Raw genomic sequence first — 230686 nt, forward strand, 5'->3', positions numbered from 1 at the left:
CATATTCATCTTCATACCCCCTATTTGAAAAAATTTCTATATAAGGGTATTTTACCATGTTACAGTGGGAAGAAAATAGGAATAAAAATCATCATGACGATGAACATGACTAACTGTAAAGGAATACCTGCCTTTACAAAATCGAAGAATTTATAACCTCCGGCTGTCATCACTAAAGCATTAGTCGGAGACGCAACAGGTGTTGCGAACGCCATACTAGATGAAACAGCAATGGCTATTAAGAAAGTATAAGGATTTGCACCCATACTAAGTGCTGCATTCATTGCAATTGGAGCAAAAAGAACGGCGGTGGCTGTGTTACTTATAAACTGACCAAATACCATTGTAATAAAATAAATACCTGCCAATACACCCAATGCACCTAAACCACCAAGGAGGTCAATTATTCCTTTAGACAGAATGACCATACCACCTGTATTTTCTAGAGCTGTAGCCATAGGTAGCATAGCTGCTATAAGAATAATACTTTCCCAGTTCATCTTCCCGTAAGCATCATCCATATTACGCAAGCATCCTGTTACGACCATTAATACTGCTCCTATTAAAACAGAAATTACGGCAGGGAATATTTCTGAAATCATCAATACAATCATTAGCACCATAATTGCTCCTGCAATAGGTGCCTTTCCGCTTGCTGCTGCCATACTTGCGTGTTCTTTTGGCTGTCCTACCACTACTACGTCATTTGTTGCCTTGGCTAAAAGCTCAATTTCCTCCCAGGCTCCTTGAATAAGCAAGGCATCTCCAAATCGCAGTCGTACGTTTGCCATCTCACTCAATACATAGTCACCCTTACGATTTATCCCCAATATATTTAGATTATATTTTTCACGGAAGCCGATGCTTGCAACTGTTTCATTAATCAGACTAGAATGTGGAGTCAATAATACCTCTGCAATTCCAAGCTGCTTAGAAACTAGCAAGTCTGGCATCGAATCGTCATCATCCACTTCCAGCAAATAATCCTTTGCCAAATCCTCGGTGTTTGTCAAAGAACCTTGAATATAGAGAACGTCCTTCGCCTGAATCGTACTTAGAGGACCTGCCATCTCTTGGTACGTCATTGGCAAAAGATTCATCCCTTCCATCGATTTACGATCAATCTTTAAAATAGCTAAATGATATTTCGCAGGTAGCTTTAAATCCGTTAATTTCTTTCCAATCATTAGAGAATGCTCAGGAACCTTCAAGCGATGCAGATTGCCCCCAAGCTCATAATCGACAGCTAGCTGTTTAGGTGAAAGCTTATGACCATCTCTGACTGCATCCTTCTTACTTGCTCTTGGTAGAACCCAATTTCTTGCCACAACAAAGTATAAGATACCTACAATAATAGCAATCACACCAACTGGAGTTATTTCAAAGAAACCAAGCTTTTCATAGCCATTGTCAACAAGCACTTGACTAACAATCAGGTTCGCCGGTGTCGCTATTAAGGTTAGCAAACCCGATAAACTACTTATATAAGAAAGTGGTATTAAATACTTGGACGGACTGCTATTGATGCTGATTGCAATACTGATGACAATTGGTAGCATTAATGCAACCGTTCCTGTATTACTCATGAAAGCCCCAACACTTCCTGTAATAAGTAACAGCAAAATAAATAATTTTTGTTCACTTTTTCCAGACCACTTGAGTAAAAGATTACCTGCGCTTTGGGCTAGTCCCGTTCTTACAATTCCTGCTCCAACGACAAATAATCCTGCAATCATAATTACAACGGAGTTAGAAAACCCTGCAAGCGCCTCTGAAGGGTCTAATACACCCGTAATAACAAATGCCAATAGTGCCAGTAGCGCCACTAAATCTGCTCGAATTCGATTGCTTATAAATAAAACGATACTAATCGCCAATATACTAAATGTTATTGCTAACTGCATATCTAAGTGAGCTCCTTCTGTTTTCGTCTCCTCTTATTATATAAAAAGTATGGACGAAGTAACCCCCAAATAAATCAAAGGTTGTTACAAATTAATATCAGAGCTTTAAAGAAGGAGTAAATAATAATGATGGGAAAGAGCAAAATGATTTGTTTACCAACTAACCAGCGTTTTCACATCTCTACTAACCTTTATTTACACTGTTATAGGCCGCATGAATGGCATCCCAATCATGTGGTCTAGCCATTCTCTTTTCTATGCTTTCTAATGGCTGAAATCCATATTGTTCATACAAGGTATGCGCATCCTTAGTTGCCAGATGGAAGTTTGTCCCCTTCAAATATGGATGGTTCACAATAATGCTCATTAGCCATTTACTAAGCCCTCTCCCTCTGTAATCAGGTAGAACAAAAACATCCCCTAGCCATGAATGTCTAACCAAGTCAGAAACTACTCGAGCAAATCCGACCAGTTTCGCTGTTCCAGATGTAGGATTTCCTTCATAAATTCCATAGCATAAAATTGAGTTCTCAATGGAGGCCTCGACCAAAACTTTTGTTACTCCTTTGAGCCAGTAGGAATCATTCGTTAAAAAATTATAAATGACGTCTATATCTAATAAACTCTTATCCGTACTAATATAAAAACCGTCCTTTTCTATTAATATAGCCTCTTTAATATGTAACATTATTCATTCACATCCATTTTCTTCATTTTCATTTAAATATACTCTTTTCCAAATATAATTGTAAATACTTGTCTAAATTTTAAAAAAGTTATAGTTAGCGTTCTATATTTCTTTTATAGTATGTATAAAGGAGTGGAAGTTAAATGACATTATTAAACAGATTAGAAAAAGGAGATAAAATTGGAATTTATTCTCCCTCGTCGCCTATTACTTATTCCTCACCTAAGCGTTTCGAAAGGTCAAAGGCTTTTATTCGCTCAAAGGGTTTTGAGATAGTTGAAGGAAGCTTGACCGGAAAGCACGACCACTATCGATCAGGAAGTATTAAGGATCGTGCAGAGGAATTAAATGAGCTAATCCGAAATCCGGAAATCCGTTGCATCATGTCCACTATTGGCGGTACGAACTCGAATGCAATTCTTCCATACATAGACTATGAAGCATTTAAGAAGGATCCAAAAATAGTAATCGGTTATTCTGATGCAACAGCCGTCCTTCTAGCGCTCTATGCCAAGACAGAAATACCAACCTTTTATGGACCTGCACTCGTACCTTCCTTTGGAGAATTTGAGCCTTTCGTCGATTATACATATGATTACTTCTCTCAAATGCTAATCGAGCAGCAACAAGCTCCGTACATTATTCCAACTCCTCCGTATTGGACAGACGAAATGGCCAATTGGGAGGATAAAACAAAGGAAAAAGAGCAGCGAGACAACCAATGGATCTGCATAAATAAAGGAATTGCCGAAGGAAGACTCATCGGTGGCAACCTGAACGCGATGTATGGATTCTGGGGAAGCCCCTATATGCCAAGCATTAAAGAAGGCGATATCCTAATGATTGAGGACACCATGAAATCAGCCTCCATAGTAGAAAAAAACTTCAATTTATTGAAGGTCAATGGCGTTTTCGACCGAGTCGGAGGCATTATTTTAGGGAAGCATGAGCTATTTGATGATTCCGAAACGGCAAGACAACCATACGACATTCTCTTAGAAACCATTGGCGACCTAAACATCCCTATCCTAGCAGACTTCGACTGCTGTCATACTCATCCGATGCTAACGATGCCAATTGGTCGCAAGGTAAAGCTAGATGCTACGAACAAAGAAGTAACAATTATGGAACAATGGATTAACTAAAAGAGTGTAGCCCGTGAGCTACACCCTTTTAGTGTGGGTTTGTCTTTTAGGAGGGACAGATGTGGAGACCGTGGATGTGGATGGGACGTAGTGTTACGGGAAATGACACTGTTGCGGAGATGGAAGTAAGTGTTGTGAAAAACTTTGGGAGTGTTGCGTGTAACTCGGAAAGTGTTGCAGTGACGTGGACAAGTGTTGCGCAGAAGGTGCTTAGTGTTGCAGAGAGCATGAAATATTAAGTAGACTTGAGAGAACCTTGCGGTGATGGAGTAGAACATTGCAGAGTTGCGACCGAACCTTGCACTGATCGATTGAAACATTGCAGAGACGGAGCCGAACCTTGCACTAATGCTGTTTTACTCACAAAGTTCACTCACTTTTCCCGATGTCTTCTATATTTTCCAGTACATTAACTCTTCAAGCGTAAGTCCTTCGTGAATAAGTTTTTGTAGCAAAGCATACTTAGCATCATGCTTGTGATGGCAGAGGAGCTTGTAAATACGAAAATGATTAATATTTGATAGCGAACTGCTTCAACTGGGTCTGCTCCGGCAATAATCATTCCTGTCATCATCCCTGGGAGCTGGACTAGCCCCACTGTTTTCATGGCATCAATAGTTGGAATCATACTGAATTTAACTGAACGCTTTAGCACGTCTTGTATAGCTTGCCTGCTTGTAGCTCCGAGTGAAAGAAGTGCTTCTATTTCTCCTTTTGAAGTATCTGTCTCCCGTTTTAATTGAGTTAAAAATAACCCGCAAGCAACCATTGCATTACCGATGGTCATCCACTTAGTGGAATGATATATTGAGGAGTCGCCTCAATAATATGTAGGCTGAGTAGCAACCCCATCATTAATATCTCCATTGTCGCGATCGACAAAATGATTCTCCAGACAACGCCAGTCATTCCCTTAGCACGTTTTGCCGCATTCAAAGCTGCCACTACGATCATCACACATATTATTAAAATGATAAAAAATATATTCTCGGACTGAAACACAAATTGTAAGACGTAACCGACTGCTAATAATTGGACTGCAGCACGAACCGTTCCTACTGCAATATCTTTCTCCAAATCAAGCTTTTGCCAAACTGAAACTAGCATCGTAATAATCACGAATAAAAGAGTAAAACTAAGCGCTAAAAAACTCATTTGAACACCTCGTCCATCGAAACATCAAAAAATGAACGAGCATCAGTATCAATTGATAGCTTGCCATCCTCCATTAGCCATATCCGCTCACCAATACTCTTTGCCTGCTGGGTATCATGCGTGACAAGAATAAATGAAATGGCTTCTTCCTTGTGAAGCTTTAGAAGTAGACCCTCCACGTATTCCTTACTCTGCTGGTCAAGAGAAGCGGTTACTTCGTCTAATAATAGAATAGTTGGTCTTAACAGAAGTGATCTGATAAGAGCCACTCGTTGCTTTTCCCCACCTGATAAATCCTTCGCTTGCTTGTCCCAGCTGAGATGCTGGAGCCCCAACTTCACCATTAAACTATTTGCATATTTCTCTTCGAAGGGTTTATCATGTAAACGACTTACTGTTTTCAAGTTATACTCTATAGTTCCTGGAAGCATAACCGGATGCTGAGACACATAAGCGATGTTCATTCTCCATTCACGAGCATCCTGAGATTTGGAGGAATTACCCTTATATTTTATTTCTCCTTGGTCAAATTCTTCCATTAAACCAATTGTGCGTAGCAGAGTGCTTTTTCCCTGACCTGACTTACCCAATAAAACCACCCGTTGCGGAGAGGTAATAATAGTAGTGATATTTTCAAACAAAAATGGACGATGACTATCCCCTTCTGTTTTCCAGTAATTTTTAGTTACATTATTTAGTTCAAGTAAATGATTCATTTTGTTCTTCCCATTCTTCTCTTAATAATCCCATACGGATAGAATCATAATAGACCCCATTATATAAACGGCACTTTCTCATGCGCGCTTCCATTGTCATTCCTAACTTTTCTCCAACCTTGACCATTCGTTCATTGCCCGACCATGTTGTAAAACCAACACGTATCAGGGGCATTTCGTGAAAAAGATGATCAATCCACATTTTAAGCGATTTGGTTCCGATGCCTGAATTCCAGAACATTGAATCATAAATGAGGATCCCCATCTCTAACCACAGGGAAGCCTCATGCTCCCAATAATAACAAAGCGAACCTACTAAATCGTCGTTCACATATATCCCCCAAAAATCCTCTTGGTTCATGAAATAGTCTTTTTTCTGGATAAATTGTTCATATGTCATGGAAGTGTAGGGCTCAAAGGGGGCATCCCATTTTTTCCATTCTGGATAATCCTCTTTTAGGCTCAATTCCCATAAACGATATAATTCATCTTCTTTTACAGGTCTTATAATAATCTCTTGCACTTTCATGCCCCCTAACATACTTGCATATAATTTTATCACACTATTCTTTTTAAAGAATATTTCCTAAATAGTTTCTATTGTGGTAGAGTGTTATTTGTAAAAAAGTACATATGTAAAAGGAGTGCTACTCTCTTGGGTGGAAATCAGCAATTACAACGAGGCTTAGAACAACGGCATATCACCTTAATGTCATTAGGTGCTGCAATAGGTGTGGGGTTATTTTTAGGCTCCGCAACAGCCATTCAATTAGCTGGCCCAGCCATCCTAATCTCCTATATTATTGGCGGTCTAGCTATTTTCATCATCATGCGTGCCCTTGGGGAGATGGCAGTACATAACCCAGTATCGGGATCTTTTAGCAGATACGCAAAGGATTATTTGGGTCCACTAGCAGGATATATAACCGGATGGAATTATTGGTTTTTATGGGTAGTTACCTGTATGGCCGAAATTACAGCGGTTGGTGTATACATGAAAATGTGGTTTCCAGATACCCCATCATGGATTTGGGCATTAGCAGCTTTAGTTATCATGACATTAGTTAATTTGATAGCGGTTAAAGCATATGGAGAATTCGAGTTTTGGTTTGCGCTTATTAAAATCATAGCAATCCTTGCTATGATCTTCGTCGGACTTGGAGTTATTATTTTTGGAATCGGGAATGGCGGTGTAGCCGTAGGTATTAGCAATCTATGGACAAACGGTGGCTTTGCACCGAATGGGATTTCCGGCATTTTCATGTCCCTTCAGATGGTCATGTTCGCTTATTTAGGCGTAGAGATGATTGGGGTAACTGCAGGAGAAGCAAAAAATCCTAAAAAAGTTATTCCTAATGCTATCAATACAGTATTCTGGCGTATTTTATTGTTCTATGTTGGAGCATTGTTCGTCATTATGTCGATTTATCCTTGGAACGAAGTTGGAAATAATGGCAGTCCGTTTGTTTTAATGTTTGAACAAATCGGTATTGGACCTGCAGCGGGTATTATTAATTTTGTCGTATTGACTGCTGCTTTATCAAGCTGTAACAGTGGAATTTTTAGCACAGGAAGAATGCTCTTTAATCTGGCAGAGCAAAAGCAAGCTCCTGCATCCTTTAAAAGAATCAGTGGCACGGGCGTTCCTTCTAAAGCGATTATTTTTTCAGCTACGCTGTTATTAGTAGGCGTATTATTAAATTATTTAGTACCGGAAAAGGTATTTATTTGGGTAACGAGCATATCCACCTTTGGAGCTGTTTGGACGTGGGGAATTATTTTATTGTCCCAATTAAAATTCCGTAAATCCTTAACTAAGGGTGAAGTCTCAAGGCTTTCCTATAAGGCATTATTTTATCCATATGGTTCGTACATTGTGCTAGCCTTTTTAATATTAGTGCTTGGTCTTATGGCATATTTCCCTGACACTAGAGTTGCTGTAATAGTTGGACCGATTTGGATCATCGGCTTAGTTTTTAGTTATTACAAAAATGGTTTTCATAAAAAGTCAAATCAACGGTAAAAAAAGAGGCCGGGACAAAACCCACCTTAGAAATTCAAGAGTCCCGGAAATTTACTATTAGTAAATTTCCGGGACTCTTTTCGCTGTTCTCCGCTACCGCAGACGCTTTCCTGTGGGCACATGTTGAGTCTCCCACGCGTTTGTCCCCTAGGAGTCGCCGCATTCGCTCCGAACAAATAAAATTTCTTCGATATCAAGTGAAAACTGTATATAATTTCAGGAATAAAAGAGGACATCTTTAGTTAAATTTATATTTACCAAAACGAAATTCATTCAGAATAAAGTATCAATCTACTCACAGCATTTTTACCTTGCTGAATCTACTTACGTCCCAGCCTCTTTTTCTTACTTCTAGATATATTTTTCAAACCAGCCAGTAATTTGTTCGAGTCTTGTTTGACGAAGGTTTGGTAGTCCAACACGCGACAAATTATGATCTGATTGAGGAAAACGGACAAAGCTTGTTTCTTTCCCCATTCCCTTTAAAGTGATATAGAGCTGTTGCCCCTGCTCGATTGGACAACGATAATCATTTTCGCTGTGTAAAATAAGCAAAGGAGTTTCGACATTCACAGCATACTTTAAAGGAGATGCATCCCATAGCTTATCAATATCTGTCATGTCCGCACCAATTTGCCAAGGTGTGAAGTAATATCCTATATCGGAAACTCCATAAAAACTAATCCAGTTGGAGATAGAACGCTGGGTCACGGCTGCTTTAAAGCGATTCGTATGTCCGACAATCCAGTTAGTCATGAAACCACCATAGCTTCCTCCAGTCACCCCTAATCGTTCCTTATCAATCCAATCGTATTCAGACAATACATAGTCAACACCTGCCATAATGTCCTCATAGTCCCCTCCACCATAGTCACCTCTTACGGCATCTACAAATTCTTGACTATATGAATGGCTTCCTCTCGGATTTACATATAAAACACCATATCCCTTGGCTGCCAGTAGCTGCAGTTCGTGAAAAAATGTATTTGCGTACAACGTATGTGGACCACCATGAATCTCTACAACAAGCGGATATTTTTTCCCTTCTACATAGCCTGCTGGTTTAATAAGCCAGCCATGGACATCCCATTCTTTCGCTCCTTTATAAACAATCGCTTCCGGTTCGACAAGTTCTACTTCCTCTAAAAGCTTTTCATTGAATGAAGTAAGTGCTTTTCTTTCACCAGTCGTCAAATTAAGCCTAAATAATTCCCCGGGAAATACTGAATTGCTAATTGTACCAAGCGCAAAAGTGCCATCATTTGCAATATCGTAGCCGTATACATGCTCATTTTCTGGTGTTGCTGGATATAGTTCACCCTCTAAAGAAGCAAAATAGAGCCGCACATCTCCCATAGAAGAAAGCTGGAAATATAAATGGTTATCCTTTGTCCACACAACATTCGGTGCACTGGAACCTTGTTGTAAATCACCTCCAGCATAATCACCGACTGGCGCATCAATACCTTCTGTTAGTATTTCTTTTAAACCAGTTTGAGTATTATATACATACACTTCAGCATGGGTAGCATTTTGAAAAGTTCTATTCGCTCCAACAAAAGCAATATACTGATTGTCATAGGAAAAAGAAGCTCCGCCGAAATATCCATCCTCATCCACTAATAAGCTCTCTTCTTTTGTTTCCGTGTCAACCAAATAAATCGGTTGCTTAAATGAAAAGTCTTGATTTTCCTCTCTATTAACTCCAATGACTAATTTTTTGCCATCATAAGAGACTGCCTGAAGGCTATGTTGATGATTACCTTTTGTAAACTGTTCGATTTCTTCTGTTTCAAGATCGATTCTTCCAATTTGTCTATATACGTCCTGAGGTAATAATCCAACACCGTCTGCATGATATTTCATTTTATCTACTACGTATGCTTCTGGTTTCTTGTTTCCTTCTTTTTTAGGCTCATCATCCCAGTTCGCTCCCTCTTTTAAAGGTGCAACAAACCATATTTTCTTGCCACAAGGGGACCAATTAAAACTAGTAACTCCTTTTTCTAGATTAGTTAGCTTTTTTGATTCTCCACCTTTGGTTGATAATAAAAACAGTTGATTTTTATCTTCTCGGTTAGACAAAAAGGCTATGTATTTTCCATCGTTGGACCATCTAGGGGACGAAATATTTTCCTTTTGGTGTGTCCACTGAGTCACCTCATCTGTTTCTAAATTAACATGATACAAATATGCATAATATTTGTTATCCTTCTCACTCATCTCCGTACGGATAAACACTGCTTCCTTGTTAGATGGAGAAATTACAGGATTAGTGATGGACTGTAGCTTGAATAAATCCTTTGCTTCTAGCTTTCTTTTATTCATTCATTATTCCTCTCTTTCATTTCTGTATTCCCATTTATTTCGACATTCGAAATCAATACCCTTTATTTCACCTTAAAAATGAATCATTTTTTAATTTCCTAACATTATATCAAAGAAAACTAAGAGTCATTCTACTATGTGTCTAGTACTCTAGCATTTCATTGAACAAAAAATGCCTCCTATTTAGGAGGCACTTTGGCAGCTTATTTAGTTTTAGATGTTGGCTTCAAAGTACGACGCAATATTTTACCTGTCGTATTTTTAGGAAGCTCCTCTAAAAATTCTATACTCTTTGGTATTTTGTATTTTGCTAGTTTTTCAGCACAATAATCATGAAGTTGCTCCTCAGTTAAGGATTCATCCTTTTTCACAACGAAAGCAAGAACCTCTTCACCAAAGTTAGGATCTGGAACTCCAATGACTGCCGCTTCCACAATACCCGGATGCGCAAACAACACTTCCTCAACCTCACGAGGGTAAACATTGTAGCCACCTACGATAATCATATCCTTTTTACGGTCTACGATATAGAAATACCCTTCCTCATCTTGACGAGCTAGGTCTCCAGTATATAACCAGCCGTTTCGGATTGCATTTTCCGTTTCCTCAGGCATCTTATAATAGCCCTTCATGACATTTGGTCCACGTACAATCAGTTCGCCAACCTCTCCCACCGGTACCTCTTCCCCTAATTCGTTAACCACTTTGTTTTCTACATTAACGATAGAAGTACCAATAGAGCCCGCCTTACGGTCACGATCGATTGGGTTAAAGCAAGTAACTGGAGATGCTTCGGATAAACCATACCCTTCCGAAATACGAACTTTAAATTTGTCCTCAAAATTGTGTAAAAGAGCAACCGGTAAAGAAGAACCTCCGGAAATGGCTAAACGGATTGTAGAGAAATCCTCCACTTTTCCTTCTGGGAATTGATATAGGAAGTTGAACATCGTTGGCACACCTGCAAACACAGTTGCCTTCTGCTCTTTAATGATTTGGAAAACTTCCTGTGGACTGAATCTAGGAACTAATAAAATAGTAGCTCCCATTAATAATGGCGCATTCACAACAACTGTCAGTGCAAAAACGTGAAACACTGGAAGAGTCGCAACTATGCGATCGTCCGTGCTAAAGTTTAAATACTCAGCCACGTCACGAGCATTCGAATAAATATTGTCAAATGTCAGCATGGCACCTTTTGGATGACCAGTTGTCCCAGAGGTATATAAAATAATAGCTGTATCATCCGAATCTACATCCACTAGAGGCACTGCTTCAGCCGGAGTAGATATCAAATATGTAAACGATTTCACCTTTGGCTTTAATAGAGAGGGAAGAGCCGCTAGCTTCTCAGCTGTAGTTGGATCAGTCTCACATATTATATAATTCTCCACGGATGAAAAAACACCAGCTGCCTTTTCTACTAACGGTATAAAAGCATCTAACGCAATAATAGCTTTAGCGTCACTGTTTTTTACGATGTAGCTAATCTCATCTGGTGTGTAAATTGGATTGATCGGTACTGCAGTTGCCCCTAAACGCATCGAAGCATAAAGAGATATTAAAAAATGGGGTGAATTTCCGAGCAAGAAGCCAATATTGTCTCCTTTTTCTACCCCTAATGATTTCAAAGCTGCCGCAAAACGTTCTACGGACTGATTGAACTCTGCGTATGTTGTATCTTCCCCCATGAAATGATATGCAATTTTGTCCGGATTTTTTAATGCCCTTTGTTGAACGTGTGTCACTAAACTCATTTTTACAACTCCCATCTATTTTGAATGAATGGTCATTCATAATCCCCAATATTAATTATATAAGAAAAGTTTTGACAATTCAATATAAAATGAAGGTTTGCACCATTTGAGCGATATCTAATATGCCAACTAATCAAATGAGGAGCAAGGAAATCCCCCTTACTCCCACTTCAATTTTATTCTAGAATATGCGCGATATATCTCCATCTGATCAAGTAAAAATAGGAGAGCTGTATAATCGTGAAGGCTATTAACACTAATAGCATTTCTTTAGCTATAGATACGGCAGCTAGCTCTACCCAGAATGCCTGTAAAAATAAAAAAGAGAAGGTGCTATGAATCATTGCCAATCCCCATGGTAAGAAGAATTGCGGAATAAGCTGTCTATTGACGATTTTAACCAATTCCTGATCTGTTACTCCCATTCTTCTCAGTACATCATATTGCTTTTTATCTCTTTCTAAGTCTGTATAGAGCTTAAAGTAGACAAAGCTACCTGCCGCAAGGATGAGCACTGCTGCTACTAACAGTCCCGTAAAAAGAAGCAAGGAGAAGGTTGCACGAATAATAGAATAGTTTAAACCTGGATTTACATAATAAAATGGATTAGGATTCGTTCCTGTTGCATTTACCGTCTCATTCATAATTCGATCAAGATCCGTACCTATATCCTTGGTCCGAAGCCATTCAGAAACGTGAAAAGCATAAAAAGTCATCGATGATTCCTTTATCCCATAGCCCGTAAGTGGTTCGGTTATAAGCATATAATCCTCATCGCTAACTATTATGGATCTATTCTTAATAGCCAATGATGGGAATATTAGCTTTGTATAAATGCCTTGAATGCGAATAGGAATATTACTTTCCTCAAGGACTGTCTGTTCATTTTCGACCTGCACGCTACCAAAATCCTCTTTCGTATTCGGCACTAGCAAGGCCTGCCCCGATTGTAAATCAATAAATGGAATCTCGAGAGCGAGTGCTAGACTATTCACTTCAGACTCTTTAATAATGTTTATAGGATCTCTAGTGCTAGAAGAAGTCTGTATTTTCAAATGAAACTTAACTAAATCATAGGAAAGTCCTTCTCGTTGCAGTTCCCCTGTAAGTTTCATCACATGCTGCTGTTCAAAGGGGTTGTCCCAATCGCTTGAATAGAAGATACTTACGGGATTCAGCTCTCTAAACTGTGTCGTGAAAGAAGTAAAAGAAGTTACTATTCCCACTGAAAGAAAGGCTATACAGGAAACGATTGTTACTACAAAGAACATTTTAGCGTTCTCTCGTATTTTAATGGATGCATCTGCAAAAGCGATTAATCGAAAGGGATGCCAGTATAGTTTTTTCTTTTTCCTAATAATCTGTAACAAATATAATATGCTGTCCGTGTAAAAGTAATAGGTCCCCCAAAATGCGAGAATCACTATAACAAAGCTAAGTGCAATATGCATTTGAAATGCGGAGTAAATCACTAGACCATACGCAGTTAAAATGAGCACAAAGCCTAAAACTGCTCGCCACTTCTTATAAGAGGTAGGTCCCTCATCATTACTATAGCCTCTGAGCAGCTGTATAATGTCTCTTTTTCGAATAAACACTACACTACTGATGGATATTACAACAAACAACGTGACAAAAACAATAATTGTCAGTGCAAATGGTTTCCACGACAAATATAAAGGCAGACTATCCAGCAAGAAAAGCTCACGGATAACCATAAAAAAGAATTTAGAAAAGGAGAATCCAAAAAATATTCCTACTGTGACTGATATTAGCCCTAACAGCATCGTTTCTATGAAAATCATACGATTTAGCTGTTGCTTTTGCATTCCTAGATTCAATAGGACGCCAAATTCATGTGACCTAGCCTGAATAAATGCGCTCATCGAATAAAACAAAAAGAACAAAGTAAAAATGATTAAAATAATCTCGGCAATAAGCATCCCACCAAATGCTATATCACGTAAAAACTGGTCTTCTATCTTTGGATGAAACATTAGCATCGTATAGACGAAGAACACCATGACAGAGAAGCTACTAGCTAGAAAAAAAGCCGCGTATACTCTGCTGTTCCTTATGACATTATGATAAGCAAATTGTTGAAAAGTCATTTACATTTCCACCTATTTTTTATTTCCAAGAATTTAAATTAGATTCGTAATGAATTCAGGTCATTCACGTTTCCACCTAACAGAGAAAGAACATTCAATATTCTTTGGAAGAACGTTTGTCTACGATCATCCTTGTATATCTCATTGAAGTATTCTCCGTCCTTGATAAACAACACTCGATCACAGTAGCTTGCCGCTATTGGATCGTGTGTCACCATAATAATGGTCGTGTCACTCAGTTTATTAACCTGTGTCAATACTTCTAACACGTCTCGTGCAGCTTTCGAATCCAAGTTCCCTGTAGGCTCATCAGCAAGAATAATAGAAGGTCTATGTATCAAAGCTCTACCTATTGCAGTTCTTTGTGCTTGACCACCAGATATCTCGGCTGGTCTCTTCTCCAGAATATTCGTCAGGTCTAGTGATTCAGCAATTTTTTCAACTTTCTCCTTCATTTTTTCCACTGGCTGCCCATCCAATGTTAAAGGCAAGACCATATTTTCCTCCACAGTGAGCGCTGGGAGCAGATTAAAGTTTTGAAATACAAAGCCAAGCTGTCTTCTTCTAAATAGAGATAAATCATCCTTGTTAAGCTCTAAAGGATTTAAACCATTAATAAGAAGGTCACCTGAAGTAGGGCGATCAATGGTGGATATTATATTGAGTAGTGTGGTTTTTCCGCTTCCTGAAGGTCCCATTACCGCAAGAAATTCTCCCTTTTCCACTTCAAAGCTCAGCTGATTGATGGCAAGGTGAGCCACTTTCCCTTCATAAACCTTTGTTATATCATCAAGTACTAATATCGACATCCATTTCAGTCCTTTCTATTGATTCTAGCTTTTCAAACAGGATAGAAACAGTCGTCCCTTCACCTACGTTAGAGTTAATTTTCATTTTATGGCCTAAACGATTACAAATTTCTTGCGCAAGATATAATCCCATACCGGTAGATTCTCCACTTTTTCGTCCATTTTCTCCAGTAAAAAAAGCCTTGGTTACTCGTTTAATGTCTGAAGCCGGTATGCCAATTCCTTCATCCCTTACACACAGTATTACTTTGTCGTCTTCAATAGTTGTTTCAAAAAATATTTTTTTATTTTCATTCATCGTATATTTAACGGCATTTGTCAAAAATTGAGCCACTACGAAACGAATCCATTTGGCATCTGTCGCTATTACACAGTTCTCGTCCATTTCAATGACAGGATAAACACGATGACTAATAAATAATCGTTTATTTTTAGAAACCTCTTCTGTCACAACTTCCTTCAAATTAACCTGTTCGATATGCATATCCTCTTCAAATGTGTCTAGTCTGGCATTCATGAGAACCGCTTCTAATCCACGCTTCAACCGGTCGGTCTCTTCTAGAACACTTTTTGAATCTACCTGCTCTCCATTTTGGCTCATCATTTCTAATACTGAAATTGGGGTTTTCATTTGATGCACCCAGCTGTTCATAAATTGCAGATGTCTATTTTGAGTAGCGTAAAGGAGCTGGACCTCTTTTTGGTACAAGCGATAAATATGCTGTAAATAGATTTCAACCTGCTTTACCTCAGGTGAATGAGCTTCTTTTTGTAGGACAACCTCAATTTTGTTGGGAACAGAGAGAATCTTTTTATAAAAAGACATCCTTTTTACAAAAAGGGTCCCTAAAAAGGTTAGTGTAAGGATTGTACTAATAACAATTGAATAAACTGCAGTATCTATGTTGCGAAAGCCGTCCAACCAGTAGAGGAGCATAATAAATAGCACAAGAAAAAACTGAAATATAATAAAGATGGAATGCTCTCTTATAAATAAACGAAACATCTTATGATTCCTCCGAACTTAGGTTTAAGCGATAACCTGCTCCTCGTACAGTTTCAATCGTAGAAATAACATGATAATCCGCTAGCTTTTTTCGAACACGTGTCATATTCACATTCAGCGTATTTTCATCCACAAATGATTGATCGTCCCATAGTTCCTCCAGAAGCTGTTCCCGTGTTACGACCTTTGGATGATTTCTGATAAGTAAATCTAATATCGTACATTCCTTCTTTTGTAAAGGAATTTCTTCGTTTCCAATATGTAGCTCCATGCGCTCCAAAAACAACTGTAGCTTACCTGTCTTAACTACTCTTTCCTCTTGTTTTGTTGCATATTCACCATAGGTTCTTCTTAAGTGACTTTTTATCTTTGCTAGGACGATTTCGTAATGAAAAGGTTTGGTGATAAAATCATCACCGCCATTTTCAAGAGCGAATATTTGATCCATCTCGCCAGATCTCGCAGAAACAAAAATAATTGGGCAAGTAGTCAGCTGTCTTAATTGACGACACCAGTAATAGCCATCATAGGATGGCAAGTTTATATCCAGCAATACGATGTGAGGGTTAAAGGCAGTAAACTCCTCCAAAATTTGATCAAAGTCTTCTATTGTATGCACTTCATAGTGGTATTTTCTTAAAGTATCAGCTAGTAGAGCTGCAATTTTTTTGTCATCTTCAACTACTAGCACGCGGTGTGTTTCCACAGGAATCCTCCTCCTATATCTTTCTGTCTTTATCATATCAAAAATACCTTTATTATTCTTTATACACTCTAATATTTCATACAATAATAATATTCTTCTTTTACAAGCTATAAATGTCTTTAGTGTTGCTCCCAAATATTTTCATTTTAGTATGCATATTGAATTTATTTCCAAAATAAATTATTGTTTTATTGTTCTATAAATTTAAAAAGGAAGAGCGTGATGGGAATGTTCAAGGACTGGACTTTGTTTGAAAAAGTTTGGTTGGGTGTATTTACTTTAGTAAATATTTATCTATTTTTCGCTTTCAAAGACTCGTTATTAGGATTTATAAGCTCTATTACAGGTATGCTTTGCGTTGTGTTAGTCGCAAAAGGGAAAATCAGTAATTATTATTTTGGTATTGTTCAAACTTCGAGCTATGCTTATATTGCTTATACGTACGGATTGTATGGGGAGTCTATGCTAAATGCGCTGTTCTATTTTCCAATACAGTTTATCGGAATCTATTTGTGGAAGAAGAATTTAACAAAGGTCCAGACGATTGGGGAGGATGTATCTGTTAAAAGGCTCGACCAAAAAGGTTGGATATATGTAATTGGGACTGCCGTAGTGGGTTCCATCGCATATGCGTACCTACTAAATGCTATTGGCGGACAACAGGTACGTTTGGATTCAGCAGCAGTCGTGTTATCTGTTATCGCTCAGATTTTGATGCTTAAACGCTTTGCTGAGCAATGGGTTTTATGGATTATGGTAAATGGATTGACCATTGTGTTATGGGTTATTGTGTTATTACAAACTGGTGGTAATGACTGGGCTATGCTTGTTATGTGGTCAGCATTTTTAGTTAACTCCATTTATGGGTATGTAAACTGGCTGAAAATGCACAAGCAACAGCATAATATACAAGGAGAAGCTTATGAATTACGGCATTCAAATTAGTGAGTATGATCCAAATTTAACGTTTGGCTATTACGGAGGCAAGTTCCTCCCTTTTCACATGGGCCATCTAAGCTGCATTATTAAGGCAGCATCTATGGTAGATGTGCTGTTCGTGGTAGTTGGTTATGATGAAGGGTATGAGCAAAAGCTTTGCCAACATAGTAAATTTAAATGGGTATCTTCCCGACTAAGAGAGCGCTGGGTAACAAAAGCTACTAAGAATTTGCCCAATGTTCGAGTGTTATCTCACTATGAACGACGCTCACCTGATCATATGACAGACCCTTTAGTTAAGCAAGCCAATGATAGTTTGCTTCAAAAGCTTGGAGGAAGGCTAGATTATGTGTTTAGCAGCGAACCAGAATATGACACATACTTTAACAAGTATTTTCCAGCTAGCCAGCATATTATTTTCGACCGCAATAATAGTCCGTTTCCTATTTCAGCAACAGAAATAAGAGCAAGTGGTGTCTATTCATATTGGGATATGCTCCCTTCTGCTGTGAGAGAATCGTATGTGAAAAGGATTTGTTTATGTGGAATAGAATCTACCGGAAAATCCACTATGACCAAGCTGCTCGCTGCTCATTATCTTACGAACTTTATAGAAGAATATGGTAGAGCTTTCTACGATGACATTAACGGTTGCTTCGATATTGATATGCCAGAGGATTTTCATCAAATTGCATTTGGACATAGCCATGCTATTCAACAAGCCATACCAACCTCCAATAAAGTACTATTCATCGATACCGAGGAAACTTATACACAATTTTTTCGGATGAAAGGACTTGGTGAAAAAAGCACAGTATTAGAGGAAATGATTAAAAATAAGGTCAATCAAATTGACACTTATATATACTTAGAGCCTCATAATGATTATGAAATGGATGGAACGAGATTGCCTGTGGAAGAAGAAATGAGAATAAGAGATAATGATTATTTAAAAGCTTTGTTTCGTGATTATGGTATAACCCTGCATATAGTGGATGAACAAAATCGTACAGAACGCCTGCAGAAATGTATAGAAATCGTAAATAATTCTTTGAAGTTATGACCATAGAGCTCTAAAGTCTTCTTACAATAAGTAAAATCCAAAATCCCATTCCAAATTGGAATGGGATTTGTTTAATTACTTTTATTTTTTAGTTTCTCTAATAAAGCACTTACTTTTTTATGCTTTTCTAATGTTTCTTCCTTGAAAACTTCCAAGTGATATTTGATGCCATCAAAGGTGATACAGACAATATCTCCTTCTTCTACGGTGACATCAAAAGTAGTAGTTGGCAGAACCAGTTGATTCATTTCCTCTGGTGATTCCCCAAAAACGTACATACCTTCTTCAATTCGATCAAGTGTATATTTTTTATTTGAGCTCACTTACCTTCACTCCCTGAGTATCTGCAACTCCTGTTAAGAGAAATGAAATATTTTTATATGTTAATTTCATTACGATAGATGCATCGTTATTAGGGGAGAAATGTTGCAGAGAATTAGACAGGTGTTGCAGGTACGAAGAGTGTTACGAGAAATCTCGCAACTGTTGCAGAGATGATTCGAAGTGTTGCGAGAAATCTCAGAACTGTTGCGGAGAGGGTGCAAAGTGTTGCGCTAAAGGGGTGAACTGTTGCAGAGAATTAGTCAGGTGTTGCGGGAAACCTCGGAACTGTTGCAGAGATGATTCAAAGTGTACCAAAAAAAGCAGTCTATTTCATGTCAGAAATAAACTGCTTTCCCCTTAAAACTAATCGATATATTCAAGCTACATAATCAATATATAAGATGAACTAACTCTTCCTTGGTAATCCCACCAAAATATTTAGGTACGTCTACAGACTCTAATGCTTGTTCAATTGCTTCTTTGCTGTAATTTTTTCCTACTAGTAAAACCTCTACCTCTTCTACTTCTCCTACTCCAAAGAAGTCGCCGAAGAATTTAACCTCTTCTATAACTCCCTTGTTCACTTCTAAACGAACGTCTACGCTGCCTGTAGGGAATCGGTGGGAATGCTGGATATTAAACTTCGGTGATTTACCATAGTTCCATTCCCATTTTTGATATCTTTCCTCAGATAGCTTATGGATATTAGCCCAGTCCTCTTCTGTTAATTCCCAGTATTGAACTTTGTCCTCTCCGCCAAAAATAGAAGAAAGTATTGCTAAACGGAACTCCTCTACTGTCATCGGTTCATCTAATAAATCAACAATATTTGTAACGCGGCTGCGAATTGATTTAATCCCTTTAGATTCAATTTTTTCTTTTTTTACTTTTAGTGCTGATACAACAGCATCAATCTCTGTATCAAACATTAATGTTCCATGGCTGAACATTCGACCACGGGTGGAGAATTGAGCATTACCGGAGATTTTTTTCCCCTCAGCTAAGATGTCATTTCTGCCTGAAAGTTCTGCGTCTACACCCATTTTTTTTAGTGCATCTACCACGGGTTGTGTGAACTTTTTAAAGTTACGGAAGCTGTCTCCATCATCCTTTGTTAAGAAGCTAAAATTCAAATTTCCAAGATCGTGGTAAACTGCTCCTCCTCCAGAAAGTCGACGTACTGGAATAATACCGTTTTGTTCAACAAAATCTGTATTAATTTCTTCGATTGTATTTTGGTTTCTACCAATGATGATCGATGGCTGATTTATGTAAAAAAGAAGAAATGAATCCTTCTCTACATCCATTGTATTTAAGGCATACTCTTCAATCGCCAGGTTGATGCGTGGATCTGTAATTCCTTTATTATCAATAAAATACATCATTATCACTCCTTTATTCCTATTTTAACAAAATTCAAGGGAATGTGTTGACAAAACATTCTGTGTTATATTACAATGAATTCAATTCAAACAGTTATATAACAGATGGAGGTGGAATTTATATGTTAGAAAACGTATTAGAATTTTTCCGTAACCTGCCCAAAAAGAAATGCGCTACATGCGGCGAGCCAATTGAAGAGCAACATGAATGCTATGGGAACCACTGTGATAAATGCAACAACTTATAATTTTATTTATTTACCAGCTAGAAACTCCCCTTTCTAGCTGGTTTTTTTGCGTTCTTTGATCTCTGAAACTAATTAATCATTTTAACGCTTTAGTGAAATGAATTATTGTTTATAACCAAGCAATATGCTAGGATTAATGATATTAACAATTTTCTGAATTAACAATATTTAAAGAAGGGTTGGATATTAAATGAGATATGGCTTTTGGTTACCTGTATTCGGTGGATGGTTACGTAATGTACAAGATGAAGAAATGCCGGCAACATTTGGATATGTCAAAGACTTAGCACAACAAGCGGAATTTTTAGGCTATGACTTAACACTAATAGCTGAGTTAAATCTAAATGATATTAAAGGGATTGAATCCCCTTCCTTAGATGCGTGGTCAACTGCAGCAGCTATTGCAGCGGTAACTAAACGTCTAGAAATTTTGACTGCCATCCGACCTGGCTTTCATAATCCTGCTTTAACAGCCAAAGCTGCCACTAATATTGATCAGATAAGCGGTGGACGTTTTTCACTTAATGTTGTATCTGCATGGTGGGAGGGTGAAGCTAAGCAATATGGAGGAATTTTCACGGCACATGATGAACGCTATGCCCGAACTGAGGAATTTATAGCTGTTTTAAAAGGATTATGGAAGGAAAACCCTTTTACCTATAGAGGCCATTTTTATCAGTACGAAAATACTTATTTATCACCCAAGCCAACGAAACAGCATATTCCCTTATATGCCGGAGGAGAAAGCGAAACTGGAAAGCAAACAATTGCTAAAACGTGTGATTCCTATGTAATGCATGGGGGCACAGTAGAGGAAGTCGCTGAAAAGATTGAGGACATGAAAAAAAGACGCCAACAGCTTGGTGATAAACCTTTAGAATCATTTGGTATGTCTGCTTATGTTATTTGTCGAGATACTGAGGAGGAAGTACAACAGGAGCTTGCTCGTATCACAGAAGTAAAAGAAGGGTCTGCGGGTTATGAGGGTTACAAGGATTTTGTTAGCAAGTCTCATCTTAACGTTGAAGTACAGCTCAAGGATTACTCTGTATCTAACCGAGGATTGCGACCAGACCTAATAGGAACTCCTGAACAACTTGCTAAGAAAATTATTGCCTTTGAGGAAATAGGCGTAAACCTATTAATTCTCCAATTTTCCCCTCAACATAGGGAAATGAAGCGTTTCGCAGAACAGGTAATGCCTCTAGTAGAGAAATTGAAGAGGGAAAAGCAAGAAGTTTGACTAACTCATACGTGAGTGTAACTCATGTGGGTTAAGAGAGACAAATGAGCACTCACAAACAAGACTCCAAGCTAGGATAATGGATTAGCTAATTGCTCTCCCTCTGAACACATTCGACTAGAGCGAAAATCATTTTACTATTTCTCTTTTCTTGTTGAGAATTTAGTATTACCATAATTCTAAAAGTACTAATGAGCTTGGGAATATATTTCCAAGCTCATTACATTTGCAATCGTTTTTTTACTGGTTAGTACAATAACAACCTAGCACAGGCGACGCAAAATCCGAATCTCTTTTCATATGTAATAAAAATAATTTAATTTAAGTAGAACCGAGATTTAATAGAGATATCCTAGAAAATCTAAGTCTCCTTCTGTCCATTCGTTTGTACTAATATTCTTTACCATCAAGTCACTTCTTTCTTCATAGCCTATACCCAAAATTGTTTGATTTCTGTCATCGATTTTTAACCACTTACATTTGTTCTTAACAGATTTGTATCCATTATTTAAATACAATGTCTTGTTGTCGGCAAATAAAAGTAAAAAATCAATATCTTTCTTTACACAGTATTTATCAATTTCTAAAAGTAAAAGCGAAGCAATTCCTTTGGAGCGGTATTCTCGTGAAACACATAAGTCAATTATACCTAGCACTTTTATACGTTTTCCATTAAGATTCATCACTCGGTAATCTAACCCTACCTGTGCCAGAAGGTGTTTCTCCTCATTAAAAACTAAAAATCTAAAATGAGGCACTTGTTTAAAATAAATTCTATTATTTGGATAAATATCTTTAAAGCACTCCGTCAATAACTCTTGAATATTTTCAGTCAGTTCATTGTCAATATCGCACTCTATAATCTTTTTTATCTTCATATTATCTGGATGCATATAAAATATCCCTTCTAAGCTATTCTTCTTTTAATAAACAATACATAAAGCACTCCACCCGCCATCTAGAAGGAAAGCTACTGTTAAGTTGAAGGCTCATTAAAACTACCATGTTAAATCATTTAAGAATGTAAGAATATCTTTGTTAACTTCGTTAATATCATCGCCTAATGTCATTAAATGTTTAGAGTTCGGATATCCCTTCATTATTTTTTGGTTCGTCGCTACGCTTTGAAAAATTACCTCTGCACTCTCTTTATACAATAGTTCATCCAATTCACCATATAAAATACTGATTGGTGACGTTATAAGTGATAATTTATCCATCGTTATATCAATTAGCTGCTGGAACTCAACTAATGAATCGATAGACATATTTTGAAGGTGTTTTATTTCTAAGTTTATTTGGGCTTCTTTCTTTCCTTCTAGTTGTTTGTATCTCTTTGCATAATGAAAGACACGCTTTTGTAGAAAATTAGCTTCCCTATGTATTGGAACTGACATTGTCACAACACCATTTACCTCCAACTCTTGACTAACTTTTAATGCAAACACACCTCCAAGAGAGAGACCAATCACAGCAATCTTTTCAAAACCTTCATCCTTTAATACCTGGTAGCCGTTTAGCACATCTTGCCACCAATCTGATGGTCTATATGTCAGAAGTTCTTCTGCTGTTAAACCATGCCCACTGTACAATAGTCCATAGCAAGAATAATTGTTCTTTTGCAAATACCTTCCTAACTTTTTCATATCATTCGTATTGCTTGTAAAAGAATGCAATAGTAAAACTGCCTTGTCCCCACTTTTATAGAAAAAAGGCTTAGGAGGTATTATTTTCATCATAATTTTGAGCTCCTCACTAACTTATTTTTATTTTTATTAAATATTCTATTAGAGCGGAAACTAATATAGTGTAGGTGTCACCGTTCCATTTTACGATAAAAACCTTTTCCATTTAACATAGCATATATTTGTTAATTTCATATACTATTAATACATGTACATTTGTCACTCTGTTGAGTGGAACGACAGGACACGACTTATGCGGTATTATTGTTCGTATCTTTTCACATAAATAGAAATTATGAAATTGAATCAATAAATAAGAAAAAGCCCATCTTCATTACAGAGATGGGCTTTCATATTATGCTTCTTTTGGTTGTTTAGAATAGCGTTTTGCAAACAATAACATAAAGTAACCAAATGTTATCGCCAAGCAGACTACCATAAATCCAAGCAAGAAGCTGTTATTTTGCCAGAAATGACTTAAATCACCTGTAGAAATTGATGCTTTAAAGCTTTGAACAGAATAAGTCATTGGCAGCAATTTATTAAAGAATTGTAACGGTGCTGGTATTAGTTCTAATGGGAATGTACCTGCACTTGTAGTAAGCTGCAAAATCAAGATTACGATTGCAACAAATCGACCTGGATCGCCTAGTATAGAAACTAACAACTGTATTAGCGCTAAGTATGTGAAGCTTGTAATAACTGCAGAAAGGATGAATAATCCAACACTTTGAGTTTCTAGTTTTAAAACAAATAGTGCCACTGCTACTACAAACAACGATTGAATAATCCCTACTGCACCAAGAACTGTTACTTTACTTGTAAACCATTTAGCCCCACTTGTAGGAGCAATAACAGGCTGAACAAATGGGAATACGATAGAAATTAACAAAGCACCTACAAATAAACCAAGTGATAAGAAATAAGGTGTGAATCCTGTTCCATAGTTAGGTACCTCATTGACTCCTATAACATCAACATCTACCGGAGAAGCTACCATTTCATAAGTAGATTCAGATGCATTTACTTCTCCTGCTTGTTCACTCGCTTCTTTTAAACTAGATTGTAAAGTGTCAGTTCCATCAGCTAATAACTGTGTACCTTCTACTAGTTTAGTAGATCCATCCGCTAATTCTCCCGACTTCTCAGCAAGTGTACCTGTTCCCTCTTTCAATTGAGAAGAACCTGATGCTAATTCGTTCAAGCCATTCACTAGACTTGATGAGCCAGAATATGCCTGATTGATACCTGCGTTAAATTCGTTCATTTTTTCTTCTAAAGTCTTAGTACCGCCAGCAAGACTTGCTGAACCTTCTAATAAAGCTGTGGAAGATGAGGCTAATTTTGAAACCCCTTGTTGAGCTTGTGAGTAACCTCCACTCAATTGTTCTGCTCCACTAACTATTTGAGCTGTTCCACTAGTTAGATTTTTTGTTCCACCAGCCAATTGCTCTAAGCCAGAGGAAACAGAAGTACTACCAGCTTCTAGTTTTGCCAAGGTTTCTGTAATTGCAGCAGACTGTTCTGGTGGTAAAGCAGCTGTTATTTGGCCTAATTGTTGAGACAATGCTTGAATGCCAGCTGTTACATTAGCAGAACCTTGAGCAAGTTGATTTGTACTGTCGTTCAATTTAGAACTACTAGCTTGTAGCTTAGTTAAAGAATCAAGTAGACCTTTTTCTTTCTCACTTAGTAATTGATAACTTTCATTTAATTTATCTACACCTGCAGTATAGTCTTGGATACCACTATTTAAAGCAGTAGCCCCTGATGCTGTTTGACTAACACCATTCGTTAACTGGGAAGATCCATCAGCAAGCGTTGCTAAACCTTTGTTTAAATCTACAGAACCATTAGCAGCCGACTGGATACCCTCTACAACCGTACTAGTGCCGTCTCTTAACTCAATCGTGCTACTAGCTAATTGTTCAAGATAACCTTTTAAATTGGAGGCACCATTATTAACTTCTACTACCCCGTCCTTTAGTTGACCAGCACCATCAGATGCCTCTGCAAATCCATCCCCTAGCTTAGTAATGGAATCAAATAATTGCTCTGCATAGGTTGCCGATACTTGTTCATTTACTTCAGCTCGGATTCGATCCATAGCTGTTTCTCCTATTTGCGAAGATAAGAAATTATATCCTTCATTTGCTTTATAAGTGATCACCATTTTCTCTGGCTTCTCATCTAACAAAGTTGTTGCATGTGCAGAAAAGTTATCTGGAATCTCGATTAATAAATAATAATCTTGGTTTAATAGGCCTTCATCAGCCTCTTTTTCAGACACAGATACAAATTTAAATTGACCACTTTCTCGGAGCTTATCTGTTAGTTCCTTACCAAGGGAAAGCTCAGTCCCGTTGAATTCCGCTCCCTCATCTGAGTTAACGACCGCTACAGGCAGGTCACTTAGATTAGCATACGGATCCCAGAATGCCCACAAGAACATTCCAGCGTACATCACTGGAATAAATAAAACAGCAATTACTGAAATCAATAACTTTTTGTTTTTAAAAATACTTTTCCATTCCGATTTTATCATTTAAATACCTCCTAATACTGTATGACCGATATGTCCATTTGGTCATTTTATGCTAAAAAAATGAGTCTCAAATTGCGAGACTGCGAAAAATTGTGTCTTGAAAGAAGTTAGCTATCTCTTCTTCGGTTAAAGAATTATCATGGGTTAAATTCCAGTCATTCACAAATCCAACGTATGCCTTTAATAATAAATATGCTACAAGTTCTTCGTTTACTTGTCGGATTTCACCTTTTTGTACATACTTATTAATCTTTTCGCCTATGAACGAAACAATAGCTTGTTCGACTTGTCCAATTACTTGTTTTACTGCTGGGGTTTTCCATTGTGTTTCTTCGTCAATTATTTTAGCGTATAATTGATGAGTTTCTCGGAACTCAAGCATCTTCATTAGAGCAGCATGAGCATTTTGTTGGAAAGGTGCTTCTTCAATAATTACATTAAGAGCCTCCTGCTTCATCTCTTCGATCATGCGGAGAACAATTTCTTGAAATAAGACTTCCTTATTTTCAAAAAAATTATAAATAGTACCTTTTCCTACATTTGCAATCTTTGCAATCTGCTCCATTGTAGTAGCTTTATATCCGAAAAGAGAAAAGGACTTATTGGCAGCTAGTAAAATTTCCTGTTTACGGTCCATTTGGTTACCCCCTCACTAAAAAAATGACTAGAAAACCATTTCGGTCAACTAGTCATTATAATACTCTCTATTTTTTATTTATGCAAGTATTATTTAATGATTTCCATCACTATGCTCCATATGATTCATCGAGTTATCGCTATCATCTGGTAACACTTTACTCATATCTGGATTTCCAACGGTAAGCTCTTGTTTTGGCATTACGTGAAGACCTCTTGCTGTTGTATGAGCAAACATATAATAAACTCCGTCATGATCAAAGGTAAAATTCGCTTCATAAACACCATCTTCTGTAAGTATTCCTTCTACCATATGTCCTTCTTCACGCAATCCTGATTCCCAAACTTCAAACTCCACAGAGTCTGCATCATTCACGGCTTCCTTACTTTGGGTCACTTTTGCAGAAAGAACTACCTCTTCACCTACCTGTAACTTCTCAGGTGTTTGAATTTCTACAATAACCTCATCCAATGTTCCTTGATGGCTCGTACTTGTATGAGTTTCTTCCTTCTCTCCACATCCGACTAGCGTGAAAGCTACTAGTAGCGCAAGCACCATAATTGTCTTTTTCATTCGTATAATCCTCCTAGATTGGCAATATAATTATTTACAGCAGCTGTTCTTTTTACCCCAGTGATCGTATACCGTTATATGTAGTTTCTTCTACTCCACTTATTAAAAATGCTCTAAAAGCTATCAACTTTTAGAGCATTTTATTTACTTATCGTTTTTTCGACTAAGCTTTTAAATGCTTAAGTACTACATCTGCCATCGCATCAATAAATTGAGGTTGGTCGTTCGGCATAGCAGGACGCACATAATTAGCACCAATTTCATCACAAACTACTTTACATTCGTAATCATTGTCGTAAAGAACTTCTAAGTGTTCTGCAACAAATCCTACTGGAGTATAAACAAATGTTGTGTAACCCTTTTCCTTGTATAAATCATGAGTTAAGTCTTGCACATCTGGCCCAATCCATGGCTCTGGTGTTTGACCTGCACTTTGCCAGCCCACTGCATAATTTTTCACGCCAGCAGCCTCTGCGATTAGTTCTGCAGTTTCTTTTAGTTGATTTTCGTATGGATCTCCCATTGTCTTAATTTTTTCAGGTAGAGAGTGAGCAGATACGATTAAACAAGCTTTTTCACGTTGCTCTTCTGACATTTTTGCAAATGCCTCGCTTACTTTATCGCTCCAATACTGGATAAACTTAGGCTCTGTATACCAGCTTTCTACTGAAGTAATTTTTAGGTTGCCAAGTTTTTCTGCTTCTTCTTTAATACGTCCATTATAGGATTTAATAGAGAACGTAGAGAAATGTGGAGCTAATACGATGGAAACTGCTTCTGTAATTCCATCTTTATGCATTTCTGCAACTGCGTCTTCTAAGAAAGGCTCAATATGCTTTAAACCTATATATAGTTTAAATTCGATTTCATCTTGTACTTCATTTAAACGGTTGCAAAGACCTTTTGCTTGGTTTTCCGTGATTTTTGCAAGTGGAGAAATACCTCCAATTGCTTTATAGCGACCTGTTAAATCATCTAATTGTTCTTCACTTGGTTTGCGACCATGACGAATATGCGTATAGTAACGTTCAATATCCGCTTCCTCGTATGGTGTTCCATATGCCATTACTAATAGTCCCATTGTTTTCTTCATAATTCTCACCTCTAAATTTTTTAATTAGATTTCGCTGAAATAAGTTCTCTACTATAATCATGGATAAGAGCAGTTAAGCGTTTTAAGACATCAGGATCTACTTCAGGGAATACTCCGTGTCCAAGGTTAAATATATGACTTGGATGAGCCACACCTTGTTCAATAATCAGTTTTGCACGTTTTTCAATTTCCGCCCATTCCCCAATTAGATAAGAAGGATCTAAATTACCCATTAAAGGTTTAGTTAGTCCTTTTGCACGGGCTTCTTCGATGGATAAACGCCAGTCGATTCCCACCACGTCTACAGGTAGGTCATGCCATTCCATTGCTAAGTGGCTTGCTCCTACACCAAATGTGATTAAAGGAACGCCTGTTTCACGCAGTTCTGAAAAGATACGTGTCATAATCGGTTTGATGAAAATACGATAATCTGCTACGTTTAATGCACCAACCCACGAATCAAAAATTTGAATAGCCTTAGCTCCCGCTTTAACCTGTGCTTTTATGTACACAACAATCATATCGGCAAGCTTGTCCATTAAAGCAAACCATGCTTGTGGCTCAGACACCATAAATGCTTTCGTTTTGTTGTAGCTTCTGGAAGGTCCTCCCTCAATCATGTAGCTCGCTAATGTGAATGGAGCACCAGCAAAACCAATTAGAGGAACACTTAATTGTTCAGTAGTCAATAATTTAATAGTATCTAGTACAAATGGTACGTGATCTTCTGGAGAGAACTCGCCTAGATTCGCCACGTCTTGCACTGAGCGTATTGGATTTGAAATGACCGGCCCAACACCTGATTTTATTTTTACATCTACTCCAATTCCTACAAGCGGAGTTACAATATCTTTATAAAGTATCGCTGCATCCACGTTATAGTTTTCTACTGGTAGGCGTGTTACATACGCGCAAAGCTCTGGCTCGTGAGTAATTTGCTCTAAAGAGTATTTCTCTTTAATTTTTCTGTACTCTGGTTGGGACCTGCCTGCTTGTCTCATATACCATACAGGAGTATGTTCCACTTTTTCCCCGCGCGCTGCACGTAAAAGTGTGTCATTAAAAGTCGTCATTTCATTTCCTGCCTTTCTTGATAACATGTTATTTTAGACCTAATGTTTTTACGATGAATTCTCTTCATACTTTACTACAATGTAAAAAAAAAATCTTTTTAATTGCTTTGATAACGATTACATCCCGTTTCAAATATACGATTCAACTATAGACGTTTCTTTAATTAATGTATAGTTATATACGGTAATTGTCATAAATTTGTCCTCATTTCAAACCTTACTTTGAAATGAAAGTTTTTAAATTTGCAAAATTGGGGAAAAGTATAAATACAAAATATTTAGGAGGAAATTATATGAAATTATACATGACATCTGGAACACCCGAATTCATGCAATCCATTAAAGATAAAAATCCAAAAGAGGATTTGTATATTTTACATGGTGCAGGAAACTCTGTCCTCATACAAGAAACATCTGGAAAGTCCGTCTTCCAAGTCCCTCGTGTTTATGAAATTTTAGAAACGCTCGGTAATTTTAGTGAGAATGGCTACTTTGTCCTTCAGCATGTACCAGTATCGGACGAAGGTAAGTCTATTTTTGAGTACCAATATACAAATTTATCCCCTACAGTGCAATCAAATCCCGGTTTTATAGCATTAAGAGTGCTAAAGCCTTTAAAATCAGACACGTACATCATTTTATCAGAATGGACAGGAGCAAGCAGCTACGAAACATGGGAAAAATCAGTTACTCTAGACTTCACAAGCGTAGCAGATAAGCAACAGCTTTTCACAAGCGCCCCATATAAATCTACCTATCGTTCCAAATCAGAGGAAGAGTAATAAACGATTAGGCAAATTAATGAGAAGGCGAGTACTTATAGAAGTTTTTATTTAGGTGGTAACTGGCATTATTAGTTTACCACCTAAGTAATTAGCGTTTCCTTATATAAATCTTTAACAACAAGATAATAGTCTATATTCCACACATTGTCCTACACAGTTTAACTTAAGCTCCCGAGTTCCAAGAATTCCGGTCCTTAAAGAATCTATGAATAGTAATTACCATTATATATCTTGCTAGTAAGCTGAGTAGCTTCATTAATTACGTAATTTGCATATACTTTTCAGCATAAGCTGATATTCCCTCGGACTACAAAGTCTCAATTTTATTAGCAGTTTGTTCATTTCTCATTCTTTTCACTCCGAACTTTGAGTTATAAAATTTTTTTATTTTTATCATAGATTTATACCCCCATATCAAACTGTTCGGGTAATAATTGATATTAAGTAAAGTATTCCTACTTTTAATATAGAAGAGATTATAAAGAAGTAGATGGGAGGAAAATACATAGCCATACCTCCCCGATAAAAATCATACTGATTCCCCCACAGTTGTATATTTACGAGAATATATAATTTTTAAAAATCCATTTAATATTTGGTATTTATGGTAAATTTAAATTAGGTATAAATATGCAGTAATGGAGGAAATGAGAAAATGGAACAAGATGAGATTTATTTACGAGCTAAAAAGAAGGTAGAGAATTTAAAATCGTTTTATATTCATTTAACGGTCTATGTACTAGTTAACCTAATGCTCTTTTTAATAAATATAATATCTGACCCAAGTTATTTATGGTTTTTATATCCTCTTGGAGGTTGGGGAATAGGTGTTGCTATACATGGTTTTACAACTCTTTCCCTTGGGAAGTTAGGAGCAGAGTGGGAAGAACGTAAGATTAAAGAGTATATAGAGAAAGATAAGGTCTGAAACCTATGTTTTTAAGATATGTAAGTTTAGGTAGTTTTAAATTTTTTGAAATTAACCAACTTTTAATTTGTGAATGATTACACTAAAACTGGCTGTGTTCTTTAAAGAAAGCGAAATACAATGAGCTTGGAAATACATTTTCCAGCTCATTGTATTTTTATTTCCTACATAATTGCAAACACCCATTATATTAAAGTGAAGTTTCTCTGTTAAGCTGTCTGCTGTTCATCCTTAACTTGTTACTAATAAGGAATCTAGTAAAAAAATATAAACAAAAAAACCCCGCAATTGTTAGTTTGGTGTCTAACATTTACGGGGCAGTATACTCAATTACTTGAGGTTTTAATTTAAATTTTAGTCATACGTAAAGTCACTTCTGATATTACTAGCACTGCTACTGGTATTAAGAACATTACAGAAGCATAATCACCTTGGATTAAAACACCTATTAAAACAGCAACCGCCTGAATTAACTGAAGGAATCGAATCATACGAGCTACTGCATGCTTTCTTGCATCCTTTTCAATAGGAAACAATAGGTCCATTCTAAACTCATGTCCAGACAATAAAGCGTGCTTTATCTGAATAACGGTAGCAAACGCAAGGGCAGCCGCAAATATAATAGACACGATTGGGAATGGGATGAATATAGCTCCAATCATTGCAAGCCCAGTTAAACGCAGCCATAAATAGAAGAAGTCATTTGTACGGATGAAAGTTCTCATAACTAGGTAAAGCTGTGTATTCCTTTGTCCATATCCGGCAAGTTTATAGAATGCATCTAACCATTTTCTTCTTTTCGTCACTCCGCGGATGTGCGGAACATCTGTAAAGTAATTAGCAAATCGATAGAATCTCATCATACGAGATTGCTCTACTACAATAAAATGCTCGAAAGGAAATGGAACTTCTTTTTTCTTTTTAACCCATGCCATTGTGTAAACGAATTGCACAATAACTACTAAAATCATAAATAAATAGCTTCCATTCAATAGGAAGTACAATGATACCAATATTAGTAGGAAGCGAAGAAAACGATCTCCCCATACTCCTCTTCCATTTGAAGCCCAACGAAAGTTGAATTCAGTATTGATACTCCAATACTTGAATATTAATAAAAAAATTAATAGAGCAATGATTTCTTCCTTAGTACTACCTGCCACTCTTGTCAATAAAGGTATAGCAACGACAAATGCTGCTAGGGTGACAAATATTGAGGAGAAATAAGTCCATCGAAGAGCAAGTCGTATGTACTCCCCTAACTTGGTCTCCAATGGTAAAAAGTACACGCTGTCCGCATTTTTCAAAAGGGTAACCGGCGTGCTTAATGTAACTAAGATGCTTAATATTAAAGCTACAACCAAATATGCGGGAAAATCCTTAGGAGCTGAGTTTAGCCATTCGCTATACGTATAACCTAAAGCGCCAATTGCAAATACGATGACAATAGCCAAATGACCAGAAACAATAAACTTCAAATATTTCTGCAGCTCATTTATATAGAAAACAAATCGTTTACTCCATACCTCACGCAAATTGTTCATCTTGTTGTTCCTTTGTCATTTCAATATAAAGATCATCTAAAGTTGCATGAGGCATTTTAAATGCTGCTCGTAAATCTGTCATAGTCCCTTGTGCACGAATTTTCCCGTTATGCAAAAGAAGAATACGATCGCAGTATCTTTCGGCAGTTGATAATATGTGAGTGGACATTAGAACAGAAGCGCCCTCGTCCTTTCTTGACTTCATCTGATCAAGCAACGACTGAATTCCTAGGGGATCTAACCCAACAAAAGGCTCGTCAATAATATACAAGGATGGGCTAACTAAAAATGCACACATAATCATTACTTTTTGTCGCATCCCTTTTGAGAAATGGGTTGGAAACCAGTTCAACCTTTTTTCCATTCTAAACTCTTTTAATAGAGATGCTTTTCTTGCCTCAAATACGTCCTTATCTAAATTATATGCCATTGCTGTAAGCTCTAAATGCTCATTTAACGTTAGCTCGTCATACAACACTGGGGTTTCAGGAATATAAGAAAAAGAAGAGCGATAAAGTGCTGGGTCATCCTTTAATGATTTACCATTAAGTAGAATTTCCCCTTTTGCAGCATTCATTGTTCCAATTATATGTTTGATTGTTGTACTCTTCCCTGCTCCATTTAATCCGATTAATCCAACTAATTCCCCTTTATTAATGGAAAAGTCTAAATCATGTAATACAGGCTTTCTTGTGTATCCTCCTGTTACATTTTTTACTTCTAATACAGTCATTTCTACACCTCTATTCTTCTTATTTATAATTTTACCAAAGCCTGCCTTAAAAATCTCCTTTCAATTTCAATCAATGTTTAGAAAAGAAAAACAAACTTGTCCTATTATATGTTAAACTCATCCTAACAATGAATAGGAGGTTTTTTCATGACTAACTGTATTTTTTGTAAAATAATTGATGGTTCCATTCCAAGTGCAAAAATTTATGAGGATGAGTATGTCTATGCTTTTATGGATATTATGCCCTTAACTAAAGGACATACTTTAATTATTCCTAAAAGTCACAAGGAAAATGTATATGACTTAAGTGAAGAAGAGGCAAGCAACTTGTTTAAGGTAGTCCCAAAAATCGCGACTGTATTGAAGGATACATTCGGACCCGTTGGGATGAACTTATTAAATAATAACGGGGCCCCAGCTGGGCAAAGCGTCTTCCATTTTCACTTGCATTTCATTCCACGCTACGATCAAACAGACGGACTGAATCTTACTTGGAACACAAAAGAAAAAACTTATTCATCAGAAATGATTCAAGAGTTAGCCAAAGAACTATCAGATAAATTAATGTCCAACTAATTGCTTTTATAAGGAAAAAGCCTTACAATCATAAATAAGATTCTTGCTAACGATCATGAGGATACGTTAGAAGAACCAAATAGTTGAGAAAAGTTGAGGAGAGATGAGAAATGAATACGAAAAATCTTGTGCTAATGTCGTTGCTAGTCGGTGTGGGAGCTGTGCTTTATATTATTATTCCAGGTTTTAATGGGGGTATGAAGCCAGATTTTATGTTGACGATGATGTTTATTGGAATATTATTATTCCCAGAAATTAAAAATGTCTTTTTACTAGGGCTATCTACAGGAATTATATCGGGATTGTTTTCTACCTTCCCTGGAGGATTTGTTCCTAATATTATTGACAAGTTAATAACTGCTTTAGTTTTCTTCGGATTAGTGATATTACTTAAAAAGTTAGCAAACAAATTAGCGACTGCAATTGTTTTAACGTGTATTGGAACATTAGTCTCTGGTACTGTATTCCTATCTACTGCTATATTCATCTTCAATGCAGGCGCAGTCTTTACAGAACTATTCGTAATTGTCGTTTTACCAGCGGTCCTTATAAACGGTATAGCGTTTTTTATCATTTATCCGATTGTCGGAAAACTTGTAAGACGCTCCAATTTTAAGACAGCACTTACTATTTAAATACCAAAAGCTTTCCTTTTACAAGGAAAGCTTTTTTTGTATTCAATATTATGTTTTAATAATGGAAAGGAAAGGAATAATATATACATATAAGGAGTGATTTGAATGAAAGTATCACAATTATTAATTGGTGTAGCTCTTGGAGCATTAACAGGTGCTACGACCGTACTTTTATCCACCCCTAAAAGTGGTACAGAAGTTAGGGAAAATATTAAAACCGTATCTGCCGATTACAAAGAAAAGCTCTCTGATATTAACGATCAGCTACGTAAAGTAAAAGTATCCATACAAAGCTTAAAGGCAGAATCACAGGTAATGATTCCAAGAACAGTAAAAGACGTAAAAGAAAGCGTCGAAAAGTGGCAAAATGGTACACTGCCTCTCCAGCAACAACTACAAAATGAAATTTCTTCTATCCAATCAGCTATTGAACAGCTTGAGCAAGCACTTCCTAAGAAAAATGAGGTTGCAGAAACCCGCTAAACAGAAGTATGCATTTAGTCTTTTAGATTAAAGGCATACTTTTTTTAAAAGAATATGGAGGTGCTTTCCCCTCCTTTTTTCATTTTTCTCTGTTGTAAGCATAGGAAGATTTTTTTTAATAGATTGTTCGGCATTGCGAAATCGTATTTCTCTTTGTCTCTTTCTATAGTAAATTATTATAAAATTAATAATATTTTTAAATATTTTATTTCAACTTCCTTACTTTATTGCTATAATGTGTAAAGATTATAACTCAGAAAGAAGGCATACGAGATGACTGATCAATTTTATACGATGAAGGAAGCAATGCTATATAGTCAGCGAATAGCTCAACTTTCAAAAGCTCTTTGGAAGGCAGTCGAAAAAGATTGGCAAACTTGGATTAAGCCCTATGATCTAAATATTAATGAGCATCATATTTTATGGATTTCTTATCACCTTAAAGGCGCTACTATTTCCGATGTTGCAAAATTTGGAGTAATGCATGTGTCTACTGCCTTTAACTTTTCCAAAAAGCTAGAGGAAAGAGGATTACTTTCTTTTTCTAAACGAGATACGGACAAGCGTAACACATACGTAGATGTAACTGAAAAAGGTCAGCAGCTTTTAGAGGAAATGTATGAAAATTATCATGAAACTCCTCATTCTGTTATTGAAGGCTCTCGTCCTGTAAAGGATCTTTATGGAAGGTTCCCAGAGTTCATGGATGTGATGGCTGTAATCCGAAATATATATGGCGACGATTTTATGGAGATATTTGAGCGTTCTATTCAGAACATTGATGATTCTTTTACTAAGGTAGAATAGCGTTAAACCAGCAATGTAAGCGCTCTATAAATTTTAATATTTATTAAGCTTGTATTTTTTATAGAAACATCGTATTGTATGTATCTGAAATATAATTTATTTTATAGGAGATGCATCTATCTTGCATTGCTGGAAAACCATTAATGTCAAAAAACAATACGGCATGGAGCGTTTATTTCTTCTATCATCTATTATGGTAATTGCCGTTTTTTCTATCGCATATGCCTTACTAGGAATTATAAATGATTCTCATAAATCTGATGACTTCTTTTGGCTATTCGCTATTGGGGTATTAATGGTTTATCCGCTTCATAAAATAATTCATTTTATTCCATTGTTTACAATTCGAAATAATATTAAAGTTACCGTAAAGAGACGGTATGGTATTCTTCCAATCGTTTCTATTAGAGTGTGCGATCCAATCAATAAAAATAGATTTTTATTTTCATTAATTGCTCCTTTTATATTTATCAATTCTGCTATTTTAATAGGGGCATTGCTAGCACCAACCTTTGCACATTATTTTACGATGCTCTTTGCCTATCACTGCGGAATGTGTTTTATAGACTTAATTTATGTAAAGAATTTAAGCAAGTCACCTAAAAGTGCATTTATTGAAGAAACTGACGCTGGTTATCAAATTTTAGTAGCTGTTTCGAATTATTAGCAATATGTTACACTTGTAACTACTGCTCCTTATTTGATATGCTTAGTGTATATGAAGGGAGTTTAGACATGATTATATTTACTTTAGTTCTATTCTCGGCATTTTACTTGCTACAAATTAATCGAATGACTTATGCGCTTGTAATGTCAAAAGAAATCCCAGAAGAAAAACATCCTAAGATTTTTAGAACCATTAATATATTAATTACGATTCTTCTTGTATCTTTCTATGTTGAGTTGGTTTACGCAGTTTAAGAGAAAAATTGACCCAAATCATTAAAATGATTGGGTCATTTCTTATTTCTGAAAGAAATATAGACCAAGATCGCCTAAGCGATCTCAGTTCTTGATTTCGTTAGTAGATGAATGCAGCGCCAACGATAATCAAAAGAATAAACAGAACTACTAATAAAGCGAAGCCTGAACCTGATCCATAGCCACCGCCATAGTTGTTATATTGTCCACCCATTTAGAACACCTCCCTTTTCTAATTTATCCTATGCTGTGGTTTCAAAATATGGTAGGCAAATGAACGGGAACTATTTTTGTTTTTGTTTCGTTTATGTTATAGTTACACTTGCAACATGATGAAGTTAGGAGAGATTTCCATGAAAAAAACAGTTTTATCATTAACATTAGCAGCATCTGTTCTTGCATTAGGAGCATGTAGCAATGATTCTGCTGATAGCAGCGAAGTAATTGCAACATCTAAAGTAGGCGACATCACACAAAATGATTTATATGAAGAAATGAAAGCTTCCATTGGAGAACAAGCTTTCCAACTTCTTATGATTGAAAAAGTACTTGACTCTAAGTACGATGTTACCGATAAACAAGTAGACGCTCAGCTAAAAGCTGATAAAGAACAGCTAGGAGAAAATTTTGAAACGTTGCTAGCTCAACAAGGATACACAGAAGAATCATACAAAAAATATTTACGCCTTAATCTTTTACAAGAAGCTGCTATGATCGAAGATGTAAAGGTTTCTGAAGATGAAATTAAAGCGGAATATGAAAATACCAAAAACGAAGTTAATGCTCGCCACGTGCTTGTAGAAGATGAAGAAACAGCTAAAAAAGTTAAAGCTGAATTAGATTCTGGTAAAGAATTTGCTGAAGTTGCAAAAGCTTACTCTACAGAACCTGCTGCACAAGAAAGCGGCGGAGAGCTTGGATGGTTCGGTAAAGGTGCTATGGACGCAGAATTTGAAAAAGCAGCATTTGCTTTAGAGCCTAATGTAATTAGTGAACCAGTTAAATCTAGCTTTGGCTACCATATTATCGAAGTAACGGACAAGCGTGAAGTTAAAGAATCATATGAAGACAAAAAAGCTGAAATAGAGAAAAACTTGAAGCTTGAAAAAGCAGACCAATCTGCATTACTACCAAAAATCGCTAAGCTATTAAAGGATGCTAAAATTGATATCAAGGATAAAGATTTAGAAGCTGCCCTTGATGAATTTTTAAATGCTGGTGAAGCTGCCGATACTACAGATGAATCAAAAACAAAAGACGATGCTTCTACTGAAAAAAGCGAAAAATAATTCAAACTAGCAGGATTAACTATTTTGCTATAAGGGATCGCGGCTCATGCCGTGATCCCTTTTTTATATCTATAAACATGAAAACGTTAAACCTATAAAACATCTTGTACACATAACCCACGGAAGTATGGAGGTTTCTCTTTCGGGGACATCTCCACTTGCCCTCAAGACCTTGGAACTTATGCTAAACATCACTATTAATAATCATTTGGAGCTTTTTTTCCATAAAAAAATCGTAAAGGCCTTCATGATCTGACCCAATAAAGTTAGACAAAAAGGTTAGGCAGCTTCTAAGATCTGAGTTCGGTATTCTACCGGACTTAGGTCTTTTAATTTTGTCTTCATTCTTTTGTGATTATAATACTCGATATATTCATGTAGTTCTCGTTCAAAATGGTCCATACTCTCGAACTCCTGTAGATAAAGAAGCTCCGACTTTAACAAGCCAAAGAAGTTCTCTATGACTGCGTTATCTAAACAATTACCCTTGCGAGACATACTTTGTTTTATATGGTGGCGTTCTAACGTCTTATGATACTTCTTCATTTGATAGTGCCATCCTTGATCTGAATGCAGAACCACTTCATCTCTTGGATTTAATCGTCGAATGGCATCCTCTAACATATCACCCACAAGTTGATAAACTGGACGGCTCATTACCTTATAAGCAATGATTTCACCATTGCACAAGTCTAAAACTGGTGATAGGTAACGTTTCTCCCCGAAAAGATGAAATTCCGTTACATCCGTCACCCATTTTTCATTCATTTTGTCTGCCTGGAAATCACGATTCAGTAAATTAGATGCGATTCTACCTACTTTTCCTCGATAGGAACGATACTTTTTCATCCGGACCATACATTTTAAGCCCATCTCATTCATCAATCTATTGATCGTCTTCGGATCATGGCAAATGTTCTTTTTTACTAACTCTTTAGCGATGCGACGATAGCCATAGCGCCCTTTATGTTCATGATAAATTGCTTCAATTGCTGTTTTTGTCGTCGCGTATTTATCTTCACGTTGTAATCGTTTCTCCCAGTAATAGTACGTGCTTCGTGGAATGTCAGCGACTTTAACCAGTTCCACTACATCAAACTCAGACTTTAGTTCAAAAATTACTTGCGCTTTGATCTTGTTAGTAATTTTTCCTGCTCGTGAACTAAAGCATTCAACTTTTTTAGGTAGGCATTCTCCATACGTAAACGCTCATTCTCAGCTCGTAGAGCTTCCATAGACCCTTCACTTGGGGATGTTTTTTTTGCATTCGATCTGGTTTCTTTTTTCATGGATGGACGCCCCTTTTTCTTTGGTTGTAGGGCATCAATACCACCGTTTTCAAACGCTTTTCGCCAATTCCTAATCATTCCTGGTGAGGAAATATTAAAAATCGCTGCTGTTTCAACAGAGGAAGTACCCATATCGTTCATGTAATTAAGTACCTCTAGTTTAAAATGAACAGGATAATTTGTATAGGGTTTAAAGAAAGCTTCCACTCCTTGTTCTTCATATAACTGAACCCAAGCAGAAATAATAGATATCGCAATATTTAAGTCTTTTTGTATATCATTATAACTTTCATTTCCCTTAAGATAACGTAAAACTGTTTGTACTCTCTCTTCAGCAGTAAATTTGGACATAAAAACACCCCGTAAATGTTAGTTTGGTGTCTAACATTTACGGGGCAGTTCATCAATGGCCTCTACGATTTTCTTTATTCAAAAGTAGGCTTATAGAAAGAACGATTTTCTAATGGGAATAAACGCTCTGTAAATTCTCCCGGATTCGTTTTATCCAATGCTCGATTAAGCATATTCATCTTAGCATCAATATTATCAATATAATGCAGTATTTCTGCTTCACGCACCATCGGTCGCTTCGGACTACCCCACTCTTCTTTTCCATGATGAGAAAGCACCATATGTTGAAGTAGCATTACTTCCTCTCCATCAATTTGAAGCTCCTCTGCTGCTTTTGAAATTTCATTCACCATAATCGTAATATGTCCTAACAGGTTACCTTCAACTGTGTACGTAGTAGCTACTGGCCCCGATAGTTCTAATACCTTCCCTATATCATGTAAGATGATTCCTGCATAAAGAAGATCTTTGTTTAAAGTTGGGTAAAGGTCGCATAGGGATTTTCCAAGCTTTAGCATAGAAACGACATGATCAATTAAACCAGAAGCATAATCATGATGGTTTTTAGTAGCTGCTGGATAAGTCATAAACGCTGTTTGATGTTTTTTTAGTAAATGGCGCGTTACTCGTTGTATCAAAGGATTTTTCATCTCGAAGAAAAATTGTAGTAATTCCTCCATCAATTCTTCTTTTGACTTTTCTGCTGATGGAACTAAATCGTGAATGGTTATCGTCTCATCTGCTTTAACAGGTCGAATACTCTTTACACGTAGCTGAAACTTTCCACGATAATCTTGTATTTCTCCCCCAACGCGCACTATTTGACTAGCAGCATATTGTTTTTCATGCTCCTCGTTGGTATCCCATAGCTTGGCCTCGATATCTCCACTTTTATCCTGCAGTACAAGTGACATAAATGGTTTTCCAACTGTTGTAACACCTTTAGTTGATTGTTTAATCAGTAAGAAATGATCAACAGGATCTCCTACTCGTAGCTGTGTAATTCCCTTCATCTCAAAACCCCTCCACTTCCAACTTGTAATGTCGCTACCTCTATTATATGAGCCTCATTCCAACTAAGACGCATATGCTCATGACATGTAAAATACAATAGTTGATGTTCATCTTGTAGCTCTTGCATTAATTGTACCACTTGTTTTAATCGGTTTCGATCGAAATGTACAAAAGGATCATCCAGAATAATAGGAAAAGAAATTTTATTCTTTAACGAAACTGCTAAGGAAATTCTTAAGGCAATATATGCCTGCTCCTTTGTGGCCTGACTTAGCTCTGCTATCTTAAATCGTTCTCCGCTAGGCTTGACTGCTTCGAAAAGACCGTCAGGCGTAAACTCTAACTGCTCGTAGGATTCGTTAGTTAATATCCGAAAATAGCATTTTGCTTTTTCAAGAACCTCCGGAAGTCTTTCTTCTTTTAGTTGTAACAATGTCTGTTTAATAGCTTCTGTCACTGTTTTATAAGCAGCCCATTTTTTAACTAGCTCATACAGCTCGGATTTTTTTTCTTCTAATTCTTGTAATTTTTCACTTTGCTTCTCATTTTCGAGCAAGCGACTCGTTTCATATAGCAATGATGCCTTTTCCTCTAAAAGAACCTGACTTTTTTCTTTCATCTCATTTAGAGCTTTTCTAGCTGTTTCTTCAAAGCCTTCCTCAAAATCATCGATACCTACTTGACTATCTCCTAATTGTATCCTAACTTGCTCTAATTCTCTTTCTAATGTAGCTCTCTCTTGAGACACTAAATGAGCTTGATAATAATCACTTTCTGTTGTAACCCCAGTCTCTTGGAAAAGCAATGTCATCTGTTGATCCTGAGCTTTTAATAACAATTGTAGCTCCTTAAGCTTTTCCTTGAGTTTCGTTATTTTATTTATAGTCGTCTGCTCTTCCTCTAACTTCTTCTTTTCTGATAAATAAATTTCACGTAGTTGGTGGAATAAAAGGTCATCTGCTAACTGGAAGTTCGTCAAATGTTGAGCACGATTTTTCAAGTCTCGCAAGCTTCTGCTTACTTCCTCTAACTTACCTTCCATTTGGTCCAGTTGAATTTGGTAATCCTGAATCATTCTTAAACGATTAAACAGGTCCGTTAATAAATTAGGAGAAAGCTCCTCACTAATATGATATTTCTTTAAAAATACAGAAACTCTTTGTTTCAGGTCCCTCTTCCTCTGTTCTATTTCTATTATTGTTTCTTCTAGCTGAGTAATTTGTTCAGTGAGTCCGCTTAGCTCGTTTTCTAGCAAGCTTGTATATTGACGGACATCATTCTCTTTATTCAGCCCTCTAACGAGCAATTTAAAGCCTCCATAGACAACAACACTAATAATAATAATAGCAAGGAGAGCAATTAACCAATTAGAGGCAAGAAAGCTAAAGATAACGCCAATAACTAATATAAATCCTATTACCGAAAATAAGATACCCATTGCGTTACCTTGGCCACTAGATGATGACCGAGAGCGTTTCGATTCCTGTATCCTTTTTTGTAGCTGCTCCGAATCCTGTTTCTTCAAATTCAATAAACGGCTTTCTTGCTGATGCTGGTGGTCCAGTTGCTCTTGTTCTTGAAGCATTGTCACGAGCCGATCCTCTTGCTGCATAGACATATCTGCGTCAATAATACTGACTAAACTTTTTTCCCACTCCATGCCAATTAGGCTAAGCTGTTGCATTTGTTGCTGTAGAGTTTTGTTGTGTTCTTCCTCTAACTGAACTCGCTTGGCACGTAACTGATGCCAATGAGATTCCTGACCCAAAAATCCCTGAATTTCATTCAGCTTCTCTGGTGAAATTGTTTCAGTAGCATGAACCGTTAGCTGCAACTCCTGGTTTAGTTGTTCTGCAGCAATTTGTGTATTTGTCTGCTTATCCTTAATAGCCTCATAGCGGCGAATCCCTTCCGGTGGAAATAATTGTATTGGAAGCTTATCCAACTCCTCGATAAGCTCGATTTCAGCTATTTTTAGTGGCTTTAATTGTTTCCAACGAGAATAATTCTGTAGTTGCCCCGCCAGCTCCTTCTCACGCTCTATCATTTCACTTAAGAGCTGCTCTATTTCATTTAGACGCTGGATAGATGGCTCGTATTTCTCCACCTGTTCCATTTGCTCCTTCCACCCAGATTCAAGCTGCCTTAACTCTTCCAATTTTTGATTGATGAGTGGCTTTCTACCAGTCGGCTTGTAGAGCTCTCCCATTTCTTTTGCAAACTGATTTTCCACATTGGATAACGTATCCATTCCTGTTGTTCCAGAGGAGAGTAGTGTACGAGTCAGCTCTTCCTCTGTCATTTTTTCAAAGCCCTGTAACTGAAGCAGAGAAAATGAAAAAATAGCTTCAAAATCTACTCGACTGTAGGAATGAAGTATAGTGGAAAGCTCCTTTTCTCCTCCACGAGTACCATCCTCGAAAAATAAGGTGACATCTCCACTCGCCTTCCCTTTTACCCTCTCAATCACGACTCTCTTACCTTCATCTGATTGGATTTGTATCTTCCCGCCATAAGTGGTGTTGCTTCTTGGCTCATACCTAAGGAGCTGTGCATTTCGCTGTGGGAATCCAAAAAGAATATGCAGTATAAACTGCTGAATCGTAGACTTTCCTGCTTCATTCTCCCCAAAGAATACATTTATCCCCTTATGAAGTTCCACTTCTATATTTTCATGCTTTCCAAAACCGTATATATGGAGCTTTTCTATTTTCATATGTTACACTCCCCTCGTTACAGCCTTGTTCAGTAATTGCTTAGATTCCATTTTTACCTCTTCAATAAAATCCTCATCTATGCTTGGAAGGTAGCGACTGCCTTTTGGATGCTGATATAACTCCTTCACAGCCAGCTTCCAATGTGTAAAGTCCCACTCTTCCCATATATCCGTCAACATCAGCGTTTCATTGAGTTGGTTAATAGGTAAGTCAATAACTAAATCCTTAAGGATGATAAAGGGATTTTGCTGATCCATAGATTCCTGAAAGATGGCTAGCCATTCCTCCCTCGAGGATGTATCAAGCATTTCAAAGGTCTCTTCTGTAATTTCGGTTAGCGTTAATTCTATAATGGCGTTTCCATTGCTTTCCACATAATCTTTTAGCTGGTGTTCTACCCGACTAATCAATTCATTGGCGTGGACAATATCCTTACAGGAAACCTCTAGCTGATCGTAGATAAACATACTACAAGGGATAAATTGCAGGTCTGTATTGTTCTTTGTCAGAGTTACCTCATAGAAACCTTTCAGCCCTCTTTCATTGCGATGTCTGCTTTGTATATTGCCAGGATAGACGATTGCTGGATCCATATGTAAAACCTGTCGCTTATGTATATGCCCAAGCGCCCAGTAGTCATACCCCTTCCCGATTAAATCACTTTGACGAAACGGCGCATAGACATCATGCTCTTTATTTCCTTCTAAACTTCCATGTAGCATTCCTATATGAAAGTCCTGACCATTTGCCTTTGGGAAATAGGTATGCATTGCTTCTCGAATATGGCGTTCCTTATAGCTAAAACTAGAAATGTGTACAGTCTCGCCTTTAACATTAAGTGTTTTTGTTTCTACATCTCGTCCAAATACCTCTACGTTCTCTGGCATCTGAAAACGAACCCAGCTTCCACTCAAATGATCATGGTTTCCATGACAAATAAAAACCGGTATTCCGCCTTCTCCAAGAGCTTCCATTCCCTTTTGAAACAAATGCTGAGCTCGCAGACTACGATTTTCTCCATCATAAATATCACCGGCTATTAAAACAAAGTCCGGCTTAGTTGCCAAAGCATGCTGAATAACATTATTAAAGGCATGAAATGTACTTTCTCTAATTTCCTGCCATCTATTTTTAGGGATAGATGATAATCCTTTAAAGGGGCTGTCTAAATGTAAATCTGCCACATGTAAAAACCGAATAGCTGCCATTCTACTACACCTCACTAAAAACAGAATATTTGTTCTTATTTTATCATATAGAAAAGGCTATACACAAATAAATGTGTAATAGCCCTTTTTTTATTTCTTTTCCATTTGTATTTGTACTAGAGATGTAACTAAACCAGTTATCCCTGCCGTTAACCCTGCTGGTAGGCTAAATAGGAAGTAATACCACTGTCCTGTATATAGAGAGATTCCTAAGAAAATTAATGGTAAACCGATTAAAGCAAAAATTGATGCCACTAGTGCCCACTTAGCTTTAGTCATGATTTATTCCTCCTTTGCTAGTTTTTCTTTTCCGCTACTGCAGCACCTATTCCATAAGAGACGATGTGTGTAATCCAGAGGCCAGTCATAATAAAAAATGATAATCCGGGCCCCTCCACAATGATGACAATCATCCATGCTACTAATAAGGCTGATGTTGTGACTTTCCAAGAATAAGATCTTGCAGTTGAATGCACTTGATTATACCGTTCATCAAATAATCTTTTCTTCTTTCCGACTCTACGAAAAATAAAAAAAGTAATCCCCATGATTGCTATCGCCGCTGGCAATCCAATTAAAAACGTAAACCAATCAAATTCTCCACTCATTTAATCTTCCCCTTCGTAAATGAAAATGTCTTCTATATGGCATTGAAACAATTTGGAAAGCTTAAAAGCCAAATTAATAGATGGATTATACTTTCCTTTTTCTAAAGAAATTATAGTTTGCCGGGACACCTCTAACTTTTCCGATAATTCATCCTGGGTCATCCCTAGTTCCATTCGTTTATCCCGAACATAATTTTTCACTGTTACCCTCCTTTTTAGTAAAGCTAACTTTACGTAAAGTATACTTTACTTATTAAATAAATGTCAAGCAGACTTTACTTTTATTTTTTAATTTTTGTTGTATAATGAATTTTAAGAATACATAAGGGGTGTATGATACATGAAAGCATACAAATTCACAGCATTTGAACCAACAGGGGAACTAATCGTCGAGGAAACATGGAATTATGAAAACGACGACGAAGCAAAGAAACAAGGGGAAGAAGCAATACACGAAAAAGGCTATGGAAACAAAACACATCGCTTAGTTAACAGCTCCGGCAAGCTTATATTGTTTCATGTGTAATATAAAAAGGGACTTAACCCGATATAACGGTTTAAGTCCCTTTTCCTATTCTTCGATCCAATTCCACGGCTTAATTTCCCCTAGCTGAACACTATGAATGCCCTCTAGCTCTTTAAGCTTCCGTAATTCCTTCACTGGACCTGTCACAACTGCTCCGTAAGCTTGGAATCCTTCTTTTTGAAGATAATCATATCTTTCTTGAAGATATGCTGTTCCTAGTAATGTTTCCGCTAGGTTTTTATCTTTGTCGAGCATCATTTTCATATTCCTAAGCATTGCTGATTGGCTTTCCTTGACTGAATGATTGTTTAAAATGCTAGTTGAATAATTGATATTAAAGTCTGCATCTACTTTTTTAAATCCTGATAATCCCCAGGGTTTTGCTAATGAGATATCGTTTTCACTGCCACTCCAGCCGCCTTCAATGGAATTCTTTAATTCTCCCATATAAATTGGCATCCACAAAACATCTATTTGATAAGGAGAAACTAATTCTAATAATTCCTCTGGAGAGTAGTAATCGTTTATGGAAAAAGCTAGTTGAGCCACATTTCCTTCATGTATTTGCTCTAACTGATTCCACACATTAGGTGTTTGTGTTTCGTCTAACTTCTCATTCGTTACAGGATTATAGGGCAAAGAAAAATTAAAGCCCTTGTCACTATTATAGGGAAAATACTCATTAACAGTAGTGGTGCTATAAGCGTCTATAAGAGGTTTATTTAGGCTAACCTTTGTTATAGCAAACTCCTCTTTACCTATTATTTTCAGCAAAGGGAAGTCAATCTTCTGTGTTAAAAAGGGAGTAATTTCATTTGTCCCACTTCTTGAATTAGTGGAGATATATCCTGGATAAGTCCAATCAACGGCTAATTTCTGATAAAATTCCGTCCGCTTACCTACGTTAGTAGCTTCATAAATGATTGATACTGAGATCATATAAACAGCATATACAAGAAAAATCCCTAAAAGCACACGAATGACATTGAAAGATAATTTCCATGAAAAACGTTTTTTATGCTTTTGTACAATTGCTTTTGCTTTATCATCATTCCATTCCATCTTTTCCACTCCTATCAAAATCCTTTCCAAGGCGATCTGCCAGCTGTTTAAATCTCTGTCTAGCCCGATGTATTGTTACTTTAACCTGATCTAATGTAATCTCTAATGTCTCTGCAATTTCTTCGTATGAAAATTCCTCATACTCTCTTAAATATAATATAGTCCGATAATTTTCCGGAAGGAGCAGTGATATATCTTGAATCTCACCGGATTTTTCTTGATTCAATAAATCCTCCTCTGGCACTCCATATGGGCTAACATATTCCTCGGAATTAGAGAGATAATCGTAGAGCGGTACCCACTTCCACCTCTTCCGTTTTCGCCATTCATCCATATATGTATTTCTAGCTACCTTATATAGCCAGCTTTTAACTTGCCTGCCGTCATATAAATCCAAGGACAAAGTCGCTCTATAAAAGGTCTCCTGAACAAGCTCTTCCGCAATCGAATCGGATCCCGTTAGTTTAAGTAAGTAGAAGTAGAGAGGCTTAGCATAAGCTAAATAGACTGTTTCTAAGTCATCTTTCCTTTGTTTCTTCACTTCCTTGCCTCCCTTCTAACCTAAAACGTTTGGACATGCATATTGTTACAGTCTAAATTAATTTATTTGTAAAATATATAGGTGTTGGGATTAAGTGGTGCGGATTTGATGGTTTTTTAGGGGAGCTTCTGCTTCATTTAGGAGACACTTTTCTACTTTTAGGAGCGACTTTTGATTATTTAGGGGCGGAAGTACACTTTAGGAGGCGCCTTTCACCCGTTTAGGGGTGGTTCCGCTCTCTTTAGGAGACACTTTTCTACTTTTAGGAGCGCCTTTTGTTCGTTTAGGGGCGGAAGTACACTTTAGGTGCGCTTTCAACCCTTTTAGGGGCGATTCCTCTTCATTTAGGAGACACTTTTCTACTTTTAGGAGCGCCTTTTGATAATTTAGGGGCGGAAGTACACTTTACGGGCACTTTTCTCCCGTTTAGGGGCGGTTCCTCTTCATTTAGGAGACAATTTTCTACTTTTAGGAGCGCCTTTTGATCTTTTAGGGGCGGAAGTACACTTTACGGGCGCTTTTCACCCGTTTAGGGGCGGTTTCGCTCACTTTAGGAGACACTTTTCTACTTTTAGGGGCGCATTCGCATTTTTTACGAGCGTATAGCGTATGCTCACACATTCAACCGCTTAGCGGCGAAACATTTCCCCGTAACCAAGCTCTCCAATAAAAAAGAGCCAAGGTTAGCTAACCTTGACTCTTTCACACTCATTATTCTCCTTTAAACGTCGGTTTACGTTTTTCAACGAATGCTTGAATACCTTCTTTATGATCTGCTGTTTTACGCATTGCCGATTGACCTTTTGATTCTCCCTTTAAAATTGCTTGTAAGTCATGAATTTTGGATAAGTGTAAAATTTCTTTAGAGGTGATCATTGCTGCAACCGGTGATTCAATAAGTTTTTGTGCATAGGCTGCGGCTGTTGCATGACCAGCTCCGTCTGGTGCTACCTCGTCTACTAGTCCTAACTTTTGTGCTTCCTTGCCGTTAAACAATTGTCCACTCCACATAAGCTGCTTTGCCTTTGGTATCCCTACTCGTTCTTTTAGGAAGAAGTGGCCCCCTCCATCAGGTATTAGTCCGATTCCTATGAAGTTCATCGCTAGCTTACTATTTTCTTCAGCGATTATAATATCACAACCTAGAACCATGCTAAATCCAAGACCTGCCGCAGCTCCATGAACGGAAGCAATGGTGATTTGAGGCAAAGTATAAAGGTTTAGTGCGATACGAGTTAAATAATCCATTGCTGCATCTATGTCTAAAGGATTTTCATCGTTAAGCATTGCTTTAATATCGCCACCAGCTGAAAAAGCACGACCCTCCCCTTTAATGATAAGGACTTGAATAGATTTATTTTCTTTTAAATCCTCCAATAACTCCGCTAATTCTTCCATCATAGTTTCATCCATTGCATTCATAGCATCTGGCCTATTTAAAGTTAATGTTGCAATACGACCCTCTTGTTCAAATAATAAAGTTTTATACATAATTAAATCCCCTTTGTGAATAGTCATTCATTTTTATAATTCGGCATTTATTCATATATTCCTTCTTTTTAAGCCAATAAAAAAAGCTCTAAGCCAAAGAGCTTAGAGCCTTTTCATTTTATATTCCTTCATACATTTCTTGGACAGGTTTAAGCAACACACGGTTAATCTCTTCGATCATCTGGCTAAGTGCCATTTCCGCTTGTAGCATATGGAATATTTTTTCATTTGTTTGAGCAAGCTGTGCTGTTTTTTGAGCATATTCGATCTCTTCACCAGAGATTTCCTCACCTTGCATTTGTTTCTCTTGTAAAGAAAGCTGAATTTTACGGAAGCTTTGAAATAAAGCAAGTGCTTCTGGGTCGGCCTTTACTGATTCTATTGCATCTTTTACGTTTGCGAATTGATCGGTCTGGCGAAGTGATGCCTCTAGTTTGTTAATGTCATCGTAAATGTTAATCATGTTTGTAAGCTCCTTTATTTAGGCATTGTCCTAGCCTTTTGTTAGCTAGTTAGAAATACAATTAGGCCTTGAATGATTCCTATAAGCCCCCCGAGCACACCACCGAGAACAGTAATCATTTTGAATTCTCTTTTGGAGATTCCAAGTACGATATCCTCTAATCGCGCTACTGGGAAAGAGTCAACTTGCTCTTTAACCATTTCCTCAAGCTTCATTTTACGTAATACTTCCTCTAGTTTTGCCTCTGCTTCGACAAAAGCAAAATTAGTTACTTTTGGTACCATTTGAGTCTCTAACCAATCTGAGGCACCAGGGAAGTAATGGTTTAAACTATAATTTAATCTTTCTTCAATTGCAAGTTGTTCCTTTAAGTATGCTTTTACATTGACCACCAATGGATCAAAATCAAAGCCTTCCATCATCTCAGCCAAAGGTCGGTCCTTAAGCTTTTCCCACTCATTTTGAACAATATTTTCAAGCATTACTTTTGTTCCTGGGGCACGAAGAAACTTTAATATTTCAGGCTGTACCTTCCCAGCAAGTGAAGAGGACTCTCCCATAAACATTTGAATCATGTTACCTAATGTTCCTTTGGTAGAAAGGAAATCATCAATCAGTTTCTTAACTGTACTTTTACCTTCATCTGATTGGAAAAATTCCTCGCCCTTTTGAAGAATATAGGAAACAATATCACCGACCTTGCTATCGGCCTTCAACTGCCAATCTAGTGGAGCAATTTGACGTATTGTTTCCTTTTCAAACTTTGTCCTAACCCGATTAAATTGTATATCAACCTGTTCTTCTATTTTTTCATTTACAAGAGAAGGCACAGATTCTATACCTGCAAGCTTTAGCCAATCGTCTATCGTCTTCTCTGACTGAAATATATTTTTATTAAGCTGTTTTACAATGAAATCATTAGCTTTCATTTTCATCGAATCATTGAAGTATTTCTTTTTAAAAATATCAGGTGTCAATAAATGCTTGATAACAGTAATTCCTAATTGTTTAGCAAGCTCATCCCGACGCTTTGGTATTAAGCCTGGAGTGAACGGTACTCTCCATGATCCTATATACTTTGCTTCATGAGGTCTGAAAAGCATTTTAATGGCGAGGTGATTTGTAACCGCTCCAATTGCTGCTCCAACGACTGCCATGAATATGATTGTCCATAAAAAACCCATCTATCTCACCTTTTTCCTCTAGCTTCTAGATTATTATAGCAGAGGAGTATGAAACACAAAAACAATTAGAGTGCATTGTACATCATTGAAAATCGGATTGCGTGCTCCGTCTCATCATGCATAGCGCAAAATAGAGGAGCATAGGCTTGTTGAATAGGAATTTGAAGCAGCATTTCCTTATATACTTCTGCTGTTTCCAATTCATCTTTCACAGACTGCTTGGCACAGGATTTTAAGTCTGTGCATGGGGGTACTTTTTGTAAGTTTTGAACAAAACTCCCTGTAAGCATATAATAGAGTTGTTGAAACATTTCGTAATGGCTTTTTTCATCCTCATAAACATGCTCGATGAATTCCTTCCAATACGGATCGTCTGTCAGCTTATACATATCCATATAATGATGATAATCAGCGTACTCGTTCTTGATTGCTTGTTCAAGCTTTTCAATAAACAATTAGATGCTCCTTCACTAGTCATTTATACTAGTATATGCGCGCAAATTCACTCACATGAAAGGTATGATTTCTTTGTTACAGCATTTCAGCTTTAAGCCACTCTATGAAAACAAACAACTACCTGGCTGGTCACTTTCTTTCTTCTACAAACAAAAAAGATATTCAGCAAACTACGAGCCAGATGGTTCTATTAAGTGGAATGGTGAGACACCATCTGATGAAGAAACAGTAAAAAAAATGATTCACGAGCTAATGCTCTTCCACGTATACGACTAAGAAAAGCACAAGCACCTATGTCTATTCCGAAATACAAAAGGGGAAAGTTAGGACTTCCTTTCTGGTCTATATAAAAGCCTATGCTTTTTATCGCATAGGCCTTTAATATGATTTATTTTTTGTCCGATTGTTCGAAAATTATTCCAATAAACATCTTTCCTATATCTATCATTGCACGCTCATCCACATCAAATTTAGGATGATGGTGTGGGTAAGTTGCCTTCAATTCCTCGTTACCACCGCCAATGATAAAATAGGCTCCCGGAATTTTTTGTTGATAGTAGGCATAATCCTCGCTGCCATTCATCGGTTTTCCTGGAATAATGTTTTGCTCTCCGACGACATAGCCTGCCACTTTCTCCACGCGTTTTGTTTCGGTTGGATCGTTGTAGATGGAAGGACAATCCTTCACATATTTTAACTCATATGTAGCGTCAGCAGCCTCACATGTGCTTTTTACTATCTGTTCTAGTTTTTGCTCTATCATGACACGAACATCCTCATCATAGGTCCTAACTGTACCTTTGATAAAGGCAGTATCGGGAATAACATTGGTAGTGCTTCCACTTTGAAATGAACCTACTGTGATAGCTGCAGCCTTTAAAGGGTCGACTCTACGGCTTACTATTTGTTGTAAATTTACTACTAGCTGGCTCCCTGTCACTAAGGCGTCAATTGTTTCATGAGGAGAAGCGCCATGTCCTCCTTTCCCATGGATAGTTATATAAAAATCATCCTGGGCAGAGGAAGCATACCCCTCTATTACGCTAAACTTTCCATAGGGCTGCAATGACATTACATGTGCTCCATAGATAACATCCACACCATCCAAACAACCATCCTTAATCATATATTCGGCGCCGCCTGGGGTGACCTCCTCAGCAAATTGATGTAAGAAAACAACAATACCTGGAACCTCTTCTTTCCGCTCACTTAGTACCTTTGCTACACCTAAAAGAGCAGATGTATGAAGATCGTGCCCGCATGCGTGCATAACTCCTGGTACCTTCGATTTGTATGCTACTTCTTTTTCGTCTTGAATTGGAAGAGCATCAAAGTCTGCTCTAAGTGCAATAGTTTTACCCGGTTTACCTCCCTTTAAAAAGCCTAAAACTCCTCTTCCGCCCACTTCGGTTCTAACCTCTAACCCTAGTTCTCTTAAGTAAGCAGCAATTTTTTTTGGTGTTTCTACCTCTTCATGAGAAAGCTCTGGATGCATATGTAAATCTCTTCGAAAATCAACTAACTCAGGATAAATCTCTTCTAATCTATTAAATATTTTTTCCATTTCTTAAACCTCCTAAATAACAAACGCACTGCATCAAGCTGGCCAAAAGAAAATATGTGCCACAGTTATAAATATTGCTCCCATTATAAATTGAATCAAAATTAGTGGCCATAGCCAGCGAACCCATTTACCGTAAGAAATCTTAGCCATCGCTAAGGCTGCCAATATAAGTCCGCTAGTTGGTGCGATAATATTCGTGATGCCATCTCCCATTTGGTAAGCTAATACTGCAGTTTGTCTGCTCACACCTAACAAATCTGAAAGAGGCGCCATAATCGGCATAGTTAATGCTGCTTGACCGCTCCCGGACGTAACAATAAGATTTAACACGGTCTGCATGATATACATACCGATTGCTGTTAAGCTTGAAGGAAATTTCTCTACTAAATTAGTAATTCCATATAAGATAGTATCAATGGTGTTACTATCGTTTAAAATGACTAATGCCCCGTAAGCAAAACCAACCACTAATGCCCCTACTACTATTTCTTCGCAGCCTCGAACAAAGGATTTAGTAATCTCATTAAAATTCAATCGATTAATTAAACCTATAACAATTGCCATTATCAAAAATAAAGCTGAAATCTCCGTTATAAACCATCCAAATTTTAATACTCCAAATGCCAGACCTATTAGTGTTAACACTAGAACCCCTATAATAATTCCCTGTGTTTTAGTAATTTTATCCTGTTGCATAGCTTCTATATCAATATTTCGGTTTTTGTCTTCCTCATACATAATACTCTTCGTTGGATCTTTCCTAATTTTATTTGCATAAATCATAACGTACCCAATGGATATAGCCATGAAAGCAACCCAAAAGCCTATACGCGGGCCCATTCCTGAAAAAATTGGAACCTCTGCAATTCCTTGAGCAACCCCTATTGTAAATGGGTTCATGAATGCTGCTGTAAAACCAGCAGATACGCCAACAATAACCATTGCTGCCCCTACAATTGAATCGAATCCCATAACTATTGCAATCGGTACTAAAATCATAATAAAGGGAAGTGCCTCTTCAAACATTCCTACAGCTGCCCCAGCAACTCCAAAAAACATCATCACTACCGGGATAATTAGCATTTCTTTCCCTTTCATTTTAGTAGACAAGGAACCAAATGCACCTTCAATTGCCTTGGACTCTCTAAATAGATTGAATGAGCCAGCCACCATAAAAATAAAGAAAATAATTGGAGCAGCTTGAACCATTCCTTTATGTATAGCATTAAATATATCTAAAAAACCTGCTGGACTTGAATCAATTGTTTGGTAAGAACCATCTACAACAATTGTCCGACCATCCGCATCCTCTACTCGGTCGTATTGCCCTGCTGGAATGAGGTAAGTTAAAGCAGCCATAATAATAACAACTGTAAACAGAATGACAAATGGATGTGGCGCTTCTCTAAATTTTTTCTTTTTAACCGATTCTTCTTTAATAACTGTGGTCATGTCTAATTCCCCTTTAATATAATTTAAATATTCGTTTCTTGAGTAAATGAGCAAAGTTTCTAAGATGGAATTCCAAAATTTTTTGGGGAATAAAGCGATATACATGTACCCATAGTGACAGAAATAATTTATATACTATCCCGTTGGGCAAAACTATTTTAGCCTTAAACCTAGTAAAAGATTTGATCATTTGCTTTTTATAAACTGACTGCAGCTAATCTAATCAAATCGCATCCCTCCTTTTTACACCAAAATTTTACCCTGATGAAATTATGTTATTTTTCAAATTGTACAGAAAATTTGTTTTTTAGTAAAATGAAAAAATTAGGAGATTCTCTAATCTAGTTAGGGCATTTGTTTAAAAAACATGAACTCCATCAAGCAATAAATAGCAAATAAATTCTCATGCTTGTATCTATTAGCCTCGAACAAGCACCTACTTGCAATACTTATGTAACTCAATGCTAGCCTAAAAAAGCAATTTGTACCGGAGGATGTAATATTATTCAAAAAAAATAAATTATAAAGTATAATAGATGTGTATTAATTAAATTAATTTCAAGGGGTTAAGATATGGTTTCCAACAAAATGAATGCACAAAAACTGGCTTATGAGTACATTCAGGAACGTATGCTGGATGGTACTTATAAAGGCGGCATGAAACTCGTAGAAGAACGTCTTGCAGAAGAGATCGGTGTTAGTCGCACACCCATTCGTGAAGCAATTAAAAGATTAGAGCAAGAAGGATTAATTAAAAATAAACATATCTATAGTCCTACTGCACAAGATTTAATATACATATATGAGATGCGCATTGTACTAGAAAGTTTTGCAGCAAAAAGAGCAGCGAAAAATATGACATCAGAAAAGTTAATAGAACTCGAGAACACCATAAAGCAATCTCGTAATTCGCTTATGGAAGGGCAGTCAAAAAAAATATACACTTCAAACCAACGCTTTCATGAACTAATTATACATGAATGCCAAAATCCTTTAATGATTGAAAGATTAGAAAAAGCTCAGACAGTTTTCTATTTGTTTAGCCTAAAGCTTGATATATATAATCGTCCGCATTTAATAGATGAGCATGAAGAAATTTACAATGCGATTAAGAATAAGAATGAACAACTTGCCGGTGAACTCATGACCAAACATTTATATAAAGACATGAATTTCACACTAGAGATTATTGGCAGAAAAGGACAGTATTAGAGCGATTCAAACTATACGATTGAATCGCTCTAAATTTTTTTTAACAATAATATTTAAATACTTATCTTGATCGAATCGCTATTTAACTTCAAAAGGGTCTTCGAAAAAAGAAAGCTTTAATTGAGTGACTTGTTATTGATTGCTAAAATCAAATTGATCATTTGGTACATCTAATGTATGTCTGTTGCATTACTGTACCATTGCCAGTCCAAGTAATATTTGTAGTACTTTCTCGATAATTCACCTCTATCGCAATTCCTCTTACAGAGTCGATGTCTCTCTGTGAACTATTCTTCTACGGTAACCTATTCACATCATAGGATGCCAATAAACTCCATACCTAGCAAATGCGATAAATACAAATTTAAATCCCTTTAATAATTTTCTATAAAATCTCTTATTTATATTCACAGTATACTTCAATATATTTCAAGCAATAATCCCCATTGTAATAACCTTCAGAACCTCTTCTAAATTATCTATTCCCCTAAGAAAATGGCCATTGCAAAAAAAAGCTGAGCCATACTCTGGAAATGCGACCTTTACTGGAATAACTTAATTTATTGTCTCAGTTATTAAGAATAACTTTTTTTCTTCAAAACATTTCTTATTAACAATCAATTTGATGATCAAAAATAGTTAATGATTATATATCCTCATATGTATAATTTTTAATGTGTACAAACAACTAAAGATTGTAGTAGAATGAATAATGTTGTTTTGCATACAAAAAAGTTTATTTTGTATGCAAAAATATCTTTTTTAATTAGTGCTAATTATCGCATAAGAAAGGAGAATAAGTATGACGCAGTATAATTTAGAAGAATTGAGGTTGCTCAATCAAGTGCTACTTGCCCTTTTTCTCGTAGCTGATTTTGCACTTTTACTCTTTTTTTATAATAGTCCATTCCCTTGGTTTGCCCTAATAGGTTCTGGAATTGGTTTAGCCATCATTGTTTTTTGTTGGGCAGGAAGAAAATACACTATTTTTATAGCTTCATTACTTGTTTTTTCAGCTCTTCATACGATTGTTTATAATTGGAGCTCTATTGTGCATTAAAAGAAGAATAATTTTTGCACTTTTTTTATTTAATTAGTTAAATAAAAAATCATAAATTTATGGGAGGTATTATTATGTCAGAACAAGAAAATAAAAATTCCGTTTTAGACAAACGTTCTTCTAGACGTACGTTTATCAAAAATTCTGGTTTGACGGTTGGTGGTGTTGTTTTAGGTGGAGCTTTAGGAAGTCTTTTAATAAAAGATGATAAATCAACAACTACTGAAACTCATAATCACGCAGCAACGCCTACTGCTAATCCAAATGTAGCTCTAATGTTCTTCACGCCAAACCAATACCAAGTTACTCAAGCAGCTGTGGAACGTATTTTCCCTGAAGATGCAAATGGCCCTGGAGCCAAAGAACTGAACGCTGCTATTTATATTGATCACCAATTGGCTGGTCCATGGGGTTCTAACGTAAAAGATTATCGTTTAGGTGCTTTTTATAAAGCTGAAGAAAACCAAGGTCCACAAACGAAAATTCTACGTAAAGATCTATTTCTAGCTGGTTTAAATAGCTTAAACACCTATAGTAACGAACAATTTGAACTTGACTTTAAAGATTTAGAAGCTACTCAACAAGATGAAGTTCTTCTTGCTTTTAGTGAAGGTAAAGTTGAATTATACGGAAAAGTTTCTTCTTCCCAGTTTTTCAGTTTGCTACGTACATTAACTCTTGAGGGTGTATATGCAGACCCAATGTATGGTGGTAATAATAAAATGGAGGGCTGGAGTATGCGTAAGTATCCAGGTTCTCGTATGCAATACGTGGCTGAAATACAAGATGACAAATTTATCGAACTTGAACCACAAAGTTTAAATTCTCATATGGGACATTAATAATTGAAGGGACTGACATATAAATGGTTACAAAATTACCTAAAGTACCTGTCGTAGTAGTAGGGATGGGATGGGCTGGTGGAATCGTCTCAGCTGAACTAACGAAAGCAGGAATAAGTGTTGTTGGATTAGAACGGGGTAAAGACCGGACAACAGCTGATTATATAATGGGACATGATGAACTTCGTTACCAACATCGAACAGAGCTAATGCAGGATCTTTCAAAAGAAACGATTACTTATCGTAATACATTATCAGGTAAAGCTTTACCGATGCGTCAATACGGTACATTCATAGTAGGAGACGGAGTTGGTGGTGCAGGTAGTCACTGGAATGGACAAACTTATCGCTTCCTACCCTATGATTTCGAAATTCGTACGAAAACAATTGAGCGTTACGGAATCGATAAAATTCCTGCTTGGATGGAAGGTCTAAGCGACTGGGGTCTAACTTATGATGAGATGGAACCATATTATGATACATTCGAAAAAATGGCTGGTATATCAGGGGAAACAGTAGAACTATGGGGGAAACGTACTAATCCATATCCAACGCCTCCTTTAGTGAAAACACCATTAATGAAAGAATTTGAAAAAGCAACAACAAGCTTAGGATACAAACCTTTTGTTATGCCTGCAGCCAACCTTTCTGAAGCATATACAAATCCAGATGGTATCTCTCGTGGCGCATGCCAATACTGTGCATATTGTGAAAACTTTGGATGTGAATATGGAGCAAAAGGTGACCCTGCTGTAACAGTAATTCCGGTTGCAAAACAAACAGGTAAGCTAGAACTTCGTACACATTCTAATGTTTTAGAATTAACCAATAATGGTGGCAAAGCAACCGGAGTTATTTACGTTGATATGCTAACGGGAGAAAAATTTGAGCAGCCTGCCGATGTAGTTGTAGTTGCAAGCTATGTATTCAACAATGCTCGTTTACTTCTAAATTCTGGTCTAGGTACTCCTTATGATCCAAAAACAGGTAAAGGAACAATTGGTAAAAACTACTGTTATCAAATAACAGCTGGAGGTTCTCAGCTATTCTTTGAGGACAGAGAGTTTAATCTATACGGTGGTGCTGGAGCATTAGGCATGGAGATTGCTGAATATATGGGTGATAACTTTGACCATTCTGAAGTGGACTTCATACACGGTGCTGGCATTCGTTCAACACAATATGGGGACCGTCCAATTGCAGTAAACCGTGTACCTGCTGGAACACCAACCTGGGGTGCGGAGTTTAAAGAAAAATCTATTAAATACGCTAACTCAAACTTCCCAGTTAAAACACAAGGTGCTTCTTTACCACATAAAGAAAATTACCTGGATCTCGACCCAGAATTTAAAGACGAATTTGGATATCCATTACTACGTATGACATATGAGTATACAGATAATGATCGTGCGATGGGTAAATACATGTCAACAATCACGCGCAAAATTGCAGAAGAAATTGGTGCAGATATTATTGATACAAGTGAAGAACAAGCTCCATTTAACGTAAACAAAGATACCAACACACATAACACAGGCGGTGTTATTATGGGTGCTGACCCAGCAACATCTGCTCTTAACACATACCTACAAATGTGGGAAGCTGAAAACGTATTTGTGGTAGGTTCATCTGCATTCCCACATAATAGTTGCTTCAATCCAACTGGCACACTTGGTGCTCTTTCGTATCGTGCATCTGAAGGAATTCAAAAATACCTAAAAGAAGGCGGAATACTAGTTAAAGCATAATAACAGCTAGTTGTACTATAAATGAGCTCTTGACTCGCATACAATTTGCGATCAGGAGCTTTTTATAAAATGTTAAAGTGTATAGATTTTCTATAAAATAACGTTTGAGCGAAGAGCTGCCTCCCTCACCTTTAACATTGCCTCATTAAAATAAAAAGAAAAAACAACCTATTGGAAATTTCCATAGGTTGTTTTACTTTATGTACTATCTAGTTTTTTTCTTCCGAATACAATAAAAAAATAAGTGGAGGCAATTAAATACAAAATGCCTGTAATTGTAAATGTATAGGCATAGCCCCAGTAGAATCCAAAGGTCATCACTAATCCTGTTGAAATTGCCCCTGTGCTGGCCCACCCAACATTAAAGACCATTTGGTTCACGGAATTCGCCAGACCTTTATATTTATCCTGTACCAAATCCATCGCTATTGCGCTCTGTATAGGATTTCCAGCATTCATAAGCGCTTGGCGCATGAGAAAGGCAATAGAAGCAATCACAAGAGAATTAGTGTAGCCAGTTATAAATAGGAAGGGAATAGATAACAGTTGAAAGATAACCAATGCCTTTACCTTACCCACCCGTTTGACTAAAGCTGGCCCTAGTAGCATAGCTATGGCAGTCATAGCAGAACCTAACGACAAAATAAGACCTATATACGAATTGGATGCTCCAAAACGATTAGAAAAATATAAATTTAAATACGGGATAACCAATCCAGAGCCGGTACCAATTAGTAGATTGGCAAAGCCAAACAATATGATTATCTTTAAATTTTTACGAAAGCCACTTGGCCCTTCTTTGCTATCCGCTACCTGGTCAGCAGCCATTTCCTTTGCTTTCACTGTCTGTAATCGTAGGAGTGGCAAGAGACCAAGTGTGAATATAACAGCCCCTAAAATTAACACGTATTTAATGGAATTGACAACTGAAATATCTCCAAAAGTATGGAGCATATCTGCCATAACCCCTCCACCAAGACTTCCGATAACACCAGCTACCGTCATAAGAGAAAAATGAATGCTAAAGAGATGCATCCGCTCACTCGCTTTGGAGTTCTCCGCCAAAAAAGGAACTCCTGATACTTGGACGAGTGCCATAAAAAGGCCGGTGAAAAAAGCTGCATAGATTAAAGACTGCTCCCCAATCATTAAACTTCGATAAAACAACGTAAAAGAAGCAACGACAGCACCGATAATAATAATTTTCTTTCTTCCAAATCGATCGCTTAAAAATCCAGCAGGGACTAGCATAAGCGCAGAGGCCAAGGAGGTCATTGCAATTATTTTTCCGTTTAATGTTTCAGGATAACCAAGCTCTTTTATGTACAAATTGTACATTACAGAAAAAACACCCATTCCAATCTGGATGAGTACATTCGCTAGCATAAACATTTGGATATTCAGGTTAAACGTTGCAATCTTCTTTTTCCAGTCTGCAAGCCAAGGAATCATATTTAAGACCTCCTCTATTTTATTTCGATACACTAAATATACGATGTGCGTTAGAAAAATACAATCTATAAAATATTAATATTTTATAAGTTCTATTTCCTCGTTTGACTTAGATGGCTTGGCTCACATAGCTATTTAACAAATAAAAAGTATATTTACTGATGAGCACAGTGATAGCACTAAAAAAAGGGAATACCCCCTCTCGCCTTATGCGTGAGGAGATACTCCTGCTTGTAGCTTATACATTTGTTCATAACGACCTTGTAGTTGCAGCAACTCGTCATGAGTACCACTTTCTACAATTTCACCACGATCTAATACTAAAATACGGTCAGCATTCTTAATAGTAGAAAGTCTATGTGCGATGATGAAGGTAGTTCTTCCTTTTTTCAATACATCCATCGCATGCTGGATAATTTCTTCTGTTTCAGTATCAATATTAGAGGTTGCTTCATCTAGTATTAGAATAGCCGGGTCGAACGCAAGTGCTCTCGCAAAGGATACAAGCTGTCTTTGACCGGATGATAGTGTGCTTCCCTTCTCAATCACCGGTTCATCTAGCCCTTTTTCAAGATTTTTTAATACTCTCTCTCCACCCACTGCTTCTAACGCAGCCTCTACCTTTTCTCGTGAAATACTTGGGTCATTTAAGCTGACATTTGTTTCAATAGTACCTGAGAATAAATATGGGTCCTGTAATACAATTCCCATATGATTACGAATTGTCTGTCTCGGTAGTGAAGTGATATCTATTCCATCTATTAAAATTTTCCCTTTTGTTGGGTCATAGAATCGGAATAACAAATTCATAATAGAGCTTTTTCCCGATCCTGTATGCCCTACTAGGGCAACTGTTTCTCCCTTGTTCGCGACAAAGTTCAAGTTTTTTAATACATAATCATTTTCTTTATAGGCAAAGGATACGTTTTGAAACTCCACATTTCCTTCGTATCGTTCCATTCGATTATCTTCTACTTTTTCACCGTTTTCATCCAAAAGCTCAAATACTCTGCTTCCAGCCACAAGTGAACGCTCTAGTTGTGCAAACTGATTTACTATTCCTGTAATCGGATTAAATAACCTAGTCGTATAATCTACGAATGCATAAAGTAAACCGGCAGATACGATTGCACCAGGTTCCATTGACTGGCTCCCAAACACCAAAATAAATAGAGCGAACATGATAGACCGTAGAACCTGGACCAAATTAAAGGATGTAGCAGAATCCAGTTTTAAGAGCTTACGCTGATAATTGTAATGCTCTTCATTCATCTCCTCAAACTCACGATCCATTTGCTTCTCTCGTTTAAAAGCTTGAATGATGGACATTCCTTGAATTGATTCATTTAACATAGCATTCATATCTGCAATCTTTGTTCGAACAATATGATTATACTGGGATGCATATCTTCGATAAGCAAGCATCCATATATAAACTATTGGTACAACAAACAATGCGATTGCTGCCATTTTTACATCTAATATGAACATTGCTATATAAACTCCAGTAATAGAAATAATACTGGTAGCAAACTGTGATAGTACCTGGACATAAAGATTGCGAATGGCTTCCGTATCATTCGTCACACGAGCTACTACCTTACCTGCAGGCAAGTTATCAAAATACTGTATAGGTAAAGTTTGAATGTGCTGAAAAACATCATTACGAAGCTTCTGAACAACGCGATTCGCTCCAACCTGCAAGTTAATGAACATAAAATATCTAAAAACTGCTGTGACGATACTTAAGCCAAAGAATACTGCTAGGAGCATTAGAATCGGCTCTAGATCGATAGCACCCGATGTAATGTGATCATCAAGGATTTTTTTTGCGATAAAAGGTCCTGTTAAGTCAGCAATTACAGCGATAGTTAGAAAGATTAAACCAAGAACAATTGGTTTTTTATAAAATAACGCATAATGGTAGAGTCGTTTTCCTGTACTCATGACGACACCCCCTCAAGCTGTTGACGATCATATTGTTCCTTGTACCAACCATTTTGCTTTAGAAGTTCCTCATGCGTACCTTGTTCTATAATGATTCCTTCATCTAAAACGATGATTTGGTCGGCATGCTGAATGCCTGACAAACGATGCGTCGTAATAATTGTTGTCTTCCCACTACGTTCATTTTGTATATTTTCAATAATTTTCGCTTCTGTTTTAGCATCCACTGCTGAGAGTGAATCATCTAATAGAAGAATCTCTGGATTTTTAATAAGTGCACGGGCAATCGATACCCTTTGCTTCTGTCCACCAGATAAGGAAACCCCTTTTTCTCCAACCAAAGTCTCTAATCCCATTGGAAGATTCATTAAATCCTGCTGGAAGTGTGCTAAACGAATTGCTTCCTCTAGCTCTTCTTCTGAAGCATTTTCTTTCCCTAGAAGAATATTTTGACGTATCGTTCTGGAGAACAAAACATGATCCTGAGGGACATATCCAATCCAATCTAACACCTGATCCTTTGTTTGCTCTGAAATAGGAATATCCCCAATAGTCAGTTGACCAGCTCCTATTGGATATTCCTTTAATAGTTGCTTCATAAAGGTGGTTTTCCCCGAGCCTGTTTTACCAACAATTCCAAGCGTTTGACCTCTTTGTAGGTTCACACGGATATTTTCTAAATTTTTCACCTGAGACAATGGGTATTGAAAGCCCACCTCATCAAAACCGATAGACGTAACATCTTTTAGTTTGACTGGAGCAGTTGGGTCCTTGACATCCGCGTCGTAGTCCAACGTTTCCTGTACTCGATCAAGCGAGGCATTTCCTCTTTGCATAACATTTATCAGTTCACCGATAGCAAACATTGGCCAAATAGCCATACCAAGATATACGTTAAAAGTGATTAGATTTCCTACTGTCATTTCACCCTTAGAGACTAGATAAGCACCATATCCAAGTGCAACTACATAACTAATCCCCGTACCTACCTTAGTGATTGGTCCGAACAATGCATCAATGCGCTCTACTACCATGTTTTTTTGGTAAACCTCTTCACTCATGTCAGCAAAGTTCTTCTCATCGGCACGTTCTTGGACGTACGCACGAATTACTCTTACACCAGCGATAGACTCTAACACACGGTCATTTAAATCACCAAATGCATCCTGTGCAATCATATACTTTTCATGGATAATCTTACCTAAATATTGCATTATAAGTGCAAGAATTGGTATAGGTAATAGCGCAAAAAAAGTAAGCTTCCATGAAATAAGAAAACCCATTGCTAAGATAAGTGCTGCCATGTACATTGTCGAATCTATTAAGGTCATAATTCCAAAGCCGGCTGTAGTTGCTACTGCATTTAAATCATTTGTAGCACGGGCCATTAAGTCACCTGTACGATTTTTCTCGTAAAATGTCGGTGTCATGCTTAAAAACTTACGATTCAACTTAGTGCGTAAAATACGCTCAATAGAAATAGAACCACCAAATAATTGATACTGCCAAACATAATTCAAGATATATCCAACAATAATGATGCCTACAAAATAAATTACATATTTCAATAATAAGTCACTATTCATATTGCCTAGCGTAATCGTATCAATCGCTCTTCCTACTAGCCAAGGAGGCAAAATTTCAAATGCACTCGCAATGATTAGCACACCGACAGCGACTGTGTATCTTTTCCAATGATCTTTAAAAAACCACTTTAACTTAAATAATACTGAAAACATTCGTTTGTCCCTCTTTTCTTTCCTTTACATTTTTCGGCTATCCACCTTCAAGAGATTCCTTTATTAAGATTTGCTTTGCTCGTTGAATAATCATATTCAACACTCCCCCCTCATTTTATACACCAAAATTTGGAAATAATAGACACAAAAAAAGTGCATTACCCATGATACGGTAATGCACTTTAAAATAGACATAGTAATATTATGCTATTAAACAGTCATTTAGCGTCAAATGGTAGGTATGAACAAGCTATAAAATTATTTGCGATATCTTTTAAACGAATCATTATTCATACCTCCATTTCAAAATTATTTAGTGTCACTTAATATTATCTCAATAAAAGTTTCGTTGTCAATACATTTCGAAAAAATAGACAATTAAAATCATTCATCCTAATAAAGTATAGTCCATCTTTTCAGGATATTAAGCAGTAGGCACTCGTGCACAAGAATCTTAACTCTGTTAAATAATATGAAAAACAAAACCTAAAAATGCACTTAAAATTACTACCTTATATGGAGCCCATTTATAAATTACTAATAGAGTAATAGTGATTAATACAATTATAAAATCAGATGTTTCCTTTACAGCACTTGTAAAAACTGGATTATATAATGCAGCCAGAAGAATTCCAACAACCCCCGCATTTATACCTTTTAACGCATTTTGAATCCCTTTTTTGTTCCGTATAATCGACCAAAAAGGCAAAATACCGATTACCAAAAGAAACGATGGTAAAAAAATAGCGAAGGTTGCCAACAAGGCACCTGGAATTCCGGCAGTTGCATGTCCAAGGAAACTAGCGATTGTAAACAATGGTCCGGGTACTGCCTGTGCTGCCCCATATCCAGCCAAAAACACATCAGGAGAAAGCTCAACTTCTCGTTGAAGCATAGGAAGGACGACATGCCCTCCCCCAAACACTAAAGAGCCTACACGATAATAAGTGTCAAAAATAGAATAATAAACAGAATGGGTAAAAGGTTTTAGCAAGGGCAGAAAAATAAGAAGCCCAAAAAACAATAGCCAAGCAAATATGCTAGTTCTTTTTCCAAACGGAAGCACTATATTTGTATCAGTCTCATTACTATCTGAGCGAAAACATATATACCCAAACAACCCTGCCCCAATTAGAATGCTAAATTGTCCTACTATAGTTGGGATAAGTAAAGTTAAGATGGCACATGATATTGCAATAGAAATTCTTATACGATCTGGTGCCAGTGACTTTTGCATTCCAATTAAAGCATGAGCAACAATAGTAACAGCAACAATTTTCAAGCCCTGTAACCAACCACTATCGAATGAGCCAGTAGAAGATAGAAGTGCAGAAAATAGTACAAGCAATAGGACAGAAGGTAACGTAAAACCTAAAAAAGAAACGATTCCTCCAATTAGACCACCTCGCATAATTCCGATGGCTATGCCCACTTGAGAGGATGCGGGCCCAGGCAGGAACTGACAAACTGCTACAATATCTGCATACAGCTTCTCGTCAAGCCATTTTCTTTTCAGCACATATTCTTCCCGAAAATATCCAAGATGAGCTGCCGGACCTCCGAAAGATGTAAGTCCCAGCTTTGTTGAAGTCTTTGCTATTTCAATATACTTTTTCATTGTTTTTTACACTCCTCCCCAGCCTAAAAATTTATTCATGTAATAGGAAATATACACTTCAAGATTACAGTTGGGATAATAAAGTTTCAACATAAAGAAGAAAGATTTGTAATTTCTTTTTATATATTTTATTATTAAACCTAGAAACTATTTTTTAGAAAACAGGAGGTGTACACTTTGTTCTACCCCTCATTTGGGTTAGGGACAAAGTAATTATTTGGACATAGCCATACGGTTGACAGCATTTGCTGTCTTAATCGCACTCACTGCATTTTTCGTTGCAAGTGAATTCGCAATAGTAAAAGTAAGAACAACAAGAATCGATCAGCTTTTAGCTGAGGGAAACAAGAAAGCTATAAATGCTAAGAAGGTTGTTTCTAATTTGGATGAATACCTATCTGCTTGTCAGCTTGGTATTACCATCACCGCATTAGGATTAGGGTGGTTGGGAGAGCCTACTATAGAAAGAATATTACATCCAGCATTTGAGTATTTTGAGCTTCCTGAAAGTGTTTCTTCCATACTTTCATTTATCATTGCATTCTCATTAGTAACATTCATACATGTAGTAGTTGGAGAATTAACCCCTAAAACATTTGCTATACAACGATCTGAACAGATTACATTGGCAGTTGCCAAGCCTCTAGTCATCTTTGATAAAGTTATGTATCCTGTAATCCATGGTATGAATGGATCTGCACGTTTCTTAGCAACCAAGGTGTTTGGATTAGAGCCTGTTTCAGAATCAGAAGTAGCCCATTCAGAGGAAGAATTGCGTATGATTCTTTCCGATAGTTTTAAAGGTGGAGAAATCAATCAAGCAGAATATAAGTATGTAAATAAAATCTTTGAATTTGATGATCGCATAGCGAAGGAAATTATGGTACCTAGAACTGAAATTACTTCTATTGATAAGGATTTAACTCTTAGTGAAGTATTTGAAGTAGTAGGCGTCGAACAATTTACAAGATATCCTGTAACTGACGGAGACAAAGACCATATCATTGGACTAGTTAATATGAAAAATCTTTTAACTGCCTTCATACGTGATCCTGCAAATGCCTCTACTCCAGTAGTAGACTATATGCAACCAATTATTCGAGTGATTGAAAACATGCCTATCGCTGATTTATTACTTAAAATCCAACGTGAACGTATTCATATGGCCATCTTAATGGATGAATACGGCGGTACTTCTGGTCTTGTCACGATTGAAGATATCATTGAGGAAATCGTAGGTGATATCCGCGATGAGTTTGACACAGATGAGCTACCTGAGGTTCAGAAGGTTGCAGAAAACCATTATATAATTGACGCTAAAATGTTAATTGAAAGTTTAAATGACTTACTCAATATTAATATCGATGAAGAAGATATTGATACTATTGGTGGGTGGTTTATGACAAAAAGCTACGATGCTGTCAGTGGTGAAAAGCTCCTAGAACAGGGGTATGAATTTACTGTCAAAGAAATCGACGGACATCATATTCAATACTTAGAAGTTGTAAAAGCTCCTGATGAACAAGAGGAGCAAGAAGAATCCATAGAAGAATAAATAATACACCATAAAATAGAGGCTGGGACAAAACCCGCCTTATAAATTCAAGAGTCCCGGAAATTTACCTATTAGTAAATTTCCGGGACTCTTTTCTACTACATAGTCGGTGTTCTCCTGGTGCACGGGTCGAGCCTGTAGTCTGAATCAATTTCATAATTACTATTAACGATAGAAAAAAATTAATAGTTAAAAGGAGTGCTATGATAATTACAGCACTCCTTTCTTCTCATAACATATTCTTTGGAAATTGTCCTCTCATTGACCACTTGACTCAGTCAAACCATGCTTAACTGCATATAATGCAGCCTGAGTACGGTCTTGGACCTGTAGCTTTGAAAAAATATTGGAAATATGGGTTTTTACTGTTTTCTCAGTCACAAACAACGAAGAAGCAATCTCACGGTTACTTTTACCTTTTGTTAGCTCTGCTAGCACATCCTGTTCCCTTGGAGTTAGAGGATATTCCTCATGCGGCAGCACTTCTCTTGGCTCATTTTCTTTTTCCATTTGACTAGTTGCCTCTGGGTGGATAGTGTTTTCACCACGCATTAATTTCCTAATAGCTTCAGCTAAATCGTCCGGCTCGATATCCTTTAGCTGATATCCTGATGCTCCTGCTTTTAAAGCTGGTATCACATGATCCCTGTCAGAAAAACTTGTTAGCATTAGTATTTGAATAGAAGGATACTTTACTTTAATTCTTTTGGTAGCTTGAATGCCATCCATTTCCGGCATAACTAGATCCATTAAAATTATGTCCGGCTTCAATGTTTCTGTCAGTTCTACAGCTTCTTTTCCATTAGTTGCTTCCCCTACGATATCCATATCTTTTTGTGTTTTCAAAAAGAACATTAATCCTCGTCTAACTACATGATGGTCATCAGCTATAAATACTCTGATCATCTTTATCCCCCCTAATAAGGTAATCGGACTAAAATTTCTGTCCCTTTGTTTGCTTCAGTCACCCAGTCTACTGTGCCACTGACAGAGTTTGCGCGATCCTTCATGCTTTGTAATCCAATAGAAGGAAGCATTCTTAAATCTTTCATATGAAATCCGCATCCCTCATCCTTTACGACCAATAAAACATCTGTAGAGGTAACCGTCACATAAATTTCCGCTTTTAATACCCCTGAATGTTTACGAATATTATTTAATGCTTCTTGGGCAATTCGAAATAATGTTTCCTCAATTTTTGCTGGGAGGTTGATAACCCCCTTCACTTGAATATTTAGGGTTAAACCCAATATGTCTCCATAGCCCTTTAACCCTTCTATTATTCCAGTTTCTAATCCCCTCGGGCGGAGCTGCCAAATAAGTGCGCGCATTTCAGTTAATGCTTCCTGGGTTAAATATTGAATCTCTTTAAACGTTCCCTTCACCTCAGGCTGTTCTGTCATTTCTATACCACCACGAGCAGTCAAGGTTACCGAAAAAAGCAATTGGTTTACAGAATCATGTAAATCTCGAGCTAATCTATTTCTTTCTTGCACTAGAGCTACCTGCTGCTCCTGCTTGGTCAGCAAAATTCGTTTAATCGCCGAGCCTATTTGAAAGGCGACCGATTCTAATAGAGCTAACTCCCCATCCTCAAAGCGGACTGTATTGGCTGTAGCAACATTTAATAGTCCAAAGCATTCCTGTCCAGATTGTAAAGGAACCGTAGCATGATGTGTAATCTCTTCTTCAATAACCTCTTTAGTTTTATTAGCATTTTCAATCCGTTGACATTCGATTATATTAGAGGCTTTTTTCAACTCTCCATTTCGAAATCTAGAAACACACCAACAGCCACCCTTTTGTAGGTGACGACAGTTATTTTGTTCTAAAGTATTCGGGAGATTTTCATGAGCAATTAACTCCTGCTTTCCTTTTTCTCCAATAAAAAAAATCCAGCCTGTCTCAAAAATGGTACCCTCCAATAGCTTTCGAAGTGCTCCCTGTAGCATTTGTTCCATTTCTGTCTCTTCATTTAAAAGTTCTGCTATTTCCTTCAACAGCTCTATATTGGAAAGTTCCTTCGATTGCATTTCAATTCCTCCATCTAACCTACCTGTTATATTCATCTTATCATGGAAAAGGTCTACCTATAAATAATAGAAGCATCATACTTTTGACTGAAAATAAGAATAGAGCGAGCAACTATGCTTCCAAATAAGCAATTCGCAAGACTTAAGCGGATAACTAAACAGGTCGGCGAAGATGATATTTCATTTGGCACCACTGATAGTATATCTTTGGAGAAACTACCCGTAGCATTTTTATCTATAAAAAAAGGCTATCTTAAAGATTAGGAATTTAAAATACTCACAAAAAATGACCTAGAAAATGTATCTCCAAGCTCATTTTACTTTGATGTCTGTTTTTTTACTAAAGCACCGGTTAGTATAACAAGAAAGAACCCCCCCCTTCTAAAATGGGTTTCCTCACCATTCTTAAAAACTTTCAGGTATTCTTAAATTGATTTTGTATAAACTGTCGCTATAGTTTAAGAAAAAAGCTTTACTCCCTCTAGAAGTAAAGCACCCGGTAGTGAAAAGTCTTTTTCTAATTACTATGTTTAACCCTAAATTCAACGTTTGCTTTTATAATATATTTTTTCTCTTGTTCAGTTTCCTCATTTGCTATAATATAAAAATCTGCAATGCCATTTACAACATAACGTCCTTCCGGAAATTCCTGATTCATAATTTGCCTCATAAAATCTATATATTCTTTTTTATCCTTTGAATCGTATCCGCCACTTCCACTATATTCTGCACGGAGTGGTTCCCCTTTTAATAGTTTAGTGCTTAATAATGGTTGATCCATGCCGTATCCAATTTCATAATTTCTCTTAGTCTCAATCATTGGGAAAGAAAATGGTGAAGCTGAATGAAAAATTTCAATCTCTTCTTTACCGCCTGTATATTCTAATTCCGCATAAATTTTTATAGGTTCATTCTTACCGTATTCTGCTTTTTCTGTAACAAGTCGATATACAAAATCTTCTTCTAGGACCTCGGCTTTTGTATCTAATGGTTGGGTTTCAGACGGTTCGTTATCAACCTTCTCATTATCGTTTTGTTGGCAACCAAATAAACCAATTGATATAAACATAAAGGATATAATTAAATTAATTTTTTTCAAAATCATCACCTCTTTTATAATTAGACAGAATTTTGAAGTTTTCGTTTCAATTACTCTTGTCCTTTAACATACCAAAAAAAACAGATTTTTTTTAAATTCGTCCTTATGACTTTCTCATTACCTATTTAACATTTGATTGGAGCGGCAGGCGGCGACTCCGGTGGGACGAGAGACAGATAAGACATTACAAAACGACGCGCAAGCGACGGTGATGGCTTATCGCTCACCCCACGGAAAGCGTCCGCCGAGAGCGGAAATCAACCATCTAAAGTTCATGACTTACATGTAAATATATAATTTTTCGCTAAAAAAAGGCACTGAATAAAATAATTCAGCGCCTTGTCTCTACTCTAAATATTGATTTAAATTACTAGAAAATGATTCTTTAATCGCTTCAAGCTTTTGCTTACTTTCCTCTGCAGATTCACTTATTACCCCAAAATAATATTTTACTTTAGGCTCAGTACCGCTAGGTCGTACACAAACCCAGGAACCATCTGCCAAAAAGTATTTCAACACATTAGAAGATGGCAATAAAATCTGTTCTTGCTCTCTGCCGTCTGTAAATGTTCTTAAAGATGATAAATAATCTTCTTGAGACAACACCTCTATACCTGCAATTTCCTTTATAGGGTTCACTCTTATTTGCTCCAGTAGATTAGCAATTGCCTTTGCACCGCTTACCCCTTTTTTTGTAACAGACACTAAGCCTTCTAGATAATAGCCATGTCTTTCATAAAGATTGTTTAAGACATCAACTAATGTCAGCCCTTGCTGTTTATAGTAGGCAGCTGCTTCTACTAATACCAATACACTTTGTACAGCATCCTTGTCTCGTGCGAAGTCCTTCACTAAATAGCCATAGCTCTCTTCATAACCAAATAGAAATTCAAATTCCTTCGTTTCCTCATATTTTTTAATTTTCTCTCCGATAAATTTGAAGCCAGTTAACACGTCCTCTGTGCTTGCTCCGTAGTATTCAGCGATTACTCTGCCTAAATCGGATGTAACTATCGTTTTAAACACTCGACCGTTTGCAGGCATCGTCCCTTTTTCCTTGCGCATCATCAATAAGTATTCTATTAAGATAGCACCGGTTTGGTTGCCTGTTAGAAGCTTATAGCCACTATCAGTCTTAACCGCTGCTCCCACTCTGTCTCCGTCAGGATCTACAGCCATTAGTAAATCTGCACCATGCTTTTCACCATATTGAATAGCATATTCAAATGCACTTTTCTCTTCCGGGTTAGGAGAAACAACGGTTGGAAATTCTCCATTTGGTTCCATTTGTTCATTCACATAAAAGATATGCTTATAGCCTGCTTCGCTTAATATTCGCTGGACTGTCTTCCCAGAAGCACCATGCAAGGGCGTAAAGACTACCTTTAAATCTGTTTTTTGAGCAAGAGTTGAATTCTCTTGGACAGTTTTTAGAGACTCTATGTAAGAAGCATCTATGCTTTCGTCTAAATAAACGATGAGCTCCTCATTGACTTCATCATTTTTAATAGATAGTGCATCTCCTGCTTTTTTTACATATTCTATTACCGAATCTGCATCCAATAAATTTAATTGTGCACCGTCTTGTCCATATACCTTGTAACCGTTATATTCTGGTGGATTATGACTTGCTGTAATTACAATTCCCATATAGGCATTTAGCTCTCTAACAGAAAAAGATAGCTGGGGGGTTGTTCTAGGCTCCGTATATACATAGGCCTTTACCCCTCCAGCAGCTAGTGTTCGAGCTGCTTCCTTGGCAAATTCGGGTGAAAATCTTCGACTGTCATAGGCAATCACTACACCGCGATTCATTGCCTCTGTCCCAGCCGCTTTTATATATTCCACTAAACCAGTAGTAGCCTTGCGAACCGTATAATTATTTATACGGTTCGTTCCAGCTCCTATTTCTCCCCTCATTCCACCAGTACCAAATTCCAAATCACGATAAAAAGCATCCTCTTGTCTTTTTTCATCATTTGCTAAAAGCTTGAGGTCGTCCTTCCATACAGCTTCCATTTCATTTACACTATTCCATTGCTCGAAGAGTTTTTTATAGGACATATATCTCTGCTCCATCCATCATTTTTTATAATCTATACTGTATACATCATGTCGACGATCTTTTAAATGCTTCACGGTGCCGTCTTGACGCTGTCTTCTTAAAATTTCTAAATCTACGTCTCCGATTAAAACCATTTCCACATTAGGCTCTGTTTCCCCAACAATGCCGTCACGAGCAAATTCAAAGTCTGAAGGTGCAAATATTGCTGATTGAGCATACTGAATATCCATATTCTCTGTTTGCGGTAAATTTCCTACAGTCCCAGAGATTACTGTATAGATTTGATTTTCAATAGCGCGCGCCTGTGCACAATATCGTACTCTTAAATAGCCCTGGCGATCTTCTGTACAAAATGGAGTGAAAATAATATTTGCGCCCATATCTGTCGCAATTCTCGCAAGTTCAGGAAATTCAATATCATAGCATATTTGAATTGCAATCTTCCCACAGTCTGTATCAAATACTTGAACAGAATCTCCAGCACTGATTCCCCACCATTTTCTTTCGTTAGGAGTAATATGAATTTTATATTGCTTATCAATAGATCCATCACGGTGGAATAAGTATGCAATATTATAGATTTCCTCATTTTCTTCTTCAACAAAATGAGATCCTGCAATAATATTAATGTTATATCTTACCGCAAGATCAGAGAAAAGTTCCATATATTGAGGAGTGTACTCTGTTAACTTACGTACAGCTTGACTAGGCGACTGTTCATCTAAAAAAGACATTAGCTGTGTTGTAAAGATTTCCGGAAATACAACAAAGTCAGATTGAGCATCAGAAGCAACATCTACAAAGTATTCACATTGATTAGCAAATTCCTCAAAAGAGTTAATCTTCCGCATCATATATTGAACTGCACAAATACGTACTGGATAGCTCGTCTTAAAGTGACGCTTAGACAGAGGAATATAATCGACATTATTCCATTCCATTAAAGTTGCATATTTAGCAGAAGCAACATCATCTGGTAAATAGTTTGGATTAATACGCATTAGCGTAAACCCATTCATAAGCTGGAATGTTAAAACAGGATCATATATTTTATGGCGTGATACGGCTGTTACGTATTCTCTAGGTGACATTTCATCTGCATGCTTGTGATAATACGGTATACGGCCACCAATTATGATAGATTTTAAATTGAATTGGCGAGCAATATCCTTTCTACCTTCGTATAGTCTCTGCCCTACTTTCATGCGTCGATAATTCGGATGCACCATTACTTCAATACCGTACAGATTGTATCCGTCGGGATTATGATTTGTGATATATCCCTCATCCGTCACATCAGACCAAGAGTGACGATCATCATACTCATCAAAATTTATAATAAGACTTGAACAGGAGCCAATGACTTTACCATCTAATTCGGCTACTAACTGCCCTTCTGGAAAAATCGTTAAGTGACTTTTTAAATGTTCAACCTTCCATGGCTCCATACCCGGAAAACAAAAACTAGATATTTCTAATATAGAATCTATATCTGAGAAAGTCATTTCTCTTATAATCATACTTTTTTCAAACTGTGACAAATCAAATTCTTCCGACATTTTACCGCTCCTCTTTTAAATACTATGTTTCATTATATAACTCTTTCTGTCACATATAAAATATTTTACATGCCCTTTCCAAACGCTTATAATTTAATTTGAGTTCAAAGCATTTCAAAGGAGCATACTATGACAAAGAAAATCGAAAATATTCTGTTATTCATGTGGTCTGTAGCTTTTGTTGCAACACTTGGTTCCTTGTATTTTTCTGAGGTACGACAATACGAGCCATGCGAGTTATGCTGGTATCAAAGGATTCTCATGTATCCGCTAGTGATTATACTAGGTATAGCTATTTTACAAAAAAATGTTAAAATTGCCGCCACTACACTTACATTTTCTATAATAGGATTATGCTTCTCTATTTATCATTATAGTCTTCAAAAGTTGGCTTTTTTACAAGATGTAGCTCCTGCTTGCGGTAGAGTCCCATGTACTGGGGAATATATAAATGTATTCGGCTTCATCACTATCCCGTTTTTGGCATTGGTAGCGTTTCTGTTAATCGCAATTAGTAGCTTAGTTATTTTAAAGAGTATCAAGGAGGACAAGTAATATGAAGAAAATCGCCATTATCGGTGGAGTAATAGTATTAGTTTTTGTACTAATTTTTGTTTTAAACAGTCAAAAAAATAAAAATGCTTTAGAGGACAATCCCTATGATACAGACAATCTAAAGCAATCTACAATTGACTTACTCGATGATCCAAACTATCAAAACATTATTTTACCAAAGGATCTAAATGAAAAGATTGAAAAGGGTGAAACCTTTACGGTCTATTTCTTCAGTCCAGAATGCTCACACTGTAAGGAAATGACGCCAAGATTAACACCAATTGCTGAGGAAAATAATGTTGAGATATTCAAATACAATATTTTAGAGTATGAACAAGGATGGGATGATTTTAATATCAAAGGTACACCTACTTTAGTTCATTTTGAAAATGGAAAAGAAGTGGCTCGTATGCCAAATGCTCAGCCAAACGAAAATATTCAAGCATTCTTTGATCAAGTTGTATTAAAATAAAGAAAAAGGTCATGTCTAATTGGCATGACCTTTTTTAAAGGAGAGAGATTATGCAACATATACTTACTTATACAGTACAAGAGGACGGCTTGACTATTGACCAGCTTCTTCAAACTAAATGGAAACTCGGTAAAAAGCTTATTCACGAGTTACGCATGCAAAAAGCAGTAACTGATCAAGATGGGGAACTCTTACAATGGAAATTACCTCAACAGAAGGGAAATGTTTTAAATTTCAAATGGGAAGCAGAATCCTCTAACTATCTCCCATCCAATCAAATACCATTGTATGTAGCATATGAGGACGACTATATATTAATCGTCTCAAAGCCACGAGGGGTTGCAACACATCCAAATGAACAAGGACAAAATCATACTTTGATGAATACTGTTAGCCACTATTTACAAAGCAAGGGACATCAATATGGTGAGCATGTTCATCGAATTGATGAAGGTACAAAAGGATTGGTAGTAGTTGCAAAAAATCCAATCGCTAAAGGGATGCTAGATCGAATGATCGAACAAAAGGAAATTGTACGTACTTATGAAGCGATTGTGGAAGGACAAATGAAGAGCAATCATGGAACGATTCGTGCAGCTATAGGCACTGATCGTCATCATCCTACTAGAAGACGTGTATCTCCTTCTGGACAATTAGCCATCACTCACTATGAAGTAGTAGGCAGAGATGAACAATTTACAAAGGTTCATGCTATTTTAGAGACGGGTCGCACTCATCAAATTCGAGTACATTTAGCTCATCTAGGACATCCTATTGTCGGTGATGATTTATATGGAGCAAAAAAATCACCTACAAAAACGTATGAATTACATGCATTCAAGGTACAGTTTAAGCATCCTATTACAGGACAAATGATTATTGCTGAGGATAAACGATAAAAGATTATCCTCTTATATACTAACTATGATACAAAAACATCCAATTGAAATAATTGGGTGTTTTTTTAGTTAAGAAATATATAGATGAATAACTTCATATTTCCTATTTTATCTTTCTAAACGAACAAGATCTTTACACTTTCACTGATTAAAGTTTAATTGATTTCCTCTTTTTGGATTATCTATCTCACTTTCCAACAGAATCGCCGTCTATCTGCTCACAGAAGAAAAATCCAAATAGCCATCGTTCGGTTTGTGTAGACATTTACTTAATATCCTAATATAATATGATTATAAAAATTAAAAAACACGAACATTAAGGTGGTTTATATGTTAAATTATTCGATGGTTTTCCAAGGCACAGCTTTTACTAGCAGCACACCAAAGGAAGTAAAAATTCTTAAAGACAATCTGTTTTGTATAAATGGAGAAGGGTTAATTGAACGGATAGTATCTCCTGCAAATCCTGAATATCAAGCCATATTAGATATTTATCTACATAAAGAAAATTTTCATCGTCTAGAAGAAGGACAATATATTCTACCTGGGTTTGTTGATCTTCATGTTCATGCTCCACAATGGGCACAGGCAGGAACTGCATTAGACCTCCCTTTATATGATTGGTTAAACAGCTATACGTTTCCGATCGAATCCAAGTTTGCAGATTTGAATTTTGCTAAAAATGTGTATGAGGAAGTGGTCAATACCTTATTAGCGAACGGTACAACAACCGCTTTATATTTTGCTACAGTACACAAGGAAGCAAGCATTTTATTGGCTGAAATTTGTGCACAAAAAGGACAGCGTGGCTTAGTTGGAAAAGTTGTCATGGACAATCCAGATCAGACTCCTAATTATTATCGTGATGCTAATACCCAAACTGCCCTAACAGATACAGAGGATTTTATCATAGCCGTTAAGGAGTTAGGAGAGAAAACAAAACAAGGAGTGTATCCAGTCGTGACGCCTCGTTTTATACCAAGCTGTACAAATGAGGCTTTAAAGGGCTTAGGTGAATTAGCAGTAAAATATGATACTCATATTCAATCGCATTGCAGTGAAAGTGACTGGGAGCATGGCTATGTTCAGGATCGTTTTCAAAAAAATGACGCGCATGCCTTACATGATTTTGGTCTTTTAACCGAGAAATCTGTTATGGCACATTGTAATTTTCTTGATGATGCTGATGCTGATCTTTTTGCACAAACTGGTACCGCGGTAGCGCATTGCCCTGTATCCAATGCCTATTTTGCAAACAGTGTTATACCTATAGCACATCTACATTCTAAGAAAGTAGAGATTGGATTGGGCTCTGATATTTCGGGAGGCTTTTCTCCTAGCCTATTCGATAATGCTCGTCAGGCAGTTATTTCTTCTAGAATGCTAGAGGATGGAGTGGACAAAAACCTTCCGCCAACAAAACGTGGTGTTCCAAACTCACGTATTACTATTAATGAAGCATTTTACCTTGCCACGGCCGGAGGTGGCGAAAGCTTAAGTCTTCCTATAGGACGTATTCAAGAAAAATATACATGGGATATTCAAATTATAGATACAAAGCTTCCGTCAGCAAAGCTTCCTCTATTTGAAGTAAAAGAGAGTCTAGAAGATATCTTCCAAAAAATAATGTACCTTGTCCGTCCAGAAAACATTCAAGAAGTATGGGTACAAGGCGAAAAGGTACATTCTCGAAAATAGTAATCTCAAAAATATTTGGAGGGTTTTCCAGTGAATTTAAAAGAAGACAATAACGCACAACGACTAACCGTATTACCTGATGAAAAAGTATCTTTTGGACAATCTACATTACTAGGATTACAGCATGTGTTGGCAATGGATATTTATGTAGTTCCATTCCTTGTTGCATTATTAATCGGATTATCCTCTGACCAGTCAACTGCTTTAATCCAATCTACCTTTATAGCAGCAGGAATTGCGACCATTATCCAAACATCTTTTTGTATGAAGCTACCAATCGCTCAAGGGCCTTCTTATGTTCCTCTAGGAGCCATCGTTGGGATTTACGCAGCGAGTAGTAGTGGTTCACTTGGATGGAGCTCTGTTTTAGGGGCAAGTTTAATCGGTGCTGCATTAGTTATACTTTTAGGCTTTACAGGGCTATTCAACAAAATTGTGAAGATATTCATTCCTCCATTAGTAGGTGGTACGATCATATTCGTTGTCGGTCTTTCCCTTATGCCCGTAGCGATTAATGATAATATATACAACGGAGCTGGAGCTACCGTCAATCAAAATGTCTTTTTGGCAATTATTACCGCATCTGTTTTAATCCTTTGCGTTATGCTTAGCTCATTATTACAAAATAAGGGGCGTATTTTTAAAATCATCTCTGTCATCCTCGCATTAACAGTCGGATGCTTGGCAGCAAATGCTATGGGCGTTTTGGATTTGTCAGCTGTTAGCCAAGCCAGCTGGTTTAGCTTGCCACAAATACCTTTTGTAGATTTCGGTTTTTCCTTCAACCTTTCTGCTATTATAACAATGATTATTATATATATTGTATTGATGGCTGAAACTACTGGAACATGGTTTGCTATCAGTAATGTAATCGATGAGCCCTTAACAGATAACCAAATAAACAAAGGTGTTATCGGAGAAGGTCTTGGCTGTTTCGTAGCATCCTTGTTAGGTTCTACACCAGTAACTGGTTATTCAACAAATGCAGGCGTCATTTCTATCACTGGAATTGCAAGTCGTCGAGTATTTGTTGCTGTAGGTTTTTGGTTCGTTTTATTTGGATTTTCTAGCAAGCTCGCTGCTTTAATAGCATCTATTCCTTCTGCAGTAATTGGTGGCGTGTTTATAATTATATGTGGAATTATTGCTATAAATGGCTTACAGGTAATACGCAATATTTCTTTTGGTGAAAAAGAAATGTATGTAGTTGCAATCCCAATGATTGTGACTTTAGCTTTAACACTTATTCCTGATGAATTTCTATATTCATTACCTTCTACTATGCAATACATGTTCAGTTCTCCAATTGCAGTTGCATCACTTCTTGCAATTATATTGAATAAAATATTACCTAGTGGAAAACAATAAGAGGAACCACTTAGTATAAAAGATGCTTTCCCTTCATTTACATAAGATTTTTTCCAATGTAATAGTAGCAAAAAAATGGTCATTACTGATATTCCCTCAGTAATGACCATTTTTTATATACATTAAGATTGTCTAGTTCTGATCCTGTGCGCTAATTTTGATTGATTCATCAAAACTTTGGCATAACAGGAGTAATACGATCTTAATCTATTTCTATAATCATTGGTTCATATACTGAAATTATATTTACTATATGTTCAATACAATGTAATGAGTAATGTACAAGTGTACCATTTGGAAAATACGAATTATCTTTTTGAAGAGAGCTTAATAAATTTGACCTTTTATAAATTACGAAGGAATCACCTTGAAATTCCTCCTCATCATTCCAACGTGTATAGTCATCGTAGATAACGGAATACGTTATATAGTTTTTAAAATCAATTTGTAACCTCGTCACCTTGCTATCTGGGTGGGGATAAATAAGTAAGTCTGTTGGATTCTTACTTTGATTTACTATTATTCTAAGCTGAACTTCATCTTTTCGAGGTTCGGAAATACTCTCAAAAGAAATATGATATCCTTCTTCTTTCGTCAGCTCATCAAATGACATTTGGCACCCCTCATTTCTGTTAAAGCTTGTTAAGTTCCAAAGTAATGCTGTCCTTTGTTACTAAAGATAGCACCGTGGTCTATTAGAAATTCGATAAAATACCTTTCCCACCCTTTGTTTCTAAGGTGCGGATTCTTTCCATTCCAGTAATAAATGGTTTTGCACGTTTTATTAATTCTTGAGTAGCTTCATGAGTAAGAGAAGCTTGATGGGCATTTTCATTGCTCCACACTTCATAAACATAAACAGAGTTTAGTTCACTTTCAGAAATGTTTATTAGATATATCTCACATTCATCCAGATTTTTCATTGATTCTGCTGCTTCTAACAAAATATCTACCATTGCGTCTCGTTCGCCTTCTTGTACTATAAACTTAATAAACAAACTAAATTTACTCATATTGTCCTCCTCTATTATGTCACCTGGTAATTATTTCTACATTGAGCGATAATTATCCTACCTTCTATAAAGAATGTTTGTTAGCATTGATATAAACTCCAGTATATTTTAGTGCGTTCACCACAATAAAAGCCTTCCAGATTACAAGATTTAACTATTTTATTTACTGTATTTTTATCTGAGCACAACATGGAGAAATGACTATCCCAATGGGTGGTTAACAGTATACTATGATCATGAGTAAAGAGGTTTATTGGATGGTTAGGAAATGCGTTACAATCTCCAACTAAATCATCAATATATTCTAATTTTCGCTCTGTACCTAATTCATCACCATACCAAATCCATTCATGTCCTTCTTTTTTTATACTCTCAAGTAAACCTGTTATTAACGGTACTGGAAAACATCCCTCCGAGGGAGCAATAATCTCTTCATTTTTACATACATCTAGAATTGTCTTAGCTACATCTTCATTTGCAACGTTCTTATTTAGCCCTGAAATACTAGTTCTTAGTCCGCTATCCAATTGTTTATAGTTTTCAATCTTAGATATTTTTAAAAACTGTTCCCTAATATTCCTTAATTGGAATACCCTCTGTCGAACAAACAGCATATCTATCCGGTTTAGGTAAAATCCTCTCTTTTGTCATTAGTAATCCCTCCTTGAAGAAACATCATACCTTCTAACATAATTTTTAGAAAAGATTATTATTCCCTTCTTATTTCAGTTGTTTCTTAAATAGTTCTTTACCAACTTTAAACGAACCCTCTTTGTTGATTGTAGCGGCAGGCGGCGACTCCGTTGATGTGTGAGACAGATAAGACATCACAACATGTGTGAAAGCGTAAATCAATTTCATTTTTTTTGTATAAAGTATCGCCTTATGGGAAATATTAAGATAAACCCCCTTTATTGACGCTGTTTTCCCTTTTATAACTTCCTATACTTTCTCTCAGGGAAAATTCTTACAATCAAATAATAACAGCGCATAAAAAAGGTCATTACTGATATCCCCTCAGTAATGACCTTTTTGTATTATTTAAAGCTAAAATTGTCTGGGTCTGCTCCAGTACGCTCATTTAGATTGAGTGCATCAATGTTTTTCATATCCTCAAACGATAATTCAAAATCAAAGACATCAAAATTTTCGTGTATTCTTTCAGGCGTTACAGACTTTGGAATAACAATTAAATCATTCTGTAAATGCCAACGGATAATTACCTGAGCGGTAGACTTTCCATACTTATCACTTATTCGAGACAGAGTTGGTTCCCCAAGTAATCCACCTCTTGCAAGTGGGGACCAAGAGGTAACTGCAATACCTTGAGAAGCACAATATTCTCGTAAATCATACTGCGTCAAACGAGGGTGACACTCAATTTGATTGACCATAGGCTTAATATTAGCCTTAGCTGCTATAGCTTCAAGGTGATGCTGGTTATGATTAGACACTCCTGTTGCTCGAATAAGTTTTTCCTCGTACAAACGCTCGATGGCACGATATGTATCTACAAAACTGTCAGCAACTGGCCAATGTGTTAAATATAAATCTACATAATCCATTCCTAATAGCTTCAATGACTTTTCAAAAGCTCTTAAAGTTTGGTCATAGCCCTGATCTGTATTCCAAACCTTAGTAGTAACAAATATTTCATTACGTGAAATTCCAGAAGCTCGTACTGCCTCTCCAACCTCATTTTCATTTGCGTAGAGAGAAGCCGTATCAACATGACGGTAACCAGATTCCAAAGCATAGGTAATAGCTTTTAGAGCAACTTCTGGCTCTGTCATTTTATATACTCCTAGTCCAATACGTGGCATCTCCACTCCATTAGCCAGTCTCTTTGTTGAATTCTCTAGTAATTCCATTTACATCATCCTTCCCTTTTTATGTAGAAAAGCGCAATCGCCTATATCTGCCCCGACAGGCAAATGGGAAAATGCGAGGAGGCAGCTTTACAGCCACCGCTGTATTTTCCTATTTGACCCCGAGGGGCAAGGCGATGGAGCTAGACAATTAGAAAAGCGCAAGTGCCTATGTTTGCCCCGACAAGCAAATGGGGAAATGCGAGGAGGCAGCTTTACAGCTTTAACTTTCAAGAAAAAACGACTGAAGAATCAGTCGTCTTTCCTCTTCTTCATAATTGTAGCACTGTCGGACTGTGCAGGGTCTGATACACGATTATCTTCTTCTAGCTCTTGGTTATCTCTCATTCGTTCCATTTGTTTACCTAATGTTTTTACTTCGTCCATGTTTGTTGCCATTGAACCGTTCTCTGGACCATTTTTCAAATTATCCATTTAAAAAATCACTCCTTTTTATCTATCCTAGTAGAATCACACGTTACATGCAACTTTAACATGAAATAATTCGGACATAATTTCGTTTTATTGTTTCGTTTCATTTTTTCAAGAATTAGGTTATACTAATGATTAGAATATATATAGGAGGCGCTTAAGTATGAAACTAATCCTTATTCTTGGCGTTTGTATTACGTTTCTTTCTGCAATTTTCACTGCAGGATACGACGACAAACCAGGTGCATCTGAGAAATAATTAATATTCAACATAAAAACGGACGAGTCTTTATAAGACTTCGTCCGTTTTTTTAATGTAAGTTTGGATAATCCTGTTGGCGCAATGCTTCGTATATAAGAATTGCTGCAGTGTTCGATAAGTTCAAGGAACGAATATTATCATTCATAGGAATTCTAAGGGCGCGATCTGGATGTGCGTCAATGAAGTCACGAGGAAGTCCCTTCGTTTCACGTCCAAATATAAAGAAATGTTCTTTATCTGAATCGCTAAAGTCAAACGTAGTATGCGGCTTCGCACCAAACTTAGTGATTAAATAATATTCACCTTCAGGATGTGCTGCGAAAAACTCTTCTAACCCATCATAATAAGTAATATCTACGTGCTCCCAATAATCAAGTCCTGCACGCTTTAACATTTTATCGTCTGTAGAAAAACCTAATGGACGAATAAGGTGTAGCTTAGCTCCTGTTCCTGCGCAGGTTCTAGCAATATTACCTGTATTGGCAGGAATTTCTGGTTGATATAATACAACATTAATACTCAATGTTTCCACTTCCTAATTTTGAATTGTGTAAAATGCAAGACCCTTACGAATCTCTTCTATTACCTGTTCTTCTTGTTCCGTTTTTTCGGCTTTCTTTAAGGCAATTAAGCCTTCCTCTGTATTAATCTTCCCTATTGCCCATGCTGCAGTCCCTCGAATTACTGGTCTTGCATCGTGAAGCATGAGTTCTATAAGAGTGGGAACAGCTGCCTCTTCTTTAAAATGAGCCAATGCAATGATTGCGTTCCGCTGAATAGGATTCTTTCCTCTCCACGAACCAGACATATGCCCATACGTTTCTTTAAAGGTCCGATTTGACATGCTTAACAGTGGTAAAAGTAAAGGCTTCACTAACTCTGGATCAGGCGTGAAGGCCTCTTGGTGTAAATTAGCCTTGCCTTTGTTTTTTGGGCAAACCGTTTGACATGTATCACAGCCATAAATTCTATTTCCTATCTTTGCTCGAAACTCATCTGGAACCATCGTTTTTGTCTGAGTGATAAAGGCGATACATCGCTGTGCATTAAGCTGACCACCTTCTATTAAAGCTCCAGTAGGGCAAACGTCTAAACAAAGACTGCAGTCCCCACACTGATCCTCCATCTGTTCACTCGGTGCAAAGGGAATAGAGGAAATCATTTCACCCAAATAGACATAGGATCCAAACTCTGGTGTGATTATGGAACAGTTTTTTGCACTCCAGCCAATCCCGGAGCGTTCAGCAACAGCACGATCAGACAACTCACCAGTGTCGACCATAGAACGTAGTCTAGCATCTGGTATATGCGTTAAAATATATAATTCTAATTGAGCAAGCTTTTCTCTTAAAACTGTGTGGTAATCTATTCCCCAAGATGCTCTAGCAAATATTCCCCTTCTAGCTCCCTTTACACTTTGTGGAGCGTTCTTCATCTTAGATGGATAAGCAATTGCTATCGAAATAATACTTTGTGCTTCCTCCAATAAAAGCTCAGGGTGAGTTCTTTTATCAAGGTCAGGCTCTTCGAAGCCTGAAGCATATCCTAGCTCCTGCTGGCGAATCAATCTATTTTTCAACTCATGAAATGGAGAAACAGTGGTAAACCCAATTTTATCAATTCCAATGGTAGCAGCATATTCTATGAGGTTTTGTTGAAACTGGTTTATATTCACTAGAGTTCTCCTTTCTTTATGTTACAATGAAGAAAATATATACAAGGATGGTTTAAAATGTTTGTAAAATTAGATACAGTTCTATTACAAATAGAGCCTACTTTTAAAATCGGCCTTATTTATTATAACAAAATTATTGTATCCACTTCGCCACAAATGCTTAAGGGGCGTCTCCAATTATTTCAAGAACAATTATTCTTCGAACTAGAGGAAAAATCTGTTAATGATTTTGAAGGAATAAAGGAATGGCGAGCTCTTTGGAAAAAGCTTGGAGCGGACCCGAATCGTTATCGTCCTTCCATGGAAGCAATGTATAGAAGGATTGCAAAACAAAATTATATCACACCTATGCATTCTGCTGTAGATTTAAATAACTTCTTCTCCATGAGATATGAAATTCCATTAGGAATTTATGATCTGGATGAGGTGAAAGGGGATATCTTCCTCACAGTTGGCAATAAAGAAACAAGCTACCTTGGGCTGAATGGTAGAGAAAACAACTTAAAAGGGATTTTAACACTTCAAGATGAAGTTGAAGCATTTGGAAGTCCATTTGTCGATTCTAAGCGGACAGCTGTTACAGAACATACAACGAGTGCTTTACAGGTAGTCTTTCTAAGACCTTCTATGGGTCAAGAAGAGGCGGAAAAATTATTAGAAACTATGGGTCAAATGTTTACTCAAGTTCATGGTGGAGAAGCTGCAAGCATTATTTTAGATAATAACCAAGTAGAATGGAGGATATAAATTTATGGCACATATACTTCTTGCAGAGGCAGTGAAGCTAAAGAGTATTTTATTGAAAAGAGTTCAAGAATTGGAAATGGAAATAATGCGCGTTGGTTTCACTGTTATTGAAAAGGGGACTCTTCCTGCTCCTCCTATAAGAACTGTGGAAGCAATAGATTTAGAAATGAACGATATTCGCAATGATATCCGAAAGCTTGATAGACTTATTTACGAGGCAAACTTAAATAATACAATTACCTATAAAGAAGACCCTCTCACCATCGTTGAGGCAATTGAGTTTGCTACTCAGCTACGCGCACAGGCAAGAGTATATAAACAGTTAGGAAGCCATGAAAAACAAAGAATCCAGTTTGGAGGCTATGGCGAAGGAACTACTTATGTAGAGGTTGCCTTATATGAGCCAGAGGAATATCGAAAAAAAGCATTGGACTTTGAGAAGGACGCAAATAAATTATCTGGACTTATTAATGCCAAAAACTATTCAGTTACTATTGCCTTTGATGAAGAAAAATATGCTTAACATAAATCCTTGGTAAGGTGAGACTCCTTGCCAAGGCATAGCAGGAGGTCATTACAATTTAAATGATGGCAAACCAATGACCATTTACCATTTACTTTGTGACTAATGACTAATGACTAACCATCGCAATGGCAATCAACCCACAATTAATTAGTGTTTTACCCGACCTTCTGCTATGAAAAACGCTCCTCTCCATATATTTGGAGGGAGCGTTTTTACTTGGTTAATTTTCAAATAGCTGTGTTTGTTCTCCGTCTATGACAAGGGACCATTCCCCTTTTTCTGGAATTGTAATATTTCCATGATAATGATAAATTGTTCCTTGATTATCATAAGGGGCATTGGGATCTAGTTGAAATATACTTTCTTGCTCTATTATTCCTTTTGAATTCATCAGCTGTACCTCTATACTTTGTTCCTCACCACTGCGGTTTTCTATGATTAGTTCATGAGTCTTTCCAACTGGGATTTCTATTGGTGCATCTAAAAGGATATAATTTTCGGTTTTTGGTAAGGGCGGAAGAACCTCAATTCTAAATGCCTCGAACAAATTCTCCTCTACGTAAAAGGAAAGCTGCCATTCTCCCTCTCCCGTAAAAGCCGGGAAACTTGTTAAAATGTGAGCATCTTCACTATATAAACCAGCGCTTAATACTCCCTCTGATAATAGAAGAGTCTCTCCGTAAATGTTCATAGCCTCCACTTTATATTCCTTCCCTACTAACGATTCAGGATTACCCCAATAGTAGAGCATGAGTTTAGCAACTCGACGAGTGTCCTCTGCCACGAAATTCTCAGGACCAAGGATGCCAATTTTTCCATCCAGCCCTATTACGTTTTGATCTCGATCAGGTAAAGTAAAAGAAATAGCTAATGGTGCGTCTAATGTAACCGTTTTTTGAGATTTATTATTTAGTTCATATATTTTCCCCTGATATTCCATAGTGAACTTGATTTCTTCGCTTGCCTCTAATAATTTTTGTATTTCCACTTCCGAATAATTTGCGTACAGTGATTCAAAAGCTACCGTATAATGGTATCCGTCCTCGCTCGGGGTGGAACTATAGCTTACTGAATTTCCAATACCATATCCATCCTTTAAGAAGAGGTGTGGGTTAGCAGCTCGAAACTCTACAGAATTCCACACATCGATTGGTATAAGCTTCTTAGATTTCAAAAATACTTTTACTCTTACTCCATGCAATGTCTCCTTCAATGAATCCATTGTGACCTCCGAGCTTTTAATGCCGGCTATTTCGAGCTTAAAGCTTTTTAAAAAATTCTGTTCCTCCATTGAACCGAGACCTAATCTCGACTCTTGAGTTATCTCTGATTTATACATAGGACTTGCTAAATAAGCAACCATTAAAAGACAAGCTGCTGCTACAAATACAGATAGCGGTTTTAGAAATTTTAAACGATTTGGTTTTGCAGCACTGCGAATACTATGGATAACTTTTCTTTTATCCTCTTGAGTAAGAGAATACTTCGGAAGGTTTCTAAGCTGTTCCTCTAAATCATCGTGTTCTCGCTTCATACTCAAATCCCTCCGTTTCTAGAATGCTCTTCAGTTTCTTGAGCGATCGATGATAAAGAACATTCACATGGTTTTCATTTGCCCCTAGTATTTCTCCTACTTGTTTAGAGGTCATTTCAAGTATTGCTTTTAAAATTATTACCTCTTTGTTTTTTGCTGGCAATCTATTAATTGCTATATAAAGTTCACGATTCATCTCACCAAGCAAAATAGTATGGTCTAGATTTTCTGTTTGTTTTTCATCTCGTAGTAAGTATTTTATCCGATTCCAAATATTTTTTTTTCTAGCCCGATCAATGACGAGATTTTTGGCAATCGTTATTAACCATGTTTTCGGATGTGACCCTTCTCTAAAATGGGCAATCTTTTTCATTCCACGAAGAAAAGTTTCCTGTACAAGATCCTGTACATCCATTGACCCTGTATAGTAAATGAGGAAACTGGTTACATCTCGCTCATATAACTCAAACCACTCCTCGATTAGCTGCCTTTCCAAGTGATCCCCCCTATCTCTCTACTATTTAATTAGACGATCTATTTTACTTAATCTTACAAGATTTTTGAAAATAAAAAAATCAGCCATTGAATAAACAATGACTGATTTGTACTTTCTTATTTGGTTAATAGGATCTTCCGAACCAAACTGTGTATTTCGATTCTTTTCCACAGTTAATACAAGTTGATTTCTCAGCTGGTGGATTGAATGGAATATTGCGTGTTGTGAATTTCGTTTCTTCTTTTACATGCTCTTCACAAGCATCGTCTCCACACCATCCTGCAAGGATCCATCCTGGGATTTCTCCTTTTTCTGCAGAGTCGTCTAAATGTTGTTTTAGCTGATCCATGGAATCTACATGAGTATGAGAGTTTGCATCACGGAATGCACGTGCTTTTTCTAAAAGACGAGTTTGCATTGTATTTAGCTCTTCTTCTACGCGCTCAACGATGCCATTAATATCAACGGATTCTTTTTCATCTAAATCACGTGCCTTCATAAGCACTTGACTGTTTTCTAAATCACGTGGTCCTAGCTCAACTCGAACTGGTACACCTTTTAGTTCCCACTCGTTAAATTTATATCCAGGTGATTGATCAGAGTCATCTAATCGAACACGGATACCTTTTGCTTTTAAAGCAGCAAAAATTTCATCTAATTTTTCAATAATTGCTGGGTTCTTTTTCCATGGACCTACAGGTATTAATACAACTTGAGTTGGTGCAATACGTGGTGGCAATACAAGACCTTGCTCATCACCGTGTACCATTATCACAGAGCCTATTAATCGAGTAGAAGTTCCCCAAGATGTTGTATGCACATGTTGGTGTTTGTTTTCTTTGTTCAAATATTTAATATCAAATGCTTCGGCAAATTTAGTGCCAAGATAATGAGATGTACCTGCTTGAACCGCTTTTCCATCCTTCATCATTGCCTCGATAGAAAACGTATCTACAGCCCCTGCAAAGCGCTCTGAAGGAGTTTTTTGCCCGTCATATACCGGAATGGCCAATAGACCCTCCACTACCTCTTTATAAATATTTAGCATTTGCATTGTTTCTTGACGAGCTTCTTCTTCGTCCACATGAGCGGTGTGACCCTCCTGCCATAAAAATTCAGAAGTGCGTATGAAAGGAAGTGTTTTCTTTTCCCAACGGAACACGTTAGCCCATTGGTTGATCAATACAGGTAGATCACGGTAGCTCTTGATCCAATCAGAATACAGATGACCGATCATTGTTTCGGAAGTTGGACGAAGCGCTAAACGTTCCTCCAGCTTTTCGCCTGCTGCCTCTGTTACCCATGGAAGCTCTGGAGAAAAACCTTCAATATGATCCTTTTCCTTTTGGAAAAAAGATTCAGGAATTAGCATTGGGAAATACGCATTGCGGTGTCCCGTTTCTTTAAAGCGTTTGTTCATTTCTGCTTGGATATGCTCCCAGATTTCGTACCCGTCTGGTTTAAATGCGATACATCCACGCACTGGTGTGTAATCCATTAAGTCAGCTTTTTGGATTGTGTCAATATACCATTTAGTAAAATCGTTTTGTTGTTGATTAGTCATGATAATTCCCTCCTTAAAATATAAAAAGCACAAAGCTGTCCTTGGAAAAGGACGTCCTTGTGCTTGAATAGACGTGGTACCACCTTAGTTTAGCTTAAAATAATTTAAGCCCTCTAAACGTTTGGTAACGAAAACGAATCGGTTATGTTTGCATAACATCTCAGTGGTAGGTTTCAACAAGAAGTGGTGATATAGCTCTCAGCAATTGCTATATTTTCTGTCTCACAATTCTTATTTACTTGTTCACATCACAGATTATATATTATTAATAATATACCAAAATCAAAGCTTTAATACAATGCACTTCTTTTTAACCAAAAATTTAAACTATCAGAAGATAAAAAATACATTATACTTATCTTATAACAAAGTAAAAATACATTGGGGGAAATTAAATGAACCATTTAAAAAATTCCTATGACAAGTGTACTTATCGATTAGCTGGTCATGGAAAACGAGAAGTTTCTGTTTTACAAGATGCATTGAAGGACATTTCTGGAGAACAGCTAAGTGATATATATGGCGAGGGGCATATTATCGAAGATTTCCAAAATAAAATGGCTAAATTACTAGGCAAAAGCACAGCTGCATTTTTCCCTAGCGGTACAATGGCCCAACAAATCGCTTTACGCATATGGTGCGATGAGAAAAAATTGAATAAGGTTGCATATCATCCCTTATCCCATTTAGAAATTCATGAAATGGATGGATTAAAGGAAATACACCATATCAAGACTATTTTAATAGCTGACAAAGATAGAGTCATAGAGTTAGAGGATGTGGTAAATCTTGAAGAGGACATTGCCTGTCTGTTATTGGAACTTCCCCAAAGAGAAATCGGAGGCCAACTTCCTAGTTTTGAAACATTAAAACAGATTTCCGCTTATTGTCGTGAAAAGTCTATTATGCTTCATTTGGACGGTGCACGTCTTCTAGAAGTGCTGCCTTTTTACAAAAAAACTGCTGCGGAAGTTTGCGACCTTTTTGACAGTGTCTATATGTCCTTTTATAAAGGAATTGGCGGGATTGCAGGAGCAGTACTAGCCGGTGATAAGGATTTCATAGAGAAATCTAAAGTCTGGAGAAAACGTTATGGTGGAACGCTCATAAGCTTATATCCTTATATTCTATCAGCTGACTATTATTTTGATAAACGAGCAAATAATATGGAACAATATTATAACAGTGCAATGGAGCTCGCAAAGCTATTTAATGACTGTAAGGATATTTATACAATTCCAGAGGTACCAGTTTCAAATATGTTTCATGTGCATTTTAAGCGTAACCAAGAAGAAATAGCATCTATCTTGGCGAAAGTACAGTTAGCTAACCATATAGGGATTACAAGCTATCTAAGCAAGCAAGATGGGGATAGCTGTACTTTTGAACTTAGTATCGGAGATTCTTGCTTAGAAATCCCTAAGAATCTAATAGACAAATTATTCGATAGCTTAAGAGAAGAAATGAAATAATATAAAAAGCTCTCAACGCTTAGTTGAGAGTTCTTTATTGTTGCTGTTGAAATTGCTCTGTTTTTAGTTCTTCATATATATGGTTTGCCTTGCTTTCAGCTTCTATTTTTGAAGTTGCATGTACCTCGATAATTTTTCCTTCAATAATAAAATTGTATGTTTTAATCATTTTAAATTCCTCACTTTCATGTTTATCGCGTCTAGATATGTTATTCCCTATTTTAGAAAAATAAAACTTCCTAATTATGTTATTTCATATTTATACTCATATTAAGGTTGAATGACTACTACTGAAGAATTTGTATTTAAAAGAAGCATCAGAAAAAAAGTGGCTCCATACTTAAGAGCCACCCAACAATTCTATAACCCATTCCTTTACATCCACAAGACGATTAGAAGGGGGTCTTTCTGTCTCACCAACAATCACCAAGGGAACAACAGAATCTACCCGGTGGAGTGACCCATGCGCTCCTCCACCTGCATGATCGTGACTATGTTTTTCAATAAATTCGTAAGATGGCTTTGCATCTACTATAATAACTTTGCCTTCTTGCGAGTGAAGCGCTCCGTGTAGCCTTGCTAACGCATCAGGATACGTGTGATAGAGTATAGTTCCATGCTCATCCGGTTTTATATCTAAAATAGACATATCCCCATCCAACTGCCACGACTGCTTATATTCATCAATATAAGGTCCGTTTGGTGAAAAGGTGAATTCTTTATCACTTGCGCTCACGACATGATTCGTTTGCTGATCACTCCATGCAATAAAACCAATTCGCTCATCCTTTTTGAGAATATCTACTACCTCAGTAAAAGGAATCTGTTCATCCTGCAAATAAATATAGGCCATTCGTTCATTGATTGCGATTGCCAACTGCACATTTTCTTTTCCACGTTCCCAGAATGTGTAACCCTTCAACAAGTCATTTAAATCGATTAAACCCATTTCCTTCTTTTCCTTGACTGATGATTGTCCACTATCACCAAGGACAATCCAGGTTACCTCTTGAATGGCCTCTTCCCAAGATCTAAAACTACCGAACATTTCCTGGATCGCTTGATCAGCCTTTTCAATCGCTGTACTATCAGTAGGACCGTTTTTGTGTATGGAAGCATCAGCATCCGGAAGATAAGCGAGCGTAAACGGAGGAAGCTTCTTTTGTTCAATTAAGTACGTCATCTCATTTACGGTAAAATCATTATTAACACCCATTCGTTTCCAGCTGTATTTATATTTGTCGTTCTCTGGATTATATTGAGATAAGGCACCGAGCGACAAAATCATTGGACCATTCACCTCTAGTTCTTTTGGCAATAAATCTGCAAAAGAAAGAAGCTTAGGGACATTTAATTTTTGGGGAATGCTTCCCCTATATAAGAGACCATTGATGGAAGCAGATTGCATTTTGGCGTTCGCAAGTTCTTCGTGAATCGTAAAAACATCTTTACTTAGATGCGATTCATTCAGGTGAATAACACTATCCGCTGCCACATGCTTTATCCCGTTATCCCACATTTCCCTTATACCACTCCCATAGCTAATCATACGATTCTCATCCTTTTTAAACCATATCAATCCTGGTAGTTTATGTCGGTCTGCATATGTTCCCGTCAACAAGGTGCTATCAATCGTAACTGACATAGTTGGATAAGAGCTAATAAACTCTGGATAAAAATCACCGTTCTTTGTTAAAAATGAGAAAGCAGGTGCCTTCCCCTCTTTCAGTGCCTCTTGTAGCGGCTCAGTCATTAATGAATCGACAACAATAAGAACCACCGGCTTTTTGGAGGCTGCTATCTTTACTTCATTAAGCTTTTTTGTCGGAGACATAGAAATACTCAATACAAGGCCTCCGCATATAACAAGCAATAAAGCTAATATGATGAGTATTGTTTTCTTCACTGTAGTCACCTATCTTCCATTCGTAGCTTTAGTATGGTGATTTACAAATGAATACATGCTTGTTTATTGTTAAAAACTCATGTTTAGTCAGAAAGTATGTAAGAATATTCATCGACATCCATTTATATATATCAAACATAAAAAGAAAACACCTTCACCGGTTGATTTATCTTTATAAGAATCAAAATTGTTCATCTGCTTCAACTATCTTTTTCTCCATCACCGCCATTGCTTTGCTCACCTTCTTTTTCGTTTTTTGTGCTTTCCCCGGGCTATCTTCCTTTTCACCCAAAGCTCTGATAAAAAATGCGGTTGGCAACAAAAGACCGATGGCTGCTTGTATAAGTGCAAAGAATCGCGCCTTTCCGACAGGTACCAAGTCCCCATAACCTACTGATAATATGGTGACTCCACTGAAATAGAGATAATCCAAAAAATTCTCTCCTCCATCTTTCCCCTCTTCAGTGCTAACTCTTACTACATCCCCTTCCATGGACAATAAATAATAAAGAACAGCAAATCCAAAGGTAATGCCAAGCATAGTAAAAAATAGTTTTTGGAATAAAGTTGACTGAAAATAACTTTTCTTATACTTACGACCTGAAAAGAAATAGTATAAGTTTGTTACCATAAATAAAATCGTCAATCCCATTAGTATCGTGGAAAACATGCATCTATCCCTCTCCTATCGTCTCTCTAGTTCATTCAGTTTTAGTTGTATGAATTCCTCGATAATGAATATAATTAATGTCGATATGACTATCTTGTCAATCGAATATAAAATATATACAAATTAATTAATATAGGAAACGGAATAGAGATATATTCTCAATTCATGGATTAAGACATTTGCATGCTAGTGTACATATGTATAATAAAGTATTAATTTAGTAAGTAAGTGATCGTATAGGACATAAAGACATTGAAATGACTCTCAAGGGATTATTCTAATGAAATAAAAGAACTGAGGATAGAAGATGAGAAAGCTTATGACGTCTGTGTAAAACATAAGTAAAAAAATTAAAATCAATGGAAACTATTAAAAAATAATCATGAATGAGAATATAAAAAAAGCTTACAAAAGCTGCGGTAACAGCATTCATAAGCTTTAGTCAAAATATCAAATTGGATGTGATATTTCATAATAGATACCGGTGGTCGGGGTCGAACCGACACATCCGAAGATACGGGATTTTGAGTCCCGCGCGTCTGCCAATTCCGCCACACCGGCATAATGAAGGCAGTAAATACTTTTTAAAAATTGGAGGCGGCAACCGGATTTGAACCGGTGATAAAGGTGTTGCAGACCTGTGCCTTACCACTTGGCTATGCCGCCTTAATTTGGAGCGGAAGACGAGGTTCGAACTCGCGACCCCCACCTTGGCAAGGTGGTGTTCTACCACTGAACTACTTCCGCAAAAAACTGGGGTACCTGGATTCGAACCAGGGCATGACGGAATCAAAATCCGTTGCCTTACCGCTTGGCTATACCCCAATGGGGCGACCGATGGGAATTGAACCCACGAATGCCGGAATCACAATCCGGTGCGTTAACCACTTCGCCACGACCGCCACAGAATAAAAAAAAGAGCTAACTAAAAGGAATATGGGGCGACTGATGGGAATTGAACCCACGAATGCCGGAATCACAATCCGGTGCGTTAACCACTTCGCCACAACCGCCATTATTCAAAGTTAACTTATTATTTGGCAGGGGCAGTAGGAATCGAACCCACATCAAAGGTTTTGGAGACCTCTATTCTACCGTTAAACTATGCCCCTATTAAAAACTGGTGGAGGGGGACGGATTCGAACCGCCGAACCCTAAGGAGCGGATTTACAGTCCGCCGCGTTTAGCCACTTCGCTACCCCTCCACTGGTGAGTGGTGCCGGAAAGAGGACTTGAACCCCCAACCTACTGATTACAAGTCAGTTGCTCTACCAATTGAGCTATTCCGGCATAATGGTGGCTCAGGACGGAATCGAACCGCCGACACAAGGATTTTCAGTCCTTTGCTCTACCGACTGAGCTACTGAGCCACATATGTATTTTAAAGATAAATGGCGGTCCCGACCGGGATCGAACCGGCGATCTCCTGCGTGACAGGCAGGCATGTTAACCGCTACACCACGGGACCATTTGGTTGCGGGGACAGGATTTGAACCTGTGACCTTCGGGTTATGAGCCCGACGAGCTACCGAACTGCTCCACCCCGCGACAATAAGAAAGTGTTGAAATTTAAATCAACTACGCAATTAGTGAATTTTACGTCTTCCACGCTACGCTTGCGTCGACGTTAATCGCTTTCTTCGTGAAACGATTTGCTCCACCCCGCGACAATAATATATGTTGAAAATTTATAATGGTGGAGGATGACGGGCTCGAACCGCCGACCCTCTGCTTGTAAGGCAGATGCTCTCCCAGCTGAGCTAATCCTCCATAATGCTGGTTTTAATTTAAATGGTGACCCCTACGGGATTCGAACCCGTGTTACCGCCGTGAAAGGGCGGTGTCTTAACCGCTTGACCAAGGGGCCATTATATTATGTAAAGAAGAAATCTATCTGGCGGAGAGCAAGGGATTTGAACCCTTGAGACAGTGTTACCCGTCTACACGATTTCCAATCGTGCTCCTTCGGCCACTCGGACAGCTCTCCTAGAAATGGCTCCGAAGGTAGGACTCGAACCTACGACCGATCGGTTAACAGCCGATTGCTCTACCACTGAGCTACTTCGGAATGATATCGCCTAGCGACGTCCTACTCTTGCAGGGGGAGACCCCCAACTACCATCGGCGCTGAAGAGCTTAACTTCCGTGTTCGGTATGGGAACGGGTGTGACCTCTTCGCCATCATCACTAGACTTGAATAATTACTGAAAGACATTTTCTATTATAACAAGTCTGTAGATTATTACAAGTGTTATTTTAATAAAAATTTATTCTTTCAAAACTGAATAAACTGACATCTTAGAAACAAACAATTTGGTTAAGTCCTCGATCGATTAGTATTCGTCAGCTGCACGTGTCGCCACGCTTCCACCCCGAACCTATCTACCTCATCGTCTTTGAGGGATCTTACTTACTTGCGTAATGGGAAATCTCATCTTGAGGGGGGCTTCGTGCTTAGATGCTTTCAGCACTTATCCCGTCCACACATAGCTACCCAGCGATGCCCTTGGCAGAACAACTGGTACACCAGCGGTGTGTCCATCCCGGTCCTCTCGTACTAAGGACAGCTCCTCTCAAATTTCCTACGCCCACGACGGATAGGGACCGAACTGTCTCACGACGTTCTGAACCCAGCTCGCGTACCGCTTTAATGGGCGAACAGCCCAACCCTTGGGACCGACTACAGCCCCAGGATGCGATGAGCCGACATCGAGGTGCCAAACCTCCCCGTCGATGTGGACTCTTGGGGGAGATAAGCCTGTTATCCCCGGGGTAGCTTTTATCCGTTGAGCGATGGCCCTTCCATGCGGAACCACCGGATCACTAAGCCCGTCTTTCGACCCTGCTCGACTTGTAGGTCTCGCAGTCAAGCTCCCTTCTGCCTTTACACTCTTCGAATGATTTCCAACCATTCTGAGGGAACCTTTGGGCGCCTCCGTTACACTTTAGGAGGCGACCGCCCCAGTCAAACTGCCCGCCTGACACTGTCTCCTACCCGGGTTACGGGTATGGGTTAGAATTTCAATACAACCAGGGTAGTATCCCACCGACGCCTCCTCCGAAGCTGGCGCTCCGGGCTCTAAGGCTCCTACCTATCCTGTACAAGTTGCACCAAAATTCAATATCAAGCTACAGTAAAGCTCCACGGGGTCTTTCCGTCCTGTCGCGGGTAACCTGCATCTTCACAGGTACTATAATTTCACCGAGTCTCTCGTTGAGACAGTGCCCAGATCGTTACGCCTTTCGTGCGGGTCGGAACTTACCCGACAAGGAATTTCGCTACCTTAGGACCGTTATAGTTACGGCCGCCGTTTACTGGGGCTTCAATTCGCACCTTCGCTTGCGCTAAGCACTCCTCTTAACCTTCCAGCACCGGGCAGGCGTCAGCCCCTATACTTCACCTTACGGTTTTGCAGAGACCTGTGTTTTTGCTAAACAGTCGCCTGGGCCTATTCACTGCGGCTCTTCTAGGCTATACACCCAAAAGAGCACCCCTTCTCCCGAAGTTACGGGGTCATTTTGCCGAGTTCCTTAACGAGAGTTCTCTCGCTCACCTTAGGATTCTCTCCTCGACTACCTGTGTCGGTTTGCGGTACGGGCACCTCCCACCTCGTTAGAGGCTTTTCTTGGCAGTGTGAAATCAGGAACTTCGGACTAAGTCCTCGCCATCACAGCTCAATGTTACAGAGTGCGGATTTGCCTACACTCACACCTCACTGCTTGGACGTGCATAACCAACAGCACGCTTACCCTATCCTACTGCGTCCCCCCATCACTCAAACGGTGGGGTGGTGGTACAGGAATATCAACCTGTTGTCCATCGTCTACGCCTATCGGCCTCGACTTAGGTCCCGACTAACCCTGAGCGGACGAGCCTTCCTCAGGAAACCTTAGTCATACGGTGGATGGGATTCTCACCCATCTTTCGCTACTCATACCGGCATTCTCACTTCTAAGCGCTCCACCAGTCCTTCCGGTCTGACTTCAACGCCCTTAGAACGCTCTCCTACCACTGATACCAAAGGTATCAATCCACAGCTTCGGTGATTTGTTTAGCCCCGATACATTTTCGGCGCAGCGTCACTCGACCAGTGAGCTATTACGCACTCTTTAAATGATGGCTGCTTCTAAGCCAACATCCTGGTTGTCTAAGCAACGCCACATCCTTTTCCACTTAACAAATACTTTGGGACCTTAGCTGGTGGTCTGGGCTGTTTCCCTCTTGACTACGGATCTTATCACTCGCAGTCTGACTCCCAAACATAAATCATTGGCATTCGGAGTTTGTCTGAATTCGGTAACCCGGGATGGGCCCCTAGTCCAAACAGTGCTCTACCTCCAAGATTCTAACGTTTGAGGCTAGCCCTAAAGCTATTTCGGAGAGAACCAGCTATCTCCAGGTTCGATTGGAATTTCTCCGCTACCCACACCTCATCCCCGCACTTTTCAACGTGCGTGGGTTCGGACCTCCAGTAAGTGTTACCTTACCTTCATCCTGGACATGGGTAGATCACCTGGTTTCGGGTCTACGACCACATACTCATTCGCCCTATTCAGACTCGCTTTCGCTGCGGCTCCGTCTTCTCAACTTAACCTCGCATGTAATCGTAACTCGCCGGTTCATTCTACAAAAGGCACGCCATCACCCGTTAACGGGCTTTGACTATTTGTAGGCACACGGTTTCAGGGTCTATTTCACTCCCCTTCCGGGGTGCTTTTCACCTTTCCCTCACGGTACTGGTTCACTATCGGTCACTAGGTAGTATTTAGCCTTGGGAGATGGTCCTCCCGGATTCCGACGGAATTTCACGTGTTCCGCCGTACTCAGGATACACTCTGGAGGGAATGAATTTTGGACTACGGGGCTTTTACCCTATCCTGCGGACCTTTCCAGGTCGCTTCATCTAACTCATTCTTTTGTAACTCCGTATAGAGTGTCCTACAACCCCAAGAGGCAAGCCTCTTGGTTTGGGCTCTTCCCGTTTCGCTCGCCGCTACTCAGGGAATCGAATTTTCTTTCTCTTCCTCCAGGTACTTAGATGTTTCAGTTCCCTGGGTGTGTCTCAGATGCGCTATGTATTCACGCAAATGTACTGCCCCATTACGGGCAGTGGGTTTCCCCATTCGGAAATCTCCGGATCGAAGCTCACTTACAGCTCCCCGAAGCATATCGGTGTTAGTGCCGTCCTTCGTCGACTCCTAGTGCCAAGGCATCCACCGTGCGCCCTTATTAACTTAACCTAAAAGTTAAAAGTACTACACTTGCAATCACGTAAGTGATCACAATTTGAATATCTTGCGTTTGTTTCTTTTTTTGATGTCGTTTTATCCAGTTTTCAAAGAACAATTATATTTTTAATGGTGGAGCCTAGCGGGATCGAACCGCTGACCTCCTGCGTGCAAGGCAGGCGCTCTCCCAGCTGAGCTAAGGCCCCGAAATTAAAAAGGTATGGTGGGCCTAAATGGACTCGAACCATCGACCTCACGCTTATCAGGCGTGCGCTCTAACCAGCTGAGCTATAGGCCCTCTTTGAATTTCCATATCTATTAAATGTTAATATACATGAACATTCAAAACTGAACTGCAAAACGTTAAGATACAGATAAAGATCTGTATTCCGAATATATCCTTAGAAAGGAGGTGATCCAGCCGCACCTTCCGATACGGCTACCTTGTTACGACTTCACCCCAATCATCTGTCCCACCTTCGGCGGCTGGCTCCCAAAAGGGTTACCCCACCGACTTCGGGTGTTACAAACTCTCGTGGTGTGACGGGCGGTGTGTACAAGGCCCGGGAACGTATTCACCGTGGCATGCTGATCCACGATTACTAGCGATTCCGGCTTCATGTAGGCGAGTTGCAGCCTACAATCCGAACTGAGAACGGTTTTATGGGATTAGCTCACCCTCGCGGGGTTGCGACCCTCTGTACCGTCCATTGTAGCACGTGTGTAGCCCAGGTCATAAGGGGCATGATGATTTGACGTCATCCCCACCTTCCTCCGGTTTATCACCGGCAGTCACCTTAGAGTGCCCAACTGAATGCTGGCAACTAAGATCAAGGGTTGCGCTCGTTGCGGGACTTAACCCAACATCTCACGACACGAGCTGACGACAACCATGCACCACCTGTCACCGCTGTCCCCGAAGGGAAAAGCCTATCTCTAGGCCGGTCAGCGGGATGTCAAGACCTGGTAAGGTTCTTCGCGTTGCTTCGAATTAAACCACATGCTCCACCGCTTGTGCGGGCCCCCGTCAATTCCTTTGAGTTTCAGTCTTGCGACCGTACTCCCCAGGCGGAGTGCTTAATGCGTTAGCTGCAGCACTAAGGGGCGGAAACCCCCTAACACTTAGCACTCATCGTTTACGGCGTGGACTACCAGGGTATCTAATCCTGTTTGCTCCCCACGCTTTCGCGCCTCAGCGTCAGTTACAGACCAGAAAGCCGCCTTCGCCACTGGTGTTCCTCCAAATCTCTACGCATTTCACCGCTACACTTGGAATTCCGCTTTCCTCTTCTGCACTCAAGTCCCCCAGTTTCCAATGACCCTCCACGGTTGAGCCGTGGGCTTTCACATCAGACTTAAAGGACCGCCTGCGCGCGCTTTACGCCCAATAATTCCGGACAACGCTTGCCACCTACGTATTACCGCGGCTGCTGGCACGTAGTTAGCCGTGGCTTTCTAATGAGGTACCGTCAAGGTACGAGCAGTTACTCTCGTACTTGTTCTTCCCTCACAACAGAGTTTTACGATCCGAAAACCTTCTTCACTCACGCGGCGTTGCTCCATCAGACTTTCGTCCATTGTGGAAGATTCCCTACTGCTGCCTCCCGTAGGAGTCTGGGCCGTGTCTCAGTCCCAGTGTGGCCGATCACCCTCTCAGGTCGGCTACGCATCGTCGCCTTGGTGAGCCGTTACCTCACCAACTAGCTAATGCGCCGCGGGCCCATCCTGTAGTGACAGCCGAGACCGTCTTTTAACATCTCCTCATGTGAGGAAATGGATTATTCGGTATTAGCCCCGGTTTCCCGGAGTTATCCCAATCTACAGGGCAGGTTGCCCACGTGTTACTCACCCGTCCGCCGCTAAATCAGAAGAAGCAAGCTTCTTCATCATTCGCTCGACTTGCATGTATTAGGCACGCCGCCAGCGTTCGTCCTGAGCCAGGATCAAACTCTCCATAATAGCTGGCTGGCGATACACAGCGCATTGCGTTGTCAGCTTCGCTTACTCGGTCAGTCACGTACGTTAGTACGCTCCTTCCCTCGCTCACTTGCTTCCTAGCACTGCACTACGTCTCGTCAGCCAGAAAAAATAGAACTAGTTTAAAAGCTCATTTTGTTTTGCTGGCATCATCATTAAATGATGTCAAAAATGTTTTGCGTCAATACAACCAAAGTTGTTTGATGCTGTATGTCTTAACGTTTTGCATGTTCAGTTTTCAATGTTCATTTTTGCGATGTCGTTTTTTGCGACTTCTCTAATTTATCACCATTCAACTGGCTAGTCAAGAAGTTTTTTAAAAAACTTTTTTTATTAATTTTCTGCTGTTTTTTAATTCGTTTTTGACGACGCTTATTATAATACCGCATATTTAATGTATATGTCAACAAAAAACGAACATTTTTTTATTTCGTTTTTTGTTGACCTTTTTTTACTCTTTAACTTTGTAGTATCTATGCAGTATATGGCTGCTTTTAGTAGGTTGTTTTTCTATTAGAATTAATCCTTTATCGACCAAGAATTCTATAAATACTTCAAGGTCAACGGAATAGTTTTTTAATTCCTCTTGTTCATGAATCTCTTGTATCGTCCAATACTCTTTAGAAGAAAGTACTTCGATTATATGCCGTGCCCCATCCTTTGTTCTTGAATGAATTAAGAAGTCACTCGCTAAAAATAAAAGTTCTAATCTTTTCTCTAATGTTTCTCCACTCGACACTAACTCATCGTACAATTTATATATAGAAGGATCTAATTGCTTTACTTGCTTCCACACCATAACCTCCGGGTGCATCCCCTTTTCAATAATAGCTAATCTAGCTAGATGATGCAGTGAGTTTACAATATGATTATAAGCATCTAGATAATTTAATTGCTCAAAAAATACTTTAGCTTGCATATAGCTTCTACTAAGCTTTGCAAATTCTATTCCCATTCTTACATTTCGGCCGTTTACCGGGAAATCCTGTAATTCCTTTTTAAGGTTTTCTACATATTCATTTCGATCAAATATTACTCTCCCATTGATCATCCAGCCCACTAACTTAGGATTGGCTCCTACTATAAACCATTTTCTAATTTGTTTTTCCGTAATAATATGCAATGCTGCCTTTTTGTCGTTATACGTATAATGCTTAGTAAAAACCGGAATAGGAGAATCTTTAGTTATAATGAACAATATGGAATCAAAGGTATCAGTAATAGGACTGACTTCTTCTATTTTTTCTATTAATATTATGCCTAATGTATTTGAATCACTGGCTCTTTCTTGATAGATAGGTCTTAACAACGCTTCCAATGCGAAAGCCTCCTTTATTAACTTATGTATTATTCTTCGACAATAATTTGATATTTCCTCTTTAAACTTTAATAACATTCCTTTATAAAAAAATATGTTATAGTGTAGGTATAATTAGGAGGCTAAAAAATGAAACCCTATAAAAATAAAATAAATCGAATTCGTTCCTTTGCTCTTGGTTTAATATTCTTTGGCTTTATTATCATGTACGGGGCTATCTTCTTTAGAGAGAACGCTATCTTAGTAACAATATTTATGACACTTGGGTTACTTTCTATTATTGGAAGTACAGCTGTATATGGATGGATAGGTTTATTATCTACTAAAGCTGTTCAAGTAGTATGCCCCAACTGTGGAAAACACACGAAAGTTTTAGGACGAGTAGATATGTGTATGTATTGCAAAGAACCACTTACATTGGATCCTACTCTTGAAGGTGAAGAATTTGATATTAGCTACAATAGAAAGAAATAATCCCTGCACTTTGCTTTTAAGCAAAGTGCTTTTTTATATTAACATAGTATACTCATATAGAGTGAAATGAAACGAAGTCTTCTTTCTATACTCTCCATATTGCAACCATCGCATTATTAGTATCATCATGATAACCAGCACCTCTCTTTCTTAGAAGATATAGAAACTCCTCACTTTTTAAATTAGCCAACACTAATCAATTGGAATGGATATCGACGATTTCTTACTATGTATTGTAACTCAAAATAATGTTCCCATTTACTCTGCGTACCTTTCCTGTTTAGGTGAAATAAAAAAGTCTAGGTGGCTTTGAAAACTAATATCTACATTTGTTTAGGCAGTCATCGACCTTGTACTATTCCCGTGTTTAATTACCTATACGTATCAATTATTTTTCATTTTATTGTATTGTTTTATTTTTAAGAATAAAATTAATCAAAATATTTGTAGTTGACGGATAATTAATACTACTTTAGACTTAAGATGAAAGAAATGGAGGGTACCAATATGTCTATTAGAAAAAAACTGAACTTTTCCTTTTTATCTATTTTCTTTTTATTACTTATCACTTTAGGGGTAACATTCCTACAATTACTATCTATTGAAGAAAAATTTGATTATGCATTAGATAATCGTGTACAACAACAGCTCTTAACGGACGATATTCAAACAGAGCTTGGTATGCAAGGACTTTACATAAGAGCTATGATTTTAAATAATACAGATAAGGCAAAGGACTCCTTAGTTATGCATCAAGATTTGTTGAATGAGGCAATTCTAAATTTAGAAAATTTGGCTTCATCAGACACAATGAAGGGCTATTTGAGTGATATCCATAAACATAACGACGCGTTTAACACTGCTGCTACAGAAGCTATGGACGCATTAAACAAGGGAAACAAAGACAGTGCGTTACAAATAGTAAATAATGACGCTCAAATAGCAAATGAAGGTGTTTTAGCCACAGCACTCAAAATAAATGAATATCAAGAAGGTCAATTAAAGGTAATTACAGATGAGACTAAACAGGTAGTCAAAAATACAATTATTTTTAGTCTGGCGATACTTGCTATTAGTATTATGGTCGCTTCTGGAATTTCTATTTTTATAAAAAAATCCATTACTATTCCTCTTGTGAAAGTAGCAAGGGCAACTGAGATTATAGCGAATGGTGACTTAACAGCACCTGATATTAATAGCCAAGCAAAGGATGAAATAGGTGTTCTAGCTAAATCCTTTAATAAAATGAAATCTAACCTGAAAGATCTAATCATTAGCTTACATGAAAATGCCAATCATTTATCGAGTGTATCTGAGGAGCTTTCTGCTAGCACAGAGGAAGTGACCATTGCGTCTACGGATGTGGCAAATCGTGTGGAAATGACTGCCGAAGGTGCACAAAGCTCTGCAAGATCTGCCAAAGAAAGTGCGACTGCTATGGATGAGACTGCTGCCGGAGTGCAACGTATTGCTGAATCTACCCAAATTTTACATAGCAATGCATCAAACACAATTGAGTTTGCTAGTAAGGGTGAAGAAATATTAAAAACAGCCAAAGAACAAATGCAACTGATTTATGATTCATCTAATGAAACGAATCAGCTTATTAAAAAATTAAGTGAGCAATCCCTTGAAATTGAGAATATCACAAAAGTTATTACAGCTATCTCTGAGCAAACAAACTTACTTGCCTTAAACGCTGCTATTGAAGCTGCTCGAGCAGGAGAACATGGAAAAGGATTTGCAGTAGTTGCCGATGAAGTAAGGAAACTTGCTGAGGAATCTAAACAGTCTGCTAGCCAAATAGTATCCTTAATTATAGAAATTCATAAGGATACAAAAAATGTGGAAAAATCCGTTTTGGTCGGACTTCAAAATGCTGAAGAAGGTGTGGAAGTAATTAACGAGGCCAATACTTCCTTCCTATCAATTGCTAGCTCCATTGAGCAAGTTACCTACCAGATAGAAGATATTTCAGCTACATCTGAGCAAATCTCAGCAAGTGCTGAAGAAGTTGCAGCATCAGTAGCTGAAATTGCCAGCCATACGATAGAAGCATCCTCCCAGACCGAAATGATCTCTGCTGCTGTAGAGGAACAGACAGCAACCATGCAGGAAATCAACACAGTGGCGCAGGACTTAACAGAAAAAGCAGTGGATTTAGAACAACTTATTGGCCGCTTTAAAATTTAGACAAAATAAAAACCGAGCGAATATACGCTCGGTTTTTTATTGGACTTTAGTTGCTTGTTCCTTACATGTAGGACACGAACCGTAAATCTCCATTCGGTGAGAACTAACATCAAAACCGGTCAAATGAGAGGCAAGATGCTCTACTTCATCTAATCCTGGATAATGGAAGTCAACTATTTTACCGCAAGAATTACAAATCATATGGTAGTGGTCATTTGTGATGAAATCAAAACGACTTGAATTATCGCCATATGTTAATTCCTTTACTAAGCCCGCTTCTCTAAACACACGTAAGTTGTTATAGACAGTAGCAACGCTCATGCTGGGAAATTTACTTTCAAGCGCTTTATATATATCGTCCGCAGTGGGATGTGACATAGATTGAATAATAAATTCCAGAATCGCATGGCGTTGAGGCGTTATACGTACACCGGTTGATTTCAATGTATCCAAAGCGTCTCTTAAATGTACTTCCGTCATCGCTATGCACCTCTCTTTATAATCATTATTAAATGATAAGTTTATAATAAGTATAAAGAAGAAATACTATCGCTGTCAAATTTTTCGACTATTAACATAGTATTAATACACTTTAGTATCCTCGTGAAACGTCTATAACATTTTCAAAATTGCTTTCTTCATTTAAATAGGAAGTTAAATTTCTAGAGAAAATTTCAAGTGCTCTCACCACATATTGAGAGGAGTGACTAGAGATATGTGGGGAGATGATTACATTTGGCATACTCCAAAACGGATGATCACTTTCAAGTGGTTCCTTTGCAAAAACGTCTAATACAGCATAGGCTATACAATTATCCTCCAAGGCTTGTTTCAAATCCTGCTCTTTCAATAAGTCCCCACGTCCGTAATTCATAAAAATAGCACTCTCTTTCATAGATTTGAAGTGCTCGTATGTTAACAGTCCTCTCGTTTCTTCAGTGCTAGGAAGTATGGAGATTACTATATCAGCTTTTGGTAATACCTCTTTTAATGACTTGAAGGACACCATCTCATCCATATAAGATGCTGTTTTTCCACTACGATTGCAACCAATTGTGTGTACTCCAAATGCTTGTAACAGTCTTCCTACTTCTCCTCCAATTGCCCCCGGCCCTATTATTAATGCTGTTGATCCATAAAGCTCCGATGAGGGAACTCTTTTCGACCATTCTGCCTTTTTCTGATTTTCAGCTATGAGAGGCAGGGACTTTTTAATAGAAAGTATATGAGCCAAAATGGATTCGGCCATAGGTGTTTTATGAATACCTCTCACATTTGTGAGAAGTATGTTCCTTTGGGCTATTTCTTGTAAAGGCATTTTTTCTAAACCTGCTGAGGCAACCATAACCCATTTCAGTTTTTTAGCACCTTCTATATGTGAAGGTTTAAGGTCCTCCCCATACGTCACAAAAACACTAGCTGTTTTAAGTTCATTCTCATTTAAGTCCTTATGGAAGATAAAATCTACTTGGGGAAAGCGATTGATCAAGCTTAATCGCTGCTCCTCCTTCGGTAAAAAGGAAAATAATATTTTCATCTATTTATTCACCAGCTTTTACTAAGGATTTTAATGTATGTAGCACTTCTTCTACGTGATCTTTTACTTTAACCTTTCTCCACTCCTTCACCACTGTCCCAGTTGGATCGATCAAAAAGGTTGTACGTTCAATTCCCATATATTCTTTCCCAAAGTTTTTCTTCAATGCCCATACTCCGTATGCCTCTGAAACTTCATGAGTATCATCGATCAATAAAGAAAAAGGTAGTCCATGCTTTTCTATAAATTTTGTATGGGCCTTCTCACCATCTGCACTTACTCCAAGAATGACTGCATTTAAATCAGAAAAATCTTCATAGGCGTCTCTAAACTCACATGCTTCCGTCGTGCAGCCCGGTGTGGAGTCTTTAGGGTAAAAGTACAAAATGACATACTGCTTTCCAGCAAAGTCTTCCAATGATACGACTTCACCCTTTTCATTTTTTAATGAAAATTTAGGTGCGGCCATTCCTTCTAATTGTTCCATCAAAATCCCTCCTCTAATATTAGTTATATCGTAACGAACTTTATAAGTATGTTCAATTTCTTTAGCCTTTTTCCTCTTATTTGTCTAAAATATTAAAAGTAACCACTATGACTAGAAGTTTTAGGAAAGACAAGTTATAATTTTCATCTTACATACATTCAATAATGGAGGTAGAACATTGAAACATACACAATCTGAACAAATACAGGTACATGCATTAGAACATATCGTTGGAGGAGTAAACAGCCCTTCCCGCTCCTATAAAGCAGTTGGAGGCGGAGCACCTATTGTCATGGAAAGAGCAGAAGGTGCATACTTCTATGATGTAGATGGAAACAAGTATATCGATTACTTAGCAGCCTACGGTCCTATTATTACCGGACACGCTCACCCGCATATTACAGAAGCTATTACAAAGGCGGCCCAAACAGGCTTATTATATGGTACCCCAACAAAGCATGAGGTTACATTCGCTAAAATGCTAAAAGATGCTATACCTTCAATGGATAAAGTGCGCTTTGTTAACTCAGGGACGGAAGCAGTAATGACTACAATACGAGTTGCACGTGCCTATACAGGAAGAACAAAAGTAATGAAATTTGCTGGCTGCTATCACGGGCACTCTGATTTAGTTTTAGTTGCAGCAGGCTCTGGCCCAGCAACTCTTGGAACTCCCGATTCTGCCGGAGTACCTCAATCTATAGCAAAAGAAGTTATAACGATTCCATTCAATGATCCTCAGGCATACAAGGATGCTATGGAAAAGTGGGGTTCTGAATTAGCCTGTATTTTAGTGGAACCTATTGTAGGTAATTTTGGAATGGTGGAGCCTAATGAAGGATATTTAGCGCTAGTTCACGAAATTGCAAAAGAAAAGGGAGCTCTTGTTATCTATGATGAAGTAATTACAGCATTCCGCTTCCATTATGGAGCTGCATCTACTATGCTTGGCCAAATACCGGACTTAACTGCATTGGGTAAGATTATTGGCGGTGGACTTCCGATTGGTGCATATGGCGGTAAGAAAGAAATTATGGAGCAGGTAGCACCACTTGGACCTGCTTATCAGGCTGGAACAATGGCTGGTAATCCTGCGTCAATGCAAGCAGGAATTGCTTGTTTAGAAGTTCTTCAGGCTCCCGGTTTATATGAAGAGCTAGATAGATTAGGTGCATTGTTAGAGAAAGGAATTTTAGATGCAGCTAAGAAAAATAATATTACAATTACAATCAATCGCATAAAAGGTGCACTTTCCGTTTATTTTACCGATGTAAAGGTTGAAAACTACGAACAGGCAGAAGCTAGTGATGGTGAGATGTTCGCTAAATTCTTCAAGCTTATGCTTGAGCAGGGTATCAATCTTGCACCTTCTAAATACGAAGCTTGGTTTATTACTACAGCTCACACAGAAAATGATATAGTAGAGACAATTAATGCTGTAGACAATGCTTTTGCTCAACTAAATAAATCAAAGTAATAAGGTTAACGAAAGGATAGGATGGAATGAAATTAGGCGCACGCATATTTAAAACTGGAGTTGCTATAGTATTTTCCTTGTTTATAGCTGAACTACTTCAGCTTCCTAGTCCTGTCTTTGCAGGAATAGCAGCAATTTTTGCGATACAACCATCTATCTATAGATCCTACTTAACCGTTATTGAACAAATACAATCTAACCTAATTGGAGCAGCTATAGCAGTCATTTTTGCATTAGTTTTTGGCAATCATATTATTGCTGTTGGCTTTGCTGCAATTGTCGCCATTTCCATCATGCTCAAATTTAAGCTAGAAAAAACTGTTTCGTTAGCATTAGTTACTGTGATAGCTATTATGGAGATACAAAGCGATGAATTTTTAACCTTTGCACTGATTCGATTTTGTACCATTCTCGTTGGGGTAATTTCAGCCTTTGTCGTAAATCTAGTATTTCTTCCACCTAAATTTGAGACAAAGCTTTTTAACTCTATTCATTACACACAGGATGAAATTATAAGATGGATTAGAATCGCTTCCAGAAACGCGGCCGATCATCAGTCTAGTAAGCAGGCAATAAGTCAGCTAAAAGGTAGACTAGAACGAATCGATCAAATATACTCCTTTTTTAAGGAAGAAAGAGTATATACAAAAAAAGCAACACATTCAAAAGGTAGAAAAGCAGTCGTTTATCGCGAGCTCATCGAGATTTCATACAATAGCTTAGAAGTATTAAAAAGATTGCATCTCCATGAAAATGAATTAAATGACCTTCCAGAGCATTTTAGAATGATGATAACAGAAAGATTAGATTCACTTTTGACTTATCATGAGCAGCTCCATTTGAAATTTATTGGCAAGCTTAAAGCAGATCACATGGAATGGCACGGTCCAGAGGCATTTATTCAAAGACAAGAGGTTATGAATATATTCGTCCAACAAATTGCCTTAACCCAAATAGAGGAGGAGTTCTCTACGTACCATCTCCTGCATTTACTTTCTTCTATTTTAAAATATGAAGAACAGCTAGAGCATGTGGATAAGCTCATAACTGCTTATCAGAACTTCCACAGTAAGGAATTAACTGTACAGATTGAGGAAACTCCTTATTAAAACTAAAAAACACGTATCTCCATTTGGCAATAAGTGCCATTAGGAGATACGTGTTTTTTAGTTTTTCATTCTTGGATCCAATGCATCCCTTAAGCCATCACCCATAAGGTTAAAACCAAGGACTGTTAGCATGATAGCAAGTCCTGGGAAAATCATTGTCCACGGTGCTGTTCGGAGGTGGTTTCGTGCATCCGCAAGCATCTTGCCCCACTCAGGTGTTGGTGCCTGTGCTCCCAAGCCTAAGAAGCCTAGTGCGGCAGCCTCTATAATTGCAGAAGCAATGGCCAAGGTTCCAGCCACAATAACAGGTGCCATAGAGTTAGGTAAAATATGCGAGAAAAGGATACGAAAATCCTTCATACCAATTGCCTTAGCAGAGGTTATGTATTCCTCTTCTTTAATACTTAAAACTTTTGATCTGATGAGTCGTCCGAAGTTAGGAATGTTGATAATTGCAATCGCAATCAAAGCATTTTGCAAAGAAGGACCTAACACAGAAACTACTGCAATCGCTAGAAGAATGCTAGGAAAAGCAAGTAGAATATCAAAGATACGGGAGATAATCATGTCAACCCATTTCCCGTAGTAGCCGGCTACTATTCCCAATATACTTCCTATAATGACAGAGCCGATTACTGAGGAAAAACCTACCCATAGAGAAATTCTAGCCCCATGCACAATTCGAGAGAATATATCTCTTCCAAAATCATCCGTGCCAAACCAAAACTGGCTAGATGGTGCTAAAAGTCGATGTTTCGTCATGGATTGTTCATCAATACCCTGTGGGACCAGAAAAGGTCCTATTAGTGCGACTACTATAAAGAAAAATACGATAAAAGTGCCGACAAGTGCCACCTTGTTTTTCCGGAAACCTCTCCACGCTTCTTTCCAAGGACCAGCTGATATGTCCTTTTCGGTAGCCAATAAATTATCCGGTGCTTTTGGAACCATTTGGGTCATCATCATCTCTCCTTTTAGTCATACTTGATGCGTGGATCAATTAATCCATATAAAATATCAACGAATAAATTGATCATAACGAATATAAAAGCAACTACTAATATTCCAGATTGAATAACAGGGTAATCACGGAACTGAATGGCATCGTAAATATAGCGACCAATTCCCGGCCATCCAAAGATGGTTTCTGTCAATATAGCTCCTCCTAAAAGTAAGCCCATTTGAAGACCGATTACTGTTAAGACTGGAATGATGGCATTTTTCAAAGAATGCTTATATACTACCCAAAACATTTTTTGGCCTTTAGCTCTTGCTGTTCGTACATAATCCGCTCTCATAACCTCTAGCATACTAGATCTGGTCATTCGAGCAATAATAGCCATTGGAATAGTAGCCAAGGCAATACTAGGTAATAACAAATGCTTGAGAACAACACCAAGCTGATCAAAACGGCCATTAATAATAGTATCAATTACATATAAGTTGGTGACTGCTGAAACTGGGTCTCTTGCTTCCTGCCTCCCACCTGTTGGAAGCCAGTGTAATTCTACGGCAAAAATCCATTGCTCCATTAACCCCAACCAAAATATTGGCATCGAAACACCTATTAAAGCTAGTACCATTGCTAAGTAATCGAACCAAGAGTTCTGGAACCATGCAGATATAATTCCCGCGTTTACCCCTATAATAACTGCTATTAGAATTGCAAAGAACGCTAGCTCAAACGTAGCAGCAAGATACGGCCATATTTCAGAAGCTACTGGCTTAACAGTTCGCATCGACTCACCAAGATCACCTTGAAGAAGACCAAATAAATAATCAAAATATTGCACATACCAAGGATTATTTAAGCCTAGGCTTTCTCTTAGTGATTCAATAGCATCCTTAGAAGCTAATTGTCCCAGAATAACCTGTGCTGGATCACCTGGGATAGCACGAATAATCATAAAAACTAAAAAAGTCATACCAAGCAATACTGGTATAAGCTGCAACAGCCTCTTTCCAATATAGTGAAGCATGTTTTTTCACCCTCTTCATCTTAAAATATGAAATACAAGCTTCTCTCTTTGACCTGACAATTAAAATACTTCTAATCCTTTAAAAGAGGAAGGAATCAAGAAGATTCCCTCCCCCATCAGTCTTTACTTAAAGTCAACGTTTCCTAATTTGTCTGAGCCAGTTGGATGTGGTGTGAAGCCTGTCAATTCTGCTTTACCAGCAAGTAATGGTGTTGAGTGAGCAAGTGGAACCCATGGTGCATCTTCAAATATTATTTCTTGAGCTTGTTTATATAATTCAATACGTTTGTTTTCGTCTACCTCTGATTGTGCTTCGATTAGAATTTCGTGTAATTGGTCATTGCTATAGTACGTGTAGTTATTACTTTCGATATTATCTTTGTCTAGCAATACATAAAGGAAATTATCCGCATCCCCGTTATCACCAGTCCATCCAAGTAAGAAGGCATCAGCTTCTCCTAAACGAGCTTTTTCTAAATATGTTGCCCATTCATAAGAAACGATTTTTGCATTGATGCCTACTTTCTCTAAGTTATTTTTAATTGCTTCTGCAACCTTTGCTCCGTCAGGCATATAAGGTCTTGGAACCGGCATAGCCCATAGCTCCATATCAAAGCCATCTGCTAATCCAGCTTCTGCTAAAAGTTCCTTTGCTTTTTCTGGATCATATTCGTAGCCAGGAATATCGTTATTGTAGCCACTAATAGAAGAAGGCATAGGGTTTTTAGCGATTTCAGCTCCGCCCTCAAAGAAAGCATCTACAATTGCTTGCTTATCGATAGCATAATTCATTGCTTGGCGTACTTTTACGTTGTCAAAAGGAGGTCTAGTATTCGTTAGACCTAAGTAACCAACGTTCATGGACGGGCGCTCATACAGTTGTAGAGTAGAATCACCCTCAACTGTTTTACGATCAGACGGATTTACTCCATCAGCCAAATCAATGTCTCCAGCTAGTAGGTTATTTAAGCGTGCTGCGTTATCCGGAATAGCACGGAATACAACTTTATCAAGCTTAGGCATACCATCTACCCAGTAATCTTCATATTTTTCAATTGTAATGGAATCATTTCGTTTCCATTCTACGAATTTGAATGGACCTGTTCCTACTGGATTATCTCCAAATTTCTCTTCATCTTTTTCAAATGCCGTTGGACTTGCTATTCCGAATGGACTCATAGCAATATTTTTTAAGAAAGGAGCTTGTGGACGTTTAAGTTTAAATACTACTGAGTAATCACCATCAGCAGTAACTGACTCAATTACATGTCCTTCATCGCCTGCATATCCTCCAAACATAGAGCCATAGTAATAGAATTTTTCCTCTGAGCCATTAGCCCAGCGTTCAAAGTTTTTCACAACAGCCTCAGCATTAAAATCTGTACCGTCGTGAAATTTAACTCCTTCTTCTAAAGTAAATGTATAAGTTAAACCGTCATCAGATGTTACCCATTCTTTGGCAAGGCCTGCTTGGATAGTAGTATCTTCTTCACCAAAATTTAATAGTGTTTCAAATACATTTTGTGTAACTTTAAATGATTCACCGTCAGTTACTATAGCAGGATCTAGAGAAACAGAGTCTCCCCCTCGACCAAACACTAATACTTTATCCCCTGATGATGAGGAGGATTCTCCTTTTTTATCTCCTCCGGTTTCATCACTTGAACAAGCAACGATTGTAAAAGCGGCAAATATCATTAAAAACATAAAAGACAATAATTTCTTTTTTCTCACATGGACCCCTCCAAATTTATATTATCAATGCTGGACTGCCTCATTATAAAGATGGCAGGCAACAAAATGACTATTCTTAACTTCCTCTAGCTTCGGTTTAACGGTTGTACAAACGTCCATTTTAAAAGGACAACGTGTATGGAATGTACAGCCTGTAGGAGGGTTAGAAGGGCTTGGAATATCTCCTTCTAATATAATTTGCTCCCTTTGAAATTGTGGATCAGGTACTGGCACAGCAGAGAGAAGTGCTTTTGTGTAAGGGTGCAGCGGCTCTGCATACAAATTCTCACTAGGTGCAAGTTCAACCATTCTACCTAAATACATAACCCCTACTCGGTCGCTAATGTGACGGACCACTCCTAAATCGTGGGCGATAAATATATAGGTCAGTTTTAACTCCTTTTGCAAATCCTGCATAAGATTTAAAACTTGAGCTTGAATGGATACATCGAGTGCAGAAACGGGCTCATCCGCTATAATCAGCTTTGGATTGGTCATAAGTGCTCTAGCGATTCCAATACGCTGTCTTTGTCCACCACTGAACTGGTGAGGATATCGTTTTGCGTGATAGCTGCTCAATCCTACAATTTCTAAAAAGTCATGAACCTTTTGTCTGCGAGTTTTAGGATCTCCGATTTGATGAACTATAAGCGGCTCCATTAAAATCTTCTCCACTGTATGACGAGGATTTAGAGAAGCATAAGGATCCTGGAACACCATTTGGATATCTCGTCTAACCTTGCGCATGGCCGAGTCTGAAATCTTCGTTAAATCCTTTCCTTCAAACATCACATTTCCTTCTGTTGGCTCTAGCAATCTCATAAGCATACGGCCTGTAGTAGATTTACCGCAGCCTGATTCTCCAACAATCCCTAACGTTTCTCCCTCATTCACAAAGAAAGATATGTCATCTACTGCTTTTACATAACCCACTTTTTTTGACAAAACACCCGAACGAATAGGAAAATATTTTTTCAGTCCGTCAACTTTTAACAGCGGCTCTGTCATAATCTGCAACCTCCTTAGAGTCATACAAGAAACATCTTGTTTTATGTCCCTCCGATGTTTCAAAAAGAGGAGGATTTTCCTGCAGACAGCGTTCGAATGCAAATTCACATCTTGCAGCGAATCGACAGCCCTGCTTTATAACTCCTGGCTTTGGCACATTACCAGGAATAGAATATAGTCGTTGCTTTTTGTATCTCATGTCAGGCACTGATGCAAGTAGCCCCTTTGTATATGGATGCTGAGGGTTTTTAAAAATAGTGTCAACTAGTCCTTCTTCTACTACTTTTCCTGCATACATGACCACTACACGTTCACAGGTCTCGGCCACTACACCAAGATCATGAGTGATAAGAAGTACAGCTGTATTTAGTCTTTTATTCAGATCTCGCATTAGCTTTAGGATTTGTGCTTGGATCGTAACATCTAATGCTGTAGTCGGTTCATCAGCTATCAATACCTCTGGATCACATACAAGCGCCATTGCAATCATAACCCTTTGACGCATACCACCTGAAAGTTGGTGAGGGTAGTCCTTCATAAGTGCTTCTGCTCTAGGAAGACCAACAAGCTTGAGCATCTCAACCGCTCTGTCCTTAGCTTGTTTTTTACTCCATCCTTTTTTATGTAGGGTTATGGCTTCCATAAGCTGATTCCCAATTGTAAATAAAGGATTTAAAGAGGTCATCGGCTCCTGGAATATCATAGCAATCTCATTTCCTCTTACTTTTCTCATCTCTTTTTCAGAGAAAGTAGTTAAATCCTTGCCTTTAAATAAGATTTCTCCATTTGTTATTTTTCCAGGGGGACTAGGAATTAGACCCATAATTGATAGTGAGGTAACACTTTTACCACAGCCTGATTCGCCTACAATGCCTAAGATTTCCCCTTCTCTAACATGGAAATCTACATAATCAACAGATGGAATAACACCATCATCTGTAAAAAAGGAAGTTTGAAGACCTTTCACTTCTAATACTTTTTTTCCTTGTTCCATGATAACTCTCCTTTTTTACAAGACTATTTAAAATTTTCATTATATTTGTTCATATTGATATTTTACACATTTTAGCATTTTATGCAATACTTTTCGGACTATTTAAAACCTTCCCTATATTCAATAATCCATAAAAATAGTATAAAAAAACACCCAATAAGAACAAAATCGCCTTATTGGGTGTGTTTGTTAGTCCACAGTATCTAATTGTTGTATTTGAAATAAGTTATAATATACCCCTTTGTCCTTCATGAGTTTAGCATGAGAACCTTCCTCTGCTAATCCTCCATTTTCTATAACAAATATTTTATCTGCATGCGTTATTGTGGAAAGTCTATGTGCTACGATAATTGTTGTTCGATTTTGTGCCAAACGCTCTAAGGAATCTTGAATTAAAGATTCGCTCTCTAAATCTAATGCTGAAGTCGCCTCATCTAGAACTAATATCGTTGGATTTTTTAAAAATACACGTGCAATTGCGACACGTTGCTTTTGACCTCCTGAAAGCTTAACTCCACGCTCTCCAACCTTTGTTTCGTATCCATCAGGCAGTTCCATGATGAAGTCATGTGCATTAGCAGCTTTTGCCGCCTCTATTACTTCTTCATCACTTGCATCTGGTTTACCCATTAAGATATTCGATTTTACGGAGTCACTAAACAAAATATTATCCTGTAGGACAATTCCTATTTGTTGTCTAAGCGATTCAATCGTCACGTCGCGAACATCTTTTCCATCGATTTGTACGCTACCTGATGTCACATCATAAAATCGGGGAATCAGGCTAATAATAGTGGACTTACCCCCACCACTCATCCCGACAAATGCAACTGTTTCACCAGCATTTACTCTAAGGTTTATATTATTAAGGATAGTTTGACCGTCTTTTTCATATTGGAAGGAAACATTGGAAAAGGTTACTTCCCCATAAGTATTGCCTAACTTTTTAGCTCCAGGTTTATCGACAATATCATATTTCTCATCCATCAACTCAAATACTCGATCCATAGAAGCAAAGGATTGTGTTAATGTTGTTGAAGAATTAACTAATCGTCTTAAGGGACTATAAAGGCGCTCAATGTAAGCTATGAACGCAGCCATGGTTCCTACAGATAATCTTCCATGAATAGCCTCATATCCAGCGTAAGCAATTACTAATAGTGGAGCAATATCCGTAATAGTATTAACTACAGCAAATGCTTTTGCGTTCCATATCGTCTGATCCACTGCTTTATCTAGAAATTCTCCGTTCGTCTCATTGAATAATTTTTGTTCATGTTTTTCGAGTGTAAAGGTTTTAATAATACTCATCCCTTGGACACGTTCATGAAGATAGCTTTGTACTCCTGCAAGAGCCTGGGATCTCTTTCTTGTTAAATCACGAAGTCTTCCAAAAAAGAATTTAACACTGAATGCGTAGAACGGAAATGCTATTAAGGTAACTAATGTTAGCTTGACATTCATTGTCAACATAATGCCGATAGCTATTAGAATGGTAGCTAGATCAAGCCAGACATTCATCAAGCCAATCATAACAAAGTTTTTTGTTTGTTCTACATCATTAATAACGCGAGAAATCACTTCTCCTGCACGTGTGTTGGAATAGTATTTTAAGCTGAGTTTTTGTAGGTGTATGTATAGCTTTTGACGTATATCATACAAAATTTTATTGCTGACTAATTGTGCCAAATATTGTCGATAATACTCGATTGGTGGTCGAACGATTAAGAATACCAATGCGGTACCACCAAGCCAATAAATCAGTTGTTGGATTTTCTCATCCGTTGACATATCGCCGCCAATAATATCATCAACGACAATCTTAATCAATACAGGTATAAATAGTGGAATTGCAAATTTTATAACCCCAATAACAATTGTTAGGAATATTTGCCAATTATAAGGCTTCACAAATTCCATATATCTTTTCATGGTACTCACAAAATTACTTCCTTTCTTAAAACGGAAGAACCTGTTGTAAAGTCAACAGGTTCTTCAACTATTCATTCAGCTGTTTATAAAAATGATAACGACTTGTCCATGCCTCTATAAAGTCGGGAGCAAACGGCCCTCTTCTTTGCTTAATCCAAGAAATTAGTTTTTCTATATTTCGCTCAAGAATAGCATCCATCTCATCTGGATAATTCATTTCTCTTTTGTGCTGTTCGTATTCATCCTCATCTAAAATAGTGTAGGTCATGTCTGGAAAGACCTTCACATCTAGATCATAATCAATATATTTTAACCTTTGATTGTTGTAGACAAATGGCGAACTAATGTTGATGTAATAATATACGCCGTCTTCTCGAAGCATACAAATAATGTTAAACCAATGCTCTGCATGAAAGTAACAAATGGAAGGCTCTCTTGTAATCCATGTTCGGCCATCTGCCTCTATTACAAGAGTACGTTCGTTTGCACCTATCACAATATTCTTGGTGCCTTTTAAAACCATCGTTTCCTGCCAGACACGGTGGATACGGCCATTATGCTTGTAGCTGTGAATTTGAATAATTTCTCCTTCTGTTGGAATCGCCATGATTTAGCCACCTTTTCACCAAGCGCAAAATTGAATATTATACTTATTTCCCTATTATAGCAATCCATAGGAAAAAACTGTAGTAAAAAAATCAGCGAGGGCAAAATGCCCTCGCTGATTTTTGGTGAATCCATGTTATTTTGACTGGTTAGAAGAACCGTTCGAAAACTTCCCGCTAGCTTGTTGTTTTTTCATTTCAGCTTGACGGTTTTGCTCTTTAACTTGTTGAATTACAGTTTCTGAAGCAAACTCTTGTCTTTTGTTTGGTTGTTGACTGTTATTCTTTTTCATGGATTTCACCTCCGTACAAAATATATCATGTGCACTTTTAGAGATAATATTCATTTGAAATTTAAAATTGTTAAATTATATTTTTACCACGGCGATGTGGCTGAAAGTAATTGACTTCCTCTCTATGCGGTCCAAATTAATGACCACATACTAACAATTACATTTTTATCGAACGTCCACCGTCCACTATAATAGTTTGTCCACGGATCATTAATGCGTCGTCGGATAACAGGAACATTGCTGTTTTTACCATGTCCTCAATTTCAACCATTCGACCTGCCGGAGTATTCAATCGAGCATCCTCTAATAATTGCTCTCTGTTTGGGAAATGCTTTAAAGCATCAGTATCTAATGCTCCACCGGAAACTGTATTAACTGCAATTCCTTTTTCAGCCAGCTCTACTGCCAAATATCGAGTGATAGACTCAATAGCAGCTTTAGATACACCTACTGTTGTATAGTTTTCTAAATATCTAATGGATCCTAATGAGCTAATGCCTAAAATTTTACCGCCATTTGGCATAAGCTTCGCAGCTTCCTGTGCTCCGAAAAGCATTGCTTTTGCATTAATATTCATCGTCCAGTCCCAATGGGATTCCTCTAATTCCATTATCGGTCGAAGAACGCCAGAAGCAGCATTACTAACGAAAATATCTAAACGACCGAACTCATCTTTGATTGTTTGGAACATCGCACGAAGCTTCTCTATATCTCCTACGTTTGCACGAATAAGCAAAGCTTTTTGACCTAAAGCTTCAATTTCTTGAACAGTTTCTAATGCAGCTGTTTTACTGCGAGCATAATTGACCACAATATCATAGCCATTTTTCGCAAGCTCGATGGCAATTGATTTTCCTAAACCCCTGCTACTACCTGTTACTAATGCTACCGGATTTGTCATGTGATACTCTTCCTTTCCTTCCATGCATTCCACATTTTTAATACGGGAATAGGCATTGGTTGATCGTTAACTTCTTCTATAGAATACCATTGGCTATTCAATGATATTTTTTTTTCGTTCATAAGCTTTGCTTCAAAGCTTTCGATTTCCCAAACAAGATGAGAAAAAATATGCTTAAATGCTATCAATTCTATTCCTTTTTGAATTTCCACTCCATAGTCAAGCTCTACCACTTCCTCAACTGTATGGGTGGAAGTTGGTAGCTCAACCATAGGGAATTGCCACATATTTGCAAGCAATCCTTTAGAGGGACGCTTCTCTAACAAAATTTTACCATCATTTCGTTGAATCACTACTGCCTTCATTTTATGTAATTTTGTCTTTTTATTTATCGTTTTTATTGGCAATTCCTCTTGAACTCCCTCATAAAAAGCCGAACAATATTCTCGCACTGGACAAAGTAAACATTTGGGCTTCGTAGGAGTGCATATAATAGCCCCAAGTTCCATTAAACCTTGGTTGAAAGCTGAAGGGTTATCCTTAAACATCAAGTTCATAACAGCTTCTTCAAATATCTTTTTCGTCTTTTGTTTAGCAATGTCCTCTTTTATCAATAAAATTCGAGAGAGCACTCTCATTACATTTCCATCGACTGCATGCTCCGGAATATCATATGCAATGCTTAACACTGCTCCAGCCGTATAAGGTCCAACGCCCTTTAGCTTTGATATTTCCTTTCGGTTGTTCGGTACTACGCTATTATATTCTTCTACAACTTCCCTTACTCCTGCTTGCAGGTTACGGGCTCTTGAATAATAGCCCAAGCCTTCCCACTCTTTTAATAGTTCTCCCTCTTCCGCTTCTGCAAGTGATTCCAGAGAGGGATATTTAGAGATAAATCTCTCATAATAAGGGATAACTGTATCAACCTTTGTTTGCTGTAGCATTACTTCGGAGACCCAAATTTTGTATGGATCTTTTGTTTTTCTCCAAGGCAAATCTCGTTTTTCCTCTAAAAACCAGGATACTAGTGACTCACCAATTTGCTTATTATATAATTCGTTCACATTTAGAATCCTTTCCCTGCGATTATGGTATGTAATAATAGGGTATAACTTTAATAATTACTTTGTTAATTTATCTACTTTATCTTATGATTAAGATAACTTGTTTCCTAAAGGAGCTGGTCACACATGGATACAGGTACACATATCGTTATGGGTATTGCACTTGGTGGTTTGGCAATGGCAGATCCCGTCGTTACAAGTAGTTCTCTAACTACTACTGCAGTAATTGCAGGAACTATAATCGGATCTCAAGCCCCTGATATAGATACTGTTCTAAAATTAAGAAATAATGCAATCTACATACGCCATCATCGTGGTATTACCCACTCTATTCCAGCCGTTCTTTTATGGCCGTTACTTATATCTGGTGTATTGTGGTTAATTATCCCTGAAGCAAATTGGCTTCATCTTTGGCTTTGGACGTTTTTAGCAGTGTTTCTTCATGTCTTTGTTGATATTTTTAATTCATATGGAACTCAGGCATTGCGCCCCTTCTCTAAAAAATGGGTGGCATTGGGAGTCATAAATACATTCGATCCAATCATATTTGGCATTCATGTACTAGGCCTATTATTATGGATGTTTGGATTTAATCCAGTACCTACATTCCTAACAATGTACGCTATAATCGCTATTTATTACATTTTACGCTTTGCGGTGCAAAGTGCTGTTAAAAATAGTGTAAGGAAAACGATTCCAGATACAACAGAAATTATTGTTGCTCCCACTATAAAATTTTTTCAATGGAGAATTGCAGCTAGCTCAGAGACCCATCATTATGTAGGTAGAGCATACGGACGTTCCATTACAATTTATGATAAGTTTGAACGAGAGGAAATTCCTGATTCTCCTTTAGTAGAGGCAGCGCTTAAAGATACAAACCTAAGTGCCTTCACTTCGTTTTCGCCTATTTACAGATGGGAAATAACAAAGTTCGAACATATTCACGAAGTACGTCTTATCGATTTACGTTATAGAAGTAATGATTATTATCCTTTTGTGGCAGTTGTGCACTTGAATGAAGACTTAGAGATTATCAACTCATACACAGGCTGGATATTCAGTGAAGATAAACTAAGAAAAAAATTAGACTTTTTACCTCATTAAAACAGAGACGCTAGGAATCCTATTCCTAGCGTTTAATCTGTATCCAGTAAATGCTTGTATTTTTCGTTCGTGGTGGCAAACTCATGCAATTGTCCGCCGTAGCCATCTATCCATTTTTTAATGACCATTTCTGTCACCGCTGCGCCTTTGTATTCATAACCTGCGCGCGCATAGGATGATTCAAAATCAGACCATAGTAATTCTATCCAAGCCCTTGCCTTTTCAAAGGACAGCTTATCATTTTTCTCTAGTAATAAATTTGTTAACTCATTTATTTTAGTTTCCATATTATTTTCCTTCCTCTAATGGCTCTAGTATAGAAATTGGTAATGCTTCCTCGTACTTATCTCCACCTAAACGATATCCCCAAGCAAATTTACCTTTTAAATATTCTACTTGAAAGAACATCCCTGGGTCACCACTAATTCTATACATTTCTCCTGGTTTAATCGAATTGACATCAGTAAGGAAAGATTGAGCCATCATTGCTTTTCGTTCATATACTGCATACTCATTAACAATGCCTAATTGCTCTGCCTTTCTTGCTTTTTCTTTTAAGTTAGCAATTTCAGTTCGAAGCTCCTGCTCAGACATCTGACTATATTTTTTATTGTTCATCTAGTGCTTCCAACTCCTTCTTTTCTATATACAAGTCTATATGCTCAGCAGGAAATCCTTTTAGGTAAAGTGCCTGCTTCACACGCTGTTTCAGATCAAAGCCACTATATTTGGAAGAATACTTCCTCCAGATCTTCTCTCCTTGAGTTGCAATTATGTCTAGCCATTCTTCATCTTTCTTTTCTAGCTCAAAGGAATCAATTGCTTGAGAAATGATGCTAAAGTTATAACCTTTTCTTTGAAGGTTTTCCTGCACCTTTTGTTTGATTTGCCGAGGGGTTTTATTTTGGTTTTGATTGATAATTTTTTCAGTTAGCTTTTTGGCAATAGAAACCTGTTCCTCTTCCGAGTATGTAGCAAGCACTTCCTCCTGAAGTTCCTTTTCTATCCCTTTTTTCTTCAGTTCCTGACGAATAGCAGCAGGGCCTTTCTTGCTACTATTTTTTTGAGTCTCAACTAAAGCCTTTGTAAAACTTTCATCATTTAGAAATCCGTGCTCATACAATTTACGAATAGCTTCTAACACGACAGCCTCGCCGAACTCACTTTGTAATAGCTTTTGCTTTACCTCATGCTCACTTCTCATCCGAAAGCTTAAATAATTGATGGCTTTATTATAAGCCTTTCGCACTTCATCATCAAAAACAATTTCATCTAAAGTGAAAGCCTCAATGACTTTTCCTTTAGTCAGTTGATATTTTATCAAGACTGCCTCGTCTACACTAAAGGCATACTTTTCATCCAAATATAAATTATACCGTTCATTATTCTTTTTTTGACGTCCTATTTTTGTAATAATCGGCATACGATAATCTCTCCATTCCACTTACTTTAAGTATAACGTATAAATTCGTGTGTGATAAATGATTGAACTGTTACTATAGTGTAAAGAGGAGGCTGATTTAGATGAAAGTAGCAATAACTGGCGGAACTGGTTTTGTAGGAAGAGCTTTGACGAGGCTGTTGGAACATAAAGGACATGAAGTTATTATTTTATCGAGGTCACGCTCGCATCAACAAGGTAACGTCACATACATTAACTGGCTTTCAAATGATACTAGACCTGAGGAATATTTGGAGGGTATTGATGCAATAGTAAATTTAGCTGGAGAATCGATTAATAACGGACGTTGGTCAGAAAAGCAAAAAGAAAAAATCTATGATAGCAGAATGCAAGCCACCAACGAAATAATTCGTATTATAGGAGTATTAGGACAAAAACCAAAAGTATTAATCAATGCAAGCGCTATAGGAATTTACCCCGCTTCTAACGAGAGAATATATAACGAACGTTCTACTGAGAAAGGACATGACTTCTTAGCTAAAACAGTAGCTGATTGGGAGCAAAAAGCTTCCTCCGCTGAGGAATATGGAGTCCAAGTAGCTTTTGGGAGATTTGGAATTATATTAGGCAGAACAGAAGGAGCGCTTCCGTTAATGGCACTCCCCTACAAAATGTTTGTTGGCGGTCCTATAGGAAAAGGAGATAATTGGATGTCCTGGATTCATGTTCAGGATGTCGCTAATGCGCTTTTATTTGCAATTGAGAACAATATAGGCGGACCTTTTAATGTAGTTGCCCCCGATCCTAAAAAGATGAATGAATTTAGTAAAACACTGGCGACCGTATTAAAAAGACCTCATTATTTTCCGGTTCCAGCATTTGCTTTAAAATTTGCACTTGGCGAAAAAAGCCAACTTGTCTTAGAGGGTCAAAAAGTACTTCCTGAAGTATTGATAGCAGCTGGATTCGCTTTCGACTTCCCTGATCTAGAAAGTGCCTTAAATGATATATATAAATAGTAAGTCCACTTGCATTATAGTAAAACTAACCAACTGGTAAAAATGAATAAATCCCACTCCCAAGTGCAATCTATTTTTAAAGAGATTGCGCTTTTTTGTCCAAACATTCATTAGAAAAGGAGCAAATAATTATGTGGAAGCAGCACGTAATAGGAATTATAATAGCAACCTTTATCATAAGCCTCGGCTTTTCCTATGAGCCATTTACGGCAGAAGCGAAGGAGATACATTGGGGATTTAAAAAAGCTCGAGATGAAGTTCCACCTGAGGCCGGAGCAGAACTAGATGCATTGTTAGAAAAACACGGGGCAATTTATAAAGGCCCTGCTGACAAGAAGATTATATACCTCACCTTTGATAATGGTTATGAGAACGGCTATACCGCTAGTATTTTAGATACATTAAAAGCAGAAAATATTAGTGCCACCTTCTTTTTAACAGGCCATTATCTAGAGAGTGCCACCCCACTCGTAAAACGTATGATTGAAGAAGGACATCAAATAGGTAACCATTCTTACGGGCATCCAAATCTTGCAAAAATGTCAAAGGATGAAATAAAAAAAGAACTACAGAAATTTGATAACCGTCTAAAAGAGCTTACTTCTTTAGAGAGAACTACTGTCACTAGACCTCCCGAGGGAATTTTTGATGAAGATGTATTAGCTGCAGCAAATGAAATTGGTCATCAGCATTTTTTCTGGTCAATCGCTTTTATTGATTGGCATCGAGATCAGAAAAAAGGTGGTCAATATGCTTACAACGAGTTAATAACACAAATTCATCCAGGGGCAATCGTCCTTATGCATACCGTGTCTCCTGACAATGCAGATGGGCTTCCGGCCTTTATTAAAGAAGCGAAAAAACGAGGCTATACATTTGGTAGGATTAATGATCTTAACTTATCCAAACTAGATATACCTGATTATTCACTTCCACAGTAAATTCCTTTATAATAGATGTTAATGCAACTAGGTGCCAGTTAGTATCATTAACTGGCACCTTTAACTTGCAACCGACCATATAAAAAAGTTATACTGTTTTATTGGTTGATAAAGGACGTGAAGGATATGAAAGAACAAACAGTTATAAAAGTAGGACAAGAGTTCCCACTTACTATAAAGAGGCTAGGCATTAATGGTGAAGGAGTCGGCTTCTTTAAGCGCAATGTAGTATTTGTTAAAGGAGCACTTCCTGGAGAAGTGGTAACTGCTCAAGTAACTATAGTAACTCCAAAATACGCAGAAGCAACGATAAAAAAAATCAGACAGGCTTCTCCAGACAGAGTGAAACCACCTTGTCCAGTTTACGAGGCTTGCGGAGGATGCCAACTTCAGCATATGACCTATGAGCGAGAGCTAATTGAAAAAAGAGACATGGTAATCCAAGCGCTTGAGCGATATATGAAAGACCTAACTCCAACGATTGAGGTCAGATCTACGCTTGGGATGGAAAACCCTTGGTTATATCGAAACAAAAGCCAGTTTCAAACAAGACAGCTAGGTAATGATGTAATCGCCGGTTTGTATGCAGAAGGTACTAACAAGTTAATCGATATTAACGAATGTATGGTACAACATCCTGCCACTACCCGTATCACAAACGAAATAAAAGCGTACTTAAAAGAGCTTAACATTCCAATTTACGACGATAAAAATCCTCAGGGACTTGTTCGTACTATTGTTGTGCGTACCGGAATGAAAACTGGGCAAATCCAAGTGACATTAGTGACTACCCAAAAGAAAATGCCACGTAAAGAAGACCTTGTACAAATGATTCGCAAAATTGATTCTAATATTGTGTCCATTAGCCAGAACATTAACCCTGGAAAAACATCTTTAGTGTTTGGTGATACGACCTTCAATTTATTTGGTAAGGAAATCATTCAAGAAAAACTTGGAGAATTGGCATTTGACCTATCTGCTCGTGCATTCTTCCAATTGAATCCTGAACAAACTGAGCACCTTTACGATGAGATTGAAAAAGCTTCCGGATTAACTGGTAAAGAAACAGTAGTGGACGCATATTGTGGTGTCGGAACAATTGGGCTTTGGCTTGCTAAAAATGCTAAAGAGGTTCGTGGTATGGACATTATTGAGGAGTCTATTAAGGATGCTAAGAAAAATGCTAAACGTAACGGCTACCAAAACACGATGTATGTTCATGGAACTGCAAAAAAATGGTTGAAACAATGGCAGAGCGAAGGGTTTGTACCAGACGTACTGACAGTAGATCCGCCTCGAACTGGATTAGATCAGGAGCTTCTTAAAACAGTGCTAGAAATAAAACCTAAACGTTTTGTGTATACTTCATGTAATCCTTCCACTCTTGCAAAGGACTTGCAGGAGTTGACGAAAATTTACCATGTAGAATATATGCAGCCTGTTGATATGTTCCCACAGACAGCTCATATTGAAGTAGTTACTTTGCTTACGTTAAAATAATGGTTCATTGTAAAAAGGATCCGGGAATCTGAGTGATTCTCGGATTTTCTTCTATACTGTTTATCACTGTAGAAGGAAGGCTATTACATAACATTAGAAGCATATGCATTTGAAAGCTAGAGGAGGATTATAAATGGAAAATAATGATATATTGATCCGATTGAGATATGCATTAGATATTAAAAACAAAGAAATGGTTGAAATCTTTAAACTTGGTGGCGTAGAAATTTCCAAGGAAGACGTTTTGAAGCTGTTAACTAAATCCAAGGATAGCTTTGAAAGTGACTATGATGAGAGTCCTGAGGAAGAGGATAACCAATTAAAATGTAACAATAAAATGTTAGAATCCTTTTTAAATGGTCTTATTACTTTTAAAAGAGGACCACAGGAGCAAAAACAAGGACAACAAGTAGCCCCACCATCCCCATCTGGAAATAGTGAAAGTGTCAATAACATGCTTATGAAGAAAGTGAAAATAGCATTGGCATTAACTAGTGAGGATATGATTGATATTCTCGAAGAGTCAAGAGTAGCTATTACGAAAAGTGAGTTAAGTGCCATCCTACGAAAAGAAGGTCACCGCAACTATAAAGAATGTGGCGACAAATTTGCTAGAAATTTCTTAAAAGGGTTGGCCATCAAATATAGAGGTTTATAAATCCTCGGTGACTGTCCTCTGAGTCCTCTATCATTTAAAATATATTGAAAAGGCAAGAATGCTGCTGTTAAACCAACATTCTTGCCTTTTTATATGTTCTATTTTCAGACCATTTTTAAGAGCTTACCAGCATAAATATTATCTTTTTAGAAACAGTTTACTGAAAATATTTTTTAATAATATATTTTTAATTTAGCAAAGACATACCCCTTATGAAAGCCAATCTAAATCTTAATTAAAATTAGAATAAAGATTCATTATATATGCATAAAAATTCATGAATTATTTTATTATTCTGTTATAATACATTATACAAAAATCCACTTAAATATATAGATAATTGTTATATATCAATTATCTAATGTTAAATAATTGTATATTAACCAATTGTATATTTTCAATTTTAAAAAGAAACTTTTTTTTCTAATTGTGAATAAAAAATGAATTTATTTCTTGCTTTCTTTTTTTTTCTGGTGCATGATGTGATTATTGCAAGGCGTCAGACGTCTGAGCATTAAGTGATAAAAATATTATTTTTGGGGGCAATAAATATGATTTATGCAAATCCTAATACTGCTGGTGCAGTAGTTGACTTTAAAGATCATTACGATAATTTTATCGGCGGACAATGGGTAGCTCCAGTTAACGGAGAATACTTCGATGTAGTCTCACCACTTACAGGTAAAGTATTTACTAAAGCCGCTCGTTCTACAGAAGCAGATATCGAGCTTGCATTAGATGCTGCTCATGCTGCTAAAGGTGCTTGGGCTGCTACATCTGTAGCCTACCGTGCGATTATTTTAAACAAAATTGCTGACCGCATGGAAGAAAACTTAGAAAAAATTGCTGTTGCGGAAACATGGGATAATGGGAAAGCTGTTCGTGAAACATTAAATGCTGATATTCCATTGGCAATAGATCATTTCCGTTACTTTGCAGGGGCTATCCGTGCTCAAGAAGGCGGTATTAGTCAAATTGATAACGATACAGTAGCTTATCATTTCCATGAGCCAATCGGGGTTGTAGGACAAATTATTCCTTGGAACTTCCCTCTACTAATGGCTGTTTGGAAAATCGCTCCAGCCTTAGCTGCTGGTAATACAATTGTTATGAAACCAGCTGAACAAACACCTGCTTCATTAATGGTGTTATTAGAGCTTATCCAAGATATCCTACCAACTGGTGTTTTAAACGTTGTAAACGGTTTCGGTGCAGAAGTTGGGAAACCACTTGCTACAAACCCACGTATCCAAAAAGTAGCGTTCACTGGTTCAACTGGTGTTGGTCGCTTAATCATGCAATATGCAACTGAAAACATTATTCCTGTAACATTAGAGCTTGGTGGTAAGTCACCTAACGTATTCTTCGAAGACGTTATGGATGCAGATGATGAGTTCTTAGACAAAGCAATCGAAGGCTTGGTATTATTCGCTCTTAACTCTGGTGAAATTTGTACTTGTCCATCTCGTGCACTTGTTCAAGAATCAATTTATGAAAAATTCATGGAACGTGCATTAGAACGCATTAAAGCTATTAAAATTGGTAACCCATTAGATACAGAAACTATGATGGGCGCTCAAGCTTCCAACCAACAATTACAAAAAATTCTTTCTTACATCGAAATTGGTAAAGAAGAAGGCGCAGAATTGTTAATCGGCGGAACTCAAAATAAACTTGAAGGTGACCACGAAGGCGGTTACTATGTTGCTCCAACAGTATTCAAAGGGAACAATAAAATGCGTATCTTCCAAGAAGAAATCTTTGGACCAGTACTTTCTGTTACTACATTCAAAGACTTTGACGAAGCAATGGAAATTGCGAATGATTCTGAGTTCGGATTAGGTGCTGGAGTTTGGTCTCGTAACATTGACACGGCTTACCGTGCTGGTCGTGCAATCCAAGCTGGTCGTGTTTGGACAAACACTTACCACCAATACCCTGCTCATGCAGCATTCGGAGGATTCAAGCAATCTGGTATCGGTCGTGAAAACCACTTAATGATGCTTGAACACTATCAACAAACTAAATGTATGCTAGTTAGCTACAACAAATCAGCAATGGGCTTCTTCTAAAAAGTTAGAAAAGAGATGAAAGAATGGTAGAACGCATCGTAGCAACAGAAAAAGCTCTTACGCTAATCAATGAGCTTGAGACAAAGCATGGGGCAATTATGTTCGTACAGTCTTCTGGCTGCTGCGATGGTTCTGCTCCAATGTGCTACAGGCAGGGAGACTTCTATATCGGAAGTCGTGACCTCCTAATTGGTACAGTTGGAAATGCGCCCTACTATATGCACCAGTCTCACTACACTTATTGGCAACATACACAGCTAATATTAGATGTCGTCGAGGGTATGGGGGCCGCCTTTTCTCTCGAAAGCACAGAAGGTATTGCATTTCATATTCATTCTCGTGTATTTTCAGATGAGGAAAGAGCGGAATTACCTACTCTTTAACTTGATATGGATAAAAAGAATAATCTTTTTATCCATATTTTTTTATACCTATTTACACAAATAGTGTAATTAGACTTTCCTCTTTGAAATTTTTATTATAAAATTATTAGATTGTAATATTTCTGTTTGAAAATAGAGAGTTGGTTTTTACACAAAACCAACTCTATTTATTTACTCAACAAAATTCATCTTACAAAATGAGCATTTGTGAGATGTTTAGATAAGAGAAATTAAACCAATCTATATAAAATAGGTATTACATAACTAGCGTTACGGATTTTTAGGAGGAATTAATAATGAGTTTGTTTGAAAGTATGTTACAGGATGTGAATAATGCTTTATATTCTTACATATTAATCATACTCTTAGTAGGAGTAGGAATATTTTTCACAGTAAAGACAAAGTTTATTCAAATTAGATTAATACCAGAAATGTTCCGTGTTGTTACAGAAAAAGCTACTGTTGATAGTTCTGGAAAAAAAGGCGTCTCTTCCTTTCAGGCTTTTACAATATCTGCGGCCTCTCGCATTGGTACCGGCAACATAGCTGGTGTTGCAACCGCTATTGCGCTCGGAGGACCTGGAGCAATATTTTGGATGTGGATGATTGCTATTATTGGTGGTGCTTCTTCTTTAATAGAAAGTACTCTGGCACAGGTGTACAAAGTTAAAGATGGTAACATGTACCGTGGTGGACCAGCGTACTATATGGAAAAAGGATTAAATAAGCGTTGGATGGGTATTCTTTTTGCAGTTGTGATTACTCTTACATATGGATTTGTTTTTAATGCAGTGCAAGCCAACACTATCACTATTGCTTTTGAAGAGAGCTTTGGATCTAGTCGAGTAGTAGTTGGTATCATTTTATCAATATTTACTGCAGTCATAGTTTTCGGTGGTCTTAAGCGAATAGTAAGTGTTACGCAAATTCTAGTACCAGTGATGGCATTAGCATATATTGCTGTTGCTCTACTTGTAGTTTTTTTGAACATTAGTGAATTACCAAATGTATTCATTCTTATATTCAAATCAGCATTTGGTTTTGAAGAAGCATTTGCAGGGATGGTCGGAGCTGCCATCATGAATGGGATTAAAAGAGGATTATTCTCAAATGAAGCAGGGATGGGTTCTGCCCCAAACGCAGCGGCGACTGCTTCCGTTTCTCATCCTGTGAAACAAGGTCTCATTCAAACACTTGGTGTTTTTATTGATACAATAATTGTTTGTACATCAACAGCTGCCATTGTTTTACTTAGCGATGCATACCTTCAATCTGAAGCAGCTTCGGTTAATTTAACACAGGTTTCTTTAGTTGATAGCTTAGGTAGCTGGGCAAGTACATTTTTAGCCATCGCGATATTTATGTTTGCTTATAGCTCAGTAATAGGTAACTACTATTACGGCGAAACAAACATCGGCTTTATCAAGGAATCCAAGACTATGCTACTTATTTTCCGTGTACTTGTAGTCGGTTTTGTTATGTTTGGTTCTGTGGCAAAAGTTCAACTTGTATGGGATTTAGCTGACCTCTTTATGGCTTTAATGGCTATCATTAACCTAGTTGCTATCCTTATGCTATGGAAAATTGCCAAACGTGTTATAAATGATTATGTGTTACAACGAAAAAAAGGATTGGATCCTGTATTCTACAAGGAAAATGTACCTGACATAGGAGAAGTAGAATGCTGGGGTGATGAAGACAAAGATCGTTAACATTATAAATGGTTGGTAGTGGAATATCACTACCAACCATTTTTTATTGCTATTTAGTATTTTCTATAATACAATAAAAACAGAATATACGTTCGTATTAAAAGGGGATGACCTTAAACATGGAGAATAGATGTAATTGGGTAGTTGGCAAGGAACCTTTATACAAAGAATATCATGACCGAGAATGGGGTGTCCCCGTTTATGATGATAGACACCTATTTGAGATGCTATGTCTCGAAGGCGCTCAAGCAGGACTTAGCTGGTGGACAATATTACAAAAACGTGAAAACTATCGCCAAGCATTTGATAACTTTGAGGCCAACAAAATTATTAATTACAATGAAGAAAAGATCCAATCTCTTCGTGAGAACAGCGGAATTGTTCGAAACCGCCTTAAAATTCTTAGTGTGATAACTAACGCCCACGCTTTCCTAAAAATTCAAAAGGAACATGGATCTTTTTCTAATTATATTTGGAGTTTTGTTGATGGCTCTCCTATTATTAATCATTGGAATTCGGTTAATGATGTACCTACTTCCAATGAAATAAGTGATTCAATGAGTAAACGTTTAAAAAAAGATGGCTTTGTTTTTGTTGGAAGCACTATTTGCTATTCATATATGCAGGCTGTTGGAATGATCAACGACCACACGATGGACTGTTATCTTCATCCCTCCAACTTAAAAAAGCGTTAAAATACACTGAATTTGCCCTTTAGTTCTAAATTCCCTTGTTTTAATGTAGGTTTGGACAGACTTATTCTATATCATTGCCGAATAATTTTAGACTGTTGAGTCCACTGACTTCACGTCTTTTTAATAATCTTATAGATATGCCTGTCCGTAGACTTCCTACAAGGCTGAAGGATTATCGTTCCCCGCAAAACACGATGTCTAAAGCTAAGATCAAGAGGCTCTCCTATAATCAAAGGGATTAACACTATCGTTTAGATTGCTCTTTTATGCATTATAGAATTCATTTGTGAGTCTCTCCATATATTCCTCTTCACTTTCTCCTTCTCCCTGTTTGTATTTTTCCATTAAAATTGGTGTTAGCTTAGACCAAAGTACATCCATTATATAGATATCTCGATCAAAGATATTATCTAATTCTTCTAAAGTAACTCCAATACTTTTAGCATATTGCTCCTTTTCTTCTGGAACAATGCCCTTTACATTCTCTTCTATATAGCTAGCAACCTCTGAAGGTTTAACCTCGATATTATATTTCTTTTTAGCCATTTCTATCGCCAACAAATTTTCCTTCACATAATATTGGGAGTATACTTTTAACTCCTCTTTATCATATTCTTTATTTCCTATAACGCTTTCTACCTTTAAGCGGAACTCCATTTTGTCTTCATTGAAGTAAGTTAAGATGCTCTCCTCTGTACCCTTTTCAATTTCTTCTTGAACTGAAAAGCTAGGGATTTCCTCCAATACCTGTTCAATTGCTTGATCTAACTTTGCATAATCTAATTCCACAATATTTTCTTCACCTTCGTGGCTATGTCCCTCATGGTCATCATGGTCCTCCTCAGCTATACCTGTACCATTAGAAAGTTCCTCATCCTTACCACAGGCTGTAAGTATACTCAAAATTATCAATCCCAACAAAAATATATTTATTTTCTTCATGTCATCTCTCCTTCAATAAATATTGACGTCCCTTATGTTTTCCTAATAGATGTTGTGGTAAAGAATTTAAAAAACAACTTTAGGAGGGTGTCAATTGTTTGATTTAAACTGGTTGGAAATCTGGCGAATAATCCTATTAGGTGTCATGGCTTATATCGTCTTAATCATCATGTTGAGACTTGCTAGAAAACGCTCCTTAGCACAGTTAAATGCCTTTGACTTAGTAATCACAGTATCTATTGGTTCAGTATTTGCTACTTTTATGCTTGATAATAAGGTCTCTATTTTCGATGGATTGCAGCTGTATTTGTGTTAATTGCTCTCCAATGGCTATTTTCGTTTAGCAGTAAAAAATCAGATACTTTTGATGATATTGTAACTGCAGATGCAGCATTGCTTTATTACAATGGAAGCTATTTTTATAAAACAATGAAAAAAGAAAGAATAGGTGAAGATGAAGTTATCCAATCGGTTCGAATGGATGGTAATTTATCTATGGATGAAGTTCAAGTCGTTATTTTAGAATCCAATGGTGAGCTTTCTATCATCCCAAAATCTAACCATTCCAAGGAAGATACAATAATTAACATAAAAAATCGATCATGACGCGCAAGACAAGATAGTTAATTTAATGCACTATGCTATTTTTTGAATTTGAAGTTTTTTTTACTTCCTCCAGGGTAATAATTAATATAGAAAACATTTTAAAGGAGGAGATAGCTTGAAGGCAGTAACTTATCAAGGCGCAAAAGATATACAAGTTAAAGAAGTTCCTGATGCCAAAATTGAAAAAAGCGACGATATTGTTGTACGTATTACTACTACTGCTATTTGTGGGTCAGACCTACATATTTACAGAGGCGGTATGCCAACACGTAAGGATTTTGTAATCGGGCACGAACCCATGGGAATAGTGGAAGAAGTAGGTCCATCAGTAACAAAAGTAAAAAAGGGTGACCGGGTTGTAATTCCTTTTAACGTTTCATGTGGAGAATGCTTTTATTGTCAAAATGAAATGGAAAGTCAGTGTGATAATTCCAACGATAATCCGCTAATCGACTCTGGAGCATACTTAGGCTACACAGAGCGATATGGCAACTTCCCTGGTGGTCAAGCCGAGTATTTACGAGTGCCTTATGGAAATTATATGCCTTTCAAAATACCAGAATCCTGTGAATTGGAGGATGAGTCATTGCTGTTCCTTTCAGACGTACTTCCTACAGCTTACTGGAGTATCGAGCACTCAGGTATGAAACAAGGAGATACTGTTGCTGTACTTGGCTCTGGACCTATCGGACTCATGGTACAGCAATTTGCTTGGATGAAAGGCGCAAAACGTGTTATAGCGGTCGATCATTTAACATATCGTTTAAATCATGCTGTTAAAATGAACAAAGTTGAAGCGTACAACTTCGAAGAATACGATGACATGGGTAAATACATTAGAGAAATTACAAACGGCGGTGTAGACGTGGTTATCGATTGTGTTGGTATGGATGGCAAAATGTCTACAATGGAAAAAGTCGGACAAAAGCTTAAATTGCAGGGTGGTACTTTAAGCGCCATTGATATTGGAATAGAAGCGGTAAGAAAGTTCGGTACGATCCAATTAACCGGTGTTTATGGTTCCAATTACAATATGTTCCCTCTCGGTAATATTTTTGAGCGAAATGTAACTATAAAAACCGGACAAGCACCTGTTGTACACTATATGCCTAAACTATATGAAATGATTACTAATGGAGATATTGATCCTACTCAAATTATTACGCATAGAGTCCCGTTAGAGCAGGCTAGTGAAGCCTATAAAATATTTCATGATCATGAAGAGGAAAGTATTAAATTTGTCTTAAAACCATAAAACAAAAAAAACGTAAGCTAGAAGCTTACGTTTTTTTATAACTCATCTGCTATTCCTAATAAAGCAATGCCCACGATTACTACGATTATTACACCGTATTGCTTCTTCGTTAGCTTCTCTTTTAAAAAGACTCTAGATAGTAACACAGAAAAAATACTATAGGAAGCAATGATTGGAGCCGCAATGATTGCATTTGAAGACATGGCAAATACATAAAAGAACTGACCTATTGTTTCTAAAATAGCTGCACTTGTCTTGTCTCTTTCTTTGAATATATTAAACTTGACTTTTTTTATAGCCTTCAGATAAACAAAAGCCACTACCGCACAAATAAAAAATGTAAACTCATACGCTAGTATAGCTGCGTCCTCCCCGATTAAACTAAGCTCATCTAAATATACTGCATCAGCAAACGTTCCAAGCCCGTCAATTAATGCGTACAAAATTGGAAATATAATAGCCATAAATCCAATAGTATATTTAGTATCTATAGTTTTAGGTTTTGCTTGCAGCACTTGTTTTTCCAGTTGTTTTTCAAAAACAGCTAGTCCGATTACCCCTAATGTAATAATAATAATAGATATTATTTCTAAAGCACTTAGCGAGTGGGTAAAAAAGATAAATAAGAGTATCGTTGTAATAGCGCCAGAGGAGTTTTGAACCGGCGATGCTATTGAGAGTTCTAAGTATCTCAACCCAATATATCCTATAGCCATTGATAGTATGTAAAGTGCAGAAACAGGTAGATACAACACCATATCCATCGGATCAAATTGAATGCCCTTAAGGAACATGTACAATGTTCCATGAATTCCCATGACCAAACCTACCATTACAACTATTTTTAAATGGCTAAATTTATCCTTGGGATCTGTACCCTTTTTATAAAATAAGTCTGCTCCTCCCCATGCTAAGGCAGTCAAAAGAGCAAATATAAACCACATAAGTCTTCCCCTTTTCTCTTTCAATTCTTGAGATATCAAATGTAAATGAAGCTATACAATTATATTAAATGAACTTGTAATGTCAATACTCTAGGAATAAGTTGGAATACTAAATAAATTTGGCTACCATTGCTCAAGTGAGTGATGGTAGCCAAATATTGTTTCACATTTTATCGGTCACAAAGTGGATAGGATTCTTAGATTTTGTAAAAAATATAAGCATAGCAAGAACACCGAGAAGTATAGCGATGAGAATTAGAAAGCTAACTCCCTCAAACAATTGAATAAACAATCCTCCAAAGAAGGGGCCTGAAAGGCTTCCTAGACTGAAAAAAATACCACAGATTAAATTTCCAGTAGGCAATAGCTCTTTTGGGGTTAAATCAGTCATATAAGCTATGCCGAGAGAAAAGGTAGATCCTACAAAGGTTCCCGCTATAAAGAAGAAAGCACCTACAACTATTGCAGAGGTTTCAAAAAAGCTAGCTGCTCCAAATGTACAAGCACCTAATCCAAGCATACTATACAAAACTTGCCTTCTGCCCAAGCGATCACTCAACATGCCAAGGGGTAATTGAGAAGCTACTCCCCCAATGGAAAATGCGGCTAAAATATATGATAAATGACTAATTTCAATCGAGTTCCGTAGAGCATATACCGGATAAATAGCATTCAGGGAAGATTCCAAAAAGCCATAACTAAATGGCGGAATAAAAGCAATCCATGCTACTGCAAAAGTTGCTCCAAATCGTTTCCATGTCCCGTTTACAGTTGAAGAAGAAATTGTTTCTGGCTTTTCATTTTTCAAGAAAAATACTAGAACCCAGGCACATAAACATAAAAGACCTGAGACGATAAACGGAAGACCCTCAAAAATTTCTACCAGTTGGACAAACAAAGGTCCAACTGCAAAGCCTAGCCCAAAAGAAAGTCCGTAAATGGCTATATTTCTTCCCAAGCGATGCTGAGGAGAAAAACTAGTAATCCACGTTTGAGTAGAAAAATGGAGTGCGTGATCACCAATTCCTATTAACAAACGAAGCACAAACCAAAAGGCTACGCTTTTCCATAAAGGAAAAAGAAGAAGTGAAACTATAACTATAAGCCCACCTATAACAATCATCGGCTTGTATCCATATTTGCGTAGTGGTGGCTCGATGAACGGCGAGATTAACAAAGTACCTATGTATAAACCTGTCGCACTCAATCCATTTAATGTTGCACTTACCCCATCCTGTTCAAAAATGACCGAGATTAAAGGCAAGAGCATCCCCTGGGAAAACCCTGAAATGGAAACTATAATAACTAATATTTTAAACCGTCTGCTCTCTAAAGCTGTAAATTGTTGCATTGGATAACCTCTTCATCTTTTTAATATAATCCAGGTTATCATAACAAAATTTTCATGCTATTTAAACAACAAAAGGCTCAGTCAATATCACTTAAGATTGACCGAGCCTTTATATATTACTAAAATCCTTGTGAGTATTCATAACTGCATTTGCGGCTATTTTGCCGGTGAAATGTCTGAACCGCCTCCTTCTAATGATTGATTGGTTTCGACTATTCACTACGGCCTCCTTTCGTATAACTTATTCATACCTTATCACATAAACAGAATAGTGTAAATATTTTGAATGCATTAATTAATAAAATAACTCTTTTTACCTATCTTTTATGCCGCTGATGTTATATTCTTATCTTATAAAGTGAGGTGTTATTCTGTGGGCAATCAAATATCAAATTCAGAACAACAAGTATCTTATTTAAAAGACCGACTTCAAATGTTTCTAGAAGTACTTGATTCTATTGAACCTGAGACGACTGATTTAGAAGATATAGACAGACTTATTCAAATGATGGATGATTTAGAACTAAAAATGGAACAATTTAAAAACTCTAAAGAGTAGTATTTTTAGCTAAAGGTATCGGAAAATTAATTTCCGATACCTTTTGTTTTTGGAGTAATTATTATTGTTTCTAGAATTCTATTTTCCTTTCAATGAAACAAGGTTCATGAAATATAAACGTCATCATTGCATAAAAGAGCAGTCGCTAAGCTGCTCTTTTTTTCATTCCATTAAAATAGTATACTTGTAATGTTTGTTACTACATACATAAAAGGGGCGCTACCAAATGCAATTGGGACAACTAGAGAGAAGTATTTATGATTTGATTACCGAAACTTCTACCAACTTACCTAAAGATGTGAGAAGAGCGATTCAAAAAGCAAAAGCTGCTGAAAATGAAGGTACTCGTGCTGCAATGAGCTTAGATACAATTACAAATAATATTCAAATGGCAGATGAAAATATTTCACCTATCTGTCAGGATACAGGACTACCAACTTTCAAGATTAAAACTCCTGTTGGTGTAAATCAAATAGAAATTAAGGAAGCTATTAAACGAGCTATCATTACTGCTACTAAAGATGCTAAACTACGTCCAAACTCCGTTGACTCTTTAACCGGAAAAAATAGTGGCGATAATTTAGGAGAAGGTGTACCTGTAGTTAAATTTGAACAATGGGAAAAAGACTATATAAAAATGAAGCTTATTCTTAAGGGTGGCGGATGTGAAAATAAAAACATCCAATATAGCCTTCCAACAGAATTAGAAGGTCTTGGACGTGCAGGAAGAGACTTAGATGGCATCCGTAAATGCATTCTTCATTCTGTGTATCAGGCCCAAGGTCAAGGCTGCTCAGCCGGCTTTATAGGAGTAGGAATAGGTGGCGACCGCTCTTCTGGATATGATTTGGCGAAGGAGCAATTATTCCGTTCTGTAGATGATATTAATCAAAATGAAGATTTAGCCATACTAGAAGCTTATATCGTGGAAAAAGCAAATACATTAGGAATTGGTACGATGGGCTTTGGAGGCGAGGCAACTCTGCTTGGTTGTAAAATTGGTGTCATGCACCGTATCCCTGCGAGTTTCTATGTATCGGTAGCATACAATTGCTGGGCATATCGCCGTATGGCCATTAATATAGATCCTTCCACAGGAGAAATTATAGAATGGCATTACCAAGATGGTGAGAAAATTGAATTTAAAGACGAAACTCAAAAAGAAGCACCTAAAAAAGTTATAGAGCTTTCTGCCCCTATCACCGAAGAGCAAATTCGTTCCCTTCAAGTAGGAGATGTCGTTTCAATTACTGGACGTATGTTCACTGGTCGCGATGCTATTCATCACCACCTTATGAGCCACGACGCACCAGTAGATCTTGATGGCCATATTATTTATCATTGCGGTCCGGTAATGCAAAAGGACGATAATGATAAATGGCATGTTCGAGCTGCCGGACCAACTACCTCTATTCGCGAGGAGCCATATCAAGGTGATATCATGAAAAAGTTTGGTATACGTGCAGTTGTAGGTAAAGGTGGAATGGGCCCTAAAACGTTAGCTGCACTTAACGAGCATGGCGGAGTATACTTAAACGCAATTGGTGGTGCTGCACAATATTATGCTGACTGCATTAAAGAAGTAGAAGGCGTAGATTTAATGGAATTTGGAATTCCAGAAGCAATGTGGCATTTACGAGTAGAAAATTTCACGGCGGTTGTGACCATGGACTCTCATGGTAATAGTCTTCATGCAGATGTAGACAAATCATCTTTAGAAAAATTGTCATTGTATAAAGAGCCTGTATTCTCTTAATTTTAATGGTTGACAGTTAAAATTCTCTAGATTATAATTATTATAAAGTAATATTTAATTTAAATTAACTGGATTTTCCATAGTGAAAATCCAGTTTTACTCTATTTTACAGAGAATTAATAATGAAAATCACTATCAAGAGGAGGATTTATATGTCGACTATAGAAGAAAAGGATACCTTCCTATCTAAAGTAATGCCCCATATAGAATTGATTGCAGCTCTATTTTCTGGGCTTTTAATATTAATCGCCTGGTTTATAGGTAAATCAGGTTTTGAAACAGTCTCCATCGTCTTTTACGTATTAGCTTTTATAATTGGTGGATTTGCTAAGGCTAAGGAAGGAATAGAGGCAACGATAGAGGAAAAAGAATTAAATGTAGAAATGCTTATGATTTTTGCAGCAATTGGTTCATCCATTATTGGTTATTGGACTGAGGGTGCTATTCTTATTTTTATTTTTGCTGTAAGTGGCGCTTTGGAAACATATACGATGAATAAAAGCCGAAAAGAGATTTCTTCGTTAATGGAGCTCCAACCAGAAGAAGCATGGAAGCTTCAAGCTGATGGAAGCACCATACGTGTTTCCATAAAGGATTTAGCAGTCGGTGATAATTTAGTAGTAAAACCAGGAGAAAGAATTCCTGCTGATGGGATTGTGATTAATGGAATGACCTCCGTTGATGAAGCAGCTATTAGTGGTGAATCTATTCCCCTTTCTAAGCAACCAAACGACACTCTATTTGCCGGCACAGTTAACTTAAGCGGCGCCATTACAATGGAAATGACTAAGACCAACGAGGACTCTTTATTCCAAAAGATTATTGATCTTGTACAAACTGCGCAAGATGAAAAGTCTCCTGCCCAACAATTTATAGAACGTTTTGAGGGTACTTATGTAAAAGTAGTTCTAATTGCAGTAGCAGTTATGATGGTTCTCCCCCACTTTTTACTTGGATGGGATTGGAACACAACTTTTTACCGAGCGATGGTTTTATTGGTAGTTGCCTCCCCTTGTGCGCTTGTTGCATCTATCATGCCCGCAACTCTAGCAGCTATTTCAAACGGTGCAAAAAATGGAATATTGTTTAAGGGTGGAATGCATTTAGAAAATATTAGTGAAATGAAAGCAATTGCTCTAGATAAAACTGGTACACTAACTCAAGGGAAACCAGTCGTAACAGACTTCTTTGTAAGAGATGATTTAGATCGTTTATCTACTCTAACTATTCTTGCTACAATTGAATCCCAGTCCAATCATCCACTTGCACAGGCTATTTCGGCATTTGCTAAGACAGAGGGAATTACACAACTTCCAATCATCTCCATTGAAGACAGACCAGGATTCGGGCTGAAAGCTTCAATTGACGGTCAGGAAATTTTAGTTGGCAAGCCTGAATTCGTAAATAAAGCGGATGCATTTGCTTTCCAAGATGGAGTCGCTGCTGCCTTAGCTGATGAAGGAAAAACAGTAATTTTCATGCGTGATGAAAAGGGAATTGCAGCTGCTGCTGCCTTGAAAGATACGGTACGCGAAGAAGCTAAAGAGGCTATTAAGCTTTTACAATCGCTAGGAATCAAAACGGTCATGCTAACCGGCGACAATGAAAAAACAGCAAAGGTAATCGCTAAAGAGGCTGGAATAGACCAATATATTGCCGAATGTCTCCCAGAAACAAAGGTTCAGCATATGAAGGAGCTCTTAGCGGAGCATTCATTTGTCGGAATGGTTGGGGATGGAATTAACGACGCTCCTGCCCTAGCAACAGCAACAACTGGCTTTGCAATGGGCGAAGGAACTGACGTGGCGTTAGAAACTGCCGACGTCATCTTAATGAAAAATGACTTAAGCAAAATTGCCTATGCAGTAAAAATGTCTCGTAAAATGCAAAGAATCGTAAAACAAAATATCTTTTTCTCTCTTGCAGTAATCACCATTCTTATCGTTTCCAACTTCTTACAGGTTGTAGACTTACCTTTAGGAGTTATTGGACATGAGGGCAGCACCATTCTCGTTATCTTAAATGGTTTAAGAATGTTAAATCGTAAAATTTAATGTAGCATAGCATCCGTCTTGTTTAGACGGATGCTTTTTTATTGTTAAGAGAAAAAATTCGGGCGCTGTGCGAAATTGTTTGATTTGAGTGGGCGCTTTTTATTGTTTCTAATCAAACCTTTTTGTGAACAGCTCCCTCCGTTAGGGGCGCTTTCCTCTTGGTTAGGAGACACTTTGCCCCACTTTAGGGGTGCTTTCTTCTTGGTTAGGAGACACTTTGCCATACTTTAGGGGCGCTTTCTTCTTGGTTAGGAGACACTTCTCTCTACTTAGGGGCGCTTTTCTTGGTTACGAGACACTTTGCCATACTTTACGGGCGCATTTCTCCTACTTACGTGACGTTTTCATCTTTTTAGTGGCGTCCGCGCAATTTACCCGATAAAAGACCCATTTCAATCCTCTAACCCAAAAAACACCCATGGGTTGAATTCATAAATATCTTCAACCCATGGGTGTTTATTAAGCTTTTTTCATTGCTTTCTTATTATCTAGTTGTAACTTTCTCTCTTGCATTACAGAATTGATTTGGCCACCAACCAACAGAATTATTCCTGTGAAGTAGAGCCATAACATGAGGATGATAATCCCCCCAATACTTCCATAAGTCGCAGAGTAGTTAGCAAAGTTACTTACATAGAAAGAGAATACTAGAGATACGAGAATCCATCCCAAAGTAGCAAATGCTGCTCCAGGGAAAACACTTCTTAGTCCTAGCTTAATGTTTGGAACAATCCAATATAGTGCACAAAGCACAATAAACATTATGATCGGAGTAAGTGTCCATCTGATATTATTCCATAGATTCACAAAGTCCTCTTGGAAACCAAAATAAGAAAATAGGATAGTGCCAATCTGTTGACCAAAAACCGGTAGAACAAGTGCTACAGCGAAAAGCAGTATCATCAGCAAAGTAAAGACTACAGATAAAGCTCTAACGATAAAAAAGGGTCTAGTCTCTTCAATATCATAAGACCTGTTCAAGGATTTCACAATTGCATTCATCCCATTTGAAGCAGACCATATCGTACCGAGAATCCCGATAGATAATAACCCACCATTCCGGCTGACTAGTACATCCGAGACAGTACCATTAATTAACTTATAAACCTCTGCTGGTGCATAGTTTTCTATGAAGCGGAAAACCTGAGCCTCATCTAAATTGAGATAAGGCAGTAATGTAACGATAAAAATTAATAAAGGAAATAATGATAAAAGGAAAAAGTAGGCTAACTGTGCTGCCAGACCAGTAATATCCGTTCGCTGGATATGAGCGATTAAATGCTTGAAGTACCCAGACCACGATGTTAAGTCATGGTGCTCCTCTTTCTTTTTCTCCTTCTTTTTAAAATTTAAAAATTTTAGCTTTTGATACCAGCCTGGAGAGGAAGATTTCTTATTTGATTTATGAGGTTGATCCATCCTTGATACCATTTCTTCCTCTCCTTTACATTTAAGATTGTAATTTTGGTTCGTAAATACTTTTAGGTTCCTCATTTTCTGGAACTACAATTGATTTATACTCTTCTTTTGATTGTGAGAAAGTATCTTTTGTATCAGTAACAAGAGTTTTAACTTGAGGTGTAATTTCTTTAACTTCATTTACTTTTTGTGAAATATATTTTGCATCTGAAGTGAATTGATTATAAACTGATTGCCATTTAGTCACCTGTTGTTCAATAGTCTGCTTCAGCTCGTCACGGTTTTTATTGTAATATTTAATTTCGTTTCTAACTCGGCGAGATTGGTTCATTACGGAATCTCTTGTTTTTCGATCTAACATTGTAAGCGCCCCACCAAGAATAGCACCGTATAGTATCCCTTTAACGAATTTGCTTTCACTCATACGTATGACCTCCAAATTTAGCTATTTTATATTAATTTTATTATACCCTGGCTTTTACGAATCAAACTATTAATAATAATATTTTACAAAAATAAGCTTGACTATTTGAGAGAATTTTACGAATATTGTTAAAAGGATAAAAATTAATGTGAAAGGAATTGAATGCAAATAAATTTAGTTTATTAAAATTTTGTTATTTCCTCATTTTTTGAGATGCTAGCAAAAACTTTAATAACAAAACGAATTAAGGAGGATATTAATTGGATAAGTTACTAGAAATATTAAAAAGTGTCTCAGATGTACTATGGGGAATCCCTCTACTCATCCTAATAGTAGGGACAGGAATTTTTTTAACCATCCGAGTCGGTTTCCTACAAATTAGAATGCTGCCAGTAGCTTTAAGGCTTACTTTTTCTAGAAAGCATGATAAGACAGCGGAAGGAGATATATCACAATTCCAGGCGCTAACTACTGCACTTGCTGCTACCGTAGGGACAGGTAATATTGTCGGTGTTGCTACTGCAGTTTTACTAGGAGGTCCTGGTGCAGTTTTCTGGATGTGGTTCTCCGCTTTCTTTGGGATGGCAACCAAATATAGTGAAGCAATACTAGCAGTTAAATATCGTGTAAAGGATGCTAAAGGTCAAATGGCCGGCGGACCTATGTATTACATAGAACATGGCTTAAAACAAAAGTGGTTAGCAGTGCTGTTTGCTATTTTTGGTGCATTAGCTGCATTCGGAATAGGAAACGGCACACAAGCTAATTCAGTTTCGAGCGCAGTTGAATCTACCTTTGGAATTGAAACGTGGGTTACTGGCATAATTCTCACTATTTTTACTGCTCTCGTTATTCTTGGAGGTATTAAATCTATTGGAAATGTAACTGCAGTATTTGTACCGGTAATGGCTTTGTTTTACATACTCGCTGGTCTTGTAATAATGGTTACCAATATTACAGCAGTCCCTGAAGCTTTTGCTATTATTTTTAAATCTGCGTTTACAGGAGAAGCAGCAGTTGGCGGAGCTGTTGGTGCAGCTATCCGTTATGGTATTGCACGCGGCGTATTCTCTAATGAGGCAGGACTTGGTTCCGCTCCAATAGCTGCCGCGGCTGCAAAAACTGATTTACCTGGTCGACAGGCTCTCGTTTCTATGACTCAAGTATTTCTAGATACATTTATAATCTGTTCAATCACAGGAGTTACGATTGTAATGTCTGGGATGTATAAAGATCCTAATATAACTGGTGGAGATCTTACTTCAGCAGCCTTTGGTCACTTCCTTGGGGATTGGGGGCCAATAGTAATTGCTGTAGGTCTAATTTTCTTTGCATCTTCTACAATTTTCGGATGGGCCTATTACGGAGAAAAATGCTTCCAGTACTTATTTAAGAATCCGTCGTTGTTAATCATTTATCGTATTGCATTTGTTGCCATGGTGTTCATCGGATCCGTTGTTTCTTTAGATTTGATATGGACCTTTTCGGATATTACCAATGCTTTAATGGCTATTCCTAACTTAATAGGATTACTTGGCCTATCCGGAGTTATAGTTTATGAAACGAAACGTATAAAAAACAAGCTAAAAGAAGAAAAACTAGCTAGCAAGTCTTAATTAGTATTTGACATTCCATCCGTAGCGTGAAATGATATTTCTAATGTATGAAAGGCAGGTACAAAAGAATGGATCTAACTCAACCTTCCGTTGAAAATATCAGCTATATGCTTGAAACAATCAAGGAAAAATTACGTATGGTAAATGTAGATGCGATGAAATCAGAGGATTTTAAAGCTACAGCCTATGAAGATCTCGTATATTTATATGAAATGGTCAACAAAAGAGATTCTTTTAGTCCAAGTGAAATGCAAGCAATTGTTGCAGAGCTTGGTAGTTTAAGAAAGTAAGCTGAGCATAAGTCTTTTTCGCAAGTCTAAATCGACTGTATCACAGGAAAAACAAACTATTAGAGAGGTAACCCGGTCTATTCCAAGGTTACCTCTCTTTTTCTTTTCTATAACCATTCCAATTACCTAAACCAAAATTGGAGCGACAATCGGCGACTCCTGTGGGATGATTGAGGCAGATAAGTCATCACATACAACGCGCAAGCATCGGGATGGCTTCTCGCTCACCCCACGGAAAGCGCTCGCCGAAAGTGGAAATCTGCCATCTATTCATGCTTTTCACGTAAATGTAACAAAAAAATCCTTCCCTAAGATTAGGAAAGGATTTTATTACTTAAGATAATTTATTCAATTCAACTGCAATTTTTGCCCCAACTTTTGCATTGTTGTATACAAGCTCGATATTAGATTCTAACGATTTACCTTCAGTTAGCTCTTTTACTTTTCCAAGTAGGAATGGTGTAACGTCTTTACCTTTAATACCATTCGCTTCTGCTTCCTGTAATGCCGATTGAATTACTCCATTCATATATTCCTCATCCAATGAGTACTCTGCTGGAATTGGATTTGCGATAATAGCTCCTCCTTGAAGACCAAGCTCCCACTTCACGCTTAACATCTCAGCAACATCTTTTTCCTCATCCATACGGAAGTTAGATTTAAAAGGACTAGTAGCTGTATAGAATGCTGGGAATGCTTCTGTTTGGAAACCTACAACTGGCACACCTTTTGTTTCTAAATATTCTAATGTTAATCCAATATCTAGAATAGATTTAGCCCCCGCACAAACTACCGCAACATTTGTAGAAGCAAGCTCTTCAAGGTCTGCAGAAATATCCATTGTAGTTTCTGCTCCTCTATGAACACCACCGATACCTCCAGTTACAAACATTTGGATTCCTGCAAGATCTGCACAAATCATTGTTGTCGCAACAGTAGTAGCACCAATTTCTTTTGAAGCCACTACGTAAGGTAAATCTCTTCTAGAAGTTTTTCTAGCATTACTACTAGTTGCAAGAGTTTCTAATTCTTCATTTGAAAGTCCAATTTTAATTTTCCCGTCCATTATTGCTATTGTTGCTGGAACTGCTCCATTGTCACGGATGATTTGCTCCACTTTTCTTGCCATCTCTATATTCTGAGGATAAGGCATTCCATGGGAAATGATTGTTGACTCTAGTGCTACTATTGCTTTTCCTTCTGCCATTCCTTGTTCTACTTCTTGTGAGTATGTTAAATATTTTTTCATTGTGTATATTCCTCCAGTTCATTAGTTAGCTTCATTTTAGATAGCTCAGTTCTTACTGTTTCTGCAGATTGTAGTGTTTTTGTTGCGTTTATCATTCCTGTTAACACTGCCTGTTGTACCTCTGCTCCCTCTAGCCACGCATGAAGAGTCCCAGAGACAAATGCATCACCTGCTCCAGTCACGTCAACAACCTGCTCAGTATGTATAGCAGGCATAAACATAGTTTCCTTCTCTTCTCCAGCAAACACGACACCCTTGCTGCCATTAGTAATTATCACGTGACGTATACCTTTTTGAACGAATGCTTCAGCAGTGTTTTTCCATGAATCCTCATCGATAATTTGTTTTTGAAAATAAGTTTCGGCTTCATCTTTGTTAGTTATGAGCCATTCTATACCTTCTAATGATTCTGGCATCCTATTCATCTTTGGAGATGATACTGGAATAATAGCAAGTGGTATTTTGTTTCCAACTGCCAAGGCTTGAATGTATTCCATGACATCCTTAGGACAGTTCATGTCTATTATAATAAGCTGTGCATTGGTCAGATAAGCCTCTTGTTTTTTCATGTATTCTACTGTCAACTGATCATAAATATCCATATTAGCTAAAGCAAATAACATTTCTCCTCCTCTGTCTAAAACAGCTGAGTAAGTTCCCGTGGAGTAGTTTGCAAGTTTTTCCACAGAAAATAAATTCATCCAATGACTAGAAGCCTTTTCAATCGAGGCATATTCCATATCATTGCCGACAACTGTAAGCAAGCGAACGGTATTTCCAAGCCTGCCTAAGTTTTCGGCGATATTTCTGGCTACACCCCCTATGCTTTGGAGGCTTGTGGTTGGGTTGGAAGTTCCCATTTGTAATTTATCTTTTACAATATACTTCCTATCAACATTTGCTCCACCTATACAAATAATTTCTTTATTCTCGGGCAATATATATGCACGTCCAATTATTTTCCCGCTTTTTATAAGCTGAGAAATGATGTTAGCTACAGCTGGCCTAGACATCTTTAGCTCATCTGCCATTTCCTGCTGCGAAGCATATGGATTTTTACGGAGATATGTTAAAACTTTAATTTCCTTTGATTCCAAACCTTTACCTCCTCTCTCTTGAACTTTTGTTTTAATTATAAACTTTTGTTTAAGAAAGTCAAACAAAAACTGACAACTATTTTAAATAATTGTCAGTTTCATCTTTACTGTGGCTGATCGTTTAAGCTACCATCCTCTAATACACGTGGTTGTATCAGTACTTCAACACGTCGGTTTTTTGCTCGTCCTTCCCCCGTGTCATTTGACGCAACTGGCCTAAACTCTCCATACCCCTTCGCACTAAAATATAGCGGATCGATTGTTTGATTGTTCACTAATATCTTCAAAAAGTTAACCGAACGCATAACACTTAGCTCCCAGTTAGAGGCATAAATGTTACTAGATATCGGAATATTGTCTGTATGTCCTGTAATGACCACATTTCGAGGTGGATCAAATACTAACAAATCAGAAATATCTTCTGCAATTTGTCTATATTCCTGCTTTACTTCTGCCTCTCCCATATCAAATAAAATACTATCTCTAATAGTCACTAACAATCCTTCATCTGTTAATTCAGTTGCGAATTGTTTTTCGAGTGCATTCACTGCAATATACTCATCTACACTATCTTGAATCTCAGACAATGCTTGCTGGTCTTCAATATAAGCCATGCTTTGATTGGAGTCACCACTATTGTTATTTCTAGGAACATCCATAGGAGATGGCTGTTCCATTAGACCCGTGCCTCCATCAAATACCTGATTAAAAACTGCAGACATTTGGTTTAGCTTTTCTTGGTCTACGGTACTAGAAGCAAATAACACGATGAACAATGCCAATAGCAGGGTTAAAATATCTGCATAAGGAAGAAGCCAAGATTCACTCATTTCCTCTTCATGTTGATGTTTTTTATGCTTCTTTGCCAAGGCCAGCCTCCCCGCTTTCATTTAAAACTTTTTTACGTTCAGACATAGATAGATAAGAAGCCAGCTTTTGTTCTATCACGCGAGGTGCATCTCCTTCTAAAACGGAAAGAATTCCCTCTAGCATCATTGTTTTTTGTCTAATTTCTTGTTTTGATTTTCTTTTTAGTTTATTTGCAAACGGATGCCAAAGGACATAACCAGTAAAAATCCCTAGCAATGTAGCGATAAACGCTGCAGAAATAGCATGTCCAAGCTTTTCAACATCGTTCATATCTCCCAAGGCAGCTACCAAACCTACTACAGCACCAAGTACTCCAAGGGTTGGTGCATATGTACCTGCTTGAGTGAAAATTTGTGCCCCTGTTGAATGCCTTTCTTCTAATGCGCTAATCTCTTCTGTTAAGACATCTCTAATATAGTCAGCATTTTGACCGTCAATCGCCAAAGTTAAGCCGTTTTTTAGAAATGGATCCTCTACTTCTGTTGTTTTACTTTCTAACGCAAGTAACCCTTCTCTACGAGCCAAATCAGCCCAATTGGAGAACAATTTAATAACCTCACTATCAGGCACTAATTTTTTTTCTTTAAAAATTACACCAAAAAGCTTAGGAATTCTTTTTAACTCATCCATAGGAAATCCTATGACAATTGTTGCTATGGTTCCAACGATAATAATAAGAATAGCCGCTGGATTCAATAGTGCAGCTAACCCTACTCCCTTAAGAACCATTCCTACTCCTAAAGCTACTATTCCTAAGATGAGACCAATTACTGTAGACTTATCCAATTCATTAACCCCCACATTCTATTTCTGTACTTTATTTCGGTTAATTTATCAGTATTTTAATAAAAAGATTCTAACTATAAATTTTATTTAATTTATGTGGACATTTTTTGTCATAATTATCTGTGAAGGATTGATAAAGCACCCTAAAGACTGATACTATATTCTTAAGTAAAGAAAGGAAGTATGAATATGTCAACCTTTGAAAATAAGTTAGAAAAGTATGCTGCTTTAGCTGTTGAAGTAGGAGTTAATATTCAAAAGGGGCAAGATTTATATATTGCTGCATCTACAGAAAGTGTGGATTTCGTTCGCTTAGTAACTAAAAAAGCTTATGAAGTTGGTGCAAAAACAGTATATGTAGACTTTTCAGATGACGAGTTAACACGTATGCGATATGAATTAGCCCCTAAAGATTCTTTTGATTTCTTCCCTCCGTGGAAAGTACAGGAAAGAGAACAATTAGCTGAATCTGGAGCTGCGTTCATGAGCATTGTTAGTCAAAGCCCTGATTTACTAAAAGGTATAGATTCTAGTAAAATTTCAGCTTTCCAAAAGGCATCAGGTCAAGCAATGTCTAAATATCGTCAATATGTTCAATCGGACAAAATTAGTTGGTCTGTTGTTGCAGCACCTTCAAAAAAATGGGCAGCCAAAGTATTTTCAGACCTACCTCAAGATGAGCAAGTTCCAGCATTATGGGAAGCAATCTTTAGTGCGGTGAGAGCTGACTTAGAAGACCCAGTTGCTGCATGGAAAGAGCATGACCGATTATTGCATACAAAGGTAGACTACCTAAATGACAAAAATTATAAAAAGCTTCATTACACGGCACCTGGTACAGATTTAACAATTGAGTTGCCTACCGGTCATCTTTGGTGTGGAGCTAGTAGCACTAATGAAAAAGGTGAGGACTTCATGGCCAATATGCCTACTGAAGAAGTGTTCACTGTTCCATTAAAAACTGGCGTAGATGGTTACGTAGCTAGTAGCAAGCCTTTAAGCTACGGTGGTAATATTATTGATAATTTTACCGTAACTTTTGAAAAGGGTCGCATTGTAAAAGTAGAAGCAGAAGAAGGCCAAGAAGTATTAGAGCATTTAGTTGCAACAGACGAAGGCTCCCATTATCTTGGAGAAGTAGCACTTGTACCACATGATTCTCCGATTTCTAATTCGAATCTATTATTCTACAACACATTATTTGATGAAAATGCTTCAAACCACTTAGCGATTGGTAGTGCATATGCATTCTGTATCGAAGGCGGTAAAAAAATGACTCGTGAAGAACTAGCTTCCAACGGTTTAAATGAAAGTATTACTCATGTAGACTTTATGATTGGTTCTGAAAATATGAATATTGATGGAATAAAAGAAGATGGCACAAAAGAACCGATTTTCCGAAATGGGAACTGGGCTTTTTAATCACAATCTGTTCACAAAAATAACTTTTTCCTTTTACAAATCTAGTGAAAATAAGTTATAATGATAGTAATATGAATAGTGAGGTGTTAAAAATGGGCTTATTCATAGCAACAGTTCTTGGTTTCGCTGGAGGTATTCTAGCAATTGGAGCAGTAATCATGTTCTATTTCTCAGGGCCAATGAACAACCAAGATGCAATTATTGTAGATCCAAAACCAACAAATAAATTTTAATCTTAGCAACCGCAATGACAATTGCGGTTGTTTTTTATTTTAAAGCTTGTTACTTCTTATTTTTTTCATTTCATTTTGAATACGTTTGTATTACAAAACGAAAACAAATTAGGCTAATATAATCAGTTTCCTACCTTTTAATAGTCTTTTACTAATTGCAACGATTGAAACACATGTAATCTTCCATTATGTAACAAATGGCATTTAGTTTATTTTCCATTATAATAACGTAGAGCAATTGAAATGGAGGAAGACATATGTTGTCAAATTCACATATTGGTATTGATTTAGGAACTGCTAATACTTTAGTTTATACGAAAAATAAAGGCTTACTTATAGATGAACCAACTGTTGTTGCAGTAAACACAAAAACAAAAGAAATCGTTGCTTTTGGATCAGAAGCAAAGAAAATGATTGGTAAAACACCAACCTCTATAGAAGTCATTAGACCTCTTAAGGATGGTGTAATCGCTGACTTTGATGTAACAACTCAGCTTTTAAAGTTGATCATGCAAAAAGCGAGCAAGAAAATGGGAAATGCACTTCGGAAACCTACGGTTATTGTGTGTACACCATCAGGGGCAACATCTGTAGAACGTAGAGCGATTCAGGATGCTGTCCGTCAAAGTGGAGCAAAGGAAGTCCAGCTTATGGAAGAGCCTGTTGCCGCAGCAATTGGCGCAGGCTTGCCAGTTAATGAGCCAGTTGCAAGTATGATTGTAGACATTGGTGGTGGTACAACAGAAGTAGGCATTATTTCTTACGGTGGAGTAGTTGCTTCGAATACAGTTAAAGCTGCTGGTGATCGTATGGATGAGTCAATCATTCACTATATCCGTAAAGAGTTTAATGTAATCATTGGAGAACCTACAGCTGAACTAGTAAAAATGACTATTGGATATGCACTTGTTCCTCATACTGAAGAAGTAATGGAAATACGCGGAAGAGATGTTGTGACAGGATTACCAAAAGTAGTAAAGCTATCCTCCACACAAATTCAAGAAGTATTAAGAGAATCTCTAGAGGCTATTTTAGAAGCAATTCGTGCTACTTTAGAAATATGTCCTCCTGAGCTTTCAGGTGATATTGTGGATCACGGTGTAGTTCTCACTGGTGGAGGCGCTCTATTAAAAGGCTTAGAAGAATGGTTAAGTAGTGTAATCGAAGTCCCTGTCCACCTTGCTCCAGAACCATTGCAATCTGTAGCTATCGGTACAGGTAAATCATTTTTTATTACCACTAATAAAAGAAGAGCAATGAGATAATTAAAAAAAATTAGGAAAGTTTCAAACAAATCTTAAGTAAAGTCCTTTTTTTTCGTATAATATATAGATAAAGAAGGAGGAATTACTATGCCAAGTTTGAACGACATTTTAAACTACAACAAATCATTTGTAGAAAATAAACTCTACGAGCCTTACGTAACGACTAAATTTCCAGACAAACGAATAGTTATTCTAACTTGTATGGATACGCGTTTAGTTGAAATGCTTCCAAAGTCTATGAACCTGAAAAATGGTGATGTAAAGATTGTTAAAAGTGCTGGTGCTGTTATTAACCATCCTTTTGGTGGAATCATGCGTAGTTTAATCGTTGCTGTATACGAGCTTCAAGCAGATGAGATTTATGTAATTGGTCATCATGATTGTGGAATGAGTTCTATACAAACGGATAAGATTCTTGAAAAGATGACAGCTCGTGGAGTTGACCCTCGTGTATTTGATGTACTAAAAAACTCCGGTATCGAGGTAGAAGAATGGCTTGAAGGATTTTCAGACGTAAAGGAAAGTGTCTTACATAGCGTTGATATGATTCGAAGTCATCCATTAATGATTCCAGAGGTTCCAGTTCATGGACTCATTATTGACCCTCACACTGGCAAATTAGACCTTGTTACAGATGGTAATATCGACAAAAAATAATATATTTCCCAGGAAATCGTCATAATAAGAGATTTAGCTTCTGATAAAGTCAGAGGCTAAATCTTTTTTATTTTAAATTCTTCTCTACTACAGTGATTATAATTTCCTTTACCCTTCCAATAAAAAAAGGCTATTCTAGAATAGCCTCCTCTTTTACGCTATAACTCTCCTCTTATAGAAGAATACATATAATGGTCTTCCCATTTCCCATTGATAAATAACAGCTTGCGAAGTAAGCCTTCACGAACAAAGTGATTGTTTTCCAATACCTTGATAGAACCAAAGTTTCTTGGAGATACATATGCCTCGATACGATTTAACTGAACATCCTGTAAACCAAATTGTTTAACAAGTCGAACTGCCTCTGAGGCAATTCCTTTTCCGACGTGTCTTTGATCAATAGAGTATCCAATGAGGCCACTTGAAAAAGGCATTCGCTTTAAACTATAAAGCGATATACTTCCAATCAAGTCATCTCGTTCATGTGTAAAAATTCCAAAACTATATTCTCTTTTTTCCTGCATGAGCATAAGTGATTCTCGAATCTTTTCTCTTTGTACACTAGCTGTATAATATTCTTCTTGATGTAATGGTTCAAAAACAGACCAATACATTTTATTGTCATACACTAAATTCGCAAGAGCAGGTGCGTCTTTCACATTCAAAGTTCTTAAGTAACAACTAGCTCCTTCTAAATATATCAAGCACCGTCACCCTTTAGCATTAGTTAATTGCAAGAATTCTTGGACGTCTTGTATACAAAGGTCAATACCCTTCTTCCAAAACGCTTCCTCTGTAATATCCTCTTGTAGATGTTTCATAGCTAAGTCTTCTACCGACATGACCGCTGTATCCTGTAATAACGCAATATACTTTTCTTCAAAACCTGTACCTTCCTCTTTTGCCTTTGCATAAATACTTAAAGAGAACAAGTAACCAAAAGTATACGGGAAATTATAGAAAGGAACATCGGTAATGTAGAAATGTAATTTAGAAGCCCAGAAATGTGGATGGACTGTGTCTAACGCATCTCCATAAGCCTCACGTTGAGCTTCTTCCATTAATTCATTTAAACGTGTAGCAGAAACAATTCCCTCTTTTCGTTCCTCATAAAATCTTGTTTCAAACAAGAAGCGAGCGTGAATATTCATGAAGAAAGCTACGCTGCGTTGAATTTTATCCTCCAGCAAAGCGATTTTCTCATCTGTCGATTTTGATTCACGAACAGCGGCATCAGCTACAATCATTTCAGCAAAGGTCGAAGCAGTTTCCGCAACACCCATTGCATATCTCGTATTCATCCAATGAACCGGTCTTAAAGCATATGAATGGAAGGCATGACCTAATTCATGTGCAAGTGTGGAAACATTCGACATAGTACCACTATAGGTCATGAAGATACGAGATTCTTGTGAAACTGGCATACCCGTACAAAACCCACCAGGGCGTTTATTCGGACGATCCTCTGCTTCAATCCACCCATTTTCAAAAGCATGACGAGAAAACTCTTCTAGCTTTGGTCCAAATTCTTTAAAATGCTTTAATATGAACTCAGCACCCTGTTGAAAATCCATTTTTTCGGTAGAGGCACTAACTGGTGCATCTAGATCATACCAATGCATCGCTTTTTCGCCTAGCATCGCCGATTTTCTATTTAAATATTCCACAAACGGAGCTTTATTTTTAGAGATTGCTCCCCACATTGCATCTAGTGTATCTTGTTTCATACGGTTAATAGATAGTGGTTCTTCTAAAACATTGTCCCAGCCCCGCTTTTTATAGGTCGCTAGGCGGAAGCCTGCTAAGTGATTAAGCGCTTTTGCTATAAAATCTTCTTTTTCTGTCCATGCAAGCTCCAATGCTTCAAACGATTCCTTACGGATTTCAGCTTTGTCACTGGAGCTCAAATTGTTTGCTTGTCCTACTGAAAGAGATTTTTCTTCTCCGTCAATAGTTATTTTAATACGAATGTCTCCTACAAGCATATCGTATAATTGGCCCCATGCATGATAACCGTCCACCTCAAGTGTAGTTATTAAATCTTCCTCTTTTTCAGAGAGCATTTTACTCGCATTCTCTCTCCATTCATTCAATACAAACTCGAATTGTGAAAGTTCATCTGTCTTTAAAAGTTCTTCCCAAACTGACCCTTCCGTTTTACTAAATACCTGTTGTATAGTATTCATTAAGGAAGACAACCTAGCATACAATGAACCAACTTCACCTTGTAATAATGTTGCTTTTTTATCTGTCGTATCTTGAGCTAGATAGCAGCCAATCACAGCACTAGCTTCCGACAAATTTACTGCTACATCCCTTAATTCCTCAATTGTATGGCTAATTTGTTTCGCCTCTTGTACAGCGGTTGGAACTTCTAATTTTTTTATATTTACTTCAAAGTTACCTAATTTAACTTTTACTTCATCTAAATGTTGTTGTAAAGCTGACGAGCTACTGCCACCTAGATAAAAACGATCTAGATCCCAGACTATTGGATAATTTTGTTTTAACATCAGAAAATTCCCCCTATTTTAAAAATTACCTTGAAATCTATTATACCATGTTTCACCATGTCAATTATTCGTTTTTTTGTCACATTATTTCTATAATTGAATTTGTGCGCTCTTTATTTGAAAGGTATACTTATTAAATATAGAAGGAGGGGGATCTATTGATCAAAATTATCCTTTTGATTTGTGGTTATATTGCAACGATTATTGTTAATATACTTGCAAATACTCTACCTATAAATGGTCAAACAACTGGTGAAATATCTTCTAGAATACCAGCACTTTTTACACCAGCAGGCTATGTATTTTCAATTTGGATCTTTATTTATATATTACTTGCATTCTGGATTTGGAATGTTATAAGAGAATATAGAAATCAACAGAAGATACCCCTACGTAGAGTATTATTATTTTTAGCAACATGTATATTCAATATCTCTTGGATTTTACTATGGCATTATGAAAAATTTAGCTTTGCCCTCATTACAATCATTGCCCTACTTTGGTTCTTATTCTTACTATATCTAACTTATTCCAGCAATGAGTCCAATTGGAAGAGTCGAGTGCCAATATCTATCTATTTGGGATGGATTTTTGTTGCGACGCTAGCAAATTTAGATTATGTGCTTACTTATTATGAATTTAGCGGTTTTGGCATTACAACCTCCTTATGGGTTGTCATTTTCTTAACATTGGCAACAGCTATCGCTCTACATTTTAGATATCATTATGATGATCGTGCTATTGTATTAGTTTTTATATGGGCTTTTATCGGTATAGCAGTCCGTCATAATATAAATGAATTATTAATTTCAACAGCTTCCCTGTTTTTAAGTGCTGTCTTAGTAGCGGGAATTCTATTTATAAAGAAAACACCAACGAAAAATTAAGTCGTTGGTGTTTTTTATATTGCCTCCTGCCGTTAAATTAACAGAGGGACAAATTTTGTATTTAATAGAAAAGCCCTATTTAATGAAATTCACTCATTTATATTAATTTAGTTAATATAATCGGTTCGTCTTTTGTAACTATAATTGTATGTTCAATTTGTGCAACGAGAGATTTATCAGGAGTTACAAACGTCCATCCATCCCCTGACTCTACGATATGTTCAGCTTTTGCTGAGATGAAGGGCTCTACTGCTAGAACCATACCTTCTTTTAAAATTGTTGGATCCCAAGCATCATAATAATTTAAGACATGCTGGGGTGCTTCATGCAGGGACTTTCCGATACCATGACCTGTTAGGTTCATGATGACATGTAATCCATTATCCTTCGCTTCTCTTTCCACTGCTTTACCAATCTGGTTTAGACGAGAACCTGCTTTTACCTTCAGCATAGCACGATTAAATGCACTTTCCGCTACTTGACAAAGCTTTTCCTTGTCTTCGTACCCTTCGCCTACTACAAATGATATTCCAGTATCTGCGAAAAACCCTTCGTATGAACCGGATACATCAATATTTACAAGGTCACCCTCTTTAATCACACGGGAGCCTGGAATTCCATGAGCCACTTCTTCATTCACACTTATACAAGTATACCCCGGGAAATCATACTCTCCCATAGGTCCAGAAATAGCGCCTTTTTCTTTAAATAACTCGCCGCCTATTTCATCTAGCTCCTTGGTAGTTACACCCGGTTTAGTTGCAGCCTTCATTGCTTCTCGTACTTCAGCAACAATTTGGCCTATTTTTTTTAACATTTCTAACTCTTCATTTGTTTTTGCTATCATCTTTACAAGATCCCTTCTTCACTTAGATGTATGATTATCATATCATATATCTTATGAATTCGGCATTAATAGGCGTGGGGCTTTTACGAATAGAATCGCACAAATAAAAGCGGCAAACAAGAACACAGGAATCATATAAGTAGAATTATAAATTAAGGAATAAAGAATTACGTTTTCTCCCTCAGCAAATTCACCAAAAAATAGTATCCCTGATAAAACGTGTGCCAAGTAGCGCAAAAATGAGGCAATTAAGGCACCTATTACAATTGCTATCGCCATTTTTTTCTTGTTTTGATTTTCAAATGCTTTCATATATGCTGGTCTTAATAGACCTGCCAATCCCGCCACCATAAAAGCAATAAAATAATCGATTCCTACTTGAATAACTACTATTTCAAAGGATAATGGCGCCGGGTAAAAGCGCCCCGTAACTACCTGCAATAGTCCAATCAAAAATCCTGTCACAACACCTGCCACTATACCACGGCGAAATGCTATTAAAATAATGGGTACAAGCACAAAGGTAACACTTCCACCCTGTGGCATCCCAAATCCTATTAAATCCAATATATAACCTAATGCTGCGAATATAGCTATTTCTACTAACAATACGACACGCTGATTTCTCATTGTAATCCCCTTTTTTGACCACAAAAAAACGCCGTCGGGACAGAGCCAGACATCGCGCGATTGTCAGTATCCATCCACATCCCTACGCAAGCATGAACTTACAGGTTCTAAGGGTACTATCTCAGCCGCTATAGCGACGCCCCTTGTGGTTTAGAATTTATTTGATTTGAGTTCATTGTAGCCGATACATGTTTATATTGCAACCCCCAAAGGTATTATAGTAGTAATAATAAATCTATTATTAGGAGTGTTTTGGTTGATAAATTTACTTATGGATTTAATCAAAATAAAGAGTAATGATTTGAACGGAGCTAACGAGGCACTGCTTTACTGTAAGGACTGGCTAGAAAAGAGAAACATATCAACAAAAACCTATGAATTAAACACTAAGCTAATGCTTGTAGCTGAAATAGGAGCCGGTGAGGAAACTATCGTATGGAATGGCCATATTGATGTCGTTCCAGGAAATCCCGAGCAATTTGAACCAAAAATTATTGATGATAGACTATATGGGCGTGGTTCTGCAGATATGAAGGCAGGCGTTGCTGCAATGATGCAGGCTTTTTATATACTCTCACAAGATGAACATAAGCTTACAAAAAAAGTCCAGCTACATATAGTTACTGATGAAGAAACAGGAGGAAAAACCTCCAAACACTTAGTTGAACAAGGTCATTGTGGAGACTTCGTTATTTGTGGTGAACCAACTCATGTTAATATCGGTCTTCAGGCTAAAGGAATTTTACAATGGGATATCCATTTAAAAGGGAAAGCCGCGCACGGAAGCCGTCCTTGGGAAGGAGATAATGCGATTGAAAAAGCAATATTATTCGATAAGGAACTAAGAAATTGCTCTTTTATGGAGGCAAGCAATGAATATTATGATTATCCTTCCTTAAACTTGGCAAAAATAGAAGCAGGAGATCGCTATAATATGGTACCTGATAAATGTGTTATTAGTTACTCCTTAAGATTTGTTCCTGGACAAGACGCTGAGAAAATCACAAAGGAACTAAGAGATCTTTTAGAAAAATATCCTGGTAGTGAAATACACTTCCAAGGACACACCCCAGCAATCACCAATAAAGAAGATGACAAGTATATACAAAAGCTTTTAGCAGTTTGTAATTCGATTAGACAGACACCTACTGTTCTATTTGGACAGCATGGTGCGGCCGACACGCGTTATTATGCAGCTAAGGGTGCAGTAGCTATCGAATTTGGACCAAGCGGTTCTGACTGGCACGGTGATCAGGAATACGTTTCTATATCTTCAGTAGAGGAATATAAGGACATTCTCGTTAGATTTGTATTAGAATAACTAGATATAAGCTATAGATGGATGCTTTCCGTAGGGAGAGCGATAAGTAATAATAATGAGGAGACTATGAATGGATACCAATAAAATTTTGAGTGCATCAACATATTTTTCTATTTTGTTTGCCCCTTTCATTCTCCCGATTATCGTTTACTTCCTTACATCGGAAAAAGAGGTAAAGTACCACGCTAAGCGTTCATTAATTTCTCATATCATCCCTACTATTTTCTTTGTGTTCTTAATGCTGGCTATATTCGCAAACTTTTTACCTTTAGGCTTTACTGGAGATTCTGCTTCCATGTGGACTAGTATGACTACTGCTCTTATTTTTATGGGTTTATATACAGTGATCAATCTAGTTTTACTTATATGGAACATCGTACAAGGAGTCAAAGTGTTACGGCATGTTTAATAGCTCCTCAAATGGGAATAAGATATTATAGAACAACAAGGAGCGATTGATTATGAAAGTAGGAAAACTAGTAAAAGCAGCTATTAAATGGGCACCTGTTGTGTACCCTATTGTTCGTAAAGCAATGAAATCCAAAAAAACTGTAAAACGCTAATTGAACTAAGTTAGAAACTTATTAAAGTTAATATGGGCTCTTCATAGCCTCTCCAAGGTACCACTATTATTTAGAAGGACAAGACTTATTAGTCACCTCCAATAAAAAAAGCAGGAGAAATCAAATGATTTCTCCTGCTTTTTTTGAATTATTACTTTCTCCAAAATTCTCTATAAAAGAATCCTCTGAAAAACTTTGGATATTAAATTTACATTCGTCAACGATAGGTAGCCAGTGGACACTGTTGCTTTAGCTTGAGAATTTCCACTTGCATTTGTACGTTGACTTTCTATAAGTTCCTCGAATGTTAAGGGATTTGGCTTTGGCATCTCAGGTTCATATACGAGCATACGTGAATTGTACTTTGTAAAGAACGAATTTGCCATTTGCCGGTAACCTTCCATGGTAGGGTGTACATCAGCAACATTTGGTATTAAAGTACTCTCTTTTCCTTTGAAAGACTCTTCAACCGAAATATAGGTTGCTCCATTTTTCTCTGCAACTGTTTGAAGGATAGCATGCAGCTGATCTAACTCTTTGCCAATTCCCACCTTTTGTGAATCATGCACATGAGGATATGCAAAATAGTAACCCATTACATATATATTAGCTTTCGGAGCTGCTGCTTGGACTTTTTCCAGAACTGCCTCCATGTTTTTTCTCACATTATTAAGTGCAAAATTAGCAGAGACCTGTTTATAAGAGACCATTCCACTTGAAGGATTAACCTGTACTAGTCTTAAAAGATCATTAGCTCCTGCGGATATCGTAACTAGTGTTGCATTAGCCAAAAGCTCCTGTGCTTCCTTTGTTTGAACAGTCCTTAAGACATCAGCAGTTGTATATCCGGGAAAAGCTAGGGCTTTGGAATAAAACCCAAGCAGATTTGCTCTATTTAATTCCTGAGAGATTAAATCTGTATAGCCAGCATCAATTGCCTGATTTGGTGTTTGGCCAGCTGCTAAAGAATCACCTAAAGGAATGTACACCTCTTTCCCCTTAGCTTCAACTGTGTAAGTATTAGATATTATAAAAAGGGCGATGAATATGCCTATCAACCTTTTCAACAATCATCAGCTCCTTAAAATGCCCAAGCACCTTTAATGAAGATGGGTTCTTTTGTTCCATCAGCTAATTCACCTGTTATATCCATATTTCCACTTCCAATCATGAAGTCCTCATGAACAATAGAAGTATTGATACCCATATTTTCCAACTCTTCTGTAGTAAGGCCACGAGCTCCTTCTACACAAGTTGGGTATGCTTCTCCAATAGCAAAATGATTGGAGGCATTCTCATCAAATAAAGTGTTAAAAAACAATACATTCGATGCGGAGATAGGCGATTCATGCGGAACTAATGCAATTTCGCCTAAATATTTTGCGCCATCATCTGTTTGAATTAGCTCTTGTAGGAGTTTCTCGCCTGTTGCTGCTTGAACTTGAACAATTTCTCCATCTTTAAACGTCAATTTGAAGCCATCAATAACATTTCCTTGATAGACAAAAGGCTTAGTGTTACTTACATATCCATTCACACCTGTTTTTAGCGGCGCAGTGTATACTTCCTCTGTAGGCATATTAGCGATAAATGGCACGGACTGAGCATTTTTACTAGCTCCTGATTGCCAAATATGTTCCTTTGGTAACTCTACTTCAATATCCGTTCCATCTGCCGTATAATGCAGTTTTTTATAGCGCTTTTCGTTCAATAATCCAGCTCGTGACTCTAAATTATTAATATGTTCCTGCCATTGTTGGACCGCAGTTCCTTTTCCAATGCGTACTACATTAAATATAAGCTCCCATAATGCATCCATTTGTTCTGACTCTGGGAGTTTAGGGAAAACCTTCGCAGCCCATTTTTTAGAGGGCATTGCTACGATTGACCAAGTAATCACATCATTCATCACTGCTTTACGGTAATTTTCTAAAGCCTTACCAGAAGCCTTTTGATAGTTAGAAATACGATCAATTGACACACCCTCTAAAAGATCGGGATTATCGGCGTCAATCCACAATAAAGCACCTTTATTTTCAATCAATTCATCTCTTTGAACAACAACCCATTTTGGCACTTCGTGAAATGCTTCGTCAGGGGCCATATCGTAAAATAATCGAGCATTTACTTCGTCCGTATAGTTTACTTCTACTCTTTTTGCCCCTGCTTCATAGGCTTTTTTAACAATAAGTCTTGTAAAATCGATTGTATCTGTTGTTGTATTAATGAGTAGAGGCTGCCCCTTTTGAATATTTAGACCTACCTTAACAACTAACTCAGCATATTCCTCTAGATTTTTTTGAAAATCCATACATTATTTCCCCTTTTTATCGATTGTTTTAGATGATCCCTCTATTAATTCACCGCGATACCATATTTTTTGGACTGGCTTGCTTGGAAGCTCTTTTGTCCATTTTTTATAAGTTTTTTCGTCGTTATATGTTAAAAGAGTTAATACCTCTCCATCCTTACCTGCTCGTCCAGTACGCCCTGAACGATGTAAGTATTGCTCAATTGAATGTGGTACATCTACATGAATAACATGAGTAAGTCCCGATATATCTAATCCTCTGGCTGCAACATCTGTAGCGATTAGAATGCTCACTTTTCCATTTTTAAAGTCGTCCAATGCTTTTTTTCTCTCTTCTTTTTTCATTTCAGAATGAAGAGATGCAATTGGAGCATCTCGATAAGATAGCTTATAATCCTTCATCAGTAATTGATCTAGACTGTTAACGAATGCTAATCCTCTCATCCCCTTAAAGTGCGAAAGCCTTCTTAATAGTTCTGTCTTGTCTCTAGTCTCTGTTTTTACAAAGCTATGAATGACTTCACCTTTTGCTGGTACTTCCTCCGCTGACACATGAATTCTTATTGGTTCCTTCATCATTCGTTCTGCTACTAGCTCAATTTCCTCTGTTATTGTTGCCGATGTCACGACAAGCTGTCTCTCAACTGTTGCATCTATTAATCCTTTAACAGTAGTCCGATGCTCTCTACTAAGTAGCTGATCACCTTCATCTAACACAATCGTCTTAATCTCATGCATTTTAAGCTTTTTCACCTTTACAAGCTCCTGCAATCTACCAGGTGTTCCTACTACTATATTCGGCTTTTTCTTCAAGCCTTCAATTTGTCGGTTAATATTCGCGCCACCGATTAGCTGAGCAACTGAGACACCAGTACCTGAAGCCCACTCTCTCAATACCTCGACAATTTGCATTCCTAATTCTTGAGAAGGTACCATTATTAATGCCTGTGTTTGCTTTTTTGAAGGATCTACCAATTGTAGTAAAGGAAGCACATACGCCAGTGTTTTCCCTGTTCCCGTTGGTGATTCTGCTACTATATCTGAACCGTCAAGCATATGCGGAATAAGTTGTGTTTGGATAGGCATCTCAAAGGCAAATTCTGCTTCTGCCCATTTTCTCTGTAATGTTTCATTTAAATTTTGTATAGCTGTCAAGTTTTTCTCCACCTCATCTGTGTTTGACTCAAGTGTACCACATTTCTATTATCGACCATTAGCCATATAAATAGATAAATGCAATTAAAAAAGTGCCTTATACTAGGCACTAATTTGTTTGTTTCTCTTCATTTATATATTGCTTCATTAATTCGTAAAAATTCAATTCATATAATTGTTTTCCATCAATTTTAAAAACACCTTTGTTTACAAGGTCTTCAATTATATTGTCTCTTCTTTGTTCTGTTTGTGTATCTTTTTGTATCATCATTCTTAGTTGTCTCCTTGCTTTTTTCTCTCCGAATAATATTTACCCCGGACGAGAAATTTATAAACTCGTTGCATGATTTTTCTTGAACACCTTACAGAAAACAGGAAATTTCCTTCTAACCAATAAATAAATCAAATAACCTACTAACGCTCCAGAGCTATTTAACCAAAGATCATCCACGTCACTGCTCCTATTTTGCGGAATTTGAACGATTTCTATAAATAGCGAGATAAGAAATCCCATAATTACAGGAAAGGGGAAAATCTCCATACGTTTGAAGACAAGAGGAAAGAGAAAACCAATAGGTATAAATAGAGCAATATTGCCAAGGAAGTTAATATAAAAAGGCTCCCAATACCCTAAATATATGATAGCGTTCCACGTTTCCTCTAAAACTCGAAACAATTCCAAATTGATACTGTTTACATAAGCCTGTTCCTCTCCATACTTTGGTATGATTGTTTGAGAAAACAAGCCAACTAATACTGCAATGAGAAATAATACACCTAACTCATATAAACCTTCCCTTAAATGAAAGCCTCGCCTCTTCCAACGAATAAGCCTCCAGATAATTAGGACAGGTAAAAAAATAGCAATGGTATAAAGCATTTCATCTATATAATTCATAATTACAGGCATCTAATCACCTTCCAATAACTCCTTTAAAAATTTCTCCCGGTGATCTAGAAAATATTTAGTCGTTTGATAGTGAGCGGTTTGCTCATATTCCACTTCTTCAATTTCTCCGTTATCGAAGCTGAGAATCGTTGCATCTGGAAATCCTAATATAATCGGAGAATGAGTAGCAATAATAAATTGGCAATCCTCTTCTTGTATTAAGTCATGCATAATTCTTAAAAAAGCCAGCTGTCTCTGTGGTGAAAGTGCAGCTTCCGGCTCGTCTAACAAATAAATTGCTCTACCGTTAAAACGGTGTAAAAACAACGATAAAAAGGATTCGCCATGCGATTGCTCATGAAGAGACTTCCCACCATAAAAGTTAATACTTTCACTTTCTTCAACATGAGAAGCAAATTGGTAAAATGTCTCTGCTCGCAAGAAGAACCCATTTGTCACCTTCGGCATCCATGATAGCTTCACATATTTACCTAGTGAGCTTTCTGCAGCATCAACCTCATAATAATTATTTCTTCCTCCACCCGCTGTGTTAAATTCACATTGGTCAGCAATTGCTTCCAATAAAGTGGATTTCCCAGTTCCATTTTCACCTACAAAGAAGGTGACGCTATTTGTAAGCTCAAGTTCCCTAAAGTTCCGGATTGTCGGTATAGTGAATGGATATTCTCCTTCTAAAATACTCTCATCGCTTCTAATCATTATTTTTTTTAAAAACATACGAAACTCCCTTCATTCATATAATAAGTATTATGCTTGAAAGGTTGTGAACAGTGGATTTTCCAGTTTGCGTTACAAACAAATACATCTCCCATTCAAAACCTAACATTTCTGTCAATTATCCTCATATTACTAACTTACCTCATTCGTCTGCAGAAAAAAAGATTAATGGAGACATAGTTTCTCTATTAAATAATATTCTAATCGAACAAGGCTTCTATAATGAATATTTAGTGGAAATGGTAGGCACCTACGAAATTAAGACGAACGAGCGAAATATTTTAAGCTTAAGCCTCACCGTGTATTCCTTTACTGGAGGAGCTCATGGATTGACGATTACTAAATCATTAACCTTTGATACTACCACTGGTAAGCAATACGCATTAAAGGATTTGTTTAAACCCAATAGTAATTATGTGGAGAGATTATCTCAAATCATTTCGAAGAAAATAGAAGCATGGGATGTTCCTCTTCTGGAAGATTTCACTGCTATCCGACCAGACCAAGATTATTATCTAGCGGATCATACTATTGTCATTTACTTTCAGCTCTACGAAATAACACCCTATGTATATGGCTTCCCTTACTTTCCCATTGCCATTAAATCAATCGAGGATATAATTCGTTCAGAAGGCCCTCTCAATACATTATTAACATTTTAATCAACCCTAGTGACATACCTCCCTTCACTAAGGTAAAGTAATAAGTAAGTTAGTGGAGGGGGTACATAGATGAAGACAAAGGCTATATTTTTTGATTTGGACGACACACTACTATGGGACAAAAAGAGCGTAGCAACGGCTTTTCAGAAAACATGTGATTATGCCGCTACTAAGGTAGCAGTGAATACTGTAGAGCTAGAAAAAGCCGTTCGTGAATCGGCAAGCCAGTTATACGATTCATACGAAACACGTCCCTTCACACAGATGATTGGCATTAATCCTTTCGAAGGATTATGGGGAATATTTGATGATCCAGGAGAAGACTTTCAAAAGATGAAGGCACTGATTGCTGACTATCAAAAGCAGTCCTGGACAAACGGTTTACATAAGCTCGGCGTGGAAGATGCTGCACTCGGAGAAGAACTGGCAATATATTTTCCCCGTATGCGCAAGGAAAGCCCATTTGTATATGAAGAAACATTTGAAGTGCTAGACTTATTAAAGGATAACTATACATTGCTTCTAATGACGAACGGCTCTCCAAGCCTACAAAACACCAAACTTGAAATTACACCAGAAATTGCACCCTATTTCGAACATATTCTAATTTCTGGCGGCTTCGGAAAGGGGAAGCCTGATCCTTCCATTTTTGAACATGCACTTGAGCTCGTTCATGTAGAAAAAGACGAAGTATTAATGGTTGGTGACAATTTAATGACCGACATCCTCGGAGCATCCCGTGTAGGAATCAAATCCGTCTGGATCAATCGTGAAAACAAGCCTGTCTCAGAAGAAGTACAGCCAACCTACACTATTGAAAGCTTGCATGAATTAATCGGTATTTTAGAAAAAATAAAATAATGCTCTCTTTCTATAAGTCTTTTATCGCTAAAAAATTATAAAATTTGAAAAGGCAAGAATGCTCATTTAACAGTATTCTTGCCTTTTCACTACTCGTTTTACTTGCAATGAAGCATCGACAGCAAAGTAGTGGAATAATCGCTAATTAATGTCCCTCTTTTTGTCCAGTTACAACATTCTTTAAAACAAAATTATTATTAAAGACAGGCTGTTTTTATTTTCCATTTAAGTGTAAGTTTTAAATAAAGTTTGATATTTTAAGTCAAGACGGGTTACTTTGTTTATTTGCTGTTTTTTAGGGTTAAAAGGATATCTTTTAATCAAACTTTATTTTAAAGCTACGACAGAAAAGTGTTATCTCCTTCATGGTGTGATATTCATTGCTGTCCAGTTACATTAAAGTCTGTTACTGACATTTATAAAGAAATTTTAAAATCACCTCTCTAGTTTAACTTAGAGGTAATTTTTTTTTGATACTTATGTTAAAATAGCTAGAAATTGTGAAGGGTTACACTTAAACTAACGGTGCAGGAGCAGGTTAGTTGCCAAAGATAAATATTCCAATAAGAACTTATTGACTAAAATATGGATAAATTGTAAAATGGGAAAAATATAAACTAAGGAAAACACAATGATTGGGAGTATTAAGGATTATTTATTGATTAGAGAGCTGTCGGTTGGTGAAAGGCAGTCAATAAATTCCCCAACTCGCCCAGGAGTGGTAAGACTGATATTTAAGTCTTAACGGCTAACCTCGTAATAGGTTTTTGAGTGGATTTGTTTTAATTAAACAAATCAAAAAGAGTGGTACCACGTAGGTATAGCCTATCGTCTCTTATGGGATGATGGGCTTTTTTATATTTATAAGGAGGGATGATAAGTGATAATAAAATATCCAGAAGCTTTACAAAAAGGCGATAAAATTGCTGTTACAGCAATTTCGAGTGGTGTAGAGAAACCATTACATATATTATTAGAGAAAGCAAAAAGTAACATTGAATCTCTAGGGTATAAAGTAGAACTAGCAAAAACGGTATGGAATGATGAGAAATCAAGAAGTGCAACAAAAGAAATAAGAGCAGAAGAATTTATGGAGCTATTAGCGGATCCGGCAATTAAAGCGATTATTCCACCATGGGGAGGACAATTTTCTTTAGAAATTCTTCCGTTGTTAGATTGGGAGAAAATTAAAAAACATACTCCTAAGTGGATATTAGGTTATTCGGATATAAGTACGATTAACTTTGTTTATACCACCATAACAGGTAATGCATCAGCACATGGCATAAATTTTGTGGAGATGTCCGCACCAACATTAGATGAAACGAGCAGTAGTTGGCATAAGGTACTGACAGCGAATCATGGAGATATCATAAATCAAAAATCATCTTTTGAATTTCAATCCTCATGGGAGAAGGTATTTATGAATCCAGCAACAGGTTTTTATTTTGATACCAAAACGGAATGGAAAAGTATAAATACACATGAACATTTTTCTGGAAGATTGTTAGGAGGCGTTATTAATACAATACAAAATCTTCATGGAACACCATTCGATCAAGTGGAAGAATACTTAGATACGTATACAAAGGATCAAGGCACTATCTGGTATCTTGAAAGCGTAGGAATGAGTGCGGCTGAAATCTATCGTGCTTTGTGGCAGATGAAAATAAATGGTTGGTTTAAAAATACTAACGGAGTGTTAATTGGCAGATCAAGTGGATATGCTCCAACAAAAGATTATGAACTAGAAGATGTTTTGATGGACATTTTTTATCATGATAATATTCCGTTTATTTATGATGTTGATATTGGACATTTGCCACCACAAAATACATTAGTTAATGGTGCGCTCGCAAATGTATCATACAAAAATGGTATCGGAAAAATAACTATGCACTTTAAGTAGACTTTTTATAACTATCAATGCTAAGCGCATCAATATAGAAGATTTCTTTAGTTTCCTCAAGAAGCAGCATTCTTGTAATAAATGAAATGAGTTTTGGATTACCGGCAAAGTTTGTGAATAAATGTATCTAATCAAAAGGGTGCTTTAGTTAAAGATCAAGGGTTGCTAAATGCAACTCTTTTTTCTTATTGAACTAACCGGGCAGGTCAGTTGAACAAGCATAGGTGTAATAACTAATTAAAAGGTGGAATTATTATGATAGAAAAGAGCAATCGAAATATATGGATAGAAGCCGAAGAGTGGGAATCTAAAGAATGGGATGTTGAGGATGTAAATACTGATGTCAAAGTGACTCTTCCAGACCGTTCTGTTTGGATGGCAACATTTTTCACATACAAAAACATTCAGTCACTAAGAGAGAAAAATGAACAGACAGGCGAATGTATGAATGGAACATACTTTCAAGCAAGCGATATGGTTCTAATTGATATTGCAACTAGAGAACGAATTGTTGAAGTCATTGATTACCTTACCGATAGTGGTGAGTTTGAATCAGTTTTTACTAAGTACCCAAATGTAGATGCTGAAGAGGACCATTTGTATACAGAGGGTTTCTTTAAAAGTAGTAATGAAGAAACATCCTTATTGAACTAACGGTGCAGTTTAGTTCAATAAGAAGGTTTTATTGCGATTGTATTGAATAAGTTAATGTATGTAAATATTTGGCCACGAGGAGCGGTTTAGTGGAAGAAGAGTATCAATGATATATAAATCCTTTTCTGTATCTTAGAAAAGGACATGGGGGATAGAATGAGACGTTTGATAAAATTATCAAATTTACTGTTACTTGTTTTTTTTATACCGGGTTGTATAGATGGTGAAGAACAAAACAAAGGAATACAGGAAAAGAAACATGAGATAGTGGATGATAAAAATACTTCTATGGAAACTACTTACCATTTTTCATATAAAGGACAGGAGTTTAAAATTATTTCATTTTTCGATGAAGTGATGGAATACGCAACAACAATTAGTGAGAATCCTGAGCTTGATAAAAAATCTATCTATACAAAGTATGTATTAGTACCGTTTAAGGAGCAATCTTCTATTAATGATATAACATTAGGCGACCCGCTTTCACCATCTTTGGAAATAGAACAGTTAAAAAAAAATACGAATGAGCTACTTGAAAATCAAGAACAAATTAATAAGTGGATAGAGGAAGCCATATTGAAATCGGCAGAACTGTTATCAGGTAAAGATACAAATATTTATATTTTTCCAGTTAATCCTGAGGAATGGCATCTCATTAATACAGGGGGAGGATTGAGTGGGATGACATTTTCTGAAAGTGATTTTTTGCTTATGATTGACCCATCCGTTTCAGAAGAAACCGTAAAGTATGCGGTGGCTCACGAGTATCATCATACGGTTAATATTTTGCATAATAGTGTACCAATCGAGTATAACATTTTAGATTTAACCATGCAGGAAGGTAAAGCAGATTCCTTTGCAAGTATTGTATACCCTGAAACAAAAGTCATTTGGAAAGAGCCATTATCTAATGATGAAGAGGCTAAGGTGTTAGAAGAATTAAGCGTATATGGCAAATCTATGGATTTTATTATTTACGATAAATTGGTTTATGGCAATAAACGTAAAGATATTCCGAGATTCTCGAATTACAAAATAGGTTATCTAATCACTGAAAGTTATATTGAAAATAATCCAGATATTTCTATTTTGGAATGGACAAAAAAGGGTGCCAAGGAAATCGTTACGGGTAGTAAATATAGTGCTTTGCTCCAGTAAGAATTGATATATTGTAAGGTGAAAATTATTTTGAACTAACGCAGCAGGTAATGTAAGATGGATCGCAGGAAATCATGTGCAATAAATAGAAATACTTACTTAACAAACTATGTAAGGAGATAACACTTTGAACATTTTAACTTTGATTCTAAGTTATTTAATTGGTTCAATCTCTTTTGCTTTAGTAATCGGCAAAATATTTTATAAGAAAGATATTCGTGATTACGGTAGTGGTAATCTTGGTGCAACTAATGCTTATAGAGTTTTAGGCATAAAAGCAGGAGTAATTGTTGCAATTGCTGATATATTAAAAGGTACATTTGCTTGTTTACTTCCCCTAATACTTGGTTCTACAGTTAACCCTATTGTATCTGGTTTATTAGCCATATTAGGGCACATATTTTCTGTTTTTGCTAGTTTTAAAGGAGGAAAGGCTGTTGCGACAGCAACTGGAGTTTTTTTGTTTTTGATTCCTTCAGGTGTTTTTGTTGGTTTTGTTGTTTTTGTGTTAACTTTGCTATTTACTAAATATGTATCACTAAGTTCAATGTTGGCTAGTATAGCATTATTCATTTACAGTCTTATATTTGAAGATAAAGTTATGATAGCACTTTCTCTACTAATAAGCTTATCAATAATCATTCTGCATAGACAAAATATAAAGAGAATTGTAAATGGAACAGAAAACAAAATAGTTGAAAATTAGTGTTTACTTGTTAAGCTAACGGGTGTTTTAATTTAATATTCGCTTTCCAAAATTAATGTAATTACATAGGATTTTAAAGTTAATACCATAACATTGGGTTACCAACTATAATGTCACTAGACATTTTGAAACAATACGCCAATGATTTGCTAGAAGCTTGTCTAAATAGTCATTTATACTATTCTCCTAATGTATTGGTTCGTAATTTATTATTCATGAATAAATCCACACTACTTCTCCCTTACCGCACTCCATGATTGGAGCGGCAGTCGGCGACTCGGGTGGGATCAGTGAGACAGATAAGCCATCACTAACGACGCGTAAGCGACGGTGATGGCTTATTGCTCACCCCACCGAAAGCATCCGACTAAAGCGGAAATCTACCATTTATTGTTCATACATATCATATAAAATGTAGTGGATCGATTCTCATAATCATGTAATTTATTCATGAATAAATTCACACTACTTCTCCCTTTACTTCGCACTCCATGATTGGAGCAGCAGGCGGCGACTCGGGTTGGGATCAGTGAGACAGATAAGCCATCACTAACGACGCGTAAGCGACGGTGATGGCTTATCGCTCACCCCACGGAAAGCGTCCGACTAAAGCGGAAATCTACCATTTATTGTTTATACATATCATATAAAATGTAGTGGATCGATTCTCATAATCATGTAATTTATTCATGAATGAATTCACACTACTTCTTCCCTTACTTCGCACTCCATGATTGGAGCAGCAGGCGGCGACTCCGGTGGGATCAGTGAGACAGATAAGCCATCACTAACGACGCGTAAGCGACGGTGATGGCTTATCGCTCACCCCACGGAAAGCGTCCGACTAAAGCGGAAATCTACCATCTTACAAATCAATTGGAGTTGCATCATATATATCTGCTAGTGCTTTTAATTTCTCAATTCCCTTAACTTCTACATGTTTGTCAATAGTAAGCATCATGATTGCATCTCCACCGACCTCTGAGCGTCCAACCTGCATAGTTGCAATGTTGATACCTTCCTCTGCAAGCAGTATACCTACACGTCCAATTGCACCAGGCTGGTCTTTATGACGGATAAACAATAAATACCCAGCAGGCACAACATCTACGATGAAATCATCTACACGAACGATACGTCCACCAAGTCCATTTAATAATGTACCAGAAACTTTTCTTGACCCTGTAGCAGTTTTCACTTCTACAGTAATGAGACTAGTAAATCCTTTTGATTTTGGAGTTTTTAATTCATTTACTGTTATTCCTAGCCGATCCGCAAGGAACTTAGCGTTTACGTCATTAACAGATTCACCTAGTTTGCTTTTCAACAGACCTTTTACCGCATTGCGTGATAATGGTCGCGCATCAAAATTAGCGAGCTCTCCAGCATAAGTAATATTTATTTCTTCTGGAGGTCCTTCAATTAAGTCGCTGAGAAATGAGCCAAGCTGTTCAGTAAGATTGAAGTATGGCTCAATTTTTGCTAATACGTCTTTCGGTACAGAGGACAAGTTAACTGGATTTTTGACTATTCCTTCTGTTAAAAAGCTTACTACATCATATGACACGTCTATTGCTACAATTTCTTGTGCTTCTACTGTACTCGCCCCTAAGTGAGGAGTAGCGATGACCTGCGGCAATGTTAAAAGTTTATGTTCTACGAATGGTTCTTCTTCAAACACATCTAGTGCTGCTCCGGCAACCTTGCCTGACAAGATTGCATCGTATAAAGCCTCTTCATCAATAATTCCTCCACGAGCACAGTTGATGATTTGTACACCATCTTTCATTTTTGCAAATGCATCTTTATTAATGAGATGGCGTGTTTCTTTTAGTAATGGAGTATGTATGGTGATAAAATCAGCCGCTTTAATTACATCCTCAACCGTACCAAATTGCACACCTAGCTTTTCTGCTTTTTCGGGAGTTAAGAAAGGGTCATAAGCAATTACATTCATTCGTTGACCTTTCGCACGAACCGCAACCTCTTGACCGATTCTACCAAATCCAACGACACCTAATGTTTTGTTCTTTACCTCTACCCCAATATAAGTTTTACGATCCCATTTCTTATTTTTCAATGAATGGAATGCTTGTGGAATCTTACGGGCAAGAGACATTAACATTGCAATAGTATGCTCAGCTGCAGAGTTTGTGTTGCCATCTGGTGCATTAACTACAATAATTCCGCGCTCAGTTGCTGCCGGTAGATCAATATTGTCTACACCCACCCCTGCGCGACCAATAATTTTTAGATTTGTTGCTTTTTCAATGATTTCACGGGTAACCTGAGTTTGACTACGTACAAGCAACGCATCGAATTCACCAATTTTTTCTGCTAGTTGATTGGGAGTTAAGTCTGTATCTACTACTATATTAAAGCCATCTGCTTCTCTTAATGGAAAAATACCATCCTCACTAAGTGGGTCACTGATTAAAATATTGTATGCCATGATCTTCTTCTCCTTTATCTTTGAAATGATTAAGTCGTTTATTGAGCCAAATAGACTTGCTGTGCTGCCGCTGTACCTTTTCCAAGCTCGATATTCTTACCTAGTTTCTTAAGAGCTACCTCAATTGCACTAATGATTTGTAACTGGTCTGCTGGAGAGCAATATCCCATATGCCCAATGCGGAAAATCTTGCCGGTTAAATGCTGCTGACCTCCTGCTATAGAAATAGCAAATTCTTTTTTCAGAATCTTACGGAACTCCTCTGCATCAAAATCTTCCGGTTGAACCGCAGTAACTGTTGGAGAAGCATCTTCATCTGAAGTCAATAAAGGTATGTCTAATGCTTTGAAAGCAGCGCGTGTCATATCCTTCATTAGTGCATGTCGAGAATATACATTGTTTAGCCCCTCTGCTTCTAATAAACTTAAAACTTGCTCCAGCCCAAATAACAATGACAAAGCAGGTGTAAACGGTGTAGTATCTTTCAATAAATTATCTCTATATTTTTTTAAGTTTAAATAAAATCTAGGCTGATCGTTTTCTTCAATGACTTTCCAAGCTTTTTCGCTAGCAGCTACAAAGGTTAATCCTGCTGGAAGCATGAATGCCTTTTGAGAACCAGTTACCATTACATCGATTCCCCACTCATCCATTCTTGTTTCTACTCCTGCCACACAAGAAACTCCATCTACAACTATTAATGCATCTGAAACCTCTTGAACTGCTAAGGCTAGCTTATCAATTGGATTTAATACTCCAGTAGATGTCTCGCAATAAGTTGAAAAGACGACTTTTATTTCTGCATGCCCTGCTAGAAAAGCCTTTATTTCTTCTGGGCCTAACGCCTTTCCCCATTCAACATTCAATACGTGAACTTTAATGTTAAACGCTTGGCATATTTTAGTGAAACGATCTCCAAAGGCACCTGTTACGACAACAAGCACTTCCTCTCCTGGCTTCACGACATTTACAACTGCCGTTTCTAGTCCAGCTGTTCCACTCCCTGCAATAATGGCGACTTCTTGAGTCGTGCCAAAAACTTTTTTCAAGCCTGGAGCAATTTTCTTAAGCATATCCGAGGTTTCCTTGCCCCGGTGACCAATCATTGATTGGTTCATAGCTTTTTGCACACTTGGTGGAATTGGACTAGGTCCTGGAATACGTAAAATGGTTTGATCTTGAAGCATAATTTTTCTCCTCCTTATTTTAAAAAACAAAAAAGCCCTTCGTCCCCTACATAAAATGTAAGGGGCGAAGAGCTAAAAAACTCACGCGGTACCACCCAAATTTACTGCAAACGTTCTGCAGCCTCTTAGTTCATATGCTTAACGCGCATTCACGGATGAGCCTACTTTCTTCAGTTCACCGATTCAAGAGTGCTACTCCACATACGAAATCACTGATTTGCACCAACCATCAGCTCTCTGTAGATTTACAAAATGCAAAGCTTATCTCTGTCAAAATCGTTTAACGCTTATTGAATTAAACCTATCATACTTAGGTTGTTTTCAGTTGTCAATATAGTTTGAAAACTTGGAAACGCTATCATTTTTTTACAACGCTTATAAACCTTGATATAAAGCTATTTTCAAAAATAAAAAAATATTTAATTATTCGTATTTATAATATTTTTCGTGGTGTTATTTTGGTGTTATTAGTAAAACACAACCTAAACACGAACTATATTAAGTTAAAAAAATTAATCATACATATTATGAATGATTATTTTAAAGAAATTAAGCCTTACATATTGACGTATAAGTCCAAAATTTGTACACTGTATAAAATCATTTGTTTTTTCCATAAATACAAACAAACATAAAAGTAAGGATTTGATGAGATGATCGTAAGTAAATTTGGAGGCACTTCAGTAGCTAGCGCAGAACAAATCAAAAAGGTCGCTAGCATCATAAAAGCTGATTCCAAAAGAAAATATGTAGTGGTTTCTGCTCCTGGCAAACGTTTCGAACAAGATTTGAAGGTGACAGACTTATTGATTAACCTTGCCTATGCTGCTTTAAATGGAGAAAATACAGAGCAATGCCTACACGCTGTAATAGACCGATATAAGGAAATTGCGTTAGGGCTGAACTTAGAATTGCTCATTTGTGATGTGATTGAGAAGGATTTGCAATCCAGGCTTTCTATGGATCATTCAAATAAGGAATTATTTGTGGACTCTATTAAAGCCAGTGGAGAGGACAATAATGCGAAGCTAATTTCTACTTATTTCACTAGTATCGGGATCCCAGCAAGATATATGTGTCCTAAATCAGCTGGATTGGTGATAAATGACTTTCCTGAACGGGCGATTGCCTTGCCAGAGGCTTACGAAAATCTCCAAAATAACTTACAAAATACAGCAGAAGTAATTGTTTTCCCTGGATTTTTTGGCTACACGAAGGATGGATTGCTCCGTACATTTGAAAGAGGTGGTTCAGATATAACCGGATCAATTTTAGCTGCATCCGTGAAAGCGGAACTTTATGAGAATTTCACAGACGTAGATTCTGTTTTTTGCGCCAACCCGAAGGTAGTGAACTGTCCAGTTGAAATCGAGGAAATTACATATCGGGAAATGCGCGAGCTTTCTTATGCGGGATTCTCTGTGTTTCATGACGAGGCATTAATGCCTGTTTATAAGGCTAAAATTCCCGTTTGCATTAAGAATACGAACAATCCATCGGCACCTGGTACGAAAATTGTTTCTTCCCGAAAAGTTAATCGTCGCCCGATTACTGGAATTTCCGCAGACAGTGGATTTTCTATTCTATACGTAAGTAAATATTTGATGAATCGGGAAATTGGTTTTGGGCGTAAGCTACTACAAATTTTAGAGGAAGAGCATATTTCCTATGAGCATACTCCTTCTGGGTTAGATGATATATCGGTTATCTTCCGAAGCCACCAGCTGACACCTGAAAAAGAAAATAGAATCATAAAAAGGGTTACGGAGGAGCTGCATGCAGAGGATGCTCACTTCCGTCACGAGTTTTCCATGATTGTAATAGTTGGAGAAGGAATGAACAATAGTACAGGACTTGCTGCTAGAGCTGCTACTGCAATCGCTAGGACTGGTGCTAATATTGAAATGATCAATCAAGGATCATCGGAGGTCAGCCTTTCCTTTGGCGTTCATCAAAGCAATGAAAACAAAATTCTTCAAGAGTTATATCAGGAATTTTTTGCATCTGTAACAATAGGATAATTATTAAAATGACATTCCGGTGGGCGTAGACAAAGTCTTAGTTTCAACTTTGTCTACGCTTAAGCTTTGCTTTTAAGTAAAGGTGTTCAAGTAATTAATCACTTACAAATCTTCCTTGTATACAATTCCCTCTTCCAAATATATTTTAAGAAGCGTCATGGCCTCTCCCCATCCCACCGCACAGTTAATGCATGCTTTTATATCCTTGTCTGAATTGGAATAGCCCATTTCTTTCAACATAATAAGGGTTCCTTCTTGATACGGTTCTAATTTAAATTCCACGGTCGTGACCATCTCGCCCGGAGACCACTGGAAAACAAAGGATTCGTCCTTAACAGCTCTCAAAATCCTACCGCCATCCTCTAGTTCCAGCTTTTCCTGACCAAATCCATCCCATTTTAAGCGAATTTCTCCCGTGCCGTCTTGCTCCATATGAAGAGAAGTTTGATTGGTGAACCAAGCGTTCCATCCTTCTGCAGTTGAAAGAGTTTTAAATACTTTATCTATACTTACTTTGATATACGTTTGATGGTTAATTTCTGGCATCGCTTCTTCTCCTATAATGATTGTAATTGGGCAAGACCAACATGCTTTTCGTAGGAAATAATGGTCATTTTTTCGTTGAGAACCTTTTGTTTACCAGTTCGAGCATAGCCCATCTTTTCATATAAATAACAATTTCTTTCTTCTTGAAGAATTGTATCGAGCTCCCAGCTGTTCACTTCTGGATAAATCATTTCTAGACGTTTCATCACGTTCTGAGCCAGTCCTCTTCCCTGATAACTATCTAAAATATTAATCATATGTAATCGCATGATATTTGGCGCTGTTTTGTACACATGTACACTACCAGCTAATTTACCAGCCTCTAAAATCTTATAAAATGTCCCCTGAAGTAGGCGTTCAGTGAATCTTTCAAAGCTTTGCAATGCAGGGGTTGTTTGATGATCCTCGTATTTTGTATAAAGTGGTAAGAAAACTTGTTTTTGAAGTTCATATAGTTCTTCAGCATCTTCCATCTTTGCTTTATGCAAGGAAATTTTCGATTCAATTATTTCAAAGACATTTTCTAATATGTGATAAGCGATAAACTCTCCTCGGTTAACCATTTCTCTAATTTCCTCTATAGTTGCCCATTTGGCATCTGCCACTTCCTCGTATTGAAGCATTAAATCCTCTATCTTCACGTTCTTTCTTATTAGGTAGTTGTCATCAAAGCCTCTAGGGAATTTGACCGTAAATAAAATATCTGCCTGCTCCAATTCTATATCAATTCCCAGCTCTTCCTTTGTTTCTCGCACTGCTGCAATTTCAGTAGTTTCTCCGCTCAAAACAGAGCCTGCAGCTGCGCAATCCCACATATTCGGCCATCCCTTTTTCCACGGCTGACGTTTTTGAATCAAAAGCTGATTTTCATCATTCATAATCCAAACATGGACTACTTCATGAAATGTACCCTCCTCCATTTCCTCACCTCGAATATGAGTCATTCCTGTTCTCTCTCTAAAATTATTAAGCATGTCCCAAACTTCCATATTCCCACCAACCTTGTTATAGTTTAGAATAGTTTATCACAATTTTGTTGACCATCAATAACAAATATGATATATTATAGGTTGTTAACAATTTAGGTAGGACATAAAAGAGAAATCTGGCATTCTACTAACGTGTTTTTGAACATACTTATTCACACTGGAGCGACTATAGGGTCGCAAGGACGTAAAAGCAGGAAGGGTTTACGTTGCTTAGGTTAGAAGACAACCAGTGGAACAATTTACCGCGGCATTGAAAGCTTAAGTCTTTCATGGAAATTATTCCCCGAACATTCGGGATGAAATTTAAAAATTCAAAGATTATGTTTTACCTCATACAAAATCAAGGGCTGGTCTCCAATGGAGACCAGCCCTTGTCCAATTTATCGGAAAATGAAAAAAGAGAGAGCGAAAAGCCCTCTTCTTCTCTTACATATTAGTGAAGGCTTATCTTCCTCGCTCTTCCCACTGTATAACAAGTTCCCTTCAGCTTAATTATTTTTCGCTTGTCTTTTATAATATTCTTTGAACGTAAGAAGATATATGAACCCACTAAGCAGTGCCAGTACTGCTAGTATAACAAACGTCCAAGTGAAACCGATCCAAGTAACAAGTGGTAAAACAAGCGGGGCGATCGTTCTGCCTATTGTGTATCGTAAGCTAGCAGCCGCAAAGTATTGTCCACGCATATCCTCTGGTGCAAGCTTAGATACAAAGCTTTCCTGCAATCCTACTGTAGCTAGTTCTCCTAATGTAAACACAGCCATAGCAAACAGGAAAACCCAGAAGTTCGCAGTCATTGGGAAGATGAGCATAGCAATAGCATATAAGAGAGACGAAAAAAAGAATACCTTGTGTTCTGGATATTTCGTCATCCAACGAGTTACAAACACCGTGAAAATGACTACTAATAAGCCGTTTTCAGATAACAGAATACCGAAAGAACCCTCTCCAGTAATTGTCCATTCCCTGCCAAATAAATTACCAAGAACCTGGACATCAATGACATCCTTCATATAAACAGGAATAAGCATATCTAGCTGCATATACGTCTGCGCTAGCAAAATCCCTGCTATTATAAATAGGAAAAACACTTTGTCCTTTACTATCAATCCGTATGCCTTCACTTGGTTGAGCACTACTTGAACCCAGCCGTTTCCGCCACTTTCTTTTAACTGTTGTTTTACCTCATCTGGTAATGTTTCCTCCGTCAGAAAACGTAATGCTAGACCTACTAAACAGAAGAGAATACCTGATACTAAAAGCAATAAGAAGCGATGATTAAAGAATAGGACTGCCCCTACTATCGGTCCAATTACGACAGATATATTAATAGATGTATAGAATACGGAAAAAACCGTACTGCGATCCTTTTCTGGCACAACATCAGCAACAATTGCTTGACTTGCCGGGTGATAAAATGAACCACACATACCTGCGATAGTAAAGGCTACGAAGCTAAGCGTCGGTGATTCATACCAAGGTGAATTGGCGAAGGCAAATAAAATAAAAGCAAAACCTTCTGCGGTTGCAGAAAAAAATAACATCGTCCTTCTACCAAATCGGTCCGCACAATAACCACCGATTAAATTAGCACCAACGGAAAATATTTGGGATATGACAAGCAGCAATCCTGCCATACTTGCCCCAAACTCATCTGCAAAGTATATAGCTAAAAACGGAAAGACCATCCAAAAGCTTAAATTACTAAAAAATTCACCAAATAAACGAACCTGTAAACTACGATTCCAATCTCTAATTCTCATGATGTTTACCTCTCAAATTATAAATTAAACGCTATCTCCCATATTATTTCGACATACGGAATAGATTTTTATATAGTTCTATAGTATTTTAAAAAATATAGCAGACTATATTCTATTAAGTTTGATCTGGTTTTATTAGGAAGAAAGAACTCGGCAAAAATAAAAAAGTCATAAACCCTAGGATGGGTTTACGACTTTTGACTGTAACCAATTAGTCTCTGTATGTAACGGCAGTTCCAGTTGCCACACACATCATCATGCCCTCACGGATTGTTTCAAAATCAAGATCTACACCAATTACAGCATTAGCTCCAAACTTGCTAGCAAGGGTATTCATGTCCTCTATTGCAATTTCACGACCTTGGGATAATTTATTTTCATAGGCAGAGCTTCTACCTCCAACAATATCTGTAACTGAGGCAAAGAGATCTCGTACGACATTTGCTCCCATAATGGCCTCTCCAGACACTATGCCATGATACGTTTCAATTGTTTTTCCTTCAATAGTAGGCGTTGTAGTGACTAACATAAATACTCCTCCAATACATGTTGTTATTTTTATCATACAGCATTATTGGAGGAGAAGCATTGATTATTCTGAATCTATTATATTTTCTTTCTAGTAGGGATCATATTAAATAATATATTCAATACGATTGCTGTGAAGCTTCCTGCCACAATTCCGTTACTCGTCAAAATTTGCACACTGTCAGGTAAGGACACAAATAAGTCAGGTACTACCGTAACTCCTAAGCCGATACCTATTGAACATGCAATAATCATTGCATTATCAGGTGATTCTGAGTCTGCAATAATAGTACTTAGCATCTTAATTCCTTGAGAAACGATCATACCAAACATGGCAATCATGGCTCCTCCTAATACTGCCTCTGGAATAATGGTAGTAAGGGAAGAAATCTTAGGTATAAATCCTAGGAATATTAGCATCCCACCCGCGATGTAAATAATTTTACGTGTTTTAACACCAGAGATTTGCATAAGCCCAACGTTTTGTGAAAATGTAGTATATGGAAACGAGTTAAAGATACCGCCTAGTAAAACAGCAATTCCTTCAGCACGATACCCTTTAGTTAAGTCTTCCTTTTGAATTTTTTTATTTAGCATATCCCCTAGAGCAAAATATACCCCAGTTGACTCTACTAATGAAACAATAGCCACTAATGTCATGGTAATAATAGGAGACCACTCAAAAGTCGGCATCCCAAAATATAATGGCTGGATCATATGGAACACATCAGCTTCTTTTACCGCAGTAAAGTCTAAAATACCCATAAAATAAGCAGCAACTGTTCCTCCAATAATACCTATTAATATAGAAATAGCTTTTATAAAACCAGTAGAGAAACGGTATAACAATACAATAAATATTAATGTACCAAATGATAATAGAACGTTTTGAATGGAACCGAAATCCTCTGCCCCATCGCCACCACCCATGTTGTTAATAGCTACAGGGATTAGGGTGATTCCTATAATAGTTACTACTGAACCAGTTACTACTGGTGGGAAGAACCTAACTAGCTTACCAAAAAAGCCGCTGATTAAAATAACAACTATTCCGGAAACAATAATAGCACCATAAATAGAAGATATTCCGTATTCTTCTCCAATTGCAATCATTGGTCCTACTGCAGTAAATGTACATCCTAGCACGACTGGCAAACCAATACCGAAAAATCGATTGCTCATAACTTGCAAAATGGTCGCGACACCAGACATTAGAATGTCAATGGCAACTAAATATGTTAATTCCTCTGAACTAAGACCAAGAGCTCCCCCTACGATTAGCGGAACAATTACTGCTCCTGCATACATAGCAAGCACATGCTGTAAGCCAAGTGTAGTATTTTTAAATATATTATTCATATGTAGGTGTTCCTTCTAGAAATTCTACAGTTCCATTTTCCAAGGATTTAATGATAGCAAGAGATTCTACACGAATACCTTTTTCACGAATTAGTTTTCCCCCTGGTTGGAATCCTTTTTCAATTACAATTCCAACACCAGCTGTAGTTGCTCCAGCCTGATCAATAATCTCAAGCAATCCGAGAACTGCTTGTCCATTAGCAAGGAAGTCATCGATGATTAACACGACGTCACCCTCTTGAAGAAAATCCTTAGATACCGAAATATCGCTTGTCACATTTTTAGTAAAGGAATGAACTTTAGAAGTAAGCAAATTTCCGGAAAGGGTCACAGACTTACTTTTCCTTGCAAAAACAACAGAAACACCAAGCTCTAAACCTGCAAACATAGAAGGAGCAATCCCTGAAGACTCAATCGTTAAAATTTTTGTTATTCCAGCTTCTGCAAATCGGTCTGCTATCTCTTCTCCTATAGCTTTAATAATTACAGGATCAATTTGATGATTTAAAAATGCATCCACCTTTAAAACATCTTTCGATAAAACCTTACCTTCTTCTACAATTTTATCCTTTAATAATTTCACTGGAATTCCTTCTTTCCTTATATTTGGGATACAAAAAAACTCGAATGACAAAGCTCCATCCTTACGAGTGGAGCAATGTCATTCGAGTTATTAATCGAATAATAAAAGAAATGGTTACACTTTTGTGTCCCAATTCCTTTATCCATTGTCACTCATAGTCGACTTGTTTACGGTAAGTCGGTAGAAACTTGCAGGCCATATTCCTGAGATTATACGAGTAGGTACTATTTGAATGCTCTCATTATAGCACGGAAAAATTCTTTTACAATAATATAAAAAAGTTCTATCATTCTTAAAATTCTGTTCATATATTTCAATTGTTACAGGTGCCTGGCACCTGTAACATTCCGGACACATGTAACAATTAAAGGTAATTTAAAAACACATGAATAGGTCATGTGTTTTGGTTGGTTTCTAATGGAATGAAGATTTTAATGTTTTGAAGGCTTCTATAAAGTAAGCGGGGTTCTCTTTAATATTGTAGGAAAAGACGCCTTGATTGGTATGCAAATATAAGATTCCCCCTCCAAATGAAAAGGGCTTGTGGGATATGTCGTGAACATTTTGGAATTTAAATTGATGCTGAGCAGAGACAATCTCCCTACCGTCCATTTGCAACGTAAAGCTAGATTCTATATGCTGCATCTGAAAATAGAAATCAATTTCTCGCTTAACTTCAATATAAATAATGGAGTACTCACTCAAAAACGTCACCTCCTTTAGCACATACTAGTGTATCATGTTTTTATATCATCATTAAACAATAAGGAGTCTATATATTGATCAAAGCCGTGATTTTTGATTTAGATGGTACTATGTTGAATAGAGATGTGTCATTAAAAAGATTTATTTCTTGGCAATACGACGAACTATACACCCATTTTGACCATATTCAAAAGGAAGATTTCTGTACTCGTTTTATAGAATTAGATAATCGAGGTTATAATTGGAAAGATTTCGTCTATGCATCTCTAATTCAAGAATTTAATATTCAGAGCATCTCCCAACAAGAATTATTAAATCATTACATAACTAACTTCCATACATATTGTGTACCCTTTCCCAATCTAATATCCATGCTAGAGCAATTAAAAAAACTGTCCCTATCGCTCGGAATAATCAGCAATGGAAAGGGACAGTTTCAAATGAATAATATTTTTTCTTTAAAAATCAATACTTATTTTGATACTATATTAATTTCTGAATGGGAGAAAATGAAAAAACCCGATCCACGTATTTTTGAAAAGGCACTTAGGCAGCTTAGTGTTAAAGCAGAAGAAGCTGTATATATAGGCGATCACCCTGCGAACGACATAATTGCTGCGAAAACAGTCGGACTCAAAACAATTTGGAAAAGGGATGAATACTGGCCCGCTCCTTCTGCCGATTATGTGATAGAAGATTTAGCTGAAGTTCCTCTTCTTATAAACAAGTTTAAATAAGTTTGCTGAATTCCGCAGTCTGATTTTCGAGTTTTTCAGATGCAGTAGAAATATCCTTGAACTCGTCTAATGCAGTTCGTATCTCCTGTTGGCTTTTTTCTATAACTGTCTGCGAGTAACTATTGCTCGCAGTTACCTTATCGACCTGCTTCGCTATTCCTTCAATATTTTCTCTTACTTCTACGATGGAAGCCTCAACTCTTCCAGCTAGCTTACGAACCTCTTGAGCCACTACATTAAAACCACGTCCATGCTCTCCAGCTCTTGCTGCCTCAATTGCTGCATTTAATGCTAAAAGATTAGTTTGTGCAGCAATCTCCCTAATGGTCTGAACTATTCCTTTAATCGAATCGGCCTGTTTTTGCAGATTATCTAATGTAGTGGTGTTTTCCTTAGAACCAGCAGCTATTTCATCTATTCTTTCCAGAAGGTTTTCACTTCTTTTAATACCTACTTCTGCTCGGTTGCTCAAATTCTCAGACATATGCTTCAGCTCTTCTGTAACACCCATTAAAATTTGATGGCGCTCCGTTACGTTAGTAGCTACTTTGGTGACGCCAAGCACCTTGCCATTACTACCAAAAATAGGCATATAAGAAGCTTCTAGAAACACACTGTTACCATGCTTGTCTTTTCTTTCTACCTTATTAAAAAATGACTTACCTGCAAACAGATCCTTCCAAAGCATTTCATACGACGGACTGTTCACAAAGCTTGGAAAGCAGAATTCTCGGTGATGCATCCCCATTACTTCACTTACTGTATACTTAAGTTCTTTTGCAAAATTCTCATTTACAAATGCCACTCTTCGATCCATATCAAAACGAATAATTGCCAAGTTTTTTTCCAAAGCTTCCACTACGGTCATGTCATTAACTTCTTCTGTTTGTAAGTAACTCATTTCTCTTCCCCCACGCCTAGTCTAATTAGGTGTATATTTTTCAGGATCCAGCACTGTTTCTTTTCCTAATACTAGTTTAGCTAGTTCCGAACCAACGAATGGTCCAGCCGTTAAACCAGAAGCCCCTAAACCGTTTGCAAAATAAATACCGTCCTGCCCTTTCATTTTACCAAATACAGGTAAAAAGTCAGGTGTATACGGACGAAAACCAACTCTTACTTCCTTTATTTTCTCATCTTTTAGGCTTTTTGCAATACTAAATGCATTTTCTAGCAGTTCTTTTTTCCCTTCTTCTGTTACGCTAATATCATAGTCAGTATGCTCTTCATAAGTAGAGCCTGCTACCACTTGTCCATTTTCGAAGGCTAGCATATATTGATTGGTTGGAGGCAGAACTACCGGCCATTCTCCAGTAGACAAATTCTCTAGTTGGAAATGCATTATTTGCGCCTTTTGAAAGGTCACATTTAGATCTAAACCTAATGCAGAGGGAATCTCATTTCCCCAGGCACCAGTGGTGAGTATAATTGCTTCTGCATTTATGGCCATCTCGTCTATAAATAACTTATTGTCCTTCCATACAGCATCGCCATACACGACCTCTGCTCCTAGTTTTTTTGCAGCACTAGTTAAAGCATCTCTCATTGCCATACCATCTACTCGAGCTGCTCCTTCCACATAAAGTGAATGGTAATCCTCTGAGATGATAGGAAATTTTTCTTTCGTTTCTACCGGAGATAGGATTTTCAACTCCCCAATTTCAGGTGCATCTATTCTTTTCTCCATAGCTCTTTCTAACATTTTTTGCAGTTTTTTTTCATCATTTTGTAGAGCAATAGCTCCTACTTGTTTATAACCTGTCGCAGTTTCACCTAGTTCCTCTAACTCTATCACTAGCTGTTTATAATATTTAGCGCCATTTTTCACAAGCTCGTACCATTTTTTATTTCTTCTCTGAGAAATCCATGGACATATAATTCCTGCTGCGGCTGCTGAGGCTTGACCTTTGTCCTGACGATCAACCAAAGTTACTTTCACACCGTATTTTGCAAGATGATAGGCGGTGGAAGCGCCAAGGATTCCACCACCCACAACTACGTAAGAAGACATCTATTACTCAACTCCACTATCTATAATTGAAAACTTAACTTCCTCACAATTAATTTCTGCCATTGCTCCATATGGTATAACAAATTTAGGTTCTGTATGGCCAAAGTTTAAATTATATAAAATCGGCAAATCATTTAATTCAAGCTCATTCATAATGGTAATAATGGATTCTTTGTATTCTTCATAATACTTTTCGTGCTGAGGCTTTGCAAAAATAATACCTTTTACTTCTTGCAGTATCCCTTGGGTTCCATAATTTCGAAGCCAGAATTCGATATTAGATGGAAGAGGTAAATCCTCAGAGGTCTCAAAAAATAGTATAGAATCCTTGAAATAAGATTTATCTGGCCAAAGCGAAGTGCCTTTCGCAAACTCCAACACTTCAATACAGCCACCGATTAGTCTGCCATTTACAATACCTTTACCCTGCAGCAATTCGTAGCCTTTTTCATCTTCATTCATTTCACGGCTTGTATACTTATTTTCAATAGCCCATTCCAATCGTTGACTCGTCCACAATGGTGACGGTTTAATTTCTCCAATCACTTCATTAGAGAATAGCGTCTTTTTCAAAGATTCTATGGTGTATTCATGCATCTCTACATTCTCTGCAAAATCAGTCAGAATAGCTGGCCCATAAAAAGAAGAAATCCCTGCCTTATGACAAAATAAATGGGTCACAGTAGCATCGGAATATCCAATAAAAACTTTAGGGTTTTCCCGGATTACATCAAAATCTATGTAAGGTAGCAATCTTATGCTATCACTACCTCCAATATTCGATACAATTCCTTTTATCGATGCATCCTTAAATGCATTCATCAAATCCTCTGCACGTGCCTGTGGACTTTCATATAAATAGTCTGACCCCTTCAAACTATTTGGCATAGCTACTACTTCTAAGCCAAATACCTTTTCTAATCTTTCTACACCTTGCTCATATCTCCATCTTAAATCAGGTTCTCCTGCTCCACCCCACGATAGACTAATGGTTGCAATCTTATCTCCCGGTTGAAGCATTTTCGGCTTTATTAACATAATTATATCCCCCTTTCCTTCATTATAATTCAAACACCATCATTTGGATGCCTATTCTTTTAGCTAAATGGGTATAAGAATATAGAAGAATTTAAATAGGCGGTGAAGGGTATGAAATATAGAGGTCGTACACGGAGTTCAAACGTAGAGGACCGTCGTGGAATGAGTGGCGGAAAAGCAATAGCTGGCATTGGCGGTGGTTTCGGATTAATTATAGTACTATTAGTTACGCTACTCGGAGGAAATCCCGATGAGCTGTTAGGAAATTTAGGCGGTAACGAAACAACTACCAGCTCAGTTCCTTATGAGGAAACTGAAGAGGAAAAAGAGCTTGTCGAATTTGTTTCGGTTGTATTAGCAGACACAGAAAAGGTATGGACGAAAATCTTTCAAGAAAATGGACTCAAATATGAGGAACCAACACTTGTTTTATATACGAATAGTGTAAATTCTGCCTGTGGAACAGCTGGTGCTTCTGTAGGTCCGTTTTATTGTCCAGGTGATCAAAAGCTTTACATAGACTTAAGCTTCTACAAGGAGCTTCAAACGCAGTTCAATGCACCAGGAGATTTTGCAATGGCATACGTTATAGCACATGAGGTTGGACACCATGTTCAAACCCTTCTAGGTAAAAGCAATGAGCTATCCTCCCTTAGACAAGAGTTAAGTGAAGAGGAATACAATCAATATTCTGTTCGCTTCGAGCTGCAGGCTGATTATTACTCAGGGGTTTGGGCAAAGCATGCTCAAGGAATGGAATTACTAGAAGAGGGCGATTTAGAGGAAGCACTTACTGCAGCTAGTGCCGTTGGAGATGACACTATTCAAAAAAGAGCTCGTGGCTATGTGGTACCTGAAAGCTTCACCCATGGAACATCAGAACAGCGGAAGAAATGGTTCTATAAAGGCTTTGAAAATGGAACAATTAAAGGTGGAGACACATTTAGTGTTAAAACTCCATAAATAAAATTCAAGTGCGTTTTCCCCAAGTAAGTAAATGGAGAAAAGATAAAGGTAACGTACCTTTCTTTTCTTCATTTGACTTCAGAGGGTAGGTTCATATATGAAAGCCTCATTTGAGTCTTTAAAATATTATGACCTAACTGTTTCTACCTCAACTTCTGGTAATTGCTTTAAATATGCTAAGTTAAAACCGCTCATCACTTGTAGCAACTCTTCTATAGTTACACCTTTAGCTGTTGATATATTAATATTAATATGACCCGAGCCTAATCTTAGGTTAGCACGTATAGCCCCTCTTTTAATGGAAGGCAGTGATTCTATGTAAGCATCTCCATCAAATAAGTGTACTGTAATAAAGGACTGTCCTGATATCGAGAAAATACCTATTTCTCTAACACCTCCCCATTCCACAAGTTGCTTACTAGCAATCGCTGAAGAAAAATCATAAAATCCTTCCTCATTTACAACGACTAGTTTTTTCCCTACGATTAGTTGCTTGATAATAAAGCCCAAGCAAAAGCCAAAAAATATTGTCCCTATACCACCAATTCCCATAAGGAATATCTTTTGAAAATTATCCTCTTCAAAGCTTGTAGTAAGAAGGAATACACAAGCCACAACCATCAGAATTCCCATCAAAACAAACATTAACTGTTTTCTTTTACTTTGATAAACGACAAACTCTTTAATACGAGCACTCCCCTTTCAAATTATCTAATTAACCATATTGGTTATTTTATTCAAATTACCTAAAATATACAATATGAACATTTTACATAAAATGAATATACCAGTCATGTTGACCACTTAACTTCCTCAAACTTATAATAGAACAAATCACAACTGGAAGAAGGCTAAAAAATGATGATACCTTTTACGAAAATGCATGGCTGTGGAAATGATTACATTTATATCAATTGCTTTGAAAATAAAATAGAAAATCCCGAAGCATTAAGCAAGGATATTTCCAATCGTCATTTTGGCATAGGCGGAGATGGAATTGTTTTAATATGCCCTTCTGATGTGGCAGATGCAAAAATGCGGATGTTCAATATAGATGGCAGTGAAGGGAAAATGTGCGGAAATGCCATCCGTTGTGTAGCGAAATATGTGTATGACAACAACATCGTACGAAAAGAAACTCTTCATATAGAAACACTGAGCGGATTGAAAAAGATTGAATTACATATAGAGAATGGGAAAATGAAGTCTGCTACTGTAGATATGGGGCAGGCCATATTAGAACCTTTCAATATCCCTATTGTAGTCAAGGACCAGACTATGCAGGTTAATTATCCAATCACCATTGAAGATCATACGTATTCTATAACCCCAGTATCTATGGGCAATCCCCATGGTGTAATATTCAGTGACGACATTCACCTACTAGACCTCCCAACTATTGGACCAAAATTTGAACATCACCCTATGTTTCCAGAGGGTGTGAATACTGAGTTTATTCAAATCGAGAATCGAAATGTTATACAAATGCGAGTTTGGGAGCGCGGAAGTGGAGAAACTTTGGCATGCGGAACAGGAGCTTGTGCAGCAGTGGTTGCTTCTGTGTTAAATGGATATTGCGATAAAAATACTGATATCCATGTCAAACTAATAGGCGGAGAACTGATTATTCGTTATACAGCTGACACTGTATACATGACCGGTCCTGCTACTACTGTATTCACCGGTCTTATTGACTGGTCGAAATAATGAATAAGACCTATTAGATGTACTCGGCAAAAAGGTTTGGTAGCATGTTTTTTCCGTTTTTTATATTTTTACTGAAAATACTGTCAATTGTAATGATAATGGTAATCCCTTGTAATACACTTGTAACATTCAACTGATACTATATGTTTAGACTAAATAGCAGGGGGATAGTGTATTTGAAGAAAATATTAGGATCACTTATCATTACAATAGTACTATTGGTCAGTGGAGTAAATGTTGCTTTCGCAGCAACAACAACTCACACAGTAAAAAAAGGAGAAACATTATACAAAATTTCTAAGACATATAAAGTTTCTATTAAAAACTTAAAAACATGGAATAACTTAACTACAGACGATATTAAGCCAAACCAGAAACTATCAATAACTCCTACATCTAAAGAAAAATCCAAAACACCTTCTAGAACTAATACTAGTGATAAAGTAGTAAAGGAATTCACGGTGTCAGCAAGTGCATTTACTGCCAAGTGTAATGGTTGTACAGGAATAACTAGCTCTGGTATCAATCTTAAGAAGAACCCAGACGTTAAAGTCATAGCTGTTGACCCAGATGTAATTCCGATTGGAACTAAAGTTCACGTGGAGGGCTATGGTTACGCTGTAGCAGGCGATACCGGATCAGCCATTAAAGGAAATAAAATCGACGTATTTTTCTCGACTACAAGTGAAGCTTATAAATGGGGACGTAAAAACGTAACAATAAAAATATTAGAATAGTTAATGTAGCCAGCTTCTCACAATAGAAGCTGGTTTTTCTATTTATACAATTCAATTAATAGGTACGCCCTCTCATATTAAGTTGTTATACTTAAAAAGAGTTTCATTATAATCCAGGAGAAGGTGCCTAATATGAATAGTAAAGATATAGGAAAGAAAATAAAAAGTGTTCGCTCAAAGAAAAAAATGACTCAACAAGTTTTAGCTGATTTAGCTGGGATTACTAAGAGTCATATATCAAAAATTGAAAACGGCTTAACTACCCCAACTCTAGTTACCCTTTCTAACATAGCAAAAGCCCTTGATAGTCCTACTTCTTGGTTTATCGAGCAAGAGGAACATGGGGAATTATCTATTGTTCGAAAAGATAAACGTGAAGCAATAGATGAGAAGAATGAGATCGGATATGAATATGAATTACTTGCCAACAAAAAAAATATGAGCATAATCAGCCCAACTATCGTAACTGTTTTACCAGGAGCCGAAAACATAGAACCCTACATACATGAAAACGATGAATTTATCTTCATCCTTACAGGTTCAATCCATCTACTTTACGATGGAACAAAGTATGAAATGACAGCTGGTGACTCAGCATATTTCTCTGGGAAAAAGCCGCATATTTTTCTTTCAAACAGTAAAAGCCATACAACAGTCTTAACAGTTTACGTTGAAAACCAATGAAATAAATTATTATAAAAATTCAGAACAAATAGCATATTAACTTTACAAAAGATATATATTATTATACATTGAGTATAATGCCATTCAACTTTGTTGAATGGAAGTATATTGAAAGGGGAGTTTTATATGTCTAGTTCTAGAATAAGGGGTTTTTATCAATTAACGTTAGAAGAAAGGTTAGAAATCGTTATACATAATAAGGGGTTAACAGATGAGGAAACAAATATACTCACTGGTAATAAAGCATTTCCTATGGCGTTAGCTGATTCTATGGTTGAAAATGTTATCGGTCAATTTAGTATTCCCTTGGGAGTAGCAGCTAATTTCAAAATAAATGGAAACGACGTTTTTGTCCCAATGGCTACAGAAGAGCCTTCTGTAATAGCTGCTGCAAGTAATGCTGCTCGAGCTGCTTATGATTTAGGAGGGTTCTTTACTTCTTCGACAGGAACTATCATGCGGGGACAAATTCAAGTACTGGATATATTAGATCCACACGGAGCTAAAGCCAGAATCTATGAGAATAAAGAAGAAATACTAACTAACTGTAATCTGCAAGATCCGACATTAGTAAAATTAGGAGGCGGAGCAAAGGATTTAGAGGTTCATCTTATAAATACAGTAAGAGAAACTATGCTTGTAATACATTTAATCGTAGACACTAAAGATGCCATGGGAGCCAATGCGGTTAACACAATGGCTGAGGCTGTCTCTCCCCTAATAGAAAAAATTACAGGAGGACGTGTCGTATTAAAAATAATTACTAACCTCGCGGATAAACGTTTAATTAGAGCAAGAGGTGTGTTCTCTGCAGAGTCTCTTGGAGGACCTGAAGTAGTGAAAAACATTGTAAGCGCTTACGAATTTGCTGATGCTGATCCTTATAGAGCCGCAACTCATAATAAAGGGATAATGAATGGAATCACCTCTGTTGTTCTAGCAACTGGCAACGATACTAGAGCAGTCGAAGCTGGCGCTCATTCTTATGCTGCCAGATCTGGAAGATATCGTTCTTTAACAACATGGGAGATGAATGAGGAAGGAAATTTAGTAGGTTCTATAGAACTTCCCATGGCAGTTGGAATAATTGGTGGTGCTACAAAAACACATCCAGTAGCTAAAGCTGCTTTAAAAATAATGAATGTAACATCTGCTGTTGAACTGGCCGGTATCATAGCTTCTGTTGGTTTAGCGGAAAATGCAGCCAGCTTAAGAGCTTTATCAGCAGAAGGAATTCAAACTGGTCATATGCGCCTTCATGCTAAAAACCTAGCCGTAATGGCAGGAGCAAGAAAAGAAAATATTGATTTAATAGTTCAAAAAGCCGTTAGTGAAAAAGATTTACGTTACGATCGTATCTTGCAAATAACTGAAGAAATTCAAAAGGAGGGTTAGAATGGACAATAAAAATAAGGCTAGTTTAGTAGATGAGCACATCAATGTGAAATTCGTTGAGATATTAGGGGATACCATCTCAGGTAAACAACTCATTTTTTCTATTATTCTTAGTGTTTTTGTTAGTCTAGGTGGATATAAATTAGGACAATATATTTTCCCTAAATTTGCTGAAGCTCAAATGGTCAACTCTTACTCTCTTTTGTTAGGCATCGCAGGTACTGTCACAATATTAATCGTTAATTCTGCCGTATTTAGACCTAAGCGTATTCTTGTGGAGGATGAGGTATCTTCTGAAAATTTAAGAGAAGTTTTTCAAGACCTTCAACTGGATTATGAAGAAGAATTGCGCTTAATAGAACAAGATCCTGTTACTAAAAAGGAATTGGAAGAGCTCGGAGTTCTCTCTAATTTTAACAATGCTCACAGGGAGGATCACAAATGAGTATTTATTTAGTTGCACTTTTATTTGCCTTACTTGGAGCAATTGTATTTTCCGTAATTGGTTTAATATCTGGGACTGATGAAACGGCAATTATGGTCCCTATTACATTGCTTGTAATTCTTTTAGGTGCCCCTCCCGAAGGTGTGTTTGCATTCTTTATGGCAGCAGTTTTATCCAAACATCTCACACACGCAGTTCCCACTGCTTTAATGGGAATTCCAGGTGATACAACAGCCGTACCGTTAATAGATCATGCGAATACTTTAAGACGTATGGGTATGCCTCATATAGCTTTACGTAAAATGATTTCTGGCGGTATCATCGGTGCCTTTATCGCATTACCTACTGCTGTTTTGCTTGGACAATTTTTGGGTCAATTTGCCGACTTCTTTAAATCTTCTTCTGGCCTAATTTTTACAATAGCCGCTTTCTTGATTGCCTATTTTTCAAAGGGTAAATGGGCCAGTGTTTTATTAATCATACCTTTTGCATTTTTTATCAAGAGTTTAGATACATTAAGTTTTTCCATATTAGATAAGCATCTATCGATTACTTTTTTCTTAGGGATTGCGATTGGCCCTATGTTATCTGATATTTTAATAGCAGCATCTTCTAGTGCTCGAAAAAGTCTTCAAAGAGATAAAGCCAATGAATATCATTTAGCACCAGAAACAAAGTCCTGGAAAGGTTATTTTCCAAATCCATTTAAAATACTTACAGGAAGACAGACCATATTTACTTCTATCACCACATTTTTATCGTCATTAACATTTGTATTTAGCCCTGTTGGAATGACATCGTTAATGGGAGAAATAGTCGGATCTCGAACGAAGGGTGCCTACAAAAAATCAACTACAAGTCTGACAGTTATGAATGGGGTAACCGAATCTACTTATATCGCAGAAGCTATTATTCCTTTAATAGCATTTGGTATTCCATTAAGTCCAGTGGCATTAGGACCAGCTTCTCCGTTATTCAATGCACCACCAGTGTTTACAGTAGAGCCTATTAATAACTTGCATACCTATTTAACTTCATGGGAATTTTTTATTTTTGGTCTAATAGGAATTACTGTTGCTTCTTTAATCGCTTATCCATTTTCTATGAATTATGCGCGTAAAGCATCTGTATTAGTTTTAAAATATGTTAGTCAAGAAGCGATTGTTGCTATGTTTATTGGGCTGGCATGTCTACTGGCTTATCATGAAGCACAACTCTTAGGAATTGTACTAACATTAACTGTTGCTACTGTTGGTGGTCTATTAAATCGTATTTTAGGTATTGGTGCTGGAGTACAATTTATGGTATTTTACGCTTCTAGCTGGATTATACTTCAACTGTTTGGTTTCTAATTACAAATGCCCATCCAACTTCACATGGAGTTGGATGGGCATTTTAAGAACTAATTAAGGTTGCTTTTTGATTTGAGTTAATTTCTAACGGATTTCTTAAGATTCCTTATTAAACCAAAGTTCATCTTTGTCATCAACATCACCATTATAATTAATGAGAATCTCATCACCGGCTTTTATATCAGTAAAAGCAAAGAAGTCAAATGTGTGATTTCTAAAATTAATCTCATACGTAGCATTAGGTTCATACGAATGGTTGAATAGCATTCCATAGCCTAAAAGAATGGCAGATTTACCTATCCCATACTCAAAAGCGTAATCACCTATTATAGTTTGCTCAATGTATTGATGCTGTTCGTTTGGATAGGCAATGACAGGTGCTTCATGTAAAAGCTCTCCTTTTTTGATCTCGCGCGTAGCAAATACCCCTCTATTGAATTCTCCATTACTTAATGGAGATGTTTTTACTTCTATCATATTGTTCTCCTTCTCATCTTTAAAAATTTCTATTTAACTGTAACATTAATTTGAACAATGGGCTCCTTTTATTTATAAATAGCCAAACTACTCCCTCTCTAACAATTCGTCTATCCCCTTAATAATTGCTTCAAAATAAGCTGAAGGATGAGGTACAAAGCTTTCTTTTCCTACAGTTCTTATGTAGGAACTACTATTACCTTGATCATCAAATTTTACTCCTTCAACTTTTATTTCGTCTTCTCTTCCCCTCCATAGGTCTGCAAAAGCACGAAATTCTGTCCGGACAATTCCTGCTACTTCCTCCAATTGAGGGTTGAATTCATCTAAAGATGGAAAATTTCTATAAACAAAAGTATGAGCAAATTCCCTATCAATTAGCTTATCTGAAATGATGGTGTAACCAATAACTCCTAAAGAATTAAGTTGATGAAAAGGAACTTTAATACCTAGCTCCTCCTCCACTTCCCGTATGCCATCCTCCACTGTTTCATTGGATAGGATATGACCGGCTGCTGTAATATCCAATAGGCTGGGATAATCTTTTTTAGCATCACTTCGAAGTTGCAAATATATGTAATTCTCACCATGGTCACTCCCTATAAACCAACAGTGAAATTTCTCATGCCAATGCCCCAGCTTATGTATTTCCTCTCGTGTTGCTACTCCTAAGAAATTTTTATCCTCATCAAATATCTTCAAAAGTTCATCTTCCATGTAAACACTTCCTTATATTAAATACACTTTTTTCTTCTAAATAGACTCTCTACTGAGTATATATAAATAATGCAGTCATGGAAAATTCGAAGAAAATAGGTGATTTTTATGAGAAAGCTTTTATTGCTCTTCTGTGTATCGTTGCTAATAAGCGCTCTAACGTTTCCAACGTTGAGTATTGCTGCCTCAGACCACAAGGTGGTAGAAAAACATATAAATAGATTATTAGAACGAAAAAAGGTGACCACTCCAACTCCAGCACCTGCTCCAAGCTCTAAAGCTAACGTTTACCTAACCTTTGATGATGGTCCTAACAAATTCACGACTACCCATAACAGTATATTAAAGAAATATAATGTCAATGGAACATTCTTTTTTTTAGGAAAGCATATGAAAGACAATGAGGCAATTGTGAAGGCGGTTGCTAGCGATGGGCACTATATTGGAACACATAGTATGACCCACGATAAAGAAAAGGTATATAAAAATGCTCAAGCATTTATTGATGAGATTAATAGCGGTGTACGCCTCATTGATCAGATGACTGGACACAGCTCTAAGCTTATACGTGTACCTTATGGCAGTAAGCCACATCTAACTACTCCTATGAAAGAAAAATTGAAACAACAGCATTATAAACTATGGGATTGGGATGTAGACTCTAACGATTGGAGATACAAGGATGAGGAATTTAAAGAAATAATAACAAATGTTCAAACAGAAGTGGAGAAGGCATATAAATCTGGAGATCAAGACATTATAGTACTACTACATGATCGAAGCCAGACGACAAAGGCACTTCCATCCATTATTGAATGGCTCCAGAAGGAAGGCTATACGCTGAAAACCTATCAGGAGGACCAGCATGTCGTACAGAATTTCTTTCGCGATGAAACTTTATGAAACTTTAGAACATAAGGATTTTATGTCTTTTAACTTTTATAAAAACACATAATAAACGAAACGGGACCGTCAGTATTTTTACTTAAAATTCCGTCGGTCCTAGTTTTAGTGAGTAGACATTTTATATATTAATAGCCATAAGGACGGTTGAACGGTGGGTTGTAGTATGGATAACGATAGTATGGTGGGTATGGTGGGTAAATTGGAAAGAACGGGAATATAGGGAAAAACGGGTATTGATAACGTGGGCGTCGTCTTCTGCGGCGTCTCCCATAACTGTCATAACCGTATTCATAGTCATCATCATCATATCGATCGTAATTAAATTGTGTCATTATTTTTTCCTCCTTTTGATCTCGATTTAGGTTATGCTTTGTAAGGATTTACCGTCTGTGCATTCGCCCACATTAAAAAATACTAAACTTCAATTTTACAACAAGTAGAATTATAAAAAAAAAGACACCTAAATCGAATTAGGTGTCTTTTATAAATTACCTTGTAAATAGAAAATTACATTTAAAAGTATCAAGATATTTATCTACTTACTTACTAAATTTCTTCTTAAACTCTATAGTTGGTTTCTTTATCATTCTCCTTCCTAGTATCAAATTACGTCCATACGCATTCCAATATAAACTCAATTACTATAAAAATAGACCATTGAAATAATGATCATGTTTAACTAAAGCACCCTTTGTTTAATAAGTGAAATTAGTTTATAGCACGATTCATATTGGACTACTTTGTTAGATAAGTTAGCAGTAAATAACTATCGAATTGAGCCCGAAAATTCAATCTGTTTACTATTTAATTTATTAACCCATTCACTATCATTCCAAATATTCGGGTTGTCAATTGTTAGATTTTCTCCACGTACCATGAAATCATAACTATCTTTTGCATCCGTATACCAATCAACAATGACTAATTTGCCGTTTACATTGCGTACGAGAAATTCAGTGGGCTCACCATAACTACCTACAATATTTTTAATTTCCGTAGGTAATTTTAAATAGAGAAACCCCCCATCTGCGTCATCAGTATACTCCACTTCCCAATCCGCTCCCCGAGTGCCAATATCAACACTCTTCACCGAATCATCAGTCAGATCGTTCGTTGAATACATGTCAAATTGGTATTGAATTTTCTTTTGCGTATACTGTTTCAGATTTTCGTTATCAATAAATGCACCCAATTCAATATCCGAGCCGTTCCATACCGCTTTATAATAGTCAGTCAGCACTCTCTTACACATTTCATATGCCACTTCAGAATCCAGAATAGATAGTTCTTCTTCATTTTTAGCTACATATTCGGGGGAATCCTGTAATATACGTTCTGCTTCAATAAAATCTGGATTTTCCATAATTTCTGGTGCTGCATATGTTAGATATAAATAGAGGTCTTTATTTGGAACTGATGTAGTTGCTTTTAATATGTGATTAGTCTCTTTAGAATATATAAAACGATCATGGTCACCTAGATCAGAAGAACCAACTTTAAAACCATCATAATTATTAAATAATTTATAGAAATAATTTTTATCTACTTTCATAAATATAATCAGTTCTACTTTATCTTGATAAATATAGAATCTCATATTATCTTCGTAAACCATGACGTAATCAGACCCACTTCCGTCCTCATGTTCTTTAGTATAATTTTCACCAAAGATTTCAATAACCTGTGATTGTGGATCACCTAATGTGATTCCCTGTAGATATAGCATACCTTGTTCATTGGAGATTGTGGGCTGTGACACCCCAATATGTTGTTCAGCTGTATTAGGAACATTTTCAGTCCGTACTTCGTTTAATACAAAAATCATCACAGACATGGTTAGAATAGTGGCTATTACTACATACCGCCATTTATTTTTCACTGAACCTGAATTGTTTTCAATCGCACGTTCTACATTTTGTATGACACGTTTCTTACTTTCCGTTAAATTTTTTATTTTTGGAGGAATAAAGTCATTCATTTAAAAGCACCTCCCATTCAATTTCTTTCAGTTGCCTTCTTAATAGTTCTCTGCCACGACTTAGGCGAGTTTTTACTGTACTTTCTGGGATAGATAAAACATGCGCTATTTCTGAAATGGACCATTCATTAAAATAAAAATGAATGAGAACCTCCCGATGTTTTAAAGGCAAACCAAGGATGGCGTCTCCAATTATTGCTTGCTCATCTTTTCTAACTAGTTCATCCCTGCTCTCTTTACCTTCTTGTGGAAAAAATTTATTTTGAAGCAGAATTTTTTTATACGCCCAACTCTTCAAGTAATCCTTGCTTTTGTTAACAGTCATTTTTGTTAGATAAGCCTTCATTTCACCGAGTTCTTCATAATTATTCTGCTGATGATAAAACTTAATGAATATTTCTTGTACAATATCTTCTGCCGCTTGAAGATCCTTCACGTATCCATAAGCTAAGCGTATTAATGGCTCTGTATATTGAAGCATTAACTCTCTTAAATCATTTATCGACAAACTGCTCGCAACTCCTTTCACTATATTAAACGACTCTCAGACCACTAAAGTTTGTTTTTTCTAAAAAAACTGATTATTTTTTAAACTCATAGCTTCAGTTAAGATAATTCCGTGTATCACCTTACAACTCAAAGAAAAAAGAACGAATTTCCTCTTTGGAAATTCGTTCTTTTTAAACTAATTCACTTAACCACTTAGTGATAAGTGTAGATGAATGCATACATATGCTGGTGTATTCGCTATCGTATTCATTTCTGTACTTTAACAGCGTAGTATGTTGTTATTTATTTGTAGTTATATCATTCTACCATTTGTCATCAATCAGCATTGTTTGATTCAAAGTTATTGAGCAATGCTCGCACTTCATCAGTTGACTTTGTGTTCATCAATTGATTTCTTAATTCACTTGCCCCTCGGAATCCTTTGACATATATTTTGAAAAAGCGATGCAGAGCTGTGATTGAACGTGGCAATTCTGCTGAATATTGATCTTGAAGATCCAGTTGCAATCTTAGAAGATCAAGGTATTCCGAAGTACTATGTTCTTTCGGCTCTTTTTCGAAAGCAAAAGGATTGTTAAAAATACCACGCCCAATCATAACCCCATCAACCCCATATTGTTCAACGAGCTTAAGGCCAGTTTGTCGGTCAGGAATGTCTCCGTTGATTGTTAGTAGCGTATTTGGTGCCACTCGGTCACGTAATTTCTTGATTTCTGGAATCAGCTCCCAATGCGCATCTACTTGGCTCATTTCCTTTCTTGTACGCAGATGGATAGAAAGATTAGCAATGTCTTGTTTCAATATATGTGTTAGCCAATCCTGCCACTCTTCTACCTCCGTGTAACCAATCCTTGTCTTCACACTAACAGGCAATCCTCCCGCTTTTGCTGCTTGTATAATTTCTGCAGCGACATCCGGGCGTAAGATAAGGCCGCTTCCCTTCCCTCTAGATGCCACATTTGGTACCGGGCAGCCCATATTAATATCTACACCTTTAAATCCTAGCTCGGCCATACCAATACTCATTTGTCGGAAATGTTCCGGCTTATCTCCCCATATATGTGCAACCATTGGCTGTTCGTCCTCTGTAAAAATCAATCGTCCTCGAACACTTTTCTGACCCTCTGGATGACAATAGCTCTCCGTGTTTGTAAACTCTGTAAAAAACACATCCGGTCTACCAGCTTTACTTACTACATGACGAAAAACAACATCCGTCACATCTTCCATTGGTGCTAGTACAAAAAATGGTCGCGGTAAATCACGCCAAAAATTATCATTCATATTGAAATTCAAATCCTCTCATTATGCATTACGGGATAAAATGCTTCTACTTTTTTAACATATATGTCATGTTAAATCAATTAAATTTTAGTTTATAATAGTTAACCAAACCAAACTAACCCTTACATTGTGCGTAATGTATGTGGCAATTCAAGGGATGTCAATTAAGTCATTATTATAGTATAACCTAGCTTTTTTAATTTATCTTCATACAGGTTTCCTGATCCACTAGAAACGAACATTTGTCACTTTGTTGATTGGAGTGAAAGTCACGATTCCTGAGGGATGAGTGAGGCAGAAAAGACATCACAAACGGGGTACAAGCCATCGCGGAAAGTGTCCGACTAGAGTGGAAACCACTTATTCTTTATTCATCCTAAAGTATATAAAAATGATTGTGCTCTCTTCTATTGTTTGTGTTTTTTATAAAAGTAGAAGTTATGAAATGGAATCACAATAAAAAATAAGACTATTTTTCAAACTATCAATCTATTGGGACTTCTTGACATCCTACCTCTATTAGACTAATATTATGGATTGTTCGATAAATTATAACGTGGTTCGAGAACCTCCCACGTAAAAAAACTAAGGAGAAATGAATATGAAGATTAAAACGATGGCTACAAGTGGAATTATTGCAGCTTTATATGTAGCTGTATCTCTGCTAGTGGCGCCTTTTGCATTTGGTGCTTTTCAATTTCGGATATCCGAAATGTTTAATCACCTTATTGTGTTCAACAAAAAGTATTTCTTTGGAATTGTGATCGGTGTATTTATCACAAATCTATTCTCACCAATGGGTCTCTACGATTTAACCTTTGGTGTAGGTCATTCCATTCTTACACTTTCTATTAGTATATTTATAGGAAAATTTATTAAGAGTGATCTTTGGCGGATGATTATAAATACGCTTATATTTACCTTCACTATGTTTATTATAGCCATTGAGCTTCATTTATATTTTGACTTGCCGGCCTCTATCTTTTCATACACTTGGTATACTGTTGCTCTAGGCGAATTTGTCGTGATGGCAGTAGGTATTCCATTAATGCTTGCATTAAATAAGCGTTTAAAATTTAAGGAACTTCTATAAATTTAACCTTACAGTGACCCAAAAGTTAGACTAACAGGTTACAGCAACTACCAAGACCTAAGTTCAGTATTTTACTGGACTTAGGTCTTTTTATTTTGTCTTCTTTCTCTATGAATTAACCTTGACTAAAAAAATTATGTAACTTAAATGAACTCCTTACGTCTAAATGCATTGACGTCAAAATTAATATAAAAAAAGGGAGTTTACATAACCATGAAAAAGATAATGAGTTTTCTTATGTTAACCATCGTATTAGGATTATTAATCGCGGGCTGTTCAAAAGATCAGTCCTCTACAATAGAACCGGAGCTATCTGCTAATGAAATGGCCGATAAAATGTTGGAGAAAGTTGAACAACCTAGTCTAATGGAATTAGAACCAGATCAAATAAAGGATTTATATAACCTAGATCCTGAGAAGCTCGAAGAATATTCGATTAGAATACCAATGATGAACGTAAAAACAAATGAAATCGCAATTTTGAAAGTAAAAGATGCTAAAGATGTACCTGACGTAGAATCAGCAATAAAACAAAGAGTAGAAAATGTACAAAAGCAATTCGAAACGTATCTTCCAGACCAATATGAGAATGCCAAAAACTATAAACTTGTTACGAAAGGCAACTATATATTATTAGTCATCTCAGAAGATGCAGACGAACTTCTAAAAGTCTACGATAGCTTTTTTGAACAAAAATAAGCCACTATGGTATTTAGTAGCTTGCTTTTCTTATTCCTGTTCCTGCCTGCCGTTCTAGCACTTTACTATTGTTCGCCAAGACGGATTAGAAATCTGATTTTGTTTTTAACTAGTCTTGTCTTCTATGCTTGGGGAGAGCCGATTTACATTGTTATTATGTTGGTGTCGACTCTGACGGATTACAGCTTCGGGTTGTTACTAGATAGACCTAATTTGATTTCTTTGAAACGCAAATGGATTGTCGCATGCTCTATTATAGTTAACCTGGCGCTGTTATCTTATTTTAAATATGCTGATTTTCTTATCCAGAATGTAAATACGTTACTTGGTACAAGTATTCCTTTAACGGACCTTCCTCTGCCCATAGGGATTTCCTTTTATACGTTCCAATCGATGTCCTACATCATAGACGTATATAGAGGGACAGCTAAAGCACAACGAAACTGGATTGACTTTGGAACGTTCGTTGCCTTATTTCCACAATTAGTTGCGGGTCCAATCGTGAAATATAGCACGATTGCTGAACAGCTCCATAAGCGAACGGAGAATATCAAAATGTTTGCGGAGGGCGTTCGGCGATTCACTATTGGGCTTGCAAAAAAGGTGTTACTTGCTAACAATATTGGATTGCTTTGGGACACCATTTCAAATACCAATCCAGATTCACTGACTGTATTAACTGCTTGGCTTGGTATTATTGCATTTGCCTTTCAAATATATTTTGATTTTAGCGGTTATTCCGACATGGCTATTGGTCTTGGCCTTATGTTTGGCTTTCGATTTAACGAGAATTTCAACAAGCCGTATATTGCTCAGAGTATAACTGACTTCTGGAGAAGATGGCATATCTCTTTGGGTAGCTGGTTTCGAGAATATGTCTACATTCCTCTTGGAGGCAATCGTCGAGGTTTAGTCATTCAAATGCGTAATATACTCATCGTTTGGCTGCTTACGGGATTTTGGCATGGAGCTAGCTGGAATTTTATCGCATGGGGTTTGTATTTCGGTGTCATTCTCCTTATGGAGAAATGGTGGGGATTAAAACTACTTTTCCGCTTACCTCGTTGGACGAGACATGTTTACGCACTAGTTCTTATTCTCATAGGGTGGGTATTATTTGCTTTTGATCAGCCTTCTTTAATACTTAGTTACTTGAGTGCCATGGCGGGATTAAATCACCAAGCGCTATGGAATAATGACACGTTGTACTTTTTTTATACAAATATAATTTTGCTTTTGATATTGATTATTGCCTCTTTACCTAAGAAGCAATGGCCAAGAAAGAATGAATTATCGTTTTTACATCTCGTTTGGTACGGATTTCTATTTTTTCTTTCCGTTTCCTATTTAGTAGATGCAACTTTTAACCCGTTCTTATATTTTCGTTTTTAGGGAGGTAGAAATCATGGAGAAGAATGCAGAGAAATTATTGGTCTTAGGGTTTGTAGGAACGCTGTTTCTATTTGCTTTCTTCTTTTTTATTTTACCTAAAGAACGTTTCTCGAATTTAGAGAACAGATATTTACAATCTTCACCGCATCTTACATGGAATAATTTATTATCTAAGCAATATGCAGAAGAGACTGAGAATTTCGTAACAGACCACTTTCCATTTCGAGATAAATGGTTATTCATAAAATCAGCTGCAGAACAATCTAGGCTGCAGCAAGAGAATAACGGAATCTATCAAGGGAAAGATGGCTTTTTATTTGAAAAATTCTTAGAGCCTGATTATACAAAGATTCAGCAATATATAGATTCAGTAAATAAATTTGCCACAAATCACCCGACAGTAGACATGACTTTCATGCTAGCGCCAACATCGATTGGTCTTTATCCTGATCGTTTACCGTGGTTGGCACCGTCGTATTCTCAACAGAAGGTAAATGAATATATCGGTGAGCATATGTGGAAAGGCTTAACCTTTATGAATGGCTTTGATTTTCTAGGCCCGCATGCTTCGGAATCGATTTATTATCGTACGGATCATCATTGGACGACATATGGAGCTTATTTGGCATATGTTGCGTATGCAGAGCAGAAAAAGTGGGATTTCCTTTCGAAAAAAGATTTCCTAATCCAAACTGTAAGCAATTCATTTTTAGGAAGCTATCATACAAGAGGGCAGTTTGTTGGTTTATCTCCAGATGATATCCAAGTCTATATTCCTCGTGATTCCACGTCTACAAACACGTATATCGCAGATACAAATCAAACGATGACGAGTATGTACGATAAAAGCTTTCTTGCCAAGAAGGATCAGTACTCCTATTTTCTTGGCGGTGTTCATGCTCTAATGACGCTTACAACCGACCTTGACTTGCAACAGCTTGAACAAGAAAAGCTACTAGTCATTAAGGACTCTTATGCGCATAACGTAATTCCTTTTCTTACAAGACACGTTCCAGAAATTCATGTGATAGACATTCGATATTATAATGGCAGCATTGATGAGTATATGTCTGATAATGATATTAAAGATGTTTTGTTTTTATTCAACACATCCACGTTGGTTGACGAACCATCTATTTTAAAACTAAATAACTAGGAAATCGGCAAATAAATTAAGTAATTTGCAATGAAAATAGTTTTATGACCGGATAGAAAAATTTATGACCGTTCACGAAGGTTTTATAACCGGATAGAAAAATTTATGACCGTTCAACAATTTCATTGGCAAAACAAAAGACATTACCAATTTGTAGAGTAATGTCTTCCACTCGATATATATTCTAGTTTAAAAAAGTCCACTTCCAATAGGAAATGGACTTTTTTACATTATTCCTTCACAAACTCAATGGTACTTCTTACAGTATCTATAGGTCTTACCATGCTTTCAATCTGAGCACGTTTCGCCTCTAAGAATGGTGGCAGTGAAAGTTTTTCTCCTAAGGTTTCGTAAGGTTCGTCACCCATAAAGCCAGGCCCATCAGTAGCAAACTCAAATAAAATGCCATTTGCCACTCTAGCATATAAAGACTGGAAGAAAAAGCGATCTACAAAGCCAGAAGTTTGGAATCCAAAGCTTTCCATACGCTCTGTCCACTCATCTAATACTGCTCTGTCTTCCACGCGGAATGCGGCATGGTGCACTGTTCCGAAGCCTTGACGACCTGGAGGGAGAACAACATTTTTTTCAACAATGACCTGTGCTCCATTTCCGCCTTCTCCGACCTCAAACAAGTGAATATCACCCTCTTGAGCAATCTCCTTAAATAGTAACACTTTCTCCAAAACTTCCTTCATATAGTCAAATTGAGCAATACGAATATGAATTGGACCTAGCCCAGTGATGGCATGCTCTAATGGAATTGGTCCCTTTTGCCAAGGAGTGCCTGATTCTACGCCTTTATTATACTCGTCGGAAATTAATTGGTATTGTTGGTCGTCAAAGTCTACAAACGATAGTACCTTTACTCCGAACTGCTCTTGAATACCAGTATGCTTAACGTTTAGACGATCAAAGCGCTTCACCCAATAATCAAGGGACGCATCAGTGGGAATGCGAAAGGCTGTTTTATAAATCTCATTCGTTCCGTGGGAACCTTTTGAAATCCCCGGGAAGTCAAAGAATGTCATATCTGTTCCCGCTCCTCCTACATCATCTGCAAAGAACAAATGATACGTTTGAATGTCGTCCTGGTTAACTGTTTTCTTAACAAGTCGCATCCCTAATACATTCGTAAAAAATTTATAATTTTCTTCTGCACTACTTGTAATAGCTGTTACATGGTGCATACCTTTTAAGTGATTCATATTATACTCCTCCAGTATTTTTATCTTTAATTAATATATCTTTAATTCGAGATAATTTTATCATGTAAAAAAATAGAAGTCAATTCAAAAAGTCCGAATAGCATATTTTGCTACTCGGACTCCTTTTCATACATCTATTTCCGTTCCGATTTTCTGCGCCTTCGCTTTGACATAGACACCTTTTGCCACCGCTAAGTCATAATATGCTGCACCAACTGATTTGAATAAAGTTATTTCCTGTTCCTGCTCTCGGCCATTCAATTCCCCCGTCACAAGCTTCCCAATTTCTCCATGAACTTCTTCGAATGACCATTTACCAATCTTATCGGCATACATAAGTTCCCCTGCTTCATCCTTAACGCCAGCAATATCATCTACTACTATTTTGGATGACTTGGTTATGGTCGCTACATCCATCTCAAGCATATGAGGCAAATAAGAGCCAACTCCATTTATATGAGTACCTGGCTTTAAATCATTCCCATTGAAAACCGGCTCATTAGATCTCGTTGCACAACAGATAATATCTGCCTGACTAACTGCAGCAGATACATCCACAAACACCTCATATGGAATGTTGACTCCAAAGTCTGCTAGCTTTTGACCAAACCTTTCTGCTTTTGAGGAAGTTCTATTGACTAGAATAATACGCTCGATGCTACGAACAGCAAGCACTGCAAGCACTTGTTCAAAGGCCATCGCTCCTGTCCCAATTACTGTTAATACCTTTGAATCCTTTTTAGCAAGGTAATCTGTGGCAATACCGCTAAGTGCTCCAGTTCTAAGCCTTGTTAAATAGGAGGCGTTTAGCATTGCCAAGTGTTCTCCATTTTTTGCATCTGAAAGTAAAACAACCCCCTGTGTAGTGGGCTTCCCTTGTACTGGATTATTCGGGAAGATAGTGACTACCTTCACTGCTGTAACCTCCCCAACTAAATCGGCGCTTGGCATATATAAAGCGGAAGCTTCGTGTTGTGGAAATTCAATTACTGTTCTATGTGGATTTGCTATTTTATTCGCTGCCTTTGCTTTTAGGACATCTTTGACATCCCTTATCGCATCCTGCATTTTATATGTATGCATTATTTCTTTTTCATTTATCACTAACATTGTAAGAACCTCCTTCAAAATAAAAACTCGTCTTGCCACCATAGCGTAAGACGAGCTTTATGTACATGCGAATTACACTTTACTTAATTCTTTTTTAGCTGTCTTTGTTACTGCTGTATCATCTTGTATTGTCGTCACATCATCTAAATTCTGCTGGCTTCTATCCTTAACTGCCCAAATTGCTAATAAAGAAATAACAGCCGTGAAGATAATATAGAATGCTACTGGGACATAGGAACCGTCAAATTGAAGCATGAGACTTGTCGCTACTAACGGTGCTGTACCCCCTGCTAAAGCTGCCCCAATTTGATAACCTAATGTGATTCCCGTGTAACGTACTTTTGCATCAAAGATTTCCGAGAACATCGTCCCGAGCACTGCAGTAATTGGCGCCCAGATGATTCCAAGTCCAACTACTGTAGCCACAACCAATAACACAAGCGATTGCTGCTGAAGCATCCAGAAATAAGGGAAAGCAAACAAAATCATCCCAATTGTTCCTGCTACATAAATCTTCTTACGACCAATTTTATCTGAGAGACTTCCCATTATCGGTATAAGGATAGTGGTGATTATTGTGGCAACCATTACAGTATTTAATACCGCAGTTCGAGAGAAGCCAAGTTCAGCAGTAGCATAAGAAACAACAAAAGTTCCAAAAATATAGAATGGTGCTGTTTCAACTACCTTGGCTCCTACAGCTATAATAACCTCTTTCCAATGATATTTTAGCGTATCTGCAATCGGTAGTTTTGGAATCTCTCCAGACTTTTGTACCCTTTTAAACGAAGGTGTTTCTTCAATTCCTTTACGAATCCATAATCCAAAAATAACTAACAAAGCGCTCATGATAAACGGAACTCGCCAACCCCAAGTCATAAAGGAACCTTCTGGAAGTAGAGTCATAATTGATAATGCAACTGTCCCCATTACCATACCGATTGTTACTCCCATTTGTGGGATTGCTCCGTATAAACCACGTTTTTCTTTTGGTGCATATTCAACAGCTAGTAGGAGTGCACCACCCCACTCTCCTCCAATACCTAACCCTTGGATTAATCGTAGCGTGATTAAAAGAATTGGAGCCCATACTCCGATTGCCTGATACGTTGGTAATAATCCCATACCAAACGTTGCAACTCCCATTAAACTCAGTGTAATAACTAAGGTTTTCTTTCTACCAATCCGATCACCAATATGACTGAATATGATTCCCCCGAATGGACGGATAAAAAATGCTAAAGCAAATGATGCATATGAGAGCAATAACCCTACAGTTGGTTCATCTGTTACGAAAAATAGCTGATTAAAAACAAGGGCAGCCACTGTCCCATATAGAAAGTAATCAAACCATTCAATTGAACTTCCTACTAAGCTAGCAATCCAGACCTTTCTCATTTGTTTTGGATCCATTTACATCTCCCTTTCTAAAATTGAAGTGATACTTTAATTTCTCCCTCAGTTTCATTTTAATAGTTTTAAATTTTCTGTCAATATAAATTTAATATAGCTACCGTTGAGGCATTTCCATTTAATAGGTATGATGGTTAATAGAGAAAAAAAGGAGAGATACATATGTCTTCTAATTCAATAGGAACCATTTTAAAAGATTTAAGAAAAGAACGTAAGCTCACCTTGAAAGAACTCGCAGAACTAACAGAGGTGTCGATTAGCTTCCTCTCTCAAGTGGAAAGAGGAAAATCTAGTGTAACTTTAGAATCCCTAAAAAAAATAGCTGATGCTTTAAAAGTCAATCCAACTGTTTTCTTTTCAGATGTTTCGTCAAACGATCAATTAGCTGAAATAAGACAGCAGTTTTATTACAAGGATTTATCTAATGGTTTACAGGATGCTTCATACACCCCTATATTAGTGACTCTTCAACCAGGGGAAGATAAAGGAAAGGCCTTTTCACATAGTGGTCACGAGTTTCTTTTTGTTGTGGAAGGAACATTAACTGTAGTAGTAGATGGCAAGGAAGAAGAATTGAAGGAACAGGGCTCCACGATGTTTGACGCAAATCTACTACATTATTGGTACAACCTCACGGACAAGCCGGTTCGATTCTTAGTAGTTTCTTCTAGATAGGGAAAAATAATAAGTTCAACTGTAGGAAAAAAGTTTGAATTGAAATCTTTTCGAAAGAAATAATTATTATCTTAATTAAAATATTAATAGCTTAAAACCAAGCAAATGCTATAAACTTCTCTCTTACTCTAATTAAATATCCCATTTTCCATGATTTGGATTATTAAAGTTTCTATGAATTAATAGTAAATTAAATGGGAAGGGAATTTATGATAAGGGGGAAAGACAATGGATCAAATATTTTCTGAGCAAGTGAAGGAATTAGAAGTAACTGTTTCAATCACTGAGGAGTATATCGAAAATATAATGAATGCTGTGTTAGAAGGGGGCCAATGGGTTATACATAAAGAGGAACAGGCACAGTGGGTGGAAAAGCCTGCTGGGATATATCAAGATGAATGGGCAGCTCGTCTTTTACTCACTGGAGAAACGCTGAAACTAATAGACAAGAGAAATGAGAATACTATATTTCTCTTGACTTTAGATGACTTGTATAACGGCATAGCATTAATTTTCAAGAATGGACACCATAACGGCTTTTCAAATACAGTAACTAAAACTGAAGCAGACGCAATTATTCAATATTCGTTATTTAAAAAACTTCCATATTTAACTTAATACTATTAAACGATACAGCAGCCTTTCTTAGGGCTGCTTTTTTTAAACAGATAACATTGCAATACTTTATTGAATATATTTATTGTCTCCATCGAGGTCAAATGGAAAAAAGCTCCGGTGGCCGGAGAGCTGCCTCCTCACTTTCCTCCATTTGCTTGTCGGGGCAGACATAGGTGCCTGCGCTTTTCTTAGAACATAAATAAACTTTGGACAGCTAGGTGCTTGTATTTGTTCGCAAATAAAAATAAGAATACCCTAACTAATAAAGGGAAGGGGGTGGTAGTTTGCGACAAAGAAGAAAAAGAAAACGCAGCTTTTGCGTTCCTGGCTATAATTGGTGTGGCCCTGGGTGCAGCGGACCTGGAGCACCAGTAAACGAAGTAGATGCTACATGTATGATGCACGACTTTTGCTACGAAAGTGGGCGAAGTCAATGTGAATGTGATCGCGAATTTATAGAAAGACTCCGCCCACTTGTTAATCGCCATACCGAATCGGGGAGGCATGCCCGTTTAATGCACAATTATATGCGCTTCCAAAGCAACTTTAGCTGTAAACCCCCTCGAAATAGATTATTTTAAAATTACAGATGTTTAAACTACCACCAACTTAAGGCGGTAGTTTTTTATGGCAATTACACTATCCTTTTTTACTCTAGCCGTATATTTCCTGAGGAAGTTTTCAATTCTATAAGATATTTTCCACTTCCTAATACTCCTTTTGTTTCTTGTTTCTCTTTTTCTTTCTCAATAAACATTTTGCTTAGATTCCTATTACCACTATTAGATTGAACAAGCCAAGCTACATCAGGATTAGCATCGTCCAACTTAATGTCTATATTACCGCTTGTAGCTTTTACAAAGAGATTGCTTTGAAAATCTTGAAAATCCAGACTAACACCTCCACTGCTCCCATTCACCTCTAAATGATCGGCGGATAAGGTTAAGTTCTCCCCTCTCAATTTTCCTGAAGACCCTTTAAATATAATGTCCCCTTTATATTCTGAAGGGATTTTTACATGAAGCTTAGGCATTTTATTTATTTTTAATAGACGAGTAATATCACTACGTACACTTATCAATAGCTTTTCTTCCTTCTCCTCCAAACGGATACCCGGTCCATTGTCTTTCAGCATTAGCATCACTTCTAATGAATCTGTTTCAACTGATTCCAAAGTAATATCTGTGCTTCCATAATCAATTTCAATACTCCTTATATTGTCCAGTTCTCTACTTTCGTAATCTTCCGTTCCCTCTTCTTTAAAACAAGCACTCAAAATAAGAAGTACTAAGATAATAATTCCTGTTAATGATAACTTTTTCATCTATTACCCTCCAATCTATTTAGAACCACCTTACAAGATGACGTTGGGTCATTTACAACTATTTAAATTTTCTCTTAAAATACTTGAAACTGACGTAACGTCATTTTATATAATTAAGGAGGATTGGAGGAGATTTGATGAAACAAGGGGATATCATTATTTACGGTTGCGTTATTATAGGTGCAGGAGTTGGTTTAGTTTTCGATGCTGCGTTTCCAGGGGTATTGATAGGCTTAGGAGTAGGCTATGTCATACAATACTTAACCAAAGGGGAGGATGGATAAATTGCTTCATATCAACAAGGTCGCTGAACTCACTGGTACTACCGTAAGAACATTACGCTATTACGATAAAATTAATCTGCTAAGCCCCGCCTCTAAAACGGAGGGCGGTCATCGTTTATATAACGAGGAAAAACTACAAAAGCTCTTACAAATTCAATTCCTCAAAAAAGCGGGTTTTTCACTAGAGGAAATTAAACAAATGCTATACTCCAACACATGGAGCTGGTCCACTAGTTTAAAAGAACAGCTGAATTATGTCATAAATGAACAAGAAAAATTAAAAACAATTGAGCTTTCCTTAAGAGAATTAATAAATTCAAATGAAATGGAAAGAGAAGATAATGCAGTTATTTTGCAAAAGCTAATGCAACTAGCAGCAAAAGACAAAGAAAGCAAAAGAATGTTTCGAGAATCTACGTTTTCTAAAACAGATTTAAAGCAATGGGATCAACTCCCCCATATGTCAAGTAATGAAGAAGCATCTCTTAAATGGATTAGCTTGATTGGATTATTAAAGGATTCTATGTCAGAGGAACCCCATTCTCCTACCGTCCAACATATTATTTTACAAATGGAAGAAAAACGAATACAAGAATATGGACAACAGAACGATTTTCTCGATAAACTTTGGGAGATTAGAAAGTCAGAAAAAGAATCTGAAAAGCTAGGTCTCTATCCCCTTGACCAAGACTTACTTGAATTTCTGGAGAGTGCCTACGCTATCTACCTAGCCAAGAAGGAATGAGGGGATGTTATGAATATGGAAATTCTTCTAACGATTATGGGCTTGGCTGTATTGGACACGCTTAGCCCTACTATAATTGGCATAACTCTCTATTTATTAGTGATGGAAAAGAAAAGGAGGATTATTAGACTTCTATCTGTATATCTAATTACAATAGCTATTTTATATTTCTTTTTAGGTGTCTCTCTTATGTTTGGTATAACTTTATCATTTGATTTTTTCAAGGAGCTTTTTAAGCATCAGATTCTTAGCTGGGCAATATTTTTAATAGGAATGATTATGTTTATCGTAAGCTTTTATATGCCAAAGAAAAAAGCCGCCATTCCTTCGGTTCCGAGCAAAAAAACCACTTTCACCATGTTTATGCTTGGTTTTACTACTTTCTTAATCGAAGGAGGAACAGCGCTTCCTTATTTTGCTGCCATTGGCTTGATGAGTACGTCCAATCTAACATTACTGGAGTGGACATCTATTCTCGGGATCTACAATATAATTATGGTCTTGCCATCCATTATATTGATGGTTATGTATACACTATTTGGTCGTTGGCTACATCAGCCTTTTCGAAAACTAAACGATAGACTATCTAAAAGTAAAGACTCTGCTCTTTCTTGGGTTATGTGTATTGTAGGGATAGTCTTGATATTTGCCAGCTTAGACTATCTTTAACAATAAAAGATCTCATAGCTAGCAAGCTGTGAGATCTTTGCAAATTAATTTACTTCTTTAGGTCCGGTCCAGTACATTTCTCGAAGAAGGAATTTTGTAGCTTACCTGTGGCCGTTTTTGGAAGTGCCTCTACAAAATCTATTGCTTTTGGAGCTTTAAAATGAGCCATGTTTGAACGACAATATTCACATCCACAACCTAGTTTAATTTAAATATCGGAATGCCCTGCTTAAAACAGATGGTACCACTGATGCATGGTTTTCATCCTGTGCAATAAACATTTCTGTTTTTACACTGTCTTTTAAAGCTGTGTATAAATGATTTACGTCTTCTACCATAAAGCCTTCTTTGCTACCGGCTGATATAAACAATTTTTTATAATAAAGATTTTTTTGGAAACGGACAAAATTCTCTGCTTCCTTATATAGCTCATATTCATTCCACCAGGCTGAAGGGCTTATTGAAAGATAACATGAAAAAAGATTCGGTTTCTTAAACAAAGCCCAAATGACAAAAAGGCCACTTAAGGAGTGACCAAAAAGAGCCTGCTTCTGTAGGTCAACCTGATACCTTTTCTGCACCCTTGGTATTAGCTCCTTCTCTAAAAAAGCAAGGAACTTCTCTGCTCCCCCGTGTTTCCCTATATCTTTCCCATTTAATCTCTTTGGATAGATATAGGCTTCTGCCTCTGGTGTAAAGTCTAGAAACCTTCTCTTGCGCGCTACATCTTCTTTTCCAGAATGTCCAATTCCAACTACGATAGAAGGCGCGATAAGAGTTTTTGGTGCGTTCTGTGATTGTAGCTTCACCACATCCCTTGCAAGCTGAAAATACCAATTTCCATCTAGTACATAATAGATTGGAAAGCCCTCCTTAGGAGGTGCGCTGGTTGGGATAGATACCTTTATGTCATATAGATAATTCGTATACTCGGAATCTATTTGCCAATGCTCTGTATCCTCTAGTAACACCTTATCCATCTATTACACCTCCTCTAACGTTTCGTATCCATAGCATACAGGTGAAGCTGTATCCTCATCGAACATAATCTTCGCCTCTATTTGGAAAACCTTTTTCATGACTTCCTTTGTTATAATTTCCTTTGGTGTTCCAGTCTCTATTATTTCTCCGTTTCTCATAGCTATGAGCTCATGAGAAAAGCGAGCAGCATGATTTATATCGTGTAATACCATCACTATGGTACATTGGTGCTTCTTATTGAGCTCTTCCACAATCTTAAGCATTTCTAGCTGATGCGCCATATCTAAGTAGGTCGTTGGCTCATCTAACAATAATATTTCAGTTTCCTGTGCGAGCGCCATTGCTAGCCAAACCTTTTGGCGTTGTCCACCGGATAGTTGGTCGATTTCTCTTGAGCGAAATTCGATTGTCTTTGTGACCTTCATTGCCCATTCAATAATCTCTATATCTTTTTTTGAAAGAGTTCCAATATTTTTTCTATGTGGAAAGCGCCCATAAGAGATTAACTCCTCTACTTTCAATTGAGCTGGGGCTACAGGACTCTGCGAAAGTAACGCTAGACGTTTGGCAATATCTTTCGTTGACAGTGACTTCATATCTAGCTCTTGTAAATAAACCCTACCACTCTTTTGGTGGAGAATACGCCCAATCGTTTTTAACAACGTCGATTTTCCACATCCATTTGGCCCAATAATTGTAGTTATTTTCCCCTTTTGAATGGACGTATTTAAATTTGTGAAAACAATTTGCTTTTCATAGCCTGAACTAAGCTGTTCCACTCGTAATATACTTTCTATCATAGGTATCCTCCTATGCTCTTGTTTTAACTAATAAATATAAAAAGTACGGAATTCCAATAATTGAAACGATAATTCCTACCGGTAGCTCTGATGGCTCGAATACGGTCTTAGCAATATAGTCAGAGAAGACCAATAAAAACATACCTACTGCAGCACTCATCGGCACTACATATCGATGCTTAATGCCTACCAACCTTTTAGCAATATGAGGAGCCATTAAGCCAATGAAGCCAATTCCGCCTGATACTGATACACATGCACTAACAAGTCCTATGCTACACAGCAGTAGGATAGATTTTTCTTTTTCCACAGATATTCCAAGACTCTTTACACTTGCGTCCTCTAGCTGAAGATAATCCAGCAAATGACTTTTGCGATAAATTGCATAGCCAAGAATAACAACCCAAGGCAAAACTGATAAAACAAAAGACCAGTTTGCATTATATATACTGCCAGAGATCCAGACAGCAGCCATTTCATAGTCGCTCGCATTCATCTTGAGCGATATATATAAGGATACCGCACCAAAACCGCTACTTATCGCAATACCAGTTAGGATTAGTCTTTGCATATCCAGCACGCCATTTCTCCAGGAGAAAATATATATAATAGCTGCAGCAAGTGCTCCTCCCACGAAGCCAAAGAGTGGCATGATAAACACGGAATACCAGCTATCGAAACTAATATTGGTAGCAGACATTTGAAAGAAAAACATGAATATAACAATGGAAGCTCCTGCTCCTGCATTAATCCCTAATATGCCGGGATCAGCTAAACCATTTCTTGTCACTCCTTGAATAACAGTTCCTGCAATTCCTAGGCCAATTCCTACTAATGCAGCAATTACAATTCTTGGTAATCTAAACTCAAATATAACCAAATCTTGTTTTTCATTTGGATCTATTCGTAGAAAGGTTTTGATGATATCCATGACGTTTATATCAAAGGCGCCGTTAGTAATATGAAAATAAAAGGCGATAATAGTCAGACCAATAAAGATAGACATCATTGTAATAAATCGTATGAAAGGGCCTTTATGCACGCTGTGCTCCCCCTCTCGTCCGAATTAGGTAAAGGAAGAAGGGTACACCAATAATTGCGGTCACTACACCGACTGGCGTCTCAAACGGGAAGTTGATAAAGCGACTTAGCACATCACACAAAGCTAAAAAGACCGCTCCAATAGCCGCGGAGCATGGTATTAGGAATCGGTAGTCTACTCCAACTAGAAAGCGTGTAATATGTGGAATGATTAAACCAACAAATCCTATTTTTCCAACTAAGGCAACCGCAGTTCCTGTTAAACAGACTACTGCTAGAATACTGATGATTTTCACCCATTTTGTCCGTTGCCCCAAACCTACTGCAATCTCATCACCTAATGAGGCAATTGTAATCGACTTGGCAACACCTAATGCTAAAAAGAGGCCAACCAAACCAAAAGGAATGGACAATAATAGCATGTCAGGATTTACTGTATGTAATTTTGCGTTATACCAAACGCTGACACTTTGCGACACTTGAAAGTACATTGCAATAGCCGAAGCTAAGCTACTCAGAAATGTTCCAATGACTGTACCGATAATAGCCAAACTTACCGGAGATAAACCACCCTTTATCAAGGAACCAAAACCAAAGACGAGACCTGCTCCAATTGCAGATCCAATCATTGATAGAATAATCATTTGATAATTAGGAAGCCCCGGAAAAAAGACCATAGCTATTGTAATAACAAACGCTGAGCCATCATTTACTCCCATAATCGAAGGAGATGCCAAATAGTTTTGGGTAATACCTTGCATAACCGCTCCAGCAACAGCTAGAAAAGCTCCAACCAATAAAGCAGCGATTACGCGTGGTAACCGCGATGTCATAATAATGTTATGGTCCACATTATTTTCATCGAATTGCGTAATCGCCTGCCAAACTGTTAGTAGACTAATATCTTTAGCTCCATATAATATAGATAAAACTATTGCTAGCGCGATGAACAGAGGAGAAACTATTAAAATAATGGAAGCTAATGTATTTTTGTTTTTCATTATTCATCGCACCTAACTTTACTTCGATAAATTTTCAATCGCTGCGTCTAAGAATTTTACTTTAGACCAAGCCGTACCACCTTGCGCTAATGGATCAACTGCGTTTACAAATACATGATCATTTTTAGCAGCTTCTATGCTACCAAAAATCGGATTTTCTAAAAGCTCATCTAAGGCAGCTGCATTATCAGTATTTTCACTTGCTTCAAATTGAAGGAATATATAGTCTGGATTTGCATCTGCTAAAGCCTCTAGAGATAATTCTGCCTGAGCCTCTGCTTTTGTAACTACTTCTGGAACTTTCAGCCCCAAATCCTCATAGATAACAGGGTTTAAGTAAATAGATTCAGGATAAGCATTGATGCTTCCTTTACGTATACGTAATACGAGTACTTCCTTATCCTTTAATGATTCTCCTAATTCTACTTTAGCCTTCTCAGCCTTTTCTTCATAGTCAGTAATTATTTTTACTGCTTCTGATTCTTTGTTTGTTAATTGACCCAGTAACGTCAAGTTTTCTTTCCAATTCGTTGCAACATGAGAGTAAGGAATCATTGTTTGAATTTTATTTAATGCAGTTACAACCTCTTCACCATGCTTAGATGAGCCTAAAATCACATCTGGATTTAACGCTAGGATAGCCTCATTATTAGGAGCAAATTTATCTCCAACGAGTTCCGCTCCCTCTAATTCATCCGCTAGGTATGTAGGAATAGCATTTGCTATTGCAAGAACGCCTACTGGCTTAACTCCTAAGATTGCTGCATCCTCCATAGATTCTAGACTAGCTGCCACAATATTATTTACTTTTGCGGGTACCACGTAGTCTTCGCCTAAATATGTAAGTGTTTGTTCTGTATTTGCTTCATCACTCGAAGTTTCTTTAGCTTCTACCTCTACCTTTTCAGTAGAACTTTCCTCTTTATCTCCACAAGCAGCTAAGCTTAACGCTAGCATCGCTGTTGCACTCATCATCCAATATTTTTTAATTTTCATCATTTTTCATCTCCCTATATTTCTATTTTTTCTAATTGATAACGATTATCATTTTCATAATATCTCAAAAATAAATTTATTACAATAGCATTTTTAAAATAAATAATAATTAATTTATAGTATAAATCTGATGTAACTATAAGTTTGTAGATTTTAAAAGTGGGAATATTATATGTAAAATAGAAGTTTAATAGGAGGAGTTTTTTCATGGCTAAAAAAACTAAAAAGCCATGGAGCAAAAAAAAGAGGATTGTCGTATCCTTTATTACCGCTTTTGCTCTTATATACATAGCTGTGATCTTATGGCATACATATAAGCCACTTCCCCAAGGCGTTTCCTATGCAGGAGATTTACATAAAACAAACAATATACAATTTCTAACGGATTTAACTTATGCGCAGGATAAAAAAGGGACAAATACAGTGCATGAAAATCACATTTTTGATGAGGTATATAAAACTATTGAAGAAGCTGAGGAATTTGTAGTATTAGATTTTTTCCTAGTAGATGGTTATTACGATGAGGATCAGGACTTTCCTAATATAGCGGATACACTTTCCTCCACAGTAGCAGCAAAGAAAAGAGAAAACCCGGAGATGCCAATTGTATTTATCACAGATCCTCTTAATCGTGGGTATGGCTCCTATGAAAGCGAATGGTTCAAAAAAATGCGAGATGCTGGAGTAGAAATTGTCTATACAGATTTAGATGCCTTAAGAGATTCAACCCCAGTCTATTCAGGAATTTACCGCATTTTTTTTCAATGGTTTGATATTGGTGGCAAAGGCTGGATTGCCAATGCAATGGCTAGCGAAGCTCCGAAAATGACAGTTGCTTCTTATATGACGCTTCTAAACGTAAAAGCTAATCATCGAAAAGCGTTGATAACGGAAAAAGCTGCAATTGTTACCTCCTCCAATCCACACGATGCTAGTGGTTTTCATGGCAATATAGCTATAAAATTAGATGGACCAATTATTAATGATATTTTAGAGGCAGAGGAAGCTGTTTCTGTATTTTCAGGAGGACCGAAGCTTCCTAGGATACAGGCTAAGAAACAAGAAGGAGAGTATCAGGCACAATATTTAACCGAGAAGAAAATATTTGATGCATTAATGAACGATATAAATGACACTAAAAAGGGAGATAAAATTTGGTTAGGAATGTTCTTTGTCGCCGAACGTAACATCGTTAATGCACTAGTCGATGCCGCAAATCGCGGAGTAGAGGTAAATTTGATATTAGACCCTAATGAGAATTCCTTTGGTCGAGAAAAGTCTGGATTGCCAAATCGCCCAGTCGTACAAGAACTGCTTGAGGATACAAATGAGAAGATTAATATACGATGGTATAACACCGTAATTGGTCAATATCATACAAAAGCTATATGGATTCAGACCCCTAAAAATACAATCATTTCAAACGGTGCTGCAAACTATACGGAACGTGCTTTAGATAATTACAATTTAGAGAACAACGTAAGAATCATTGCCCCAAATGACAGTGAGCTAGCTATTGAAATGGAGGAATATTTTAAAAGACTATGGAACAACGAGGATGCTATGTATACGGTAGAGGTGAATGAGTATCAAAATGATTTTACTTGGTGGCAGCGTTGGATTTATGCCTTCCAAAGCTATACAAAAATTACGACCTATTAAATCCATACTCCCCTATTTAAGTACAGCTAGCCCTCTATGAGAGACTAGCTGTACTGTTTTTTACACATTATTTTTTTAACGTGTGATTAGGTGAGTAATAATAGACATGCAGATATATTACTTCGGTTCAAATGTTTTACAATCTGTTTCATCACTGTTGGAAGCTTGGTTTCCTTTACGGCTTACTACATAAATAGCTTTTGCATTACATTTGTTTCCTTGTCTCCAAAACTTACAGTTGTTCACTTCACAAAGTACATCTTTAGCCATTAGTATCACACCTCCTCTTTTCTAGCATGAACGTTTTCAATAAAAGTCATACTCAAAAAGCGAGATTTCCCTACACTATTTAGTCTCTACAAAATGAGTTAGATGTTCTGGCAGCTCGGAACATCTATTCTTTAAAAATAATGGATATACATTTAACTCTTTCAATTCGTCAAAGGTTTTCCAATAATACGTATGAATTTTCCCTTCTTCATTCTCTTCAAATTCATTTCCTTTTGTTAAAAGCTTATCGTCTTTTAGCGTTAGAAGATAAATGAAGCAAATCTCATGAAATTTCTCTTTTAATACTTCCTCTTCAAAAAAGTTTTCGTTGATCCATAGTAAACGTTCGATGGCAGCATCTACTGAGAGCTCTTCTCTAATTTCACGAAGAATAGCATCCTCACTTTTTTCGTGCATGCTCACTCTCCCACCAGGAAAATAATAGTATGGAGAATTCTCGTCCTTCATAATTAATATTTTACTTTCATTTAGAAGTAATCCTGCAACACGATAATTAAATCTGCCTTCATCAGTTTTAAATGATAAATCCATTTTACACCCTCTTTTCTATTCCCAAGCCTTACAAACGTCTACCCATTCCACACCTTTTGCATATGTATATATTTCCTCACAAGTAAGCTCTATAGCACTATTACTACTTCCGCATGCGGGGAATACTGTATCAAACCTTTTCAAGGAAATATCTAAATACACTAATACATTCTCTGGTATACCAAATGGACAAACTCCTCCAATGGCATGGCCAACTTTTTCTTCCACCTCATCCGATGAAAGCATCTTAGCCTTTACTCCAAAGGTTCTTTTAAATTTAGCATTGTCGATTTTAGTGTCTCCAGCTGCAACTACTAGCAGGCAATCCTCCTCTTTTTTGAAGGATAATGTTTTAGCTATTCTTGCAGGCTCTACATTTAGAGCACTTGCAGCGAGCTCTACTGTAGCACTTGAAGCTTCATATTCTAGAATCTTGTCTTCCATACCAAATCTTTTAAAATACTCCTTAACTAATTCGATTGCCATTTACTTCACCTCGTTTGCTTCTTTTTCTCATTTTATTATATAGATAATTCAAATAAATTAAATAGAAGCTTGCTAATTAATATTTACATTAAGCTACCGAAATAACTATTTTAGTAAGATTAGGATAAGAAGTTAGATATTAAACATTGAAGCAAAAGGCTTATAAATACACTATTCATATATTCTTTTGTATAATAAATAAGAAGAGTTATCATAGAAATTTAATAGATAGAGATAACTTAACTACACTATCTTTAAACACTACAGGGGGAAATAAGCGATGACGATTTTACTGGTAGATGACAACACGGTCAATCTATTTGTAATAGAAAAAATATTAGATAGCGCTGGTTATAAAGATACTGTATCTCTTACATCCGCACAGGAGCTATTTGACTATTTACAGATCGGCGAACAAAATCCAACCTGTAATTCAGTAGATTTAATATTACTAGATATTATGATGCCTGAAATAGACGGTCTTGAAGCTTGTAGGAGAATTAAGCAGCAAGAACGATTTAAGGATGTACAAATAATATTCGTGACAGCATTAGAGGATAAAAACAAATTAGCTGAAGCACTAGATGTAGGTGGAAGTGATTATATTACTAAGCCTATAAATAAGACAGAGTTACTGGCACGTATAAGAGTTGCTCTTCGCTTAAAAGCAGAGTTAGATTGGCATACTCAGCATGAAAACAAAATCCAATATGAATTAGATTTAGCAACTCATGTCCAAAGAAGTCTTCTAAACCCACCATTAAATGAAAAAAACATTCAAATTGAGGTTTCATATTTACCATCCTTCAATCTGGCTGGCGATATGTACTATTGGCATAAAATAAGCGAGCATCGTCATGCCGTGATTTTACTAGATATGATGGGACATGGAATTTCTGCTTCCCTAGTTTGTATGTTTATATCTTCTGTATTAAGAGAGGCTATTAAACAATTAGTGGAACCGGAACTTGTTATTAAAGAGCTAAATCGCTATATGGTTTTAATACATAACGAAAAGGTTGGTATACCATATTATTTCACAGCCATCTATATGATTGTGGATACAGAGCAAAAAACGATAGAATATGTTAATGCTGGTCATCCACCTGGATTTGCTCTAATTGATGAAGAAACGGTTGTTCCGATTAACAAAGGCTGTTGTGCAGTAGGGTTCTTTGATGAAATTGAAGTTAAGAAGGAAGTAATTTCCTACGAGAAGAATATCCAAGTTGTTTTATATACAGATGGGGTTCTAGAGGCTATGGGGCCAAATGAGATACAATCTGAAAAACAAATTGAAACTTTAACCTCTAAAAAATGGGATCATTCTCAAGGTATAATTGATAATTTGCTATCCAAAGAAAAGCAACAGGATCAACCCGACGACATGTGCGTCTTAATGGTTCAATGCAATTAAGAATAGAAAAAGCGACTTTATATATTACTGAAAATTTTAGAGAGGATGGCTGTGACGACCTATGTCACGACCATCCTCCTTTTCATAAGAAACACTTTGAATTGAAAAAGCAGGATTCTTATTATAAGAATCCTGCTTTTTATTTATATCTTTGATAAATACGTTCACTACCTACTACCTCTTGAAAGTTATCCATCACCTGACAAAATTTTAAAGTTTCCTTGTCTCCTAGCCCAAGGAAACCTTGTGGACTTAAGCTCTCATAGAATAATTGTTGTACTTGATCCTGAAGTTCAGGAGTAAAGTAAATAAGAACATTACGGCAAATAATTACATGAAATTCATTAAACGATTGATCTGTAACAAGATTATGCTGTGCAAAGATAATATTTTCTAAAAGAGAAGGATGGAAATATGCATATTGATAATCCGCCTTATAGTATTCAGAAAATGCTTTATTTCCACCTGCAAGCATATAATTTTTAGTATATGCCTGCATCTTTTGTATAGGAAACGCACCCTTACTTGCCTTTTCTAGCACTTGCTCATTCATATCGGTTGCATAGATAACGGTTTTATCCTTTAGCCCTTCTTCTTCTAATAAAATGGCCATCGAGTAAACTTCTTCTCCAGTAGCACAACCAGCATGCCAAATACGAATTTCAGGATATTCTCTCAAAATCGGTACAACTTCTTCTCTAAATGCTTTAAAAAAAGTTGGATTTCGGAACATCTCGGTAACATTGATCGAAAAATCATTTAGTAATTGCTCTAGAAAACCGTCTTCATGAATAACCTTTTCTAGTAAACCTGTAATGGTTGAAATTCCATTCATCTTCATCCGATTATGAATTCGACGAGAAATGGAAGATCGATTATATTGCCGAAAGTCGAACCCTGATAAGTGATAGACTGCTTTCAGCAGGAAATCTACTTCTAAGTCTTCATGTTGAATATTAACGCCCTCTAGCTCTCCACTTTCATATTGACTGTCCATTTCCATACTCCCTTAAGATGCTAACCAAACTCGAAGAACAGAGAATAATTGATCTAGATTTAATGGCTTACTAATATAATCAGAAGCACCCGCCTCTAGACATTTATCTCGATCATTTTTCATCGCCTTCGCCGTTAAAGCAATAATCGGTAATTCTGTCATATTCATTTCATTTCTAATTTTAGACATTGTCTCATATCCGTCCATATTTGGCATCATGATATCCATAAGTACAACATCTATTTCTGCATTACTTTGTACAATATCTAAGCATTCCAAACCATCTTTAGCAACAAGGATATTAATTCCTCGTCTTTCTAATGCCGTTTTGAGTGCATAAATATTTCGATAATCATCATCGACGATTAAAATATTTTTATTGGAAAATACATTCGCATCCTCAGGAAGAGCTTCAAACTTTTCCTCTTGCTCTTTTATCTTTTGCTCCTGTTCCTCAAGAGTTGAATTCTCTTGTTCCTCCCGTACCTCTTGTATTTCCTCCACTTTCGCTTGAGTAGAGGCAACCTCTCCAAAGCTCAAATCAATCTGCTCTAAAATTGGACCTTTTGGCAGACTAGGAACAACTAAAGTAAAGGTACTTCCCATTCCCTCTTGGCTTTGAAGGGTAATCCAACCACCAAGCAGCTTAGCAAACTCACGGCAAATAGATAAACCAAGACCAGTTCCTCCGTATTTACGTACAGTTGCACCATCTGCTTGCTGGAACGATTCAAAGATCAAATCGTGCTTGTCCGTTGGAATCCCTATTCCGGTATCGGCAATAGAGATCTCAATCCACTCTTTACTAATATCTAACATTTGTTCCGTTTGAAGATTACTATCTAATTGCTTTATCGTTAAAGCAACGGAGCCTTTTTCCGTAAATTTAATAGCATTAGATAATAGATTTTTAATAATTTGTTGGAAGCGTTTTTCGTCTGTAAAGAAAATATCAGGAACATTCTCTGCCTTACTTATACGAAAATCTAAATTTTTCTTCTGGGCTATTGGTGAGAATATATGCTCCATCTGAACAGGTAATTCGCTTAGATTAACCTCTTCAAATAAAACCTCTAGCTTTCCTGCCTCTACTTTAGAAAGATCTAAAATATCATTGATCAAGGATAATAAATCTTCCCCCGAAGAATGAATTACTTTTGCAAACTCTGCCTCATCTTCAGATAAATTACCTTTTCCGTTTTCTGAAAGCATTTCGGAAAGAATTAATATACTGTTTAAAGGAGTACGTAATTCATGTGACATATTCGCAAGAAATTCTGATTTATAATTAGAGTGAATAGTAAGCTGTTCTGCTTTTTCCTCTAATTCCAGACTAATTTTTTCTAATTCTTCCGATTTAGCTTCTGCATCTTTTGTTCGTTCTTCTAATTGTTCATTAATCTGAGTTAGTTCCTCTGTTTGCATTTGTAGCTCTTCAGATTGAGTTTGTAGTTCCTCTGATTGTGTTTGTAATTCTTCAGATTGTGCCTGCAATTCTTCTGTCATTGCTCTTGACTCATTTAGAAGTCGAACAATTTCCATACGGCCCATAACACTATTGATAGATAAGCCAAACGTTTCCACAATCTGTGTTACGAGGTCTTGCTGTAATTTGCTATACTCTGACATTGTCGCTAGCTCTACTACTGCTATTACTTCATCCTCGAACAAAATAGGAACTATAAATATGCTTCGCGGCGGAACCTCACCTAATCCAGTAGAAATATAGCGATAATCTTTTGGAATCTCATTAAAGACAAAAATATTTTTTTCAAGGGCACATTGACCAATTAGTCCTTGTCCCAATCGGAAGCTTTCTCTTCCAATCTCATTTTGAGAATTCGAGTCAGCAAAAGCCGCTTTTTTTATAAAATGAACTTCTTGATTGTTTGTCTCTCTCACATAAAAAGCGCCGTAAGACGAATTTGTCATTTTAGAGATTTCAGACATAAATACACTAGCGAGCTTATCAATCGAGCCTACTCCTTGATATTTTGTTACAATTTCTGCAAGACTTGTTTGCAGCCATTCTCTGTCATCGAGATTATCTAATAATTCGTTTGTTGCTATTGCTAAATCCTTAATCTCATCGTTAGTAGTAACATGAATTCTTTCCTTACGATCACCATTTTCTGAAGCAATCTTTTTAATAGTTTCCGTTACATCTTTGACAGTACGAACAATCGATTTGGAGACCTGACTAGCCATTGCTATTGCAATAGCAGAAACGATCACTAAAAGACCAAATAATCCTATAGTCAACATATTATTGCGATCATCTAACTCTTGCGCTCTAGTTTGTGCATCATTTCTTTCGTATTCTCTAAAATCATTAAACTGACTACGGATAGATTGCATATACTCACGACCACGATCATTTGCATAGAATTGCTGAATCCCTTGCTCATTATTCTGTCGCTTAAAATCAATTGCACGCTCACCTGCCTCTGCTATCCAAAGGTCGATTGTGCCTTTTACCTCAACAAGCTTTTCTTGCTGTTTTGGCTTGTCCTCTAAAAGGTCAAACAGTTGATCAAACTCTACCTGCCATTCTTCAGCAGCTTTATAATAAGGTTCCAAGTAACTATCGTTGCCAGTAATGACAAAGCCTCTCTGACCAGCTTGCATGTCCATTACATATTTTTCTACATTATTTGTAAATGTTTCCACTTCGGTATTATATTTTATTAAATCATTTCTTTCTTGCTGTAGTGAACGGATTTGACTGTTCAATATTATAACGGAAGCAAATAAACAAAGAATAATGATAATGTAGCCAACGGTAATTTTGGAACGTATGCCAAACTTAAATTTATCCTCCATTTTGATTCCTACCTTTAATTCGGATTTTACTATACTAATAGTATATGAATTGGTTATAAAATAACAGTGTTTGCCCCTATAAAAAATTTAACTAATTACCTATTTTTATGCATGTGAAAATCAACGTGGTTATTGAGTTATTTGATGCAAGAAAAACACATTTACTTCCTTCCATGGTTAGCTCTCCATAAAAACTTTAAAAATGTATATATCTATAGGACCGTGAGCAATAAACCTCCACAGCAGCTCATATATCACTGGTGATCGCTTGCCTGTTTCTCTTACTCCATTGGAATCAATGTTTGCCACTTCAAAATATGTCATGACTTCTGAAATACACTTAAAACTGCAGAAAAAAAACGATGCTAAGGGATGATTCCCTAGCGCCGTTTCTTTTTGAAAAATTATAACTTTAAGGTTAGTGTTAGTAAATTTATTCATCTACTCCCTAGCCGTAAAACTTAAAACTATCACGGTAACTCCGCTCATTTATGCCGTTGCCACGATTAAATGAGCTTTTTCTAAGCGACGTCGAACGACAACACCAAACCATGCAGCTAGTACTGCTTTTATTACACCTACGATAACAAACGGTGCAACGCCACCCATAAACGCTGCTGTCCATGTCAAGTCAGCTATGATTTTTAACCAAACTGTACCAAATACCAATGTGACAACCATACCGATTAAGTTTGCTACAATGGCGTGTGAAATTGTGATACCAAATTTTTTCATGTAAAGTCCCATAAGTATCGCTGATGGCAAGAATCCAACAATATAGCCTCCTGTTGGTCCAATAACAACCCCTAATCCGCCCGACATACCACTGAATACTGGCATCCCTACTGCACCGATTAATATATATACTATCACTGATAATACACCTGTTCTCATACCTAAAATGGTAACGACTAAACCTACTGCTAAGGTTTGCCCTGTAATTGGTACGAGTGGTAGCGGAATCGTCACTTGCGCAAGTATTGCTATAATTGCTGCCCCAATTGCAGCTAAGACGTACTGATATGTATTTCCCTTTTTCAAAATTATTCCCCCCACATATGAGTTAACCATATTTTTATATTGGTTAACACAAATATAAAGTAATTAAGCTTATATTGTCAATCCCCTTTCTAATCTTGCAATCTAGGTCGTTTCGTCCGTTAGATTCTTGCTTTGTTGCGTAACGGCAGAAAGTGGATATATGCTAGCTTGCTTTCCTAAAATGAATAAAAATACCGTGAACTCTTGTTCACGGCATACCTATAAGAAAAGCTATCCCGTAGGATAGCTTTTCTATATATTATTTTTTTATTAATTCTAAATCTACAGGGATAGAAGCTTCTACTTCTTCACCGTTTAACGCTTTAATAGCTGCTTCCATTGCTTTTTCACCAATTTGTTCTGGTTTTTGAGCGATTGTACCAGCTAGCTTACCATTTTCTACAGATTTTACAGCATCATCAGTAGCGTCAAAGCCAATTACAATAATATCTTTACCAGCTGCTTCGATTGCCTCTAAAGCGCCTAATGCCATTTCATCGTTGTGGGCAAATACACCCTTGATGTCTGGGTTAGATTGAAGAATGTTTTCCATAACGGTTAAACCTTCTGCACGATTAAAGTTTGCTGTTTGTTTAGCTACAACGTCTAATTTACCATCAGCCACATTATTGAAACCTTGGCCTCGGTCACGAGCTGCAGAGGATCCCGCGATACCCTCTAATTCAACTACTGCAGCACCTTCTCCAGCTAATTCTAGTAAATATTCTCCTGCAAGCTCTCCACCAGCAACATTATCTGATGCGATATGGGCTACTACTTCTCCACCTTCTGAACTGCGGTCAACTGTTACGACCGGAATATTTGCTGCATTTGCTGATTCAACAGATGAAACTACTGCTTGTGAGTCTACTGGATTGATGATAATAAGGTCAACGCCTTGTTGGATTAAATCCTCTACATCACTTGCTTGTTTTGAAGCATTATCTTGTGCGTCAACAACTGTAACTGTTGCTCCTAATTCATCTGCTTTTGCTTCTGCTCCATCACTTAATGTTACGAAAAACGGATTGTTTAAAGTGGAAACAGATAAACCAATTTTATAGTCACCCTTTGATCCTGTAGATTCTTTTTTAGAATCGGATTTCTCAGAGCCTGGTGCATCCATTGAACATGCTGCTAGGAACAATGCTACGATTAACAGTAAAGCAAAATAAAGTTTTTTCATGCTGTTTTTTCTCCTTTATACTGTTTTTTTGCGATCTATTAAAACCGCTAATAATATAACTGCACCCTTCACCACTTGCTGGAAGAAGGAGGATACACCAATTAGATTTAGACCATTATTCAAGACACCTATTATAAGAGCCCCTATTAAAGTACCAACGATCCAACCACGACCACCTGTTAAGCTTGTACCACCAAGAACTACCGCTGCGATTGCATCTAGTTCAAACATGTTACCGGCGGTAGGCTGAGCTGAATTTAAACGAGATGTTAAAATAAGCGAAGCAAGGGCTGCTAGAGCTCCAGTTAATGCATAAACATAAATTTTAATTCGGCCAACCTTAATACCAGAAAGACGAGAAGCTTCCTCGTTACCTCCGACTGCATAAACTCTACGTCCAAATGTCGTCTTTTTCAAAATAAAGTAAAGTACTGCAAATGCAACAACCATTGTTACAACTGGCACAGGTATACCCAAGAAGTATCCTTTCCCTATCATTTGGAATGATAGGGAATCTCCTAATCCTGAAATTGGTCTACCTTCTGTATAAACTAAGGTTAGTCCTCGATAAATAGTCATTGTTGCTAGAGTAGCGATAAATGGAGCAACATTCCCTTTAGAAATAATAATTCCGTTAATTGCCCCTAAAATTGCCCCTAAAACAAGACCTATTAGCATTGCTAAAATTGGATCCATTCCACCAGCAAGTAACCCTGCTGTGACAGCTCCCGTAAGAGCTAAAATCGATCCTACTGATAAGTCAATCCCTCCAGTTAAGATAACAAAGGTCATCCCAAATGCGATAAGAGCATTGATAGAAACCTGTCTTAGAACATTCATTAAGTTATTTACAGTTAAAAAGTTTGGACTCATAATAGTGATGATTACCACTAGTAAAATTAGTCCTAGCAATGGCCCTAATTTTTGTAGCACTGATTGTGAACTAGATTTTAGCAACTTTGTCCCCTCCGGTAGCGTAATGCATTATTTTTTCTTGTGACATTTCTTCTTTGGTTATTTCACCAGTTATCTTTCCTTCATGCATCACGAGCACTCGATCGACCATTCCAATGATTTCAGGAAGCTCGGAGGATATCATGATAATAGATACTCCGTTTTCAGCAAGTGTGTTCACAATGGAGTAAATTTCTTTTTTCGCTCCTACGTCTACTCCTCGTGTCGGTTCATCCAATATTAAAATATCAGGCTCAATGCCTAACCATTTGGCTATTACAATCTTCTGTTGGTTCCCACCGCTCAGTGACTTAACTGTTTGATCAGGACCAGAAGTACGTACGCCTAATCGTTTCACCATAGAATCATATAAGCTTTTTTCTTTTTGGTTACTCACAACACCGTTTTTTGATATTTTGTTGAAATTTGTAATGCCTAAATTTTCTTTAACAGAGAAATCTAATATTAGACCTTCCGATTTTCTGTCCTCGGTTACAAAGCCAAAGCCGAGCTTAATAGCGTCTAGTGGCGTATTAATCTTTACTTGTTTACCATCTAGAATTAGTTCACCACTGTCCAGCTTTTTGTAGCCAAATAATGATTGAACTACCTCTGTACGCCCTGCACCCATAAGTCCTGCAACGCCAAGTATTTCTCCTTTTCGTAATTCAAAAGAAACATCCTCGAAAAAGCCTTTTCTTGTTAAGTTCTTGGCTACAAGCTTCACATCACCGATTTTAGAAGTTCTGTCGGGGAAGCGCCCGCCTAGTTCGCGTCCAACCATCATTTGGACAATTTCATCGAAGGTCGTTTCTTTGATATTTCTAACTCCCACATAGCTTCCATCACGTAAAATAGTGATACGGTCACATATTGCAAAAATTTCTTCCATTCGGTGAGAGATATAAACAAAGGACACTCCCTTAGCCTGTAATGCTCTAATAGTTTCAAACAATGTCTCTATTTCTCTATCTGTTAAAGCAGCAGTAGGTTCATCCATAATGATTACATCTGCATTGGAAGAAATGGCCTTTGCTATCTCAACAATTTGCTGCTTACCAACGGATAGATTTCTTGCTGTTGTTTTTACATCTACATCCAAGCCAAGGTTTAACAATACCTCTTTAGCAGCTTTATTCATTTCCTTTGTTTTTAAAATTCCTGATTTGCCAAACGTCTTTTCATTTCCAAGAAATAAATTTTCTGCAACCGTCAAATCCGGTAGAATATTAAGTTCTTGGTGAATTACTGCTATCCCAGCCTGTTCTGCTTCCTTGGGATTTTTAAATTCAACAGGATTTCCTTTGATCTTGATTTCACCTGAATCTCTAGTGTAAATTCCGGTTAAGATTTTCATTAAGGTAGACTTACCTGCACCATTCTCACCCATTAGTGCATGAATTTCTCCTGGAGCTATTTCAAATTCAACATTATTCAACACTGTATTTCCGTTAAAGGCCTTTGAAATACCAGTCATCTCAATCATTGCTTCCACCACCTTTAAAATATGACACCAGCTTGCAAGATTACATTTGCATAAGGAGTAGCTTCCCCAGTACGTATAATGACTTTAGAATGACTAGTCATTGTTTTAAATTCTTCATGTGATACTTCCGTAATTTGTTCAATTGATTTTCTGACTACATAATTCATTTCAGCATTGGCTGTTTTCATTTCAGCAGCAATATAAGCTCTTTCAACTACTAAATCTTCTAAAACAACTTCTAATATTTCATCGAATGATGGTTTGCCGACAATGTATGATAAATCAATGCATTTAACTCCATCAGGAATAGGCAAGCCACAATCACCTATTGTAATTTGATCTGTGTGACCTAGCTTGGCAAAAATGCCAGCCAGCTCTCGATTTAAAATGCCTTGTTTTTTCATTTACAAGCTCCTTCTAATCTATTGACTACTTCCTCGTGACTTGGCATGCCGCCCTGAGCTCCAAATTTTTCTACTGACAAGGAGGCAGATGCATTTGCAAAACGAACCGCTTGCTCTAAACTTAGCCCTTGCCCAAGTGCATGAACGAGTGCCCCGTTAAACGTGTCTCCTGCACCTGTAGTGTCTATCGCATTTGTTTTAAATCCAGGAACGACAATATGCTTATTTCCGTCAAAATATCTAGCACCATCACTGCCGAGTGTAACAATTAGCTTGTTTGGATATTTTTCCAAAGTCGCTTCCATATTTTCACCAAAAATTAACTCGCATTCTGTTTCATTTGGTGTCAGGTAAGCAATATAATCCATAAATTCCAGCTGAAAACCGCTTGCTGGAGCTGGGTTTAGTAATACTGGGACATTTAGCTCTAAGCATAACTCCAATGTGTACTTTACAACTGGAATCGGAATCTCTAGCTGCATGATAACAAACGTACTTTGTTGAATAGTTTCTTTCATATTTTTTATACTTTCCACGGTTAATGAATAGTTTGCACCTGGAACGACAATAATTCTATTGTCACCTTCCGACAGTAAGATATTAGCGATTCCAGTTGCAGCCTCCTCTGTTTGTATGACAGAATCCGTATTCACTCCATTTGCTTTAAGGTCAGCCAATAATTCGTTCCCAAAGCTGTCAATCCCAACACTGGCAAGCATTTGTACTTTGCTGCCTAAACGAGCTGCTGCTACTGCTTGGTTAGACCCTTTTCCACCTGGCACAGTAGTAAATAGCTGACCTAAAACTGTTTCTCCTTGGACAGGGAAGTTGTCTGTTTGCACAACTATATCCATATTCATACTACCTATAACTGTAATCATCGATGTACACTCCTCGTCGTTCCCCGTTCCACTAGCTCAACGGGTACTTGAATAACTCTTTCGTCTAATTCAATTTCTTCAATAATTTTAATGAGTATACGGGTTGCCAAAGCACCCATTTTATAAATGTCTTGGGCTACAGTGGTCAGTCCAGGTGTCAGCATTCCTCCAAGTGAAATACCATCGAACCCCATAATTTGTAGCTGGTCAGGAACACTAATACCCAATGAATGTGCAGCCTTCAAAGCCCCGGCGGCCGATACATCCGTACTTGCAAATATACCGTCTACACCTTCAATTTCTGTTAAAAATTTCTTTGCGATCTTCTCAGATTCCCCAAAATGGAATGGACTCTCAACAATATGTGTTTGTACATTCTTTCCTTCGACAGCCTTTAAAAATCCAGCCAGCCGATCATCAGCTGGTCCCAACCCTTTAGGTCCTCTCATAAACACAATCTTTTCACAGCCTGAATCCAACAAATGATTTGTTCCCATGCATGCTCCATCTACGTTATTGGAGGAAACTGTTGGAATGGATTCATGAATCATCCGGTCTAACGCCACCAGTGGTACATTTAAATCTTCATAATGACTTGCACGTAACTGATTCGTCGTTACTATAAATCCTGCTACATATTTTTGCTTTAAAGTATCAATATAATGTATCTCTTTTTCAGATTTTTCATCGGAATTACATAAAACTACTGTATATCCATAAGATAATGCGATATCTTCAACTGCTCGAGCAAGCTCCGGAAAAAATGGGTTAGTAATATCAGGAACAATCAACCCTATGAAGTTCGTCTGCTTTGTTGTTAAGGATCTCGCTACTTGATTTGGTATATATTCTAACTTATCTATCGCTTTTCTTATTTTGAGCTTTGTATCTTCGCTGATATACCCTTTTTTGTTTAGATATCGGGATACAGAAGCAACCGAAACACCAGCTTCTTTTGCTACATCTCTTATGTTTGC

Annotated in this window: 224 protein-coding genes, 18 tRNA genes, 3 rRNA genes, 1 pseudogene, 3 riboswitches and 3 other annotated features (2 of these 252 only partly in view); of the genes and pseudogenes, 88 read left to right on the forward strand and 158 right to left on the reverse strand. The window is 37.3% G+C overall.

Going from position 1 to position 230686, the window contains the following annotated elements:
• The 3 genes from MKY94_RS15790 to MKY94_RS15800 form a co-directional block, all read right to left on the reverse strand.
• Positions 1 to 9, reverse strand: partial view of an NUDIX hydrolase gene (locus tag MKY94_RS15790; protein WP_340844772.1) — the 5' end (the start) only. It extends 474 nt beyond the left edge of the window; 9 of the gene's 483 nt are visible here — the first part of the coding sequence; the start codon lies at positions 7 to 9; the stop codon falls past the left edge of the window.
• Positions 10 to 59: 50 nt separating this feature from the next.
• Positions 60 to 1904, reverse strand: coding sequence for an SLC13 family permease (locus tag MKY94_RS15795; RefSeq protein WP_154310067.1), 1845 nt, complete (start codon positions 1902 to 1904; stop codon positions 60 to 62).
• A 184-nt stretch (positions 1905 to 2088) separates the two neighbouring features.
• On the reverse strand, positions 2089 to 2592 hold the full coding sequence (locus MKY94_RS15800; RefSeq protein ID WP_144539103.1) for a GNAT family N-acetyltransferase: 504 nt from the start codon (positions 2590 to 2592) through the stop codon (positions 2089 to 2091).
• Positions 2593 to 2735: 143 nt separating this feature from the next.
• Here MKY94_RS15800 and MKY94_RS15805 point away from each other — a divergent pair, with 143 nt between their 5' ends.
• Positions 2736 to 3737, forward strand: a complete 1002-nt coding sequence (locus MKY94_RS15805) for a S66 peptidase family protein (RefSeq protein ID WP_342577359.1) — start codon at positions 2736 to 2738, stop codon at positions 3735 to 3737.
• Between the two features lie 59 nt (positions 3738 to 3796).
• On the forward strand, positions 3797 to 3976 hold the full coding sequence (locus MKY94_RS15810) for a hypothetical protein (RefSeq protein ID WP_342577360.1): 180 nt from the start codon (positions 3797 to 3799) through the stop codon (positions 3974 to 3976).
• A gap of 170 nt (positions 3977 to 4146) precedes the next feature.
• Here MKY94_RS15810 and fetB read toward each other — a convergent pair.
• From fetB to MKY94_RS15825, 3 genes and pseudogenes are all read right to left on the reverse strand, one after another.
• Positions 4147 to 4892, reverse strand: a pseudogene (gene fetB, locus MKY94_RS15815) (iron export ABC transporter permease subunit FetB).
• Positions 4889 to 5608, reverse strand: coding sequence for an ATP-binding cassette domain-containing protein (locus MKY94_RS15820; RefSeq protein ID WP_342577361.1), 720 nt, complete (start codon positions 5606 to 5608; stop codon positions 4889 to 4891). Before MKY94_RS15820 ends, fetB begins: the two are co-directional and overlap by 4 nt.
• Positions 5592 to 6137, reverse strand: a complete 546-nt coding sequence (locus tag MKY94_RS15825; RefSeq protein ID WP_342578693.1) for a GNAT family protein — start codon at positions 6135 to 6137, stop codon at positions 5592 to 5594. Before MKY94_RS15825 ends, MKY94_RS15820 begins: the two co-directional genes overlap by 17 nt.
• Positions 6138 to 6263: 126 nt before the next feature.
• Here MKY94_RS15825 and MKY94_RS15830 point away from each other — a divergent pair, with 126 nt between their 5' ends.
• Complete coding sequence (locus MKY94_RS15830) at positions 6264 to 7631, forward strand: amino acid permease (RefSeq protein ID WP_144539114.1); 1368 nt, start codon at positions 6264 to 6266, stop codon at positions 7629 to 7631.
• Positions 7632 to 7982: 351 nt separating this feature from the next.
• Here MKY94_RS15830 and MKY94_RS15835 read toward each other — a convergent pair whose 3' ends face one another.
• From MKY94_RS15835 to MKY94_RS15860, 6 genes are all read right to left on the reverse strand, one after another.
• Positions 7983 to 9959, reverse strand: coding sequence for a S9 family peptidase (locus MKY94_RS15835; protein ID WP_342577362.1), 1977 nt, complete (start codon positions 9957 to 9959; stop codon positions 7983 to 7985).
• A gap of 203 nt (positions 9960 to 10162) precedes the next feature.
• Entirely contained in the window at positions 10163 to 11716 is a 1554-nt protein-coding gene (locus MKY94_RS15840; RefSeq protein ID WP_342577364.1) for a fatty acid--CoA ligase family protein, read from the reverse strand.
• Between the two features lie 176 nt (positions 11717 to 11892).
• Positions 11893 to 13827 carry an ABC transporter permease gene (locus MKY94_RS15845; RefSeq protein ID WP_342577365.1) on the reverse strand — a complete coding sequence of 645 codons (1935 nt, stop codon included), beginning with the start codon at positions 13825 to 13827 and terminating at the stop codon, positions 11893 to 11895.
• Between the two features lie 38 nt (positions 13828 to 13865).
• Positions 13866 to 14636, reverse strand: a complete 771-nt coding sequence (locus tag MKY94_RS15850) for an ABC transporter ATP-binding protein (protein ID WP_342577366.1) — start codon at positions 14634 to 14636, stop codon at positions 13866 to 13868.
• Positions 14617 to 15642 (reverse strand): sensor histidine kinase, encoded by a 1026-nt coding sequence (locus MKY94_RS15855; RefSeq protein WP_144539122.1) that lies wholly within the window; start codon positions 15640 to 15642, stop codon positions 14617 to 14619. Before MKY94_RS15855 ends, MKY94_RS15850 begins: the two co-directional genes overlap by 20 nt.
• A gap of 1 nt (position 15643) precedes the next feature.
• Positions 15644 to 16348, reverse strand: a complete 705-nt coding sequence (locus MKY94_RS15860; RefSeq protein WP_144539124.1) for a response regulator transcription factor — start codon at positions 16346 to 16348, stop codon at positions 15644 to 15646.
• 222 nt (positions 16349 to 16570) lie between these two features.
• Between MKY94_RS15860 and pnuC the strand changes: the two genes are divergently transcribed.
• Positions 16571 to 17293, forward strand: coding sequence for a nicotinamide riboside transporter PnuC (pnuC, locus tag MKY94_RS15865; protein WP_144539126.1), 723 nt, complete (start codon positions 16571 to 16573; stop codon positions 17291 to 17293).
• Complete coding sequence (locus tag MKY94_RS15870; RefSeq protein WP_342577367.1) at positions 17271 to 18350, forward strand: AAA family ATPase; 1080 nt, start codon at positions 17271 to 17273, stop codon at positions 18348 to 18350. The genes pnuC and MKY94_RS15870 overlap by 23 nt, the downstream gene beginning before the upstream one ends.
• A gap of 71 nt (positions 18351 to 18421) precedes the next feature.
• Here MKY94_RS15870 and MKY94_RS15875 read toward each other — a convergent pair whose 3' ends face one another.
• Entirely contained in the window at positions 18422 to 18673 is a 252-nt protein-coding gene (locus tag MKY94_RS15875) for a DUF3006 family protein (RefSeq protein WP_342577368.1), read from the reverse strand.
• A gap of 390 nt (positions 18674 to 19063) precedes the next feature.
• Positions 19064 to 20056 carry a lipoate--protein ligase gene (locus MKY94_RS15880; protein ID WP_144539131.1) on the reverse strand — a complete coding sequence of 331 codons (993 nt, stop codon included), beginning with the start codon at positions 20054 to 20056 and terminating at the stop codon, positions 19064 to 19066.
• Positions 20057 to 20178: 122 nt separating this feature from the next.
• Here MKY94_RS15880 and yhfH point away from each other — a divergent pair, with 122 nt between their 5' ends.
• Entirely contained in the window at positions 20179 to 20304 is a 126-nt protein-coding gene (gene yhfH / locus MKY94_RS15885; RefSeq protein ID WP_144539133.1) for a protein YhfH, read from the forward strand.
• A 190-nt stretch (positions 20305 to 20494) separates the two neighbouring features.
• Positions 20495 to 21547, forward strand: coding sequence for an LLM class flavin-dependent oxidoreductase (locus tag MKY94_RS15890; protein ID WP_342577369.1), 1053 nt, complete (start codon positions 20495 to 20497; stop codon positions 21545 to 21547).
• 338 nt (positions 21548 to 21885) lie between these two features.
• On the opposite strand, the gene MKY94_RS15895 is transcribed toward MKY94_RS15890, so the two are convergent.
• The 7 genes from MKY94_RS15895 to hemE form a co-directional block, all read right to left on the reverse strand.
• Positions 21886 to 22440 (reverse strand): GNAT family N-acetyltransferase, encoded by a 555-nt coding sequence (locus MKY94_RS15895; protein ID WP_225321642.1) that lies wholly within the window; start codon positions 22438 to 22440, stop codon positions 21886 to 21888.
• Between the two features lie 105 nt (positions 22441 to 22545).
• A complete protein-coding gene (locus MKY94_RS15900) occupies positions 22546 to 23286 on the reverse strand; it encodes an alpha/beta hydrolase (protein WP_225216120.1) in 741 nt (246 codons plus the stop codon).
• 301 nt (positions 23287 to 23587) lie between these two features.
• Positions 23588 to 25777, reverse strand: coding sequence for a YhgE/Pip domain-containing protein (locus tag MKY94_RS15905; protein WP_151113032.1), 2190 nt, complete (start codon positions 25775 to 25777; stop codon positions 23588 to 23590).
• Positions 25778 to 25844: 67 nt separating this feature from the next.
• Positions 25845 to 26414, reverse strand: a complete 570-nt coding sequence (locus MKY94_RS15910; protein WP_151113030.1) for a TetR/AcrR family transcriptional regulator — start codon at positions 26412 to 26414, stop codon at positions 25845 to 25847.
• A gap of 93 nt (positions 26415 to 26507) precedes the next feature.
• Positions 26508 to 26987, reverse strand: coding sequence for a FixH family protein (locus tag MKY94_RS15915; RefSeq protein WP_144539142.1), 480 nt, complete (start codon positions 26985 to 26987; stop codon positions 26508 to 26510).
• Between the two features lie 163 nt (positions 26988 to 27150).
• The gene (gene hemH / locus MKY94_RS15920; RefSeq protein WP_342578694.1) at positions 27151 to 28083 is read right to left on the reverse strand and encodes a ferrochelatase; all 933 of its coding nucleotides are present in this window, start codon (positions 28081 to 28083) and stop codon (positions 27151 to 27153) included.
• A 17-nt stretch (positions 28084 to 28100) separates the two neighbouring features.
• Complete coding sequence (gene hemE, locus MKY94_RS15925) at positions 28101 to 29153, reverse strand: uroporphyrinogen decarboxylase (protein WP_151113875.1); 1053 nt, start codon at positions 29151 to 29153, stop codon at positions 28101 to 28103.
• 293 nt (positions 29154 to 29446) lie between these two features.
• Here hemE and MKY94_RS15930 point away from each other — a divergent pair, with 293 nt between their 5' ends.
• Both MKY94_RS15930 and MKY94_RS15935 read left to right on the forward strand, forming a co-directional pair.
• On the forward strand, positions 29447 to 29935 hold the full coding sequence (locus MKY94_RS15930) for an antibiotic biosynthesis monooxygenase (protein ID WP_144539144.1): 489 nt from the start codon (positions 29447 to 29449) through the stop codon (positions 29933 to 29935).
• 658 nt (positions 29936 to 30593) lie between these two features.
• Positions 30594 to 30866: a 2TM domain-containing protein gene (locus tag MKY94_RS15935; RefSeq protein WP_342577372.1), complete on the forward strand. Its 273-nt coding sequence runs from the start codon at positions 30594 to 30596 to the stop codon at positions 30864 to 30866.
• A 347-nt stretch (positions 30867 to 31213) separates the two neighbouring features.
• Here the strand turns inward: MKY94_RS15935 and MKY94_RS15940 are convergent, their stop codons facing one another.
• Complete coding sequence (locus tag MKY94_RS15940; RefSeq protein WP_342577373.1) at positions 31214 to 32410, reverse strand: ABC transporter permease; 1197 nt, start codon at positions 32408 to 32410, stop codon at positions 31214 to 31216.
• Positions 32394 to 33143 carry an ABC transporter ATP-binding protein gene (locus tag MKY94_RS15945; protein ID WP_144539150.1) on the reverse strand — a complete coding sequence of 250 codons (750 nt, stop codon included), beginning with the start codon at positions 33141 to 33143 and terminating at the stop codon, positions 32394 to 32396. The genes MKY94_RS15940 and MKY94_RS15945 overlap by 17 nt, the downstream gene beginning before the upstream one ends.
• A gap of 147 nt (positions 33144 to 33290) precedes the next feature.
• Here MKY94_RS15945 and MKY94_RS15950 point away from each other — a divergent pair, with 147 nt between their 5' ends.
• From MKY94_RS15950 to MKY94_RS15975, 6 genes are all read left to right on the forward strand, one after another.
• Positions 33291 to 33719, forward strand: a complete 429-nt coding sequence (locus tag MKY94_RS15950; protein ID WP_342577374.1) for an HIT family protein — start codon at positions 33291 to 33293, stop codon at positions 33717 to 33719.
• A gap of 110 nt (positions 33720 to 33829) precedes the next feature.
• Complete coding sequence (locus MKY94_RS15955; protein ID WP_144539154.1) at positions 33830 to 34354, forward strand: tryptophan transporter; 525 nt, start codon at positions 33830 to 33832, stop codon at positions 34352 to 34354.
• A 105-nt stretch (positions 34355 to 34459) separates the two neighbouring features.
• Positions 34460 to 34837 carry a YtxH domain-containing protein gene (locus MKY94_RS15960; protein WP_144541780.1) on the forward strand — a complete coding sequence of 126 codons (378 nt, stop codon included), beginning with the start codon at positions 34460 to 34462 and terminating at the stop codon, positions 34835 to 34837.
• Between the two features lie 273 nt (positions 34838 to 35110).
• Entirely contained in the window at positions 35111 to 35644 is a 534-nt protein-coding gene (locus tag MKY94_RS15965; RefSeq protein ID WP_342577375.1) for an HTH-type transcriptional regulator Hpr, read from the forward strand.
• 121 nt (positions 35645 to 35765) lie between these two features.
• The gene (locus MKY94_RS15970; RefSeq protein WP_144541776.1) at positions 35766 to 36311 is read left to right on the forward strand and encodes a DUF3267 domain-containing protein; all 546 of its coding nucleotides are present in this window, start codon (positions 35766 to 35768) and stop codon (positions 36309 to 36311) included.
• A 68-nt stretch (positions 36312 to 36379) separates the two neighbouring features.
• Positions 36380 to 36565, forward strand: a complete 186-nt coding sequence (locus MKY94_RS15975; RefSeq protein ID WP_090570160.1) for a hypothetical protein — start codon at positions 36380 to 36382, stop codon at positions 36563 to 36565.
• A 100-nt stretch (positions 36566 to 36665) separates the two neighbouring features.
• Here MKY94_RS15975 and MKY94_RS15980 read toward each other — a convergent pair whose 3' ends face one another.
• The gene (locus MKY94_RS15980) at positions 36666 to 36779 is read right to left on the reverse strand and encodes a YjcZ family sporulation protein (protein ID WP_144541775.1); all 114 of its coding nucleotides are present in this window, start codon (positions 36777 to 36779) and stop codon (positions 36666 to 36668) included.
• A gap of 139 nt (positions 36780 to 36918) precedes the next feature.
• On the opposite strand from MKY94_RS15980, the gene MKY94_RS15985 reads away from it, so the two are divergent.
• Positions 36919 to 37854 (forward strand): peptidylprolyl isomerase, encoded by a 936-nt coding sequence (locus MKY94_RS15985; protein ID WP_144541773.1) that lies wholly within the window; start codon positions 36919 to 36921, stop codon positions 37852 to 37854.
• A gap of 279 nt (positions 37855 to 38133) precedes the next feature.
• Here MKY94_RS15985 and MKY94_RS15990 read toward each other — a convergent pair.
• The 7 genes from MKY94_RS15990 to MKY94_RS16020 form a co-directional block, all read right to left on the reverse strand.
• A protein-coding gene (locus tag MKY94_RS15990) for an IS3 family transposase (protein ID WP_342577376.1) occupies positions 38134 to 39494 on the reverse strand; the annotation gives its coding sequence in 2 pieces (ribosomal slippage) (positions 38134 to 39038 and positions 39038 to 39494; 1362 coding nt in all).
• A gap of 74 nt (positions 39495 to 39568) precedes the next feature.
• Positions 39569 to 40507, reverse strand: a complete 939-nt coding sequence (gene yhaM, locus MKY94_RS15995) for a 3'-5' exoribonuclease YhaM (protein WP_144541771.1) — start codon at positions 40505 to 40507, stop codon at positions 39569 to 39571.
• Positions 40504 to 43224 carry an AAA family ATPase gene (locus MKY94_RS16000; RefSeq protein WP_342577377.1) on the reverse strand — a complete coding sequence of 907 codons (2721 nt, stop codon included), beginning with the start codon at positions 43222 to 43224 and terminating at the stop codon, positions 40504 to 40506. The genes yhaM and MKY94_RS16000 overlap by 4 nt, the downstream gene beginning before the upstream one ends.
• Positions 43225 to 43227: 3 nt before the next feature.
• Complete coding sequence (locus MKY94_RS16005; RefSeq protein ID WP_191697593.1) at positions 43228 to 44433, reverse strand: DNA repair exonuclease; 1206 nt, start codon at positions 44431 to 44433, stop codon at positions 43228 to 43230.
• Positions 44434 to 44523: 90 nt separating this feature from the next.
• Positions 44524 to 44712, reverse strand: a complete 189-nt coding sequence (locus MKY94_RS16010) for a hypothetical protein (RefSeq protein WP_151113016.1) — start codon at positions 44710 to 44712, stop codon at positions 44524 to 44526.
• A 17-nt stretch (positions 44713 to 44729) separates the two neighbouring features.
• The gene (locus MKY94_RS16015) at positions 44730 to 45041 is read right to left on the reverse strand and encodes a DUF3796 domain-containing protein (protein ID WP_191697592.1); all 312 of its coding nucleotides are present in this window, start codon (positions 45039 to 45041) and stop codon (positions 44730 to 44732) included.
• Complete coding sequence (locus MKY94_RS16020) at positions 45042 to 45242, reverse strand: helix-turn-helix transcriptional regulator (RefSeq protein ID WP_144541761.1); 201 nt, start codon at positions 45240 to 45242, stop codon at positions 45042 to 45044. It lies immediately after the preceding gene.
• Between the two features lie 139 nt (positions 45243 to 45381).
• Here MKY94_RS16020 and MKY94_RS16025 point away from each other — a divergent pair, with 139 nt between their 5' ends.
• Positions 45382 to 45567, forward strand: a complete 186-nt coding sequence (locus tag MKY94_RS16025; protein ID WP_144541759.1) for a YhzD family protein — start codon at positions 45382 to 45384, stop codon at positions 45565 to 45567.
• A 45-nt stretch (positions 45568 to 45612) separates the two neighbouring features.
• On the opposite strand, the gene MKY94_RS16030 is transcribed toward MKY94_RS16025, so the two are convergent.
• The 6 genes from MKY94_RS16030 to MKY94_RS16055 all read right to left on the reverse strand — a co-directional run bounded on the left by MKY94_RS16030 (position 45613) and on the right by MKY94_RS16055 (position 50763).
• Positions 45613 to 46629: an anti-sigma factor gene (locus tag MKY94_RS16030; protein WP_191697591.1), complete on the reverse strand. Its 1017-nt coding sequence runs from the start codon at positions 46627 to 46629 to the stop codon at positions 45613 to 45615.
• Positions 46616 to 47170: a sigma-70 family RNA polymerase sigma factor gene (locus MKY94_RS16035; RefSeq protein ID WP_154310050.1), complete on the reverse strand. Its 555-nt coding sequence runs from the start codon at positions 47168 to 47170 to the stop codon at positions 46616 to 46618. Before MKY94_RS16035 ends, MKY94_RS16030 begins: the two co-directional genes overlap by 14 nt.
• 711 nt (positions 47171 to 47881) lie before the next feature.
• On the reverse strand, positions 47882 to 48661 hold the full coding sequence (locus tag MKY94_RS16040) for an enoyl-CoA hydratase (protein WP_191697590.1): 780 nt from the start codon (positions 48659 to 48661) through the stop codon (positions 47882 to 47884).
• A 118-nt stretch (positions 48662 to 48779) separates the two neighbouring features.
• Positions 48780 to 49124, reverse strand: coding sequence for a YlbF family regulator (locus MKY94_RS16045; RefSeq protein WP_151113008.1), 345 nt, complete (start codon positions 49122 to 49124; stop codon positions 48780 to 48782).
• Positions 49125 to 49165: 41 nt separating this feature from the next.
• Positions 49166 to 50308 (reverse strand): DUF445 family protein, encoded by a 1143-nt coding sequence (locus MKY94_RS16050; RefSeq protein ID WP_191697589.1) that lies wholly within the window; start codon positions 50306 to 50308, stop codon positions 49166 to 49168.
• 65 nt (positions 50309 to 50373) lie between these two features.
• Positions 50374 to 50763 (reverse strand): ferritin-like domain-containing protein, encoded by a 390-nt coding sequence (locus MKY94_RS16055; protein ID WP_144541749.1) that lies wholly within the window; start codon positions 50761 to 50763, stop codon positions 50374 to 50376.
• A 73-nt stretch (positions 50764 to 50836) separates the two neighbouring features.
• On the opposite strand from MKY94_RS16055, the gene MKY94_RS16060 reads away from it, so the two are divergent.
• Positions 50837 to 51040 (forward strand): YheE family protein, encoded by a 204-nt coding sequence (locus tag MKY94_RS16060; RefSeq protein ID WP_144541784.1) that lies wholly within the window; start codon positions 50837 to 50839, stop codon positions 51038 to 51040.
• Between the two features lie 112 nt (positions 51041 to 51152).
• Here MKY94_RS16060 and MKY94_RS16065 read toward each other — a convergent pair whose 3' ends face one another.
• The gene (locus MKY94_RS16065; protein ID WP_340863682.1) at positions 51153 to 52328 is read right to left on the reverse strand and encodes a M20 family metallopeptidase; all 1176 of its coding nucleotides are present in this window, start codon (positions 52326 to 52328) and stop codon (positions 51153 to 51155) included.
• A gap of 33 nt (positions 52329 to 52361) precedes the next feature.
• Positions 52362 to 53780 carry an AbgT family transporter gene (locus MKY94_RS16070; protein WP_154310048.1) on the reverse strand — a complete coding sequence of 473 codons (1419 nt, stop codon included), beginning with the start codon at positions 53778 to 53780 and terminating at the stop codon, positions 52362 to 52364.
• A 588-nt stretch (positions 53781 to 54368) separates the two neighbouring features.
• Between MKY94_RS16070 and MKY94_RS16075 the strand changes: the two genes are divergently transcribed.
• The 4 genes from MKY94_RS16075 (at position 54369) to MKY94_RS16090 (ending at position 58642) form a co-directional block, all read left to right on the forward strand.
• The gene (locus tag MKY94_RS16075) at positions 54369 to 54992 is read left to right on the forward strand and encodes a GntR family transcriptional regulator (RefSeq protein ID WP_342577378.1); all 624 of its coding nucleotides are present in this window, start codon (positions 54369 to 54371) and stop codon (positions 54990 to 54992) included.
• An 802-nt stretch (positions 54993 to 55794) separates the two neighbouring features.
• Positions 55795 to 56052: a hypothetical protein gene (locus MKY94_RS16080; protein WP_144541741.1), complete on the forward strand. Its 258-nt coding sequence runs from the start codon at positions 55795 to 55797 to the stop codon at positions 56050 to 56052.
• A gap of 74 nt (positions 56053 to 56126) precedes the next feature.
• Positions 56127 to 56894, forward strand: a complete 768-nt coding sequence (locus MKY94_RS16085; RefSeq protein WP_144541739.1) for a gluconate 2-dehydrogenase subunit 3 family protein — start codon at positions 56127 to 56129, stop codon at positions 56892 to 56894.
• Between the two features lie 23 nt (positions 56895 to 56917).
• A complete protein-coding gene (locus tag MKY94_RS16090) occupies positions 56918 to 58642 on the forward strand; it encodes a GMC family oxidoreductase (RefSeq protein ID WP_144541737.1) in 1725 nt (574 codons plus the stop codon).
• Between the two features lie 198 nt (positions 58643 to 58840).
• On the opposite strand, the gene MKY94_RS16095 is transcribed toward MKY94_RS16090, so the two are convergent.
• The 4 genes from MKY94_RS16095 to chrA all read right to left on the reverse strand — a co-directional run bounded on the left by MKY94_RS16095 (position 58841) and on the right by chrA (position 65398).
• A complete protein-coding gene (locus MKY94_RS16095) occupies positions 58841 to 60094 on the reverse strand; it encodes an MFS transporter (RefSeq protein ID WP_191697587.1) in 1254 nt (417 codons plus the stop codon).
• A 207-nt stretch (positions 60095 to 60301) separates the two neighbouring features.
• Positions 60302 to 62041 (reverse strand): ABC transporter ATP-binding protein, encoded by a 1740-nt coding sequence (locus MKY94_RS16100; protein ID WP_151112992.1) that lies wholly within the window; start codon positions 62039 to 62041, stop codon positions 60302 to 60304.
• On the reverse strand, positions 62038 to 63780 hold the full coding sequence (locus tag MKY94_RS16105; protein ID WP_191697586.1) for an ABC transporter ATP-binding protein: 1743 nt from the start codon (positions 63778 to 63780) through the stop codon (positions 62038 to 62040). Before MKY94_RS16105 ends, MKY94_RS16100 begins: the two co-directional genes overlap by 4 nt.
• Positions 63781 to 64243: 463 nt before the next feature.
• Positions 64244 to 65398 carry a chromate efflux transporter gene (gene chrA / locus MKY94_RS16110; protein WP_154310044.1) on the reverse strand — a complete coding sequence of 385 codons (1155 nt, stop codon included), beginning with the start codon at positions 65396 to 65398 and terminating at the stop codon, positions 64244 to 64246.
• Between the two features lie 217 nt (positions 65399 to 65615).
• Here chrA and MKY94_RS16115 point away from each other — a divergent pair, with 217 nt between their 5' ends.
• On the forward strand, positions 65616 to 66953 hold the full coding sequence (locus MKY94_RS16115; RefSeq protein WP_186318279.1) for a hemolysin family protein: 1338 nt from the start codon (positions 65616 to 65618) through the stop codon (positions 66951 to 66953).
• Positions 66954 to 67211: 258 nt separating this feature from the next.
• Here the strand turns inward: MKY94_RS16115 and MKY94_RS16120 are convergent, their stop codons facing one another.
• The 5 genes from MKY94_RS16120 to MKY94_RS16140 all read right to left on the reverse strand — a co-directional run bounded on the left by MKY94_RS16120 (position 67212) and on the right by MKY94_RS16140 (position 73709).
• The gene (locus tag MKY94_RS16120) at positions 67212 to 67859 is read right to left on the reverse strand and encodes a response regulator transcription factor (RefSeq protein ID WP_342577381.1); all 648 of its coding nucleotides are present in this window, start codon (positions 67857 to 67859) and stop codon (positions 67212 to 67214) included.
• A gap of 11 nt (positions 67860 to 67870) precedes the next feature.
• On the reverse strand, positions 67871 to 68986 hold the full coding sequence (locus tag MKY94_RS16125) for a GAF domain-containing sensor histidine kinase (protein WP_342578695.1): 1116 nt from the start codon (positions 68984 to 68986) through the stop codon (positions 67871 to 67873).
• Between the two features lie 517 nt (positions 68987 to 69503).
• Positions 69504 to 70085, reverse strand: coding sequence for a hypothetical protein (locus MKY94_RS16130; protein ID WP_342577382.1), 582 nt, complete (start codon positions 70083 to 70085; stop codon positions 69504 to 69506).
• Positions 70086 to 70430: 345 nt separating this feature from the next.
• Positions 70431 to 72149, reverse strand: coding sequence for a phospho-sugar mutase (locus MKY94_RS16135; protein WP_342577383.1), 1719 nt, complete (start codon positions 72147 to 72149; stop codon positions 70431 to 70433).
• A gap of 18 nt (positions 72150 to 72167) precedes the next feature.
• A complete protein-coding gene (locus MKY94_RS16140; RefSeq protein ID WP_144541937.1) occupies positions 72168 to 73709 on the reverse strand; it encodes a carbon-nitrogen hydrolase family protein in 1542 nt (513 codons plus the stop codon).
• A 129-nt stretch (positions 73710 to 73838) separates the two neighbouring features.
• On the opposite strand from MKY94_RS16140, the gene MKY94_RS16145 reads away from it, so the two are divergent.
• The 5 genes from MKY94_RS16145 to MKY94_RS16165 all read left to right on the forward strand — a co-directional run bounded on the left by MKY94_RS16145 (position 73839) and on the right by MKY94_RS16165 (position 78701).
• The gene (locus MKY94_RS16145) at positions 73839 to 74264 is read left to right on the forward strand and encodes a disulfide oxidoreductase (RefSeq protein WP_151112984.1); all 426 of its coding nucleotides are present in this window, start codon (positions 73839 to 73841) and stop codon (positions 74262 to 74264) included.
• 1 nt (position 74265) lies between these two features.
• Positions 74266 to 74736, forward strand: coding sequence for a thioredoxin family protein (locus MKY94_RS16150; protein WP_342577385.1), 471 nt, complete (start codon positions 74266 to 74268; stop codon positions 74734 to 74736).
• 50 nt (positions 74737 to 74786) lie between these two features.
• Complete coding sequence (locus MKY94_RS16155) at positions 74787 to 75635, forward strand: RluA family pseudouridine synthase (RefSeq protein WP_225321641.1); 849 nt, start codon at positions 74787 to 74789, stop codon at positions 75633 to 75635.
• Positions 75636 to 75965: 330 nt separating this feature from the next.
• Positions 75966 to 77333, forward strand: a complete 1368-nt coding sequence (gene guaD / locus MKY94_RS16160; RefSeq protein ID WP_342577387.1) for a guanine deaminase — start codon at positions 75966 to 75968, stop codon at positions 77331 to 77333.
• 30 nt (positions 77334 to 77363) lie between these two features.
• The gene (locus MKY94_RS16165) at positions 77364 to 78701 is read left to right on the forward strand and encodes a solute carrier family 23 protein (RefSeq protein WP_342577388.1); all 1338 of its coding nucleotides are present in this window, start codon (positions 77364 to 77366) and stop codon (positions 78699 to 78701) included.
• Between the two features lie 202 nt (positions 78702 to 78903).
• On the opposite strand, the gene MKY94_RS16170 is transcribed toward MKY94_RS16165, so the two are convergent.
• From MKY94_RS16170 to queG, 7 genes are all read right to left on the reverse strand, one after another.
• Positions 78904 to 79314, reverse strand: coding sequence for a hypothetical protein (locus MKY94_RS16170; protein WP_151112979.1), 411 nt, complete (start codon positions 79312 to 79314; stop codon positions 78904 to 78906).
• A gap of 82 nt (positions 79315 to 79396) precedes the next feature.
• Positions 79397 to 79714, reverse strand: coding sequence for a putative quinol monooxygenase (locus MKY94_RS16175; protein WP_151112977.1), 318 nt, complete (start codon positions 79712 to 79714; stop codon positions 79397 to 79399).
• An 80-nt stretch (positions 79715 to 79794) separates the two neighbouring features.
• Positions 79795 to 80328 carry a DUF2711 family protein gene (locus MKY94_RS16180; RefSeq protein ID WP_342577392.1) on the reverse strand — a complete coding sequence of 178 codons (534 nt, stop codon included), beginning with the start codon at positions 80326 to 80328 and terminating at the stop codon, positions 79795 to 79797.
• 423 nt (positions 80329 to 80751) lie between these two features.
• Complete coding sequence (locus tag MKY94_RS16185) at positions 80752 to 81585, reverse strand: aldo/keto reductase (RefSeq protein WP_342577394.1); 834 nt, start codon at positions 81583 to 81585, stop codon at positions 80752 to 80754.
• Between the two features lie 249 nt (positions 81586 to 81834).
• Positions 81835 to 82017: a hypothetical protein gene (locus MKY94_RS16190; RefSeq protein ID WP_144541921.1), complete on the reverse strand. Its 183-nt coding sequence runs from the start codon at positions 82015 to 82017 to the stop codon at positions 81835 to 81837.
• Between the two features lie 308 nt (positions 82018 to 82325).
• Positions 82326 to 82799, reverse strand: coding sequence for a tRNA (uridine(34)/cytosine(34)/5-carboxymethylaminomethyluridine(34)-2'-O)-methyltransferase TrmL (gene trmL / locus MKY94_RS16195; RefSeq protein WP_144541919.1), 474 nt, complete (start codon positions 82797 to 82799; stop codon positions 82326 to 82328).
• A 12-nt stretch (positions 82800 to 82811) separates the two neighbouring features.
• Positions 82812 to 83951 (reverse strand): tRNA epoxyqueuosine(34) reductase QueG, encoded by a 1140-nt coding sequence (gene queG, locus MKY94_RS16200; RefSeq protein WP_340863693.1) that lies wholly within the window; start codon positions 83949 to 83951, stop codon positions 82812 to 82814.
• A gap of 57 nt (positions 83952 to 84008) precedes the next feature.
• On the opposite strand from queG, the gene MKY94_RS16205 reads away from it, so the two are divergent.
• Positions 84009 to 84698, forward strand: a complete 690-nt coding sequence (locus MKY94_RS16205) for a phenylalanine--tRNA ligase beta subunit-related protein (protein ID WP_342577395.1) — start codon at positions 84009 to 84011, stop codon at positions 84696 to 84698.
• A 4-nt stretch (positions 84699 to 84702) separates the two neighbouring features.
• On the forward strand, positions 84703 to 85221 hold the full coding sequence (locus MKY94_RS16210; protein WP_342577396.1) for a hypothetical protein: 519 nt from the start codon (positions 84703 to 84705) through the stop codon (positions 85219 to 85221).
• 223 nt (positions 85222 to 85444) lie between these two features.
• Here the strand turns inward: MKY94_RS16210 and MKY94_RS16215 are convergent, their stop codons facing one another.
• The 3 genes from MKY94_RS16215 to proS form a co-directional block, all read right to left on the reverse strand.
• Positions 85445 to 86758: a hypothetical protein gene (locus MKY94_RS16215; RefSeq protein ID WP_342577397.1), complete on the reverse strand. Its 1314-nt coding sequence runs from the start codon at positions 86756 to 86758 to the stop codon at positions 85445 to 85447.
• Positions 86739 to 87254 (reverse strand): RNA polymerase sigma factor, encoded by a 516-nt coding sequence (locus MKY94_RS16220; RefSeq protein WP_342577398.1) that lies wholly within the window; start codon positions 87252 to 87254, stop codon positions 86739 to 86741. Before MKY94_RS16220 ends, MKY94_RS16215 begins: the two co-directional genes overlap by 20 nt.
• Before the next feature lie 124 nt (positions 87255 to 87378).
• A complete protein-coding gene (proS, locus tag MKY94_RS16225; protein ID WP_342577399.1) occupies positions 87379 to 88818 on the reverse strand; it encodes a proline--tRNA ligase in 1440 nt (479 codons plus the stop codon).
• A gap of 44 nt (positions 88819 to 88862) precedes the next feature.
• Positions 88863 to 89079: a binding site (T-box leader), on the reverse strand.
• A gap of 134 nt (positions 89080 to 89213) precedes the next feature.
• Between proS and MKY94_RS16230 the strand changes: the two genes are divergently transcribed.
• Complete coding sequence (locus MKY94_RS16230) at positions 89214 to 90290, forward strand: aminotransferase class I/II-fold pyridoxal phosphate-dependent enzyme (RefSeq protein ID WP_342577400.1); 1077 nt, start codon at positions 89214 to 89216, stop codon at positions 90288 to 90290.
• Positions 90291 to 90324: 34 nt separating this feature from the next.
• On the opposite strand, the gene MKY94_RS16235 is transcribed toward MKY94_RS16230, so the two are convergent.
• The 25 genes from MKY94_RS16235 to MKY94_RS16355 all read right to left on the reverse strand — a co-directional run bounded on the left by MKY94_RS16235 (position 90325) and on the right by MKY94_RS16355 (position 101390).
• Positions 90325 to 90459 carry a hypothetical protein gene (locus tag MKY94_RS16235; RefSeq protein WP_342577401.1) on the reverse strand — a complete coding sequence of 45 codons (135 nt, stop codon included), beginning with the start codon at positions 90457 to 90459 and terminating at the stop codon, positions 90325 to 90327.
• Positions 90460 to 90630: 171 nt separating this feature from the next.
• The gene (locus MKY94_RS16240; protein ID WP_342577402.1) at positions 90631 to 92196 is read right to left on the reverse strand and encodes an alkaline phosphatase family protein; all 1566 of its coding nucleotides are present in this window, start codon (positions 92194 to 92196) and stop codon (positions 90631 to 90633) included.
• A gap of 181 nt (positions 92197 to 92377) precedes the next feature.
• On the reverse strand, positions 92378 to 92842 hold the full coding sequence (locus MKY94_RS16245; protein ID WP_342577403.1) for a potassium channel family protein: 465 nt from the start codon (positions 92840 to 92842) through the stop codon (positions 92378 to 92380).
• A 503-nt stretch (positions 92843 to 93345) separates the two neighbouring features.
• Positions 93346 to 93427, reverse strand: a tRNA-Leu gene (locus MKY94_RS16250).
• A gap of 31 nt (positions 93428 to 93458) precedes the next feature.
• A tRNA-Cys gene (locus MKY94_RS16255) sits at positions 93459 to 93532 on the reverse strand.
• A gap of 6 nt (positions 93533 to 93538) precedes the next feature.
• A tRNA-Gly gene (locus MKY94_RS16260) sits at positions 93539 to 93613 on the reverse strand.
• Positions 93614 to 93619: 6 nt separating this feature from the next.
• A tRNA-Gln gene (locus MKY94_RS16265) sits at positions 93620 to 93691 on the reverse strand.
• 1 nt (position 93692) lies between these two features.
• Positions 93693 to 93768: transfer RNA gene (locus MKY94_RS16270), tRNA-His, on the reverse strand.
• A 35-nt stretch (positions 93769 to 93803) separates the two neighbouring features.
• Positions 93804 to 93879, reverse strand: a tRNA-His gene (locus MKY94_RS16275).
• A gap of 25 nt (positions 93880 to 93904) precedes the next feature.
• Positions 93905 to 93978, reverse strand: a tRNA-Trp gene (locus MKY94_RS16280).
• A 9-nt stretch (positions 93979 to 93987) separates the two neighbouring features.
• Positions 93988 to 94071, reverse strand: a tRNA-Tyr gene (locus MKY94_RS16285).
• A gap of 9 nt (positions 94072 to 94080) precedes the next feature.
• Positions 94081 to 94156 (reverse strand) — tRNA-Thr (locus MKY94_RS16290).
• Between the two features lie 4 nt (positions 94157 to 94160).
• Positions 94161 to 94236: transfer RNA gene (locus MKY94_RS16295), tRNA-Phe, on the reverse strand.
• Positions 94237 to 94258: 22 nt separating this feature from the next.
• Positions 94259 to 94334, reverse strand: a tRNA-Asp gene (locus MKY94_RS16300).
• Positions 94335 to 94337: 3 nt separating this feature from the next.
• A tRNA-Met gene (locus MKY94_RS16305) sits at positions 94338 to 94414 on the reverse strand.
• A 146-nt stretch (positions 94415 to 94560) separates the two neighbouring features.
• Positions 94561 to 94636, reverse strand: a tRNA-Val gene (locus MKY94_RS16310).
• Between the two features lie 22 nt (positions 94637 to 94658).
• Positions 94659 to 94733: transfer RNA gene (locus MKY94_RS16315), tRNA-Glu, on the reverse strand.
• Between the two features lie 28 nt (positions 94734 to 94761).
• Positions 94762 to 94853, reverse strand: a tRNA-Ser gene (locus MKY94_RS16320).
• Positions 94854 to 94859: 6 nt separating this feature from the next.
• Positions 94860 to 94934: transfer RNA gene (locus MKY94_RS16325), tRNA-Asn, on the reverse strand.
• A gap of 8 nt (positions 94935 to 94942) precedes the next feature.
• Positions 94943 to 95058 (reverse strand): 5S ribosomal RNA (rrf, locus tag MKY94_RS16330).
• Positions 95059 to 95179: 121 nt separating this feature from the next.
• A 23S ribosomal RNA gene (locus MKY94_RS16335) occupies positions 95180 to 98107 on the reverse strand.
• Between the two features lie 118 nt (positions 98108 to 98225).
• A tRNA-Ala gene (locus MKY94_RS16340) sits at positions 98226 to 98301 on the reverse strand.
• Between the two features lie 15 nt (positions 98302 to 98316).
• Positions 98317 to 98393, reverse strand: a tRNA-Ile gene (locus MKY94_RS16345).
• A 107-nt stretch (positions 98394 to 98500) separates the two neighbouring features.
• Positions 98501 to 100054: ribosomal RNA gene (locus tag MKY94_RS16350) — 16S ribosomal RNA — on the reverse strand.
• The 16S, 23S and 5S rRNA genes sit together here with 18 tRNA genes alongside, the layout of an rRNA operon.
• 469 nt (positions 100055 to 100523) lie before the next feature.
• Positions 100524 to 101390, reverse strand: coding sequence for a nucleotidyltransferase-like protein (locus MKY94_RS16355; protein WP_144541466.1), 867 nt, complete (start codon positions 101388 to 101390; stop codon positions 100524 to 100526).
• A 129-nt stretch (positions 101391 to 101519) separates the two neighbouring features.
• On the opposite strand from MKY94_RS16355, the gene MKY94_RS16360 reads away from it, so the two are divergent.
• Together MKY94_RS16360 and MKY94_RS16365 are read left to right on the forward strand one after the other, a co-directional pair.
• Complete coding sequence (locus MKY94_RS16360; protein WP_144541464.1) at positions 101520 to 101864, forward strand: YgzB family protein; 345 nt, start codon at positions 101520 to 101522, stop codon at positions 101862 to 101864.
• Between the two features lie 507 nt (positions 101865 to 102371).
• A complete protein-coding gene (locus MKY94_RS16365) occupies positions 102372 to 104057 on the forward strand; it encodes a methyl-accepting chemotaxis protein (protein ID WP_342577404.1) in 1686 nt (561 codons plus the stop codon).
• 36 nt (positions 104058 to 104093) lie between these two features.
• Here MKY94_RS16365 and perR read toward each other — a convergent pair whose 3' ends face one another.
• The 3 genes from perR to bcp all read right to left on the reverse strand — a co-directional run bounded on the left by perR (position 104094) and on the right by bcp (position 106081).
• Positions 104094 to 104537 carry a peroxide-responsive transcriptional repressor PerR gene (perR, locus tag MKY94_RS16370; RefSeq protein WP_151112951.1) on the reverse strand — a complete coding sequence of 148 codons (444 nt, stop codon included), beginning with the start codon at positions 104535 to 104537 and terminating at the stop codon, positions 104094 to 104096.
• 112 nt (positions 104538 to 104649) lie between these two features.
• Positions 104650 to 105594 (reverse strand): D-2-hydroxyacid dehydrogenase, encoded by a 945-nt coding sequence (locus tag MKY94_RS16375; RefSeq protein ID WP_191697912.1) that lies wholly within the window; start codon positions 105592 to 105594, stop codon positions 104650 to 104652.
• 4 nt (positions 105595 to 105598) lie between these two features.
• Positions 105599 to 106081, reverse strand: a complete 483-nt coding sequence (gene bcp, locus MKY94_RS16380) for a thioredoxin-dependent thiol peroxidase (protein ID WP_144541456.1) — start codon at positions 106079 to 106081, stop codon at positions 105599 to 105601.
• A 178-nt stretch (positions 106082 to 106259) separates the two neighbouring features.
• Here bcp and MKY94_RS16385 point away from each other — a divergent pair, with 178 nt between their 5' ends.
• Together MKY94_RS16385 and MKY94_RS16390 are read left to right on the forward strand one after the other, a co-directional pair.
• Positions 106260 to 107558 carry a glutamate-1-semialdehyde 2,1-aminomutase gene (locus MKY94_RS16385; protein ID WP_342577408.1) on the forward strand — a complete coding sequence of 433 codons (1299 nt, stop codon included), beginning with the start codon at positions 106260 to 106262 and terminating at the stop codon, positions 107556 to 107558.
• Between the two features lie 26 nt (positions 107559 to 107584).
• The gene (locus MKY94_RS16390; protein ID WP_144541452.1) at positions 107585 to 108667 is read left to right on the forward strand and encodes an aromatic acid exporter family protein; all 1083 of its coding nucleotides are present in this window, start codon (positions 107585 to 107587) and stop codon (positions 108665 to 108667) included.
• A gap of 57 nt (positions 108668 to 108724) precedes the next feature.
• Here MKY94_RS16390 and MKY94_RS16395 read toward each other — a convergent pair whose 3' ends face one another.
• The 10 genes from MKY94_RS16395 to mutY form a co-directional block, all read right to left on the reverse strand.
• Complete coding sequence (locus MKY94_RS16395; protein WP_225216176.1) at positions 108725 to 109618, reverse strand: ABC transporter permease; 894 nt, start codon at positions 109616 to 109618, stop codon at positions 108725 to 108727.
• Between the two features lie 23 nt (positions 109619 to 109641).
• Complete coding sequence (locus MKY94_RS16400; protein WP_144541449.1) at positions 109642 to 110646, reverse strand: ABC transporter permease; 1005 nt, start codon at positions 110644 to 110646, stop codon at positions 109642 to 109644.
• Between the two features lie 123 nt (positions 110647 to 110769).
• Positions 110770 to 112380, reverse strand: coding sequence for an ABC transporter substrate-binding protein (locus MKY94_RS16405; RefSeq protein WP_144541447.1), 1611 nt, complete (start codon positions 112378 to 112380; stop codon positions 110770 to 110772).
• Between the two features lie 24 nt (positions 112381 to 112404).
• Positions 112405 to 113388: a dipeptide ABC transporter ATP-binding protein gene (locus MKY94_RS16410; protein WP_151112941.1), complete on the reverse strand. Its 984-nt coding sequence runs from the start codon at positions 113386 to 113388 to the stop codon at positions 112405 to 112407.
• Entirely contained in the window at positions 113363 to 114382 is a 1020-nt protein-coding gene (locus MKY94_RS16415; RefSeq protein WP_151112939.1) for an ABC transporter ATP-binding protein, read from the reverse strand. Before MKY94_RS16415 ends, MKY94_RS16410 begins: the two co-directional genes overlap by 26 nt.
• Before the next feature lie 189 nt (positions 114383 to 114571).
• Positions 114572 to 116323, reverse strand: coding sequence for an ABC transporter ATP-binding protein (locus MKY94_RS16420; protein ID WP_342577411.1), 1752 nt, complete (start codon positions 116321 to 116323; stop codon positions 114572 to 114574).
• Between the two features lie 58 nt (positions 116324 to 116381).
• Complete coding sequence (locus MKY94_RS16425) at positions 116382 to 116921, reverse strand: DUF402 domain-containing protein (RefSeq protein WP_144541438.1); 540 nt, start codon at positions 116919 to 116921, stop codon at positions 116382 to 116384.
• Positions 116922 to 117056: 135 nt separating this feature from the next.
• On the reverse strand, positions 117057 to 117266 hold the full coding sequence (locus tag MKY94_RS16430; RefSeq protein WP_225216174.1) for a gamma-type small acid-soluble spore protein: 210 nt from the start codon (positions 117264 to 117266) through the stop codon (positions 117057 to 117059).
• Between the two features lie 103 nt (positions 117267 to 117369).
• Positions 117370 to 118113 carry an enoyl-[acyl-carrier-protein] reductase FabL gene (fabL, locus tag MKY94_RS16435; RefSeq protein WP_342577413.1) on the reverse strand — a complete coding sequence of 248 codons (744 nt, stop codon included), beginning with the start codon at positions 118111 to 118113 and terminating at the stop codon, positions 117370 to 117372.
• Positions 118110 to 119180, reverse strand: a complete 1071-nt coding sequence (gene mutY / locus MKY94_RS16440) for an A/G-specific adenine glycosylase (RefSeq protein WP_342577414.1) — start codon at positions 119178 to 119180, stop codon at positions 118110 to 118112. The genes fabL and mutY overlap by 4 nt, the downstream gene beginning before the upstream one ends.
• Before the next feature lie 126 nt (positions 119181 to 119306).
• Here mutY and MKY94_RS16445 point away from each other — a divergent pair, with 126 nt between their 5' ends.
• Positions 119307 to 120287 (forward strand): metal-dependent hydrolase, encoded by a 981-nt coding sequence (locus MKY94_RS16445; protein ID WP_342577415.1) that lies wholly within the window; start codon positions 119307 to 119309, stop codon positions 120285 to 120287.
• Between the two features lie 32 nt (positions 120288 to 120319).
• Here MKY94_RS16445 and MKY94_RS16450 read toward each other — a convergent pair whose 3' ends face one another.
• From MKY94_RS16450 to recX, 3 genes are read right to left on the reverse strand one after another with little or no spacing between them, the layout of a single operon-like run.
• Positions 120320 to 120574: a YfhJ family protein gene (locus MKY94_RS16450; RefSeq protein WP_144541428.1), complete on the reverse strand. Its 255-nt coding sequence runs from the start codon at positions 120572 to 120574 to the stop codon at positions 120320 to 120322.
• A 1-nt stretch (position 120575) separates the two neighbouring features.
• The gene (locus MKY94_RS16455; protein ID WP_144541426.1) at positions 120576 to 120905 is read right to left on the reverse strand and encodes a YfhH family protein; all 330 of its coding nucleotides are present in this window, start codon (positions 120903 to 120905) and stop codon (positions 120576 to 120578) included.
• Positions 120895 to 121710: a recombination regulator RecX gene (gene recX, locus MKY94_RS16460; protein ID WP_144541424.1), complete on the reverse strand. Its 816-nt coding sequence runs from the start codon at positions 121708 to 121710 to the stop codon at positions 120895 to 120897. Before recX ends, MKY94_RS16455 begins: the two co-directional genes overlap by 11 nt.
• 101 nt (positions 121711 to 121811) lie before the next feature.
• Here recX and MKY94_RS16465 point away from each other — a divergent pair, with 101 nt between their 5' ends.
• From MKY94_RS16465 to MKY94_RS16500, 8 genes are all read left to right on the forward strand, one after another.
• Positions 121812 to 122708, forward strand: coding sequence for a TIGR01777 family oxidoreductase (locus MKY94_RS16465; RefSeq protein WP_144541422.1), 897 nt, complete (start codon positions 121812 to 121814; stop codon positions 122706 to 122708).
• A 131-nt stretch (positions 122709 to 122839) separates the two neighbouring features.
• Positions 122840 to 123649 carry a polysaccharide deacetylase family protein gene (locus MKY94_RS16470; RefSeq protein WP_151112929.1) on the forward strand — a complete coding sequence of 270 codons (810 nt, stop codon included), beginning with the start codon at positions 122840 to 122842 and terminating at the stop codon, positions 123647 to 123649.
• Between the two features lie 126 nt (positions 123650 to 123775).
• Positions 123776 to 125149, forward strand: coding sequence for a 23S rRNA (uracil(1939)-C(5))-methyltransferase RlmD (gene rlmD / locus MKY94_RS16475; protein WP_342577416.1), 1374 nt, complete (start codon positions 123776 to 123778; stop codon positions 125147 to 125149).
• A 133-nt stretch (positions 125150 to 125282) separates the two neighbouring features.
• Positions 125283 to 125807, forward strand: a complete 525-nt coding sequence (locus MKY94_RS16480; protein WP_151112925.1) for a DUF1456 family protein — start codon at positions 125283 to 125285, stop codon at positions 125805 to 125807.
• A 551-nt stretch (positions 125808 to 126358) separates the two neighbouring features.
• On the forward strand, positions 126359 to 127879 hold the full coding sequence (locus MKY94_RS16485; protein WP_151112923.1) for an aldehyde dehydrogenase family protein: 1521 nt from the start codon (positions 126359 to 126361) through the stop codon (positions 127877 to 127879).
• A gap of 23 nt (positions 127880 to 127902) precedes the next feature.
• Positions 127903 to 128262: a DUF779 domain-containing protein gene (locus tag MKY94_RS16490; RefSeq protein WP_342577418.1), complete on the forward strand. Its 360-nt coding sequence runs from the start codon at positions 127903 to 127905 to the stop codon at positions 128260 to 128262.
• A gap of 296 nt (positions 128263 to 128558) precedes the next feature.
• Positions 128559 to 129974, forward strand: a complete 1416-nt coding sequence (locus MKY94_RS16495; RefSeq protein ID WP_144541410.1) for an alanine/glycine:cation symporter family protein — start codon at positions 128559 to 128561, stop codon at positions 129972 to 129974.
• 119 nt (positions 129975 to 130093) lie between these two features.
• Positions 130094 to 130669 (forward strand): DNA-3-methyladenine glycosylase I, encoded by a 576-nt coding sequence (locus tag MKY94_RS16500; RefSeq protein WP_342577420.1) that lies wholly within the window; start codon positions 130094 to 130096, stop codon positions 130667 to 130669.
• A 264-nt stretch (positions 130670 to 130933) separates the two neighbouring features.
• Here MKY94_RS16500 and MKY94_RS16505 read toward each other — a convergent pair whose 3' ends face one another.
• Entirely contained in the window at positions 130934 to 131611 is a 678-nt protein-coding gene (locus MKY94_RS16505; protein WP_144541408.1) for a hypothetical protein, read from the reverse strand.
• A 94-nt stretch (positions 131612 to 131705) separates the two neighbouring features.
• Between MKY94_RS16505 and MKY94_RS16510 the strand changes: the two genes are divergently transcribed.
• From MKY94_RS16510 to MKY94_RS16520, 3 genes are all read left to right on the forward strand, one after another.
• Positions 131706 to 131927 (forward strand): hypothetical protein, encoded by a 222-nt coding sequence (locus tag MKY94_RS16510; protein WP_144541407.1) that lies wholly within the window; start codon positions 131706 to 131708, stop codon positions 131925 to 131927.
• Positions 131921 to 132217 carry a YetF domain-containing protein gene (locus MKY94_RS16515; protein ID WP_195761979.1) on the forward strand — a complete coding sequence of 99 codons (297 nt, stop codon included), beginning with the start codon at positions 131921 to 131923 and terminating at the stop codon, positions 132215 to 132217. Before MKY94_RS16510 ends, MKY94_RS16515 begins: the two co-directional genes overlap by 7 nt.
• 115 nt (positions 132218 to 132332) lie before the next feature.
• Positions 132333 to 133472, forward strand: coding sequence for a zinc-dependent alcohol dehydrogenase (locus MKY94_RS16520; protein ID WP_144541405.1), 1140 nt, complete (start codon positions 132333 to 132335; stop codon positions 133470 to 133472).
• A gap of 35 nt (positions 133473 to 133507) precedes the next feature.
• On the opposite strand, the gene MKY94_RS16525 is transcribed toward MKY94_RS16520, so the two are convergent.
• Together MKY94_RS16525 and MKY94_RS16530 are read right to left on the reverse strand one after the other, a co-directional pair.
• Positions 133508 to 134416, reverse strand: a complete 909-nt coding sequence (locus tag MKY94_RS16525) for an EamA family transporter (protein ID WP_342577421.1) — start codon at positions 134414 to 134416, stop codon at positions 133508 to 133510.
• Between the two features lie 163 nt (positions 134417 to 134579).
• Positions 134580 to 135767, reverse strand: coding sequence for an MFS transporter (locus MKY94_RS16530; protein WP_342577422.1), 1188 nt, complete (start codon positions 135765 to 135767; stop codon positions 134580 to 134582).
• Between the two features lie 373 nt (positions 135768 to 136140).
• Here MKY94_RS16530 and MKY94_RS16535 point away from each other — a divergent pair, with 373 nt between their 5' ends.
• The 3 genes from MKY94_RS16535 to MKY94_RS16545 all read left to right on the forward strand — a co-directional run bounded on the left by MKY94_RS16535 (position 136141) and on the right by MKY94_RS16545 (position 140136).
• Entirely contained in the window at positions 136141 to 136326 is a 186-nt protein-coding gene (locus tag MKY94_RS16535; RefSeq protein ID WP_144541402.1) for an SE1561 family protein, read from the forward strand.
• A gap of 226 nt (positions 136327 to 136552) precedes the next feature.
• Positions 136553 to 138082, forward strand: coding sequence for a fumarate hydratase (locus MKY94_RS16540; RefSeq protein WP_342577423.1), 1530 nt, complete (start codon positions 136553 to 136555; stop codon positions 138080 to 138082).
• Positions 138083 to 138234: 152 nt separating this feature from the next.
• On the forward strand, positions 138235 to 140136 hold the full coding sequence (locus MKY94_RS16545; protein ID WP_342577424.1) for a heavy metal translocating P-type ATPase: 1902 nt from the start codon (positions 138235 to 138237) through the stop codon (positions 140134 to 140136).
• Positions 140137 to 140595: 459 nt separating this feature from the next.
• Here the strand turns inward: MKY94_RS16545 and MKY94_RS16550 are convergent, their stop codons facing one another.
• Positions 140596 to 141567 (reverse strand): YihY/virulence factor BrkB family protein, encoded by a 972-nt coding sequence (locus MKY94_RS16550; protein WP_144541399.1) that lies wholly within the window; start codon positions 141565 to 141567, stop codon positions 140596 to 140598.
• A gap of 19 nt (positions 141568 to 141586) precedes the next feature.
• Positions 141587 to 141979: a YtxH domain-containing protein gene (locus MKY94_RS16555; RefSeq protein WP_144541398.1), complete on the reverse strand. Its 393-nt coding sequence runs from the start codon at positions 141977 to 141979 to the stop codon at positions 141587 to 141589.
• Between the two features lie 260 nt (positions 141980 to 142239).
• On the opposite strand from MKY94_RS16555, the gene MKY94_RS16560 reads away from it, so the two are divergent.
• A complete protein-coding gene (locus MKY94_RS16560) occupies positions 142240 to 143595 on the forward strand; it encodes a sodium:alanine symporter family protein (protein WP_342577425.1) in 1356 nt (451 codons plus the stop codon).
• 68 nt (positions 143596 to 143663) lie between these two features.
• A complete protein-coding gene (locus MKY94_RS16565) occupies positions 143664 to 143885 on the forward strand; it encodes a DUF1128 domain-containing protein (protein WP_144541394.1) in 222 nt (73 codons plus the stop codon).
• Positions 143886 to 144219: 334 nt separating this feature from the next.
• On the opposite strand, the gene MKY94_RS16570 is transcribed toward MKY94_RS16565, so the two are convergent.
• The 4 genes from MKY94_RS16570 to motA all read right to left on the reverse strand — a co-directional run bounded on the left by MKY94_RS16570 (position 144220) and on the right by motA (position 147887).
• On the reverse strand, positions 144220 to 145134 hold the full coding sequence (locus MKY94_RS16570) for a pseudouridine-5'-phosphate glycosidase (RefSeq protein WP_144541392.1): 915 nt from the start codon (positions 145132 to 145134) through the stop codon (positions 144220 to 144222).
• Positions 145131 to 146231: a carbohydrate kinase gene (locus MKY94_RS16575; protein ID WP_151112898.1), complete on the reverse strand. Its 1101-nt coding sequence runs from the start codon at positions 146229 to 146231 to the stop codon at positions 145131 to 145133. Before MKY94_RS16575 ends, MKY94_RS16570 begins: the two co-directional genes overlap by 4 nt.
• Positions 146232 to 146335: 104 nt before the next feature.
• Positions 146336 to 147100, reverse strand: a complete 765-nt coding sequence (gene motB / locus MKY94_RS16580; protein ID WP_144541388.1) for a flagellar motor protein MotB — start codon at positions 147098 to 147100, stop codon at positions 146336 to 146338.
• Positions 147084 to 147887, reverse strand: coding sequence for a flagellar motor stator protein MotA (motA, locus tag MKY94_RS16585; RefSeq protein ID WP_144541386.1), 804 nt, complete (start codon positions 147885 to 147887; stop codon positions 147084 to 147086). Before motA ends, motB begins: the two co-directional genes overlap by 17 nt.
• Before the next feature lie 189 nt (positions 147888 to 148076).
• Between motA and MKY94_RS16590 the strand changes: the two genes are divergently transcribed.
• The 4 genes from MKY94_RS16590 (at position 148077) to MKY94_RS16605 (ending at position 151464) form a co-directional block, all read left to right on the forward strand.
• Positions 148077 to 149309 (forward strand): aminopeptidase, encoded by a 1233-nt coding sequence (locus MKY94_RS16590; RefSeq protein ID WP_144541384.1) that lies wholly within the window; start codon positions 148077 to 148079, stop codon positions 149307 to 149309.
• A gap of 92 nt (positions 149310 to 149401) precedes the next feature.
• A complete protein-coding gene (locus tag MKY94_RS16595; RefSeq protein WP_154310020.1) occupies positions 149402 to 149542 on the forward strand; it encodes a hypothetical protein in 141 nt (46 codons plus the stop codon).
• Positions 149543 to 149799: 257 nt separating this feature from the next.
• Positions 149800 to 150807 carry a rod-share determining protein MreBH gene (gene mreBH, locus MKY94_RS16600; protein WP_144541382.1) on the forward strand — a complete coding sequence of 336 codons (1008 nt, stop codon included), beginning with the start codon at positions 149800 to 149802 and terminating at the stop codon, positions 150805 to 150807.
• A gap of 87 nt (positions 150808 to 150894) precedes the next feature.
• Complete coding sequence (locus MKY94_RS16605) at positions 150895 to 151464, forward strand: carbonic anhydrase (RefSeq protein WP_144541380.1); 570 nt, start codon at positions 150895 to 150897, stop codon at positions 151462 to 151464.
• Between the two features lie 158 nt (positions 151465 to 151622).
• Here the strand turns inward: MKY94_RS16605 and MKY94_RS16610 are convergent, their stop codons facing one another.
• Positions 151623 to 152168: a GNAT family protein gene (locus MKY94_RS16610; protein ID WP_144541378.1), complete on the reverse strand. Its 546-nt coding sequence runs from the start codon at positions 152166 to 152168 to the stop codon at positions 151623 to 151625.
• Between the two features lie 6 nt (positions 152169 to 152174).
• Positions 152175 to 153977: a M3 family oligoendopeptidase gene (locus tag MKY94_RS16615; RefSeq protein WP_342577426.1), complete on the reverse strand. Its 1803-nt coding sequence runs from the start codon at positions 153975 to 153977 to the stop codon at positions 152175 to 152177.
• A 158-nt stretch (positions 153978 to 154135) separates the two neighbouring features.
• Here MKY94_RS16615 and MKY94_RS16620 point away from each other — a divergent pair, with 158 nt between their 5' ends.
• Entirely contained in the window at positions 154136 to 154864 is a 729-nt protein-coding gene (locus MKY94_RS16620; RefSeq protein WP_151112891.1) for a tryptophan-rich sensory protein, read from the forward strand.
• A 97-nt stretch (positions 154865 to 154961) separates the two neighbouring features.
• Here MKY94_RS16620 and map read toward each other — a convergent pair whose 3' ends face one another.
• The gene (gene map / locus MKY94_RS16625; protein ID WP_144541373.1) at positions 154962 to 155711 is read right to left on the reverse strand and encodes a type I methionyl aminopeptidase; all 750 of its coding nucleotides are present in this window, start codon (positions 155709 to 155711) and stop codon (positions 154962 to 154964) included.
• A gap of 51 nt (positions 155712 to 155762) precedes the next feature.
• Entirely contained in the window at positions 155763 to 156341 is a 579-nt protein-coding gene (gene thiT / locus MKY94_RS16630) for an energy-coupled thiamine transporter ThiT (protein ID WP_144541371.1), read from the reverse strand.
• A 62-nt stretch (positions 156342 to 156403) separates the two neighbouring features.
• Positions 156404 to 156495: riboswitch (TPP riboswitch) on the reverse strand.
• Between the two features lie 93 nt (positions 156496 to 156588).
• Between thiT and MKY94_RS16635 the strand changes: the two genes are divergently transcribed.
• From MKY94_RS16635 to MKY94_RS16645, 3 genes are all read left to right on the forward strand, one after another.
• The gene (locus MKY94_RS16635; RefSeq protein ID WP_313955922.1) at positions 156589 to 157662 is read left to right on the forward strand and encodes an ArgE/DapE family deacylase; all 1074 of its coding nucleotides are present in this window, start codon (positions 156589 to 156591) and stop codon (positions 157660 to 157662) included.
• A 70-nt stretch (positions 157663 to 157732) separates the two neighbouring features.
• Positions 157733 to 158071 (forward strand): DUF4870 domain-containing protein, encoded by a 339-nt coding sequence (locus MKY94_RS16640; RefSeq protein ID WP_144541367.1) that lies wholly within the window; start codon positions 157733 to 157735, stop codon positions 158069 to 158071.
• Between the two features lie 52 nt (positions 158072 to 158123).
• Entirely contained in the window at positions 158124 to 158225 is a 102-nt protein-coding gene (locus MKY94_RS16645; RefSeq protein WP_225216175.1) for a hypothetical protein, read from the forward strand.
• A 170-nt stretch (positions 158226 to 158395) separates the two neighbouring features.
• Here the strand turns inward: MKY94_RS16645 and MKY94_RS16650 are convergent, their stop codons facing one another.
• The 6 genes from MKY94_RS16650 to MKY94_RS16675 all read right to left on the reverse strand — a co-directional run bounded on the left by MKY94_RS16650 (position 158396) and on the right by MKY94_RS16675 (position 163318).
• Entirely contained in the window at positions 158396 to 159292 is an 897-nt protein-coding gene (locus MKY94_RS16650; protein ID WP_342577427.1) for an SGNH/GDSL hydrolase family protein, read from the reverse strand.
• Between the two features lie 14 nt (positions 159293 to 159306).
• Complete coding sequence (locus MKY94_RS16655) at positions 159307 to 160536, reverse strand: aminopeptidase (protein WP_342577428.1); 1230 nt, start codon at positions 160534 to 160536, stop codon at positions 159307 to 159309.
• 3 nt (positions 160537 to 160539) lie between these two features.
• Positions 160540 to 161691 (reverse strand): DEAD/DEAH box helicase, encoded by a 1152-nt coding sequence (locus MKY94_RS16660; RefSeq protein WP_144541361.1) that lies wholly within the window; start codon positions 161689 to 161691, stop codon positions 160540 to 160542.
• Positions 161692 to 161800: 109 nt separating this feature from the next.
• Complete coding sequence (locus MKY94_RS16665) at positions 161801 to 161962, reverse strand: Fur-regulated basic protein FbpA (protein ID WP_144541359.1); 162 nt, start codon at positions 161960 to 161962, stop codon at positions 161801 to 161803.
• Positions 161963 to 162019: 57 nt separating this feature from the next.
• Positions 162020 to 162601 carry a VanZ family protein gene (locus MKY94_RS16670; RefSeq protein ID WP_144541356.1) on the reverse strand — a complete coding sequence of 194 codons (582 nt, stop codon included), beginning with the start codon at positions 162599 to 162601 and terminating at the stop codon, positions 162020 to 162022.
• Positions 162602 to 163318, reverse strand: a complete 717-nt coding sequence (locus MKY94_RS16675) for an AAA family ATPase (protein WP_144541354.1) — start codon at positions 163316 to 163318, stop codon at positions 162602 to 162604.
• A gap of 53 nt (positions 163319 to 163371) precedes the next feature.
• Between MKY94_RS16675 and MKY94_RS16680 the strand changes: the two genes are divergently transcribed.
• The 6 genes from MKY94_RS16680 (at position 163372) to plsY (ending at position 169268) form a co-directional block, all read left to right on the forward strand.
• A complete protein-coding gene (locus MKY94_RS16680) occupies positions 163372 to 163980 on the forward strand; it encodes a DUF3298 and DUF4163 domain-containing protein (RefSeq protein ID WP_144541352.1) in 609 nt (202 codons plus the stop codon).
• A gap of 69 nt (positions 163981 to 164049) precedes the next feature.
• The gene (locus MKY94_RS16685) at positions 164050 to 164841 is read left to right on the forward strand and encodes an HAD family hydrolase (RefSeq protein ID WP_342577429.1); all 792 of its coding nucleotides are present in this window, start codon (positions 164050 to 164052) and stop codon (positions 164839 to 164841) included.
• 622 nt (positions 164842 to 165463) lie between these two features.
• Positions 165464 to 165680: a binding site (T-box leader), on the forward strand.
• Positions 165681 to 165721: 41 nt separating this feature from the next.
• Positions 165722 to 166750 carry a S66 peptidase family protein gene (locus MKY94_RS16690; RefSeq protein WP_151112877.1) on the forward strand — a complete coding sequence of 343 codons (1029 nt, stop codon included), beginning with the start codon at positions 165722 to 165724 and terminating at the stop codon, positions 166748 to 166750.
• A gap of 255 nt (positions 166751 to 167005) precedes the next feature.
• Positions 167006 to 167404 carry a hypothetical protein gene (locus MKY94_RS16695; protein WP_151112875.1) on the forward strand — a complete coding sequence of 133 codons (399 nt, stop codon included), beginning with the start codon at positions 167006 to 167008 and terminating at the stop codon, positions 167402 to 167404.
• A 156-nt stretch (positions 167405 to 167560) separates the two neighbouring features.
• A complete protein-coding gene (locus MKY94_RS16700) occupies positions 167561 to 168562 on the forward strand; it encodes a DUF2268 domain-containing putative Zn-dependent protease (protein WP_342577430.1) in 1002 nt (333 codons plus the stop codon).
• Between the two features lie 127 nt (positions 168563 to 168689).
• Entirely contained in the window at positions 168690 to 169268 is a 579-nt protein-coding gene (gene plsY / locus MKY94_RS16705) for a glycerol-3-phosphate 1-O-acyltransferase PlsY (protein ID WP_340863714.1), read from the forward strand.
• 865 nt (positions 169269 to 170133) lie between these two features.
• On the opposite strand, the gene serA is transcribed toward plsY, so the two are convergent.
• Positions 170134 to 171720: a phosphoglycerate dehydrogenase gene (gene serA / locus MKY94_RS16710; protein WP_342577431.1), complete on the reverse strand. Its 1587-nt coding sequence runs from the start codon at positions 171718 to 171720 to the stop codon at positions 170134 to 170136.
• 38 nt (positions 171721 to 171758) lie between these two features.
• Entirely contained in the window at positions 171759 to 172907 is a 1149-nt protein-coding gene (locus MKY94_RS16715) for an alanine--glyoxylate aminotransferase family protein (protein WP_342577432.1), read from the reverse strand.
• Positions 172908 to 172964: 57 nt separating this feature from the next.
• Positions 172965 to 173190, reverse strand: a binding site (T-box leader).
• A 370-nt stretch (positions 173191 to 173560) separates the two neighbouring features.
• Between MKY94_RS16715 and MKY94_RS16720 the strand changes: the two genes are divergently transcribed.
• Positions 173561 to 174928 (forward strand): aspartate kinase, encoded by a 1368-nt coding sequence (locus MKY94_RS16720; protein ID WP_154310007.1) that lies wholly within the window; start codon positions 173561 to 173563, stop codon positions 174926 to 174928.
• A gap of 102 nt (positions 174929 to 175030) precedes the next feature.
• Here MKY94_RS16720 and MKY94_RS16725 read toward each other — a convergent pair whose 3' ends face one another.
• From MKY94_RS16725 to MKY94_RS16755, 7 genes are all read right to left on the reverse strand, one after another.
• Positions 175031 to 175474, reverse strand: a complete 444-nt coding sequence (locus MKY94_RS16725) for an SRPBCC domain-containing protein (protein ID WP_340844794.1) — start codon at positions 175472 to 175474, stop codon at positions 175031 to 175033.
• Between the two features lie 11 nt (positions 175475 to 175485).
• Positions 175486 to 176448: a GNAT family N-acetyltransferase gene (locus MKY94_RS16730; protein ID WP_340844795.1), complete on the reverse strand. Its 963-nt coding sequence runs from the start codon at positions 176446 to 176448 to the stop codon at positions 175486 to 175488.
• Positions 176449 to 176951: 503 nt separating this feature from the next.
• On the reverse strand, positions 176952 to 178226 hold the full coding sequence (locus MKY94_RS16735) for an MFS transporter (RefSeq protein ID WP_191697736.1): 1275 nt from the start codon (positions 178224 to 178226) through the stop codon (positions 176952 to 176954).
• A 211-nt stretch (positions 178227 to 178437) separates the two neighbouring features.
• Complete coding sequence (locus MKY94_RS16740) at positions 178438 to 178755, reverse strand: YbjQ family protein (protein WP_342577433.1); 318 nt, start codon at positions 178753 to 178755, stop codon at positions 178438 to 178440.
• A gap of 77 nt (positions 178756 to 178832) precedes the next feature.
• The gene (locus MKY94_RS16745) at positions 178833 to 180113 is read right to left on the reverse strand and encodes a nucleobase:cation symporter-2 family protein (protein WP_191697738.1); all 1281 of its coding nucleotides are present in this window, start codon (positions 180111 to 180113) and stop codon (positions 178833 to 178835) included.
• Positions 180106 to 180696 carry a xanthine phosphoribosyltransferase gene (locus MKY94_RS16750; RefSeq protein ID WP_144541217.1) on the reverse strand — a complete coding sequence of 197 codons (591 nt, stop codon included), beginning with the start codon at positions 180694 to 180696 and terminating at the stop codon, positions 180106 to 180108. Before MKY94_RS16750 ends, MKY94_RS16745 begins: the two co-directional genes overlap by 8 nt.
• Before the next feature lie 135 nt (positions 180697 to 180831).
• A riboswitch (purine riboswitch) is annotated at positions 180832 to 180933 on the reverse strand.
• A gap of 177 nt (positions 180934 to 181110) precedes the next feature.
• Entirely contained in the window at positions 181111 to 181401 is a 291-nt protein-coding gene (locus tag MKY94_RS16755; protein WP_151112865.1) for a hypothetical protein, read from the reverse strand.
• A 74-nt stretch (positions 181402 to 181475) separates the two neighbouring features.
• Here MKY94_RS16755 and MKY94_RS16760 point away from each other — a divergent pair, with 74 nt between their 5' ends.
• On the forward strand, positions 181476 to 182138 hold the full coding sequence (locus MKY94_RS16760; protein WP_342577434.1) for an HAD family hydrolase: 663 nt from the start codon (positions 181476 to 181478) through the stop codon (positions 182136 to 182138).
• Here the strand turns inward: MKY94_RS16760 and MKY94_RS16765 are convergent.
• The 3 genes from MKY94_RS16765 to MKY94_RS16775 are packed head-to-tail and all read right to left on the reverse strand — an operon-like array spanning position 182131 to position 185187.
• The gene (locus tag MKY94_RS16765) at positions 182131 to 183039 is read right to left on the reverse strand and encodes a methyl-accepting chemotaxis protein (protein WP_144541222.1); all 909 of its coding nucleotides are present in this window, start codon (positions 183037 to 183039) and stop codon (positions 182131 to 182133) included. The two genes, MKY94_RS16760 and MKY94_RS16765, sit on opposite strands and share 8 nt — an antisense overlap.
• Positions 183040 to 183060: 21 nt before the next feature.
• A complete protein-coding gene (locus MKY94_RS16770; protein WP_342577436.1) occupies positions 183061 to 184149 on the reverse strand; it encodes an FAD-binding oxidoreductase in 1089 nt (362 codons plus the stop codon).
• A 3-nt stretch (positions 184150 to 184152) separates the two neighbouring features.
• Entirely contained in the window at positions 184153 to 185187 is a 1035-nt protein-coding gene (locus MKY94_RS16775) for a S66 peptidase family protein (RefSeq protein ID WP_342577438.1), read from the reverse strand.
• A gap of 111 nt (positions 185188 to 185298) precedes the next feature.
• Between MKY94_RS16775 and MKY94_RS16780 the strand changes: the two genes are divergently transcribed.
• Positions 185299 to 186150 carry a neutral zinc metallopeptidase gene (locus MKY94_RS16780; RefSeq protein WP_144541228.1) on the forward strand — a complete coding sequence of 284 codons (852 nt, stop codon included), beginning with the start codon at positions 185299 to 185301 and terminating at the stop codon, positions 186148 to 186150.
• Positions 186151 to 186279: 129 nt separating this feature from the next.
• Here the strand turns inward: MKY94_RS16780 and MKY94_RS16785 are convergent, their stop codons facing one another.
• Positions 186280 to 186840 (reverse strand): STM3941 family protein, encoded by a 561-nt coding sequence (locus MKY94_RS16785; RefSeq protein ID WP_342578696.1) that lies wholly within the window; start codon positions 186838 to 186840, stop codon positions 186280 to 186282.
• 171 nt (positions 186841 to 187011) lie between these two features.
• Between MKY94_RS16785 and dapF the strand changes: the two genes are divergently transcribed.
• The 6 genes from dapF to MKY94_RS16815 all read left to right on the forward strand — a co-directional run bounded on the left by dapF (position 187012) and on the right by MKY94_RS16815 (position 192473).
• A complete protein-coding gene (gene dapF / locus MKY94_RS16790; RefSeq protein WP_342577441.1) occupies positions 187012 to 187860 on the forward strand; it encodes a diaminopimelate epimerase in 849 nt (282 codons plus the stop codon).
• Positions 187861 to 188036: 176 nt separating this feature from the next.
• Positions 188037 to 188597, forward strand: a complete 561-nt coding sequence (locus MKY94_RS16795; RefSeq protein WP_225321636.1) for a 3D domain-containing protein — start codon at positions 188037 to 188039, stop codon at positions 188595 to 188597.
• Between the two features lie 132 nt (positions 188598 to 188729).
• Entirely contained in the window at positions 188730 to 189281 is a 552-nt protein-coding gene (locus MKY94_RS16800) for a helix-turn-helix domain-containing protein (RefSeq protein WP_144541236.1), read from the forward strand.
• Between the two features lie 126 nt (positions 189282 to 189407).
• Complete coding sequence (locus MKY94_RS16805; RefSeq protein ID WP_342577442.1) at positions 189408 to 190676, forward strand: hydroxymethylglutaryl-CoA reductase, degradative; 1269 nt, start codon at positions 189408 to 189410, stop codon at positions 190674 to 190676.
• 1 nt (position 190677) lies between these two features.
• A complete protein-coding gene (locus MKY94_RS16810) occupies positions 190678 to 191121 on the forward strand; it encodes a hypothetical protein (RefSeq protein WP_144541240.1) in 444 nt (147 codons plus the stop codon).
• Positions 191118 to 192473, forward strand: a complete 1356-nt coding sequence (locus tag MKY94_RS16815) for a tripartite tricarboxylate transporter permease (protein WP_144541242.1) — start codon at positions 191118 to 191120, stop codon at positions 192471 to 192473. Before MKY94_RS16810 ends, MKY94_RS16815 begins: the two co-directional genes overlap by 4 nt.
• A gap of 96 nt (positions 192474 to 192569) precedes the next feature.
• On the opposite strand, the gene MKY94_RS16820 is transcribed toward MKY94_RS16815, so the two are convergent.
• Together MKY94_RS16820 and MKY94_RS16825 are read right to left on the reverse strand one after the other, a co-directional pair.
• The gene (locus MKY94_RS16820; protein ID WP_154309998.1) at positions 192570 to 192950 is read right to left on the reverse strand and encodes an SET domain-containing protein; all 381 of its coding nucleotides are present in this window, start codon (positions 192948 to 192950) and stop codon (positions 192570 to 192572) included.
• Positions 192951 to 193037: 87 nt separating this feature from the next.
• The gene (locus MKY94_RS16825) at positions 193038 to 193667 is read right to left on the reverse strand and encodes an NUDIX domain-containing protein (RefSeq protein WP_342577443.1); all 630 of its coding nucleotides are present in this window, start codon (positions 193665 to 193667) and stop codon (positions 193038 to 193040) included.
• A gap of 108 nt (positions 193668 to 193775) precedes the next feature.
• Between MKY94_RS16825 and MKY94_RS16830 the strand changes: the two genes are divergently transcribed.
• Entirely contained in the window at positions 193776 to 194570 is a 795-nt protein-coding gene (locus tag MKY94_RS16830; RefSeq protein WP_340844803.1) for a polysaccharide deacetylase family protein, read from the forward strand.
• A gap of 121 nt (positions 194571 to 194691) precedes the next feature.
• On the opposite strand, the gene MKY94_RS16835 is transcribed toward MKY94_RS16830, so the two are convergent.
• The 4 genes from MKY94_RS16835 to MKY94_RS16850 all read right to left on the reverse strand — a co-directional run bounded on the left by MKY94_RS16835 (position 194692) and on the right by MKY94_RS16850 (position 198345).
• Complete coding sequence (locus MKY94_RS16835) at positions 194692 to 194880, reverse strand: hypothetical protein (protein ID WP_342577444.1); 189 nt, start codon at positions 194878 to 194880, stop codon at positions 194692 to 194694.
• Between the two features lie 459 nt (positions 194881 to 195339).
• Positions 195340 to 196551 carry a hypothetical protein gene (locus MKY94_RS16840; protein WP_342577445.1) on the reverse strand — a complete coding sequence of 404 codons (1212 nt, stop codon included), beginning with the start codon at positions 196549 to 196551 and terminating at the stop codon, positions 195340 to 195342.
• The gene (locus MKY94_RS16845; protein ID WP_342577446.1) at positions 196544 to 197059 is read right to left on the reverse strand and encodes a sigma-70 family RNA polymerase sigma factor; all 516 of its coding nucleotides are present in this window, start codon (positions 197057 to 197059) and stop codon (positions 196544 to 196546) included. Before MKY94_RS16845 ends, MKY94_RS16840 begins: the two co-directional genes overlap by 8 nt.
• Positions 197060 to 197376: 317 nt before the next feature.
• Entirely contained in the window at positions 197377 to 198345 is a 969-nt protein-coding gene (locus MKY94_RS16850) for a tRNA-dihydrouridine synthase (RefSeq protein ID WP_342577447.1), read from the reverse strand.
• Between the two features lie 550 nt (positions 198346 to 198895).
• Positions 198896 to 198940: riboswitch (PreQ1 riboswitch) on the forward strand.
• A 6-nt stretch (positions 198941 to 198946) separates the two neighbouring features.
• Between MKY94_RS16850 and MKY94_RS16855 the strand changes: the two genes are divergently transcribed.
• The 4 genes from MKY94_RS16855 (at position 198947) to MKY94_RS16870 (ending at position 202685) form a co-directional block, all read left to right on the forward strand.
• Entirely contained in the window at positions 198947 to 199438 is a 492-nt protein-coding gene (locus tag MKY94_RS16855; RefSeq protein ID WP_342577448.1) for a QueT transporter family protein, read from the forward strand.
• 225 nt (positions 199439 to 199663) lie between these two features.
• Positions 199664 to 200137 (forward strand): DUF4358 domain-containing protein, encoded by a 474-nt coding sequence (locus MKY94_RS16860; RefSeq protein WP_342577449.1) that lies wholly within the window; start codon positions 199664 to 199666, stop codon positions 200135 to 200137.
• Between the two features lie 6 nt (positions 200138 to 200143).
• A complete protein-coding gene (locus MKY94_RS16865) occupies positions 200144 to 201529 on the forward strand; it encodes an MBOAT family O-acyltransferase (RefSeq protein WP_342577451.1) in 1386 nt (461 codons plus the stop codon).
• A 13-nt stretch (positions 201530 to 201542) separates the two neighbouring features.
• Positions 201543 to 202685 carry a DHHW family protein gene (locus tag MKY94_RS16870; RefSeq protein ID WP_342577452.1) on the forward strand — a complete coding sequence of 381 codons (1143 nt, stop codon included), beginning with the start codon at positions 201543 to 201545 and terminating at the stop codon, positions 202683 to 202685.
• 230 nt (positions 202686 to 202915) lie between these two features.
• Here MKY94_RS16870 and MKY94_RS16875 read toward each other — a convergent pair whose 3' ends face one another.
• The 3 genes from MKY94_RS16875 to MKY94_RS16885 form a co-directional block, all read right to left on the reverse strand.
• Entirely contained in the window at positions 202916 to 203893 is a 978-nt protein-coding gene (locus MKY94_RS16875) for a ring-cleaving dioxygenase (protein ID WP_342577453.1), read from the reverse strand.
• Between the two features lie 126 nt (positions 203894 to 204019).
• Entirely contained in the window at positions 204020 to 205003 is a 984-nt protein-coding gene (locus MKY94_RS16880) for an ornithine cyclodeaminase family protein (RefSeq protein WP_151112826.1), read from the reverse strand.
• Positions 205004 to 205075: 72 nt separating this feature from the next.
• Positions 205076 to 206416 (reverse strand): MFS transporter, encoded by a 1341-nt coding sequence (locus MKY94_RS16885; RefSeq protein WP_342577455.1) that lies wholly within the window; start codon positions 206414 to 206416, stop codon positions 205076 to 205078.
• 162 nt (positions 206417 to 206578) lie between these two features.
• Here MKY94_RS16885 and MKY94_RS16890 point away from each other — a divergent pair, with 162 nt between their 5' ends.
• The 3 genes from MKY94_RS16890 to MKY94_RS16900 all read left to right on the forward strand — a co-directional run bounded on the left by MKY94_RS16890 (position 206579) and on the right by MKY94_RS16900 (position 208290).
• On the forward strand, positions 206579 to 207091 hold the full coding sequence (locus tag MKY94_RS16890) for an XRE family transcriptional regulator (RefSeq protein WP_144541270.1): 513 nt from the start codon (positions 206579 to 206581) through the stop codon (positions 207089 to 207091).
• Between the two features lie 228 nt (positions 207092 to 207319).
• On the forward strand, positions 207320 to 207709 hold the full coding sequence (locus MKY94_RS16895) for a hypothetical protein (protein WP_342577456.1): 390 nt from the start codon (positions 207320 to 207322) through the stop codon (positions 207707 to 207709).
• A 284-nt stretch (positions 207710 to 207993) separates the two neighbouring features.
• The gene (locus MKY94_RS16900) at positions 207994 to 208290 is read left to right on the forward strand and encodes a phospholipase (RefSeq protein WP_342577457.1); all 297 of its coding nucleotides are present in this window, start codon (positions 207994 to 207996) and stop codon (positions 208288 to 208290) included.
• Positions 208291 to 208358: 68 nt separating this feature from the next.
• Here MKY94_RS16900 and MKY94_RS16905 read toward each other — a convergent pair whose 3' ends face one another.
• Positions 208359 to 209033, reverse strand: a complete 675-nt coding sequence (locus tag MKY94_RS16905; RefSeq protein ID WP_342577458.1) for a DUF4097 family beta strand repeat-containing protein — start codon at positions 209031 to 209033, stop codon at positions 208359 to 208361.
• 137 nt (positions 209034 to 209170) lie between these two features.
• Between MKY94_RS16905 and MKY94_RS16910 the strand changes: the two genes are divergently transcribed.
• The 3 genes from MKY94_RS16910 to MKY94_RS16920 are packed head-to-tail and all read left to right on the forward strand — an operon-like array spanning position 209171 to position 210731.
• A complete protein-coding gene (locus tag MKY94_RS16910) occupies positions 209171 to 209317 on the forward strand; it encodes a hypothetical protein (protein WP_191697768.1) in 147 nt (48 codons plus the stop codon).
• A 1-nt stretch (position 209318) separates the two neighbouring features.
• Positions 209319 to 210062 (forward strand): MerR family transcriptional regulator, encoded by a 744-nt coding sequence (locus tag MKY94_RS16915; RefSeq protein ID WP_342578697.1) that lies wholly within the window; start codon positions 209319 to 209321, stop codon positions 210060 to 210062.
• A 9-nt stretch (positions 210063 to 210071) separates the two neighbouring features.
• On the forward strand, positions 210072 to 210731 hold the full coding sequence (locus tag MKY94_RS16920) for a GAP family protein (protein ID WP_342577459.1): 660 nt from the start codon (positions 210072 to 210074) through the stop codon (positions 210729 to 210731).
• A gap of 203 nt (positions 210732 to 210934) precedes the next feature.
• Here MKY94_RS16920 and MKY94_RS16925 read toward each other — a convergent pair whose 3' ends face one another.
• From MKY94_RS16925 to MKY94_RS16945, 5 genes are read right to left on the reverse strand one after another with little or no spacing between them, the layout of a single operon-like run.
• A complete protein-coding gene (locus MKY94_RS16925) occupies positions 210935 to 211711 on the reverse strand; it encodes an alpha/beta hydrolase-fold protein (RefSeq protein ID WP_342577460.1) in 777 nt (258 codons plus the stop codon).
• Positions 211712 to 211714: 3 nt separating this feature from the next.
• A complete protein-coding gene (locus MKY94_RS16930; protein WP_151112812.1) occupies positions 211715 to 212512 on the reverse strand; it encodes an ABC transporter ATP-binding protein in 798 nt (265 codons plus the stop codon).
• A 10-nt stretch (positions 212513 to 212522) separates the two neighbouring features.
• Entirely contained in the window at positions 212523 to 213518 is a 996-nt protein-coding gene (locus tag MKY94_RS16935) for an iron ABC transporter permease (RefSeq protein ID WP_191697811.1), read from the reverse strand.
• A 28-nt stretch (positions 213519 to 213546) separates the two neighbouring features.
• Positions 213547 to 214554 carry an iron ABC transporter permease gene (locus MKY94_RS16940; protein ID WP_342577462.1) on the reverse strand — a complete coding sequence of 336 codons (1008 nt, stop codon included), beginning with the start codon at positions 214552 to 214554 and terminating at the stop codon, positions 213547 to 213549.
• An 18-nt stretch (positions 214555 to 214572) separates the two neighbouring features.
• On the reverse strand, positions 214573 to 215553 hold the full coding sequence (locus tag MKY94_RS16945) for an ABC transporter substrate-binding protein (RefSeq protein ID WP_342577464.1): 981 nt from the start codon (positions 215551 to 215553) through the stop codon (positions 214573 to 214575).
• A gap of 204 nt (positions 215554 to 215757) precedes the next feature.
• Between MKY94_RS16945 and MKY94_RS16950 the strand changes: the two genes are divergently transcribed.
• Entirely contained in the window at positions 215758 to 217212 is a 1455-nt protein-coding gene (locus tag MKY94_RS16950) for a phospholipase D family protein (protein WP_144541286.1), read from the forward strand.
• A gap of 117 nt (positions 217213 to 217329) precedes the next feature.
• Here the strand turns inward: MKY94_RS16950 and MKY94_RS16955 are convergent, their stop codons facing one another.
• From MKY94_RS16955 to MKY94_RS16965, 3 genes are all read right to left on the reverse strand, one after another.
• Positions 217330 to 217482, reverse strand: a complete 153-nt coding sequence (locus tag MKY94_RS16955; protein ID WP_144541288.1) for a DUF1540 domain-containing protein — start codon at positions 217480 to 217482, stop codon at positions 217330 to 217332.
• A gap of 75 nt (positions 217483 to 217557) precedes the next feature.
• Positions 217558 to 218034 carry an NUDIX domain-containing protein gene (locus MKY94_RS16960; protein WP_340844816.1) on the reverse strand — a complete coding sequence of 159 codons (477 nt, stop codon included), beginning with the start codon at positions 218032 to 218034 and terminating at the stop codon, positions 217558 to 217560.
• 15 nt (positions 218035 to 218049) lie between these two features.
• Entirely contained in the window at positions 218050 to 218520 is a 471-nt protein-coding gene (locus MKY94_RS16965; protein WP_340844817.1) for a YbaK/EbsC family protein, read from the reverse strand.
• A 280-nt stretch (positions 218521 to 218800) separates the two neighbouring features.
• On the opposite strand from MKY94_RS16965, the gene MKY94_RS16970 reads away from it, so the two are divergent.
• Positions 218801 to 219937, forward strand: a complete 1137-nt coding sequence (locus MKY94_RS16970; protein ID WP_151112802.1) for a fused response regulator/phosphatase — start codon at positions 218801 to 218803, stop codon at positions 219935 to 219937.
• Positions 219938 to 220076: 139 nt separating this feature from the next.
• On the opposite strand, the gene MKY94_RS16975 is transcribed toward MKY94_RS16970, so the two are convergent.
• The 9 genes from MKY94_RS16975 to MKY94_RS17015 all read right to left on the reverse strand — a co-directional run.
• Entirely contained in the window at positions 220077 to 220934 is an 858-nt protein-coding gene (locus MKY94_RS16975) for a protein-glutamate O-methyltransferase CheR (RefSeq protein ID WP_342577466.1), read from the reverse strand.
• A gap of 12 nt (positions 220935 to 220946) precedes the next feature.
• Positions 220947 to 223757 (reverse strand): CHASE3 domain-containing protein, encoded by a 2811-nt coding sequence (locus MKY94_RS16980; RefSeq protein WP_342577467.1) that lies wholly within the window; start codon positions 223755 to 223757, stop codon positions 220947 to 220949.
• A gap of 489 nt (positions 223758 to 224246) precedes the next feature.
• Positions 224247 to 224798, reverse strand: a complete 552-nt coding sequence (locus MKY94_RS16985) for a biotin transporter BioY (protein ID WP_144541299.1) — start codon at positions 224796 to 224798, stop codon at positions 224247 to 224249.
• A 259-nt stretch (positions 224799 to 225057) separates the two neighbouring features.
• Positions 225058 to 225984, reverse strand: coding sequence for a ribose ABC transporter substrate-binding protein RbsB (gene rbsB / locus MKY94_RS16990; protein WP_144541301.1), 927 nt, complete (start codon positions 225982 to 225984; stop codon positions 225058 to 225060).
• A 15-nt stretch (positions 225985 to 225999) separates the two neighbouring features.
• A complete protein-coding gene (rbsC, locus tag MKY94_RS16995) occupies positions 226000 to 226941 on the reverse strand; it encodes a ribose ABC transporter permease (RefSeq protein WP_144541302.1) in 942 nt (313 codons plus the stop codon).
• A complete protein-coding gene (locus MKY94_RS17000; RefSeq protein ID WP_342577468.1) occupies positions 226928 to 228424 on the reverse strand; it encodes a sugar ABC transporter ATP-binding protein in 1497 nt (498 codons plus the stop codon). The genes rbsC and MKY94_RS17000 overlap by 14 nt, the downstream gene beginning before the upstream one ends.
• A gap of 14 nt (positions 228425 to 228438) precedes the next feature.
• A complete protein-coding gene (gene rbsD, locus MKY94_RS17005) occupies positions 228439 to 228828 on the reverse strand; it encodes a D-ribose pyranase (RefSeq protein ID WP_144541305.1) in 390 nt (129 codons plus the stop codon).
• On the reverse strand, positions 228825 to 229709 hold the full coding sequence (rbsK, locus tag MKY94_RS17010) for a ribokinase (RefSeq protein ID WP_154309984.1): 885 nt from the start codon (positions 229707 to 229709) through the stop codon (positions 228825 to 228827). The genes rbsD and rbsK overlap by 4 nt, the downstream gene beginning before the upstream one ends.
• Positions 229706 to 230686, reverse strand: the 3' portion of a protein-coding gene (locus tag MKY94_RS17015; protein WP_151112792.1) for a LacI family DNA-binding transcriptional regulator. The gene runs 3 nt beyond the window's last position; 981 of the gene's 984 nt are visible here — the last part of the coding sequence; the start codon falls outside the window, past its right edge — the gene reads right to left on this strand; its stop codon occupies positions 229706 to 229708. Before MKY94_RS17015 ends, rbsK begins: the two co-directional genes overlap by 4 nt.

The sequence above is a fragment of the Psychrobacillus sp. FSL K6-2843 genome (assembly GCF_038626375.1).
Taxonomy (GTDB): Bacteria; Bacillota; Bacilli; order Bacillales_A; family Planococcaceae; genus Psychrobacillus; species Psychrobacillus faecigallinarum.

Bases quoted from the DNA above. Each gene is read 5' to 3' on its own strand.
- MKY94_RS16850 (WP_342577447.1), bottom strand. From the start codon at position 198,345: ATGAATGATAATTTTTGGCGTGATTTACCGCGACCATTTTTTGTACTA.
- MKY94_RS16120 (WP_342577381.1), bottom strand. From the start codon at position 67,859: ATGATCAGAGTATTTATAGCTGATGACCATCATGTAGTTAGACGAGGA.
- MKY94_RS16390 (WP_144541452.1), top strand. From the start codon at position 107,585: ATGAAATTAGGCGCACGCATATTTAAAACTGGAGTTGCTATAGTATTT.
- rlmD (WP_342577416.1), top strand. From the start codon at position 123,776: ATGAAAGAACAAACAGTTATAAAAGTAGGACAAGAGTTCCCACTTACT.
- MKY94_RS16180 (WP_342577392.1), bottom strand. From the start codon at position 80,328: ATGCTGTTTGTTCGACAGAGGGTATTCCAATTAAGGAATATTAGGGAA.
- MKY94_RS16715 (WP_342577432.1), bottom strand. From the start codon at position 172,907: ATGCTTCAAGATCAAACCATTTTACGTATTCCAGGACCTAGTCCAATT.
- MKY94_RS16855 (WP_342577448.1), top strand. From the start codon at position 198,947: ATGAAGATTAAAACGATGGCTACAAGTGGAATTATTGCAGCTTTATAT.
- MKY94_RS15950 (WP_342577374.1), top strand. From the start codon at position 33,291: ATGACTAACTGTATTTTTTGTAAAATAATTGATGGTTCCATTCCAAGT.
- MKY94_RS16885 (WP_342577455.1), bottom strand. From the start codon at position 206,416: ATGGATCCAAAACAAATGAGAAAGGTCTGGATTGCTAGCTTAGTAGGA.
- MKY94_RS16215 (WP_342577397.1), bottom strand. From the start codon at position 86,758: ATGAAGCGAGAACACGATGATTTAGAGGAACAGCTTAGAAACCTTCCG.
- MKY94_RS15910 (WP_151113030.1), bottom strand. From the start codon at position 26,414: ATGGACCGTAAACAGGAAATTTTACTAGCTGCCAATAAGTCCTTTTCT.
- MKY94_RS16375 (WP_191697912.1), bottom strand. From the start codon at position 105,594: ATGAAAATATTATTTTCCTTTTTACCGAAGGAGGAGCAGCGATTAAGC.
- MKY94_RS16190 (WP_144541921.1), bottom strand. From the start codon at position 82,017: ATGGATAATTTGAAAAATGGTCCAGAGAACGGTTCAATGGCAACAAAC.
- MKY94_RS16590 (WP_144541384.1), top strand. From the start codon at position 148,077: ATGTCAACCTTTGAAAATAAGTTAGAAAAGTATGCTGCTTTAGCTGTT.
- MKY94_RS16665 (WP_144541359.1), bottom strand. From the start codon at position 161,962: ATGATGATACAAAAAGATACACAAACAGAACAAAGAAGAGACAATATA.
- MKY94_RS16735 (WP_191697736.1), bottom strand. From the start codon at position 178,226: ATGAGAATTAGAGATTGGAATCGTAGTTTACAGGTTCGTTTATTTGGT.
- MKY94_RS16125 (WP_342578695.1), bottom strand. From the start codon at position 68,986: ATGCAATCGAAGGAACTTTCCAATATAGAGCTGTTGAAGGAAATAGCA.
- MKY94_RS15835 (WP_342577362.1), bottom strand. From the start codon at position 9,959: ATGAATAAAAGAAAGCTAGAAGCAAAGGATTTATTCAAGCTACAGTCC.
- MKY94_RS16910 (WP_191697768.1), top strand. From the start codon at position 209,171: ATGAAACAAGGGGATATCATTATTTACGGTTGCGTTATTATAGGTGCA.
- MKY94_RS16890 (WP_144541270.1), top strand. From the start codon at position 206,579: ATGTCTTCTAATTCAATAGGAACCATTTTAAAAGATTTAAGAAAAGAA.
- MKY94_RS16965 (WP_340844817.1), bottom strand. From the start codon at position 218,520: ATGGCAATCGAATTAGTTAAGGAGTATTTTAAAAGATTTGGTATGGAA.
- MKY94_RS16805 (WP_342577442.1), top strand. From the start codon at position 189,408: ATGTCTAGTTCTAGAATAAGGGGTTTTTATCAATTAACGTTAGAAGAA.
- MKY94_RS16615 (WP_342577426.1), bottom strand. From the start codon at position 153,977: ATGTTAAAACAAAATTATCCAATAGTCTGGGATCTAGATCGTTTTTAT.
- MKY94_RS16695 (WP_151112875.1), top strand. From the start codon at position 167,006: ATGATAGAAAAGAGCAATCGAAATATATGGATAGAAGCCGAAGAGTGG.
- MKY94_RS16835 (WP_342577444.1), bottom strand. From the start codon at position 194,880: ATGATGATGATGACTATGAATACGGTTATGACAGTTATGGGAGACGCC.
- MKY94_RS16015 (WP_191697592.1), bottom strand. From the start codon at position 45,041: ATGAGTGGAGAATTTGATTGGTTTACGTTTTTAATTGGATTGCCAGCG.
- MKY94_RS16905 (WP_342577458.1), bottom strand. From the start codon at position 209,033: ATGAAAAAGTTATCATTAACAGGAATTATTATCTTAGTACTTCTTATT.
- MKY94_RS16820 (WP_154309998.1), bottom strand. From the start codon at position 192,950: ATGATAGAAGTAAAAACATCTCCATTAAGTAATGGAGAATTCAATAGA.
- MKY94_RS16865 (WP_342577451.1), top strand. From the start codon at position 200,144: ATGGTATTTAGTAGCTTGCTTTTCTTATTCCTGTTCCTGCCTGCCGTT.
- thiT (WP_144541371.1), bottom strand. From the start codon at position 156,341: ATGAGAAATCAGCGTGTCGTATTGTTAGTAGAAATAGCTATATTCGCA.
- MKY94_RS16365 (WP_342577404.1), top strand. From the start codon at position 102,372: ATGTCTATTAGAAAAAAACTGAACTTTTCCTTTTTATCTATTTTCTTT.
- MKY94_RS15825 (WP_342578693.1), bottom strand. From the start codon at position 6,137: ATGAAAGTGCAAGAGATTATTATAAGACCTGTAAAAGAAGATGAATTA.
- MKY94_RS15870 (WP_342577367.1), top strand. From the start codon at position 17,271: ATGAATTACGGCATTCAAATTAGTGAGTATGATCCAAATTTAACGTTT.
- MKY94_RS16505 (WP_144541408.1), bottom strand. From the start codon at position 131,611: ATGAAGAAAATAAATATATTTTTGTTGGGATTGATAATTTTGAGTATA.
- MKY94_RS16730 (WP_340844795.1), bottom strand. From the start codon at position 176,448: ATGCTTAATAATTTTAGAGAGAGAACAGGAATGACTCATATTCGAGGT.
- MKY94_RS17000 (WP_342577468.1), bottom strand. From the start codon at position 228,424: ATGATTGAGATGACTGGTATTTCAAAGGCCTTTAACGGAAATACAGTG.
- MKY94_RS15940 (WP_342577373.1), bottom strand. From the start codon at position 32,410: ATGAACAATTTGCGTGAGGTATGGAGTAAACGATTTGTTTTCTATATA.
- MKY94_RS16175 (WP_151112977.1), bottom strand. From the start codon at position 79,714: ATGAGTAAATTTAGTTTGTTTATTAAGTTTATAGTACAAGAAGGCGAA.
- MKY94_RS15880 (WP_144539131.1), bottom strand. From the start codon at position 20,056: ATGTATTTTATTGATAATAAAGGAATTACAGATCCACGCATCAACCTG.
- MKY94_RS15850 (WP_342577366.1), bottom strand. From the start codon at position 14,636: ATGTCGATATTAGTACTTGATGATATAACAAAGGTTTATGAAGGGAAA.
- MKY94_RS16570 (WP_144541392.1), bottom strand. From the start codon at position 145,134: ATGAAAAAATATTTAACATACTCACAAGAAGTAGAACAAGGAATGGCA.
- MKY94_RS16100 (WP_151112992.1), bottom strand. From the start codon at position 62,041: ATGAGTACAGGAAAACGACTCTACCATTATGCGTTATTTTATAAAAAA.
- MKY94_RS16655 (WP_342577428.1), bottom strand. From the start codon at position 160,536: ATGGATTTTCAAAAAAATCTAGAGGAATATGCTGAGTTAGTTGTTAAG.
- MKY94_RS15795 (WP_154310067.1), bottom strand. From the start codon at position 1,904: ATGCAGTTAGCAATAACATTTAGTATATTGGCGATTAGTATCGTTTTA.
- serA (WP_342577431.1), bottom strand. From the start codon at position 171,720: ATGGCATACAATATTTTAATCAGTGACCCACTTAGTGAGGATGGTATT.
- yhfH (WP_144539133.1), top strand. From the start codon at position 20,179: ATGTTAGAAAACGTATTAGAATTTTTCCGTAACCTGCCCAAAAAGAAA.
- MKY94_RS16670 (WP_144541356.1), bottom strand. From the start codon at position 162,601: ATGCCTGTAATTATGAATTATATAGATGAAATGCTTTATACCATTGCT.
- MKY94_RS15935 (WP_342577372.1), top strand. From the start codon at position 30,594: ATGGAACAAGATGAGATTTATTTACGAGCTAAAAAGAAGGTAGAGAAT.
- MKY94_RS16960 (WP_340844816.1), bottom strand. From the start codon at position 218,034: ATGGATTTATCATTTAAAACTGATGAAGGCAGATTTAATTATCGTGTT.
- rbsB (WP_144541301.1), bottom strand. From the start codon at position 225,984: ATGAAAAAACTTTATTTTGCTTTACTGTTAATCGTAGCATTGTTCCTA.
- guaD (WP_342577387.1), top strand. From the start codon at position 75,966: ATGTTAAATTATTCGATGGTTTTCCAAGGCACAGCTTTTACTAGCAGC.
- MKY94_RS16550 (WP_144541399.1), bottom strand. From the start codon at position 141,567: ATGGTATCAAGGATGGATCAACCTCATAAATCAAATAAGAAATCTTCC.
- MKY94_RS16185 (WP_342577394.1), bottom strand. From the start codon at position 81,585: ATGGAATTACTAGAGAATTCAACAAAGAGACTGGCTAATGGAGTGGAG.
- MKY94_RS16745 (WP_191697738.1), bottom strand. From the start codon at position 180,113: ATGAATAATATATTTAAAAATACTACACTTGGCTTACAGCATGTGCTT.
- MKY94_RS16075 (WP_342577378.1), top strand. From the start codon at position 54,369: ATGAATGCACAAAAACTGGCTTATGAGTACATTCAGGAACGTATGCTG.
- MKY94_RS16425 (WP_144541438.1), bottom strand. From the start codon at position 116,921: ATGGCGATTCCAACAGAAGGAGAAATTATTCAAATTCACAGCTACAAG.
- MKY94_RS16230 (WP_342577400.1), top strand. From the start codon at position 89,214: ATGAACCATTTAAAAAATTCCTATGACAAGTGTACTTATCGATTAGCT.
- mreBH (WP_144541382.1), top strand. From the start codon at position 149,800: ATGTTGTCAAATTCACATATTGGTATTGATTTAGGAACTGCTAATACT.
- MKY94_RS15930 (WP_144539144.1), top strand. From the start codon at position 29,447: ATGAAATTATACATGACATCTGGAACACCCGAATTCATGCAATCCATT.
- MKY94_RS16825 (WP_342577443.1), bottom strand. From the start codon at position 193,667: ATGGAAGATGAACTTTTGAAGATATTTGATGAGGATAAAAATTTCTTA.
- MKY94_RS16150 (WP_342577385.1), top strand. From the start codon at position 74,266: ATGAAGAAAATCGCCATTATCGGTGGAGTAATAGTATTAGTTTTTGTA.
- MKY94_RS16920 (WP_342577459.1), top strand. From the start codon at position 210,072: ATGAATATGGAAATTCTTCTAACGATTATGGGCTTGGCTGTATTGGAC.
- MKY94_RS16525 (WP_342577421.1), bottom strand. From the start codon at position 134,416: ATGTGGTTTATATTTGCTCTTTTGACTGCCTTAGCATGGGGAGGAGCA.
- recX (WP_144541424.1), bottom strand. From the start codon at position 121,710: ATGCCGATTATTACAAAAATAGGACGTCAAAAAAAGAATAATGAACGG.
- MKY94_RS15915 (WP_144539142.1), bottom strand. From the start codon at position 26,987: ATGAAAAAGACAATTATGGTGCTTGCGCTACTAGTAGCTTTCACGCTA.
- MKY94_RS16500 (WP_342577420.1), top strand. From the start codon at position 130,094: ATGGAGAATAGATGTAATTGGGTAGTTGGCAAGGAACCTTTATACAAA.
- MKY94_RS16090 (WP_144541737.1), top strand. From the start codon at position 56,918: ATGGTTACAAAATTACCTAAAGTACCTGTCGTAGTAGTAGGGATGGGA.
- MKY94_RS16685 (WP_342577429.1), top strand. From the start codon at position 164,050: ATGAAGACAAAGGCTATATTTTTTGATTTGGACGACACACTACTATGG.
- MKY94_RS16810 (WP_144541240.1), top strand. From the start codon at position 190,678: ATGGACAATAAAAATAAGGCTAGTTTAGTAGATGAGCACATCAATGTG.
- MKY94_RS16465 (WP_144541422.1), top strand. From the start codon at position 121,812: ATGAAAGTAGCAATAACTGGCGGAACTGGTTTTGTAGGAAGAGCTTTG.
- MKY94_RS16360 (WP_144541464.1), top strand. From the start codon at position 101,520: ATGAAACCCTATAAAAATAAAATAAATCGAATTCGTTCCTTTGCTCTT.
- MKY94_RS16645 (WP_225216175.1), top strand. From the start codon at position 158,124: ATGAAAGTAGGAAAACTAGTAAAAGCAGCTATTAAATGGGCACCTGTT.
- MKY94_RS16410 (WP_151112941.1), bottom strand. From the start codon at position 113,388: ATGACAGAGCCGCTGTTAAAAGTTGACGGACTGAAAAAATATTTTCCT.
- MKY94_RS16045 (WP_151113008.1), bottom strand. From the start codon at position 49,124: ATGATTAACATTTACGATGACATTAACAAACTAGAGGCATCACTTCGC.
- MKY94_RS16010 (WP_151113016.1), bottom strand. From the start codon at position 44,712: ATGACTAAAGCTAAGTGGGCACTAGTGGCATCAATTTTTGCTTTAATC.
- MKY94_RS16000 (WP_342577377.1), bottom strand. From the start codon at position 43,224: ATGAAAATAGAAAAGCTCCATATATACGGTTTTGGAAAGCATGAAAAT.
- MKY94_RS16445 (WP_342577415.1), top strand. From the start codon at position 119,307: ATGGATACAGGTACACATATCGTTATGGGTATTGCACTTGGTGGTTTG.
- MKY94_RS16135 (WP_342577383.1), bottom strand. From the start codon at position 72,149: ATGTCCTATAAAAAACTCTTCGAGCAATGGAATAGTGTAAATGAAATG.
- fabL (WP_342577413.1), bottom strand. From the start codon at position 118,113: ATGACAAATCCGGTAGCATTAGTAACAGGTAGTAGCAGGGGTTTAGGA.
- map (WP_144541373.1), bottom strand. From the start codon at position 155,711: ATGATAGCAAAAACAAATGAAGAGTTAGAAATGTTAAAAAAAATAGGC.
- perR (WP_151112951.1), bottom strand. From the start codon at position 104,537: ATGACGGAAGTACATTTAAGAGACGCTTTGGATACATTGAAATCAACC.
- MKY94_RS16235 (WP_342577401.1), bottom strand. From the start codon at position 90,459: ATGATTAAAACATACAATTTTATTATTGAAGGAAAAATTATCGAGGTA.
- MKY94_RS16770 (WP_342577436.1), bottom strand. From the start codon at position 184,149: ATGTCTTCTTACGTAGTTGTGGGTGGTGGAATCCTTGGCGCTTCCACC.
- proS (WP_342577399.1), bottom strand. From the start codon at position 88,818: ATGACTAATCAACAACAAAACGATTTTACTAAATGGTATATTGACACA.
- MKY94_RS16095 (WP_191697587.1), bottom strand. From the start codon at position 60,094: ATGATTCCTTGGCTTGCAGACTGGAAAAAGAAGATTGCAACGTTTAAC.
- MKY94_RS16640 (WP_144541367.1), top strand. From the start codon at position 157,733: ATGGATACCAATAAAATTTTGAGTGCATCAACATATTTTTCTATTTTG.
- MKY94_RS16880 (WP_151112826.1), bottom strand. From the start codon at position 205,003: ATGTTAGTGATAAATGAAAAAGAAATAATGCATACATATAAAATGCAG.
- MKY94_RS16540 (WP_342577423.1), top strand. From the start codon at position 136,553: ATGCAATTGGGACAACTAGAGAGAAGTATTTATGATTTGATTACCGAA.
- MKY94_RS16925 (WP_342577460.1), bottom strand. From the start codon at position 211,711: ATGGATAAGGTGTTACTAGAGGATACAGAGCATTGGCAAATAGATTCC.
- MKY94_RS16945 (WP_342577464.1), bottom strand. From the start codon at position 215,553: ATGATGAAAATTAAAAAATATTGGATGATGAGTGCAACAGCGATGCTA.
- MKY94_RS16860 (WP_342577449.1), top strand. From the start codon at position 199,664: ATGAGTTTTCTTATGTTAACCATCGTATTAGGATTATTAATCGCGGGC.
- MKY94_RS16940 (WP_342577462.1), bottom strand. From the start codon at position 214,554: ATGAAAAACAAAAATACATTAGCTTCCATTATTTTAATAGTTTCTCCT.
- hemE (WP_151113875.1), bottom strand. From the start codon at position 29,153: ATGACGACTTTTAATGACACACTTTTACGTGCAGCGCGCGGGGAAAAA.
- MKY94_RS16565 (WP_144541394.1), top strand. From the start codon at position 143,664: ATGGATCTAACTCAACCTTCCGTTGAAAATATCAGCTATATGCTTGAA.
- MKY94_RS15985 (WP_144541773.1), top strand. From the start codon at position 36,919: ATGAAAAAAACAGTTTTATCATTAACATTAGCAGCATCTGTTCTTGCA.
- bcp (WP_144541456.1), bottom strand. From the start codon at position 106,081: ATGGAACAATTAGAAGGAATGGCCGCACCTAAATTTTCATTAAAAAAT.
- MKY94_RS16980 (WP_342577467.1), bottom strand. From the start codon at position 223,757: ATGGAGGATAAATTTAAGTTTGGCATACGTTCCAAAATTACCGTTGGC.
- MKY94_RS16815 (WP_144541242.1), top strand. From the start codon at position 191,118: ATGAGTATTTATTTAGTTGCACTTTTATTTGCCTTACTTGGAGCAATT.
- MKY94_RS16495 (WP_144541410.1), top strand. From the start codon at position 128,559: ATGAGTTTGTTTGAAAGTATGTTACAGGATGTGAATAATGCTTTATAT.
- MKY94_RS16895 (WP_342577456.1), top strand. From the start codon at position 207,320: ATGGATCAAATATTTTCTGAGCAAGTGAAGGAATTAGAAGTAACTGTT.
- MKY94_RS16480 (WP_151112925.1), top strand. From the start codon at position 125,283: ATGGAAAATAATGATATATTGATCCGATTGAGATATGCATTAGATATT.
- MKY94_RS16935 (WP_191697811.1), bottom strand. From the start codon at position 213,518: ATGTCTATCTTTATTGGTCTGACTATTATCGCCTTTTATTTTCATATT.
- MKY94_RS15900 (WP_225216120.1), bottom strand. From the start codon at position 23,286: ATGATGAAAATAATACCTCCTAAGCCTTTTTTCTATAAAAGTGGGGAC.
- MKY94_RS16030 (WP_191697591.1), bottom strand. From the start codon at position 46,629: ATGGAATGGAATGATGATAAAGCAAAAGCAATTGTACAAAAGCATAAA.
- MKY94_RS15895 (WP_225321642.1), bottom strand. From the start codon at position 22,440: ATGCATCCAGATAATATGAAGATAAAAAAGATTATAGAGTGCGATATT.
- MKY94_RS16485 (WP_151112923.1), top strand. From the start codon at position 126,359: ATGATTTATGCAAATCCTAATACTGCTGGTGCAGTAGTTGACTTTAAA.
- MKY94_RS16040 (WP_191697590.1), bottom strand. From the start codon at position 48,661: ATGTATAAAACTTTATTATTTGAACAAGAGGGTCGTATTGCAACATTA.
- MKY94_RS15980 (WP_144541775.1), bottom strand. From the start codon at position 36,779: ATGGGTGGACAATATAACAACTATGGCGGTGGCTATGGATCAGGTTCA.
- MKY94_RS16875 (WP_342577453.1), bottom strand. From the start codon at position 203,893: ATGAATCACTTAAAAGGTATGCACCATGTAACAGCTATTACAAGTAGT.
- MKY94_RS16970 (WP_151112802.1), top strand. From the start codon at position 218,801: ATGACGATTTTACTGGTAGATGACAACACGGTCAATCTATTTGTAATA.
- MKY94_RS16395 (WP_225216176.1), bottom strand. From the start codon at position 109,618: ATGGTTCCAAAAGCACCGGATAATTTATTGGCTACCGAAAAGGACATA.
- MKY94_RS16065 (WP_340863682.1), bottom strand. From the start codon at position 52,328: ATGGAAAAAATATTTAATAGATTAGAAGAGATTTATCCTGAGTTAGTT.
- MKY94_RS16105 (WP_191697586.1), bottom strand. From the start codon at position 63,780: ATGTTTTCAGTATTATTTAAGTTAAAGTGGTTTTTTAAAGATCATTGG.
- MKY94_RS16470 (WP_151112929.1), top strand. From the start codon at position 122,840: ATGTGGAAGCAGCACGTAATAGGAATTATAATAGCAACCTTTATCATA.
- MKY94_RS15855 (WP_144539122.1), bottom strand. From the start codon at position 15,642: ATGTTTCGTTTATTTATAAGAGAGCATTCCATCTTTATTATATTTCAG.
- MKY94_RS16800 (WP_144541236.1), top strand. From the start codon at position 188,730: ATGAATAGTAAAGATATAGGAAAGAAAATAAAAAGTGTTCGCTCAAAG.
- MKY94_RS15955 (WP_144539154.1), top strand. From the start codon at position 33,830: ATGAATACGAAAAATCTTGTGCTAATGTCGTTGCTAGTCGGTGTGGGA.
- MKY94_RS15965 (WP_342577375.1), top strand. From the start codon at position 35,111: ATGACTGATCAATTTTATACGATGAAGGAAGCAATGCTATATAGTCAG.
- MKY94_RS16400 (WP_144541449.1), bottom strand. From the start codon at position 110,646: ATGCTTCACTATATTGGAAAGAGGCTGTTGCAGCTTATACCAGTATTG.
- MKY94_RS16415 (WP_151112939.1), bottom strand. From the start codon at position 114,382: ATGGAACAAGGAAAAAAAGTATTAGAAGTGAAAGGTCTTCAAACTTCC.
- MKY94_RS16740 (WP_342577433.1), bottom strand. From the start codon at position 178,755: ATGTTAGTCACTACAACGCCTACTATTGAAGGAAAAACAATTGAAACG.
- MKY94_RS16605 (WP_144541380.1), top strand. From the start codon at position 150,895: ATGCCAAGTTTGAACGACATTTTAAACTACAACAAATCATTTGTAGAA.
- MKY94_RS16950 (WP_144541286.1), top strand. From the start codon at position 215,758: ATGGCTAAAAAAACTAAAAAGCCATGGAGCAAAAAAAAGAGGATTGTC.
- MKY94_RS16700 (WP_342577430.1), top strand. From the start codon at position 167,561: ATGAGACGTTTGATAAAATTATCAAATTTACTGTTACTTGTTTTTTTT.
- MKY94_RS16530 (WP_342577422.1), bottom strand. From the start codon at position 135,767: ATGCAACAATTTACAGCTTTAGAGAGCAGACGGTTTAAAATATTAGTT.
- MKY94_RS16205 (WP_342577395.1), top strand. From the start codon at position 84,009: ATGTTTGTAAAATTAGATACAGTTCTATTACAAATAGAGCCTACTTTT.
- MKY94_RS15820 (WP_342577361.1), bottom strand. From the start codon at position 5,608: ATGAATCATTTACTTGAACTAAATAATGTAACTAAAAATTACTGGAAA.
- MKY94_RS15945 (WP_144539150.1), bottom strand. From the start codon at position 33,143: ATGACTGTATTAGAAGTAAAAAATGTAACAGGAGGATACACAAGAAAG.
- MKY94_RS16070 (WP_154310048.1), bottom strand. From the start codon at position 53,780: ATGACCACAGTTATTAAAGAAGAATCGGTTAAAAAGAAAAAATTTAGA.
- MKY94_RS16775 (WP_342577438.1), bottom strand. From the start codon at position 185,187: ATGTTAATAAAGCCGAAAATGCTTCAACCGGGAGATAAGATTGCAACC.
- MKY94_RS16930 (WP_151112812.1), bottom strand. From the start codon at position 212,512: ATGATAGAAAGTATATTACGAGTGGAACAGCTTAGTTCAGGCTATGAA.
- MKY94_RS16955 (WP_144541288.1), bottom strand. From the start codon at position 217,482: ATGGCTAAAGATGTACTTTGTGAAGTGAACAACTGTAAGTTTTGGAGA.
- rbsD (WP_144541305.1), bottom strand. From the start codon at position 228,828: ATGAAAAAACAAGGCATTTTAAATCGAGAGCTGGCTGGCATTTTTGCC.
- MKY94_RS16545 (WP_342577424.1), top strand. From the start codon at position 138,235: ATGTCGACTATAGAAGAAAAGGATACCTTCCTATCTAAAGTAATGCCC.
- MKY94_RS16450 (WP_144541428.1), bottom strand. From the start codon at position 120,574: ATGGAAACTAAAATAAATGAGTTAACAAATTTATTACTAGAGAAAAAT.
- MKY94_RS15890 (WP_342577369.1), top strand. From the start codon at position 20,495: ATGAGATATGGCTTTTGGTTACCTGTATTCGGTGGATGGTTACGTAAT.
- MKY94_RS16155 (WP_225321641.1), top strand. From the start codon at position 74,787: ATGCAACATATACTTACTTATACAGTACAAGAGGACGGCTTGACTATT.
- MKY94_RS16975 (WP_342577466.1), bottom strand. From the start codon at position 220,934: ATGGACAGTCAATATGAAAGTGGAGAGCTAGAGGGCGTTAATATTCAA.
- MKY94_RS16490 (WP_342577418.1), top strand. From the start codon at position 127,903: ATGGTAGAACGCATCGTAGCAACAGAAAAAGCTCTTACGCTAATCAAT.
- MKY94_RS16005 (WP_191697593.1), bottom strand. From the start codon at position 44,433: ATGGCAGCTATTCGGTTTTTACATGTGGCAGATTTACATTTAGACAGC.
- MKY94_RS16840 (WP_342577445.1), bottom strand. From the start codon at position 196,551: ATGAATGACTTTATTCCTCCAAAAATAAAAAATTTAACGGAAAGTAAG.
- MKY94_RS16050 (WP_191697589.1), bottom strand. From the start codon at position 50,308: ATGGGTTTTTTATGGACAATCATATTCATGGCAGTCGTTGGAGCAGCA.
- MKY94_RS16830 (WP_340844803.1), top strand. From the start codon at position 193,776: ATGAGAAAGCTTTTATTGCTCTTCTGTGTATCGTTGCTAATAAGCGCT.
- MKY94_RS16720 (WP_154310007.1), top strand. From the start codon at position 173,561: ATGATCGTAAGTAAATTTGGAGGCACTTCAGTAGCTAGCGCAGAACAA.
- MKY94_RS16780 (WP_144541228.1), top strand. From the start codon at position 185,299: ATGAAATATAGAGGTCGTACACGGAGTTCAAACGTAGAGGACCGTCGT.
- MKY94_RS16085 (WP_144541739.1), top strand. From the start codon at position 56,127: ATGTCAGAACAAGAAAATAAAAATTCCGTTTTAGACAAACGTTCTTCT.
- MKY94_RS16140 (WP_144541937.1), bottom strand. From the start codon at position 73,709: ATGTCGGAAGAATTTGATTTGTCACAGTTTGAAAAAAGTATGATTATA.
- chrA (WP_154310044.1), bottom strand. From the start codon at position 65,398: ATGAAAAAGTATATTGAAATAGCAAAGACTTCAACAAAGCTGGGACTT.
- MKY94_RS15960 (WP_144541780.1), top strand. From the start codon at position 34,460: ATGAAAGTATCACAATTATTAATTGGTGTAGCTCTTGGAGCATTAACA.
- MKY94_RS16080 (WP_144541741.1), top strand. From the start codon at position 55,795: ATGACGCAGTATAATTTAGAAGAATTGAGGTTGCTCAATCAAGTGCTA.
- rbsK (WP_154309984.1), bottom strand. From the start codon at position 229,709: ATGATTACAGTTATAGGTAGTATGAATATGGATATAGTTGTGCAAACA.
- yhaM (WP_144541771.1), bottom strand. From the start codon at position 40,507: ATGAAGGGAATTACACAGCTACGAGTAGGAGATCCTGTTGATCATTTC.
- MKY94_RS16675 (WP_144541354.1), bottom strand. From the start codon at position 163,318: ATGTTTTTAAAAAAAATAATGATTAGAAGCGATGAGAGTATTTTAGAA.
- MKY94_RS16430 (WP_225216174.1), bottom strand. From the start codon at position 117,266: ATGAATATTATCTCTAAAAGTGCACATGATATATTTTGTACGGAGGTG.
- MKY94_RS15810 (WP_342577360.1), top strand. From the start codon at position 3,797: ATGTGGAGACCGTGGATGTGGATGGGACGTAGTGTTACGGGAAATGAC.
- MKY94_RS15800 (WP_144539103.1), bottom strand. From the start codon at position 2,592: ATGTTACATATTAAAGAGGCTATATTAATAGAAAAGGACGGTTTTTAT.
- MKY94_RS15845 (WP_342577365.1), bottom strand. From the start codon at position 13,827: ATGACTTTTCAACAATTTGCTTATCATAATGTCATAAGGAACAGCAGA.
- MKY94_RS16555 (WP_144541398.1), bottom strand. From the start codon at position 141,979: ATGAGTGAAAGCAAATTCGTTAAAGGGATACTATACGGTGCTATTCTT.
- MKY94_RS15840 (WP_342577364.1), bottom strand. From the start codon at position 11,716: ATGAGTTTAGTGACACACGTTCAACAAAGGGCATTAAAAAATCCGGAC.
- MKY94_RS15905 (WP_151113032.1), bottom strand. From the start codon at position 25,777: ATGATAAAATCGGAATGGAAAAGTATTTTTAAAAACAAAAAGTTATTG.
- MKY94_RS16595 (WP_154310020.1), top strand. From the start codon at position 149,402: ATGGGCTTATTCATAGCAACAGTTCTTGGTTTCGCTGGAGGTATTCTA.
- MKY94_RS15805 (WP_342577359.1), top strand. From the start codon at position 2,736: ATGACATTATTAAACAGATTAGAAAAAGGAGATAAAATTGGAATTTAT.
- MKY94_RS16765 (WP_144541222.1), bottom strand. From the start codon at position 183,039: ATGAGTTACTTACAAACAGAAGAAGTTAATGACATGACCGTAGTGGAA.
- pnuC (WP_144539126.1), top strand. From the start codon at position 16,571: ATGGGAATGTTCAAGGACTGGACTTTGTTTGAAAAAGTTTGGTTGGGT.
- MKY94_RS16870 (WP_342577452.1), top strand. From the start codon at position 201,543: ATGGAGAAGAATGCAGAGAAATTATTGGTCTTAGGGTTTGTAGGAACG.
- MKY94_RS16025 (WP_144541759.1), top strand. From the start codon at position 45,382: ATGAAAGCATACAAATTCACAGCATTTGAACCAACAGGGGAACTAATC.
- MKY94_RS16725 (WP_340844794.1), bottom strand. From the start codon at position 175,474: ATGCCAGAAATTAACCATCAAACGTATATCAAAGTAAGTATAGATAAA.
- MKY94_RS16145 (WP_151112984.1), top strand. From the start codon at position 73,839: ATGACAAAGAAAATCGAAAATATTCTGTTATTCATGTGGTCTGTAGCT.
- MKY94_RS15975 (WP_090570160.1), top strand. From the start codon at position 36,380: ATGATTATATTTACTTTAGTTCTATTCTCGGCATTTTACTTGCTACAA.
- MKY94_RS16210 (WP_342577396.1), top strand. From the start codon at position 84,703: ATGGCACATATACTTCTTGCAGAGGCAGTGAAGCTAAAGAGTATTTTA.
- dapF (WP_342577441.1), top strand. From the start codon at position 187,012: ATGATGATACCTTTTACGAAAATGCATGGCTGTGGAAATGATTACATT.
- MKY94_RS16170 (WP_151112979.1), bottom strand. From the start codon at position 79,314: ATGTCATTTGATGAGCTGACGAAAGAAGAAGGATATCATATTTCTTTT.
- MKY94_RS16455 (WP_144541426.1), bottom strand. From the start codon at position 120,905: ATGAACAATAAAAAATATAGTCAGATGTCTGAGCAGGAGCTTCGAACT.